At 72.1% G+C, this 225,807-nt stretch carries 195 protein-coding genes, 1 tRNA gene and 8 pseudogenes (1 of these 204 only partly in view); 86 read left to right on the top strand and 118 right to left on the bottom strand.

What is annotated here, in order from left to right; translation table 11 throughout:
• Positions 1-127, bottom strand: the 5' end (the start) of a protein-coding gene (locus ACFZCP_RS16905; protein WP_391427777.1) for a lipase family protein. The gene continues 1,175 nt to the left of window position 1, outside the view; only the first 127 of its 1,302 coding nucleotides appear in the window; its start codon is at positions 125-127; its stop codon lies beyond the left edge, outside the window.
• A 180-nt stretch (positions 128-307) separates the two neighbouring features.
• On the opposite strand from ACFZCP_RS16905, the gene ACFZCP_RS16900 reads away from it, so the two are divergent.
• The 3 genes from ACFZCP_RS16900 to ACFZCP_RS16890 all read left to right on the top strand — a co-directional run bounded on the left by ACFZCP_RS16900 (position 308) and on the right by ACFZCP_RS16890 (position 3,687).
• On the top strand, positions 308-1,120 hold the full coding sequence (locus ACFZCP_RS16900) for a DUF817 family protein (protein ID WP_391427776.1): 813 nt from the start codon (positions 308-310) through the stop codon (positions 1,118-1,120).
• Positions 1,121-1,495: 375 nt separating this feature from the next.
• On the top strand, positions 1,496-2,896 hold the full coding sequence (locus ACFZCP_RS16895) for a carbohydrate-binding protein (protein WP_391427775.1): 1,401 nt from the start codon (positions 1,496-1,498) through the stop codon (positions 2,894-2,896).
• 146 nt (positions 2,897-3,042) lie between these two features.
• On the top strand, positions 3,043-3,687 hold the full coding sequence (locus ACFZCP_RS16890; RefSeq protein ID WP_391427774.1) for a dihydrofolate reductase family protein: 645 nt from the start codon (positions 3,043-3,045) through the stop codon (positions 3,685-3,687).
• Positions 3,688-3,760: 73 nt separating this feature from the next.
• Here the strand turns inward: ACFZCP_RS16890 and ACFZCP_RS16885 are convergent, their stop codons facing one another.
• Entirely contained in the window at positions 3,761-4,720 is a 960-nt protein-coding gene (locus tag ACFZCP_RS16885) for a helix-turn-helix domain-containing protein (RefSeq protein WP_391427947.1), read from the bottom strand.
• Positions 4,721-4,959: 239 nt separating this feature from the next.
• Here ACFZCP_RS16885 and tkt point away from each other — a divergent pair, with 239 nt between their 5' ends.
• From tkt to ACFZCP_RS16845, 8 genes are all read left to right on the top strand, one after another.
• Complete coding sequence (gene tkt / locus ACFZCP_RS16880; RefSeq protein WP_391427773.1) at positions 4,960-7,035, top strand: transketolase; 2,076 nt, start codon at positions 4,960-4,962, stop codon at positions 7,033-7,035.
• Positions 7,036-7,054: 19 nt separating this feature from the next.
• Positions 7,055-8,221 carry a transaldolase gene (gene tal, locus ACFZCP_RS16875; protein ID WP_391427772.1) on the top strand — a complete coding sequence of 389 codons (1,167 nt, stop codon included), beginning with the start codon at positions 7,055-7,057 and terminating at the stop codon, positions 8,219-8,221.
• Entirely contained in the window at positions 8,221-9,813 is a 1,593-nt protein-coding gene (zwf, locus tag ACFZCP_RS16870; RefSeq protein WP_391427771.1) for a glucose-6-phosphate dehydrogenase, read from the top strand. The genes tal and zwf overlap by 1 nt, the downstream gene beginning before the upstream one ends.
• A complete protein-coding gene (gene opcA, locus ACFZCP_RS16865; protein ID WP_362682689.1) occupies positions 9,810-10,736 on the top strand; it encodes a glucose-6-phosphate dehydrogenase assembly protein OpcA in 927 nt (308 codons plus the stop codon). The genes zwf and opcA overlap by 4 nt, the downstream gene beginning before the upstream one ends.
• A gap of 1 nt (position 10,737) precedes the next feature.
• A complete protein-coding gene (pgi, locus tag ACFZCP_RS16860; RefSeq protein ID WP_391427770.1) occupies positions 10,738-12,387 on the top strand; it encodes a glucose-6-phosphate isomerase in 1,650 nt (549 codons plus the stop codon).
• A gap of 5 nt (positions 12,388-12,392) precedes the next feature.
• On the top strand, positions 12,393-13,271 hold the full coding sequence (gene gnd / locus ACFZCP_RS16855) for a phosphogluconate dehydrogenase (NAD(+)-dependent, decarboxylating) (protein WP_391427946.1): 879 nt from the start codon (positions 12,393-12,395) through the stop codon (positions 13,269-13,271).
• Positions 13,272-13,277: 6 nt separating this feature from the next.
• Positions 13,278-13,871 (top strand): histidine phosphatase family protein, encoded by a 594-nt coding sequence (locus ACFZCP_RS16850; protein WP_362682695.1) that lies wholly within the window; start codon positions 13,278-13,280, stop codon positions 13,869-13,871.
• A gap of 201 nt (positions 13,872-14,072) precedes the next feature.
• Positions 14,073-14,738: a TetR/AcrR family transcriptional regulator gene (locus ACFZCP_RS16845; protein ID WP_362682698.1), complete on the top strand. Its 666-nt coding sequence runs from the start codon at positions 14,073-14,075 to the stop codon at positions 14,736-14,738.
• A 6-nt stretch (positions 14,739-14,744) separates the two neighbouring features.
• Here ACFZCP_RS16845 and ACFZCP_RS16840 read toward each other — a convergent pair whose 3' ends face one another.
• Both ACFZCP_RS16840 and ACFZCP_RS16835 read right to left on the bottom strand, forming a co-directional pair.
• Positions 14,745-15,086 carry a VOC family protein gene (locus ACFZCP_RS16840; RefSeq protein WP_362682701.1) on the bottom strand — a complete coding sequence of 114 codons (342 nt, stop codon included), beginning with the start codon at positions 15,084-15,086 and terminating at the stop codon, positions 14,745-14,747.
• 53 nt (positions 15,087-15,139) lie between these two features.
• Entirely contained in the window at positions 15,140-15,736 is a 597-nt protein-coding gene (locus tag ACFZCP_RS16835; RefSeq protein ID WP_391427769.1) for a TetR family transcriptional regulator C-terminal domain-containing protein, read from the bottom strand.
• A gap of 99 nt (positions 15,737-15,835) precedes the next feature.
• Here ACFZCP_RS16835 and ACFZCP_RS16830 point away from each other — a divergent pair, with 99 nt between their 5' ends.
• The gene (locus ACFZCP_RS16830) at positions 15,836-16,714 is read left to right on the top strand and encodes an NAD(P)-binding domain-containing protein (protein ID WP_391427768.1); all 879 of its coding nucleotides are present in this window, start codon (positions 15,836-15,838) and stop codon (positions 16,712-16,714) included.
• 50 nt (positions 16,715-16,764) lie between these two features.
• Here the strand turns inward: ACFZCP_RS16830 and ACFZCP_RS16825 are convergent, their stop codons facing one another.
• Positions 16,765-17,202, bottom strand: a complete 438-nt coding sequence (locus ACFZCP_RS16825) for a TIGR03618 family F420-dependent PPOX class oxidoreductase (RefSeq protein WP_391427767.1) — start codon at positions 17,200-17,202, stop codon at positions 16,765-16,767.
• 114 nt (positions 17,203-17,316) lie between these two features.
• Here ACFZCP_RS16825 and ACFZCP_RS16820 point away from each other — a divergent pair, with 114 nt between their 5' ends.
• The 3 genes from ACFZCP_RS16820 to ACFZCP_RS16810 all read left to right on the top strand — a co-directional run bounded on the left by ACFZCP_RS16820 (position 17,317) and on the right by ACFZCP_RS16810 (position 20,588).
• A complete protein-coding gene (locus ACFZCP_RS16820) occupies positions 17,317-17,895 on the top strand; it encodes a WHG domain-containing protein (protein ID WP_391427766.1) in 579 nt (192 codons plus the stop codon).
• Positions 17,892-19,301: an MFS transporter gene (locus ACFZCP_RS16815; RefSeq protein WP_391427765.1), complete on the top strand. Its 1,410-nt coding sequence runs from the start codon at positions 17,892-17,894 to the stop codon at positions 19,299-19,301. Before ACFZCP_RS16820 ends, ACFZCP_RS16815 begins: the two co-directional genes overlap by 4 nt.
• Positions 19,302-19,364: 63 nt before the next feature.
• Positions 19,365-20,588, top strand: coding sequence for a serine hydrolase (locus tag ACFZCP_RS16810; RefSeq protein WP_391427764.1), 1,224 nt, complete (start codon positions 19,365-19,367; stop codon positions 20,586-20,588).
• A gap of 161 nt (positions 20,589-20,749) precedes the next feature.
• On the opposite strand, the gene ACFZCP_RS16805 is transcribed toward ACFZCP_RS16810, so the two are convergent.
• Genes ACFZCP_RS16805 through ribA form a run of 3 tightly spaced genes read right to left on the bottom strand, consistent with a single transcriptional unit; the run spans position 20,750 to position 23,556 of the window.
• Positions 20,750-21,895: an FAD-dependent oxidoreductase gene (locus tag ACFZCP_RS16805; protein ID WP_391427763.1), complete on the bottom strand. Its 1,146-nt coding sequence runs from the start codon at positions 21,893-21,895 to the stop codon at positions 20,750-20,752.
• Complete coding sequence (locus ACFZCP_RS16800) at positions 21,892-22,863, bottom strand: ornithine cyclodeaminase family protein (protein ID WP_391427762.1); 972 nt, start codon at positions 22,861-22,863, stop codon at positions 21,892-21,894. Before ACFZCP_RS16800 ends, ACFZCP_RS16805 begins: the two co-directional genes overlap by 4 nt.
• 33 nt (positions 22,864-22,896) lie before the next feature.
• A complete protein-coding gene (gene ribA, locus ACFZCP_RS16795; protein ID WP_362682728.1) occupies positions 22,897-23,556 on the bottom strand; it encodes a GTP cyclohydrolase II in 660 nt (219 codons plus the stop codon).
• A 38-nt stretch (positions 23,557-23,594) separates the two neighbouring features.
• On the opposite strand from ribA, the pseudogene ACFZCP_RS16790 reads away from it, so the two are divergent.
• Positions 23,595-24,254: pseudogene (locus tag ACFZCP_RS16790) on the top strand (creatininase family protein); the annotation flags it as partial.
• Here the strand turns inward: ACFZCP_RS16790 and ACFZCP_RS16785 are convergent.
• From ACFZCP_RS16785 to ACFZCP_RS16765, 5 genes are all read right to left on the bottom strand, one after another.
• Positions 24,227-25,639 carry a lysylphosphatidylglycerol synthase domain-containing protein gene (locus tag ACFZCP_RS16785; RefSeq protein ID WP_391427761.1) on the bottom strand — a complete coding sequence of 471 codons (1,413 nt, stop codon included), beginning with the start codon at positions 25,637-25,639 and terminating at the stop codon, positions 24,227-24,229. The pseudogene ACFZCP_RS16790 and the gene ACFZCP_RS16785 sit on opposite strands and share 28 nt — an antisense overlap.
• Positions 25,636-26,670 (bottom strand): methyltransferase domain-containing protein, encoded by a 1,035-nt coding sequence (locus tag ACFZCP_RS16780; RefSeq protein WP_391427760.1) that lies wholly within the window; start codon positions 26,668-26,670, stop codon positions 25,636-25,638. The genes ACFZCP_RS16785 and ACFZCP_RS16780 overlap by 4 nt, the downstream gene beginning before the upstream one ends.
• Positions 26,667-27,908, bottom strand: coding sequence for a glycosyltransferase (locus ACFZCP_RS16775; protein ID WP_391427759.1), 1,242 nt, complete (start codon positions 27,906-27,908; stop codon positions 26,667-26,669). The genes ACFZCP_RS16780 and ACFZCP_RS16775 overlap by 4 nt, the downstream gene beginning before the upstream one ends.
• On the bottom strand, positions 27,905-28,303 hold the full coding sequence (locus ACFZCP_RS16770; RefSeq protein ID WP_362682740.1) for a 6-carboxytetrahydropterin synthase: 399 nt from the start codon (positions 28,301-28,303) through the stop codon (positions 27,905-27,907). The genes ACFZCP_RS16775 and ACFZCP_RS16770 overlap by 4 nt, the downstream gene beginning before the upstream one ends.
• Positions 28,304-28,415: 112 nt before the next feature.
• Entirely contained in the window at positions 28,416-29,405 is a 990-nt protein-coding gene (locus ACFZCP_RS16765; RefSeq protein ID WP_391427758.1) for a dehydrogenase, read from the bottom strand.
• A gap of 107 nt (positions 29,406-29,512) precedes the next feature.
• Here ACFZCP_RS16765 and ACFZCP_RS16760 point away from each other — a divergent pair, with 107 nt between their 5' ends.
• Positions 29,513-30,289, top strand: a complete 777-nt coding sequence (locus tag ACFZCP_RS16760; protein ID WP_391427756.1) for a CDP-alcohol phosphatidyltransferase family protein — start codon at positions 29,513-29,515, stop codon at positions 30,287-30,289.
• Between the two features lie 117 nt (positions 30,290-30,406).
• Here the strand turns inward: ACFZCP_RS16760 and ACFZCP_RS16755 are convergent, their stop codons facing one another.
• The 6 genes from ACFZCP_RS16755 to ACFZCP_RS16730 all read right to left on the bottom strand — a co-directional run bounded on the left by ACFZCP_RS16755 (position 30,407) and on the right by ACFZCP_RS16730 (position 36,524).
• Positions 30,407-31,129 carry a DUF1775 domain-containing protein gene (locus ACFZCP_RS16755; RefSeq protein WP_391427755.1) on the bottom strand — a complete coding sequence of 241 codons (723 nt, stop codon included), beginning with the start codon at positions 31,127-31,129 and terminating at the stop codon, positions 30,407-30,409.
• Between the two features lie 40 nt (positions 31,130-31,169).
• Complete coding sequence (locus ACFZCP_RS16750) at positions 31,170-31,793, bottom strand: hypothetical protein (RefSeq protein ID WP_391427754.1); 624 nt, start codon at positions 31,791-31,793, stop codon at positions 31,170-31,172.
• A 175-nt stretch (positions 31,794-31,968) separates the two neighbouring features.
• Positions 31,969-33,333 (bottom strand): GH1 family beta-glucosidase, encoded by a 1,365-nt coding sequence (locus ACFZCP_RS16745; RefSeq protein ID WP_391427753.1) that lies wholly within the window; start codon positions 33,331-33,333, stop codon positions 31,969-31,971.
• Between the two features lie 29 nt (positions 33,334-33,362).
• On the bottom strand, positions 33,363-34,223 hold the full coding sequence (locus ACFZCP_RS16740) for a carbohydrate ABC transporter permease (RefSeq protein ID WP_362682755.1): 861 nt from the start codon (positions 34,221-34,223) through the stop codon (positions 33,363-33,365).
• Positions 34,216-35,202 (bottom strand): ABC transporter permease subunit, encoded by a 987-nt coding sequence (locus ACFZCP_RS16735; protein WP_391427945.1) that lies wholly within the window; start codon positions 35,200-35,202, stop codon positions 34,216-34,218. The genes ACFZCP_RS16740 and ACFZCP_RS16735 overlap by 8 nt, the downstream gene beginning before the upstream one ends.
• 5 nt (positions 35,203-35,207) lie before the next feature.
• Positions 35,208-36,524 (bottom strand): extracellular solute-binding protein, encoded by a 1,317-nt coding sequence (locus ACFZCP_RS16730; RefSeq protein ID WP_391427752.1) that lies wholly within the window; start codon positions 36,522-36,524, stop codon positions 35,208-35,210.
• 197 nt (positions 36,525-36,721) lie between these two features.
• On the opposite strand from ACFZCP_RS16730, the gene ACFZCP_RS16725 reads away from it, so the two are divergent.
• Positions 36,722-38,011 carry an ROK family protein gene (locus ACFZCP_RS16725; RefSeq protein ID WP_391427751.1) on the top strand — a complete coding sequence of 430 codons (1,290 nt, stop codon included), beginning with the start codon at positions 36,722-36,724 and terminating at the stop codon, positions 38,009-38,011.
• A 242-nt stretch (positions 38,012-38,253) separates the two neighbouring features.
• Here ACFZCP_RS16725 and fusA read toward each other — a convergent pair whose 3' ends face one another.
• Positions 38,254-40,311 carry an elongation factor G gene (gene fusA, locus ACFZCP_RS16720; RefSeq protein ID WP_391427750.1) on the bottom strand — a complete coding sequence of 686 codons (2,058 nt, stop codon included), beginning with the start codon at positions 40,309-40,311 and terminating at the stop codon, positions 38,254-38,256.
• Positions 40,312-41,536: 1,225 nt separating this feature from the next.
• Here fusA and ACFZCP_RS16715 point away from each other — a divergent pair.
• Both ACFZCP_RS16715 and ACFZCP_RS16710 read left to right on the top strand, forming a co-directional pair.
• Complete coding sequence (locus tag ACFZCP_RS16715; RefSeq protein WP_391427748.1) at positions 41,537-41,959, top strand: hypothetical protein; 423 nt, start codon at positions 41,537-41,539, stop codon at positions 41,957-41,959.
• A gap of 512 nt (positions 41,960-42,471) precedes the next feature.
• On the top strand, positions 42,472-43,680 hold the full coding sequence (locus ACFZCP_RS16710) for an Ig-like domain-containing protein (protein WP_391427944.1): 1,209 nt from the start codon (positions 42,472-42,474) through the stop codon (positions 43,678-43,680).
• Between the two features lie 297 nt (positions 43,681-43,977).
• Here the strand turns inward: ACFZCP_RS16710 and ACFZCP_RS16705 are convergent.
• The 7 genes and pseudogenes from ACFZCP_RS16705 to ACFZCP_RS16675 form a co-directional block, all read right to left on the bottom strand.
• Positions 43,978-44,062, bottom strand: a tRNA-Leu gene (locus ACFZCP_RS16705).
• A gap of 176 nt (positions 44,063-44,238) precedes the next feature.
• Entirely contained in the window at positions 44,239-45,780 is a 1,542-nt protein-coding gene (locus tag ACFZCP_RS16700) for an aldehyde dehydrogenase family protein (protein WP_391427747.1), read from the bottom strand.
• A gap of 288 nt (positions 45,781-46,068) precedes the next feature.
• Positions 46,069-46,217, bottom strand: a pseudogene (locus ACFZCP_RS16695) (succinate--CoA ligase subunit alpha); the annotation flags it as partial.
• 185 nt (positions 46,218-46,402) lie between these two features.
• On the bottom strand, positions 46,403-47,080 hold the full coding sequence (locus ACFZCP_RS16690) for an FCD domain-containing protein (RefSeq protein ID WP_391427746.1): 678 nt from the start codon (positions 47,078-47,080) through the stop codon (positions 46,403-46,405).
• A gap of 165 nt (positions 47,081-47,245) precedes the next feature.
• On the bottom strand, positions 47,246-48,193 hold the full coding sequence (locus ACFZCP_RS16685) for a beta-ketoacyl-ACP synthase 3 (RefSeq protein WP_391427745.1): 948 nt from the start codon (positions 48,191-48,193) through the stop codon (positions 47,246-47,248).
• Positions 48,194-48,341: 148 nt separating this feature from the next.
• Complete coding sequence (locus tag ACFZCP_RS16680; protein WP_391427744.1) at positions 48,342-48,470, bottom strand: hypothetical protein; 129 nt, start codon at positions 48,468-48,470, stop codon at positions 48,342-48,344.
• A pseudogene (locus ACFZCP_RS16675) lies at positions 48,445-49,151 on the bottom strand (MFS transporter). Before ACFZCP_RS16675 ends, ACFZCP_RS16680 begins: the two are co-directional and overlap by 26 nt.
• Before the next feature lie 86 nt (positions 49,152-49,237).
• Here ACFZCP_RS16675 and ACFZCP_RS16670 point away from each other — a divergent pair.
• Both ACFZCP_RS16670 and fdhD read left to right on the top strand, forming a co-directional pair.
• A pseudogene (locus ACFZCP_RS16670) lies at positions 49,238-49,529 on the top strand (Fe-S-binding domain-containing protein); the annotation flags it as partial.
• Positions 49,530-49,536: 7 nt separating this feature from the next.
• The gene (gene fdhD / locus ACFZCP_RS16665; RefSeq protein ID WP_362682782.1) at positions 49,537-50,385 is read left to right on the top strand and encodes a formate dehydrogenase accessory sulfurtransferase FdhD; all 849 of its coding nucleotides are present in this window, start codon (positions 49,537-49,539) and stop codon (positions 50,383-50,385) included.
• 77 nt (positions 50,386-50,462) lie between these two features.
• On the opposite strand, the gene ACFZCP_RS16660 is transcribed toward fdhD, so the two are convergent.
• The gene (locus ACFZCP_RS16660; protein ID WP_391427742.1) at positions 50,463-51,314 is read right to left on the bottom strand and encodes a LysR substrate-binding domain-containing protein; all 852 of its coding nucleotides are present in this window, start codon (positions 51,312-51,314) and stop codon (positions 50,463-50,465) included.
• 142 nt (positions 51,315-51,456) lie between these two features.
• Here ACFZCP_RS16660 and ACFZCP_RS16655 point away from each other — a divergent pair, with 142 nt between their 5' ends.
• Entirely contained in the window at positions 51,457-52,176 is a 720-nt protein-coding gene (locus ACFZCP_RS16655; protein WP_391427741.1) for an SDR family oxidoreductase, read from the top strand.
• 3 nt (positions 52,177-52,179) lie between these two features.
• Here the strand turns inward: ACFZCP_RS16655 and ACFZCP_RS16650 are convergent, their stop codons facing one another.
• Complete coding sequence (locus tag ACFZCP_RS16650; RefSeq protein WP_362682791.1) at positions 52,180-52,707, bottom strand: isochorismatase family protein; 528 nt, start codon at positions 52,705-52,707, stop codon at positions 52,180-52,182.
• Positions 52,708-52,726: 19 nt separating this feature from the next.
• Positions 52,727-53,164 carry a MarR family transcriptional regulator gene (locus ACFZCP_RS16645; protein WP_391427740.1) on the bottom strand — a complete coding sequence of 146 codons (438 nt, stop codon included), beginning with the start codon at positions 53,162-53,164 and terminating at the stop codon, positions 52,727-52,729.
• 122 nt (positions 53,165-53,286) lie between these two features.
• On the opposite strand from ACFZCP_RS16645, the gene ACFZCP_RS16640 reads away from it, so the two are divergent.
• A complete protein-coding gene (locus ACFZCP_RS16640) occupies positions 53,287-54,204 on the top strand; it encodes a zinc-binding dehydrogenase (RefSeq protein WP_391427739.1) in 918 nt (305 codons plus the stop codon).
• 140 nt (positions 54,205-54,344) lie between these two features.
• A complete protein-coding gene (locus ACFZCP_RS16635; protein ID WP_391427738.1) occupies positions 54,345-56,222 on the top strand; it encodes an exo-alpha-sialidase in 1,878 nt (625 codons plus the stop codon).
• Here ACFZCP_RS16635 and ACFZCP_RS16630 read toward each other — a convergent pair.
• Positions 56,172-57,206, bottom strand: a complete 1,035-nt coding sequence (locus ACFZCP_RS16630) for a bile acid:sodium symporter (protein ID WP_391427737.1) — start codon at positions 57,204-57,206, stop codon at positions 56,172-56,174. The genes ACFZCP_RS16635 and ACFZCP_RS16630 overlap by 51 nt on opposite strands.
• 154 nt (positions 57,207-57,360) lie before the next feature.
• On the opposite strand from ACFZCP_RS16630, the gene ACFZCP_RS16625 reads away from it, so the two are divergent.
• Both ACFZCP_RS16625 and ACFZCP_RS16620 read left to right on the top strand, forming a co-directional pair.
• On the top strand, positions 57,361-58,239 hold the full coding sequence (locus ACFZCP_RS16625; RefSeq protein WP_391427735.1) for a LysR substrate-binding domain-containing protein: 879 nt from the start codon (positions 57,361-57,363) through the stop codon (positions 58,237-58,239).
• A 500-nt stretch (positions 58,240-58,739) separates the two neighbouring features.
• Positions 58,740-60,566 (top strand): AMP-binding protein, encoded by a 1,827-nt coding sequence (locus ACFZCP_RS16620; protein ID WP_391427734.1) that lies wholly within the window; start codon positions 58,740-58,742, stop codon positions 60,564-60,566.
• 7 nt (positions 60,567-60,573) lie between these two features.
• Here ACFZCP_RS16620 and ACFZCP_RS16615 read toward each other — a convergent pair whose 3' ends face one another.
• The 7 genes from ACFZCP_RS16615 to pqqA form a co-directional block, all read right to left on the bottom strand.
• A complete protein-coding gene (locus ACFZCP_RS16615) occupies positions 60,574-64,113 on the bottom strand; it encodes a PQQ-dependent sugar dehydrogenase (RefSeq protein WP_391427733.1) in 3,540 nt (1,179 codons plus the stop codon).
• Positions 64,110-67,346, bottom strand: a complete 3,237-nt coding sequence (locus ACFZCP_RS16610) for a glycosyl hydrolase family 28 protein (RefSeq protein ID WP_391427732.1) — start codon at positions 67,344-67,346, stop codon at positions 64,110-64,112. Before ACFZCP_RS16610 ends, ACFZCP_RS16615 begins: the two co-directional genes overlap by 4 nt.
• A gap of 91 nt (positions 67,347-67,437) precedes the next feature.
• Positions 67,438-68,622, bottom strand: coding sequence for a glycoside hydrolase family 88 protein (locus tag ACFZCP_RS16605; RefSeq protein ID WP_391427731.1), 1,185 nt, complete (start codon positions 68,620-68,622; stop codon positions 67,438-67,440).
• On the bottom strand, positions 68,619-69,824 hold the full coding sequence (gene pqqE, locus ACFZCP_RS16600) for a pyrroloquinoline quinone biosynthesis protein PqqE (RefSeq protein WP_391427730.1): 1,206 nt from the start codon (positions 69,822-69,824) through the stop codon (positions 68,619-68,621). Before pqqE ends, ACFZCP_RS16605 begins: the two co-directional genes overlap by 4 nt.
• Entirely contained in the window at positions 69,821-70,144 is a 324-nt protein-coding gene (pqqD, locus tag ACFZCP_RS16595; RefSeq protein WP_391427729.1) for a pyrroloquinoline quinone biosynthesis peptide chaperone PqqD, read from the bottom strand. The genes pqqE and pqqD overlap by 4 nt, the downstream gene beginning before the upstream one ends.
• Positions 70,141-70,872: a pyrroloquinoline-quinone synthase PqqC gene (gene pqqC / locus ACFZCP_RS16590; protein WP_391427728.1), complete on the bottom strand. Its 732-nt coding sequence runs from the start codon at positions 70,870-70,872 to the stop codon at positions 70,141-70,143. Before pqqC ends, pqqD begins: the two co-directional genes overlap by 4 nt.
• Entirely contained in the window at positions 70,869-71,036 is a 168-nt protein-coding gene (gene pqqA, locus ACFZCP_RS16585) for a pyrroloquinoline quinone precursor peptide PqqA (protein ID WP_362682832.1), read from the bottom strand. Before pqqA ends, pqqC begins: the two co-directional genes overlap by 4 nt.
• Positions 71,037-71,343: 307 nt before the next feature.
• Between pqqA and ACFZCP_RS16580 the strand changes: the two genes are divergently transcribed.
• On the top strand, positions 71,344-72,180 hold the full coding sequence (locus ACFZCP_RS16580; RefSeq protein WP_391427727.1) for an aldo/keto reductase: 837 nt from the start codon (positions 71,344-71,346) through the stop codon (positions 72,178-72,180).
• A gap of 165 nt (positions 72,181-72,345) precedes the next feature.
• On the opposite strand, the gene ACFZCP_RS16575 is transcribed toward ACFZCP_RS16580, so the two are convergent.
• Positions 72,346-72,957, bottom strand: coding sequence for a hypothetical protein (locus tag ACFZCP_RS16575; RefSeq protein ID WP_391427726.1), 612 nt, complete (start codon positions 72,955-72,957; stop codon positions 72,346-72,348).
• A gap of 168 nt (positions 72,958-73,125) precedes the next feature.
• Here ACFZCP_RS16575 and ACFZCP_RS16570 point away from each other — a divergent pair, with 168 nt between their 5' ends.
• Positions 73,126-73,818, top strand: coding sequence for a glycoside hydrolase family 75 protein (locus ACFZCP_RS16570; protein WP_391427725.1), 693 nt, complete (start codon positions 73,126-73,128; stop codon positions 73,816-73,818).
• 13 nt (positions 73,819-73,831) lie between these two features.
• On the opposite strand, the gene ACFZCP_RS16565 is transcribed toward ACFZCP_RS16570, so the two are convergent.
• Positions 73,832-74,533, bottom strand: coding sequence for an SDR family NAD(P)-dependent oxidoreductase (locus tag ACFZCP_RS16565; protein WP_391427724.1), 702 nt, complete (start codon positions 74,531-74,533; stop codon positions 73,832-73,834).
• A 201-nt stretch (positions 74,534-74,734) separates the two neighbouring features.
• Here ACFZCP_RS16565 and ACFZCP_RS16560 point away from each other — a divergent pair, with 201 nt between their 5' ends.
• Entirely contained in the window at positions 74,735-75,088 is a 354-nt protein-coding gene (locus ACFZCP_RS16560; protein ID WP_391427723.1) for a hypothetical protein, read from the top strand.
• Here the strand turns inward: ACFZCP_RS16560 and ACFZCP_RS16555 are convergent.
• Positions 75,085-76,008, bottom strand: coding sequence for a methyltransferase (locus ACFZCP_RS16555; RefSeq protein WP_391427722.1), 924 nt, complete (start codon positions 76,006-76,008; stop codon positions 75,085-75,087). The genes ACFZCP_RS16560 and ACFZCP_RS16555 overlap by 4 nt on opposite strands.
• A gap of 168 nt (positions 76,009-76,176) precedes the next feature.
• Positions 76,177-77,199: a WYL domain-containing protein gene (locus ACFZCP_RS16550; protein ID WP_391427721.1), complete on the bottom strand. Its 1,023-nt coding sequence runs from the start codon at positions 77,197-77,199 to the stop codon at positions 76,177-76,179.
• A 40-nt stretch (positions 77,200-77,239) separates the two neighbouring features.
• On the opposite strand from ACFZCP_RS16550, the gene ACFZCP_RS16545 reads away from it, so the two are divergent.
• Together ACFZCP_RS16545 and ACFZCP_RS16540 are read left to right on the top strand one after the other, a co-directional pair.
• On the top strand, positions 77,240-77,719 hold the full coding sequence (locus tag ACFZCP_RS16545) for a hypothetical protein (protein WP_391427720.1): 480 nt from the start codon (positions 77,240-77,242) through the stop codon (positions 77,717-77,719).
• Positions 77,716-78,183, top strand: coding sequence for a hypothetical protein (locus ACFZCP_RS16540; RefSeq protein WP_391427719.1), 468 nt, complete (start codon positions 77,716-77,718; stop codon positions 78,181-78,183). Before ACFZCP_RS16545 ends, ACFZCP_RS16540 begins: the two co-directional genes overlap by 4 nt.
• Here the strand turns inward: ACFZCP_RS16540 and ACFZCP_RS16535 are convergent.
• The 3 genes from ACFZCP_RS16535 to ACFZCP_RS16525 are packed head-to-tail and all read right to left on the bottom strand — an operon-like array spanning position 78,161 to position 80,063.
• Positions 78,161-78,910, bottom strand: coding sequence for a methyltransferase domain-containing protein (locus ACFZCP_RS16535; protein WP_391427718.1), 750 nt, complete (start codon positions 78,908-78,910; stop codon positions 78,161-78,163). The genes ACFZCP_RS16540 and ACFZCP_RS16535 overlap by 23 nt on opposite strands.
• Positions 78,911-78,915: 5 nt before the next feature.
• Entirely contained in the window at positions 78,916-79,221 is a 306-nt protein-coding gene (locus ACFZCP_RS16530) for a 4a-hydroxytetrahydrobiopterin dehydratase (RefSeq protein WP_362682862.1), read from the bottom strand.
• 56 nt (positions 79,222-79,277) lie between these two features.
• Positions 79,278-80,063, bottom strand: coding sequence for an ADP-ribosylglycohydrolase family protein (locus ACFZCP_RS16525; RefSeq protein ID WP_391427717.1), 786 nt, complete (start codon positions 80,061-80,063; stop codon positions 79,278-79,280).
• 125 nt (positions 80,064-80,188) lie between these two features.
• Between ACFZCP_RS16525 and ACFZCP_RS16520 the strand changes: the two genes are divergently transcribed.
• The 7 genes from ACFZCP_RS16520 (at position 80,189) to narI (ending at position 89,449) form a co-directional block, all read left to right on the top strand.
• Positions 80,189-81,055 (top strand): helix-turn-helix transcriptional regulator, encoded by an 867-nt coding sequence (locus ACFZCP_RS16520; RefSeq protein WP_362682868.1) that lies wholly within the window; start codon positions 80,189-80,191, stop codon positions 81,053-81,055.
• 98 nt (positions 81,056-81,153) lie between these two features.
• On the top strand, positions 81,154-82,017 hold the full coding sequence (locus ACFZCP_RS16515; RefSeq protein ID WP_391427716.1) for a Scr1 family TA system antitoxin-like transcriptional regulator: 864 nt from the start codon (positions 81,154-81,156) through the stop codon (positions 82,015-82,017).
• 34 nt (positions 82,018-82,051) lie between these two features.
• On the top strand, positions 82,052-82,876 hold the full coding sequence (locus tag ACFZCP_RS16510; protein ID WP_391427715.1) for an SAM-dependent methyltransferase: 825 nt from the start codon (positions 82,052-82,054) through the stop codon (positions 82,874-82,876).
• Positions 82,877-82,954: 78 nt separating this feature from the next.
• Positions 82,955-86,641: a nitrate reductase subunit alpha gene (locus ACFZCP_RS16505; protein WP_391427714.1), complete on the top strand. Its 3,687-nt coding sequence runs from the start codon at positions 82,955-82,957 to the stop codon at positions 86,639-86,641.
• Positions 86,641-88,236 carry a nitrate reductase subunit beta gene (narH, locus tag ACFZCP_RS16500; protein WP_391427713.1) on the top strand — a complete coding sequence of 532 codons (1,596 nt, stop codon included), beginning with the start codon at positions 86,641-86,643 and terminating at the stop codon, positions 88,234-88,236. Before ACFZCP_RS16505 ends, narH begins: the two co-directional genes overlap by 1 nt.
• Positions 88,236-88,730, top strand: coding sequence for a nitrate reductase molybdenum cofactor assembly chaperone (gene narJ / locus ACFZCP_RS16495; protein WP_391427712.1), 495 nt, complete (start codon positions 88,236-88,238; stop codon positions 88,728-88,730). The genes narH and narJ overlap by 1 nt, the downstream gene beginning before the upstream one ends.
• Positions 88,727-89,449 (top strand): respiratory nitrate reductase subunit gamma, encoded by a 723-nt coding sequence (gene narI / locus ACFZCP_RS16490; RefSeq protein ID WP_391427711.1) that lies wholly within the window; start codon positions 88,727-88,729, stop codon positions 89,447-89,449. The genes narJ and narI overlap by 4 nt, the downstream gene beginning before the upstream one ends.
• 54 nt (positions 89,450-89,503) lie before the next feature.
• Here narI and dnaK read toward each other — a convergent pair whose 3' ends face one another.
• From dnaK to ACFZCP_RS16470, 4 genes are all read right to left on the bottom strand, one after another.
• Complete coding sequence (gene dnaK / locus ACFZCP_RS16485; RefSeq protein WP_391427710.1) at positions 89,504-91,369, bottom strand: molecular chaperone DnaK; 1,866 nt, start codon at positions 91,367-91,369, stop codon at positions 89,504-89,506.
• Positions 91,370-91,516: 147 nt separating this feature from the next.
• Positions 91,517-91,942, bottom strand: coding sequence for an OsmC family peroxiredoxin (locus tag ACFZCP_RS16480; protein WP_391427709.1), 426 nt, complete (start codon positions 91,940-91,942; stop codon positions 91,517-91,519).
• A gap of 95 nt (positions 91,943-92,037) precedes the next feature.
• Positions 92,038-94,167, bottom strand: a complete 2,130-nt coding sequence (locus ACFZCP_RS16475; protein WP_391427708.1) for a phage holin family protein — start codon at positions 94,165-94,167, stop codon at positions 92,038-92,040.
• A 95-nt stretch (positions 94,168-94,262) separates the two neighbouring features.
• Positions 94,263-94,694 (bottom strand): hypothetical protein, encoded by a 432-nt coding sequence (locus tag ACFZCP_RS16470; RefSeq protein ID WP_391427707.1) that lies wholly within the window; start codon positions 94,692-94,694, stop codon positions 94,263-94,265.
• Between the two features lie 84 nt (positions 94,695-94,778).
• On the opposite strand from ACFZCP_RS16470, the gene ACFZCP_RS16465 reads away from it, so the two are divergent.
• Both ACFZCP_RS16465 and ACFZCP_RS16460 read left to right on the top strand, forming a co-directional pair.
• Positions 94,779-95,552, top strand: coding sequence for an MBL fold metallo-hydrolase (locus ACFZCP_RS16465; protein ID WP_391427706.1), 774 nt, complete (start codon positions 94,779-94,781; stop codon positions 95,550-95,552).
• Positions 95,549-96,184: a VTT domain-containing protein gene (locus tag ACFZCP_RS16460; protein ID WP_391427705.1), complete on the top strand. Its 636-nt coding sequence runs from the start codon at positions 95,549-95,551 to the stop codon at positions 96,182-96,184. Before ACFZCP_RS16465 ends, ACFZCP_RS16460 begins: the two co-directional genes overlap by 4 nt.
• Positions 96,185-96,334: 150 nt before the next feature.
• Here the strand turns inward: ACFZCP_RS16460 and ACFZCP_RS16455 are convergent, their stop codons facing one another.
• Positions 96,335-97,456 (bottom strand): MBL fold metallo-hydrolase, encoded by a 1,122-nt coding sequence (locus ACFZCP_RS16455; RefSeq protein WP_391427704.1) that lies wholly within the window; start codon positions 97,454-97,456, stop codon positions 96,335-96,337.
• Here ACFZCP_RS16455 and ACFZCP_RS16450 point away from each other — a divergent pair.
• Positions 97,341-97,655, top strand: a complete 315-nt coding sequence (locus ACFZCP_RS16450; protein WP_391427965.1) for a hypothetical protein — start codon at positions 97,341-97,343, stop codon at positions 97,653-97,655. The two genes, ACFZCP_RS16455 and ACFZCP_RS16450, sit on opposite strands and share 116 nt — an antisense overlap.
• Here the strand turns inward: ACFZCP_RS16450 and ACFZCP_RS16445 are convergent.
• The gene (locus ACFZCP_RS16445; protein WP_391427703.1) at positions 97,618-98,874 is read right to left on the bottom strand and encodes an aminotransferase class I/II-fold pyridoxal phosphate-dependent enzyme; all 1,257 of its coding nucleotides are present in this window, start codon (positions 98,872-98,874) and stop codon (positions 97,618-97,620) included. The two genes, ACFZCP_RS16450 and ACFZCP_RS16445, sit on opposite strands and share 38 nt — an antisense overlap.
• Before the next feature lie 216 nt (positions 98,875-99,090).
• Positions 99,091-99,951, bottom strand: a complete 861-nt coding sequence (locus tag ACFZCP_RS16440) for a hypothetical protein (protein ID WP_391427702.1) — start codon at positions 99,949-99,951, stop codon at positions 99,091-99,093.
• 408 nt (positions 99,952-100,359) lie between these two features.
• On the opposite strand from ACFZCP_RS16440, the gene ACFZCP_RS16435 reads away from it, so the two are divergent.
• Complete coding sequence (locus ACFZCP_RS16435) at positions 100,360-100,734, top strand: DUF2795 domain-containing protein (RefSeq protein ID WP_391427701.1); 375 nt, start codon at positions 100,360-100,362, stop codon at positions 100,732-100,734.
• A gap of 104 nt (positions 100,735-100,838) precedes the next feature.
• Here ACFZCP_RS16435 and ACFZCP_RS16430 read toward each other — a convergent pair whose 3' ends face one another.
• From ACFZCP_RS16430 to ACFZCP_RS16420, 3 genes are all read right to left on the bottom strand, one after another.
• A complete protein-coding gene (locus ACFZCP_RS16430) occupies positions 100,839-101,126 on the bottom strand; it encodes a DUF6158 family protein (RefSeq protein ID WP_391427700.1) in 288 nt (95 codons plus the stop codon).
• A 126-nt stretch (positions 101,127-101,252) separates the two neighbouring features.
• Positions 101,253-102,872, bottom strand: a complete 1,620-nt coding sequence (locus ACFZCP_RS16425; protein ID WP_391427699.1) for an ATP-binding cassette domain-containing protein — start codon at positions 102,870-102,872, stop codon at positions 101,253-101,255.
• A 299-nt stretch (positions 102,873-103,171) separates the two neighbouring features.
• Positions 103,172-103,828 carry a histidine phosphatase family protein gene (locus ACFZCP_RS16420; protein ID WP_391427698.1) on the bottom strand — a complete coding sequence of 219 codons (657 nt, stop codon included), beginning with the start codon at positions 103,826-103,828 and terminating at the stop codon, positions 103,172-103,174.
• 82 nt (positions 103,829-103,910) lie between these two features.
• Here ACFZCP_RS16420 and ACFZCP_RS16415 point away from each other — a divergent pair, with 82 nt between their 5' ends.
• Entirely contained in the window at positions 103,911-105,401 is a 1,491-nt protein-coding gene (locus ACFZCP_RS16415; protein ID WP_391427697.1) for a phosphatase PAP2 family protein, read from the top strand.
• A gap of 121 nt (positions 105,402-105,522) precedes the next feature.
• Positions 105,523-106,344, top strand: a complete 822-nt coding sequence (locus ACFZCP_RS16410) for a methyltransferase domain-containing protein (protein ID WP_391427696.1) — start codon at positions 105,523-105,525, stop codon at positions 106,342-106,344.
• Positions 106,345-106,387: 43 nt separating this feature from the next.
• On the opposite strand, the gene ACFZCP_RS16405 is transcribed toward ACFZCP_RS16410, so the two are convergent.
• From ACFZCP_RS16405 to ACFZCP_RS16390, 4 genes are all read right to left on the bottom strand, one after another.
• Complete coding sequence (locus ACFZCP_RS16405) at positions 106,388-107,059, bottom strand: GvpL/GvpF family gas vesicle protein (RefSeq protein WP_391427695.1); 672 nt, start codon at positions 107,057-107,059, stop codon at positions 106,388-106,390.
• A 107-nt stretch (positions 107,060-107,166) separates the two neighbouring features.
• Positions 107,167-109,014, bottom strand: a complete 1,848-nt coding sequence (locus tag ACFZCP_RS16400) for a transketolase (protein ID WP_391427694.1) — start codon at positions 109,012-109,014, stop codon at positions 107,167-107,169.
• Between the two features lie 52 nt (positions 109,015-109,066).
• Positions 109,067-110,434, bottom strand: a complete 1,368-nt coding sequence (locus ACFZCP_RS16395; protein ID WP_391427693.1) for an FAD-dependent oxidoreductase — start codon at positions 110,432-110,434, stop codon at positions 109,067-109,069.
• A 180-nt stretch (positions 110,435-110,614) separates the two neighbouring features.
• Positions 110,615-111,055, bottom strand: a complete 441-nt coding sequence (locus ACFZCP_RS16390; protein WP_391427692.1) for a phage holin family protein — start codon at positions 111,053-111,055, stop codon at positions 110,615-110,617.
• A 92-nt stretch (positions 111,056-111,147) separates the two neighbouring features.
• On the opposite strand from ACFZCP_RS16390, the gene ACFZCP_RS16385 reads away from it, so the two are divergent.
• The gene (locus ACFZCP_RS16385) at positions 111,148-111,495 is read left to right on the top strand and encodes a VOC family protein (RefSeq protein WP_391427691.1); all 348 of its coding nucleotides are present in this window, start codon (positions 111,148-111,150) and stop codon (positions 111,493-111,495) included.
• A 13-nt stretch (positions 111,496-111,508) separates the two neighbouring features.
• Here ACFZCP_RS16385 and ACFZCP_RS16380 read toward each other — a convergent pair whose 3' ends face one another.
• The 12 genes and pseudogenes from ACFZCP_RS16380 to ACFZCP_RS16325 form a co-directional block, all read right to left on the bottom strand.
• Positions 111,509-113,470 (bottom strand): DUF5107 domain-containing protein, encoded by a 1,962-nt coding sequence (locus ACFZCP_RS16380; RefSeq protein ID WP_391427690.1) that lies wholly within the window; start codon positions 113,468-113,470, stop codon positions 111,509-111,511.
• Positions 113,471-113,603: 133 nt separating this feature from the next.
• Positions 113,604-113,918: pseudogene (locus tag ACFZCP_RS16375) on the bottom strand (arginase family protein); the annotation flags it as partial.
• A 49-nt stretch (positions 113,919-113,967) separates the two neighbouring features.
• Positions 113,968-114,519, bottom strand: a complete 552-nt coding sequence (locus tag ACFZCP_RS16370; protein ID WP_391427689.1) for a GNAT family N-acetyltransferase — start codon at positions 114,517-114,519, stop codon at positions 113,968-113,970.
• A gap of 65 nt (positions 114,520-114,584) precedes the next feature.
• Positions 114,585-116,360 (bottom strand): CocE/NonD family hydrolase, encoded by a 1,776-nt coding sequence (locus tag ACFZCP_RS16365; protein ID WP_391427688.1) that lies wholly within the window; start codon positions 116,358-116,360, stop codon positions 114,585-114,587.
• 129 nt (positions 116,361-116,489) lie between these two features.
• The gene (locus ACFZCP_RS16360) at positions 116,490-117,413 is read right to left on the bottom strand and encodes an LD-carboxypeptidase (protein ID WP_391427687.1); all 924 of its coding nucleotides are present in this window, start codon (positions 117,411-117,413) and stop codon (positions 116,490-116,492) included.
• Complete coding sequence (locus tag ACFZCP_RS16355; RefSeq protein WP_391427686.1) at positions 117,410-119,365, bottom strand: prolyl oligopeptidase family serine peptidase; 1,956 nt, start codon at positions 119,363-119,365, stop codon at positions 117,410-117,412. The genes ACFZCP_RS16360 and ACFZCP_RS16355 overlap by 4 nt, the downstream gene beginning before the upstream one ends.
• Before the next feature lie 14 nt (positions 119,366-119,379).
• Positions 119,380-120,684 (bottom strand): M20/M25/M40 family metallo-hydrolase, encoded by a 1,305-nt coding sequence (locus ACFZCP_RS16350; RefSeq protein ID WP_391427685.1) that lies wholly within the window; start codon positions 120,682-120,684, stop codon positions 119,380-119,382.
• Positions 120,677-121,510 carry a M55 family metallopeptidase gene (locus ACFZCP_RS16345; RefSeq protein WP_391427684.1) on the bottom strand — a complete coding sequence of 278 codons (834 nt, stop codon included), beginning with the start codon at positions 121,508-121,510 and terminating at the stop codon, positions 120,677-120,679. Before ACFZCP_RS16345 ends, ACFZCP_RS16350 begins: the two co-directional genes overlap by 8 nt.
• A gap of 141 nt (positions 121,511-121,651) precedes the next feature.
• Entirely contained in the window at positions 121,652-122,371 is a 720-nt protein-coding gene (locus ACFZCP_RS16340) for a methyltransferase domain-containing protein (RefSeq protein ID WP_391427683.1), read from the bottom strand.
• Positions 122,372-122,515: 144 nt separating this feature from the next.
• On the bottom strand, positions 122,516-125,101 hold the full coding sequence (locus tag ACFZCP_RS16335; protein ID WP_391427682.1) for a SpoIIE family protein phosphatase: 2,586 nt from the start codon (positions 125,099-125,101) through the stop codon (positions 122,516-122,518).
• Between the two features lie 153 nt (positions 125,102-125,254).
• Complete coding sequence (locus tag ACFZCP_RS16330) at positions 125,255-127,690, bottom strand: DHA2 family efflux MFS transporter permease subunit (RefSeq protein ID WP_391427681.1); 2,436 nt, start codon at positions 127,688-127,690, stop codon at positions 125,255-125,257.
• Positions 127,691-127,844: 154 nt separating this feature from the next.
• Positions 127,845-128,288, bottom strand: coding sequence for an SRPBCC family protein (locus ACFZCP_RS16325; protein WP_362682990.1), 444 nt, complete (start codon positions 128,286-128,288; stop codon positions 127,845-127,847).
• A gap of 133 nt (positions 128,289-128,421) precedes the next feature.
• On the opposite strand from ACFZCP_RS16325, the gene ACFZCP_RS16320 reads away from it, so the two are divergent.
• From ACFZCP_RS16320 to ACFZCP_RS16305, 4 genes are all read left to right on the top strand, one after another.
• The gene (locus ACFZCP_RS16320; RefSeq protein WP_391427680.1) at positions 128,422-129,486 is read left to right on the top strand and encodes an Rv2578c family radical SAM protein; all 1,065 of its coding nucleotides are present in this window, start codon (positions 128,422-128,424) and stop codon (positions 129,484-129,486) included.
• 136 nt (positions 129,487-129,622) lie between these two features.
• Positions 129,623-131,182 carry an alpha/beta fold hydrolase gene (locus ACFZCP_RS16315; protein WP_391427679.1) on the top strand — a complete coding sequence of 520 codons (1,560 nt, stop codon included), beginning with the start codon at positions 129,623-129,625 and terminating at the stop codon, positions 131,180-131,182.
• A 54-nt stretch (positions 131,183-131,236) separates the two neighbouring features.
• Complete coding sequence (locus ACFZCP_RS16310; RefSeq protein WP_391427678.1) at positions 131,237-131,644, top strand: Rid family hydrolase; 408 nt, start codon at positions 131,237-131,239, stop codon at positions 131,642-131,644.
• Positions 131,645-131,684: 40 nt separating this feature from the next.
• Positions 131,685-132,209 (top strand): GNAT family N-acetyltransferase, encoded by a 525-nt coding sequence (locus tag ACFZCP_RS16305; RefSeq protein WP_391427677.1) that lies wholly within the window; start codon positions 131,685-131,687, stop codon positions 132,207-132,209.
• Positions 132,210-132,217: 8 nt separating this feature from the next.
• Here the strand turns inward: ACFZCP_RS16305 and ACFZCP_RS16300 are convergent, their stop codons facing one another.
• The gene (locus tag ACFZCP_RS16300; protein WP_391427676.1) at positions 132,218-132,793 is read right to left on the bottom strand and encodes an adenylosuccinate lyase; all 576 of its coding nucleotides are present in this window, start codon (positions 132,791-132,793) and stop codon (positions 132,218-132,220) included.
• 411 nt (positions 132,794-133,204) lie between these two features.
• Between ACFZCP_RS16300 and ACFZCP_RS16295 the strand changes: the two genes are divergently transcribed.
• The 9 genes from ACFZCP_RS16295 to pssA all read left to right on the top strand — a co-directional run bounded on the left by ACFZCP_RS16295 (position 133,205) and on the right by pssA (position 144,611).
• Positions 133,205-135,010 carry a 3-hydroxybutyryl-CoA dehydrogenase gene (locus ACFZCP_RS16295; protein WP_391427675.1) on the top strand — a complete coding sequence of 602 codons (1,806 nt, stop codon included), beginning with the start codon at positions 133,205-133,207 and terminating at the stop codon, positions 135,008-135,010.
• Positions 135,011-135,161: 151 nt separating this feature from the next.
• Positions 135,162-136,001, top strand: a complete 840-nt coding sequence (locus tag ACFZCP_RS16290) for a TetR family transcriptional regulator (protein ID WP_391427674.1) — start codon at positions 135,162-135,164, stop codon at positions 135,999-136,001.
• Positions 136,002-136,892: 891 nt separating this feature from the next.
• A complete protein-coding gene (gene ccrA / locus ACFZCP_RS16285) occupies positions 136,893-138,230 on the top strand; it encodes a crotonyl-CoA carboxylase/reductase (protein ID WP_362683302.1) in 1,338 nt (445 codons plus the stop codon).
• Between the two features lie 9 nt (positions 138,231-138,239).
• The gene (locus ACFZCP_RS16280) at positions 138,240-140,267 is read left to right on the top strand and encodes a protein meaA (protein WP_362683015.1); all 2,028 of its coding nucleotides are present in this window, start codon (positions 138,240-138,242) and stop codon (positions 140,265-140,267) included.
• The gene (locus ACFZCP_RS16275) at positions 140,264-141,223 is read left to right on the top strand and encodes a CoA ester lyase (RefSeq protein WP_362683018.1); all 960 of its coding nucleotides are present in this window, start codon (positions 140,264-140,266) and stop codon (positions 141,221-141,223) included. The genes ACFZCP_RS16280 and ACFZCP_RS16275 overlap by 4 nt, the downstream gene beginning before the upstream one ends.
• A gap of 5 nt (positions 141,224-141,228) precedes the next feature.
• The gene (locus ACFZCP_RS16270) at positions 141,229-141,741 is read left to right on the top strand and encodes a MaoC family dehydratase (protein WP_062716551.1); all 513 of its coding nucleotides are present in this window, start codon (positions 141,229-141,231) and stop codon (positions 141,739-141,741) included.
• Positions 141,741-142,946: an acyl-CoA dehydrogenase family protein gene (locus ACFZCP_RS16265; protein ID WP_362683022.1), complete on the top strand. Its 1,206-nt coding sequence runs from the start codon at positions 141,741-141,743 to the stop codon at positions 142,944-142,946. Before ACFZCP_RS16270 ends, ACFZCP_RS16265 begins: the two co-directional genes overlap by 1 nt.
• Before the next feature lie 170 nt (positions 142,947-143,116).
• Positions 143,117-143,773: a phosphatidylserine decarboxylase gene (locus ACFZCP_RS16260; RefSeq protein ID WP_362683025.1), complete on the top strand. Its 657-nt coding sequence runs from the start codon at positions 143,117-143,119 to the stop codon at positions 143,771-143,773.
• Between the two features lie 22 nt (positions 143,774-143,795).
• On the top strand, positions 143,796-144,611 hold the full coding sequence (gene pssA / locus ACFZCP_RS16255; protein ID WP_362683305.1) for a CDP-diacylglycerol--serine O-phosphatidyltransferase: 816 nt from the start codon (positions 143,796-143,798) through the stop codon (positions 144,609-144,611).
• Between the two features lie 313 nt (positions 144,612-144,924).
• Here pssA and ACFZCP_RS16250 read toward each other — a convergent pair whose 3' ends face one another.
• Together ACFZCP_RS16250 and ACFZCP_RS16245 are read right to left on the bottom strand one after the other, a co-directional pair.
• Entirely contained in the window at positions 144,925-145,827 is a 903-nt protein-coding gene (locus tag ACFZCP_RS16250) for an alpha/beta fold hydrolase (RefSeq protein WP_391427673.1), read from the bottom strand.
• 476 nt (positions 145,828-146,303) lie between these two features.
• On the bottom strand, positions 146,304-147,422 hold the full coding sequence (locus ACFZCP_RS16245) for a glycerate kinase (protein WP_391427942.1): 1,119 nt from the start codon (positions 147,420-147,422) through the stop codon (positions 146,304-146,306).
• A 190-nt stretch (positions 147,423-147,612) separates the two neighbouring features.
• On the opposite strand from ACFZCP_RS16245, the gene ACFZCP_RS16240 reads away from it, so the two are divergent.
• The 3 genes from ACFZCP_RS16240 (at position 147,613) to ACFZCP_RS16230 (ending at position 150,296) form a co-directional block, all read left to right on the top strand.
• A complete protein-coding gene (locus tag ACFZCP_RS16240; RefSeq protein WP_391427672.1) occupies positions 147,613-148,686 on the top strand; it encodes an ADP-ribosylglycohydrolase family protein in 1,074 nt (357 codons plus the stop codon).
• 28 nt (positions 148,687-148,714) lie between these two features.
• The gene (locus ACFZCP_RS16235; protein WP_362683031.1) at positions 148,715-149,209 is read left to right on the top strand and encodes an NUDIX hydrolase; all 495 of its coding nucleotides are present in this window, start codon (positions 148,715-148,717) and stop codon (positions 149,207-149,209) included.
• A gap of 178 nt (positions 149,210-149,387) precedes the next feature.
• Positions 149,388-150,296, top strand: coding sequence for a YhjD/YihY/BrkB family envelope integrity protein (locus ACFZCP_RS16230; RefSeq protein ID WP_391427671.1), 909 nt, complete (start codon positions 149,388-149,390; stop codon positions 150,294-150,296).
• 81 nt (positions 150,297-150,377) lie between these two features.
• On the opposite strand, the gene ACFZCP_RS16225 is transcribed toward ACFZCP_RS16230, so the two are convergent.
• Together ACFZCP_RS16225 and ACFZCP_RS16220 are read right to left on the bottom strand one after the other, a co-directional pair.
• Positions 150,378-151,055 (bottom strand): GAP family protein, encoded by a 678-nt coding sequence (locus ACFZCP_RS16225; protein WP_391427670.1) that lies wholly within the window; start codon positions 151,053-151,055, stop codon positions 150,378-150,380.
• Between the two features lie 437 nt (positions 151,056-151,492).
• Entirely contained in the window at positions 151,493-152,173 is a 681-nt protein-coding gene (locus ACFZCP_RS16220; RefSeq protein WP_391427669.1) for a serine/arginine repetitive matrix protein 2, read from the bottom strand.
• 208 nt (positions 152,174-152,381) lie between these two features.
• Here ACFZCP_RS16220 and ACFZCP_RS16215 point away from each other — a divergent pair, with 208 nt between their 5' ends.
• Complete coding sequence (locus tag ACFZCP_RS16215; protein WP_391427668.1) at positions 152,382-153,116, top strand: Sir2 family NAD-dependent protein deacetylase; 735 nt, start codon at positions 152,382-152,384, stop codon at positions 153,114-153,116.
• 69 nt (positions 153,117-153,185) lie between these two features.
• On the opposite strand, the gene ACFZCP_RS16210 is transcribed toward ACFZCP_RS16215, so the two are convergent.
• The 3 genes from ACFZCP_RS16210 to ACFZCP_RS16200 form a co-directional block, all read right to left on the bottom strand.
• The gene (locus ACFZCP_RS16210) at positions 153,186-153,344 is read right to left on the bottom strand and encodes a hypothetical protein (protein ID WP_391427667.1); all 159 of its coding nucleotides are present in this window, start codon (positions 153,342-153,344) and stop codon (positions 153,186-153,188) included.
• A 258-nt stretch (positions 153,345-153,602) separates the two neighbouring features.
• On the bottom strand, positions 153,603-154,085 hold the full coding sequence (locus ACFZCP_RS16205) for a methylated-DNA--[protein]-cysteine S-methyltransferase (RefSeq protein ID WP_391427666.1): 483 nt from the start codon (positions 154,083-154,085) through the stop codon (positions 153,603-153,605).
• A gap of 11 nt (positions 154,086-154,096) precedes the next feature.
• On the bottom strand, positions 154,097-155,584 hold the full coding sequence (locus ACFZCP_RS16200; RefSeq protein ID WP_391427665.1) for an AlkA N-terminal domain-containing protein: 1,488 nt from the start codon (positions 155,582-155,584) through the stop codon (positions 154,097-154,099).
• Positions 155,585-156,043: 459 nt separating this feature from the next.
• Between ACFZCP_RS16200 and ACFZCP_RS16195 the strand changes: the two genes are divergently transcribed.
• Positions 156,044-157,183, top strand: coding sequence for an MFS transporter (locus ACFZCP_RS16195; RefSeq protein ID WP_391427941.1), 1,140 nt, complete (start codon positions 156,044-156,046; stop codon positions 157,181-157,183).
• A gap of 166 nt (positions 157,184-157,349) precedes the next feature.
• Here ACFZCP_RS16195 and ACFZCP_RS16190 read toward each other — a convergent pair whose 3' ends face one another.
• The 3 genes from ACFZCP_RS16190 to ACFZCP_RS16180 all read right to left on the bottom strand — a co-directional run bounded on the left by ACFZCP_RS16190 (position 157,350) and on the right by ACFZCP_RS16180 (position 158,986).
• Positions 157,350-157,784: a hypothetical protein gene (locus ACFZCP_RS16190; protein WP_362683064.1), complete on the bottom strand. Its 435-nt coding sequence runs from the start codon at positions 157,782-157,784 to the stop codon at positions 157,350-157,352.
• Positions 157,785-157,817: 33 nt separating this feature from the next.
• Positions 157,818-158,267: an SHOCT domain-containing protein gene (locus ACFZCP_RS16185; protein ID WP_362683067.1), complete on the bottom strand. Its 450-nt coding sequence runs from the start codon at positions 158,265-158,267 to the stop codon at positions 157,818-157,820.
• Between the two features lie 77 nt (positions 158,268-158,344).
• Positions 158,345-158,986, bottom strand: coding sequence for a DUF308 domain-containing protein (locus ACFZCP_RS16180; protein WP_391427664.1), 642 nt, complete (start codon positions 158,984-158,986; stop codon positions 158,345-158,347).
• A 254-nt stretch (positions 158,987-159,240) separates the two neighbouring features.
• Between ACFZCP_RS16180 and ACFZCP_RS16175 the strand changes: the two genes are divergently transcribed.
• Both ACFZCP_RS16175 and ACFZCP_RS16170 read left to right on the top strand, forming a co-directional pair.
• Entirely contained in the window at positions 159,241-160,077 is an 837-nt protein-coding gene (locus tag ACFZCP_RS16175; protein WP_391427663.1) for an ion channel, read from the top strand.
• Positions 160,074-161,489 (top strand): DUF2252 family protein, encoded by a 1,416-nt coding sequence (locus ACFZCP_RS16170; protein WP_391427662.1) that lies wholly within the window; start codon positions 160,074-160,076, stop codon positions 161,487-161,489. Before ACFZCP_RS16175 ends, ACFZCP_RS16170 begins: the two co-directional genes overlap by 4 nt.
• 216 nt (positions 161,490-161,705) lie before the next feature.
• Here the strand turns inward: ACFZCP_RS16170 and ACFZCP_RS16165 are convergent, their stop codons facing one another.
• The 9 genes from ACFZCP_RS16165 to ACFZCP_RS16125 form a co-directional block, all read right to left on the bottom strand.
• Entirely contained in the window at positions 161,706-161,909 is a 204-nt protein-coding gene (locus ACFZCP_RS16165) for a hypothetical protein (protein WP_361118263.1), read from the bottom strand.
• Between the two features lie 195 nt (positions 161,910-162,104).
• Positions 162,105-164,780: a LuxR C-terminal-related transcriptional regulator gene (locus tag ACFZCP_RS16160; protein ID WP_391427661.1), complete on the bottom strand. Its 2,676-nt coding sequence runs from the start codon at positions 164,778-164,780 to the stop codon at positions 162,105-162,107.
• Positions 164,781-165,011: 231 nt separating this feature from the next.
• Positions 165,012-166,244, bottom strand: coding sequence for a hypothetical protein (locus ACFZCP_RS16155; protein WP_391427660.1), 1,233 nt, complete (start codon positions 166,242-166,244; stop codon positions 165,012-165,014).
• A 392-nt stretch (positions 166,245-166,636) separates the two neighbouring features.
• Positions 166,637-167,509 (bottom strand): methylenetetrahydrofolate reductase, encoded by an 873-nt coding sequence (locus ACFZCP_RS16150; protein ID WP_391427659.1) that lies wholly within the window; start codon positions 167,507-167,509, stop codon positions 166,637-166,639.
• Between the two features lie 164 nt (positions 167,510-167,673).
• Positions 167,674-168,093, bottom strand: a complete 420-nt coding sequence (locus ACFZCP_RS16145) for a CBS domain-containing protein (protein ID WP_391427658.1) — start codon at positions 168,091-168,093, stop codon at positions 167,674-167,676.
• Positions 168,094-168,336: 243 nt separating this feature from the next.
• Positions 168,337-168,846 (bottom strand): O-acetyl-ADP-ribose deacetylase, encoded by a 510-nt coding sequence (locus ACFZCP_RS16140; RefSeq protein ID WP_362683092.1) that lies wholly within the window; start codon positions 168,844-168,846, stop codon positions 168,337-168,339.
• A gap of 276 nt (positions 168,847-169,122) precedes the next feature.
• On the bottom strand, positions 169,123-170,535 hold the full coding sequence (locus ACFZCP_RS16135; protein ID WP_391427657.1) for an FAD-dependent oxidoreductase: 1,413 nt from the start codon (positions 170,533-170,535) through the stop codon (positions 169,123-169,125).
• 87 nt (positions 170,536-170,622) lie between these two features.
• Complete coding sequence (locus ACFZCP_RS16130) at positions 170,623-171,468, bottom strand: inositol monophosphatase family protein (protein ID WP_362683098.1); 846 nt, start codon at positions 171,466-171,468, stop codon at positions 170,623-170,625.
• Positions 171,469-171,927: 459 nt separating this feature from the next.
• Positions 171,928-173,748, bottom strand: coding sequence for a gamma-glutamyltransferase (locus ACFZCP_RS16125; RefSeq protein ID WP_391427656.1), 1,821 nt, complete (start codon positions 173,746-173,748; stop codon positions 171,928-171,930).
• A 252-nt stretch (positions 173,749-174,000) separates the two neighbouring features.
• On the opposite strand from ACFZCP_RS16125, the gene ACFZCP_RS16120 reads away from it, so the two are divergent.
• Positions 174,001-174,732 (top strand): dienelactone hydrolase family protein, encoded by a 732-nt coding sequence (locus tag ACFZCP_RS16120; RefSeq protein ID WP_391427655.1) that lies wholly within the window; start codon positions 174,001-174,003, stop codon positions 174,730-174,732.
• A 228-nt stretch (positions 174,733-174,960) separates the two neighbouring features.
• Here the strand turns inward: ACFZCP_RS16120 and ACFZCP_RS16115 are convergent, their stop codons facing one another.
• Positions 174,961-176,016: a type II CAAX prenyl endopeptidase Rce1 family protein gene (locus ACFZCP_RS16115; protein ID WP_391427654.1), complete on the bottom strand. Its 1,056-nt coding sequence runs from the start codon at positions 176,014-176,016 to the stop codon at positions 174,961-174,963.
• 137 nt (positions 176,017-176,153) lie between these two features.
• On the opposite strand from ACFZCP_RS16115, the gene ACFZCP_RS16110 reads away from it, so the two are divergent.
• Positions 176,154-178,496 carry a histidine kinase gene (locus ACFZCP_RS16110; RefSeq protein WP_391427653.1) on the top strand — a complete coding sequence of 781 codons (2,343 nt, stop codon included), beginning with the start codon at positions 176,154-176,156 and terminating at the stop codon, positions 178,494-178,496.
• Entirely contained in the window at positions 178,493-179,143 is a 651-nt protein-coding gene (locus ACFZCP_RS16105; RefSeq protein ID WP_391427652.1) for a response regulator, read from the top strand. The genes ACFZCP_RS16110 and ACFZCP_RS16105 overlap by 4 nt, the downstream gene beginning before the upstream one ends.
• A gap of 17 nt (positions 179,144-179,160) precedes the next feature.
• On the opposite strand, the gene ACFZCP_RS16100 is transcribed toward ACFZCP_RS16105, so the two are convergent.
• Positions 179,161-179,799: a hypothetical protein gene (locus ACFZCP_RS16100; RefSeq protein ID WP_391427651.1), complete on the bottom strand. Its 639-nt coding sequence runs from the start codon at positions 179,797-179,799 to the stop codon at positions 179,161-179,163.
• 250 nt (positions 179,800-180,049) lie between these two features.
• Here ACFZCP_RS16100 and ACFZCP_RS16095 point away from each other — a divergent pair, with 250 nt between their 5' ends.
• From ACFZCP_RS16095 to ACFZCP_RS16055, 9 genes are all read left to right on the top strand, one after another.
• Entirely contained in the window at positions 180,050-182,353 is a 2,304-nt protein-coding gene (locus tag ACFZCP_RS16095; RefSeq protein WP_391427650.1) for a helix-turn-helix domain-containing protein, read from the top strand.
• A gap of 476 nt (positions 182,354-182,829) precedes the next feature.
• Entirely contained in the window at positions 182,830-183,501 is a 672-nt protein-coding gene (locus ACFZCP_RS16090) for a hypothetical protein (protein WP_391427649.1), read from the top strand.
• An 83-nt stretch (positions 183,502-183,584) separates the two neighbouring features.
• Entirely contained in the window at positions 183,585-184,649 is a 1,065-nt protein-coding gene (locus tag ACFZCP_RS16085) for a biotin/lipoate A/B protein ligase family protein (protein ID WP_391427648.1), read from the top strand.
• Between the two features lie 189 nt (positions 184,650-184,838).
• Complete coding sequence (locus ACFZCP_RS16080; RefSeq protein WP_391427647.1) at positions 184,839-185,339, top strand: SAV_915 family protein; 501 nt, start codon at positions 184,839-184,841, stop codon at positions 185,337-185,339.
• Positions 185,336-185,626 carry a DUF6317 family protein gene (locus tag ACFZCP_RS16075; RefSeq protein ID WP_391427646.1) on the top strand — a complete coding sequence of 97 codons (291 nt, stop codon included), beginning with the start codon at positions 185,336-185,338 and terminating at the stop codon, positions 185,624-185,626. The genes ACFZCP_RS16080 and ACFZCP_RS16075 overlap by 4 nt, the downstream gene beginning before the upstream one ends.
• 6 nt (positions 185,627-185,632) lie before the next feature.
• Complete coding sequence (locus ACFZCP_RS16070; RefSeq protein WP_391427645.1) at positions 185,633-186,922, top strand: WXG100 family type VII secretion target; 1,290 nt, start codon at positions 185,633-185,635, stop codon at positions 186,920-186,922.
• Positions 186,900-187,436 carry a hypothetical protein gene (locus ACFZCP_RS16065; protein WP_391427644.1) on the top strand — a complete coding sequence of 179 codons (537 nt, stop codon included), beginning with the start codon at positions 186,900-186,902 and terminating at the stop codon, positions 187,434-187,436. The genes ACFZCP_RS16070 and ACFZCP_RS16065 overlap by 23 nt, the downstream gene beginning before the upstream one ends.
• Positions 187,433-188,023, top strand: a complete 591-nt coding sequence (locus ACFZCP_RS16060) for a hypothetical protein (RefSeq protein ID WP_391427643.1) — start codon at positions 187,433-187,435, stop codon at positions 188,021-188,023. The genes ACFZCP_RS16065 and ACFZCP_RS16060 overlap by 4 nt, the downstream gene beginning before the upstream one ends.
• Before the next feature lie 74 nt (positions 188,024-188,097).
• A complete protein-coding gene (locus ACFZCP_RS16055) occupies positions 188,098-188,763 on the top strand; it encodes a hypothetical protein (RefSeq protein ID WP_391427642.1) in 666 nt (221 codons plus the stop codon).
• Between the two features lie 131 nt (positions 188,764-188,894).
• On the opposite strand, the gene ACFZCP_RS16050 is transcribed toward ACFZCP_RS16055, so the two are convergent.
• Positions 188,895-189,434 (bottom strand): redoxin domain-containing protein, encoded by a 540-nt coding sequence (locus tag ACFZCP_RS16050; protein ID WP_391427641.1) that lies wholly within the window; start codon positions 189,432-189,434, stop codon positions 188,895-188,897.
• 115 nt (positions 189,435-189,549) lie between these two features.
• Between ACFZCP_RS16050 and ACFZCP_RS16045 the strand changes: the two genes are divergently transcribed.
• Positions 189,550-190,020, top strand: coding sequence for a DUF3515 family protein (locus tag ACFZCP_RS16045; protein WP_391427640.1), 471 nt, complete (start codon positions 189,550-189,552; stop codon positions 190,018-190,020).
• Positions 190,021-190,105: 85 nt separating this feature from the next.
• On the opposite strand, the gene ACFZCP_RS16040 is transcribed toward ACFZCP_RS16045, so the two are convergent.
• From ACFZCP_RS16040 to ACFZCP_RS16000, 9 genes are all read right to left on the bottom strand, one after another.
• Complete coding sequence (locus tag ACFZCP_RS16040; protein WP_391427639.1) at positions 190,106-191,644, bottom strand: NCS1 family nucleobase:cation symporter; 1,539 nt, start codon at positions 191,642-191,644, stop codon at positions 190,106-190,108.
• Positions 191,645-191,796: 152 nt separating this feature from the next.
• Positions 191,797-192,816, bottom strand: a complete 1,020-nt coding sequence (locus ACFZCP_RS16035; RefSeq protein ID WP_391427638.1) for a TIGR03842 family LLM class F420-dependent oxidoreductase — start codon at positions 192,814-192,816, stop codon at positions 191,797-191,799.
• 11 nt (positions 192,817-192,827) lie between these two features.
• Complete coding sequence (hydA, locus tag ACFZCP_RS16030; protein ID WP_391427637.1) at positions 192,828-194,231, bottom strand: dihydropyrimidinase; 1,404 nt, start codon at positions 194,229-194,231, stop codon at positions 192,828-192,830.
• 75 nt (positions 194,232-194,306) lie between these two features.
• Positions 194,307-195,149, bottom strand: coding sequence for a nitrilase-related carbon-nitrogen hydrolase (locus ACFZCP_RS16025; protein ID WP_391427636.1), 843 nt, complete (start codon positions 195,147-195,149; stop codon positions 194,307-194,309).
• A 155-nt stretch (positions 195,150-195,304) separates the two neighbouring features.
• Positions 195,305-196,903, bottom strand: a complete 1,599-nt coding sequence (locus ACFZCP_RS16020) for a PucR family transcriptional regulator ligand-binding domain-containing protein (RefSeq protein ID WP_362683170.1) — start codon at positions 196,901-196,903, stop codon at positions 195,305-195,307.
• A gap of 59 nt (positions 196,904-196,962) precedes the next feature.
• The gene (locus ACFZCP_RS16015) at positions 196,963-198,246 is read right to left on the bottom strand and encodes an aspartate aminotransferase family protein (protein WP_362683173.1); all 1,284 of its coding nucleotides are present in this window, start codon (positions 198,244-198,246) and stop codon (positions 196,963-196,965) included.
• Complete coding sequence (locus ACFZCP_RS16010) at positions 198,243-199,085, bottom strand: nitrilase-related carbon-nitrogen hydrolase (RefSeq protein WP_362683176.1); 843 nt, start codon at positions 199,083-199,085, stop codon at positions 198,243-198,245. The genes ACFZCP_RS16015 and ACFZCP_RS16010 overlap by 4 nt, the downstream gene beginning before the upstream one ends.
• Positions 199,086-199,243: 158 nt before the next feature.
• Positions 199,244-200,875: a hypothetical protein gene (locus tag ACFZCP_RS16005; protein WP_391427635.1), complete on the bottom strand. Its 1,632-nt coding sequence runs from the start codon at positions 200,873-200,875 to the stop codon at positions 199,244-199,246.
• Between the two features lie 149 nt (positions 200,876-201,024).
• Entirely contained in the window at positions 201,025-201,276 is a 252-nt protein-coding gene (locus ACFZCP_RS16000; RefSeq protein ID WP_362683182.1) for a helix-turn-helix transcriptional regulator, read from the bottom strand.
• 63 nt (positions 201,277-201,339) lie between these two features.
• On the opposite strand from ACFZCP_RS16000, the gene map reads away from it, so the two are divergent.
• Both map and ACFZCP_RS15990 read left to right on the top strand, forming a co-directional pair.
• On the top strand, positions 201,340-202,116 hold the full coding sequence (map, locus tag ACFZCP_RS15995) for a type I methionyl aminopeptidase (protein ID WP_391427634.1): 777 nt from the start codon (positions 201,340-201,342) through the stop codon (positions 202,114-202,116).
• 194 nt (positions 202,117-202,310) lie between these two features.
• Positions 202,311-204,878, top strand: a complete 2,568-nt coding sequence (locus tag ACFZCP_RS15990; protein WP_391427633.1) for an AAA family ATPase — start codon at positions 202,311-202,313, stop codon at positions 204,876-204,878.
• 3 nt (positions 204,879-204,881) lie between these two features.
• Here the strand turns inward: ACFZCP_RS15990 and ggt are convergent, their stop codons facing one another.
• Positions 204,882-206,681 carry a gamma-glutamyltransferase gene (ggt, locus tag ACFZCP_RS15985; RefSeq protein WP_391427632.1) on the bottom strand — a complete coding sequence of 600 codons (1,800 nt, stop codon included), beginning with the start codon at positions 206,679-206,681 and terminating at the stop codon, positions 204,882-204,884.
• 142 nt (positions 206,682-206,823) lie between these two features.
• Here ggt and ACFZCP_RS15980 point away from each other — a divergent pair, with 142 nt between their 5' ends.
• Both ACFZCP_RS15980 and ACFZCP_RS15975 read left to right on the top strand, forming a co-directional pair.
• The gene (locus tag ACFZCP_RS15980) at positions 206,824-207,576 is read left to right on the top strand and encodes a hypothetical protein (RefSeq protein WP_391427631.1); all 753 of its coding nucleotides are present in this window, start codon (positions 206,824-206,826) and stop codon (positions 207,574-207,576) included.
• Positions 207,577-207,682: 106 nt separating this feature from the next.
• The gene (locus ACFZCP_RS15975; protein ID WP_391427630.1) at positions 207,683-209,248 is read left to right on the top strand and encodes an alpha/beta fold hydrolase; all 1,566 of its coding nucleotides are present in this window, start codon (positions 207,683-207,685) and stop codon (positions 209,246-209,248) included.
• Positions 209,249-209,296: 48 nt separating this feature from the next.
• Here the strand turns inward: ACFZCP_RS15975 and ACFZCP_RS15970 are convergent, their stop codons facing one another.
• From ACFZCP_RS15970 to ACFZCP_RS15930, 9 genes are all read right to left on the bottom strand, one after another.
• Positions 209,297-210,178: an amino acid ABC transporter permease gene (locus tag ACFZCP_RS15970; RefSeq protein ID WP_362683200.1), complete on the bottom strand. Its 882-nt coding sequence runs from the start codon at positions 210,176-210,178 to the stop codon at positions 209,297-209,299.
• Positions 210,175-210,819: an ABC transporter permease subunit gene (locus ACFZCP_RS15965; protein ID WP_391427629.1), complete on the bottom strand. Its 645-nt coding sequence runs from the start codon at positions 210,817-210,819 to the stop codon at positions 210,175-210,177. The genes ACFZCP_RS15970 and ACFZCP_RS15965 overlap by 4 nt, the downstream gene beginning before the upstream one ends.
• Positions 210,820-210,830: 11 nt before the next feature.
• A complete protein-coding gene (locus tag ACFZCP_RS15960) occupies positions 210,831-211,760 on the bottom strand; it encodes a transporter substrate-binding domain-containing protein (protein ID WP_391427628.1) in 930 nt (309 codons plus the stop codon).
• 17 nt (positions 211,761-211,777) lie between these two features.
• Positions 211,778-212,521: an ATP-binding cassette domain-containing protein gene (locus ACFZCP_RS15955; protein WP_391427627.1), complete on the bottom strand. Its 744-nt coding sequence runs from the start codon at positions 212,519-212,521 to the stop codon at positions 211,778-211,780.
• 127 nt (positions 212,522-212,648) lie between these two features.
• A complete protein-coding gene (locus ACFZCP_RS15950) occupies positions 212,649-213,104 on the bottom strand; it encodes a DUF6278 family protein (protein ID WP_391427626.1) in 456 nt (151 codons plus the stop codon).
• Between the two features lie 15 nt (positions 213,105-213,119).
• Positions 213,120-213,899, bottom strand: a complete 780-nt coding sequence (locus tag ACFZCP_RS15945; RefSeq protein ID WP_362683215.1) for an exodeoxyribonuclease III — start codon at positions 213,897-213,899, stop codon at positions 213,120-213,122.
• Between the two features lie 42 nt (positions 213,900-213,941).
• Entirely contained in the window at positions 213,942-214,577 is a 636-nt protein-coding gene (locus ACFZCP_RS15940) for an MBL fold metallo-hydrolase (RefSeq protein WP_362683218.1), read from the bottom strand.
• Positions 214,578-214,614: 37 nt separating this feature from the next.
• Positions 214,615-215,904, bottom strand: a complete 1,290-nt coding sequence (gene pcaC, locus ACFZCP_RS15935) for a 4-carboxymuconolactone decarboxylase (RefSeq protein WP_391427625.1) — start codon at positions 215,902-215,904, stop codon at positions 214,615-214,617.
• Positions 215,905-216,213: 309 nt separating this feature from the next.
• Positions 216,214-217,032: a tyrosine-type recombinase/integrase gene (locus ACFZCP_RS15930; protein WP_391427624.1), complete on the bottom strand. Its 819-nt coding sequence runs from the start codon at positions 217,030-217,032 to the stop codon at positions 216,214-216,216.
• A gap of 126 nt (positions 217,033-217,158) precedes the next feature.
• On the opposite strand from ACFZCP_RS15930, the pseudogene ACFZCP_RS15925 reads away from it, so the two are divergent.
• A pseudogene (locus tag ACFZCP_RS15925) lies at positions 217,159-218,399 on the top strand (IS701 family transposase).
• A 518-nt stretch (positions 218,400-218,917) separates the two neighbouring features.
• Here the strand turns inward: ACFZCP_RS15925 and ACFZCP_RS15920 are convergent.
• The 4 genes from ACFZCP_RS15920 to ACFZCP_RS15905 form a co-directional block, all read right to left on the bottom strand.
• Positions 218,918-219,799, bottom strand: coding sequence for a GNAT family N-acetyltransferase (locus tag ACFZCP_RS15920; RefSeq protein WP_391427623.1), 882 nt, complete (start codon positions 219,797-219,799; stop codon positions 218,918-218,920).
• A 186-nt stretch (positions 219,800-219,985) separates the two neighbouring features.
• Complete coding sequence (locus ACFZCP_RS15915; protein WP_391427622.1) at positions 219,986-220,861, bottom strand: IS5 family transposase; 876 nt, start codon at positions 220,859-220,861, stop codon at positions 219,986-219,988.
• Between the two features lie 44 nt (positions 220,862-220,905).
• Complete coding sequence (locus ACFZCP_RS15910; RefSeq protein ID WP_391427621.1) at positions 220,906-222,417, bottom strand: serine hydrolase; 1,512 nt, start codon at positions 222,415-222,417, stop codon at positions 220,906-220,908.
• A 60-nt stretch (positions 222,418-222,477) separates the two neighbouring features.
• The gene (locus tag ACFZCP_RS15905; RefSeq protein ID WP_391427620.1) at positions 222,478-223,329 is read right to left on the bottom strand and encodes a hypothetical protein; all 852 of its coding nucleotides are present in this window, start codon (positions 223,327-223,329) and stop codon (positions 222,478-222,480) included.
• A 69-nt stretch (positions 223,330-223,398) separates the two neighbouring features.
• Between ACFZCP_RS15905 and ACFZCP_RS15900 the strand changes: the two genes are divergently transcribed.
• A complete protein-coding gene (locus tag ACFZCP_RS15900) occupies positions 223,399-224,088 on the top strand; it encodes a TetR/AcrR family transcriptional regulator C-terminal domain-containing protein (RefSeq protein ID WP_391427619.1) in 690 nt (229 codons plus the stop codon).
• Positions 224,089-224,125: 37 nt separating this feature from the next.
• Here ACFZCP_RS15900 and ACFZCP_RS15895 read toward each other — a convergent pair.
• Positions 224,126-224,368, bottom strand: a pseudogene (locus ACFZCP_RS15895) (IS5/IS1182 family transposase); the annotation flags it as partial.
• A gap of 693 nt (positions 224,369-225,061) precedes the next feature.
• On the opposite strand from ACFZCP_RS15895, the pseudogene ACFZCP_RS15890 reads away from it, so the two are divergent.
• Positions 225,062-225,313 (top strand): annotated as a pseudogene (locus tag ACFZCP_RS15890) (transposase); the annotation flags it as partial.
• Positions 225,314-225,807: the final 494 nt, after the last annotated feature.

The following is a 225,807-nucleotide window of genomic DNA, read 5'->3' as shown; positions in this document are numbered from 1 at the left end:
ACGCCTGCGGCGTCCCGGCCGCCGCGGTCACCGCCGGCACGGTGAGCAGTCCACCGAGCAGAGCTGCGGCGGCGAGGAGTGCGGCTCTCCTCGGATGCGGTTTCCTCGACCTGTGGGGAATCACCACTTCAGAGCGTCCCTTCTGTGGGGTGAAGAGCTACGTGAAGCAGGGCAGGCCGAGAGGTTACGGAGCCGTAGGTAAGCGCTGATAGTTAAAGGACGACGAACCGGAGGGACAAGCCTGTGTGCCGGTGACTAGCTTGGCCGGGCAACCGGAAAAGGTTTTGGCGTCGTCCTCCTGGTCACCATGCTCACCACGAATCCGGCCGGCCCACCGGCCTCTCCCGTCGGCCAGCTGCTCGATTTCACCTGGACACAGACCCGGGCCTGCGCCTTCGCCATCGCCCTGCTGTCCGGGGTGGCGGCATCGGCCCTGCTGCCGCCCCTGCCGGTGGCCCGCTACGACCTGCTCGTCGGCTACGGCGTGCTCCTCACGCTGCTGTTCTGGCATCGCGGCTGGGAGAGCGGACGGGATGTCGCCGTCATCGCCGCCTGCCACGTCACCGGGCTCGCCTTCGAGCTGGTGAAGGTCTCGCTCGGCTCGTGGAGCTACCCGGAACCCGCCGTCCTGAAGTTCGCGGGCGTCCCCCTGTACGGAGGCTTCCTGTACGCGGCCGTGGGCAGCTACGTCTGCCGCGCCTGGCACCTGTTCGACCTGCGCCTGACCCGTTACCGGCCGCGGGCGACGGCACTGGTGGCCACCGCCGTCTACGTCAACTTCTTCAGCCACCACTGGCTGCCCGACGTCCGCCGGCCCCTGGCGGCCCTCCTCCTGGCCGTGACCGCGGGCACCTGGGTGCACTACACGGTGCGCGGCGTACGGCGGCGCATGCCGCTCGCGCTGTCCTTCGTCCTGATCGGGTTCTTCCTGTGGCTGGCCGAGAACCTGGCCACCTACCTGGGCGCGTGGCGCTACCCGTACCAGCTCCACGGCTGGCAGCCCGTCGACGTCGACAAGTTCGGCGCCTGGGCCCTGCTCATCAGCGTCACCTTCGTGCTCGCCGCACTCGGCAGGGCGAAGACGGGCACCGGCCCCAGGCCGCCGTCACCGTCGTCCTGACCGCCGTCACCCTCCTCCTGACCGCCGTCACCGTCGTCCTGACCGCCGTCACCCTCCTCCTGACCGCCGTCACCGTCGTCCCGACCGCTTTCGCCGTCCTCCTGACCGCCGTCACCGTCGCCCCGACCGCCGTCGCCGTCCTCCTGACCGGTGGCCGGCCCGGCCCCGTCCATGGACGACGACGAGTTCCACGCCGACGAGGACGTCTTCAGGGGATGAACTCCCGTGCGACCAAAGGACTTTCTCCGCTTTGACTCTTGACGGCCCCAGGGGCGGGGAGCACATTGACGGCACCGTGAGAGCGCTCTCACGCCCGCCGTGGGAGCGCTCTCACGGGACTCCCGCGCTCTCCCCGTTCCCGAGAGGCCCTCCCCCATGACCGAAACCTCCGGCATACCCAGACCCCGTGCCCTTGGTCGCGCACTCGTCGCCGCGCTCGCCACGCTCGGCCTGGCCGCAGCGGTCGCGACGGCCGCCCCCGCGCCCGCGAACGCCTCCGCCCCCACGCCCCCGTCCGGCTGGACCCAGGTCTTCCTGGACGACTTCGACGGACCGGCCGGATCCGGCGTCAACACCTCCGACTGGCAGTACGACACCGGCACGTCGTACCCGGGCGGCGCGGGCAACTGGGGCACCGGCGAGGTCGAGACGATGACCTCCAGCACCGGCAACGTCGCGCTCGACGGCAACGGGAACCTGCTCATCACCCCGCGCCGCGACGCATCCGGCAACTGGACCTCCGGGCGCATCGAGACCACCCGTACCGACTTCCAGCCGCCGGCGGGCGGCAAGCTGCGGGTGCAGGCCCGGATCCAGATGCCGAACGTCACCGGCGCCGCCGCCAAAGGCTACTGGCCCGCGTTCTGGATGCTGGGCGCGCCGTTCCGCGGCAACTACTGGAACTGGCCCGGCGTCGGCGAGCTGGACATCATGGAGAACGTCCAGGGCCTGAACACCGACTGGGCCACGATGCACTGCGGCACCAGCCCGGGCGGGCCCTGCAACGAGACGACCGGCATCGGCGGCAACACACCCTGCTCCGGCACGAGCTGCCAGGCCGGCTTCCACACCTACGCCGTGGAGTGGGACCGCTCGACCAGCCCCGAGGAGATCCGCTTCTCCCTCGACGGCGTCGACTTCCACACCGTGAGGGCCGACCAGGTCGACGCGACGACCTGGGCCAACGCCACCGGCCACGGCTTCTTCGTCATCCTGAACGTGGCGATGGGCGGCGGCTTCCCGGCGGCGTTCGGCGGCGGTCCCGACAGCGGTACCGAGCCCGGCCACCCGATGGCCGTGGACTATGTGCAGGTGCTGCGGTCGTCGGGCGACGGGGGCGGCACCACTCCCCCGCCTCCGGGCAACCGGAACGCCTACAGCGCCATCCAGGCCGAGTCCTACGACAGCCAGTCCGGCGTCGGCACCGAGTCCACCACGGACGACGGCGGTGGCCAGGACATCGGGTACCTCGCGGGCGGCGACTGGGCCCTCTACAAAGGAGTCGACTTCGGCTCCCGGCCGGCCACCCAGTTCTACGCCCGGGTGGCGAGCGGGGCCGCGTCCGGGGTGAGCGGGCTCGTCGAGGTGCGCCTGGACAGCCGCGGCAGCGCACCGATCGGCAGTTTCGCGCTGGCCGGCACCGGGGGCTGGCAGAGCTGGCGGACCGTCCCCGCGAACATCGGCCCGGTGACCGGCACGCACGATGTGTATCTGACGTTCACCAGCGGCCAGCCGGCCGACTTCGTGAACGTGAACTGGTTCGACTTCGGTCACTGACAAGGGTGTCGGGGGTGCCCCGCGGCCGACCGCGGGGCACCCTTGTGCCGTTGGCCGCCCCGGAGCGGACGGGACTCTCCGGACCGGCGATGAGTTCTCCCGCCCCGGAGAGTCTCGTCACCGTTACCGACCACGCAGGAGGAAACGTGACTCAGCTGCTGAGAGTCCAGAACTTCACTGTCTCGAGCGACGGAATCGGTGCCGGCGAGGACCAGAGCCTCGAAAGGCCGTTCGGTCACGTCGATCCGGGGAGGCTGTTCTCCTGGGCCGGCGCCACGGCGAGCTGGCCCATGCGCACCGACCCCGGAGGGAGCCGGGGCCTGGACGACTACTTCACCCGGGACTTCGCACGCAACATCGGCGCCGAGATCATGGGCCGCAACAAGTTCGGGCCCCAGCGCGGGCCCTGGACCGACGACGAGTGGCGCGGCTGGTGGGGGGACGAGCCGCCGTTCCACACCCCGGTGTTCGTCCTGACCCACCACCGGCGCCCCTCCTTCACGCTCTCCGACACCACGTTCCACTTCGTCGCCGGCGACCCGGCCACGGTCCTCGCCCAGGCGCGGGAGGCGGCGCAGGGCAAGGACGTCCGGCTCGGCGGCGGGGTCACCACCATCCGGCAGTTCCTCGACGCCGGCCTCGTCGACACCCTGCATGTGGTGGTCTCCCCGGTGAAGCTCGGGTCCGGACTGCGCCTGTGGGAGTCCCCCGACGAACTGCTCGACCGGTTCCACCTGGAGGTCGTTCCCAGCCCGAGCGGCGTGACGCACCACCTGTTCTGGCGCAGGTGACCCGCAGGCCACCCCGCCGGGCAGGGACGGCGGCACGACCCGGCCGGACGGCGCACCGGCGATCGGTCCGCCGCTAACGCAGCTCCGCCCGGAACGCCACCGGTGTCTGGCCGGTGTGCAGATGGAAGAACTTGGAGAAGTTCGCCGCGTCGGGGAAGCCCACGGCCGCCCCGACGCGGCCGGTCGGCATGTCCGTGTGGGCGAGCAGCCGCTTGGCCTCCAGGATCACCCGTCTGTCGATGAACCCCTTGGGCGTCTGCCCGGTGGCCGCGCGGACGGCGCGGACGAGGGTGCGGCGGGAGTAACCGAGCGCGTCGGCGTACGCGCTGACGCTGTGGTGGGCGGCGAAGCCCTTCTCCACCGCGTCCCGGAAGCGGGTGAAGGTGGTGTCCGCCCGCTGCCGGGAGGCCTCCTCCGAACGGGCCGCGAGGTGGGCGAGGCGCAGCAGGAACGCGGTCAGTGAGTGCCGCAGCACCGCGGTGTGCAGGCTCAGCGGGAGGGTGGCGGTGTCCTCGTACTCGCGGCGCAGTTGGTCCAGGGACGCCTGGAGCGCGTCGAGCTGGGCCGGTGCGGGGTGCAGCAGCGGCGGCAGGTCGTAGCGGTAGAGGCCGGTGGCCTCGACGGTGGCGCGGGGCAGGAATCCGGGCTGCATGGTGAGGACGGTTCCGCGGTACTCGCTCGTCCGGGAGAACCGGTGGACCTGCCCGGGGCGGATCCACAGCAGGTCGCCGGCCGAGGCCTCGTACTCGGCGAAGTCGATCATGTGCCGTACGGGGCCGCCGGTGAAGAGCATGACGACGTGGAAGTCGATGCGGTGGACGCGGTGCAGCGGGGCGTCTGCGTGCCAGGTGCGGTCGGTCCCCATGGGGCCGATCTGCATGCCGACGCCGCCGACGGCCAGCTCGCTGGGGAAGGGGAAGGTCCTGATCCCGTCGCCGTCCAGGCCGTCCCGGTCCAGTGCGCCGCCGCCCGGGCCGTCTCCCTCCAGGCCGTCCTGGTCCGGGCCGTCGCTCTCCCGGGCGTCGCGGTCCATGTGCTCCCCGGCCACGCGGCCGCCGGCCAGGGTGCCGCCGTCCGCGCGGTCGCCTGCCCCGGTGCCGGCGACTTGGGGTGTTCTGTCCGCCATGTTCGTTCCGTGCCGTCCCTGTCCCGCGATCGCTGTCCCAGATTCACCACAGGCTGACACACCCCGACCTTCCACCAAAAAAGTCTGACTTTTAAGTTTGAACGCGTCCGGTCAGCAATCACGCATTCAACGAGGACTTCTTGAAGATGAGCACGCAGACCTCCGACGGCTTCGAGTGGACCGACCTCGACCGGCGTGCCGTGGACACCGCCCGTCTTCTCGCGGCCGATGCCGTGCAGAAGGCCGGCAACGGCCACCCGGGCACCGCGATGAGCCTGGCCCCTGCCGCGTACACGATCTTTCAGAAGGTGATGCGACATGATCCGGCCGACCCGGAGTGGACCGGCCGTGACCGCTTCGTGCTGTCCCCCGGCCACACCTCGCTGACCCTCTACACACAGCTCTTCCTCGCCGGGTACGAGCTGGAGCTGGACGACCTGAAGGCGTTCCGGACCCACGGTTCCAAGACGCCCGGTCACCCCGAGTACGGGCACACCGCCGGGGTCGAGACCACCACCGGTCCGCTCGGCCAGGGCGTCGCCAACGCCGTCGGCATGGCCATGGCGGCCCGCTTCGAGCGCGGCCTGTTCGACCCGGAGGCCCCCGAGGGCACCTCCCCCTTCGACCACACCGTCTGGGCGATCGTCTCCGACGGTGACCTGGAGGAGGGCGTCTCCGCCGAGGCGTCCTCGCTCGCGGGCCACCAGCGGCTCGGCAATCTGGTCCTCCTCTACGACGACAACCACATCTCCATCGAGGGCGACACCGCGACCGCCTTCTCCGAGGACGTGCTGAAGCGCTACGAGGCCTACGGCTGGCACACCGGGCGCATCGAGCCCACCGCCGACGGCGACGTCGACGTGCCCGCGCTGTACGCGGCGCTGCGGGCCGCACGGGCCGAGACCGGCCGACCCTCGATCATCGCGATGCGCACGATCATCGCCTGGCCGGCCCCGAACGCGCAGAACACCGAGGCCTCCCACGGCTCCGCGCTCGGCGCGGACGAGATCGCCGCCACCAAGCGCGTCCTCGGCTTCGACCCCGGGCAGTCCTTCGAGGTGACGGACGAGGTCCTCGCGCACACCCGGCGGGCGCTGGAGCGCGGTGCCGAGGCGCACGCGGCCTGGGACAAGCGGATCGCCGAGTGGCGCGCGGCCGGCCCGGAGCGGGCCGCCCTCTTCGACCGGGTCGCCAGGGGCGAGCTGCCCGAGGGCTGGGAGGACGCCCTGCCGGTGTTCGAGGAGGGCAGGGCGGTCGCCACCCGTGCCGCCTCCGGCAAGGTGCTGCAGGCCCTCGGCCCGGTCCTGCCGGAGCTGTGGGGCGGCTCCGCCGACCTCGCCGGGTCGAACAACACCACCATCGACAAGAACCGCTCCTTCCTTCCCGAGGGCAACCCGCTGCCCGGAGCCGACCCGTACGGCCGTACGGTCCACTTCGGAATCCGCGAGTTCTCGATGGCCGCCGAGATGAACGGCATCGCCCTGCACGGGAACACCCGTGTCTACGGCGGCACCTTCCTGGTGTTCTCCGACTACATGCGCAACGCGGTGCGGATGTCGGCGCTGATGCAGCTGCCGGTGACGTACGTGTGGACGCACGACTCCATCGGCCTCGGCGAGGACGGACCCACCCACCAGCCGGTCGAGCACCTGGCCTCGCTCCGCGCGATCCCCGGCCTGAACGTCGTCCGCCCGGCGGACGCCAACGAGACCGCGATCGTCTGGGCCGAGATCCTGAAGAGGCACACCACTGATCCGGCCCCGCACGGGCTCGCGCTCACCCGCCAGGGCGTGCCGACGTACGCGCCCGACCCGGACGCGGCCAAGGGCGGCTACGTGCTGCGCGAATCCTCCACCCAGACCCCGGAGGTGATCATCATCGCGACCGGTTCCGAGGTGCAGACGGCCGTCGCCGCACGGGAGCAGCTGGAGGCCGAGGGCATCGGCACGCGTGTGGTGTCGATGCCGTCCGTGGAGTGGTTCGAGCAGCAGCCGCGGGCCTACCGCGAGCGTGTCCTGCCGCCGTCCGTGAAGGCCCGGCTCGCCGTCGAGGCCGGAATCGGTCTGACCTGGCACCGGTTCGTGGGCGACGCTGGTCGGATCGTGTCCCTCGAACACTTCGGTGCCTCCGCCGACGCCGAGACCCTGTTCACCGCATTCGGCTTCACCCCCGAGAACGTCGCCGCCGCTGCCCGCGAATCGCTGGCCGCCGCGCGCGCCTGATACCGACGCAACCAGAAAGATGAGCACTGTGACCGAAGCACTCGCGACCCCGGCAGCCCTGGAGCGCCTCGCCGACGAAGGCGTCTCGATCTGGCTGGACGACCTGTCGCGCAAGCGGATCACCTCGGGCGGCCTGGCCGAGCTGGTGGAGAGCGGTGGCGTGGTCGGCGTCACCACCAACCCGTCGATCTTCCAGGCCGCCATCGGCTCCGGCGAGGGGTACGAGGAGCAGCTCGCGGACCTGGCCGTGCGCGGTGTGACCGTGGACGAGGCGGTGCGGATGATGACGACCGCCGACGTGCGCGCGGCCGCCGACATCCTGCATTCCGTGTACACGGCCTCGGACGGCCGCGACGGCCGCGTCTCCATCGAGGTCGACCCCCGCCTGGCCCACGCCACCGTGGCGACCGTCGCCGAGGCCAGGCAGCTGGCCTGGCTGGTGAACCGCCCCAACGTGATGATCAAGATTCCGGCGACCCGGGCGGGTCTCCCGGCGATCACCGAGGTCATCGGCCTCGGCATCAGCGTCAACGTGACGCTGATCTTCTCGCTGGAGCGCTACCGCGAGGTCATGGCCGCCTATCTGGCCGGCCTGGAGAAGGCCCGCGAGCGGGGACTGGACCTGTCCCGTATTCACTCGGTGGCGTCCTTCTTCGTCTCCCGCGTGGACACCGAGATCGACAAGCGGCTCACCGTCCTCGGCACCGACGAGGCCCTCGCGCTCAAGGGCCGGGCGGCCCTCGCCAACGCGCGGCTCGCCTACGAGGCGTACGAGGAGGTGTTCGGCTCCGCCGACGGTGCGACACAGCCGTCCGCGCGCTGGCAGGCGCTCGCCGGTGACGGGGCGAACGGGCAGCGCCCGCTGTGGGCCTCCACCGGTGTGAAGGATCCCGCCTACAAGGACACGCTGTACGTGGACGAGCTGGTCGCGCCCGGCACCGTCAACACCATGCCGGAGGCCACCTTGAAGGCCACCGCCGACCACGGCGTGATCACCGGCGACACGGTGACCGGCGGCTACGCCGGGGCCCGCGCGGACCTCGCCGCCGTGGAGCGGCTCGGCATCTCCTACGACGAGGTCGTCCAGCAGCTGGAGGACGAAGGCGTCGCCAAGTTCGAGACGGCGTGGCAGGACCTGCTGGACGCTGTCACCAAGGCTTTGGACAGCAAGGGAGTTGACGCGTGATGACGACGAAGGCCCCGGAACCCGGGACGCCCGCCGAGCAGGAGGTGCGGGTCCCCGTCGCCCCGGCCGCCGACTGGGCGAACCCGCTGCGGGACACCCGCGACCGCCGGCTGCCCCGTATCGCGGGCCCGTCCGGTCTGGTCATCTTCGGTGTGACCGGCGACCTGTCCCGCAAGAAGCTGATGCCTGCGGTCTACGACCTGGCCAACCGCGGCCTGCTGCCGCCGGGCTTCTCGCTGGTCGGCTTCGCCCGCCGGGACTGGGAGGACCAGGACTTCGCCGAGGTCGTCCACAACGCGGTGCGCGAGCACTCCCGGACCCCGTTCCGTGAGGAGGTGTGGCAGCAGCTCGCCGAGGGCATGCGGTTCATCCCGGGCGACTTCGACGACGACACCGCCTTCAAACAGCTCAAGGACGCCGTCGACGAGCTGGACGCCTCCCGCGGCACCGGCGGCAACTTCGCCTTCTACCTCTCCGTGCCGCCGAAGTTCTTCCCCAAGGTCGTGCAGCAGCTCAAGAAGCACGGCCTGGCCAGCCCCCCGCAGGGTTCCTGGCGGCGCGCGGTCATCGAGAAGCCGTTCGGCCACGACCTGAGGTCGGCGCAGGACCTGAACGCGGTCGTGCACGACGTGTTCGAGCCGGAGCAGGTGTTCCGCATCGACCACTATCTCGGCAAGGAGACGGTCCAGAACATCCTGGCGCTGCGCTTCGCGAACCAGATGTACGAGCCGATCTGGAACCGCAGTTACGTCGACCACGTGCAGATCACCATGGCCGAGGACATCGGCATCGGCGGCCGGGCCGGCTACTACGACGGCATCGGGTCGGCCCGTGACGTCATCCAGAACCACCTGTTGCAGCTGATGGCGCTCACCGCCATGGAGGAGCCGATCGCGTTCGACGCGGAGGCGCTGCTCACCGAGAAGCTGAAGGTGCTCAAGTCGGTGCGGCTGCCGGAGGAGCTGGGCGAGCACACCGTGCGGGGGCAGTACGCGGCCGGCTGGCAGGGCGGCGAGAAGGTCGTCGGTTATCTCCAGGAGGAGGGCATCGACCCGAAGTCGAAGACCGACACCTACGCGGCGGTCAAGCTGGGCATCGAGAACCGCCGCTGGGCGGGCGTCCCCTTCTATCTGCGCACCGGCAAGCGGCTGGGCCGCCGGGTCACGGAGATCGCGGTGGTCTTCAAGCGGGCCCCGCACTCCCCGTTCGACTCCACGGCCACGGAGGAACTGGGCCAGAACGCGATCGTCATCCGCGTCCAGCCGGACGAGGGCATGACCGTGCGGTTCGGTTCCAAGGTGCCGGGCACGTCGATGGAGATCCGGGACGTGTCCATGGACTTCGCCTACGGCGAGTCCTTCACCGAGTCGAGCCCGGAGGCGTACGAGCGGCTCATCCTGGACGTGCTGCTCGGCGACGCCAATTTGTTCCCCCGTCACCAGGAAGTGGAAGAGTCCTGGAAGATCCTCGACCCGATCGAGGAGTACTGGGCCGAGCACGGCACGCCGGCCCAGTACGCGTCGGGAACGTGGGGTCCCCAGGAGGCAGACGAGATGCTCGCACGAGACGGACGGAGCTGGCGCAGGCCATGAAGATCGACCTGACCGACACCACGGCAAGCAAGATCAACAAGGCGCTGGTGCAGGGCCGCCGCGCCATCGGCACCCCGGCCGTGGGCATGGTGCTGACGATGGTCATCGTCACGGACGAGGAGAACGCCTACGACTCGATCCGGGCGGCCGAGGAGGCCTCGCACGAGCACCCCTCGCGGACCCTGGTGGTCATCAAGCGGCACGCCCGCACCCTGCGCGACCGCACCACCTCGCGCCTGGACGCCGAGGTCCGGGTCGGCTCGGAGGCCGGCACCGGCGAGACGGTCGTGCTGCGGACCTACGGCGAGGTCTCCGACCACGCCGACTCGGTGGTCCTGCCGCTGCTGCTGCCGGACGCCCCGGTGGTCGTGTGGTGGCCGGTGGACGCGCCCGACACCCCGTCGAAGGACCCGCTGGGCGCACTCGCCCAGCGCCGGATCACCGACCTGTACGCGGTCGAACGGCCGATGGAGGTCCTGGAGACCCGGGCGCGCAACTACGCTCCCGGCGACACCGACCTCGCCTGGACCCGGCTCACGCTGTGGCGGTCCATGCTGGCCGCCGCCCTGGACCAGGCCCGCACCAAGGTGACGTCGGCGGCCGTCGAGGCCGAGCAGGACAACCCCAGCGCCGAGCTGCTGTCGCGCTGGCTGGAAGCCCGCCTCGGTGTCCCGGTGGACCGTGTGGTCACCGCGGGCCCGGTGGTGACCGCGGTGCGCCTGGGCACCGGCAACGGCGAGATCGTCATCGACCGTCCCGAGGGTCCGCTCGCCACGCTGACCCTGCCGGGCCAGCCGCCGCGCACCCTCGCCCTGAAGGTCCGCTCGACCTCCGAACTGATCGCCGAGGAGCTGCGCCGCCTCGACGCCGACGAGATGTACGCCATCGCCCTCAGGGGCGAGGCCGTCAAGGAGAACGCCTGACATGGCCGACGCACCGTCAGACACCATCGAACCCACCGGCCGCCCCGAGTGGACGGCCCTCGCCGACCACCGCGCCGAGGGGCAGCCGCACCTGCGCGAGCTGTTCGCGACCGACCCCGGCCGCGCCGAGCGGTACGTCCTGCGGGCCGGCGATCTGCACATCGACTACAGCAAGCACCTGATCACCGACGAGACGCTGCGGCTGCTGCGCGAACTGGCCGCCGCGACGGACGTCTTCGGCCTCCGGGACGCCATGTTCCGCGGCGAGAAGATCAACATCACCGAGAACCGGGCCGTGCTGCACACCGCACTGCGCGCCCCGCGGGACGCGGTGATCGAGGTCGACGGCGAGAACGTCGTCCCTGCCGTGCACGCCGTGCTGGACAAGATGGCCGGCTTCGCCGACCGGGTCCGCTCGGGCGAGTGGACCGGCCACACCGGCAAGCGGATCCGCAATGTCGTCAACATCGGCATCGGCGGCTCCGACCTCGGCCCGGCGATGGCGTACGAGGCCCTGCGCGCCTACACGGCACGGGAGCTGACGTTCCGGTTCGTGTCGAACGTGGACGGCGCCGACCTGCACGAGGCGACCCGCGACCTCGACCCGGCCGAGACGCTGTTCATCGTCGCGTCCAAGACCTTCACCACGATCGAGACGATCACCAACGCCACCTCGGCCCGCTCCTGGCTGCTGGCCGAACTCGGTGACGAGAAGGCCGTCGCCCGGCACTTCGTGGCCCTGTCGACCAACGCCGAGAAGGTCACCGGGTTCGGCATCGACCCGGAGAACATGTTCGAGTTCTGGGACTGGGTCGGCGGACGCTACTCGTACGACTCCGCGATCGGCCTGTCCCTGATGATCGCCATCGGCCCGGACCGGTTCCGGGAGATGCTCGACGGCTTCCACCTGATCGACGAGCACTTCCGCACCGCGCCCGCCGAGTCCAACGCGCCGCTCGTCCTCGGCCTGCTGGGCATCTGGTACAACAACTTCCACGACGCCCAGTCGCACGCGGTCCTGCCCTACAGCCACTACCTCTCCAGGTTCACGGCCTATCTCCAGCAGCTGGACATGGAGTCCAACGGCAAGTCGGTGGACCGCCAGGGCCGGCCGGTCGAGTGGCAGACCGGCCAGGTCGTGTGGGGCACGCCCGGCACCAACGGGCAGCACGCCTACTACCAGTTGATCCACCAGGGCACCAAGCTCATCCCGGCGGACTTCATCGGCTTCGCCCGGCCGGTCGCCGAGCTGAGCGACGTGCTGGGGGGCCAGCACGATCTGCTGATGGCCAACTTCTTCGCCCAGACCCAGGCGCTCGCCTTCGGCAAGACCGCCGAGGAGGTCCGTGCGGAGGGCGTGCCCGAGGAGCAGGTGCCGCACCGCACCTTCCGCGGCAACCACCCCACGACCACGATCCTCGCCGCCGACCTGACCCCGTCGGTCCTCGGCCAGCTGATCGCGCTCTACGAGCACAAGGTGTTCGTCCAGGGCGCGGTGTGGAACATCGACTCCTTCGACCAGTGGGGCGTCGAGCTGGGCAAGGTCCTCGCCAGGCGCATCGAGCCCGCCCTGACCATGGGCGCCGAGGTGCCCGGTCTCGACCCGTCCACGACGGCCCTCGTCGCCGCCTACCGCAATCTCAGGAAGTGAACGACATGCAGCTCGGTCTCATCGGTCTCGGCAAGATGGGCGGCAACATGCGCGAGCGGATCCGCCGCGCCGGCCACACCGTCATCGGCTACGACCGCAACCCCGAGGTCTCCGACGTCAAGAGCCTCGAAGAACTGGTCGGGCGGCTCGACGCGCCGCGCACCCTCTGGGTGATGGTCCCGGCCGGTACCGCCACCCAGACCGTCGTCGACGAGCTCAAGGACCTGCTGTCCCCGGGCGACACGGTGGTCGACGGCGGCAACTCCCGCTGGACGGACGACGAGAAGCACGCCGCCGAACTCGGCATCAAGGGCATCGGCTTCGTCGACGCGGGCGTCTCCGGCGGCGTGTGGGGCCTGCAGAACGGCTACGCGCTGATGGTGGGCGGCGACAAGGAGAACGTGGACCGCCTGAAGCCGATCTTCGAGGCGCTCAAGCCGGAGGGCCCCTACGGCTACGTGCACGCCGGCCGGGTCGGCGCCGGGCACTTCTCGAAGATGGTCCACAACGGCATCGAGTACGCGATGATGCAGGCGTACGCCGAGGGCTGGGAGCTGCTGGAGAAGGTCCACTCGGTGGAGAACGTCCGGGAGGTGTTCCGCTCCTGGCAGGAGGGGACCGTCATCCGCTCCTGGCTCCTCGACCTCGCGGTCAACGCGCTGGACGAGGACGAGCACCTGGAGAAGCTGCGCGGGTACGCGGAGGACTCCGGCGAGGGCCGCTGGACGGTCGAGGCCGCCATCGACAACGCGGTGCCGCTCCCGGCGATCACCGCGTCCCTGTTCGCCCGGTTCGCCTCCCGGCAGGACGACTCCCCCCAGATGAAGATGATCGCCGCGCTGCGCAACCAGTTCGGCGGGCATGCCGTAGAGAAGAAGGACTGAGCAGCCGTGGGCGACCTCCTGCTGGTCCGGCACGGTGAGACGGAGTGGAGCCTGTCCGGGCAGCACACCAGCCGGACCGACCTGCCCCTCACCACGCACGGTGAGGAACAGGCCAAGTCCCTGGCCCCGCTCCTCACCGGACGGACCTACGCGCTCGCGCTGACCAGTCCGCTGGGCCGCGCGATCCGCACCGCCGAGCTGGCGGGCCTGACCGGGACGGTGCCCGACCCCGATCTGCACGAGTGGGACTACGGCGGCTACGAGGGCGTCACCACGGTGGACATCCATCGCACCCGCCCCGCCTGGGACCTGTGGACCGACGGTGTGCCGCCCGGCCCCGACGGCCGTCCCGGCGAGTCCCCCGAGCAGATCGGGGCGCGCGCGGACCGGGTGCTGGCCCGGGTGGAGCGGGCGCTCGCCACGGACAGCGGCGACGTGATCCTGGTCGCGCACGCCCACGTCCTGCGGGTGCTCACCGCCCGGCGGCTGGGTCTGCCGCCCGCCGAAGGCCGTCTGTTCCAGCTGGCGACCGGCACGGTCAGCAGGCTCTCCACGGAACACGGGCGGCCCGTGATCGCGGAGTGGAACCGGCACCCGTAACAGCCCTGCCGTCGGCCCGGGTCACCGTGGGTGACCCGGGCCGCGGCGTTCGGCAGCCGGGTCCGGCCGCCGGCTCGCGGGCGGCGGACGGACCGGGGGCACCGCGGGCGTGACGAAGACCTCGGCCGCGCCGCCGGGCCCTGCTTCTAGAATCTCCGGCACGCGCGCGAGCATCGCCCGCCCCCTGCCCGAAGGAACTCCATGACCAGCGTCGACGAACCGGCAGCACCCGACGCGCGCACGCGTGACGCCGCGCGCACCAGGGCCGAGATCCTCGACGTGGCGACGCAGGAGTTCGCCAGGGCCGGCTACGACGGCGCCCGGGTGGACGAGATCGCGGCCCGCACCCGCACCACCAAGCGGATGATCTACTACTACTTCGGCGGCAAGGAGCAGCTGTTCACGGCCGTGCTGGAGCGGGTGTACGGGGAGCTGCACGAGGCCGAGCAGCAGCTGGACGTCGAGCATCTGGACGCGGTGACGGCCATCCGGCGCCTGGCCGAGCTCGTCTTCGACCATCTCGAACGCCACCCCGACTTCGTCCGCCTGGTGAGCATCGAGAACGTCCACGGGGCACAGCACCTCGGCGCCCTGCGCAGGCTGGGCAGGGTCGGCTCGCCCGCGCTGGGCGTGATCCGGCGGACCCTGGAGGCCGGGCAGCGGGAGGGCCGGTTCAGGGCCGATCTCGACGCCGTCGACGTGCACGCGATGATCAGCTCGTTCTGCTTCTTCCGGGTGGCCAACCGGCACACCTTCGGCGCCCTGTTCGGCCGCGACCTGCTGGATGCGGCGCAGCGCGCGCACTACCGGACGATGGTCGGCGACATGGTGGTCGCCTGTCTCACCGCCGAAGGCACCGCGGGCTGAGTTCCTCTACGGCCGTGGATGGCGCGGCTCGTACAGGCCGAGCCGTCCGCCGCCGGGCAGCCGGAGCGCGGTGATGCGCCCCCAGCGCGCCTCCTCGACCGGCTCCGCGAACTCCACGCCCCGCTCGGCCAGTTGCTGCCGTGTCGCCTCCAGGTCGTCGCACATCAGCATCAGCTCGTGCGACGGCTCCCCGTCCGTGGGATGGCAGGCGACCTCCGCGGGCGGTGCCTGGAAGATCAGCCATCCGTGTCCCGCGTCGACGTGCGCCCAGCCGAGGACGTCCCGCAGGAAGGTCCGGTCGGCCTCGGCGTCCCGGCTGTAGATCACCACATGTGCGCCATTGATCACGGGCGGAGGCTAGTGCGGGACGCCGGGCGGGACAAGCACCTGGGGACCGCGTCTCACCGGGCGGGGACCACCGCGGCGTCGAGCAGCGGTCCGAGTTCCTCCACGACGGTCGTCAGCGGACGTACGTCCCGTTCGGCGCGGGCCATCAGGATGGCCCCCTCCAGGGTGCTGATCATCAAGGTGGCGAGGGAGGCGGCCCGGGCTGCGGACACCCCCATGCCGGTCAGGGCCTCGGCGACCGGGCCGCACCAGGCCGCGAACGCGGCGGCCGCGGCCTCGCGGGCGGCGGGGCCGGTGGCGGCGCAGTCCACCGTCGCGGCGGCGACCGGGCACCCCGCGGCGAAGCCCTCCGTCTCGTATTCCTGGGTCCACTGGGCCGCCATCGCCGCGAACAGGCCGCTCGGCGCCGGTTCGTCGAGTGCCGCGAGGAAGCGCTCGACGCGCCGGCCCGCGTACCGGCCGGCCCATGTCACGGCCTCGTTGACCAGCTGCTCCTTGCCGCCCGGGAAGTAGTGCTGGAGCGATCCGCGCGGCGCCCCGGCGTGTGCGGCGACGTCCCGCATGCCGGTCGCGCCGACCCCGTCGCGCCGGATCAGCTGGGCCGCGCTGAAGACCATCCGCTCGCGCGGTCCGTACCGCCGCTCGGCCATGTCCGTCCTCCGTTCCTCGCCCCCACCCTATGACCGGCGTCATAACGGGGGCTACTATGACAGCGGTCATAACCGGCTCGTCGAGCGGAGGGCGGCCCCGTGCACGTCGGTTTCATCGGTCTCGGAGTGATGGGCCTGCCCATGGCGCTGCGCCTCACGGCCTCCGGCCTGCCCCTGGTGGTGTGGAACCGGACCCCGGAGCGGGCCGAGCCGCTTCGTGCGGCGGGCGCCGAGGTCGTGGCCGACGCGGACGAGGTGTTCGCGCGGGCGGAGGTGATCCTGCTGATGCTCGCCGACGAGGCGGCGCTGGACACCGTCCTCGGCCGGGGCACTCCTGCCCTCGGCACACGCGTCGCCGGGCGGACCGTCGTCCACATGGGCACGACGTCCCCGGAGTACTCCCACGCCCTGGAGGCCGACGTACGGGCCGCGGGCGGAAGGTATGTGGAGGCACCCGTCTCCGGGTCCCGCGTCCCGGCGGAGCAGGGGAACCTGGTGGCCATGATCGCCGGCGAGGAGGCCGCCGTGACGGCCGTGCGGCCGCTGCTCGCACCGCTGTGCCGGGAGACGTTCGTGTGCGGTGCGGTCCCGGGCGGCCTGCTGATGAAGCTGTCGGTGAACCTGTTCCTGATCACCCTGGTGACCGGGCTGACCGAGGCGTTCCACTTCGCCGAGCGGCACGGCCTGGACCGGCGGCTGTTCCTGGACGTGCTGGACGCGGGCCCCATGGCCAGCGGGGTCTCCCGGATGAAGGCGCCCAAGCTGCGCGAGCGGGACTTCGCCGTGCAGGCGGCCGCCCTGGACGTCCTCAAGAACAACCGGCTCATCGCCGGGGCGGCCCGCAAGGCGCACCTGGCCTCGCCGCTGCTCGACGTGTGCCACGACCTGTTCGAGGAGACCGTGGCACAGGGCCACGGCGGGCAGGACATGGTGGCCGTGCTCAGGGCCATCGAGGCACGGACCGCCGGGGCGCCGTAGGCCGGCCCCGGGGGGCGTCACGCCCGGAGGGGTGCCAGGCCCGGAGGATGTCAGGCCCTGGGGATGCCGTACGCCCGCTCGACCCGCAGCCTCAGCACGAGACGGCGGTCGCGGACCATGGCGGCCCGGTAGTCGTCCCAGTCCGGGTGCTCGCCCCGCACGTCGCGGTAGAGCCGGACCAGTTCCTCGACCGTGGCGTCCTGCGGATCCCGGGCGACCGGCGACAGGTCGGCCGTGCCCTCGGCGACCGTGTACGCCCACCGGTCGGCGGTGGTCACGTGGTAGGAGGCGCGGCCGTCGCGGCGCAGATTGCGGGTCTTGGCGCGGTCGTCGGTGAGCGAGACCCGGATGATCCGCTCGTTCGGGTAGTAGGCGTGGTTGACGTTGGACAGCTGGGGACGGCCGTCCTTCCTGAGGGTGACCAGCACCCCTCCGTTCTCCCCGGAGAGCAGCTTCAGCAGTGCGTCCTGCGTGGCGTCCTGAGTCATATCGGGGTCAACTCGGCCGGACGGGCCACGCATTCCCGACGCGCGACCGGCGCACTCCCCCTGCGCACACCCCTCCAGTAGACAGTGTCTACTCGCGGCTGGTAGACACTGTCCATGACCGAGAACGACACGGGGCTGCGGGCCCGTCTGATCGACGTCGGCGTGGACCTGGTGGCCGCCGAGGGCGTCCAGGCGCTGACCCTGCGGGAGATCGCCCGCCGTGCGGGGGTCTCGCACGGGGCGCCGCGACGCCACTTCCCCACCCATCTGGAGCTGCTGTCCGCCATCGCCCAGCGGGGGTTCGCCGACCTCGGCGACCGGGTGCGGACCACGCTCGCGAACGGCGGCGATCCGCGCGCACAGGTGACGGAACTGTCCCGGACCTACCTGGAGTTCGCGCTGGGCAACCCCGGCATGTACGAGCTGATGTTCCGTCACGACCTGCTGGAGAGCGGACACCTGGGGCTGCGCGGGACCAGCCTGCCGCTCTTCGGGGTCCTGGCGGATCTGGTGGGCCGGATCCGCCCCGGGGCCGACGCCGGCCGCGTCGCCGGGGCCCTGTGGGCCAACCTCCACGGAATCGCCCAGCTGTGGCGCTGGGGAAGCCTCCAACTGGCCACCGGCAGCGAGGACTTCGCTCCTGTGCTGGAGACGGCCCTGGCCGCCCATCTGGGCCCGTGGGAGGGCCGGTGAACCGCCGGCTGACGCTGGTGAGCAGCGTGGCGGGGGCCGTGCTCGTCGCCCTGGACGGTACGGTCCTCACGGTCGCCCAGCCCAGTCTGCAACGGGCGCTGCACGCGTCGTTCGCCCAGGTGCAGTGGACGAGCACCGCGTATCTCGTCGCGGTGGCGAGCCTGCTGGTGTTCGCGGGACGGCTCGGCGACCGGTACGGGCACCGGCGGATGTACGCGCTCGGCATGCTGGGATTCGGCGCGGCCTCGGCGGGCATCGGCCTTGCGCCCGGCATCGGCTGGGTGATCGGTCTCCGGGTGGTGCAGGGCGTGTGCGGGGCGCTGCTCCAGCCCGCCACGCTGGGCATGCTGCGGGCCGCCTTCCCGCCGGACCGGCTGGCGATGCCGCTCGCGGTGCGCACCAGCGCGATCGGCCTGGCCGCGGCCGCGGGTCCGCTGCTGGGCGGAGCGCTGGTCACGGGCCTGGGCTGGCGGGCGGTGTTCTTCCTCGGTGTGCTCCCGGCGGCCGGCTTCGGCCTGGCCGCCGCCCTGGCGGGTACGGACCGCACGAAGGAAGCCGTCCTCGCGGACCGGCACACCGCGGACGGCTCGCCGGGCCGGCTCCCGCCGTCCGTGTCCCTGGACCTCCCCGGAGCCCTGCTCCTCGCGGTCACGCTGGCCTGTCTCGTGCACACGCTGGTCGCGCTGCCCGGCTCCGGTGCGGCCACCGCGGCCGGGCTCGGGGGTGCCGCACTCGCCGGTGTGGCCTTCGTGCGGCACGAACGGCGGGCCGCGCAGCCGCTGCTGCCGCCCGGGGTGATCGGCTCGCCGGCCGTCGGGGCGGCGCTCGGCCTGCTCGTCGCCGTGTCGGCCTCGCTGTTCGGCACGCTGTTCGTCGAGACGTACGTCCTGCAGCGCCGGCTCGGTCTGGATCCGTTCCACAGTGCGCTGCGCAGCCTGCCGCTCGCGGTGCTGATGGTGGTCTCGGCTCCGCTGTGCCCGGTGCTGATGCGCCGGGTGGGTCTCCGGTGGACGGCGGGTGCGGCGACGGCGGCACTCGCGCTGGGCGTCCTCGTGCTGTCCCGGGCCACCGGCGTGTTCGCGCTCGGCTGCGGCTTCGCGCTGCTCGGCGCCGGGTTCGGCACGGTGATGGTGGCGGCCACCCACGTCGTCGTACGCCGTGCGGACGTGACGGTCGCCGGGGTGGCGGGCGGGCTGCAGCAGACCGCGCTGAACGTCGGCCCGGTCGTCGGTGTGGCGGCAGGCACCGCGCTGATGGGTGCGGGACCGCGCGCGGCGCTGCTCGTACTCGCCGCCGTGGCGGTGTGCGCCGTACCGGCGGCCCGTGCGTTGCCGGGCCGCGGCGTCGCGTCGATCACACCCTGCCCCGATGAGCAGGCCCGGGCCGGTGCACCTGCGCGACGATGAGGCGTCAGGTCGTCCCGGCCGGCAGACCGGGCGTCCCGCGCACGACGCGACCGAAGGAGAGCGATGGCACAGCTGAGACAGGAAGTCGGCCCGGACGAGGCCGGCTTGGACGCGAGGGCCCTGGAGCGCCTCGACCAGCACTTCGCCCGCCACGTCGGCGAAGGGCGCCTGCCCGGCTGTCTGATCGCCGTGGCGCGTGGGGGGAGGGTCGCCCACCTCACCACGCACGGCCTCCGGGACGTCGCGGCCGGGCTCCCCGTCGAGGCCGACACGCTGTGGCGGATCTACTCCATGACCAAGCCCGTCACGGCGGTCGCGGTGCTGCAACTGGTCGAGGAGGGACGGCTGTCCCTGGACGACCCGGTCGAGCGCCATGTCCCCGCGTTCGCCGGCCCGCGTGTGTACGAGAGCGGTTCGGGAACGGGGATGCGTACGCGCCCGGCCGAGGGCCCGATCCTGATCCGGCATCTGCTCACCCACACGGCGGGACTGACCTTCGGTTTCTACTACAAGCACCCCGTCGACGAGCTCTATCGCGCACATGGCCTGGAGTACTCCGTGCCGCCGGGCGCCGGCCTCGCCGAGACGGTCGAGATGTACGCGAGCCTGCCGCTGCAGTTCGAGCCGGGCACGCAGTGGAACTACTCGGTCGCCTCCAATGTGCTGGGCCGGGTCATCGAGGTGGTCTCCGGGCAGCCGCTGGACGAGTTCTTCGCCGAGCGGATCTTCCGCCCGCTCGGCATGACCGACGCCGGGTTCCATCTCGCCCCCGGACAGACGGAGCGGCTGGCCGAGTTGTACGGCGAGACGGACGACGGCGGCATCACTCCGGTGCCCGGGCTGCCCGTGCACAGCCGGCCGCGGTTCCTGTCCGGCAGCGGGGGCATGGTCGCCACCGCACACGACTTCCACCGGTTCATGGAGATGCTGCGCCGCGGCGGCGAGCTGGACGGCACCCGCCTGCTGTCGCCCGCCACGGTCGCGCAGATGACCCGCAACCAGCTGCCCGGCGGTGCCGACCGGCACGCCTTCGGTGCCCCGGCCCACCAGGAGCGCAGCAACGACGGCCTGGGGTTCGGCTTCAACGTCTCCGTGGTCGTCGACCCGGCCCGCACCGCCGCCCCGCAGAGCCTCGGCACCTACGGCTGGACCGGCGTGGCCTCCACCGCCTTCTGGGTCGACCCGAGCCACGATCTGACGGTGCAGTTCATGACCCAGCTGCGTCCGAAGACGTTGAAGGTCTTCCCGGAGCTGCGTCGGCTGGTGCACGAGGCGCTGGTGGACTGACGTCCCGGCCACGGCCCCGACCTGCGCTCTGCCCGGACCACGTCCGGCCCGGCCACGGCCCCGTCCCTCGGCGCGCCCGGACCTCGGCCGGCCCGGCCACGAACCCGTCCCGCGCCGCGCCCGGACCACGTCCGGCCCGGCCGCGAACCCTGCCGCCCCGGTCAGACCACGGTGGTCTCCGGGCGCGGCGCGCCGGCCGCGAACCGGTCGGCGCTCAGGGGGCGGACGTCCAGGAAGGGCCGGCGGCCCAGGTACAGGTCGCGGACGATCTCGCCGACGGCCGGACCCTGCAGGAAGCCGTGCCCGGAGAACCCGGTCGCATACAGAAAGCGGGACACCGACGACGCCTCGCCGATCAGGGCGTTGTGGTCCGGGGTGTTCTCGTACAGGCCCGCCCAGCCGCCGGTGCGGCGCAGGTCGAGCAGGGCGGGGGCGCGCCGCTGCATCGCCTCGCACAACGCGGGGATCCAGCGGTCGTGGGTGTCGGTGGCGAAACCCGGCCGCTCGTCCGGATCGGACATGCCGAGCAGCAGGCCGGGGCCCTCGGCGTGGAAGTACAGGCTGGTGGCGAAGTCGATCGTCATGGGCAGCGCGGGCGGCAGACCCGCAACCGGTTCCGTGACGGCGATCTGACGGCGCACCGGCTCCACCGGAAGGTCGACGCCCGCCATCGCGCCGACCGCTCTCGACCAGGCGCCGGCCGCGCAGATCACCGTGTCGGTGGCGATGCGGCCGAGGGTGGTGGTGACGGCGGTGACGGCGGCGCCGTGCCGTTCGATCCCGGTGACCTCGGTGTGGCGCAGGATGCGGGCACCGTGGGCACGGGCGGTGGCCGCGTAGCCGTGCACGACCGCCTCCGGCGTGCAGTGGCCGTCGTCCGGCGACCAGGCGGCGGCCAGCAGGCCGTCGGTGCTGATCAGCGGGCAGAGGCGGCGGGCCTCCCGCGGGGTGAGCAGCCGGCTGGGCACGCCGAGGGAGTTCTGGAGCCGGACCCCCGCCTCGAAGCCGGCGACCTGCTGCGGTGCGGACAGCAGGAACAGATAGCCGACCCGGTGCAGCCCGATGTCCTGGCCGGTCTCCTCCTCGAACCGGGCGAAGGCCTCCAGGCTGCGCGCGCCCAGCCGGATGTTCAGCTCGTCGGAGAACTGCGCGCGCACCCCGCCCGCGGCCTTGGAGGTGGAGCCGGCGGCGAGTTCGTCGCGCTCGACCAGGACGACGTCCCGTACTCCGGCGCGCGCGAGATGGCAGGCGATGCTCGTCCCCATCACTCCGCCGCCGACGACGACCACGCGGGCCCGAAGGTTCACACCCCTGCCTTCCTCGCCGCGCGGATCACGGCCCAGGCCGCCGCCGCGTCCTGGATGCCGAGTCCGACGCTGTTGTAGTAAAGGATGTCCTCGCAAGCGGTGCGGGCGCTACGGTGCCCGGTGAGCACCTCGCCCAGCGGGACGAGACCGGCCGGGGTGAGCAGGCCGTCGCGCAGGGCGTCCACGACCGGTCCGGCGTGCCCGGCCGCCGTCTCGGGGTCGTCGACGACGACGGCCGCGGCCCGCCGTACGACCTCGGGGTCGACCTCCCGGCGGGTGGGCTCGAAGGAGCCGATGCTGACCACCGTGCAGCCGGGTGCCAGCCAGGCGCCGCGCACCACGGGGGTCGTGCTGAGCGTGCAGGCGGCGACCACCGTCGCCCCGGTCACGGCCTCCTCTGCGCTGTCCGCCGCCCGGACGGGCACGCCGAGCCCGGCGGCGAGGGTGCCTGCGGCCGCGGCGCGCCGGTGCGGGTCGGGGCTCCACAGCCGAACCGCCGTCACCTCCCGCACCCGGGCGATCATGCGGGCGTGGGCGAGGGCCTGGGTGCCGGAGCCGAGCAGGGCCAGTTCGGTGCGGCCGGGCAGGGCCAGGGCGTCCACGGCGACAGCGCTGCCCGCGGCGGTGCGCAGGGTGGTCAGCGCGGTGCCGTCCAGGACCGCGGCGAGCCGGCCGGTCTCCGGGTCGAGCGCGGTGACGACCGCGTGCACGGTGGGCAGTCCGACGGCCGCGTTGGCCGGATTGACGCTGCCGAACTTCGCCACCGCCCCGGTGTCCGCGGACAGCCGGGAGACGTAGGCGAAGACCACGCTGTCGTCGAAGCGGCTCGGCTCCATGATCTTCCCGGGAAGGTCGGCCCCGCCGGTGCCGAGCGCGGTGAAGGCCGCCCGCTGGGAGGCGATCGCGGCGTCGGTGCCGAGCAGTCGGGTCACCTGCGCCGAGGAGAGGAAGAGGACGTCGTCGGTCATCCCGTGATCCTGTCCGGGCGGCCGCCGGGACAATCAGGAGCCGTGGGCGACCGCGTCCAGGTGGGGCAGGATGTGGTCCATCCGCTCGCGCTTGGTGCGCAGATAGGTGATGTTGCTCTCGCACGGCTCGATCAGCAGCGGCACCTGCTCGGCCACCTGGATGCCGTGCTGCACGAGCGCCTCGCGCTTGCGCGGGTTGTTGGACATCAGCCGCACCGAGCGCACCCCGAGGTCGTGCAGGATCTGCGCGGCGACACCGTAGTCGCGGGCGTCGACGGGCAGACCGAGCGCCAGGTTGGCCTCGACCGTGTCCAGGCCCTCCGCCTGCAGGGCCATCGCGCGCAGCTTGGCGAGCAGGCCGATGCCGCGGCCCTCGTGACCGCGCAAGTAGACGACGATGCCGCTGCCTTCGGCGACCACCGCGCGCAGTGCCGAGGCCAGCTGGTCGCCGCACTCGCAGTGCTGCGAACCGAACGCGTCCCCGGTCAGGCACTCGGAGTGCAGCCGCACCAGAACGTTCTCGCTGCCGATCTCGCCGTGGACGAGGGCGACTTGCTCGTCACCGCGGTCGTGGTCCAGGTAGCCGATCGCCTGGAATTTTCCGTACACCGTGGGCAGCGGGGCATTCACGACGCGTTCGGCGCCCGAACGCCGCTGGGACTTCTGGCCGAGGATGCCGATGTTTTCTGTCATGATCTGATTCCTAAGCAGAGACGAAAGGCCGGGAAAAGATGAGTGGTTCGGGCGCGCGTACGGCGGCTTACGGCGTGGTGCCGGCGGACACTACCGAAGACGTACGGATGCGGGGGGCGAGCGTTTCAGCACAGGTCGCCGTCCTTCCCGTGGGCAGCTTCGAACAGCATGGCCCCTTCCTTCCGCTGGCGACCGACACGCTCGTCGCCTGTGCCGTGGCACGGGAGATCGCCGAGGCGTACCCGGTGCACCTCCTCCCTCCGGTGACGGTCTCCTGCTCGCACGAGCACGCGGCCTGGCAGGGGACCGTCAGCATCTCCGCCGTGACCCTGCACGCGGTGGTCCGGGACATCGCGGACTCGCTGCGCCGCTCCGGCGTGGACGCGCTCGTCGTGGTCAACGGACACGGCGGCAACTACGTGCTGGGCAACGTCGTGCAGGAGGCCTTTGCGCGCGGCGAGAAGGCGGCGCTGTTCCCGGCGGCGGAGGACTGGGAGACGGCCCGGGAGCGGGCCGGGGTGCTCACCTCGCTGCTCACCGACATGCATGCGGGAGAAATCGAGACCTCCATTCTGCTGCACGCTCATCCCGAATTCGTCCGCCCTGGTTACGAGTCCGCCGATTTCACCGCTGACGACCGTCGTCATCTGCTCACCCTGGGAATGTCCGCCTATACCGAATCCGGCGTCATCGGCCGTCCTTCGCTGGGGTCGGCGGAAAAGGGGAAGGAACTGCTGGCGAGCCTCGTGGAATCCTTCGGCGCGACGTTCGCGTTGCTCACGTCGACCGACGCGTCCGGGGACGTACGGGGATAGCCGCGCAGCCCGCCGTACCAGCGGGCGACGAGGACGACGGCGCCGGGCAGGCTCGCCACGAAGCTGAGCACGCCGTACACCACGGCGACGGCCACTCCGCTGCTCGCGCCGAGTCCCGCGGCGCCGAACGCCCAGGCGGTGACGCCCTCGCGGGGGCCGAACCCGCCGACGTTCAGCGGCAGGCCCATGGCGACCAGGGCGAGGACCGCGAGCGGGAGCAGCACCGGCACCGAGGCACCGGATCCGGCGACACGGGCCGCCACGACGAACATCGCGACGTGACCGGCGAGGATGACCGCCGAGGACAGCGCGACACCCGGTCCGGCCTGCCGGGACAGCAGCCCCTGCCGCGCCTCGCCGAGGGTGGTGCGCAGCGCGCCCCGGCGCCGGGCGGAGGCGCGGTTCATGCGGACGGCGACGACGACGGCGAGCGCACCGACGGCGGCCAGGGCCACGAGCGGGGCGAAGCCGCGGACGTCGGCGCGGACGGGCGAGGGCAGGGTCAGCAGCACCGCCGCGCCGAACACGGTCAGCGCGATCTGCCCGGCGACCCGCTCCAGCACCACCGCCTTCACACCGCGTCGCAGGTCACCGGCGCTCTGCCCGTGCCTCACCGCCCGGTGCACATCGCCCAGGATCCCGCCGGGCAGCGCCGCGTTCAGGAACAGCGCACGGTAGTAGTCGGCCAGCGCGGGCCCGAACGGCAGCCGGAGCCGCAGCCCCCGGGCGACCAACTGCCAGCGCCACGCGCTGAACACGGTGGTGACCACGCCGATCCCCAGGGAGGCCAGCAGCGTCACCGTGTCGATGCGCCGCAGTCCGTCGAGCAGGACTCCGGTGCCCAGCCGCCAGAGCAGGGCGGCGAGGATGGCGGCACCGACGACCGTGCCGACATGGGTGCGCACCGCACGGGAGTTGAGGCGGGAGAGGAAGGTGCGGGGGGCGCGCGGGGTGTTGAGTGCGGCCGCACCGGGCGTGCGCGGGTGCGGGAGACCGTCAGGGCACGGGCCGGCATCTTCCGTACGGGCATGTGCCGTACCGAGGGGCGCCTCGCAGACCTCCGCCGCGCCCAGGAACGCCTCACGCACCTCGGTCCTTCCGAGGGACGCCGCGCCCACCTCCGCCGTGCCCAGAGACACCTCGCGCACCTCCGCCGTACCCAGAGACACCTCGCGCACCTCCGGGGTGCCCAGGGGTGTCACTCGCGGCCGGGCTCCCCTGCGTATCGTGCGCGGTCCGGTGCCGGCCCGCACCGTGCGGCTGCTCATGACGCCCCTCCCACCGGGCCCGGCAGGGCCAGCAGGTCGCTGTGGTGGACCACGACCTGCAACTCACCGGCCGCGCAGGCCGCCAGGCGCTCCTCCAGGTAGCGTTCGGCGCGCTCGCTCAGGCCCGGCTCCTGCTCGACGGCCGCACCGACCCATCCGCGCAGCCACTGCTCGGTCAGCGCGGACTCGTCGGGGCCGAGCCGCCACGGGCTCGGATCCACCCGTACCGTCGCCCCGCGCTCGGAGAACGCCTCGCAGGCCACCGTGACCGCGTCCGGACCGAGCATTCCGGTGCGCCGCTGGTGGGCGTTGAACGCCTCGGCGATCTCGGCGTCCAGCGGGTGGGAGGGGCTGAGTTCGACGCGGCCCGCCACGGACAGCGTGAGCAGCGCCGTGCAGCCGGCGCCCGTGCAGGCGGCGGCGAGGGTCTCGATCTCCTCGCGGGTGAGGACGTCCAGCAGCGCCGAGGCGGTCACCAAAGAGGCGCCGGTGAGCGCGTCGGGGGTGAGCCGGGCGACGTCGCCGCGCCGCGTCTCGACGGTGACCCGGCTGCCGTCGGCGGCGGTGCGCGCCGAGGCCACGGCGGCGAAGTGCAGCAGATAGGGGTCGCGGTCGTGCAGGATCCAGTGCTGGGCGCCGTCCAGGCGGGGTGCGAGCCAGCGGCCCATCGAGCCGGTGCCGCAGCCCAGGTCGTGCACGACCAGACCGCCCGCCCGGCCGGCCAGATTGGCCAGCCGGATGCGCAGCGGGTCCAGCAGATCCTGCGCCCGGGCGCCCGCGTCGGCGCCTTCCCGCAGTTGCAGCCACTCGGGTGCGTACCGCGGCTCCTCCTCCTGCGCGCCGTCGCGCAGCCGTACCGTGGCCCGCTCACCGGGGCCGGCCACGGGCCCGGCACCGGCGATCACCCCGGACGGGCCGCTCTCGTGCGGCGCGCCGTCCGCGACGGGCTCCTCGCCTCCGCGTCCGGACTCCGCCGCGCGGGGCCCGGACTGGGCCGGGATGCCTCCGGTCACCGTCGTCGTGTCCCTCATGCCGCCCTCCTCGGTGCTTCGGGAAGCCTGCCGAGCACCGCGGCCAGGCCGCGGGCGGTGGCCGCCCAGCCGCCGAGGGCCGCGCGGCGGCTGCGGGCCGCCGCCTTCAGCCGGCGGCGTACGTCGGGTTCGCCGAACCAGCCGCGCAGTTCGGCGGCGAGTGCGGCGGGGTCCTCCGGCGGGACGAGGATGCCGGGGACACCGCCGTCGGGGGCGCGGCCCACGGCCTCGGGCACACCGCCGACATCGGTCGCCAGCACCGGGACACCGCGGGCGAGGGCCTCGGTGATCGCCATGCCGTACGTCTCCGCGTACGAGGTGAGGACCATCAGGTCGGCCGCCGCGTAGCTGGCGTCGAGTGCGGCCCCGGACTGCGGTCCGGCGAGCTCCAGGCGGTCCTGCAGGCCGTGGTGCCGGATCTGGTCGCGCAAGTGGGCGACGTACTCGGGGTCGTTGGTCAGCCCACCGACGCACGTGCAGTGCCACGGCAGGTCCCGCACCGCTGCCAGCGCCTCCACCAGCCGGTGCTGGCCCTTGCGCGGGGTGACGGCGGCGACGCAGAGCAGGTGGGTGACGCCGTCGGTGCCGGGTGCGAGGGGCGCGATGTCGGCGCCGGGGGCGGCGACGTGCACCCGTTCGGGGGCCAGGCCGTGGTGGGAGACGAGCCGGCGGACCGCCCAGTCGCTGGTGGCGACGACCGCGGGCACCGCCCGCAGCACCGCCCGCTCGCGGGCGTCCAGGTCGGCGGCGACGGCCGCGTCCAGGCCGGTCTCGTCGCCGAGCGGCAGATGCACCAGCACGGCGAGCCGCAGCCGTTCGGCCTCGGGCACGACGACCTCCGGGACGCCGCAGGCGACCAGCCCGTCCAGCAGGACAACGGTGTCGTCCGGCAGGTCCGCCAGGGTGCGGGCGAGCGCGTCACGGTCGGCCGGCGCGGGCTCGGGCCAGCTGCCGGGCACGGGGTGCCGCACGGCCTGCCAGCCGAAGCCCGGCAGGTCCAGGCAGACCCGGCGGTCGTAGGCGTTGCCGCCGCTCGGCATGGCCGGGTCGTCGACACCGCCCGGCATCACGAAGTGCACGGTGCGCAGGGACATGGGGACGATCCCGGCGTTCTCGGAGGCGGAGGGGGCGGCGGAGGCGAGGGAGGACAGGGAGGAGGCAGGGGCGACGGCGGCGCGCTGCGCGGGCACATGGGCGAGCGGCGTCTGCCCGGCCTTCTCCAGCGTCAGATCGGTCACAGGGCACGCTCGTAACTCGCCCAGGCGATGTGCGACTCGTGCAGCGTGACGGCGATGGCCGAGAGGCCCTTGGCTCCCTCGCCCAGGGCGCCCTTGTGGACGCGTTCGGCGAGCCGGTCGGCGATGACCTTGGCCAGGAACTCGGTGGAGGTGTTGGTCCCTGCGAACTCCGGCTCGTCGTCGAGGTTGCGGTAGTTCAGTTCACCGGTGACGGCGCCCAGTTCCTGGGTGGCCAGGCCGATGTCGACGACGATGTTGTCCTCGTCCAGCTGCTCGCGACGGAAGGTGGCATCCACCAGGAAGGTGGCGCCGTGCAGTCGCTGCGCGGGCCCGAACACCTCGCCGCGGAAGCTGTGGGCGATCATGATGTGATCGCGGACGGTGATGCTGAACAACGGACGACCCTCCAGGTGCGGCGCGTCTGGTCCCCCCGGCGGTCGACTGCCGGAGGATGACGTCTAGTACGGCTCTTCGCTTCCCCGCGTTCAGCCCTGTCTCACTCTTTTCTCAGGTCAGGCCGTTCTCGCCGTACGAGATGCGGTGGCACAGGGCGGGGATCTCGCCGGAGGCGAGCCTGGGCATCAGCTCCGGCAGTTCCTCGAAGGTGCTCTCGCCGGTGACGAGGGCGTCCAGCGCCGGGTCGGCGAGCAGGTCGAGGGCGAGCGCCATCCGCTCGGCGTAGCCGCGGCCGGGGCGCGCGGCCGGGGAGACGGTGCCCACCTGGCTGCTGCGCACGGTGAGCCGGCGCGAGTGGAAGGCCTCGCCGAGCGGCAGGGCGATGCGCCGGTCTCCGTACCAGCTCAGTTCGACGACCGTACCCTCGGGGGCGAGGAGTTCGAGGCAGCGGTTGAGGCCCTGTTCGGTGGCGCTGGCGTGGATGACGAGGTCGCAGTCGCCGAGGGCGTCCGCGGGTGCGGCGAAGTCCACGCCGAGGGCTTCGGCGGTCTTCGCGCGGGCCGGGTCGGCGTCGACCAGCTGGAGCCGTATGCCGGGGAAGCGGGCGAGCAGGGCCGCCACCGAGCAGCCGACCATGCCGCCGCCGACCACCGCGATGCGGTCGCCGATCTGCGGGGAAGCGTCCCACAGGGCGTTGACGGCGGTCTCCACGGTGCCCGCGAGAACGGCCCGCCGGGCGGGCACCCGCTCGGGCACCACGGTCACGGCGTTCACCGGAACGACGTATCGGCTCTGATGCGGATACAGGCAGAAGACCGTGCGCCCCACGAGCGCCTCGGGTCCCTCCTCGACGAGCCCGACGCTCAGGTAGCCGTACTTCACCGGCGCGGGGAAGTCGCCCTCCTGGAACGGCGCCCGCATCACGGCGTGTTGACTCTCGGGCACCCCTCCGCGGAAGACCAGTGTCTCCGTGCCGCGGCTGACTCCGGAGAAGAGCGCGCGGACCAGGACCTCTCCCTCTGAGGGGTCCGGGAGAGTGATCTCGCGCAGCTCGCCGTGGCCGGGTGAGCGGAGCCAGAACGCGCGGGCCGAGCGGTTCATCGGCATCCTCCTGAACGATCGGGAAGTTGTTCACGTACCGAGAAGTGCACAGGCCGCGCAGAGTACGCGGCGTTGATCGACTCTGTCACTCGGCCGGAGGGTGTGCGGTGGCCCTGAACAACACTTTTGACGCGAGGCTCCAGCAGGAGACCGCTGTGGGAGCGGGCGTGCAGATCCTGCTGCTGGCCCTGCTCGGCACGGCGATCGGCATGGGGCCGGCCGGCTGGCTGACGGGACTTGCCTTCGCGTTCGCCACCTGGGCGGTCCTCTCCCGCGCCCTGCACCGCTCCCGGCTCAGCTCCTTCGGACCCGCCAACCGGGTCACCCTCGGCCGGGCCACCCTGGTCGGCGGGGTGACCGCGCTGGTCGCGGACTCCTTCGAGAGCACGCCGCCGGTCGCGCTGCTGGTCGGCCTGACCGCCGTCGCGCTGGTCCTGGACGGCGTGGACGGCAAGGTGGCCCGCCGCACCGGAACCTCCAGCGCGCTCGGCGCCCGCTTCGACATGGAGGTCGACGCGTTCCTGATCCTGGTGCTGAGCGTGTACGTGGCGATGCAGCTGGGCCCGTGGGTGGTGCTGATCGGCTCGATGCGCTACGCGTTCGTCGCCGCGGCCCGTGTCGCCCCCTGGCTGAACGCGCCGCTGCCCCCGTCGTTCGCCCGCAAGACGGTCGCCGCGGTCCAGGGCGTCTGCCTTCTGCTGGCCGGTGCCGAGCTGCTGCCGCTCGCCGTCAACCTGGCGGTCGTGCTGCTGGCGCTGGGCTCGCTGCTGTGGTCGTTCGGCCGGGACGTGCTGTGGCTGTGGCGCAACTCCCGCACGAGCGCCTTCGACGCTGCCGAGGAGGCACCGGTGGAGCCGCGGATGCTGGAGCTGGCGGCGCGCTGAGGGCGCAGCGCGAAGGGCCCGGACCGGTGACCGGTCCGGGCCCTTCGCTTTCCTGGGCCCTTCGCCTTTCCGGGCCCCCTCGCTTCTCCGGGCCCTTCGGGGCCCTTCGCCTGGTGACTACGACCGGGCGGAGCGGCTCCGGACGAGGGCGAAGGCGGCCGCCGCGAGGCCCAGTACGCCCACGATCAGCCCGGCGATGCCGAGGCCGCGGGCCGTGGAGTCGCTGGCGTCCGCGGCCTTGGCCGTGGCGGCGGAGGTGCTCTTGGCCGGCGCCGCGGCAGCGGTCTCGCCGCCCGCGGTGAGCTTGAGCGTGGGCGCCGGGTTCTCCGGCTCGTCCCCGCCGCTCGGCTCCTCGATCCAGCGGACCACCTTGCCGTCGGAGTAGGTCTGCAGCGTCTTGAACGTCAACTGGCCGGTGTCGTCGGGCAGCTGGCCGAAGGCGACGTCGAAGTCCTCGTACTGCCCGGCGTCGATCTTCCCGCCCGTGAAGGTGATCTCGGAGGCGGCTTCGGTGATGGTGCCGTCGTCGGTCTTGACCGGCTTCTTGAGCTTGGTGGTGGTCACCTTGGCGGTCCAGCCGTCCTGCGGGTGGACCAGGACGCCGAGGACGGGGTGGTCGGTGGGCAGGAAGACCTGCACCTTGGTGGTGGAGGCGGTGTCCTCCTCGTTGGGCACGCGGAAGGTCAGCACACCGTCCGTGGCCCCCTTGGCGTAGCTCTCCGGGTGGACGGTGACGTGCGCGCAGGCGACGCCGGCCGCGGCGAGGAATCCGGCGGCGGTCAGGGCGGTGAGGGTACCGGCACGGCGCAGGGGGATGCGGTTCGCTGAAATGACGGACATGAGTGAGTGGATCTCCGTACGAGTGACGTGGAGGAACGGGTCAGATCGGGTACGGGATCGGGGCCGGGGGCCCGCGACGGCTGACCGAGTGCCGCAACGCGGTCCGGCGGGGCGGCTCGGGGCCTTCCGGCCCCCGCAGGGCGGGACCGGCGGGGGCGGGCAGCCGGGTGCCCCGCCACCAGGCGAGAAGCCCCGCCGGTACGAGCACCGCGGCGCGGCGCAGCAGCGACCACAGCGCGGCCTCGCCCCGCCTGAGCCACCAGGAGGCGACCAGGGCGGCGAGCAGGTGCGCGACGGTGGCGTGGGCCGTCGGGTGGGTGTGCCCCGGGTGGGCGTGGGCGTACGTCATCACCATGGCGTGACCGGGCATGGACGCCATGCGGAGCATGTGCGCACGGCCCGGGACGGTGCTCTGGTGGGCCGCGTCGAAGAAGACGTGCAAGCCGGCCTGGGTGAGGAGCATGGCCACACCGATGCCGGGCAGCGACCGCTCCCGCCCGCCGAGTGTGCACCCGAGGGCGAAGACGGCCAGGAAGGCGAGGGCGTCGGCCCACAGCGGCGGCATGTCCCCCATGGCCAGGCCGTGCCCGGCGGCAGCCAGCAGTACGCACACCGCGGCGAAGACTGCGGCGCGCAGGCTCCTTACCGCCGGTGACGCACTCATCGTGAGGGATCCTCCCACGGTCGGGGGATACGTAGGGCACCGGTGCGCTGTTCAGTCACCCGTCCGGTCGCGACCATTCATGGCGCGCGCATGACAGACCAAGGAACTCGGGCGAGCGCGGTGCGGGCCGGTGGGCAGGGTCCGCCCCCTGCCCACCGGCCGTCCGGGCCCCGGCTCAGGCGGCCCGGCGTGCCTGGCCGCGGTGGACGCGGACGATGTCCGCGTACCGGTGTCCGCTGCCCTTGATCGTGCGCACCTGGGTGCGGTAGTCGACGTGGACGAGCCCGAAGCGCTTCGCGTAGCCGTACGCCCACTCGAAGTTGTCCAGCAGCGACCAGGCGAAGTAGCCGGCCAGCGGGGCGCCCTTGCGGGCCGCCGAGGCGCACGCCGCGAGATGCCGCTCCAGGTAGTCCTGGCGCTGCGGGTCGTCGACCGTGCCGTCGGCGCGGACCACGTCCGCGAAGGCCGAGCCGTTCTCCGTGACATGGATCTTCCGTGCGCCGTACTCCTCGGTGAGGCGCAGCAGCAGTGTCTCGATGCCGCTCGGGTCGATCTCCCAGTCCATGCCGGTGCGCGGCACGTCCGGGCGGCGTACGGAACGCACGCGCGGCGCGGGCCCGTCCGGGTCGTCGGCGACGTACGCCGGGAAGTAGTAGTTCAGGCCGAGCCAGTCCAGCGGGGCCGCGATGGTCTCCAGGTCGCCCGGCTGCTCGGGGAGTTCGACGCCGTACGTCTCCACCATGTCGGCGGGGAAGCCGCGGCCGTGCACCGGGTCGAGCCACCAGCGGTTGACGTGGCCGTCGTGACGGCGGGCGGCCGCCCGGTCCTCGGGGCGGTCGGTCACGGCGTACACGGTGGACAGGTTGTTGACGATGCCGACCTGTGCGCCGGGAGCTGCAGCGCGCACGGCCTGCGTGGCGAGGCCGTGGCCGAGGAGCAGGTGGTAGGAGGCGCGGACGGCGGCGGTGAGGTCCTGGCCACCGGGGGCCATCTTGCCCTCCAGATGGCCGATCCAGGCCGAGCAGGAGGGTTCGTTCAGGGTCGCCCAGAGCTTCACACGGTCACCGAGGCGTTCGGCGACCGCCGAGGCGTACTCGGCGAACGCGAGGGCGGTCGCCCGCTCCGGCCAGCCGCCGCGGTCCTGGAGCACCTGCGGCAGGTCCCAGTGGTAGAGGGTGACGGACGGGGTGATGCCCGCCTCCAGCAGGGCGTCCACCAGCTCGTCGTAGAAGGCGAGGCCCTTGGGGTTGACCGGGCCGGTCCCGCCGGGGATCACCCGCGGCCATGCCACCGACAGCCGGTAGGCGTTGACGCCGAGCCGGCGCATCAGGCCGACGTCCTCGCGCCAGCGGTGGTAGTGGTCGCAGGCGACGTCACCGTTGTCGCCGTTCGCGATCTTCCCCGGGGTGTGCGAGAAGGTGTCCCAGATCGACGGTGAACGGCCGTCCTCGGCGACGGCCCCCTCGATCTGGTACGCCGCTGTCGCCGTGCCCCACAGGAAGTCGTGCGGGAGTGCGGCGAGGTCGATGCGTTCGGACACGGAAGTCCCTTCGGAATGCGGGGTGTTGGTCACTTGACGGCGCCCGCCGTCAGACCGGCGACGAGATAGCGCTGAAGGAGCAGGAACCCGGCGACCACCGGCACGCTCACCACGAGCGAGGCGGCCATGATCTGGTTCCAGTAGACGTCGTTGAGGGTGGAATAGCCCTGGAGGCCGACGGCGAGGGTGCGGGTGGTGTCGTTGGTCATGACGGACGCGAAGAGCACCTCTCCCCACGCGGTCATGAAGGCGTAGACGGCGACCGCGACGATGCCGGGGACCGCCGCCGGCACGACGATCCTCAGGAGTGCGCCGAGCGGTCCGCAGCCGTCCACCAGGGCCGCCTCGTCCAGCTCGCGCGGCACCGAGTCGAAGTAGCCGATCAGCATCCAGATGGAGAACGGCAGCGAGAAGGTGAGGTAGGTCAGGATCAGGCCGCCGCGGGAGCCGAACAGGGCGATGCCGGTGGCGTTGCCGATGTTGACGTAGATCAGGAACAGCGGCAGGAGGAAGAGGATGCCGGGGAACATCTGCGTCGACAGCACGGTGACCGTGAACACCCGCTTGCCACGGAAGTCGTAGCGGCTGACGGCGTAGGCGGCGAACACGGCGATGACCACCGAGCAGACGGTCGCCGCGCCCGCCACGATCAGCGAGTTCACGAAGTACTTGGCGAGCGGGACCGTCGACCAGATGTCGATGTACGGCCGGATGGTCAGCCCGCTCGGCAGCCAGCGGAACTTGCCCGTGACGTCCGCGAGGGGTTTCAGCGAGCTGGAGACCATCACGTACACCGGCACCAGCACGAAGCCGGTCAGGAGAGTGAGGAAGATCCGCCGGGACCACACGAAGGAGCGCGGGGGCGCCGTCGGGGAGCTGGGGCTAGACATCGGCGGCCCTCCGTCCGCGCGAGGTGAGAAGGAGGTACACGCCGGTCACGACCAGCAGGAAGAGCAGCAGCAGGACGGACATGGCGGAGCCGGTGCCGAAGTTCCAGGTGACGAACGAGGCCTGGTAGATGTGGACCGAGACGAGGTCGGCGGCCTCGGGTGCGGCCCTGCCGAACAGGACGAACGGTGTGTTGAAGTCGTTGAACGTCCACAGGAACAGCACCAGGACCAGCACCTGGTTGACCGGCCGCAGCGAGGGCAGGGTGATGCGGCGGATCCGCTGCCACATCCCGGCTCCGTCCAGCGCCGCGGCCTCGTACAGCTCGCCCGGGATGTTCTGCAGTCCGGCCGTCACGATGAGGAAGGCGAACGGCCAGCCCTTCCAGACGGACACGGTCAGCAGGGCGTAGAAGCTGTTGTCGCCGATGAGCCAGAAGGAGGGCTTGCCGGTGAGGTGCAACTGGTCGTGCAGGACGTGGTTCACCAGGCCGTTGTCGTGCTGGAACATGAACACCCAGGTGATGACGGCCGCGTAGACCGGCAGCGCGTAGGGCACCAGGAACAGGGCGCGCAGCAGGCCGCGGCCGCGGAAGGCGTCCTGCATGAAGACGGCGGCGGCGGTGCCGATCAGCCAGCACAGGCCGACCGACAGCAGCGTGAAGCCGACGGTGACGAGGAAGGAGTGCAGCAGGGCCTCGCCGACCGGGGCGTCGAAGTCCACCGACACCCTGTAGTTGCCGAGGCCGGACCAGGGGGCGCTGCTCCAGTCGCGGAGGTAGAACTGGGTGAGTTCCTTGAAGCTCATCGCGATGCCGATGACCATCGGCACCAGGTGGACGAGGAGTTCGAGCAGCAGGGCGGGCAGGAGCAGCAGGTACGGCAGCGAGAGGCGGCGGATCCGCCCGGTGCGGCGGCGGGGTGCGCGCGCCGCACCGGGGGACGTCGTGCGCACCGGCTCCTTCAGCGCGGTGGTCGTCATTCTGCTCACGCCGCCGGCATCTGCTGCTGCGCCTTCTCCAGCTTCGCCTTGACCGAGTCGGTGGTCACCGCGCGTCCTGCGGCGGCGTCGGCGAACAGCTCCTTGACGGCCGTACCGACCGTCGTCTCGAACTGCGACTCGGAGGCCACCTGGGGCAGGGCGGCGGCGCTGGTGGCGAGGGTGCTCTTCAGGACGGCGTCGGCCGGGGCGTTGAAGGCCGCGTCCTGCTGGGCCGTCCTGACCGGCGGGATGGTGCTGTAGGCCGTGTTGAGGATCTTCTGCTCGTCGTCCCCGGTCATGAACTTCACGAACTGCGTGGCGCCGTCGAGGTTGTGGCTGTTCTTGAAGACGGCGATGTTGATGCCGGCGACCATCGAGTTGGTCTGGGTTCCGGTGCCTGGGGTCCCGGACTGCACGGGCACGGGGGCGATGCCGTAGGCGTCCTCGCTCATGCCCTGGGACTTGAGGTTGGCGGCGGCGGACTGCCACAGCAGCATGGCCTGCTTGCCCTTGGCGAAGTCGCTGACGGACTGGTTCTGCGCGTACTCGGCGTCACCGGGCGGGACGACCTTGTCCTTGGCCATCAGGCCGACGTACTGCTGGACCGCGTCGACCACCTTGGGGTCGGTGAAGTTCGGCCTGCCGTCGGGGGTGAAGAAGTCGGCGCCGTGCTGCTTGGCGAAGACGAAGACGTGGTGGATGTTCTCCGAGACGTTCGAGCCTTCGGCGCCGAGGACGGACTTGCCCTTCGCCCTGATCTTCTTTCCGTCGGCGACCAGCTCGTCCCAGGTGGCCGGGGGCTTGGAGATACCGGCGTCGGCGAATATCTGCTTGTTGTAGTAGAGCGCGTACGCCATCGAGTACAGCGGGACCGCGGCCGGGTCCTTGCCCTGGACGCCCGTCGAGCCGAGCGCGGAGTCGACGAACCGGTCCTTGCCGCCGATCTTCCCGAAGTTCTTCGCGTCCCAGGGCAGCAGCGCGCCGGTGGCCTGCAGCGAGGCGCTCCAGGTGTTGCCGATGTTGAGCACGTCCGGGCCCTGGCCGGAGGTGGTCGCGGTGAGGATCCGGTTGAGCAGGTCGGACCAGGGCACGACCTCCAGCTTCACCTTGATGCCCGTCTTCTTCTCGAACTTGTCGAGTTCGGGCTGCAGGACCTTCTTGTCGACCGCGATGCTCGCGCCCTGGTTGGAGGCCCAGTAGGTGAGCGTCTTCGGCGAGTCGTTCGACCCTCCGCCGCTGGACGAACCGCCTCCGCAGGCCGTGACCGCGAGGGCGAGAGACATGGTGACGGCGCCTACGGCCGCGGCTCGGATGCTGCGCATGGCTCCTGGGTCCCTTTCCGGGAGTCGAGAAACCCCGAGGGACCCGCTCCCGGAAGCCGACACCCCGTTCGGCTCCCGAAGCCCCTCATGGCTTAATTTAGGATGTGAGTTAAACCTCAAGAGAAACGCTCGTCAAGGGATCCGGCAGCGACTTCCCCTCCGGCGGGCGGGAATTGCGCGCGAACCAGGGAGGCCAGGTGGCAGGGCTGGGCGGCCGTACGGTCCATGACCTGCGGCGGGAGAGCCGCAGCGCCGTTCTGCAACGGTTGTATTTCGACGGCCCGATGAGCCGGCACGCCCTGTGCCCGGCGACCGGCCTGAGTTCGGGGTCCGTCAGCAACGTCGTGGCCGAACTGATCGCCGACGGGCTGGTGGAGGAGGCGGGCAGCGTCGGCTCCGAGGCCGGCCGGCCGCGCCGGCTGCTGCGGATACGGCCGGACAGCGGGCGGCTCATCGGCGTCGACGTCGGCGAGACCCGGGTCCGCGTCGAGCTGCTGGACCTCACCCTCACCGAACTGGCGCGCACGGAACGGCCCCTGGGGCCGCGCGGATACGACGTCGGCGCCGTCGTCGGCCATGTGCACGAGGGCATCGCCGAGGTGCTCGCCACGGCCCGGCTCGCCCCCGGCGAACTCCTCGGCGTCGGCATCGGTGTGCCGGGCATCGTCGAGGACACCGCCGAGTCGGGCGCCGTCGTGCACGGCCAGACGATCGGCTGGGACGCGGTCCCCCTGCAACGACTGCTGCGGACGGCCGGCCGGCTCCCTGTGCACGTCCCCTGTCACATCGACAACGGCGCCAAGACACTGGGCCAGGCCGAGATGTGGTTCGGCGCCGGGCGCGGGGCCCGCAGTGCCGTCGTGGTCCTGTTCGGCTCCGGCGTCGGTGCCTGCGTGGTCACCGAGGAGGCGGCGCAGGGCCGCGCGGTGGAGTGGGGTCATCTGACGGTACGGGTCGGCGGGCGCCGGTGCCGGTGCGGTGCACGCGGCTGCCTGGAGGCGTACGCGGGCGCGGAGGCCCTGGTGGCACGGTGGCGGGAGGCCGGCGGGCAGCCGTCGGCCGGAGCGGACGAGGAACGGGCCCTGACCGAACTCCTCGCCGCGGCCCGCCCCGCCGACGGCCGCGAGAGCGACCCTGTGGCGGCGGCCGTCCTCGCCGAGACCGCCGAGTACCTGGGCGCCGGCCTGTCCGACCTGATCAACCTCTTCCAGCCCGAACGGATCCTGATCGGCGGCTGGGCGGGGCTCCAGCTCGGCGGCGCCTTCCTGGAGGAGGTCCGCGGGCACGCCCTCGCGCACGCCCTCCGCTTCCCCGCGGGCCGGGCCGGCATCGCCCTGGGCCGCCTCGGCCCGGACGCGGTCACCGTGGGCGCGGCGGTCCTCCCCCTGGCCGCGTTCTTCTCGGCAGGCGGTCACCGCCCACGCCCCGCACCGGACACGGCACCGACACCGGCTTGGCGGACGACGGTGGAGGGACGGCCGGTGTGAGGGACGGCCGGTGTCAGGGGACGGCCGGTGTCAAAGGACGGCCGGTGAGAGGGGCGGCCGGCGTTGGGGACCTCCGGCGTTGGGGACCTCCGGCGTTGGGGATCTCCGGCGCTGTTGGGGGTGGGCTCCGCACCACGCACCGTGTCGGCTCGTGGTGCGGGACCCCCGCTCGGCTACCGCCCGCTCCCGGCTACCGCCGGACCTCGGTCACCGCCGGCCCTCGGTCACCGGACCGGCACTGCTCACCGGACCGGCACCGGTCGCGGCGCCGGGGCGTAGCCCGCGGGCCGGGTCGTGAAGGTGCCCCGGCCCTGGGTTCGGCTGCGCAACCGGGTTGCGTAGCCGAACAGTTCGGCCAGCGGCACGGTGGCGGTCAGTACCGCCGCGCCGCCCCGGTTCTCGGAGCCGGTGACCCGGCCGCGCCGGGCCGCGAGATCGCCGAGCACCCCGCCGACCGCGTCCTCGGCAACGGTGACGGTGACCTCGGCCACCGGCTCCAGCAGGGCCGTTGCACAGGCGCGCAGCGCCTCGCGCAGACCCAGCCGGCCGGCCGTGCGGAAGGCCGTGTCGGAGGAGTCCTTCACATGGGTCGAGCCGTCGGTCAGCGTGACCCGCAGCCCGGTCACCGGATGCCCGTCGAGCGGCCCCTGGGCGAGCGCGTCCCGGCATCCGGCCTCCACCGCACGCACGTACTCCTGCGGCACCCGCCCGCCGACCACGGCGGACCGGAACTCGAAGCCGGTGACGCCGGGTTCGGGACCGAGCGGCTCCACGTCCAGGACGACATGGGCGAACTGGCCCGCCCCGCCGTCCTGTTTGACGTGCCGGAACACGAACCCGCGCACGCCGTCGACGACCGTCTCGCGGTGGGCGACCCGCGGACGCCCCACGGTGACCTCGGGTCCGCCGTCCCGGCGGACCTTCTCCACCGCGACCTCCAGGTGCAGTTCACCCATCCCGGACAGGACGGTCTGCCCGGTCTCGGCGTCGGTGCGCACCACCAGCGAGGGATCCTCCTCCACCAGCCGCGCGAGCGCGGTCGCGAGCCTGCCGGTGTCGGTGGCGCGCCGTGCCTCGACGGCCACGGACACCACGGGTTCGGCGGCCACGGGCGGCTCCAGGAGCAGGGGGGCGCCCGCATCGCAGAGGGTCGAACCGGCCCGCGCCGACTTCAGCCCCGCGAGCGCGACGATGTCCCCGGCGACCGCCCGGTCCAGCTGGACATGGCGGTCCGCCATGACGCGCAGGATGCGCGCCACGCGCTCGGTGCGCCCGGCGCCCGGGTCCCACACGGTGTCTCCCTTCTCGATCGTGCCCGAGTAGATGCGTACGCAGGTCAGGCGCCCGGTGCCGCTCGCGTTCACCTTGAAGGCGAGCGCCGCGAACGGTGCCTCGGGGTCGGCGGCCCGCCGCTGCGGGCTGCCGTCGTGGACACCGCGTACGGCGGGCACGTCCAGCGGCGAGGGCAGGTAGGCCACCACCGCGTCCAGCAGCGGTTCGATGCCGCGGTTGCGGTAGGCGGAGCCGCACAGGACGACCACGCCCTCGCCGGTACGGGTGAGGTCCCTGAGGGCGGCTGCAAGGGTCTGTGCGGACAGTGCCGACCGGGCGCAGAACTCCTCCAGCGCCGCCGGATGCAGCTCGGCCACGGACTCCTCCAGGGCGCGGCGCCGGCGCAGGACGTCCTGACGCAGCTCCTCGGGAACGGGCCCCTGCACCGCCGTACCGTCACCGTCGGCCCACACCAGCGCGCGCAGGTGCACCAGGTCCACCACGCCGGTGAAGGCGTCCTCGGTGCCGATCGGCACCTGCACGACCAGCGGGGCGGGATGCAGCCGCTCCCGGATCGAGCCGACGGCCCGGTCGAGGTCGGCGCCCGCGCGGTCGAGCTTGTTCACGAAGGCGATCCTCGGTACGCCGTGCCGGTCGGCCTGCCGCCACACCGACTCGCTCTGCGGCTCGACCCCGGCGACGGCGTCGAAGACGGCGATCGCCCCGTCGAGGACCCTGAGCGAGCGTTCGACCTCGTCGGCGAAGTCGATGTGTCCGGGGGTGTCGATGAGGTTGATGCGATGGCCGTCCCAGGCGCAGCTGACGGCCGCGGCGAAGATGGTGATGCCGCGGTCGCGTTCCTGGGAGTCGAAGTCCGTGACGGTGGTGCCGTCGTGGACCTCGCCCCGCTTGTGGGTCGTACCGGTCGCGTACAGGATCCGCTCGGTGACGGTGGTCTTGCCCGCGTCGACGTGGGCGAGGATGCCGAGGTTGCGTACGGCGGTGAGAGGGTTGGTGTTCGTGCGCACGGCCCGATGCCTTTCAGGTCGGATCCCTGGACGAGGGGTCCGGAAGTCAAAAAAAAGGGGCAGCGCGATTTCCCGTGACACGCAGGGGACATGACGGCACCCGGAACCGGCGGTCTGTACCGGACGGGAGGGGTGGGAACGTCAGCCGTGCGTCACGGGCCTCCGGTGCCGGCCGCGCAGCGGGCACCGGACGGACGAGGACACCAGGATCACCTCGGACCGCGACGGGGGAACGACGACGGCGGTACGGTCACGCACGGCCGGGCTCCCCTCGGTGGTCATGGATCAGCGGTCATGCAGCGCGCCGCCGCGATGTCGGTGCGGCGCGCGGTGCAGGGCGAGTCTAGGAAAAAGCGCCGACGGCGCACACCGAATTTCCCGGCCCCTACTCTGAGGGAGGATCACGAACGGTCGCCGACGCGCCGTTTTGCGGGTCCGCGCGGTGCGGGAGGTCACGACGTGACGGCGCAGGTCCATGGGCCGGCCTGGGCACTGGAGGAGCTGGGCGTACGGTCCGGACGGTATCCGCTCGCGGTGGAGGGCCCGGTGACGCGGGCCGTGGACCGGTTGGTGCCCGGCGTGTCCACGGTGACCCGCTACATCCGTCACCACTCGCTGTACGCGGCGATCGCCGCGCATGCCGCAGAGCACGACTGGGACAGGGCGGCGTGCCGCCGGTCGGTGCGCCGGGGCGAGGTGCTGATGGCAGCCCTCCAGCACCACACGGGGACGGACCCGGCATGGCTCGCCCACGGCGTCGACCGGGTACGGGGTTTCTGGGGGGAGGAGCTGGAACTGGCGCGAGCCGCCGACGAGGAGACCCGAAGCCGCTCGTACTCACCGCGCAGCTGGGGCTTTTGGGAACAGTACGGCGGACCCGCCATGCTCCTGGGCACCGTGGCCGTCCGGGACGGCGCGCTCAGGCCCGGACGGCACCTGTGCCCTGCCCCGGTCAGGGAACTGTTCGCCCCGCTGCTGGCTCTCGTGACCAGGGATGCCGTGCCCTTCGCGGCGCTGGAAGGAGCCGGGCAGGCCGCCCTGGGTGTCCCGTGCCCGGGCGAGCGGGAATGGCTGACCGGGATTCTGACGGCGACCGGGGACGGGGGCACCCACGAACCGGACGCCTGGGAGGCCTCCGATCGCACCCGGCGCGCGAGTCTGCGCATCCTGGGCCTTGCCATCGAACTGCGCGGGCACGAGGGCGACGGACATCAGGAGACGCGCGGTGGCGGCCGTGCTGATGACGCTGCTCCTGCAGGACGCCACGCTCACCGGGGGCGGCGAGCACGATGTGCCGGCCGCCCGCGCCTGGACCATGGCCAGGGCGTTGATCGCGTGTGCGGAGCCCGCCGAGGCGGAGGATCTGCTGATCCCTCCGGAGCAGGCCCGCGCGCGGGTCGCGGCCTGGAGCGAGGTGGCACGGCTCATCGCCCTGGCCCAGGAGGACGATCCCCACGCGAAGGTGATCGAGGAGCTGGCCGGGCCCGGCCTCTCGGCCACGTGCGAGGACGGACCGTGGGAGATCACGGGCACCCTCGGCAACCCGCTGCCTGTCGTGACCAGGGCCGCGGAACGGCTCGGGCGTCACCACGCGGGCGGCGTCCTCGTCCGGGCACGCGGCCGGAGCCGACGGGCCTTCGCCGCCTGAGCCGCTCCCCACCTGGTCCTGCTGGGTCCCCCGACGCGCGTCTGGTGCACCTACCGGGTACGTCCGCCGGCCACCGCCGAGTCGCGGTTCAGCGGCGGCGACCTCTCCGCGGTACCCGGCCGTGTCGGTGCTCCGGCCCCGCTCCAAGCGGGCCCGCCGCGGGCTCTCCGGACGATCCTCGCCGAGGCAGGTCTGCCGTACCCCGACTTGATCAGGCGCTTGTTCGCACCCGGCATCCGAGAGGTACGTACACCAAAGGCACGGACGGGACGAACACCCGCACCGGGGCTGCGGGAGCAGAGCGACCACCCGCCGTCCGGCCGTCGTGCGGAGTCTCGACGGCGCTCTTGCAGCGCGTGGAATCCACCACAATGTGTCGCCTTCCGGGCGAATAAAGCATAAGAGTGGTTTTAGAGCTGGTTGCGCTCCTCCGGTAACCAGCTCCAGGGATTCAACGACCAGCGGCATGGGAGAAGCGTTTGATCACGGTACGTAAGCGACGCAACGGGCTGATGGCTACCGCCGGCGTACTCGGCGGCGTACTCGCAGTCACGGTCCTGGGCGGTACCAGCTACGCTGCCACCGGCGACAACGGCCCCGCGAAGGATCCGAAGACGCAGGCGCAGTCGGATCAGACGGGCACCCAGGACGTTTCCGACGCCCTGATAAAGATCACGCCCGGGGAAGGTGCCCACAACGTCGGGATCACCGACCCCGTCCTGGCCACCGTCAGCAACGGCAAGCTCACCAAGGTGACCATGACCGCCGTCGCGACCGGTGCCGAGATTCCGGGCACCCTGTCCGCGGACGGCACGTCCTGGAAGCCGAACGCCCCGCTGGAGCGGGCCACCAGGTATCAGGTCGCCGCAGAGGCCCAGGACGCCAAGGGCCGTCCCGCCACCGGGAACGCCACGATCACCACCGTCTCCCCGGCCAACGACTTCATCGGGCACCTCTCCCCCCTGGACGGCTCGACCGTCGGCGTGGGCATGCCGGTGACGTTCAACTTCGGCAGGGCGATCAGCGACAGGGCCGCCGTGGAGTCGAAGATCCAGGTCAGCTCCAGCAGCGGTCAGCAGGTCGTCGGTCACTGGCTCAACGCAGGCCGCCTGGACTTCCGCCCCGAGAACTACTGGACGCCCGGCTCCACCGTCACCGTGAAGCTCAACCTCCTCGGCGTCCAGAAGACGGTCACGTTCAAGATCGGCCGGAGCCAGATCAGCACCGTCGACGCCGCGACGAAGCAGATGACGGTCGTGCGGAACGGCAAGACGATCAAGACCGTCCCGATCTCGTCCGGCAGCCCCGAGCACCCGACGTACAACGGTCGGATGGTCGTCTCCGAGAAGTTCAAGCAGGTCCGCATGAGCGCTGCGAGCGTCAGCCTCACGGACAAGGACGGCAAGCCGGCGTACGACATCGGCGACGTACCGCACGCCATGCGCCTGACCGACTCGGGCACGTTCATCCATGGCAACTACTGGGGTGCCGACTCGGTCTTCGGCCACGCCAACACCAGCCACGGCTGCGTGGGCCTGAAGGACGTCAAGGGCGGCGGCGACGCCAGGCAGGCCGCCGCGTGGTTCTTCGACCACTCGATGATCGGGGACGTCGTGATCGTCAAGAACTCCCAGGACAAGAGCGCGTTGGCCCCGGACAACGGCCTCGGCGACTGGAACGTGCCGTGGTCCGAGTGGGTCTCGGGCAGCCCGACCGGCTGACGCCACCTCGCTCCACCCCTAGGAACCCGAATCCCTTCCGCCGGGCGGCGGCCGACACCATGCCGGCCGCCGCCTGCGGCGTCGGGGGCCGGCACCGCCAGAGCGCCTCCCCTCACCGCTGACGGGACCGGGGGACCACTGACAGGCTCGGGGACATCGCACGACGTGTCCAGGCCGTCGGCGCCGACGACGAGGGGACCACCCTGCGACGCCGCGCGTATCCCGATCGCCTACGGGAACACAACAAGGGCCCCGACCGTCAGGTCGAGGCCCTCGCCATGAAGAGTTGAGTTTGAGTGTCCGAGGGGGGACTTGAACCCCCACGCCCGATAAAGGGCACTAGCACCTCAAGCTAGCGCGTCTGCCATTCCGCCACCCGGACAAGGTGTCTGCCGCCTTTCCGGGGCTGTTCCCCGCGGCGACAGGGACAACAATAGCAAGGTTTCGGAGTGCCTTTCACCTGCATATCCGCCCGGTGAACGGCGGCCGGAGCGCCCTCGGACACCCCGGCCGCCGGGCCGCACGTGCGGTGACGGCAGCTGCACGCCCGGTGCCCGTTCAGGGCATGAGCTGGTACTCCGGGAAGTTCCCCGGCAGCCGTTCCCCGGTCGGCCCCTGGGTCACCGCTCTCACTAGCAGTTCCCCGCCCACGAAGGCTCCGCGCCAGGAGGCGCCGAGGCCGCCGAACAGCTCGTCGCGGTCGCCGCGGGAGCGGGGCTTGCCGTGGCCGGTCTTGAAAGCGCGGATCTGCGGCGCCAGCCGGTCGAACGTGGCCCTGTCGTCCGTGGAGAGGGTGGCGACCAGGGCGCCGTTGGAGGCATTCATCGCAGCCAGCAGTTCGGCCTCCGTGTCGACCAGGACGATCGTGTCGACCGGGCCGAAGGGTTCCGCGTGGTGCAGCGGGGAGGAACGGGGCGGGTTGAGGAGGGTGACCGGCTGGACGTAGGCCGCCGTGTCCTGGCCGGGCAGGAAGCGGGCGTCCGCCGGCCGTGCGCGGTGCAGGGGGACGGCTCCGCGGTCGACGGCCTCCGCGACCTGGTCCCGCAGCTCCTTGGCCTTCGCCGCGTTGATCACCGGGCCGAAGTCCAGCTCCGGGTACGGGTCGTCCCTGCGTTCCACCGCCAGGGGGTGGCCGACGCGGACCCGGCGCACTGCCGGGAGGTAGGCGCCGAGGAACGCGTCGAAGAGGTCGCGCTGGACCACGAACCGCGGATAGGCCGTGCAGCGCTGTTTGCCGTAGTCGAAGAGTTTCGGGACCACCGCGGCCAGTGTGTCCCAGTCCGAGTAGTTCCAGATGCCCCAGGTGTTCAGCCCCTCCTGCTCCAGGATGTGGCGCTTGCCGAGGTCGGCGACGGCCGTGGCCACCGCGGCGCCGGTGTCGCGGCCGCCGACGAAGGACACGCAGCCGATCTCAGGCGCCCGCACCAGCGCCTGGGACAGCTCGCCCCCGCTGCCGCTGACCAGGGTGACGGGGAGCCCTTCGCGGGCGGCGAGCGCCGCGGCCAGGGTCAGGCAGGCGACGCCGCCGTCGGTCGGGGTCTTGGCGATGACCGCGTTGCCCGCGAGCGCCTGGACCAGCATGGCGTGGACGAGCACGCTCATCGGGTAGTTCCAGCTCGCGATGTTGGACACCGGACCGTCCAGCGGTGTCCGGCCGGCCATCATCGGCTCGATGCCGTCCAGGTACCACCGGACCCCGTCGATGCCCCGGTCGACGTCCGCCCGGGCGAGCCGCCAGGGCTTGCCGATCTCCCAGACGAGGAGCAGTGCGAGCAGGTCACGGTGTTCGGTGAGTGCGTCGAGAGTGGCCGCGACCCGCGCCCGGCGCTCGGCGAGCGGAATGTGCCGCCAGGCGCGGTGCTGGTCGAGCGAGGCCCTGACGGCCTGGTGTGCGGCGGCCCGGTCCAGGCGGGGCGGGCCCGCGATCGGGCCGCCGTCGACCGGGCTGGTGGCGGGCAGTGCGCGGCCGTCCGGCCGCCAGGCGGTGTTCCAGAGGTTGAGGACGCGGTCGTCCCGGAAGGCCTCGGGCGCGACGGCGAGGCAGTTGCGCCAGGCCTCGGACCAGGACGTTCCGGTCTTGACGGTGAGGGTGGGTGCCATGTGATCGCTCCACTCCCGGTGCACGGTCGAGAGAAAAGGGCTGAGATCGGGCAGACGGACCTGCTGGAGGCTGTCGGCCGTCCGGCGCACGACTCGCACCCTGATGTGCCGGACGTCGTGCGCGAAGGTACCGAAGGCTCGCGGAAGCCGACAGTCACCCGGAGTGGACTATGAGTGACATCACTGTGCCCGGGCCGGCTGTGCGAGCGCCGGCTCCGCCGTCCCGGTCGGGGTGCTTCCCACCCTGACGCCGCTCGCCTCCAGCGCCGCTTTCTTCGCCCGAGCGGTGCCGCAGGAGCCGGATCCGGTGATGTCGGCGGGGATGATGCCGGCGTGGACCGGCCGGGGCTGACCAGGCCGGGGCAGTTCGGGCCGATGACGCGGGTGCCGCGCCGTGCGGCGTGGGCGTTGAAGGCGACGGTGTCGCCGACGGGGACCTTGCTCTGCCGGGTGAGGTAGATCGCCCTGTCCCGTCCCCTCAGGCGGTGCGGGCGAGTTCGGCGGCCCGGTGGGCGGCGCCGTCCATGGTGACGGCGGTGATGGCCCTGCTGCTGCGCCGGCCCGGCAGTCGGCAGTCGGCAGTCGGCAGTCGGCAGTCGGCAGGAGCCGTACGACGCGTCGGTCAGGTCGCGTTCCGCTCGTGGTACGAGGCCCGCGTGTGCTCGGTGTGTTCACGCATCAGGTGCGTGGCACGCTGCTCGTCATGCGCCGCGATCGCGGTGATCAGCCCGCGGTGCTCGATCCACGACTGCCGCCCGCGCTGCCGGGCCACCGGCGTGTAGTACCAGCGCACCCGGCGGTCGACCTGGGCGGCCAGTTCGCCGAGGACCGTGTTGCCCGCCAGTTCCCTCACCTTGGTGTGGAAGGCCGCGTGGAGAGCGACCGCGCGGTCCACGTCCTCGGCGGCGACCGCCTTCTCGCCCTGGTCGCACAGCTCCTCCAGCGCGCCGATGCCCGTCTCGTCGGCGTTCAGGGCGGCGAGCCGGGCCGCCTCCGCCTCCAGGAGCGTGCGGACCGTCAGCAGCTGGTCGGCCTCTTCCTCGGTGGGCTCGTGGACGAACGCGCCCTGCGCCGGCCGCAGGTCGACCCAGCCCTCGGTGTTCAGCCGCTGCAGCGCCTCGCGCACGGGCTGCCGGGAGACGCCGAGATGACCGGCGAGTTCGCTCTCCACGAGGTGCTGGCCGGGCTGCAGGACGCGGGTGGTGATCAGCTCCAGCAGTGCCTCGTAGACGCGGTCGCGCAGCGGGCCGGGGCGTTCCAGCTTGGGCACGGTCCCCTGCGGCAGTCCGGTCGGCAACATCGCGGTCCCCCTGGGCTGGCTGCCGTACACAGCGGACGGTGTGCGGCACACGGTGGACTGCCCACTGTGAATTGTCTTTCGTCTACAGTCTACGGTGCACGAAAGCCGGGGGAAGCGGGAGTTGAGCGGGTCACACCACCCATACACCCTCCCCCGCGCGCGGCTTCACGGGCACCGCACGACCTGCCCGGCGTACGACAGGTTGCCGCCGAAGCCGAACAGCAGGGCCGCGTCGCCGCTGCGGACCGCGCCCCGTTCGATCAGCTTGGACAGGGCGAGCGGGATGCTGGCCGCGGAGGTGTTCCCGGACTCGGTGACATCGCGGGCGATCACCGCGTTGACGGCACCGATCTTCTCCGCGAGCGGCTCGATGATGCGCAGATTGGCCTGGTGCAGGACGACCGCGGCGAGGTCGGCGGGGTCGGTTCCGGCCTTCTCGCAGGCGCTTCGGGCGATGGCCGGCAGCCGGGTGGTGGCCCAGCGGTAGACGCTCTGTCCCTCCTGGGCGAACCGGGGCGGTGTGCCCTCGATGCGCACCGCGTTGCCCATCTGGGGCACCGATCCCCACAGCACCGGGCCGATCCCGGGCTCCTCGCCGGGGGCGCACGCCTCGACGACGGCCGCGCCGGCACCGTCGCCGACCAGGACGCAGGTGGTGCGGTCGCTCCAGTCGGTGACCTCGGACATCTTGTCGGCGCCGATGACGAGCGCACGGGTCGCCGCGCCCGCCCGGACCGTGTGGTCGGCGGTGGCGAGGGCGTGGGTGAAGCCGGCGCAGACGACGTTCACGTCCATCGCGGCCGGCTGCGGGACGCCCAGGCGGGCGGCCACCCGGGCTGCGGTGTTCGGTGAGCGGTCGATCGCGGTGGAGGTGGCGACGAGGACCAGGTCGATGTCGCCGGGGGTGAGCCCGGCCGCGGCGAGGGCCTTGGCGGCGGCGTGCGCGGCCAGTTCGTCGACCGGCTCGTCGGGTCCGGCGATGTGCCGGGTCCGAATGCCGACCCGGCTGCGGATCCACTCGTCGCTGGTGTCGACCATGCTCGCCAGGTCCTCGTTGGTGAGCACTCTGGCGGGCTGGTAGTGACCGATGGCGGCGATACGCGTGCCGTTCATGGCGGGATCCCCCTCGTTGCCGTGGGTAGCGGGATCCACCAGTCTGATCAGTGACTCACGGGTACGAGGGCAGGTGAAGTCACAGGAATCGGGCGTCGGGGTTGTCGGCTTCCCGCAGAACCCCCCGCCGCCCGGTCCTTCCCGCAGGTCACCCGTTGAACAGCTGCGTCGCCTCCCGGACCAGTTCGTAGACCCCGTACGCGAAGGGTGCGCCCACCCAGAGCCAGGCGAGTGCGATCAGCAGGCGGCGGTCAGGCGGACTGCCGGCGTTCGGCATCGGCGGCCTCCTTCGGAGCGGAAAGGTGGTGGCGGACGTGGACGGGCCGGATCAGTTCGTTGGCGGCGAAGCCGACGACGAGCAGCCCGATCATGATGCCGAAGGAGAGTGTGTACAGGGCCGGGCCGTGCTTGCCGGCGTCCTTCTGGCGGTCGGCGATCCAGTTGACGATCAGCGGCCCGAGCACCCCCGCCGTGGACCAGGCGGTGAGCAGACGGCCATGGATCGCGCCGACCTCGTAGGTACCGAAGAGGTCCTTCAGATACGCCGGGACGGTGGCGAAGCCGCCGCCGTAGAAGGAGAGGACCACCAGCGCGCACAGGACGAAGAGCGGCTTGGAGGAGTCGCCGAACACCGCGATGAGCAGGTACATCAGCGCGCCGGGGCCGAGGTAGAGGCGGTAGATGTTCTTGCGCCCGATCAGGTCGGAGGTGGACGACCAGCCTATGCGTCCGGCCATGTTGGCGGCGGACAGCAGGGCGACGAACCCCGCGGCAGCGGCCGCCGACACCGGGGCCCGTTGCGCTCGACGAGCGTGCCGCCGAACGCGGCCGACAGCCCGAGCATCACGATGGCCAGCTGGAAGGGCAGTGCGCTCTGGGTGCCGTCGAGGTGCAGAGCGGATACGAGGGGCGGTTTGAACACACTCCAGGCGTAGGCCCGGCCGATGGAGAGATGGATGGAGAGGGCGGCGGGCGGGACGAGCCAGCGGCTCCAGCCCACGGGTGCGAGAGGGGGGCTGCCTCGAACCGGACGGAGCCGAGGGCTTCGGGCCCGGCGCGGCCCGGCCGGACGAGGCACCGAAGGTCGACAACGGGCTGTGCGTGCGCGACTACGGCAAGTGCATCCTGTGCCGGGGCGGCGGGTACCTGGGAGAAGGCGCGGCAGACGGAGACGACCACGGTGTGCGCGTACTGCGGAGTGGGCTGCAGCCTCACGCTCCACGTGCAGGACAATGAGATCGTGAAGGTCACCTCTCCGCACGCCAACCCGGTGACCCACGGCAATCTCCGCATCAAGGGCCGTTTCGGCTGCCAGCACGTACAGAACCGGGGCTGATCACGACATGGGACGAGTCACGGAACGACGCAAGGTCCTCCGGATCCGGGACGGCGCGGTCTCCAGCCGGCCGGACACGCTCGTCGCCGAGGAACCGCTGGAGATCCGGCTGAACGGGAAGCCGCTCGCGATCACGATGCGCACACCGGGCGACGACTTCGCGCTGGCCGCGGGGTTCCTGGTGAGCGAGGGGGTCCTGGCGTCGGCGGACGATCTGCAGAACATCGTCTACTGCGCGGGGGCGACCGCGGACGGCTCGAACACGTACAACGTGGTCGACGTGCGGACCTCGCCGGGCGTCAGGCTGCCCGACTTCACCCTGGAGCGGAACGTCTACACCTCCTCCTCGTGCGGGCTGTGCGGCAAGGCCAGCCTGGACGCCGTCCGCACGACGGCTCGCTGGCCGATCGCCGACACTCCCCCGGTCCGGGTCACCCCCGCGCTGCTGGCGAGCCTCCCCGACCGGCTGCGGGCCGCCCAGCGGGTGTTCGACCGGACCGGGGGCCTGCACGCGGCCGCCCTGTTCACCGAGGCCGGGGAGCTGCTGGACATACGGGAGGACGTGGGCCGCCACAACGCGGTGGACAAGCTGGTCGGGCGGGCGCTGCAGAACGGGGAGCTGCCGCTCGCACGGGCTGTCCTGCTGGTCTCGGGCCGGGCTTCGTTCGAGCTGGCGCAGAAGGCCGTGATGGCGGGGATCCCGGTGCTGGCGGCCGTGTCGGCGCCGTCGTCGCTGGCGGTGGACCTGGCCGTCGAGACCGGTCTGACCCTGGTGGGTTTCCTGCGGGGCAGCTCGATGAACGTGTACGCGGGCGAGGACCGCGTCGCCCTGCCGGCCGCGGCCGCCCAGGGCTGACGGGTCAGCCGCGGCCCGGCGGCGGGGCCCCGAGCGGCGGGGAGCACCGGAGCACCCCCGCGCCGCGGAGCCCCGCCTCAGCCGCGTCCGGCGTCCGGGTCCGCCGCCCGCTCCTCGCCCACCGCCGCCGCGACCTCGGCGAAGGCGGCGATCAGAGGTGCGTGCCGGCCGGCCGCCCGGGCCAGCAGCACCTGGTCGGGTTCGGCGTCGGTGACCGGTACGTAGCTGATGCCCGGGCGGGAGTACTGCTCAGCGACCGAGCGCGGGACGAGCGTGATGCCGGTGCCCGCGGCGACGCATTCGAACTTCTCCTCGATGGTGCGGATCGGCAGGTCGCCCGGCCGGGGGTCGGCGTAGTGGAGCCAGGTCTCGCCGTCGAGGTCGGCGAGCGAGAGCTCCTGCTTCCCGGCGAGGCGGTGGCCGTCCGGGAGCATGGCCACGCGGGGTTCGCCGTACAGGGGCAGCAGGTCCAGCCCGTCCCCCTGGACCGGCCGTCGTACGTAGGCGACGTCGACGGTGCCGTCCAGGATCAGCCGCTCCTGGTCGTCCCACTCCACTCTGTGGGCGCTGGCGTCCACGTCCGGGTGGGCGGCCCGGAAGGCGCGCAGGGCGTGGGTGACGACGACGCCGGCGCGGAATCCGACGACGAGCCGCCGGGGCCCGCGCGCGGCCCGCAGGACGCGGCGCCGTGTCCCGTCGGCGAGGACGAGCAACTGCCGTCCGTTGTCCAGGAGTTGCCGCCCGGCGTCGGTCAACGTCACGCCGTGACTGTCGCGTACGAACAGCTCGGCACCCAAGTCCTTCTCCAGTGCCCGGATCTGGCGGCTGAGCACGGGCTGGGCGATGTGCAGCTGCTCGGCGGCGCGGCCGAAGTGCAGCAGCTCCGCGACGGCGACGAAGTAGCGGACCTTCCGCAGGTCCAGGTCCATGGCCGCCCCTTCCGTCGTCCCGGTGGCGATGCCTTCAGGGTATCGCCGGGCGCGGAAGAGGTCTTGGACGGCCGCACCCCCGGGGCCGCAGGCTGGAAAGCGTCCGAACGAGGTGGAACACCGGCTTGAAGAGGGGCTTCCCATGGTTTTGCAGGGTCAGCGTGTCGTCGTCATCGGGGGTACGTCGGGCATCGGGCTCGCGGTCGCCGAGGGCGCGGCACGGGAGGGCGCCGAGGTGGTGGTCGCCTCGCGCCGGCAGCAGAGCGTGGACGCGGCGCTGAAGCGGCTGCCGGCGGGCGCCGGGGGCCGGGTGCTCGACGTGAACGACGAGGGCGCGGTGCGGGGCTTCTTCGAGAGCATCGGCGGTTTCGACCATCTGGTGTACACGGCCGGTGAGTCGTTGCTGCTCCGGAGCCTGGCCGAGACGGATCTCGGGCAGGCCCGGCGGTTCCTGGAGACCCGGCTGTGGGGTGCGTACACGGCGGTGAAGTACGGCGCCGGCTCGATACGCGAGGGCGGCTCCGTGGTGCTGACCACCGGGACGGCGGGGCGGCGCCCGCTGCCGGGAATGACCGCCGCGGCGGCGCTGTGCGGCGCGATGGAGTCCCTGACCCGGGCACTCGCCCTGGAGCTGGCGCCGGTACGGGTCAATGTGGTCTCGCCCGGCATGGTGCGCACCGAGTTGTGGCGCGAGCTGCCCGAGGCGGAGCGGGACGGGCTGTTCCGGTCGTCCGCCGAGTCGCTGCCGGTGGGGCGGGTCGGCGAGCCGGCGGATGTAGCGGAGGCGTACCTGTACCTGATGCGTGGGGGTTACAGCACGGGTTCGGTGGTGGTCGTGGACGGAGGCGGGACCCTCGTGTGAGGGTCAGCCGGTCGGGAGGTGCACCCGGGCCGCGGTGACGACCGTGCCCAGCCGCGGGAAGTCGAGCCGGACGGATGCCTCGTGCTCGGCGGCGGTGAGCGCGGCCATGGCGTCCTCGACGAAGACGAGGTCGTAGCCGAGGTCGGCGGCGGCTCGGGCGGTGGACTCGACACCGAGGTTGGTGGCGATGCCGCCGAACACCAGGGTGCGGATGCCGTGTTCTCGCAGCACCCGGTCGAGGTCCGTGCCCTGGAAACCGCCGATGGTGCGCTTGACCACCTCCAGGTCGCCGTCCCTGGCGAGGCCTGCCACCAGAGCGCTGCCGGGAGGCTGCTCGGCGACCGAGGGGCGTTCGACCCGGATCAGGACGACGAGGGCGCCGGCCGCGCGGAAGGCGGCCGCCAGCTCCTGCGAGGCGGCCAGCACATCGGTGCCTTTGCGGGGTTCGAGGGGCAGCGCGACGATGCGGTCCATCAGGTCGACGAGGACGAGCGCGGTGCGGCGCGGATCAAGCACGGGTGCTGCGGTCATGACGGAACGTTAGCCGCCGTCAGCCGTCCGTGCCGGAAATCCGGATCAACAGGCCCATGAACTGATCGCGTTCGGACGTCGACAGCGGGGCGAGCAGCTCGTCGTTCGCCCGGCGGGCGGCTTCCTCGCAACGGGCGAGCAGACGGTCGCCGCCGTCGGTGAGGGAGACGGCGTTCTTGCGCCGGTCCTTCGGGTCGGGGGCACGGACGACGAGGCCGGCGGACTGCAGGTCGTTGAGGACGCCGACCAGGTCCTTGGGGTCCAGGCCCACGCTGCGGCCGAGGTCGGCCTGGGCGACGGGGGCGAGGTCGCGGACGGCGGAGAGGACCACGTGGTGCCACATCTTCATGCCCTCGGCCGCGAGCGCCTCGGCGACCAGGGCCCGGCCGCGGGCGGCGGCCCGGCCGAGGTGCCAGCTGGGCAGGGCGCGGATCGCGGGCAGGGGTGCTTCGGCCATGCGGCCAGCCTACCCAAGAATCATTGGACCTCCCCATGAATTCTGTGTACCGTTGGGACTCCCAACGAGTTCATGGGTGTTCCCAACGACCTGCCGGTGTGCCCGGCGTCTGGAGGTTGCGCATGCGGCGCGTCCGCTACGAATCCACCGGCGGCCCCCTGTTCCTGGAGGAGGCTCCGGTCCCCGAGCCCGGCCCCGGCGAGCTGCTGGTGCGCTGCGAGGCGGTCGGCGTCACCCTGCCCGTCGTCCGCAAGGTCACCGAGGCCGCCGAGCCGATCGCGCTGGGCGGGGAGATCGCCGGCGAGGTGGTGGCGACCGGCGAGGGCGTGACGCGCTTCCGTGCCGGCGACCGGGTCACCGGGCTGTGCTTCGGCCACGGGTACGCCGACTTCGCCGTGCTACTGGAGGCCATGGCCACCCCCGTGCCCGACGAGGCCACCGCCGTCGACGCGGTCGCCCTCGTGCGCGGCGGGCTGGTCGCATTCGGCGCCCTGGAGGCGGCTCGCCCCCAGCCGGGCGAATCGGTACTGATCACGGCCGCGGCGAGCGGGGCCGGGCATCTCGCGGTGCAGCTGGCGCGGGCACGGGGCGCGAGCCGGGTGGTGGGCGCCGTCTCCGATCCGGCCAAGGCGGACTTCGTCCGCTCGCTCGGCGCGGACGACTGTGTCCGGTACGGCGACGACAGCTGGGGAGAGCCCGCCGACATCGTCCTGGACGCGGTCGGCGGTGAACTGCTCGCTCCCGCCGTCGCCGCGCTCGCCCCGCACGGCCGGCTGGTCGCCTACAGCTCCGGCGGCGGCACGATCCAGGCGTACGACCTGCTGGTGGGCGCGAAGTCCGTGATCGGCTTCCAGATGCGGCTGATCGCCACCGGCAGGCCGGACCTGTACGAGCAGTGGCGCCGGGAGCTGTGGCGGATGTTCACCGACGGCACCCTGAAGCCCGCCGTCCACGGCGAGTTCTCCCTCGACGACGCCGACAAGGCGCACGAGGCGATCGGGACACGGGCCAACCTCGGCAAGGTCGTCCTGCGCCCGTAGCCCGTGCCGCCCCTTGTTCCGCTCCACTGCTGCACGCTTCTTGTGGGGCTCTCGGGCCCCAACTACCTTCGATGGGGCGGACGTTGGACGTGGGACGTCCGGATGTCCGGACGTCCGTGCGCCGAAAGGCAGGTCGCTCCATGCCGTCAGGTCTTCACGCCCGTCTCAGATCCGCTCTGGTCACCGCCCTCACGGCAGCGGCGCTGCTCGTGCTCGCGCTGGCCGCCCCGCACCCCGCACACGCCCAGCCGGCCTCCGGTGCGCCGGACTTCGAGCAGCAGGTCCTCTTCAAGGCGTCCCAGGACCCGGGCTACGCCTGCTTCCGCATCCCCGCGATCGTGCGGACGACCGACGGCACCCTGCTGGCGTTCGCCGAGGGCAGGGTCCTCAACTGCGGGGACGCCGCCGACATCGACATCGTGGTCAAGCGCTCCACCGACGGCGGGCGCACCTGGGGCCCGCTGCAGGTGGTCAACCAAGGGGCGGGCGACACCCACGGCAACCCCGCCCCGATCGTGGACCGCGACACCGGCCGCATCTGGATCGCCGAGACCTACAACACGGGCCGTACGGACAGCGCCAGCTGCTCCATTCCCTGTGACCGCACCCCGCACCTGCAGTACAGCGACGACGACGGGCTGACCTGGTCCGCGCCGCGCGATCTGAGCCCCGAGATCCTGCCCGCCGACTGGAACTCCTGGTACGCGACCGGCCCCGTGCACGGCATCCAGCTCACCCGGGGCCGCTACGCCGGCCGGCTGGTCTTCGGCGTCAACACCGAGACGTGGGACGGCAGCCGCGTCAGCGCCAACCACGCCGCGCTGATCGTCAGCGACGACCACGGCGGCCACTGGCGCATCGGCGCCAGTGACACCTGGCCGATCGCTGCCGACGGCACCTTCCGGCAGAAGCCCTCCGAGCTCACCCTGGCCGAACGCACGGACGGCTCGATCCTGGTCAGCGGCCGGGAGCAGGACGGCACCGACCTCGGCCACCGCACCCAGACCGTCAGCCGGGACGGCGGAACCAGCTTCACCGCGCCCTTCCAGGACCTGCCGGACCTCTACGCCCCGATGGTGCAGGGCTCGATGCTGCGCGTGGGCGACCGCATCCTCCTCGCCTGCCCCGCCGACCCCGACCGGCGCCGCACGATGATGATCCGCTCCTCCTACGACGGCGGCCGCACCTGGGACAGCGTGGACCGCGGCACGGTCGTCACCACGGACTGGTCCGGCTACTCCGACCTGGTGCGCGCCGACCACGACACGGTGGGGCTGCTGTACGAGGGCGGGGCGGTCGACGCACGCGACGAGATCCGCTTCGCCCGCTTCACCGAGGACTGGCTGGCACCGCGCCGCGGTCCCGACCCGCGCACCGCCGACTTCGCCCCGCTAGCCCGCCCGGCCGCGGTGCTCGGCGACCCCGAGGAGACGGACGGGGTCAGCGGCGGCGCGCTGGAGTTCGACGGCACCGACGACGCCGTGCGGCTGCCGTACCGCCCGGAGCTGCCCCTCGGCAGCAAGGACTTCACCGCGTCGCTGTGGTTCCGGTACTCGGCCACCACCGGGGAACAGCCGCTGCTGTGGATGGGCGGCGTCGGCACCAGTCAGCCGCAGGTGTGGCTGCGCGGCGAGCCGGCGAACAACCGGTTGCAGGCACTGATCACCGTGCGCAACGGCGCGTCCGCTCCGCAGACCGCGTTCGTGCGCACATCCGCCGCGTACAACGACGGCCAGTGGCACCACGCGGTCGTGCGCCGGGGCGGCGGCAGGCTGTCGCTGTCCGTCGACGGTACGGAGTCGGGCGTCGCCGACGTGCCGGGCTCGGTCAGCCGCAACGACCCCTTCGGCGTGCACATCGGCCAGCGGATGGACAGCAGGGCCTTCTTCACCGGCGCGATCGACGAGGTGCACGTCTGGGACCGCGCGCTGACCGACCAGGAGCTGGCCGACCCCAAGGTGCTGCGGTCACCGAAGGACACGGTCCTGTGGCTGCCCCTGGACCGGGTGAGCGGCTGACGGCCGCACGGGCTCCTGCGGATCGCGGGCCCGCCGCTTGGCGATGACCGCGCACACCATCAGCTGCATCTGGTGGAAGAGCATCAGCGGCAGCACGGCCAGGGAGGCGTGGGCGCCGAACAGCACGCTCGCCATGGGCAGGCCGGAGGCGAGGGACTTCTTCGACCCGGCGAACTGGATGGCGATCCGGTCCTCCCGGCCGAAGCCGAGCGCCCTGCCCCCGTACCAGGTCAGGGCCAGCATCACGGCGAGCAGCACGGCCTCGACGGCGAGCAGGCCGCCGAGACGCACGGGGCTCACCTGGTGCCAGATGCCCTGGGTCATGCCCTCGCTGAACGCGGTGTAGACGACCAGCAGGATGGAGCCGCGGTCGACGAGGCCGAGGACCTTCTTGTGCCGGGCGACGAAGGCGCCGATCCACGGCCGCAGCACCTGCCCGGCGAGGAACGGCACGAGCAGCTGGAGCACGATCTTGACCAGCGAGTCGGCGGAGAACCCGCCGCCGGAGCTGCCGAGCAGCGCCGCCGCCAGCAGCGGCGTGATGACAATGCCGACCAGGGAGGAGAACGAGCCGGCGCAGATCGCGGCAGGCACGTTTCCCCGGGCGATCGAGGTGAAGGCGATCGACGACTGGATCGTGGACGGCACCAGGGTGAGGAACAGCAGGCCCTGGTAGAGCGGGTGGGTCAGCAGCACCGGGACCAGGCCGCGGGCGGCGATGCCCAGCACCGGGAAGACGAGGAAGGTGCAGGCCAGCACGGTGACGTGCAGACGCCAGTGCTTGAGGCCGTCGAGCGCCTCACGGGTGGAGAGCCGGGCCCCGTAGAGGAAGAAGAGAAAGGCGATCGCCGCCGTGGACGCGCCCGAGGCCACGTCGGCGCCGGTGCCGTGGGCCGGGAGGAGCGCGGCGAGGCCCACGGTGCCGAGCAGCAGCACGATGTACGGGTCGATCGGCATCCAGCTCGGCCAGCGCAGGCGTTTCACGGTGCTCCACTTGCTCGTGGGTGGGTGGCTCTTCAGGTGTTGCACGGGTCCGCAGGACCCCCCTCCATCGTCCTCTCGCCCGGGCCGATCGGGAATCCCGCACACCACTCTGACTGTCATCGCGTTCCGCGATGACCGGGCGTACGCTGGCGCCGTGTACGACCCCACGCATCTGCGCACGTTCCTGGCGGTGGCCCAGACGCTGAGCTTCACCCAGGCGGCCCGGCGCCTCGGGCTGCGCCAGTCCACAGTCAGCCAGCATGTTCGGCGGCTGGAGGACGCCACCGGCCGCCAGCTGTTCTCCCGGGACACCCACTCCGTGGAGCTGACCGAGGACGGCGAGGCGATGCTGGGCTTCGCCCGCCGGCTGCTGGAGGTGCAGGAGCAGGCCGCGGCGTTCTTCACCGGGACCCGGGTGCGGGGCCGGCTGCGCTTCGGCGCCTCGGAGGACTTCGTCCTCACCCGCCTGCCGGAGATCCTGGAGGGCTTCCGCTACGACCACCCGGAGGTCGACCTGGAGCTGACGGTGGAGCTGTCGGGCACCCTGCATGCGCAGCTGGCCGCCGGCAAGCTCGACCTGGTGCTGGCCAAGCGGCGCCCCGAGGACCCGAGCGGGGAGCTGGTGTGGCGGGACGACCTGGTGTGGATCGGCTCCGAGCAGCTGCGCCTGGACCCGGACCGGCCCATCCCGCTGATCGTCTATCCCCCGCCCGGCATCACCCGGGCCCGCGCCCTTCAGGCCCTGGAGGCCCAGGGGCGTGCCTGGCGCATCGTCTGCACCAGCGGCAGCCTCAACGGTCTGATCGCCGCCGCCCGCGCCGGGCTCGGCGTCATGGCCCACTCGCGCCGGCTGATCCCGCCGGCCCTGCTCCGGCTGCCGGACCGGGCGGGCCTGCCGGAGCTCGGCAAGGTCGACTTCGTCCTGGTGCACGGCAGCCGGCGGGGCGCCGCGGAGAGCGCGGCCGACGCGCTGGCGGCGGCGATCCTCGCGGGCGGGGAGCGGCTGCACCGGGGTCCGCACGGCGCACGCTGATACGGGCGCAGAGCGGCGGCCCGGGGCGCAGAGCGGCGGTCGGGAGCGCACAGCGGCGGTCCGGGGGCGCAGGGGGGCGGTGGGGGGTGCGGGGCGGCGGCCCGGGGTGCTCGTGCGGTCCGCGCGGCCCGTGGCGACCGCGGCCTCCGGGGCGGTGCGGCAGGGGGCTGCGGCGGCGCCCAGGCGCAGGTGACGGGCGCCCTGGTGGGGGCGGTCCGGGGACGCCCGGGGCCGCCCTCTCCCGTGTGCGGACAGGACCGTGGGCGGTAATCGGGTCGTACAGATTCGGTGGAGATTACGGCGCCGAAACTTACTGACCCGTCAGTATTGTGTCCGGCCCTTCCCCATGTGCGGGCATTTTCCGGTCGCCGACCGGGCAGAAGGCGCGGTTTGCCAGGTTCCCACGCCCCTCCCGTCCGGCGAATGTGTGAGGTAGCTTTCACGGCGCCGAGCGGAGCATCGTGGGCGTTATCGAGGATTGAGGAGACGGGGAGCGAGGTTTGCGCGAGTTCACCAACCCTCCGTTGGCGTCGGCGCCGCCGGTCGGCGGCCTGGCCGATGCCGTCTTCGACCATGCCCAGACGGACCCCCTGCACGTCGCCCTCGGCCGCAAGGACGAGGCGGGTGAGTGGCGGGACGTGACCTCCGCCGAGTTCCGCGACGAGGTTCTCGCGCTCGCCAAGGGGCTCCTCGCCCAGGGCGTCCGCTTCGGCGACCGGGTCGCGATCATGTCCCGCACCCGCTACGAGTGGACCCTCTTCGACTTCGCGCTGTGGACGGTCGGCGCCCAGGTGGTCCCGATCTACCCGACGTCGTCGGCCGAGCAGTGCTTCTGGATGCTCTACGACGCCGAGGTGTCGGCGGCGATCGTGGAGCACGAGGACCACGCGATGACCATCGCCACCGTCATCGACCGGCTCCCGCAGCTGCGCCGACTGTGGCAGCTGGACGCGGGCTGTGTGCAGGAACTGTACGACGCGGGCGCGCACCTGGACGACGAGATGGTGCACCGGCACCGGCAGGCGGTCACCCCGGACTCGATCGCCACGATCATCTACACTTCGGGCACCACGGGCCGCCCCAAGGGCTGCGTCCTGTCCCACGCGAACTTCATGTTCGAGGCGGACACGATGATCCAGCGGTGGGAGCCGGTGTTCCACACGAAGAAGGACGACGCCGCGTCCACGCTGCTGTTCCTGCCGCTGGCGCACGTCTTCGGACGGATGGTGGAGGTCGCGGCGATCCGCGGCCGGGTCCGCTTCGGGCACCAGCCGCAGCTGCACGCGGCCGCGCTGCTGCCGGACCTGGCCGCGTTCCGGCCGACGTTCATCCTCGCCGTGCCGTACATCTTCGAGAAGGTCTTCAACGCGGCGCGGCGCAAGGCGGAGAAGGACGGGAAGGCGGGACCGTTCGAGAAGGCGGTCGAGATCGCCGTGAAGTACGCCGACGCCGTCGAGGCCAAGGCCTGGGGCATCGGGCCGGGCCCGTCGGCGGGCCTGAGGATGCAGCACCAGCTCTTCGACAAGCTCGTGTACGCCAAGGTGCGCGCGGCGATGGGCGGCCGGATCCGCAACGCGATGTCCGGCGGCTCGGCGATGGACCGCCGGCTGGGTCTGTTCTTCGCCGGCGCGGGCGTGCAGATCTACGAGGGCTACGGCCTGACCGAGTCGACGGCGGCGGCGACCGCGAACCCGCCCGAGCGCACCCGCTACGGCTCGGTCGGCCAGGCCATCCCGGGCGTCACCGTGCACATCGCGGACGACGGGGAGATCTGGCTGCACGGCGGGAACGTCTTCCAGGGATATCTCAACAACCCGAAGGCCACCGACCAGACCCTGCACGACGGCTGGCTCGGCACCGGTGACCTCGGCTCGCTCGACGAGGACGGCTATCTGACCATCACCGGCCGCAAGAAGGAGATCCTGGTGACCTCCGGCGGCAAGAGCGTCTCCCCCGGTGTCCTGGAGGAGCGGGTCCGTGACCATCCGCTGGTCAACCAGTGCATCGTCGTCGGCAACGACCGCCCCTACATCGCGGCCCTGATCACCCTCGACCAGGAGGCCGTCGAGCACTGGCTGCAGATGCGCGGCAAGCCCCCGCTGACCCCCGCGCAGCTGGTGCGCGACCCGGACCTGGAGACGGAGGTGCGGCGGGCGGTCGTCGCCGCCAACACCCTCGTCTCCCAGGCCGAGTCGATCCGCACCTTCCGCATCCTGGCGCAGCCGTTCACCGAGGAGCACGGCCTGCTGACACCGTCGCTGAAGCTGAAGCGGAAGGCGATCGAGAAGGCGTACGACACCGAGGTCCAGGCCCTCTACCAGGCCTGACGCCTCGTCAGCTGATCGTCACCTTGAAGATCTTGTCGGATCCGTCCGCCGCTCCTCCGTTGTTGTCGCAGTTGGTGGTGGACAGCCACAGCTGGTCGGCGCCGGGCACCTTGGTGACGGTGCGCAGCCGGCCGTAGGAACCGACGTAGTACGCGGTCGGCGTGCCGACCTTCTCGGTGTCCCCGCTGATCGGGATGCGCCACAGCCGTTCGCCGCGCAGGGACGCCATGTAGACCACGTTCCGGACGATGGCGATGCCGCTGGGCGAGGCCTCGGAGACGTTCCAGGTGGCCTTGGGGTTGGTCATCCCGGAGACGTCGCAGTTGCCCTCGCAGGTCGGCCAGCCGTAGTTGGCTCCCGGCTTGATGAGGTTCAGCTCGTCCTTGGAGCTGTTGCCGAACTCGGCCTCCCACAGCCGCCCGTTGCGGTCGAAGGCGAGGCCCTGCGGGTTGCGGTGGCCCAGGGAGTAGACGTAGGTGCCGAAGGGGTTGCCGGGGGCCGGCTTGCCGTCGGTCGTCATGCGCAGGATCTTGCCGTTCAGGGAGTTCTTGTCCTGCGCGAGGTCGGGCGTCTGGGCCTCGCCGGTGGCGACGTACAGATAGCCGTCGGGGCCGAAGGCGAGGCGGCCGCCGTTGTGGTAGCGGTTCTTCTTGATGCCCTGGAGCAGGACCTTGTAGTCGCCGAGCCGGGTTCCGTCGTAGGTCATGCGCACGACGCGGTTGCCCTCCGCGGCCGTGTGCATGAAGTAGACGTAGTGGTTCGTGTCCCACTTCGGGTCGACGGCGACGCCGAGCAGTCCGCCCTCGCCGTTGGTGGTGACCGCGTTGGGAACGGTTCCCACCTGGGTCTTGGTGCCGTTCTTGCTCAGTTTCCAGACCCGGAAGTCGTCCCGCTCGGTGACCAGGGCCGACTGGCCGTCGGGCATCCAGTAGGTGCCCCAGGGGATGGTCCAGCCGGTGGAGAGCGTGGCGATGGAGGACGGGACCCCGCCGTCGGTGGCGCAGGCCTTGGTCGTGAAGGTGACCGTGTTGCTCGGCTGCGAGACGTTGCCCGCCGCGTCCCGTGCGACGACGTTCAGGGAGTAGGGGCTGTTGCAGGCGAGCCCGGTGAGGGTGGTCGTCGTGCCGCTGGTGACGGTCTTGTACACGGTCGTGTCGTTGCGGACGTCGTAGGCGACGACCGCGTGGTCGTCCGTGGACGCGCCCCAGCCGAGGTCGGCCGAGTTCGCGGTGACGCCGGACGCGGACAGGGTGCCGGGCCTGGTCGGCGGGACGCCGTCCGAAGCGGGCCGGGTGGTGCAGTCGACGACCGGGCTGGCGGCGGAGGTGTTCCCGGCCGCGTCGCGGGCGATGACGGTGAGGTCGTAGGTGGTGTTCGGGGTGAGACCGGTGAGGGTCTTGGAGGTGGCGCTCCCCGCGGCCTCCCCGATCTTGTTGCCGTGCTCGTAGAGGTCGTACGCCGCAACGCCGACGTTGTCCGTGGAGGCGCCCCAGGAGAGGGTGAGGGCGTCCTCGCCGATGCCGGAGCAGCCCGGCTGCCCGGGGCGGGTCGGGGCCTGGGTGTCGGTGGCGGAGCCGATGCCGATGCGGTCGAGGTTGGGGCCGCCGTTGCCGGTGGTGGCCGTGGCACGGATCCTGTCGGTGCCCCCGGTCAGCGGGACGGTGACGGTCCTGGTCGCCCAGCTGTTCCAGTCGGCCGTGGCCGGGAAGGAGACCGCGGACGACACGACGGTGCCGTTGACGGAGATGTCCATCGGCCGGTCGGTGGCGGTCCCGTTGGCGTACCGCAGGGTGAGCGAAGCGGTGCCGGCCGGGGCCCCGCTCACGGTGAACTCCACGTAGGAGCCCTTGACGTTGGTGTAGTCGACGAAGCCGGTGCCCGTGTAGCCGGTGTGGTCGGTGGCCACCGTGCCCTGGCCGATCGACGCGTCCTCGGCCTGGTAGTCGGCGGCCGCGAGGGCGGTGCCCTGGCTCAGCCCGGCGAGGGGCAGGGCGAGGGCGACGGCCAGGCCGCAGGGCAGAACTCTTCTGACATTCATGGGTGTTCCCCTCAGCCCGTGCACCGGGCGAAGATCCTGAGGTGGTCGTACGGCTGCTGCGTCACGCCGCCGGCGGAGTCGCCGGGGCCGGGCGGACTGCGCCGGCCGGGGACGCGTGGGGGGGGCGACGCCGAAGCCCGGCGAGGCCGCCGCCGTCCCCGGCGGGCCGGCCGGCTGCACCCGGATCAGCCGGGTCTCGCCGGGGCGCAGGGTCGCGCTGTAGGAGTGCGCGATCACCCCCTTGTGGGAGCCGGACCACAGGTCGGTGACGTCGCCCGAACCGGTGAAGCCGACCCGCGACCAGTCGACGCTCACCGTGGCCGTGCCGGAGGTGCCCGTGTTGAACAGCGCGACGACGTACCGGCCGTCGCTCTCCTTCTTGCTCCACACCTGCCGCACACCGCTGTTCACGATCCGCCGGGCGGCGACTGCGTCCTGGTCGACGCCGATCAGCCGGTCGTTGGTGAGCATGGCTCTGTCGACGGCATCGAGGCGGGTGAGGTCGGTGCCGAGGAGCAGCGGTGCGGCGGCCATCGCCCACAGGGTGAGATGGGAGCGGCGCTGGTCGGCGGTGAGGCCCGCCCGGTCGCCGTTGCCGAGTTCCAGGGAGTCCAGGTCGTTCCAGCCACCGGGTCCGGCGTACGGCTGCCAGGCGGCGGCCGAGGTGAAGCGGGCCGAGACATGGGACCAGTCGGTGAGGGGGTAGCCGCTGCCGCTCGGGCCGGGCCCGCAGTAGCACTCCACGTCCCCTTGTGTGCGCCAGCTGTTGGCGAGCCGGCGCCAGGTGGCGGCGTTCGCGATCGGAAGGTTGTTGGACAGGGCGAAGGTGATGGGCCGTCCGCTCGCCCGCAGGGCCTTGTCCCAGGCCTGGACGTCGGGGATGTCCTGGCTGCCCACGCCGTCGATCTTCAGGTAGTCGACTCCCCAGGAGGCGAACTGCTTCGCCCAGGAGTCCACGAACTCCTGCGCGCCCGGTGCGGCGTAGTCGATCGCGTACATGTTCTTGCAGTTGTAGTTCTTCTCGGTCTTCGAGGTGTCCGCGATGTCCTTCGCGTGGTACGGCGTTCCCTCGATCGGCGTGTTCCTGGTGACGGCGTTCCTGGCGATGCCGGGCGTGACGTAGAAGCCGAACTTCAGGCCCTTGGCGTGGACGTGGTCGGCGACCGCCTTGATGCCGCCGGGGAACTTGCCGGTGTCGACGGCCCAGCGGCCGTAGGTGTCCACCTCGAACCCGTCGGCGTCGCACTTCTGCCAGAAGTCGTCCAGGTTGACCTGGACGAAGCCGTGGTCCTTGAGGCCGGAGGCCGCCAGTGCGTCGGCCTGGGCCTCGATCTTCGCCTCGGTGGGCCACCGGCGGACGAAGCTCCAGCTGGACCAGCCCATGGCGGGCCGTGCGGACTGGCCGTTGTCGGAGGCTGCGGCCGACTGTGCGGTGGTGCCCGCAAGCGGCACCGCGGCCGCCACGAGCAGGCCGGCGACCGCCGCGGTGAGCGATCCGGTGCGGGTCATGCGTGTCCCCCGTTCGCGGGTGTCGCATAGGAGGTGCCGATCCAGGCCTCGTCGATCCGCAGCCGCTTGTAGCGGACGGTGTCACTGGCCGCGGCCCAGGTGGAGTCGATCTCGATGCGGACGTAGCGGGCGGTGGCGGCGCTCAGGTCGATGCCCTGGATGCCGCGGCGGCTGGGCAGTCGGCCGGTCCTGACCGCGCTGCCCCAGGTGGAGCCGTCGTCGCTCAGGAACACCTTGTAGTCCTTGATGCGCGCGGACTGCTCGGTGCCGGAGCGGGCGTAGGCGACCGAGTCCTCGCGCTGGTTGAGCCCGATGTACTGCACCTTCTTCGCCGAGCCCAGGTCGAAGGTGAGGGAGACGGGCAGGGTCCTGTCGCTGTCCCAGTAGGTGAGGTGGTCGCCGTCACCGGCCGCCGCGCCCGTGTGTCCGACCGCCGAGGCGCTCGCCGTGACCCCGACGCCGGTGAGGATGCCCTGACGGCCGGCCGTGGTGACCTTGAAGACGGTGTCGTACGGGTCCCAGTCGCCGAGGCCGCTCAGGGTGAGCACCCCACCGGACTGCGACCAGGAAACAGCCCTGCCCGTACGCAGGTTGGTGACGGAGGCGATGCGGTATCCGTTGTCACGGATGCGCAGGGTGCCGGTGCCGGGCGGGGTCAGGACGTGGATGTACTGCCGGTCCGGGTCGTCCTTGGCGACGGTGGTCACGCCGTGCGCGCCGTCGTTCCAGAAGCCGGGCTTGAGGCCGCCGTACAGGTAGCCGCCGCCCTCGGTGCCTTGCAGGGACTCCCGGATGGGGTCGAGATAGGAGTCGGCGAAGGTGTTGAAGGACGCCTGGTTCGCCGGGAAGCGGCCGTCGACCTGGGCGGTCTCCGCCATCAGGGCCTTCACGGAGGAGCCCGCGCTGGTGATCAGGCGACCGAGGGTGAGCCTCTTGTCGACGGCCGGGTCGGAGCCGTCGTACCACCAGGCGCCGGTCGAGGGCAGCTTGAAGTCGGCCTCGGTCAGGCGGGGTTGGGCCGTGTAGATCGCCTGCGGGTAGTCGTAGGCGGGCGTCATCCCCGTCTTCTGCTCATTGCTGATCATGTCCATGATCGGCGTGTCCTCGTTGTTGTTGCTGAGGGTGTACGCCGGGCGCTTCTGGTAGATCTGCGCGTAGAGGTGGTGGCTCTCCCAGTACGCGTTGTCGTTGTCGATCCAGAAGCCGCCGAGGTCGGGGTAGCGGTCCATGACCTCGAAGAAGTTGTCGTAGCTGAACTGCCCGAAGCCGTCGCGGGTGGTCAGGTCGACGTTCTTGCCCTTGTAGGCGGAGTAGGCGGCCGAGTCGAGCCACTCGTGGCCGCCCTCGTCGTGCCACTGGGGGTCGTCCGTCATGTAGAGGATGACCTTCATGCCCTTGGCCTTCGCCGCCCCGATCAGCTCGCCGAGGAAGTCGCGCCGGGTGGAACAGGATCCGGGGATCTTCGAGGGCCAGGGGCGGGCGTAGCCGAGACGGCTGTGGAAGGTGGCGAGGACCAGGTACTGCGTGTGCAGTTTCCGGGCCTCGTTCACCCAGTAGTCCGGCGTCCAGCCACCGCCGGTGACGTCCTTCTCCCAGGCGGTGCAGCTGGTGTGGGCCGGCGCGGTGCGCAGGCCCCAGTGCAGGAAGAGGCCGCCGACGGAGTTGCGCAGGAAGTCCTGGCGCGGGTTCTCCAGGTCGAGCGGCTTCGCCGCCGTGCCGCAGTCCTGGCCGCCCGAGACGCGCAGGGCGCCGCCCGACGTGTTGTGACTGTCCGCCAGACAGGCACCGGTGGTGTTCTGAAGGCCCACGTCGAAGGGCGAGTTGCCGCCCTTCTGAGCCGTGAAGCGGGTGAGGCGCAGGCCGCTCGCGGCGTTGGCGACGACGGCCGGCCGGCCGTCGTCGGCCGTGAACCGCACCGAGCTGTCGGTGAACCGGACGTTGTCCGCGTCGTGCAGGTACCAGCCGTACGCCGGCCGGGTGCCGATGCTCTTCGGGTTGTAGTCCTTCGGGTCGTTGGCCGGCACCCCGGTGGACATGGTGCCGTTGCCGCCGGGGACCGTGATGTCGACGTGGTCGAAGGTCACGCCGTTGATGCGATGGCCGCTCTCGCCCCACAGGGTCGGGCTGAAGGAGGGGGTGCTGCCGGTCGCCGTGATGTCGTCGTACGTGATGCCGCTGATCGAGCCGGTTCCGGGACCGTTGCCGCATCGCCTGCGTGTGCCGATCTTCTGCATGACCGGCGAGTGGACGCCGGTCATGGTGATGTCGCGGTAGTGGACGTCGGAGATCTTCGCGCCGTCCATGGACACCATGCCGAGGCCGGACTTGCCGGCGCCGTCGATGCGGATGTTCTCGAACCGGTAGTCCGAGAAGTCGCCGCAGGTCTCGGAGCCGAACATCAGGGCGTTGCAGCACTTGGCGCCGAGGGTCGAATCGCTCACCCGCACATGGCCGTTGGGCAGCTTGGCGCCGAGGGCGTAGTCGCTCTTGAAGACCAGGGCGTCGTCGTTGGCGTGGATGGTGGCGTTGGTGATCGTCGCGTCGGTCGTCGAGATGACGTTCCAGCCGTCGCGGTCGCTCGCGGTGTCGATGGTCAGATGGTCCGAGACGACGTTCCTGCAGCCGTTGACCAGGGCCGCGAAGTGGCCGCCGCGGCGCAGGGTGAGACCGTCGCCGATCCTCAGTCCGTCGCACCGGGTGAGCGAGATGATCTTGTCGGCCTCGCCGGGCCCGGGGTTGCCCGTGATCAGATCACCCATACCGTCGATGACGCCCTGGCCGACGAAGCCGATGTCGGTCAGCCTGTCGCCGTAGATCATCGCGTCGTGGAAGTGGCTGTGCCCGTAGTCCTGGTAGGCGTCGTACGGGTTGGGCTCCGCCTTGTCGTAGGTGTCGGCGCCTGAGCCCTGAAGGGTGGCGCCCCGGTCGAGCCGGAGCGTCACATGGCTCTTCATGTGGAGGGTGTTCTTGGACCTGTAGGTGCCGGCGGGGAAGCGGACGGTACCGCCGCCGGCCGCGTTCGCCGCGGTGACGGCTCTGTCGATGGCGGGGGTGTCGTTGGCGGAGCCGTCGCCCCTGGCGCCGTAGTCGCGGACGTCGAAGACGGCGGCCGGGGCGGGGTGCCCGGGCTGCTGGGCGGCGAGGGCCGAGGGGTGGGTGAGACCGAGGACGACGGCGAGGACGCACAGGACGATCGCCGTCGCGCCTCTCCTGTGGGGGCTGGGAGGTCGCACAGGGCGGTTCCTCGGACGAGTTGGCGGCCGGGGAGGCCGGTGAGCAGCACAGGGGTGTCGCCCCACCCTTTTTCTGGTCGTGCTCATGACATTAATCTCCTCGCAGCTGCTCGTTCATGATCAGGAAGGCGCCCAGGCCGTGGAAGTCGTTGGTGGCCCGGGTGCGGGCGGCGTAGTACGCGTAGTCGCCGACGTTCGTGCCGACCGAGATGCCGGCGAGGTTCGTGCGGCCGTCCGCACCGAGCGAGATCTCCGCGAGCACGCCCTGGTGACCGCGCCGGGCGACGGCCTCGTAGTGCGGGTCGAGATAGCCCTGCTGCACCCCGCGCGAGAGCGCATAGGTGAACATGCTGGAGCAGGACGTCTCGGTCCAGTCATCGCTCCTCGTCCCCTTGTCCATCACCTGGAACCAGCGGCCGGTGGCCGGATCCTGGTACTTCTCCAGGCCCGCCGCCAGGCGCCGGAAGATCCCGAGGAGCCGGCCGCGGAGAGGATGGTCCGCCGGGATCGCGTCCAGCACGCCGACGATCGCCATCGCGTACCAGCCGTCCGCACGGCACCAATGCTCCGGGGCCAGCCCGGTCCGCGGGTCGGCCCAGCCCGCGGTCCTCGACTCGTCGTAGGCGTGTTTCAGCAGGCCGTTCGCGACCTGGAGATGACCGCCGTAGACGGCGAGCTGCCGTGCCGCCTCGTCGTTCGTGGACGCGCTGTCGCCGAACTCCCTGCCGTACTCGACGAGGAACGGGTTCACCATGTAGACGCCGTCCGCCCACAGCTGGTGGGCGCGGCTGCTGTTGTCGGCGTGCCAGAAGCCCCCGTCGCCGGTGCGCGGGTAGGTGGCGAGGCGGTCGCGGATCTTCTTCGCCGCCTTGCGGTAGCGGTCCTGGCCGGTCTCGTGGTGCAGGATCACCAGAAGCCGGCCGGCCTGCATGCTGTCGAGGCTGTCGAAGGACTCGCCGATGGAGCCGTCGCTCTTCACGAAACGGTCGACATAGCTCTGGATGTAGGTCAGATAGCGCTCGTCGTGAGTGCGCCGGTAGGTGAGGTACTGGCCGTAGAGGTAGAGGCCGACCGGGTACGACCAGCCTCCGATGCTCGTCGGCGTGAAGCGGGCCGTGGTCGAGTCGACCACGGCCCTGGACCAGTCCGTGGCGGGGGCGGGCCGGGGCCGGGCCGGGGCCGCGGCGGCCGGGGGCACGGCCGCGGGGAGTGCGGACAGGCCGGCGGTGGTGAGCGCGAGTGCCGTCAGGGCCGCCCGCAGGCGTTGGCGTCTCATGGTCCTCCCTCTGGCCGGGCTTCGCGGTGGGCGTACGCGAGCCGCCTGGGCCCGGCCACGAGATCGCGTACGAGGTGGTGGTCCGGGGCGTGCCGGCACGCGGGGTCGGTGCGGGCCGGGTCGCCGGTGAGGGCGTAGGCCTGGCAGCGGCAGCCGCCGTGGTCGGTGGTGCGCAGGGCGCAGCCGCGGCAGGGCTCGGGCATCCACGCTTCGCCCCGGTACGCGTTGAAGGCCGCCGACTCCCACCAGATCCAGCCCAGTCGGCACTCCCGGACGTTCGGCGGATCGAGGCCCGGCAGACCGGCGGCGGCCGGGCAGGGCAGGACGGTGCCGTCGGGGGTGACGGTGAGCGAGATGCGGCCCCAGCCGCCCATGCAGGGCTTGGCCGTGGCATCCAGCAGATCGGCGGCGACCCACACCAGTTCCGGTGTGCCGCCGAGCCGTTCGCGCCACCGGCCCACCGTGCCGCGCGCCCGCTCCACCTGGGCGGGTGTGGGCAGCAGGGCGGCGCGGTTGCGCAGCGCCCAGCCGTGGTACTGGGTGTGGGCCAGCTCGATCCGGTCCGCGCCCCAGTCCACGGCGAGCCGGATCAACGCGTCGAGGTCGTCGAGGTTGCCGCGGTGCAGGACGGCGTTGAGCCCGAGCGGCAGGCCCGCCTCGCGGACCAGCCGGGCGGCACGTTCCTTCGCCGCGAACGAGCGTACGCCCGCGATCCGTTCGGCGGCCCCGGGATCCGCGTGCTGCACCGAGAGCTGCACACTGCGCAGCCCGGCCTCGACCAGGCCGGCGAGCCGGCACTCGCCGAGGCCCACCCCGCTGGTGACGAGCTGGGTGTACAGGCCCGCCGTGTCGGCGGCGGCCACCAGGTCGGACAGGTCGCGGCGCAGCAGCGGCTCGCCGCCGGACAGATGGGTCTGGACGACGCCGAGCGCACCCGCCTGCCGGAACACCCCGGCCCACTCCTCGGTGGTCAACTCAACCTTCCTGCCTATGAGTTCGACCGGATTGGAGCAGTAACCGCAGCGCAGCGGACAGGCGTGGGTGAGCTCGGCGAGCAGGGCCCAGGGGTGGCCTGCCGTCACGCCGGGTGGAGGTTCGGGGGTCGTGTCGGGCAGGAGTTCGGGGGTCACGTCGGCCGGAGGTACGGGCGTCGTGCCGGCCGGAGGTTCGGGGATCGTGTCAGGTGGAGGTTGGGGGGTCATGTCAGCCAGCCCTCCGCGTGGAGTCGGCCGAGGAAGTCCGGGACCTCTCGGGCCACCGGAGCGCCGGGGAACTCCGCGGACAGCTCGGCGACGATCTCGTCCGTGGTCCGGCTGCCGTCACAGAGCCCGAGCACGCCCCCCGCGCATCCGTGCAGGACGACCACGCGCTCCGGCAACAGCAGCAGATCCACGTCCCGCACCCGGTCGTGCCGCAGCACCACACCCCGGGCGAGCACGGGACACCGGGCGGGCCGGCCCGGGACGGGACCGGGACGGCCGCGCGGCGCACCCGGGGCGGGGCCGGGTCGGCCGGGTGTCATGGTCCGGTCCCGGGTGCGGTGTCCACCGCGTCCAGCAGCGCCCACAGCACCTCGCACTTGAAGGTGAGCGCGGCCACCGCCCGCTCCTGCTGCTCACGGGTGCGGGAGCGCGCGAGGACCAGGGCGAGGGCCTCCGCGCCGTCGCGGGCCCCCTGGGTGACGCGGGTGCGGAAGTAGGCGAGTCCGGCGGGGTCGATCCAGGGGTAGTGGCGCTCGAACGCGGCGATGCGGGTGCGCATCAGGTCCGGGGCGGACAGCTCGGTCAGGGAGGCGGCGACGGCTTCCGGAGCCGGGCGCTGCCGGCAGAAGGTGACGTAGGCCTCCACCGCGAACCGCACCCCGGGCGGCACCCGGGAGGTGTCCCACAGTTCCTCGCGGGTGAGGCCGGCCGCCTCGCCGAGCCGCAACCAGCGCTCGATGCCGCCCTCGCCGCCGTCGGCCGTGCCGTCGTGGTCCCGGATGCGGCGCAGCCAGGTCCGACGCTCCCCGGGCCCGTCGAGGCCCGCGAGGATGAGGGCGTCCTTGACGGGGATGTGCCGCTGGTAGTGGAAGCGGGCGGCGATCCAGCGGCGCACCTCGGCGGGGGTCAGTTCGCCGCGGTGCATGCGGAGGTTGAAGGGGTGGCGGTCGTGGTAGCGGGCGGCGGTGACGGCGCGCAGCCGTTCGGTGAACTCGTCGGCCGGCCAGGCGGCCCCGGTCTCGTCGGTGCGCGGAGGCGCCGACGTCATGAGACCGGGGGCGGCTCGGGCGGCCGGCGGTCGGCGAGCGCGTAGGCGGTCACTTCCAGTGCGGTTTCCACGACCTGATATCCAGGGCTTTGCCAGGTCTTTTCATCCGATGTCTGCGGGCCGGGGCGGCTCGCCGGAGGGGTCGTCAGCAGAGTGTGGTTCATGTGTGCGTACCCGCTTTCCTGAGGGTGGGGGTTCTCAGAGGGCAGACAGCGGCCAAGGTCAGAGGCCGTTCACATGGATGCACCGGGTTCAGCGATACGTCCGGTGGCGCGATACAGAGTCGCGGGAGGACGGCTCGCGGTCAATGGTCCGGACCCATAACGTCGGATGCATTTCCGGCCAATCCGTTACTCCCGGAACTGACTGGCCGGTCAGTTGGTGCGGATCGCGCGGTCAGGAATGCATCCCGGCCCGTGATCGTTGAGGATGGGAACAGCACCTGTCGACAACCGAAGGATCAACAAGCTCGTGAGCAGCAAGGTCCCCCCGATCATCCTCAACAACGGCGTCGAGATGCCCCAGCTGGGCTACGGCGTGTGGCAGGTTCCGGACGACGAGGCCGAGCGGGCCGTCGCCACGGCACTGGAGGCCGGGTACCGCAGCATCGACACAGCCGCGATCTACGGCAACGAGGAGGGCACCGGCAAGGCCATCGCCGCCTCCGGCGTGCCCCGCGAGGACGTCTTCGTCACCACCAAGCTCTGGAACAAGGACCAGGGGTACGACGCCACCCTGCGCGCTTTCGACACGTCGCTGGCGAAGCTGGGCCTCGACTACGTGGACCTGTACCTGATCCACTGGCCGCTGCCGTCCCGCGACACGTACGTCGACACCTACAAGGCGTTCGAGAAGCTGTACGCGGACGGCCGCGCGAAGGCGATCGGCGTGTCCAACTTCCTCCCCGGGCACCTGCGGCGGCTGATCGCCGAGACCTCGGTCGTCCCGGCGGTCAACCAGATCGAGCTGCACCCGCACCTGCAGCAGCACGAGTCCCGCGCGCTCCACGCGGAACAGGGCGTCGCCACCGAGGCCTGGTCACCGCTCGGCCAGGGCAAGGGCCTGCTGGAGGTGCCGGCCATCGTCGCGATCGCGCAGAAGCACCAGCGCACCGCGGCACAGATCGTGCTGCGCTGGCACCTTCAGCTGGGGAACGTCGTGATCCCGAAGTCCGTGACGCCGTCGCGGATCCGGGAGAACATCGCGGTGTTCGACTTCAGCCTGGACGACGAGGACCTCGCGGCGATCAGCGCCCTGAACGAGGACCGGCGGATCGGCCCCGACCCGGCCACCTTCGACCTGGGCTGAGAACCACGAGGACGACGTCGACCTGCGCCGAGGCCACACCGGAACTCCCGGGCACGACGTTCGGCCGAGGCGCAGAACTCCCGGGAGGGACGGGGCGACCGGGGCCCGGACCTCCCGGGCGTGACGTGCCGGCCGAGGCCCGCCGGAGCCGCCGGGTGCGACGGGTCAGTTGAGGCGTACCTCCGAGTGGACGACCTCGAACTCCTCCAGGCCCGTGACGCTCACGCGGGCCTTGGGTGCCCCCTCGTGCCGGGCCGCGGCCTGACCGGCCCGGGACGCTGCCATCGAGGCGCGGTCCACGAAGAGGACGACGGCCCGGCCCGCGCCGCGCTCCCGGTCGACGAGCAGGGTGGCGCTGGCCAGCCCGTGCAGGGTCTCCAGGCGCGGGATCACGGTCGAGCGGAAGGTGTCGGCGATCAGGTCGACGTCCGCGGGGTCGAACTCCACCCGGGTGAGGCGCAGTCCGCCGCCCACGCGCGGCCCCTGGACCGGGTGGATCACCACCGCCTCGAAGTTCTCCACCGCGAGCGTGCCCGCGAACGGATCCAGCAGCGCCGGTCGGTGCTCGCTCATGACCTCGTTGCTGTTCTGCCGCGCATGCGGGGAGTCCCACCAGCTCACTCCCAGCAGCTTGCCGAGCTCCCGGTCCACGAAGACCCCGGCTCCGCGGTAGCCCGGACGTTCTTCGAGCAGATCCCGCCCTTCACTGTTCAGCGCCCGGACAGCGGTGTCGATCATCGTGGGGTCGCCGGTCACATAGATGCTGCGCACGAACATGGCACGTCACCTCCCAGCTCGACATGACCAGTCTTTCCCGCGGGACAAACCACCCCAAACGGCCTAATGCGCTCGACTTTCACCCGAAGGGTTGACGAGGACATGCGGACGGGACCACCTTGTACGACACTCAGTAAGGAAACTTTCCTAACAGAAGGGCCCCCCACAGTGCGCCTTCGAACACTGACCCTCGCCGCGGCCTCCGGTGCCGCCCTCCTCGCCGCCGGACTGCTCCCCGCCCACGCCTCTGCGAACACCCCCGCTTCGGCCCAGGAGGGCTCGGTCAGCGCGGCCGACCTGCTCGCCAAGGTGACGAGCTGCTCGCAGATATCCAACGGCAAGTACAAGACCGACGACGAGACGTCGGCCACCGTCCCCGTGTGCGGCAAGAACGGCGCGGTGTTCTGGAAGGCCGACATGGACATCGACTGCGACGGCCAGCGCACCACGAACTGCAACGAGAACCGCGACCCCTGGTACCAGGACGACACCGCCTTCCACCAGTCCGACGGCAAGGCCCTGAAGGCCGAGTCGTTGCCGTACGTGGTGGTCCCGAGCTCCAGCAGCATCTGGAACTACTCCGGCGCCGGCATCAAGGGCGGCGGTGTCGTCGCGGTCATCTACAACAACAAGGTCGAGTACGCCGTCGTTGGCGACACCGGCCCCACGAAGATCATCGGCGAGGCCTCGTACGCCACCGCCAAGGGGCTCGGGATCGACCCCGACCCGGCCACGGGCGGGGCCGACTCCGGCGTCACCTACATCCTGTTCAAGAACTCCAAGGTCTCCCCCATCGAGAGCCACAGCGCGGCGGTCTCCCTCGGGGACCAGCTGGCCAAGCAGTTCCTGGCCAACAACTGAGGCCGGACGTACGTCAGTTGGGCTGCCCCAGCGGACGTACGACCAAGGTGTTGACGTCGACCCCGGCCGGCTGCCGGATCGCCCAGACAACCGATTCGGCGATCTGCTCGGCGGTCAGCAGGTGCCCCGGGGGCAGGCCGCCGGTGCTGTCCCAGAACGGGGTCTCCACCCGGCCGGGAGCGACCAGCGTGACGCCGACACCGAACTCCGTGACCTGACGCCGGGTGTTCTCGGCCAGTCCGGTGACCGCCCATTTCGTGGCGCCGTAGAGATTGCCGGGCGTGTTCACGAACCCGGCCACGCTGCCGACCAGGACGATCCGGCCGCGGGTCTCCTTGAGGGCGTCGACGGAGGCCCGGATGAGCAGGGCCGGGCCGAGGACGTTGGTGAGGACCATCTCGGTCCAGCCGGCCGGGTCGCCGTCGGCCACGGTGTCGTGGGTGGCGAAGCCGGCGTTGGCGATGACGGTGTCCAGTCGGCCGTACGCCTTGAGCGTGCGGTCGACCGCGTCCTGGACGTCGTCGAAGTCCGACGCGCTGCCGGGGACCGTCAGCAGGTCGCCGGGGTTGCCCAGGCCGGCGGCGAACTCCCGCAGCCTCTCCTCCCCGCGCCCGGTGACGGTGACCCGGTGTCCGGCGTCCAGCAGCTGCCGGGCGACCGCGGCACCGATGCCGCTGCCGCCGCCGGTGATGAGCGCGACCGGTGAGTCGTTCATGGTTTCCCCCTGTGTGTGCCGGTGAACGGGGGGAGTTCATCACTTCGAGAAGGCTCGAAGTCAAGTGCCGTCACAGGTGCGGCGGTAGGACGCCGAGGGCAGGTAGCGGTGCCGGCCGGCGCGCGCGAGGCCGCCGTGGGCACGGGTGCAGACCACGGCGGCCGCGCGCTCGGGTGCCAACGGGCTCGTCCGGTCGGCCGGATGAGCGGTCGCGAGGTGCAGCTCCTCTCCGTCCGGTCCGAAGCCGAAGGCCAGGACCGGCCCGTCCCCGACGGGCAGCTGCGCGGCCGGCGGACGGGGGCGGCGGCCTCGCACACCTCGGTGGCCGCGCTGCTGCCGGTCACCCGGGACCTGCACACCCCGGGCAGCCGTCCGGACGACGTCACGGCGGTCGCCGCCGCCGTCCGCGCGGCGGGGCGGGATGCCGACGGAGTGCTGTACCTGCCCGGGCGGCGCCGCGTGTGGTCGCTGGCCGACCCCGGCTGCGGACGCCGGGGTCGCAGTCCGCGGCCGAGCGCGCCGGGGTCGCAGTGCGCGGAGGAGCGCGGTGCCTAGACGGGCCGTACCGCCGTGTGGACCGTGTACGCGGCGAGGACGAACACATCCGGCCTGTGGTGCACGCTCGCCGGGTCCGACGGGTCGAGCAGGCGGTCCAGGGTGGCGCGGTCCTCGGCATCCAGTTCCTCGGTGCCGACGTCGCGCAGCCGGGACAACTGGGTGACGACGTAGGCACGCGCCCGGGCGGTCGCGGGGGCCGGCAGGTCGAGCAGGAAGCTGCGGGTACGGGTGTGCCGGAGACCGGCAGAGGTCAGCAGCGCCGGCCAGTCCTCGGTCTCGGCGACGGAGCCGGGCAGGTCGGCGCGCATCCGGGCGAACCACTCCTCCTGCACCACGTCCAGCCGTGTCTGGAGTCCGGGGCGGCCGATGCCGATGTCCCGGGGCAGGAAGCGCGCGGACAGGCCGCCTTCGAGGAGGGCGAGGGTGCCGCCGGGGGCCAGCCGGGCGGCGAACGCGGCGAGCGCGGCCCGCTGGTCCCCGAGGTGGTGCAGGCTGCGGCTGGCCCACAGCAGGTCGGCCGGATAGTCCAGCTCGTCCAGTACGCCGGGCAGTTCGCCCGCGAGGGTGCCGAGGCGGTCGGCGACCGACTGGCGCACCGCACGGGCACGGGCGCGCTCCAGCAGCGGTTCGGCGCTGTCGACGGCCACGATCCGGGCCCCGGGGAAGATGTCGGCGAACAGGCATGCGACGACACCCGGGCCGCTGCCCGCGTCGACGATCAGCCCCGGGTCGGTCACTTCCTTGGCCAGCCAGGCCATGATCCGCTCGTGGACGGGTGTGAACAGCTCGGCCTGTGACTCCAGTTCGGGGGCCATCACGCCCCAGTCGAGGTCGGTGTCGTGCCCATGGGTGTGTCCGTGCCGGTCCTCGTGCTGCGCGTGGGAGCGCCGGTCGTGCGGGTGGTGGTCGTGCGCCATGGTGGTCAGCCTCTCGTCGGTGTGCCGCCAGGGTGCGACGGCACACCGGACACAGGCCAGCAGCCTTGCCGATACGGCAAAAGGGAGATGCGCCACGGCAAGGCGACCGGCGACGGCCTACGAGCCGGACCGCTCGGACGGCAAACGCTCTGCGGCATCGGACGGGACTCACTCTCCGGTGCAGGAGGCGGTCCGTCGGGGCCCGTCCCTCGTCCAGGGCCGTCCGCCGGCCGGGGCCGCACGGGAGCCGCCGTACCGCTCGGCCAGCTCCGCCGCCGTGCGTGCGATCCGTTCGCGCAGTTCGGGCGGCCCGAGCACCTCGACGTCCGAGCCCATCCGCAGGAACTCGCCGTGCGCGTGCTCGACGGACTCGATGGGCAGGGTGACGAGCGTCCACCCGTCGGGCTGGACACGGCCGCGGGCCCGGACGGCCGCGGCCGCCGGGCCGGTGGGCAGGGCGCCCGGGGCCAGCCGGACCACCGCCTCACCCCGGTAGAGACGATCGTGGAAGTCACGCTGGTAGGCCGTCCAGTACGCGCCCAGATCGAAGTCGTCCGGGCGGCTGAACTCCTCTTCGCACGTGGTGAGCCGGAGGATCTGGTCGACCCGGTAGGTGCGCGGTCCGGGAGCGGCGACCACGTACCACCGGCCCGCCTTCAGCACCAGCCCGTACGGCTCCAGGCGGCGCTCCACGTCGGTGGGCTCGCGCCAGCGCCGGTAGCGGACCCGCAGCACACGGCTGCGCCACACCGCGTCGGCGACGGCCGCGAGGTGGGGCACCTCGTCGGCGTCGGCGTACCAGCCGGGGGCGTCGAGGTGGAAGCGGCCGCTGATCCGGTCGGCGTGGGCACGCAGTTCCGCGGGCAGGGCGGCACGGACCTTGAGCTGAGCGGCGGCGAGGACCGGGCCGAGACCCAGCTCGGCGGCCGGGCCGGGGGCGCCCGCCAGGAAGAGGGCCTCGGCCTCGCCAGTGGTGAGGCCGGTCAGGCGGGTGCGGTAGCCGTCGAGGAGACGGTAGCCGCCGGCGTGGCCCGCGTCGCCGTAGAGCGGGACGCCCGCCGCGCTCAGCGCCTCGATGTCGCGGTAGACGGTGCGCGCGGAGACCTCCAGTTCCTCCGCGAGCTGGGCGGCGGTCATCCGGCCCCGGGTCTGGAGCAGCAGCAGGATCGAGACGAGGCGGCTGGACTTCACTGACACAGGATGTCAGGGAAGCGGTCCTAGCGTCGCGGTCATGGCCTTCAGGGAGAAACTGCTGACCGTGCCGCCGCCGATCGAGGTGGCGGGACGGCACATCAAGCGCTACCACGTCACCGCCGACCCGGCAGGCATCGAGCCCGATGTGGAGAAGGCGGCGTACGCGATCCTGCCGGAGCTGCTGCCCGCATCCGACGGCACGCCGGCCGCGACGTTCGTCGTCCTGCACCGGGGCGGCGACAGCGGCGCCTACCTCAACGCGTACAGCTGGGTGTGGGACAACGTGCTGCAATTCCGGGGCGCCGCGGCGGGCCAGCCGGTGCTGGGCTGCCCGGACCGCGATCCCACCCGCTTCGTCCGGCCCGACCTGCCCTGGATCGGCTGTGTCTGGGAGCTGCCGCCCATCCGGCACGAACGGGACGCCTGGGTGCGGCACCTGCTCGTCCCCGAAGTCCCGGACCTGGAGGCCTACTTGACCGACAGCATGCCCGAGGGAACCACAGGAGACCGCTCATGAGCAGCCCGCACGACTTCGACTTCCTCCACGGCGCGTGGCAGGTCCGCCACCGCCGCCGCACCGACTTTCTCGACCCCGCGAGCGACTGGGAGGAGTTCCGGTCCACGAGCCGTTGCCGAGCGCTGTTCGACGGCGCCGCGAACATCGACGAGGTCGACCTGCCCCACCTCGGGGCCAGGGGGCTCACCCTGCGGCTGTTCGACCCGGAGAGCGGGCAGTGGTCCCTGCACTGGGCCGCCAGCCGCACCGGCACGCTCTTCCCGCCCGTGACCGGCCGTTTCGAGGGCGACCGCGGCGAGTTCCACGGTGACGACACCCATGACGGCAAGGACGTACGGGTGCGGTTCGTCTGGTCGGGCGTCTGCCCGGCCGCCGCCCACTGGGAGCAGGCCTTCTCCGTGGACGGCGGAACGACCTGGGTGACCAACTGGACGATGGACTTCAGCCGTCCGCCGGCTTCCTGAAGGCGCGCAGCGCGAAGAGGGGGTCGGGGCGGGGGCGGTCCTGGTCCGGCAGACGGGCGAGGCCCGCGGCGAACTCCTCGGTGCGCGGATCGCCCGGCGGCAGCAGGGTGAACCAGCCGCGGCCGAGGTCGGCGATGGTGACGCGAGGGCTGCGGCCCTGGCCGACGCCCGGGAAGGAGGCATGCCCGGACGGGGCCAGTCCGTGCTCGGCCGCGTGTGCGGTGACGGCGCCCACGGCGTCCTGGGCGGCGCGCCGCGGGCGCGGCGCGAGGACGACGTCGATGTCGCTGCCGACGTCGTGCGCGTCCGCCTTGTCGACGGTGGTGACATAGACCCCGCCCGGCTTCAGGACGCGGGCGCACTCGGCGACGACGGCCCGCACCTGGGCGGCGTCGGAGAGCAGGTGCAGCAGCCAGATGCTGGTGACCACGTCGAACGTGGCGTCGGCGAAGGGCAGGCGGCGGCTGTCCGCCTGCAGGATCGTGCCGGGCAGCCGGGCAGCGGCCCGGCGCGCCATGCCCGCGGCGAGATCGGCGCCGGTCACCCGCAGCGCGGGCCGGGCCGCGGCCAGACGCCGGGTGACGATCCCGGTGCCGCAGGCGGCGTCGAGGAGACGGCCCGGCCGGTCGGGGATCAGGCCGAGGACGGCCCGGGTGGCTGCCTCGGCGCGGGGTTCGCCGCCACGGGAGAGGTCGTAGGCGTCGGCTTCTTTGTCGTAGTCGAGCACATCCCTCAGTGTGTCCGGTGACCTGGGGCGATGTCCTCCACCCTGTGGGCGAGCGCAAAATCCTTCTCTGTGACGGCGCCTCCCGCGCTGTGCGTGTTCACGCTGAGGGAGACGGTGTGATAGCCGAGGGTGAGGTCGGAGTGGTGGTCCAGCTCGTCCTGGATCTGCGCGATGTGCACGACGAAGGCCGCCGCAGCGAGATGCGAGCCGAGCCGGTAGGTGCGGGTGAGGCGGTCCCCCTCCAGCGACCAGCCGGGCAGCTCGGCCAGCCGGTCCTCGATCTCCTTCTGCGACAGCGGTTCGACGGCCATGGCCGGTCTCCCTTCGGGGCGGGCGGGTCCTCGTTCAGCCTGCCACGTCCGGCCCGTCACGGACTCGGCGAACGACTCCGTACGTGCTCCGGGTTCAGCCCCGCACGCACGTCATGCCCGGCCCGCTGAGCACTCCACGCGCAGCCGCGACGTAGGCGTTTCGCGCTCAGCCGCCCGTGTGCGCTTCCTGCTCGGCCGGCCGTACTCGTGGGGTGGCCGTGGGTGATCTGGGCGCCGCGGGCGGCCATGGCGAAGGCCGTGTCGGCGGGGCACACGAGGCCGAAGGGGGCCGAGCGCATCACCCCGCCGCAGCCCTTGGAGTCGGGGTTGACCTCTCCCGGTGTGCCGTCGAGCGGGAGCGCGGGGTCGGGGGCGTACATCTGGGCGACTCCGGACAGGCACGCGTTGCCGGGGGCGCGCCGGGAGTACAGCCAGGCCTCGGTGACCAGTCCGCCCGCGGGTGCGCCGTTCTGCGGCGGTGCGGCCTCCTCGGGGCCGGAGCTGGTCTGGGTCCTGAGCCACCGCTCGTAGGCCCACCGCAGCAGCAGGGCCCAGCCGCCGCCGGTGCCCTTCTCCCGCTCGCGTGCGTGGGCCTGGACGAGGGCCTCGGCGGTGAAGAGGGTCATCTGTGTGTCGTCGCTGATCCGGCCCACCACCCCGTGTGCGCCGGGCACCAGACCCCGCACGCCGCGCTCGCCGTGCGAGGCGCGGATCCGGTCGAGGGAGGAGAACTCGACGGGGTACCCGAGGGCGTCGCCGAGTGCTCCGCCGAGGAGACAGCCGCGGACTCTGGCCCGGTACACCGCCTCGGCCTCCCAGGACGGCTTCCAGGGCTGGTTCATGCGTGCGGTCCTCAACTCCGGTCTGCGGCGGGGACGGGACCGGTCTCCCGGGCTGTCGGGCAGCCTCCGCGGCCACCGGGAAACTCCTCGGCCGCGGCACGTCCTCCTCGACTACGGTCGTCCGTATGACCATTGTCGCGACCGGCCCCACCGCAACCGCCACCGCCCCCGCGGACCGGGCCCGCAGGACGGACAGGACCGACAGGACCGACAAGGGCGTGGGTCCGCTGCTGCGCGCCTGGCGGGAGCGGCGCAGGATCTCGCAGCTGGAGCTGGCGCTGCGCGCCGACTCCTCGGCGCGGCACATCAGTTTCATCGAGACCGGCCGGTCCCGGCCCAGCGAGGAGATGGTGCTGAGGCTGGCCGAACACCTGGACGTGCCCGTGCGCGAGCGCAACGCCCTGCTGGTGGCGGCCGGTCACGCCCCGCACTATCCGGAGACCCCGCTGGACGACCCGGCGATGGACGTCCTGCGCGACGGCATGGAGCGTCTCATCCAGGGCTACGAGCCCTACCCGGCGCTGGTGGTCGACGCCGGGTACACGGTCGTCGCCGCCAACCGCGGGATCACGATGCTGCTGGAGGGCGTACCGGAGAAGCTGATGACGCCGGCGCCGAACGCGATGCGGCTGACGCTGCACCCGGAGGGTCTCGCGCCGCGCATCCGCAACCTGCGCGAGTGGCGCGGTCATCTGCTCGCGCAGATGGAGCGGCAGCTCGCCCTGCACCGCTCGGAGCCGCTGCGCGCCCTGTACGAGGAGGTGGCGGCCTACCCGTTGCCCGCGGACGCGTCCGGCACCGAACCGGCCGAGCCGGTGCCGTACTTCGCGCTGCCGATGGTGATCGAGCACGACGGCCGCACCCTGTCGTTCGTGTCGTCGATCTCGACGTTCAACACGCCCATGGACGTCACGGTCGCCGAGCTCGCCATCGAGACGTTTCTGCCCGCCGACCCGGCGACCACCAAGTACCTGCACACACTGGCTGGTTGACGCACCCCGACGGGTGCGGGTCCGGTCGAGAGCGTGTGCGAGCGCGCGTCGCATGGCAGACTGCGCGGGTACTTTCGGCGCGTAGGGGAGGGCGTGGCGTGAGTGAGCGGCGGGCTGCGCCCACCGTGGGCCAGGTGGTGCTCGGCAAACGGTTGCAGGAGTTGCGGGAAGCGGCCGGGCTCAGCCGTGAGGAGGCCGCCCGGGTGCTGCGGGTGGCGCCCGCGACCGTTCGGCGGATGGAGATGGCCGAGGTCGCGCTGAAGATCCCGTACGTCCAGGTGCTGCTGTCCACCTACGGGGTGGCCGAGGAGGAGGCGGCCGCGTTCGTGCGGCTGGCCGAGGAGGCGAACCAGCCCGGCTGGTGGCAGCGGTTCCACGACGTGCTGCCCGACTGGTTCAGCCTGTATGTGAGTCTGGAGGGCGCCGCCCGGATCATCCGCTCCTACGAGCCGCACTTCGTGCCGGGTCTGCTGCAGACCGAGGCGTATGCGCGCGCGGTGATGGAGGCCGGGACGATAGGGCAGACCGGGCCGGACACGGTGGAGCGGCATGTGTCGCTGCGCCTGGAGCGGCAGCGGCTGCTGGAGCGGATCGATCCGCCTCATCTGTGGGTGATCATGGACGAGACGGTGCTGAGACGTCCGGTGAGCACCCGGCCCGAGGTGATGCGCGACCAGCTCGACCGGCTGCTGGAGTACGCCGCCCGGGACCGGGTCACCGTGCAGCTCGCCGAGTTCGCGGCCGGTCCGCATCCGGGGACGTACGCGCCGTTCACCCTGTTCCGGTTCGCCGAGCCGGAGCTGCCGGACATGGTGTTCACCGAGTATCTGACCGGCGCGCTGTACCTGGACTCCCGTCAGGAGGTCGCCGCGCATCTGGAGGTGCTGGACCACATGACGGCACGGGCCGCCTCCGCGCAGCGCACCGAGAAGCTGCTGCGGGAGTACCGCGAGAACTTCTGACCGCCCTTGTGACCGGCTGAGGAGCACCCACGGCATGACCGGATCCGAGTCCGCACCCCGCACGGTCGACACCAGCAGGCCGCACCCCGCGCGGGTGTACGACTGGTGGCTGGGCGGCAAGGACAACTACCCGGTGGACGAGGAGCTGGCCCGCAGGATCCTGGCCGCGGACGGCACGGCGGTGCGCGGGGCGCGCGCCAACCGCCGGTTCATGCACCGGGCCGTGCGCACGGCCGCCGAGGCCGGGGTGCGCCAGTTCCTGGACATCGGCACGGGCATCCCCACCGAGCCCAATCTGCACCAGGTGGCGCAGGCCGCGGCGGCGGAGTCGAGGGTGGTGTACGCGGACAACGATCCGATCGTGCTGCGGCACGCCGAGGCGCTCCTGCACGGCACGGCCGAGGGCAGCACGCAGTACGTCCACGCCGACGTACGCGACCCGGGCGGCATACTGAAGCGGGCGGCGGAGACCCTCGACTTCGAGCAGCCCGTCGCGCTGTCCCTGGTGGCGCTGACCCACTACCTGAACGACGCCGCCGACACCGACGGCGGCGACGACGTGTACGGGCTCGTCGCGCGCTATGTCGCGCGGCTCGCCCCGGGCAGCTTCCTGATCCTGTCCCAGGTCACACAGGACCTCAGCCCGGACGGTGTGGCGCGGGCCGCGGAACTGTTCCGCCGCGGCGGCACCCCCTTCCACCCACGGACGTTGCCCGAGTTCCGGCGGTTCTTCGACGGCCTGGAACTGCTCGGTCCGGGGGTGATTCCCGTGCACGGGTGGCGTCCGGAGCCCGAGGACGTGGCGGCGCAGGCGGAGGGTGTCGTCCCCGTGTACGCGGGGGTGGCGCGCAAGCCCTGACCCGGACGGGCGGTCTGAACAGGTGCGTCCCCCTGCTCGCCCCTAGGTTCGAACCATGGGCCAGCAAGGGAGCCACAGGTGACCGACACCGACATACCGCCCACGGAGCCGGACGCGGCGCTGCTGAGCATCGGGAGGTTCTTCCGGCCCGGCACGCCCTCCCCGGATCTGCACAGTGTCCGGCTGACGGGCGGGCGGGCGGCGGACGCCTTCTACCGTGACCGCTGGAGCCACGACAAGGTCGTGAACTCCACGCACGGGGTGAACTGCACGGGCTCGTGCCGGTGGAAGGTGTACGTCAAGGACGGGATCATCACCTGGGAGACCCAGGAGACGGACTGTCCGTCGGTGGGCCCGGACCGCCCCGAGTACGAGCCGCGGGGCTGCCCGCGGGGCGCGGCGTTCTCCTGGTACACGTATGCGCCGACGCGGGTGCGCCACCCCTATGTGCGCGGCGTCCTGCTGGAGATGTACCGGGAGGCGAAGCGGCGTCTGCGGGATCCCGTACTGGCGTGGGCGGACATCCAGCAGGACCCGGAGCGCCGGCGCCGCTACCAGCGGGCGCGGGGCGAGGGCGGTCTGGTGCGGGCGAGCTGGGACGAGGCGGTGGAACTCGTCGCGGCCGCGCAGGTGCACACGATCAAGGCGTACGGCCCCGACCGCATCGCGGGTTTCTCGCCGATTCCGGCGATGTCGATGGTGTCGCACGCGGCGGGTGCGCGCTTCCACTCGCTGATCGGCGCGCCGATGCTGTCGTTCTACGACTGGTACGCGGACCTTCCCGTGGCGTCTCCGCAGGTCTTCGGCGACCAGACGGACGTGCCGGAGTCGGGTGACTGGGGGGACGCCGCCTATCTGATGATGTGGGGCTCCAACGTCCCGGTGACCCGGACGCCCGACGCGCACTGGATGGCGGAGGCGCGATACCGGGGCCAGAAGGTGGTGGTGGTCGCGCCGGACAACGCGAAGTTCGCCGACGAGTGGCTGCATCCGCATCCGGGGACGGACGGGGCGCTGGCGCTCGCGATGGGGCATGTGATCCTCAGGGAGTTCTTCGTCGACCGTCAGACGCCGTTCTTCACGGACTACGTGCGCAGGTTCACGGACCTGCCGTTCCTGGTGAGGCTGACGGAGCGGGACGGGGCGCAGGTGCCGGCGAAGTTCCTGCGGGCCTCGGACCTGGGCCAGGGGGACGAGGGGGCGGAGTGGAAGACGGTCGTCCTCGACGAGGTGACCGGGCGTGCGGTCGTCCCGAACGGTTCGCTGGGTTTCCGCTGGACCGAGTCCGGCCGGGGCAGCTGGAATCTCGAACTGGGTGAGATATCACCTCAGTTGAGCCTGTACGGCAGCCGGATCGCGGTGCCGGTGGAGGTCCTGCTGCCGCGGTTCGACACCGAGGGGGGCGTGCACGGACAGGGCCGTGGGGAGGTGCTGCGCCGGTCGGTGCCGGCGACGCGGCTGGGCGGGGCGGACGGCCCCCTCGTGACGACCGTGTTCGATCTGCTGCTCGCGCAGTACGGCGTCTGGCGGCACGGCCTCCCGGGCAGCTGGCCGGCCTCCTACGACGACGCGGCCACCCCCGCCACCCCCGCCTGGCAGGAGGTCCACACCTCCGTCCCCGCCGCCGCCTGTGTGAGGATCGCCCGCGAGTTCGCGCGGACCGCCGAGCGGTCCAAGGGCCGCTGCATGATCCTCATGGGCGCCGGCACCAACCACTGGTTCCACTCCGAGACGATCTACCGGGCCTTTCTCGCCCTGCTCCAGCTGACCGGCTGCCAGGGCCGCAACGGCGGCGGCTGGGCACACTACGGCGGGCAGGAGAAGTGCCGCCCGGTGACCGGCTGGGCGACGCTGGCGGCCGCGTCGGACTGGTCGCGCCCGCCGCGGCAGATGATCGGCACCGGGTACTGGTTCCTCAACGCCGACCAGTGGCGCTACGACCGGTTCGGCGCCGATGTGCTCGCCTCGCCGCTGGGCGAGGGCAGGTTCGCGGGCATGACGGGCGCCGACTGCCTGGCGCTGTCGGCACGTGCCGGGTGGATGCCGTCGTACCCGACCTTCGACCGCAACCCGCTGGACCTGGGCGAGGCGTCCGGAGACCCGGTCGCGCGGACGGTGGCCGAACTGCGGGCCGGCACGCTGAAGTTCGCCTGCGAGGACCCGGACGCGCCGGAGAACTGGCCGCGGGTGCTGACGCTGTGGCGGGCCAATCTGCTCGGCTCGTCGGCGACGGGCGCCGAGTACTTCACCCGGCACCTGCTGGGCACCCACTCGTCGCTGCGGGCCGAGGAGGCACCCGAGGACGTACGGCCCCGGGACGTGACGTGGCACGGAAAGGCACCCGAGGGCAAGCTCGATCTGCTGCTCTCCCTGGACTTCCGCCAGACCTCCTCCACCCTCCTGTCGGACGTGGTGCTGCCCGCCGCGACCTGGTACGAGAAACACGACCTGTCCAGCACGGACATGCATCCCTATGTGCACTCCTTCACCCCGGCCGTGGATCCGCCGTGGCAGGCGCGGACCGACTTCGAGGCGTTCAAGGCGCTGGCCGAGCGGCTGAGCGAGCTGGCCGTGGGCCACCTGGGCGTGCGGAGGGACCTGGTCGCCACTCCCCTCCAGCACGACACCCCGGGAGAGACGGCGCAGCCGGGCGGGGTCGTCCTGGACTGGAAGCGCGGGCAGTGCGATCCGGTGCCCGGCACGACCATGCCGAACCTGACGGTCGTGGAGCGCGACTACACGGCGATCGGTGCGAAGTTCGCGGCGCTGGGCCCGCTGGCGGAGGAGCTGGGACTGCCCGCCAAGGGCATCGTCCTCAGGCCCGACGAGGAGGTCGAACGGCTGCGGGAACTGAACGGCACGGTGCGCGCCGGTCCCGCCGAGGGGCGGCCGGCGCTGGACACGGCGGTGAAGGCGGCGAACACGGTGCTCGCACTGTCCGGGACGACCAACGGCCGGCTCGCCATGCAGGGATTTCGCACGCTGCAGACGCGCACCGGCCAGGAGATGGCGCATCTGGCCGCCGAGCACGAGGGCAAGCGGGTCACCTACGCGGACACGCAGGCGGCGCCGGTGCCGGTGATCACGTCGCCGGAGTGGTCGGGCAGCCAGTCCGGCGGGCGGCGGTACACCGCGTTCACCCTGAACACCGAGCACCTCAAACCGTGGCACACGCTCACCGGGCGCCAGCACTTCTTCCTCGATCACGACTGGATGCACGAGCTGGGTGAGGCGCTGCCGGTGTACCGGCCGCCGCTGGACATGAACAAGCTGTTCGGCGAGCCGCACCTCGGCCCGGACGGGCAGCGCGAGGTGACGGTCCGCTACCTGACGCCGCACGACAAGTGGTCCATCCACTCCGAGTACCAGGACAACCTGTTCATGCTGGCCCTCGCCCGCGGCGGGCAGAACATCTGGATGTCCCCGGTGGACGCCGACGCGCTCGCAGTGAAGGACAACGACTGGGTCGAGGCGGTCAACCGCAACGGCGTGGTCGTCGCCCGCGCGGTCGTCTCGCACCGGATGCCGGCCGGCACGGTCTGCATGCACCAGGCGCAGGAGCGCACGGTGAACGTTCCGAAGACGGAGGCCACCGGCATGCGCGGCGGCATCCACAACTCCCTGACCCCTCTGATCCTCAAGCCCTCCCATCTGATCGGCGGCTACGCCCAGTTGTCCTGGGCGTTCAACTACCTGGGCCCGACGGGCAACCAGCGTGACGAGGTGACGGTGATCCGGCGCCGCAGCCAGGAGGTCGAGTACTGATGCGTCCCATGGCCCAGATAGGGATGGTCATGAACCTCGACAAGTGCATCGGATGCCATACCTGTTCGGTCACCTGCAAGCAGGCGTGGACCAACCGGCGCGGCATGGAAGACGTCTGGTTCAACAACGTCGAGACCCGGCCCGGCCAGGGCTATCCGCGCCGGTACGAGGACCAGGAGAAGTGGAGGGGCGGCTGGGAACTGAACCACCGGGGCGCGCTGAAGCTCCGGGCGGGCGGCCGGCTGCACAAGCTCGTGGGCATCTTCTCCCACCCGAGACTCCCGGAGATCAAGGACTACTACGAGCCCTGGACGGACGACTACAAGAACCTCACCGACGCCCCGCTCGGCGACGACTTCGCGGTCGCGCGTCCGCTGTCCCAGCTCGACGGGAAACCGATGAAGATCGAGTGGTCGTCGAACTGGGACGGCAACCTCGCCGGGGCTCCCACCCACGGCGACCTCGACCCGATGGTGGAGCGCACGCGCCGGCAGGCCTCGGACAAAGTGCTGTTCGCCTACGAGCAGACGTTCATGTTCTATCTGCCGCGCATCTGCGAGCACTGCCTCAACCCCTCGTGCGTGGCGTCCTGTCCGTCGGGCGCGATGTACAAGCGGGAGGAGGACGGCATCGTCCTGGTCGACCAGGACCAGTGCCGGGGCTGGCGGATGTGCGTGACCGGATGCCCGTACAAGAAGGTGTACTTCAACCACGCCACCGGCAAGGCGGAGAAGTGCACCCTGTGCCATCCGCGCCTGGAGGCGGGCCTGCCCACGGTGTGCTCGGAGACCTGCGTGGGCCGCCTGCGCTATCTCGGCGTGCTCCTGTACGACGCCGACAAGGTGACCGCGGCCGCCTCGGTGCGCGACGAGAAGGCGTTGTACGAGGCCCAGTTGGACGTCTTCCTGGACCCGGAGGACCGCGGGGTGCGACGGGCCTGCCAGGAGGCGGGCATCCCGGACGACTGGCTGGAGGCGGCGCGCCGCTCCCCCGTGTACGCACTGATCGCGAAGTACCGGGTGGCACTGCCGCTGCATCCGGAGTACCGGACGCTGCCGATGGTCTGGTACATCCCGCCGCTGTCGCCGGTGGTGGACGCACTCACGGAGACCGGGCACGACGGCGAGAGCACGCAGAACCTGTTCGGCGCGATCGACACCCTGCGCATCCCGCTGGAGTACCTGGCGGAGCTGTTCACGGCGGGCGACACCGGGCCGGTGCGCGCCGCGCTGGAACGGCTCGCCGCGATGCGCTCCCACATGCGGGCGATCAACCTGGGCGAGGAGCCGGCGTCGGGCGACGCCTCGGCCGTCGGCATGGATCCGGGCGGCATCGAGGAGATGTACCGGCTGCTGGCGATCGCCAAGTACGAGGACCGGTACGTGATTCCGACCGCGGCCGTGGGGGACGCCCGGCGGCTGGAGGAGTCGGCGCTGCCCGAGGGGTGCAGCCTCGACTACGACGGCGGGCCGGGGATGGGCGGCGACGGACCCTTCGGAGGGGACTCGGGGCGCAGGACGCTGCCGCTGGTCTCGGTGGAGAACTTCCACGCGCTGCGCAGACGGCAGACGACCGACGACGCCAAGGAGGCGTGATGCACTCGGACGCGGTGCTGTACCAGGCGTCGGCGCTCTGTCTGACGTATCCGGACGAGGACCTGGTGGAGAGGCTGCCGCTGGTGCGCGAAGCCGCCCCGCGGCTGCGGGCGTTCGTGGACCACGCGACCAGGACCCCGCTGCCCGACCTGGCGGCGCACTACGTAGAGGTCTTCGACTTCAAGAACCGGCACAGCCTCTATCTGAGCTGGTGGCGCGACGGTGACACCCGGCGGCGCGGGATGTCGCTGGTGCGGTTCAAGGACCTGTACCGCGCGTACGGTCTGGAGTTCACCGGCGAGGAGCTGCCCGACTTCCTGCCGGCGGTGCTGGAGTTCGCGGCCCGCACCGGGAACACCGACCCGCTGACGGACCACCACGACGGACTGCAGCAGCTGCGGTCCCGGCTGAGCGATGCCGGTACACCGTACGCGTCCGTCCTGGACGCGGTGTGCGCCACCTTGCCGACCGTCCGCACGGGGGTGCGCTCATGACCACAGTCGTGTGGGGCGCCCTGCCCTACGTCGCTTTCGTCAGCCTCGTCGCCGGACTGGCCTGGCGCTACCGCTACGACAAGTTCGGCTGGACCACGCGCTCCTGGCAGGTGTACGAGTCGAGGCTGCTGAACATCGCCTCGCCGGTGTTCCACTACGGCATCCTGTTCGTGCTCGCCGGTCATCTGATCGGGTTGTTCGTACCGGCGTCCTGGACGCTGTCCCTGGGCATCGGCGAGCACACCTACCACCTGTTCTCGCTGTACGGCGGGACGGCGGCCGGAGCGCTCGCCGTCGCCGGGATCCTGCTGCTCGTCCACCGCCGCCGCACCCGGGCTCCCGTGTTCAGGGCGACGACGGCCAACGACAAGACCATGTACGCCGTCCTGCTCGCCGCGCTCATCATGGGCATGGTCGCCAAGCTGAGCCACACCTCCGGCAACGGCTACGACTACCGGGAGACCATCGCCCCCTGGGCCCGCAGTCTGTTCCTCCTGCGGCCCAGGACGGAGCTGATGGCCGACGTGCCCGTGCTGTTCCAGATCCACGCGGTGATCGGCATGGTGCTGATCGCGATGGTCCCCTACACGCGCCTGGTCCACATGTTCAGCGCGCCGGTGCCGTACCTGTTCCGCCCCTACATCGTCTACCGCAGGCGCGACCCCGGTCAGCTGGGCCCGCGGCCGGAGCGACGGGGCTGGGAACGGATCGGCGGCTAGGCCCTCTCCTTCGGACCCTGCCGGGGTCGCGAGCCGTGGCACGGGCCCCGCAGGCTAGGCGGCGCCTCCCCTCTGCTCCCGTTCGTCGTCCACGATCTCGGCGTCCACCACGCCCTCCTCGTCCTGCGGCGCCGCCTGCTCGCGGGGGGCGTCGTCCGGGGCCTGGGGCTGGGCCTGGGCGTACATGGCCTGGCCCATCTTCTGGCTGACGGAGGCCAGTTTGTCGACGCCGGTGCGCAGGGCGCCGGTGTCGGCGTTCTGCTCCAGCAGACCCTTCAGTTCGCCGGCCGCGGCCTGCACCTCGGACCGGGTGTCGGCCGGGATGCGGTCCTCGTTGTCGCGGATGAACTTCTCGGTCTGGTAAACGAGTTGCTCGGCCTGGTTGCGGGTCTCGGCGGCCTCGCGGCGCCTGCGGTCCTCCTCGGCGTACTGTTCGGCGTCCCGCATCATGCGGTCGATGTCGTCCTTGGGGAGGGCGGAGCCGCCGGTGACGGTCATCTTCTGCTCGCGGCCGGTCCCGAGGTCCTTGGCGGAGACGTGCATGATCCCGTTGGCGTCGATGTCGAAGGCGACCTCGATCTGCGGGACTCCGCGCGGGGCGGGCGGCAGGCCGGTGAGGTCGAAGACGCCGAGCTTCTTGTTGTAGGCGGCGATCTCGCGTTCGCCCTGGTAGACCTGGATGCCGACCGAGGGCTGGTTGTCGGTGGCGGTGGTGAAGATCTCCGAACGGCGGGTCGGGATGGTCGTGTTGCGTTCGATGAGCTTGGTCATGATGCCGCCCTTGGTCTCGATGCCCAGGGACAGCGGGGTGACGTCGAGGAGCAGGACGTCCTTGACGTCGCCGCGGATGACGCCCGCCTGGAGGGCCGCGCCGACCGCGACCACCTCGTCCGGGTTGACGCCCTTGTGCGGGTCCTTGCCGGTGAGCTCCTTGACCAGGTCGGTGACGGCGGGCATCCGGGTCGAGCCGCCGACCAGGATGACGTGGTCGACGGCGGACAGCTGGATCCCGGCGTCCCGGACCGCCTGGTGGAAGGGCGTCGTGCAGCGGTCCAGCAGGTCGGCCGTCAGCTCCTGGAACTGGGCGCGGGTCAGCTTCTCCTCCAGGTGGAGCGGCCCGTCGGCGGAGGCGGTGATGTAGGGCAGGTTGATCGTGGTCTCCGAGGACGAGGACAGCTCGATCTTGGCCTTCTCGCCGGCCTCGCGCAGCCGCTGCACGGCCATCTTGTCGGCGCCCAGGTCGATGCCGTACTGCCCCTTGAACCGCTTGACGAGGTACTCGACGATCCGCTGGTCCCAGTCGTCGCCGCCGAGGTGGGTGTCGCCGTTGGTGGCCTTGACCTCGATGACGCCGTCGCCGATCTCCAGCAGCGACACGTCGAAGGTGCCGCCGCCCAGGTCGAAGACGAGGACCGTCTGCTCCTCGCCGCGGTCCAGGCCGTAGGCGAGGGCGGCGGCGGTCGGCTCGTTGATGATCCTCAGCACCTTCAGGCCGGCGATCTCCCCGGCCTCCTTGGTGGCCTGCCGCTGGGAGTCGTCGAAGTACGCCGGCACGGTGATCACCGCGTCCGTGACGTCCTCGCCGAGGTAGGCCTCCGCGTCCCGCTTCAGCTTCTGCAGCACCCGCGCCGACAGCTCCTGCGCGCGCATCCGGGTGCCGTCGACCGTGCCCTGCTCGGGGAAGCGCCAGCCCGGATCGCCCATGTGCCGCTTCACCGAGCGCGCGGTGCGCTCCACGTTGGTGACGGCCTGCCGCTTGGCGACCTCGCCGACCAGTACCTCGCCGTTCTTCGCGAACGCCACCACGGAGGGGGTGGTCCGAGCGCCCTCCGCGTTGGCGACGACGGTGGGTTCGCCGCCCTCCAGGACGGCCACCACCGAGTTCGTCGTCCCGAGATCGATCCCGACCGCGCGTGCCATGGTTCGTCCCCTTCCACCAGGACGGATCCGCCGGAGTGCCGACCGCACTCCCAGCACAGATCGTGCGTACGTCCTTGTCAATGGACGGGTACCCGGAAACGGTGATGCCGCGCCCCGGGCGGGACGCGGCATCGGGCGACGGCCGGGTCAGGCCAGCTCGGCCGTCAGGGTGATGGTCGTACCGGTCAGGGCCTGGCTGACCGGGCAGTTCTTCTTGGCGTCCTCGGCCGCGGAGCGGAAGCCGTCCTCGTCCAGGCCGGGCACCGCACCGCGGACGGTGAGGTGGATGCCGGTGATGCCCTCGCCGGGCTGGAAGGTGACGTCGGCCTTGGTCTCCAGGCGGGTGGGCGGCGTGCCGGCGCCGGTCAGACCGTGCGAGAGGGCCATCGAGAAGCAGCTGGAGTGGGCGGCGGCGATCAGCTCCTCGGGGCTGGTCTTGCCGTTCGCCTTCTCGGCGCGCGACGGCCACGAGACCGGCTGCTCGCCGATGCCGGAGGAGTCGAAGGTGACGACGCCGGTGCCCTCCAGGAGGTTGCCTTCCCAGACGGTGTGTGCGGTGCGCGTGGTTGCCACGGCTCTTCCTTTCACGTGGGATCCGAGACTTTGGGTTCCGTCTCCCATCCGATCACATCCGGGCGCACCGCACCGTGAAGACCGGGCTTCCGGAATCAGGCGGCGCGCTCCTCCTCCGCCGCCGTGGTGGTGAGCGGTACCTGCGGCCCGTTCGCCTCGCGCAGCCAGCGGCGCAGGACGCGGTGCACCTGCTCGGCGCCGGTCAGACGCTCGCCCTCGGCGTGGGGCTCGGACAGCGTGAGCGGTGAGAGCAGGAAGGGACGGGACTGGGTGCCGCCGAGGCCGCCGTGGGAGCCGATCTGCTCCTCGAAGGCGAGGACTTCACCGTCGGCGGGGTCGTGGAAGGAGTTGACCATGATGTCGGCGGTGTGCGGGAAGGAGTGCGTGCGGCGCACGGCATCGGCGGCGCCGGGGCCGAAGGGGGCCAGCGGGCCGGGTGTGGCGTCCAGCTCGGACAGCGGGATCTCGGTGCCGTACGGGCCGAGCAGCACGCCGTCGTGCTCCTCGCTGCGCACCAGCAGGAAGCCGATGCCGGGGTGGTTGGCGAGGGTGGTGAGCAGGGCGGGGTGACGGGCCTCGATCTCCTCCTTGCTCATGCGGTGCGGCACGTCCGGGAAGGAGACCAGGCCGAGGTTGCCGGAGGCGAGCACGACCGGTTCCGGGCCGGGAGCGACGCGTGAAGGGGGTTCCCCCGCCCGCAGCGCGGGGGACGGGCGGTGCCCTTCGCTCTTGTCCTGAACAGGCCGGCGCAGCGCCGCGCGGACGGCGGCGCGGGCCTCGGCGCCGCTGCGGGTTCCTTCGGCCCTGCGGGAGACGGGCAGTCCGCAGCCCGCCCGGACGAGGTCGGCGAGGGTGAGGCCGTAGCGGGCACGGAAGGTCTCGCCGGGGCTCTGGCCGTGGTCGGACAGGACGACGATCCGGTAGGGGCGCGGGGCGTGTTCGGCGGCCTTCTCGACGAGGGCGAGGGACCGGTCCAGGCGCGCCAGGACCTTCTCGGCGTCCCGGCTGTGCGGTCCGGAGTGATGGGCGACCTCGTCGTAGGCGACGAGGTCGGCGTAGACGGCGGTGCGCCCGGCGAGCAGGTCGCCCATCACGGCGGCGACCACGACGTCCCGCTCGACGACCGTGGCGAAGGCCCGCACGAACGGGTAGAGGCCGCCGCGGCGCACGCGGGGCCGCTGCCCCCGGAACCGTGCGCGGGCGGACTGGCCGGTCTCACGAACGACCTCGGCGACGAAGGACAGCGCGGTGCGGACCGCGTTGGCGGGGTCGCAGAAGTACGCGAAGTAGCCGGCGCGGGAACGGTTCTCCCGGCCGCGGCGGCGGGCGGCGATGGACAGGACGAGGGCCTGCTCGCCCGCGCCGCCGCTGAACAGGTTGCCGCGGCTCGCGCCGTCGACGGTGAGCAACCCGCCGTCGCCGGTCCGCTCGACGGCGCGGCGCTGCAGTTCCGCGGCGCTCGTCGGACGGTTGCACACCATCACCTCGCCGCGGTCCTTCTCGTACCAGCGGAAGGCCGGCACGTCGAAGGTGCTGCCGTGCAGGATGCCGAGCTGGCTGGCGCCCGTCTGGCTGGACCAGTCGGTGTGCCAGGGGGTGAGCCGGTGGGTCGGCCGCATGCCGTCGCCCGTCGACAGCCAGCGGGCGACCGTCGGCATCAGCCCCTTGCGGACCGCGTCGCAAAGGACGTCGTGGCCGACGCCGTCCAGTTGGACACAGACCAGGCCGGGCGTGGCCGCGCACGGCGGCCCGGCTCTGCGCCGGCGGTCCGCCAGACGCAACAGGCGGCGGCGGTAGGCGTCGTCGTCACGTACGGCGAGGGCGGCCCCGGTGGCCGAGGCGACGGCCGACATCACGGCCGCCACGATGACGGCGGTCTCCGGGGCGGCCTCGCCCCGCCCGGAGGGGTTGATGCGCAGGGCGAGCAGGAGCAGGGAGCCGTTGAGGAAGAAGACCAGCAGGCCGAGGACGAGGGCGGGCACGAGCAGCAGCAGCCGGACCAGGAGCGGCCACACCACGGCCGACAGCACACCGAAGGCACCGGCGCCGCACGCCGCGGTGACCGCTATCCGCGTGGCGCTGTCGCCGTCGGCGGACTGGAGCCGGAAGTCGGGCAGGAGACCGGCGAGGACGAGCATGGTGAGCGTGGAGACGGCCCACACCGTGGCGCTCCGTCCGACCTGACTGGCGACCCGTCGCCACCGTACGCCCCGTACGCCCCGCACGCCCCGCACACCTCACGTCCCGGCCCTCCCGTTCCCCGGGCCGTTGTCCACCTTGTCACACAGGGCGGCGCCGCGCGGTGCCGGTCTGCGAGCCGTTACCGCCCGTCGTACCCGGCCGTCGGCATCGAAAGGCGCCGGTGCACCCGTGCCTTCATCTGGGCGTCGTAGCACGGCTCGGCGCGCCCCACCGTCTCCACGCGCACGCCGCGCCGGGCGCATTCGGCGGTGAACTCCTCCACCGAGGACAGGGCGCGCGCAAGCACGCGCCGACTGGGCGCGACGAACAGGTCCACGCCGGGCCGGACCCCGTCCCACAGGGCGCAGTGGTCGAAGCGCAGCCCGCCGACCAGAAGTTCCCGCGCGACCACGTAGCCGTGGTCCGCCGCCCACCGGGCGCACATGGCGTGCTGGCTGCGCGAGTCGACCAGGAAGGGGTCGGCCTCCAGCTCCTCCAGAGGCGTCAGGCTGGCGATGGCGGTGACCCGCACCGGCGCGAGCCGGCCGCAGGCACCCCGCAACTGTCCCATGGCGTCCCCCTCACCTCCGGGTTTCGTCGCAGACCCTACTCCTGCCCGTAGGCTTCGGGGAGTCGCGCGAAGGAGGCGAAGAAGGTGCCGGTGGAGATCACCTGGTGGGGTCACGCCACCTGCACACTCGAAGACTCGAACATACGCGTGCTCACCGACCCGCTGTTCGCCCGCCGGCTCGCGCATCTGCGCCGCCGCCGGGGCGCCGTGCCCCCTGCCGGGGCCCGCCGCGCGGACCTCGCGCTCGTCTCCCATCTGCACGCCGACCACCTGCACCTGCCGTCGCTGGCGGCCCTCGCCCCGGGCACGCGCCTGCTCGTGCCCCGGGGCGCACCCCGGTCGGTGCCCGGTCTGCGCCGGCTGCGACAGCTGCACATCACCGAGGTGGCCCCGGGCGAGGAGGTCCGGGTCGGTGACCTGCTGGTGCGTGCGGTGCCCGCACGGCACGACGGGCGGCGGCTGCCCGTCGGCCCCCACCGCTCCCCCGCGCTCGGGTACGTCGTCCAGGGCGAGGCACGGACCTACTTCGCCGGGGACACGGGCCTGTTCGACGCGATGGCGGAGCACGTCGGACCGGTGGACGTGGCGCTGCTTCCGGTGGGCGGCTGGGGACCGTACCTGGGTGAGGGACATCTGGACGCGGGGCGGGCGGCACAGGCGCTGGCCCGGCTGGAGCCGCGCCTGGCGGTGCCGGTGCACTACGGGACGTACTGGCCGATCGGCATGGACTCCGTGCGCCCGCACGAATTCCATGCGCCGGGCGACGAGTTCGTGCGCCTGGCGGCCGCGGCCGCGCCCCAGGTGGCGGTGCAGCGGCTGGGCCACGGGGAGAGCGTGCGCCTGGAGGTCGCGCGGTGAGATGGACGGCCGCCGCGGCGACGCTGGCCGCTGCTGCGACGTCCACGGCACCGCCTCAGTCCACGCAGCAGGCGGTCGGGTACCCGTCCCTGTTCCTGCTGGTGCTCGTCGGAGCGCTGGTACCGGTGGTACCGACCGGGGCGCTGGTGAGTTCGGCGGCGGTGGTGGCGTTCCATCAGACGGCGCCGTTCTCGCTGGCGCTGGTTTGCGTGACGGCGTCGCTGGCGGCCTTCCTCGGGGACGCGACGCTGTACTGGCTGGGGCGGCGCGGGATGCGGTCGCGGGGCGGCTCGCGCTGGCTGGAGGCGATACGGGTGCGGGCGCCGGAGGAGCGGTTGGCCCGGTCCCGCGAGCAGCTGGCCGAGCACGGGGTCGCCGTGCTCGTGCTGTCCCGGCTGGTGCCTGCCGGCCGGCTGCCGGTGATGCTGGCCTGTCTGCTGGCGGAGTGGCCCTTGCGGCGCTTCACCCGCGGGAACCTGCCGGCTTGTCTGGCATGGGCGTTGACGTATCAGGTGATCGGCGTGCTCGGCGGGTCGCTGTTCGACGAACCGTGGGAGGGCGTCGTGGCCGCGGTCGCCCTGACCGTGGTCATCAGCGCGGTCCCGAATGCGGTACGGCGCTTTTCGCGCTAGCGCCGCCGGGGAACCGCCCGGCGCCGGAGTGCGGGGCGGCGCGGCGCTCTTCGCGGTGGCGGCGTCGGCGAACCGCCCGGCGCCGGAGTGCGGGTGGGCCACGGCTTGTCGCGCCCACCCGGCGAAGCCTCGTGCCGGCGTTCCGCCCCCTCAGGGAGTCCGGTCCAGCACTCTCGACGCGCCCACCGGAAGGTCCCACAGGTCCTCCCGGTCCAGGCCCGCCTTCTCCCAGGCCGACCGCACCCGCGCGAGCGGCTCCATGACCGGCTCCGCGGAGAGCACGAACGTGCCCCAGTGCATGGGGGCCATCCTGCGCGCGCCGACGTCCACGGTCGCCCGGACCGCGTCCTCCGGGTCGCAGTGGACGTCCCTGAGCCACCAGCGCGGGTCGTAGGCGCCGATGGGCATGAGGGCGAGGTCGATGCCCGGGTAGCGGCGGCCGATACGGGAGAACCAGTGGCCGTAGCCGGTGTCGCCGGCGAAGTAGAGGCGCTGTCCGCCGGACGCCGTCAGGACCCAGCCGCCCCACAGGCTGTGGCAGGTGTCGGTGAGCGTGCGCTTGGACCAGTGGTGGGCGGGCACGAAGTCGAAGCGGACCCCGGACAGTTCGGCGCCCTCCCACCAGTCCAGCTCGGTGACGCAGGTGAACCGGCGTCTGCGGAACCAGGCGCCGAGCCCGGCGGGCGCGAACACGGGGGTCGTGCGCGGGAGCCGGCGCAGGGTCGGGGCGTCCAGGTGGTCGTAGTGGTTGTGGCTGATGACGACCGCGTCGACGCGCGGCAGGTTCTCCCAGGCCACGCCGACGGGGGTGATGCGGGCCGGGGTGCCGAGGATACGCCGGGACCAGACCGGGTCGGTGAGCACGGTCAGTCCGCCGATCCGGACGATCCAACTGGCGTGTCCCGCCCAGGAGACGGAGAGCGTGCGGGTGTCCGCGCGGGGCAGGGGGCCGGGCTCGTAGGGCAGCCGTGAGATGTCGGCGAGGCCCTCGGGGCCGGGCCGTACGGAGCCCTCGCGGGCGAAGCGGGCGAAGGCCTTGAGGCCGGGCAGCGGGGCGGTGAGCCGGTCGTGGAAGGTCCGTGGCCACACGCGGTGTTCACCGAGCGGGCGGGGTTCGGCCAGCGGCGGGAAGGGGGGCGCGAAGGGGGAGGGCGCCGTGGGCACGCGGGCCGCGCCGCTCGACGCGGTCGCCGTGGCCGCAGTGGTCGCTCCGGTCGTGGTGGTCGCCTTGGCCGTGGCCGACGTGGCCGACGTGGCAGCCGTGGCAGCCATGGGAGGCATGGGAGCCCTGGCGGTCGCCTTGGTCGTGCCGGTCGTGCCGGTCGTAGCGGTCGTGGTGGTCGCCCTGGGCGTGCCGGGCACGGCGGTCACTGTGGTCGCGGAAGTCGTGGTGGTCTTCGTGGCGGCGGATCCGGGCTCATGCGTCTGCTGCGTCATCGAGGAGGCTCCCATCGCTGAGCGTCGTCGCTGAGGCCGCACAGGGCCGACCTCAAGGAGATCAACGCACGTTGCACGTGTGGCAGTTCCAACGGTGAGGGTGACCTGAGGCATTCCGTGCGTTCGTCGTCCGTGCCGCCCAGCAGCGGCCCCGTGGCGAGCCGCACGCGCAGCGCCCCGAGGTCGTCGCCGAAGCGGTGGCCGCCGGGCGCCGGCATGCCGAGCCGGGCGGTGAGGAGGTCCTCCAGTTCCTGGGCGTCGCCGACGCCCAGATCCTCGAGCGCCTCGCGCAGCGGGCCGAGGTCGGCGTACACATGACGGCCGGCCTGCGGCGGCCGGGCGAGCGCGCCGCCCGCGACGACCGCGTCGTACACGGCGGCGGCCATGCGCGCGTGCAGCCGTACGCAGGCCTCGCGGCGCTCGGTGACGGGCTCGGGTTCGTCGAGGGCGTACCCGGCCGCGGCGGCGACCGGCTGGGCGACCCGGGCGCCGAGCGCGGTGAGGATGTCGAGCACGCGCGCGTGGAGCCGCTCCCCCTCCTGCCCGGCGGGGAAGCGGGCGACGGCGGCGGGCCAGCCGGGCGGCAGCAGGGCACCGGCCAGGTCGGTGACGACGGTGACCCGGTCGGGCAGCATCTCCGCGGGGCTGAGCAGAACGGTCGCGTGCGGGGCGTGCAGGGTGTCGCGCCAGGTCTCGTCGCTGACCAGGTGCAGGCCCTCGGCGGCCGCGGCCTCGGCGGTCTCGTGCAGCAGTTCGGGCGGGGCGACGGTGGCGGTGGGGTCGTCGGCGACGGAGAGCACCAGCAGCCGGGGCCGGCCGCCCTCGTCCCGGACCCGGCGGACCGTCTCCAGGAGGGCGTACGGATCCGGGACGCCGCCGCTCTCGGCCGGGGTCGGCACGTGGAAGACGGGCCTGCCGAGCAGTCGGGCGTAGGGCGCCCACCAGGCGGCGCAGGGGCGGGGCACGAGCACGTCGCCGTCGTCGCCGGCGACCGCCGCGGTCAGGGCGAGCAGCAGGGCGGGGGCGCCGGGGCCGGCGGCCACCCGGTCGGGGACGCAGGGCAGTCCGCGCCGGGTCCAGTAGCCGCAGGCCGCCTCCAGCAGGGCGGGGGCGCCGCCGACGGGCTGGGCGTCGGCGCGGCCCGCCGCGGCGGCGAGGACGGCGGCGAGCTCCGGGAGGACCGGCAGGCCGTCGCCGGGCAGGGGCGGCCCGTAACGGACGGGGCCGTGGCCCTCCGGGTCCGTCCGCCGCATGTCCGCCTCCGCGCAGTCCGTGGTGCCGTGTGCTCTTCCCGTCCGGGCCGTGCTCCCTCGTCGGCCGGTGCGGTGGCCCCTTCCGTGGTGCCGGCTGCCTGGCTGGTGGGGACGGTGCTCACTGCTGGTGCCTTCGGGATGGTGTGTACCCCTCCGGGGGCGTTCCAAGGCCGGTGCCCCGGATCGCCCCGTGACGGCCCCGTGCGGCGCCGTGCGTCAGCCGTCCGCGGGCCTTCTGCGGCCCAGCAGCCGGTAGAGGGCGCCCCCACAGGCGGCGGCGATCAGCATCCCGCCGGCGACCAGGGCCGGGACCGAGTCGTTGAAGGTGCCTCCCCGCCCGGCGTCGGCACCGTGCTCCACGGTCGCCGGGGCGCAGTCGGCGTCCTTGCCGGGCTCGCCGCAGGTGTGTCCGCCCGCGCAGGACGCGCCGCCCGAGTCCCCGCACTCACGGTCGCCACCGGTGCAGGCATCGCCGTCCCGGCACGCCGCGGCCCCGTCGTGGGACGAGGTCCCGTCGTGCGGTGCCGTCGCCTCATGGGACGAGGTCCCGTCGTGGGGCGCCGTCGCCTCGTGCGACGAGGTCCCGTCGTGGGGCACGGACTCGTCGTGGGACGCGGTTCCGTCGTGCGGCGCCGTCGCGTCATGGGACGAGGTCCCCTCGTGGGGCACGGACTCGTCGTGGGACCCGGTTCCCTCCTTCGGTACCGTCGCGTCGTGGGACGCGCTCCCGTCGCGCGGTGCCGTCCCGTCGTACTGGCCGGTCTCCTCCTGCGGTGCGGCCGCCTCACGACAGGTCTCGCCCGCCCGGCACGGCGTGCCGTCGTCGCCGTTCCCGTCGCCGCCCCCGTCCTTGCACGGTACGACGCCCTCGTCGAAGCCCCCGGAGACGGGGTCGAGGGTGTCGGGGACCGGCCCGGCGGGGGCGTCGCAGGGCACGGAGGCGGCCGCGGGAACACCGGGCGGGCCCGTGCCGGGGCCGCCCGGGACCATGGGGGCGGCGAGGGCGGTGGGCCCGGCTATGAAGAGCCCGGCACCGGCCAGGACGGCGACGGACAGGGCACGGGCGGTGCGGCGCATGGGGCGGGCTCCTCGGCACGGCGGCGGACACCGGGCGGCGGCCGCCGGGACGGCGGGGCACGGTGGTCGTGCCCTCCCTGCCATCACAGCCCGCCTGCCGCCGCACCGCGCGCGGCCGGACCCCATTCGCGGGACGCGAACAGCCCAACGGGTGACCCCGGGGCCGGCCGCCGGCCGCTCGTCGCACTCCCGCCCCCAGGCGACTGCGGACAGGTTTTCCCTCTCTCGCGCAGGTGACTCGGCAGGTGCCGGCCGGACCGTCCGCCGGATACGTGAAGCGGCTGTGAGGAGCCCCGGAAACCGCGCGGGCGGCCTGCCCGGGCGGGCGGCGGCCGTACCGGACGGATCCCGTGTCGGCCGCCCGCAGCCGGGTACGCGGTGCGGACCCACTCCGCTCTGGAGGAAGACATGCAGCGAGGCAGTGACCGGTTGAGCGTCCATCGGGACGACGAGATGAAACACGAGCTGCGGGACCTGCTCCGGTCCGGGCACCCGACGCGCGTGGAGGAATGGCACGATCCGGAACCGGCCGCCGACGACGACCCGGAGGTCTGGAGCGGGCCGGTGGGCGGTATCGGATCACCGGCGTCCCTGGACCGGGTGCGGCTGGAGCTGGCCCGGCGTCTGAACCGGCACGCGTTCCCCGCGAGCGCGGGCGAGCTGGCCCGGGCGCTGCGCCGGAGCAATGCCCCGGGCGCGCTGGTCGACGCGGTGGGCAGGCTTCCGCGCTCGTCACGGTACGCCCACGTACAGCAACTGGCCGAGGCGCTGGTGAGCGGCTGATGAGCCCGGACGCCTGTCGGGGGCGGATCGGCCGTGGCCCGGCCCCCGGTGCTGAAGGGCTGTGCCGGTGAGGCGGGCCGGGGCGCCGCCCGCGTGAAGTCGCCTCAGGAGCCGGACGGGCCCGGAGTCGCTGCCTCGCCGCAGCAGCGCCCGCGGGCGCCCTCACGGGTGCGGGCCGCGCTGACCAGGCGGCGCGGGTTGCGCCGCAGGTACTCGCCCTCGAGCTGCGCCATGCGCTCGTTGTGGGCCCGCAGCGCGTCGTTCGAGCCGTACAGGAGGGTGTCGTGGCGCGTGCGGTGGATCGTCTCCAGCTCTTTCATGAGCTGCGTGTCGTCCAGTCGGCTGGGGTCGACTCCGGTCATGGTGGTGCCCCGCTCGTCGTGTTCGTTCATCCGGTCCGGCCGCCCGCCCGGAATGCACTGCCCCCGAGCGATTCCGGGAGGGAGCCGTGAAGCTCGCGTTCCTGAGACCACTGTACGAACATCCCGGCCACCGGGCCTCCGCATCCGCGCAGGGGGCTACCGGGCCCGTTCCACCCGGCGTTCGTCCCAGACCGGCTCGGAGGTCTCGCGGACACGGCCGTCCGTGCCGAAGACCAGGAAGCGGTCGAAGGAACGGGCGAACCAGCGGTCGTGGGTGACCGCCAGGACCGTGCCCTCGAAGGCTTCCAGCCCCTCTTGGAGGGCCTCCGCGGACTCCAGGTCGAGGTTGTCGGTCGGCTCGTCCAGCAGCAGGGCGGTGACACCCTGCAGTTCCAGCAGGAGGATCTGGAAGCGGGCCTGCTGGCCGCCGGAGAGCCGGTCGAAGGACTGTTCGGCCTGGCCCGTCAGTTCGTAGCGGCGCAGCCGGGACATGGCCGCGCCCCGGTCCTGGGAATGTTCCTTCCACAGGATGTCGAGGAGGGTGCGGCCCTGCAGCTCCGGGTGGGCGTGGGTCTGCGCGAAGTGGCCGGGGACGACCCGCGCGCCCAGCTTCCACTCCCCCGTGTGGGCCACGTCCTCCCCGGCGAGCAGCCTGAGGAAGTGCGACTTGCCCGAGCCGTTGGAGCCGAGCACGGCGACCCGTTCGCCGTAGAAGACCTCCAGGTCGAAGGGGTTCATCAGGCCGGTCAGTTCCAGGCGCTTGCAGGTGACGGCGCGTACGCCGGTGCGGCCGCCCTTCAGCCGCATGGTGATGTCCTGCTCACGGGGCGGCTCGGGCGGCGGCCCCACCTCCTCGAACTTGCGCAGGCGGGTCTGCGCGGCCCGGTAGCGGGAGGCCAGGTCGGCGCTGTTCTCCGCCGCCTGGCGGAGGTTCAGGACCAGCTTCTTCAGCTGGGCGTGCTTCTCGTCCCAGCGGCGGCGCAACTCCTCGAAGCGGGCGAAGCGTTCGCGGCGGGCCTCGTGGTAGGTGGCGAAGCCGCCGCCGTGCACCCAGGCGTCGGCACCGGCCGGGCCGGGCTCCACGGAGACGATCTTCCCGGCCGCACGGGCGAGGAGTTCACGGTCGTGGGAGACGAACAGGACCGTCTTGCGGGTCTCCTTCAACTGCTGTTCCAGCCACCGCTTGCCGGGCACGTCCAGGTAGTTGTCCGGCTCGTCCAGCAGCAGCACCTCGTCGGTGCCGCGCAGCAGCGCCTCCAGGACGAGGCGCTTCTGCTCACCGCCGGAGAGGGTGCTCACCCGGCGCCACTGGGCCCGCTCGTAGGGCATGCCGAGCGCGGCGGTGGTGCACATGTCCCACAGGGTCTCGGCCTCGTAGCCGCGCGCCTCCGCCCAGTCGGCGAGGGCCTGGGCGTACTTCAGCTGGGCGGCCTCGTCGTCGACGGTCATGATGGCGTGCTCGGCCACGTCGACCGCCTTCGCCGCCTCGCGGATGCGGGGCGGGGCGACGGAGACCAGCAGGTCGCGTACGGTCGTCTCGTCGCGCACGGAGCCCACGAACTGGCGCATCACGCCGAGGCCACCGCTGACGGTGACGGTGCCGCCGTGCGGTTTCAGCTCGCCCGCGATCAGCCGGAGCAGGGTCGTCTTGCCGGCGCCGTTCGGGCCGACCAGCGCCACGGCGGCGCCTTCGCCGACCCGGAAGGAGACGTCGCCGAGCAGCGCCCTCCCGTCGGGGAGGTAGTACTCGAGGTGCGCGGCTTCCAGATGTCCCATGAAGAGGCATTCTGTGGGGCGCCACCGACCTGGGGCAAACGCATATCGGCGGTACGGCCGACGCTCACCGCCGGTACGGCGCGTATCCGTCGGTCGCACGGCGAGCGCCCGTTCGTACCTACCGTGAGCACCCGTCCGTACGCGCGGCGGGCGGCCGGGCAGTCGTCCGCCACGGGACGGCAGGTGATCACCTGGGCGCCGACGATGATCGCTTCGAGCGTGGAGCCGACCGGTTTCGGGGCGGACACCCGTCGTTCGGGGTCCGCGGGATCCGGGGGCGGGCCCGGCCGCTCGTCGCGTCAACCCGCCGCGTCCACGGGCTCTCCGGCCGGGCCGCCCTCCCCCGCCGGTACGACCGCGGCGCCGGCCCAGGACAGTGCCCGGAAACCGTCCGACGGGGAGCCCTCCAGGGCGACCACGCCGGTGTTCCGCAGCGGGCGGGCGGCGGCGAAGGCCACCTCGACGTTGCCGGCGCGGGCGGCGGTCCACACCCGGATGGCGGCACCGTGGCCGATCACGGCGACGGTGCCGGCGCCGCTCGCCGCAGCCTCGGCGATCACGGCGTCGAACCGGGCCAGGGCCTCCGTGCCGCTCTCCCCGCCGGGGATCCTGAGCGCCGTGTCCCCGGCCGCCCAGGCGAACACCGTGCGCAGGTACAGCTCGCCCTCCGGGGAGTCGCCGGGCCGCATCTCCAGGTCCCCGGCAGACAGCTCGCGCAGGCCCGCGCGGATGATCATGTCGAGGCCGCGGGCGGCGGCCAGCGGGGCGGCCGTGAGCCGGGTGCGGGTCAGGGGGGAGACGTAGAGGGCCTCGATGTCCTCGTCCGCGAGCGCCTCGGGCAGGGCGGCGGCCTGCCGCTCGCCGAGCGGGGTCAGTCCGGGACCGGGTACGGCGGTGTCCAGCAGGCGGTCGACGTTGGAGGGGGTCTGTCCGTGGCGTATGAGGAGCAGGCGCATCCGGGGGATCCTCTCGCGTCGGGTCACGCCGTCGGGCGTACGCGGACAAAGGAATCGGCCGCTTCAGGGTAACCGGACCCCCATGAGCCCAGACTTCGATCTGACCGTCGCCCCGACGACCGGCCGGCACGCCCTGCGCGAGCGGCTGCTCACCCTGGACGGCCGCCTCTTCGAGGCCGCCGCCGGCTGGCACTGGCCCGGCGCCGAGCGGGTGCTGCCGAGGCTGAGCCGGAGCGCGAACCACGGTGTGCTGTGGTTCGCGGCGGCCGCCGCGATCGCGGCGAGCCGTACGCCGCGGGCCCGGCGGGCCGCCGTCCGCGGGGTCGCCTCGCTGGGCATGGCCTCGCTGGCCATCAACACCCTCGGCAAGCGGTCGGTGCGCCGCCCGCGGCCGGTGCTGGACCCGGTGCCGCTGGTGCGGCGGCTGGATCGGCAGCCTTTCACCACCTCCTTCCCGTCGGGTCACGCCGCGTCGGCCGCCGCCTTCGCGACCGGGGTGGCCCTGGAGTCCCCGGCGTGGGGGGCACTGGTGGCGCCGGTGGCGTTCTCCGTGGCCGCCTCCCGCGTCTACACGGGCGTGCACTTCCCGAGCGATGTCCTCGTGGGGGCGGCGCTGGGCGCGGGAGCCGCGTTCGCCGTGCGGGCGCTGGTGCCGACCAGGCCGCAGGCCGCGCCGCCGGCCCGGCCGAGGGCGAAGGTGCCGTCCCTGACCGGGGGCGAGGGGCTCGTGGTCGTCGCCAACCGGGCCTCGGGCCCCTCGGAGCGGGTCCGCGCGCTGCGCGACGCGCTGCCGGGGGCGGAGGTCCTGGAGTGCGAACCCCAGGACGTGGGAGCCGAGTTGGAGAAGGCGGCCGCGCGGGCGCGGGCGCTCGGGGTGTGCGGGGGCGACGGGACGGCGAACGCGGCGGCCGCGGTCGCGCTGCGGCACGGACTGCCCCTCGCGGTGGTGCCCGGCGGCACGCTCAACCACTTCGCCCACGACCTGGGGGTGGAGGACGAGCGCGGGGCGGCCGCTGCGGTGTGCCGGGGCGAGGCGGTCCGGGTGGACGTCGGACGGTTCGCCGCCGGTGACCGCGAGGGTGTCTTCCTGAACACGCTGAGCCTGGGCGTCTATCCGGAGCTGGTGCGCGAGCGGGAGCGCTGGTCGTCGCGGATCGGCGGCTGGCCCGCCGGGATGTTCGGGGCGTTGCAGGTGCTGCGCGAGGGCCGGCATCCGCTGGTGGCCGAAATCGGCGGCAGGCGCCGCCCGTTGTGGCTGCTGTTCGTGGGCAACGGCGTCTACCGCCGGATGGGGCTGGCGCCCGGCCGCCGCACCGACCTGGCGGACGGGCTGCTGGACGTGCGGGTGGTGCACGGCAGCCGCCTGCCCGCGCTGCGGCTGCTGGCGGCCGCGGCGGCGGGTCCGCTGACCCGTTCCCCGGCCCACGCGGCGGTGCAGGTGAAGCGGCTGCGGCTGACCGGTCTCACCCCGGGGACACCCCTGGCGTACGACGGGGAGGTCACCGAGGTGCGGGGGGATGTGCTGGTGGAGAAGCTGCCCGAGGCCCTGACGGTCTACCGGCCCCTGCCGTGAACCGTCCAAGTCCGCATCGTGAAACGGGAGTCTCATCATTCGGCATGCGCGCGTACCGTGGGACGTGCCGCAGGACGGGGTCGCCGGCCCCGCACCGGGTACGACGAGGAGGGGTACAGCCATGCCGCAGAAGCAGGAGAGTGCCGTCTACACGCACGGGCACCACGAGTCGGTGCTGCGGTCGCACACCTGGCGGACCGCCGCCAACTCCGCGGCCTACCTGCTCGGTGTGCTCAAGCCCCACATGAAGATCCTGGACATCGGCTGCGGGCCGGGGACCATCACCGCCGATCTGGCGGAGCTGGTCCCCGAGGGGCACGTCACCGGAGTCGACCGGGCGCCGGGGATCCTGGCGCAGGCCCGTGAGACGGCCGCCGCGCGCCGACTGGCCAACGTGGACTTCGCGGTCGCCGACGTGCACGCCCTGGACCACCCCGACGACACCTTCTGCGTGGTCCACGCCCACCAGGTGCTCCAGCACGTGGGCGACCCGGTGCAGGCGCTGCGCGAGATGCACCGGGTGACGAGACCGGGTGGGTTCATCGCCGTGCGCGACGCGGACTACGCGGCGATGACCTGGTATCCGGCGGTGCCGGGCCTGGAGGACTGGCTGGACCTGTACGAGCGGGTCGCCCGGGCCAACGGCGGCGAGCCCGACGCCGGACGCCGGCTCAAGGCATGGGCGATGGCCGCGGGCCTGCGGGAGATCACGGCCACCTCCGGCACCTGGACGTACGCCACGCCCGGGGAGCGGGCCTGGTGGAGCGGGCTGTGGGCGGACCGCACCCTGGCCTCGGCCTACGCCGGGCGGGCCGTCGAGGGGGGTCACGCGACGGCGGAACAGCTGCGGGCGGTGTCCGAGGCCTGGCGGGAGTGGGGCCGTCGGGAGGACGGCTGGTTCACGGTCCTGCACGGCGAGATCCTGTGCCGCAAGGCGCCCTGAAGCGCCGGGGGCCCGGCTGCCCGGACCGCCGGCGCCCCGGCGGTCACCCTTCCTCGTGGGTGAACTCCCCGGTGAACGAGTAGGCGGCCCAGGGTCCGGACAGCTCCACCCGGATCCCGGGCGAGTCGTCCTTCGCGCGGTCCACCAGTTCCACGAACCGCTCGGAGTCCGCCCGCGACACCAGATAGGCCGCGTCGAGCACGGTGCGGCCCGGTGCGGCGGTCCGTGCGGGTGTGGGCGGCGCATGCAGCCGGACGTCCTCGGCGTGCCGGGCGAGCCGCTCGTGCAGGGCGCGGGCGGACGTCTCGCCGCCCGGCCCGCTCTCCGTGTACGCCCTGACGCCCCACTCCACCCGGCCCTCCAGCCGGTCGAGGGTGTGCCGGAAATCGTCCCCGCGGGCCTCGATCATCGTCCGGACCCCGCTGTCGTCCGGACACACGGTGGCGGGCCGCAGCGGCAGCGGGGTGGTGACGGTGGTGAGCGCGTCGATCACTCCCTCGTGGGCCCGGGCCATGGCCGCCACCCAGTCGCGGTCCGCCATGCGGGCCTGCAGGGCCTCCTCGCAGAAGTCGTCCTCCGGGACCGTGCTGACGACCGCGACCAGCCCGTGGTGGTGCAGCAGCGCCGCCGGTGCGCCCCCGACGCCCGTCAGCTCGGCCTGCAGGGGTGCTCCGAGGGGCCGGCAGACGGCGTAGACGTAGCGCAGTCCGGTCATCGGTCCTCCTTCGGCACACGGCCGGCTTCCAGTCGATCCCATCTCCCCCGCCCTGTCGACCGAGAGGCCGGCGGGCCGGGGGACGACCTTCCAGGCATCCGTTGGGATCAGGGCACGACCACCTCCTCGACCAGCAGTTTCGCCGCGGCCGCGATGCCGAGGGCGTCGATGCCGGCCGCGTGCAGCTGCTCGTCGGGGGCGGCCGATCCCGGCATGGTGCGCACCGCGAGCCTCACCAGACGGGGCACCGGCCGGCCGTCGCCGAACGCCTCGGCGACGGCGTCGCCCAGGCCGCCCTGCTCGTGGTGGTCCTCGACGGTCATCAGGCAGCCGGTCTCCTCGGCGGCCCGGCGCAGGGTCTCCCCGTCGACGGGCTTGACGGAGTAGAGGTCGATCACCCGCACCGCGATGCCGTCCTCGGCGAGCCGGTCGGCGGCGGCCAGCGCCTCGTGCACGGTGACCCCGGCCGCAACCACGGTCAGCCGGTCCTGGTCGCCGGCCCGCAGCACCTTGCTGCCGCCGACCGGGAACTCCTCGTCCGGGCCGTAGATCACCGGGCTCGCGCCGCGCGAGGTGCGCAGATAGCGGATGCCGTCGAGCGCGGCCATCTCGGAGACGAGGCGGGCGGTCTGGTTGGCGTCGCACGGGTAGAGCACGGTCGAGCCGTACACGGACCGGAACATCGCCAGGTCCTCCAGGCCCATCTGCGAGGGCCCGTCCTGCCCGATCGCGACCCCCGCGTGCGAGCCGACCAGGTTGATCCCGGAGCCGCTGATGGAGGCCATGCGCACGAAGTCGTGGGCGCGGGTGAAGAAGGCCGCGAACGTGGAGGCGTACGGCACCCAGCCGCGTACCGCCATGCCGACGGCCGCGGCGACGAGCTGCTGTTCGGCGATGTAGCACTCGAAGAAGCGGTCGGGGTGCTCCTTGGCGAACATCTCGGTACGGGTGGAGTCGCCGACCTCGCCGTCCAGGGCGACGATGTCGCCGCGTGCGGTGCCGAGTGCCGCGAGGGCACTGCCGAAGGCGTCGCGGGTGGCGACCTCGTCACCCAGGTCGTAGCGCGGCAGCTGGAGCACCTCGGTGGTGGCGGAGCGCAGCACCGCGGCGGCGGGCGGTTCGCCGACCCGGACGTGCAGGTCGCGCCGGCCGCCCAGTTCGGCGACGGCCTCCTCGGGATCGGGCAGCGGCTTGCCGTGCAGTCCTTCACGGTCCTGCACGGCGGCGACGCCCTTGCCCTTGAGGGTGCGGGCGAGGATCACGGTGGGCTGCCCGTTCGTCGACACGGCCTCGGCGAAGGCCCGGTCGACGGCCTCGACGTCGTGCCCGTCGACCTCGACGGTGTGCCAGTCGAAGGCCCGGAAGCGGCGGGCGTAGGCGTCCAGGTCGTGGCCGTGCCGGGTCGGGCCGCGCTGGCCGAGCCGGTTGACGTCCACGATCGCGACGAGGTTGTCCAGGTGCTCGTGTCCGGCGTGCTCGGCGGCCTCCCACACGGAGCCCTCGGCCAGCTCGCTGTCGCCGCACAGCACCCACACCCGGTGGCCGGAGCGGTCCAGCCGCTTGCCGGCGAGGGCGATGCCGACGCCGACGGGCAGGCCCTGGCCCAGGGAGCCGGTGGCGGTCTCCACCCACGGGAGCCGGCGCGGTGTGGGGTGTCCTTCGAGGCGGCTGCCGATCTTGCGGAAGGTGAGCAGTTCGCCGTCGTCGATGACACCGGCCGCCTTGTAGGCGGAGTACAGCAGCGGCGAGGCGTGTCCCTTGGACAGGACGAAGCGGTCGTTGGCGGGGTGTTCGGGGCGCTCGAAGTCGTAGCGCAGATGGTGCGCGAACAGAACGGCCATCAGGTCGGCGGCGGACATCGAGGAGGTCGGATGGCCGGAGCCGGCCGCGGCGGCGGCCCGCACGCTGTCCACGCGCAACTGCTGCCCGAGTTCGGCGAGTTCGGCGGTGTTCATGGGTCTCCTTCTGCTGCACCCGGGAGCCCGGGTGTTCCGCGGGGGCTGGGGGCTAGGGAAGAGGGGGGTGCCCGGAGCCGGGCCGGTCGCCTGCGGGACCGCCCGGGCGGGGTGGTGCACCGGGTGCGCGTGCCAATTCCGGCGACGCCGACTCCAGCGGCACCGACCAGGAGCGCACCAGGCCCAACTGGACGCCCTGGCGCGGGAGTACGGCGTCCAGGAGCCAGTCGGCGGCGACCCGGATGCGGTTGCCGGGCAGCGCGGCCAGGTGGTAGCCGCGGGTGACCGCGCCGGCCGGGGGCCCGGACAGCGGGATGCCGAAGGGGTTGGCGGCGGCCTGGGCGCCGCCGAGGTCGACGGCGAAACCGAGGTCGCGGTGGCGGTAGGCGCGCGGGCGCCGGCCGAGGCCGAGCGAGGCGGCCACGTTCTCGCCTGCGACCTTGCCCTGCCGCCAGGCGTGCTGGGCGGTCATGGGGGTGAAGCTGCCGGGCTGTCCCAGATCGGGCACGGCGGCGGCGTCGCCGCAGGCGAACACGTCGGGGCAGCCCGGCATCCGGAGGTAGGGGTCCACGATCAGCCGACCCTGTTCCAGGGGCTGCCCGACCGCCTCGACCAGCGGGTCGGGGCGGACCCCGACGCACCACACCAGGGTCCGCGTCGCCACCGGCTCACCGTCGCCGAGCAGCACCCCGTCGGGCGTGGCCTCCTTCACCGAGGTCCCCGTGCGTACCTCGACGCCGCGCTCGCGCAGCACCCGGTCGGCCGTCCGGGACAGCCGCTCGTCCAGCTCGGGCAGGACCCGGGGGGCGACGTCCAGCAGGATCCAGCGCGGCGGCCGGGAGCCGGGCAGCTGCCGGCGCACGAGGCTGTGGGTGAGCATCTGCAGCTGCGCGGCCACCTCGGTGCCGGTGTAGCCGGCGCCGACCACGACGAAGGTGCACCGTGCCGCGCGGGTTTCCGGGTCCTCGGTGGTGGCCGCGAGTTCCACCTGGCGGGTCACGTGGTCGCGCAGGTACAGCGCCTCGGGCAGCCCGCGGAACCCGTGGGCGTGCTCGGCGACTCCGGGGATCGGCAGCAGCTTGTTGACACTGCCCACGGCCAGCACCAGCCGCTCGTAGCCGAGGGTCCCGCTGCCGCCTTCGGGGTCGGTGTAGGAGACCGTGCACCCGTCCGGGTCGACGCCGTCGGCCTCGCCGAGCACCAGCCGCACACCGTGCAGGGTGCCGGGCAGCGAGACGGTGACCCTGCGGGCCTCCAGGATCCCGGCGGCGACCTGGGGCAGCAGAGGCAGATAAAGGAAGTAGTCGGTCGGGTTGAGCAGGGTGATGCGGGCACGGCCCCGGGTCAGCCGGGCGAGGGTGCGGGCGGCCCGGTACCCGGCGAAACCGGCGCCGACGATCACGACGCGGGGTCGACTCACGGTGTGCCTCCGGCGGTGTGGCTCCTTGGAGGCATTCCGCGTATCCGGGCCGGGGGCACCCAAACGCCGTCGGCCTCACCCGGACGCCGGTCGCAGCTCCTCCCGGCCGACGTCACGGCGGCGTTCCGGCCGGCCCCTCCGTCGGCGTCCCGGCAGGCCTGATGCTCGACGCAGCCGGGGTCAGGCCCGGTGGTGCGGGCCCTCGGGGTCCAGGGGCGGGCGGGGCGGAGACTCGGAGGGCATCGGCGGGTAGGGCATGCCGAATCCGCCGGGCGGGGCGCCCGGCGCCGTGCCGCCGATCACACGGCCCGGGGCGGAGGGGTGCGGATGCTTCGGGTGGGCGGCGCCGCGCAGGGCGAAGGCGATCACGCCCAGGATCGCCGCGGTGATCAGTGCGGCGGCCCAGCCGGGCAGGCCGGCCGCCAGGCCGAGACCCAGGGCGAGTGCGAGCGCGCCGCCCGCGTACAGGGCGACGGCTCCGGAGGCGGCGTAGAGCATGGCCGTGCGGCGCTGCTTGCGGGTCTGCTCGCGCAGCTCGTCGCGCACCGTCTCTCGTGCCACCTGCGCCAGCTCCTCGACCAGGTGCTTGTCCAGGTGTTCCAGGTGATCCATGCGGTCCATGTACTGCGGGTACCCGCAGGACACCGGGTGTAACGGCACAGGCCACGGCCATGGCCTGTGCGGGCCCGGCCGCCCCAACTAGGCTCGTCCGCATGGAGATTCTGGGCGCCTCGCTGCGCATCTGCGTCGACGACCTCGACACCGCGATCCCCTTCTACGAGCGTCTCACTGGCGGCGACGCGCTCCGGTTCGAACGCGGCGGTGTGCAGGTTGCCGCGATCGGGTCGTTCCTGCTGATGAGCGGACCCGAGACCGAGCTGGAGGTACTGCGCAAGGTGGCCGCGACGATCGCCGTGAAGGACGTCGCGGAGGCCCACCGGCTGCTCTCGGACCTCGGTGCCCGGATCATCGCGGGCCCGCTGCCGACCCCGGTGGGCCGCAACCTGCTCGCGATGCATCCGGACGGCTCGATCTTCGAGTACGTCGACCAGGGGGGCTGAGCCGGCCGACCGCTCAGGACGCGTCCGGCCGCATCCGGAAGTCGTAGGGCGCGGGCAGCGGCTCGTCGGTGAGACGGGCCCACAGCCGGCCGATCGCGTCCGCTCCCTCGCGCAGGTCGGCCGGCTCGAACCCGTCCTCGAAGACCGCCCGGGCCCCGGCGCGCCGTCCTTCCGCGAGGAGCAGTTCGGCCTCCAGCAGCCGGAACCTGCCGCGCCGGCGGACGGCGGGCCGCAGCCGCTCCCAGACGGCGCGGGCGTCCGCCGTCCGCCGGACCCGCAGCAGCGCCTGAAGCGTCTCGCTGCCGAGCGCGGCCACGGCGGCCGTCCAGGCCTCGCCGTCGTCGCGGCGCTCGCGGCACAGGTCGTCGAAGGCCTCCGCGTACCGTTCGGCGGCCCGCTCGTGGTGGCCGGACTCCTGGTCGGCCACGGCCAGGCAGCGCAGCGACGGCCACAGCGACGGCGCGAGCTGCAGCGCCCGCTCCCAGCTGCGGACCGCCTGCGCGCGGTCCCCCGCGTGCCACTGGGCGACGCCGAGGTGGTACTCGGTGTGCGGGGTGGCGGGCGCGGTCTCCAGCATGTCCCGCCAGTGCGGGGCGACGAGGGTCTGGCCGGGCGGGCGGACCCGGCGCGGCTCCGGCAGACAGCCGGTGCGCAGCAGCTCCAGCCAGGGCGCCTCGGCCTCGCCGAGGGTGGACTCGGGGAACGGCGTGCCGGGCAGCTTCCGGTCGGCGCGCAGCACTTCGAGTGCGCCCCAGCCGGAACCGGCGGCCAGGACCTCCCCGGGTTCGGCGTCGGCGTACGGCTTCCAGGCCGCGTACGCCTCCTCGATGCGGGTGCGCGGCAAGGCGGCGTCGAGCCGTTCCTCGGCGCCCCGGACGACCGTCGTCCACTCGCCGTCCCGGGGTGCGTCGAGCGGCCCGTACGCTTCCAGCCAGGACATCTCGCTCTCCGGTTCCAGGCGGACGTGCTCCAGCTGCGTGCGGGCGAGCCCCGCCTGGATCTCGCAGTAGCCGCCGGTGCCGGGCTCGGTGAGCCACTGCTGCCAGCGCCGTCCGCCGGGGCCGCTCCCCCACACGAACAGCTTGCGGCCGCGCAGCACGTCGGTGGAGGTCTGCACCAGTCCGTGCCCGTCCGCGTCCAGCGCGGCGATCCAGCGGCGCCGGCCGTCGGGGACCTCGTAGAAGTAGTCCGCGGCGTAGGGGCTGTTGAGCGGGTGGGTGCGGTCGACGCCGTCGTACGAGGGGACGGGGACCCGGCGCAGGCGGCGCTCGTGCCCGAACTGCCAGGCCTCCTCGGCCGGGACGAGGATCCGGCGGTCCTCGGGCACGGCGGTGTTGGACCACCAGTACGTGGGCACCGGGTGCTCGTGCGGGTTGCGGATGCGGACGCCGACGTGGAGGAAGTCGGAGCCGTCCGGGAGCCACAGGTCGACCTGGAAGGGCAGGTCTCGCAGCCGCTCCCACTCCCACAGGCGCAGCATCTCTCCGCCGTCCGGGGCGGGGACCCGGGCGGCGTGCAGCGGCGCGCAGGACAGGGTGGTGTGCCCGGTGGCACCGATGTTCCATTCGATGCCGCCGGAGTACCAGGCGCCGTTGAGGGCGAAGTTGGCGGGCTGGAACACCGGGTTGCGGTAGAGGAGTTCGCGTCGGGTGGGCAGGTGGACCAGGGAGGCGATGCGGCCGCCGAGGCCGGGCAGGACGGTGGCGCGCAGCCGGTCGTTCTCGATCACCAGGGCGTCGAGTGCGCGGGGCTCGCGAGCTCTGCCGTACCCGTCCCGCACCCTCGCCGGCAGCAGGCTGCGCAGCGGTTCGTACCCGAGCTGCCGGGCCATGTCCCGGGGCATGTCCTCGCGCTCCCGCTCGTCGGTGCAGTGGACCTCGTCGAGCGGGCGGAGCGGGGGCAGGGGGTTGTCGGGGCCCAACTGCGCGGCGGGCAGGGTCAGTACCTCACGTCGGATCCTCGTCACGATGACCATGGAACCCGGCGTGCGGGAAGTCGGCCAGGGGCGCTGCCGGTCAGGATTGCGCAAAGGCGTCCACGACCGCGTCGGCGAGCAGCGCGCCGGCGGTGCCGTCCGGGTCGAGGTCGGGGTCGTAGATGGTCGAGTCGCCGAGCTGGATGGAGCAGTCACCGCCGAGGACGACGGGGAAGTCACCGGCGCGGACGTGGTGCTCGATGCGGTCGGCGAGCTTGACGGTGTAGGCGGCGAGAGCGGCGGCGTTGAAGACGTCGTCGCCCTCCTGCCAGTCGCCACGGTCGTAGCGCGGGGGTACGACGACTCCGCCCTCTCGTGCCTGCAACCGTTCCAGGAGGCGCTGTTCCCGCAGGGCGCCGGCCAGTTTGCAGCAGCCGGGTACGGTGCCCGGGGCCGGCGGGCGCAGGCCCAGGTGGGAGGGTGCATCGAGTACGACGAGCGTCCCCATCCCGTCCATCCTCATCGAAGAAACGATCAGCCGGAAGGGCCGGGAACGATCAGCCGCCGGAGCGCATCTCCACGGTCAGCGCCCAGCGTTCGTGGTCCCGCCAGGCCCCGTCGATGAAGATCATGGCGGGTGAGAAGCCCTCCAGGCGGAAGCCGGCGCCCCGTGCCATCGCGACGGAAGGGACGTTGTCGGGCTGTGCGTTGATCTCCAGCCGGTGCAGCCCCAGCGGCCCGAACGCGTAGTCGACCACCAGCTCCAGACCCTCGCGCATCAGGCCCCGGCCGGCCGCGTGCACGAAGGCGCCGTACCCGAGCGCACCGCACTGGAAGCCGCCCCGGACGATGTTGTTGATGTTGATGAACCCGGCGATCTTCCCGGTGTCCTTCGCACACACGAGGAACCCGGCCTTCGCCGGATCCTCGATCAGCGGACCGGCGTAGGCGGCGTAGCCCTCGTCGGTGTCGGGCGGGAACAGCCATGGCCGGTGCAGGTCCTTGCTCTCCCTGGCTCTGGCCGTGAACTCGGGACCGTCCTCCAGGGTGAAGGGGCGGATCCCCACCCGGGGCCCTTCGGCGAGGTAACGGGATGCGTTGGTCGGCATCCGGCCAGCCTACGCGTCACCGGTCCCGGCACGGCCCGCACGGCGGGCGGCGCCCTCCGGGTGGCTCAGCCGCCGAGCACCGGCAGTTCCAGCACCCCCGTGTCCCGGGGCGCGCTGACCACCGTGACCGGTTTGATGCCCCGGTTGCCGTAGTAGGCGTCGTCGCTCGCCGCGATCACCAACCGCAGCCGGTGCCCCTCGGCGAAGCGGTGCACGATGCCCGGCAGGGTCACCGTGAAGCTGCGGGTCACATCGGGCACGCGGACCGGCGCGACCAGCCGGTGCACCAGCGTCGCGGTGCCGTCGGGCGCGACGTCGTACAGCTTGGCGAACAGGACGAGCCTGTCGGCCCCGTCGCCGGAGTTCTGCGTCCGCTCGGCCTCCGGCGAGAGGACCCTGAGCGTGGCCCGCGGTGCGCCGACGACGTCGGTGGTGCGGGCGAGCGGTGCGCCGGTCCAGCCCAGGAAGGTGCCGGCGGTGTCGTGCGGCGGCGGGTCCGGCAGGCCGAGGATCCCGGTGAGGGAGCTCTCCGAATGGCTCGTGGGATACAGCCGGTTGGTGTAGGTGCGGCTGCCCCGGGCGACCTCCTTGCGGTTGTCGACGAGCTTGCCGTCGCCGGAGAGGTAGAGCTTCTCGGTGAGGGCGGGAAGCCGGTCGGCGGTGGCGTAGGTGCGGTCGGGGTCGGTGATCCAGTCACGGTAGTAGGCGAGGGCCGGTCCGATGTCCGCACCCTTGCGCCCCCGCAGGTAGCGGTCGAACCAGGCGAGGATCCGCCTGCCGACGTAGCTGGTCCCCAGGTTCTCGTGGGAGAGGTCGAGTTCACCGGCGGCCGGATCGCTCATGCCGCCGCTGTGGCCCCAGGACTGCCAGATCATCCGGGCGGTGGTGCCCCGGGCCCTGAGCGTGCGGTACGTCGCCGTCGCCTCGTTGAGGTTGAACAGCGTGTCGGCCTGCCCCTGGACCAGGAGGACCGGCGCCTCGATGCGGCTCAGGTAGGAGACCGGGGAGACACTGCGGGCGTAGGCGAGCAGCCGGGCGGTGGCGCCGGCCGGGTAGCTGCCGGAGTTGAGGGTGCGGACCATGGCGCAGGCCCGGCTGACGAAGTGGAGACAGGTGAGGGAGTTGATCCGGGACGGGTCGAGGTTCGGCACGGTCAGCGGCTGGCTCTCGCCGATGAGGTAGAAGCCGTTGGTCCACTGCCACTTGAAGGCGCCCGGCACCGTGGTGGAGGCGCTGTCCGGGTCCAGCGAGTAGGCCAGGTCGTTCCAGGTGATCAGGGGCACGAGCGCGTCGACGCGGTGGTCGACGGCGGCCGTCGCCAACTGGATCGCACCTCCGTAGGAACCGCCGATCATGCCGACGCGCGGATCACCGGCCGAGTCGAGGGTGACGAAGTCGGCCCGGGTCCCGTCGTCGGCCGCCCGCTTCCGGCCCAGGAAGTCGACCAGTGCGGAGGCGGCCGCACCGTCGATGCGCGGGTCGTCGAGCGAGATGAGGCAGCCGGAGTTGCCGAAGCCGAGTCCCGAGTAGACGAGGGAGACGTAACCGCGCTCGGCCAGGGCCTTGCCGACGGCGCGGCTCCCGCCGTCGGACTTGCTCCCGCCGAAGCCGTTCGTCGCGAGCACGGCCGGTGCCTGGTGGGAGCCGTCCACGCCCGCGGGGCGGTAGAGGTCGGCGTCCACCGCGCAGGTGCGGCCGCCCGCCCGGACGGTGAACTTCAGGGCGCTGACGGTGTACTGACCGGTCGCGCCCACCGGAGCGGTGAGCGCGAGGGGTGCGGCGAGCGCGGCACCCAGGGCGAGGGCGAGCGGGGCCCGGAATCGGGGCGCGCGTCGGAACACGGAGACCTCCACACTGAGGCAACGCCATACCCGCCGGTAGGTAGCGGCCGGTCATCATGGTGTGACACGTGTCAGATCATGGTCAATCGCCGTACAGGGGGATTCTTGACAGGGATTCAGCAGCACGGCTCAGCGCAGGGCCGGTTCGTCGAGGGTCAACGTGCCCGCATCCGCGTCGAGTTCGGCCACCACACCGAAGGGCACGGTCAGCGCTCCCTCACCATGGCCGAATCCGAACTCCTCGACGACGGGGACACCGAGCGCCCCGAGACGGTCGGCGAGCAGGAGACGCACCCGGTCGTAGGAATCACACTTCTCCCAGGAGCCGAGCAGCACCCCGCGCACGCCCTCCAGCCAGCCCGCACGCAGGAGCTGGGTGAGGTAGCGGTCCAGCCGGTACGTCTCCTCGCCCACGTCCTCCAGGCACAGCAGTCCGCCGCGCGCCGAGGGCCGGGCGTGCGGGGTGCCGCGTTCCGCGGCGAGCAGGCACAGACAGCCGCCCAGGGTGACGCCGCGGGCCCGCCCGGGGACGAGCGCCCTGCCGCCGGAGGTGAGGGTGCGCACGGTCTCCGGGGCGAGGAGTGTGGCCCGCAGGTGCTCCTGCGCCCGTTCGTTCTTGATGAAGTCGACACCGGCCGCCACCGGCCCGTGCAGGGTGGCCAGTCCCAGGCGGGTGGCGAAGGCCTCGTGCAGGACGGTGATGTCGCTGAAGCCGACGAAGACCTTCGGCCCGGCCGCGCGCATCGCCTCCCAGTCGAGCAGGTCGGTCATCCGCTGCGCGCCGTAGCCGCCGCGGGCGCACAGCACCGCGTCCACCGCCGGGTCGCACCAGGCGCTCTGGAGGTCGGCGGCCCGGTCGGCGTCCGCCCCCGCCAGGTAGCCGAACTCCGCGTGCCGGTCCAGTACGTGCGGTGCGACCACGGGGTCGAGGTCCCAGCCGCGCAGCACGTCGAGCCCGGCCTGCAGCCGTTCCTCGGGCACCGGCCCGCTGGGCGCGACGACGGCCACCCGGGCGCCGGGGGCCAGCCGGGTGGGCCGCACGAGTTCCTTCACGTGTCCAGCTCCAGTTCCGGGACGGCGGGCGCCGGGTCGATCCCGAACACCTGGGCGTACAGGGACAGTTCCGCCTCCAGGGCGCGGACCAGTGTCTCGGCCCGCCTGAACCCGTGCCCCTCGCCCTCGAAGGCGAGGTAGGCGTGCGGCACGCCCCGCTCCCGGGCGCCGGTGAGGAAGCGTGCGCACTGGGAGGGCGGGCAGATCACATCGTCCAGGCCCTGGAGCAGCAGGAAGGGCGCGTCGAGCCGGTCCGCGTGCGCGCTGGGCGAGCGCTCGGCGTACCGGGCCGGCACCTCGGCGAGCGGGCCGATCAGCGACTCCAGGTAGCGCGATTCGAAGTCGTGGGTCTCCCCCGGCCCCCAGGTGGCGAGGTCCAGGACGGGATAGCTGATGGTGCCGCAGGCGTAGACGTCGGTGGTGGTCAGCGACGCGGCGGTGGTCCAGCCGCCCGCGCTGCCGCCGCGGATCGCGAGCCGGCCGCGGTCGGCGGTGCCCTCCTCGGCGAGGGCGAGCGCGACGGCCGCGCAGTCCTCGACGTCGACCACGCCCCACTGCTCGCGCAGCCGCTCGCGGTAGGCGCGGCCGTACCCGGTGGAGCCACCGTAGTTCACCTCGGCGACGCCGATGCCGCGCGAGGTGAAGTAGGCGATCGTCAGGTCCAGCACGAGCGGCACCCGGCTGGTGGGGCCGCCGTGCGCCCAGATGACGTAGGGCGGCAGTTCGCCGTCGCAGGCGGCACGGCCGGGGTGGTGCGGCGGGTAGACGTGGGCGTGGACCTCGCGTCCGGCGGGGCCGGTGAAGGTGCGGATCTGCGGCTCGGGGTAGTACGCCGGGTCGACGGGATCCCGGTGACGGGCGCCGATCGCCCGGGCGCGCCCGCTCCGGGTGTCCAGCTCGACCACCTCGTACGCGGTCCGGGGGCCGGCGCCGACCGCGACGACCCGTGAACCGTGTGCGGCGAGGGCGGGCGCGAACTCGGTCCACGGCCCGGCGGCGTCGACGACCTCGCCGGACTCCGGATCCAGTATCCCGAGGACGGCCGACCCGCGGCCGTGCACGACCGCGATCAGCCCGCTCGCCAGCGGTGCGAACCAGCGCAGGCCCAGCTTCCACAGCGGCCCGGCGAACTCCTCCTCGCGCGGGCACAGCGGGGTGCCGTCCCGGTACAGGTTCCACCAGCCGCTGCGGTCGCTCGCGTACAGCAGACGGCCGTCCGCGGACCACTCCGCCTGCGCGACGGCCTCCCGCGGGCCGCCCGCGGCCGTCGTGACCAGGTGCAGGAGACCGTCGTCACCGATGTCGCCGACCAGCAGTTCCGTGCCGTCCCACGGCATCCGCGGATGGTCCCAGGCGAGCCAGGCGGCCCGGCGGCCGTCGGGCGAGATGCGGGGCCCGGTGACGAACCGGTGCCGGTCGTCGGTGAGTTCGCGTACGGCGGCCCGGTCGCCGGCGGCCGAGCCGTCCAGCGGTACGGCCGCCAGGACGCGCCGGACGTCGCCGGGACCCTCCCCGGTGAACTCCTCCAGGACGCACCACACTTCACCGCGGGCGAGGTCCACCTGCGGGTCCGCCCAGCGCAGCCCGCCGCCCACCGGCGACAGGGGGGTCAGCGGACACGGCTCGCCGCCGGGCTCGTACCGGTACAGCCGCTGGTCGGCGAAGTGCACGAACACGACCAGCGGACGGCCGTCCGCCTCCGCCCCGCACCAGGGCCGGCCGCCGTACTCGACGACCCTGCTGCGCACGTTCCACGGTGCGGGCAGCACCGTCTCCTCGCCGCCGTCCGCCGCGCGCCGCACCAGCGCCCGGCGCCCGCCCTCCGCGGGCCGGGGCTCGGTCCACCAGACCTCGTCCCCCACGAACCCCACCCACTCCGGCATCCCGTCGTGCGCGGCGGCCAGCGCCGCGTCGATGGGCGAGGGCCAGGAGCCGTACGCCGACCTCAGCATCGCTTCCCCTTCTCCTAGGCCGTCCGCAGGAAGCGGTCGAGGACCCGGACACCGAAGTGCAGCGCCTCGACGGGCACGCGCTCGTCGACGCCGTGGAACAGCGCCTGGTAATCGAAGCCCTCGGGGAGCTTCAGCGGCGCGAAGCCGTAGCCGGTGATGCCGAGCCGCGAGAACTGCTTGGCGTCGGTGCCGCCGGACATGCAGTACGGCACGACGTGCCCCTCCGGCGCGAACTCCTCGACGGCGGCCCGCATCGCGGCGAAGGCCGGTGACTGGACGGGCGCCTCCAGAGCGACCTCGCGGTGGTGGAACTCCCAGTCCACGTCCGGCCCGGTGAGCCGGTCGAGGGTGGCGCGGAACTCCTCCTCGCCGCCCGCGAGATAGCGCCCGTCCACGAACGCGACGGCCTCGCCCGGAATGACGTTGACCTTGTAACCGGCTTCCAGCATGGTCGGGTTGGCGCTGTTGCGCAGGGTCGACTCGACCAGTTGGGCGGCCGGTCCGAGCTTCTCCAGCAGGCGCTCCGGATCCCTGAAGTCGGCTTCGACGCCGTAGACGGCGGCGAGCGCGCCGAGGGCGGCCCGTACGGTCGGGGTGAGCCTGAGGGGCCACTCGTAGGCGCCGATGCGCGCGACGGCGGCGGCGAGCCGGGTCACCGCGTTGTCCTTGTGGACCTTGGAGCCGTGCCCGGCCCGGCCGCGTGCGGTGAGCTTCAGCCAGCCGGTGCCGCGCTCTCCCGCGGCGATGGGGTAGATCTGCCGTCCGGCGCCGTCGTGGAAGGTGAAGGCACCGCATTCGCTGATGCCCTCCGTGCAGCCCTCGAACAGCTCCGGATGCCGGTCGGCGAGGAACCCGGAGCCGTCCTCGGCGCTGGCCTCCTCGTCGGCGGTGAACGCGATGACGAGGTCACGGCGGGGCCGGACGCCCCGCCGGGCCCAGTCCCGCACGACCGCCAGGATCATCGCGTCCATGTTCTTCATGTCGACGGCGCCCCGCCCCCACACCACGCCGTCGCGGATCTCGCCCGAGAACGGGTGCACGCTCCAGTCGGCGGCCTCGGCCGGCACCACGTCGAGGTGGCCGTGCACGAGCAGCGCGGCGGCGGAGGGGTCGGTGCCCTCGATGCGGGCGACGACGTTGGTCCGCCCGGGCGTCCGCTCCAGCAGCACCGGCTCCAGCCCCGCCCCCGCGAGCCGTTCGGCCGCGTACTCGGCGGCGGGCCGTTCCCGGCAGTCGCCGCCGCCCCGGTTGGTGGTGTCGATCCGGATCAGATCGGAGGTGAACCCGACCACCTCGTCCAGTGCCGGTTCGTCAGCCATACTGCTCCTCCACCGCGGCCGAGACGATCGTGGTGACCGCCTTGAAGGTCCGGATCCCGTCGTACATGGTGTCGCTGGTGTAGGCCACCTTCCGCTCGCCGATGCGGGAGACTCCGGGCACGACGGTCGCGGCCATCGCCAGGTGCTCGGCGTCGACCTCGACGGCGACGGTGAACGGGCCGCCGTGCACGGGCTCGTGCCGGACCGCCAGCTGCGCGGCCTCCTTGGCCGCGGCGCGGATGCCGGCGGCGGTGCGGGCGGGGGTGCGGCACACGGCGGCGTAGCGCGACACATGGTCCTTGACCGCGACCTTCAACGCCCCGGGCGCGTACCCGAGGGCGTCCTCGCAGGCCACGTCGTCGCCGGTGACGAGCACGACGGGAACGCCGTACTCGGCCACGACGTGGGCGTTGAGCAGGCCCTCGCTCGCGCGGACGTCGTTCACCCACACCCCGGTGATCTGGTTCGCGAGGTAGGTGTGCGCGAGGACGCCCTCCATGCCGGCGCCGGCGTGGTAGCCGACGAACGCGATGCCGTCCACGTCGCCGTGCTGGACGCCCTCCACCATGGACAGCGCCTTGTGCCGGCCGGTGAGCATCTCGGCCCGCTCGTCGAGCCGCTCCAGGAGCAGGTTGCGCATGGTCCAGTGGGCCTCGTTGACGAGCACCTCATCGGCGCCGCCGTCGAAGAAGCCCTCGACCGCGGCGTTGACGTCCGAGGTGAACATCGACCGGCAGCGCTCCCACTGCGGCGTCCCCGGCAGCACGTCGGCCGGCCAGGTGACGCCGGTGGCGCCCTCCATGTCCGCACTGATGAGGATCTTCATGCTGCGTCACGTTACGCGTCCGGGCCCGGACAGGCCACGACCGGACGCCGCCCGCTTCGCCGTCCGTCCGCCGGCCCGCCCGCGGAGCGCGATCGGGCCGGCGGACGGACCAGGAGTGCGGCGGTCGGCCGGCGGACCGGCTCACTTCCCGGCGAGGACGAACCAGCGCGCCGGCAGGTCGATGCGGGTTCCGTCCGCGAAGTACTCGGTCTGCGGCAGGGTGGTGTCGCCGTCGGCGAGCACCTTCAGGCCGGCCTCGCCGAGCAGGCGCGGGATCTCCTCGTCGTCGGCGTCGGCGGGCTTGAGGTTGTGGTGGAAGACCCGGCGCAGCTTGGGCGGGGGGCCGGCCGGGTCGCCCGCCGCGCGTTTGAGGACGTCGCGCGAGCCGGAGGTGAGTTCGACCACGAACGCGCGTCCCTCGGTGCCGATGATGCCGGCGACGGCGCAGGCCACCGCGGCGCGGGCGTCCGGTTCGCTCTGGTGGATCACGGCCCGCATGTACACGTGGCTGTCGCCGAACCGCTCGTGCAGGGCCCGTACGGCCTCGGTGTCGGTGAGGTCGAGCTGCTGGAACTCGACGTCTCCGCCGCTGCCTGCCCGGCGGGCGTGCTCGACCGCGGCGTGGGAGAGGTCGACGCCGACGGCGCGCTCGAACCGGGTGGCGAGGTAGCGGGTCTGTGTGCCGTTGCCGCAGCCGAGGTCGACGATGGTGCGTGCGGTGTCCGCGTACGGCAGGAACAGCGCGCTGTGCGGCTCGGCGGTGAGGGAGGGATCGGAGTCCCAGATCGCCTCGCCCGCCCCGTCGGAGGTCTCGCGCCAGTAACTCTCCCACTTGTTGCGGTAGTTGTCCGAGACGTTCATCGCGCACTCCCCACGGTCGGTTCCGTGATCGGGATATCGCGACCGGCGCGCACGGGGCAAGGGGTCGGAGGTCACCTTCACCGGATGTACGGTCGCAGGCCACCCCTCAGGGTGGCGCGCAGTCAGATCGCGCGCCTCCGCGGGTCATCGCCCTGCGGTGAGGGCCTGCTCGAACCAGACGGTCTTGCGGTGTCCGCTGGCCGTGGCGCCCCACTCGCGGGCCAGACGGCTGACCACACGCAGGCCGCGGCCCGACTCGTCGTACGGCCCGGGACCGAGCATGGCGGGCAGATCCGGTTCGTCGTCCGTGACCTCGCACAGCAGCGCCTCGGTGCGCACCAGCCGCAGTCCGATCCGGTCCCCGCCGCCGTGCCGGACGGCGTTGGTGACGACCTCGCTGACCAGCAGCTGCGCCGTCTCCACGGCCTGCGGCAGACCCCAGTCCAGCAGCCGGTCGCGGATCAGCCGGCGGGCCCGTGCCACCTCGCGCGGGTCGGTGTCCAGCTGCCACTCGGCGACATGGTCGTCGGGGATGCCGTTGAGCCGGGCCATCAGCAGGGCGACGTCGTCCTTGCGGCCGCCCCGGGTGTTGAGGGCACGGATGATGGTGTCGCAGGCGGCGTCCATCGAGGCCGCGGGGTGGGCGGCGGACTCGCAGAGCGCGGCCAGCCCCTCTCCGATGTCACAGCCGCGGACCTCGACCAGGCCGTCGGTGCACAGCACGAGCCGGTCGCCGGGCGAGACGCGGACGACGGTGGACTCGAAGGCGACGCCGCCGACCCCTATGGGTGCGCCGGTCGGCAGGTCGAGCAGTTCGCTGCGGCCGTCCTCGGCCCGCACCAGGACGGGCGGGATGTGTCCGGCGTTGGCGAGGTGGAGTTCGCCGCGGATCGGGTCGTAGACCGCGTACAGACAGGTGGCGAGGTAGTTCTCGCCGAGCCGGCGGGCCAGGTCGTCCAGGTTGCGCAGGAGGTGGGCCGGTGGCGTCTCCATGGCGGCCATGGTCTGCACGGCCGTGCGCAACTGGCCCATCATGGCGGCCGAGTTGAGTCCGTGCCCCATGACGTCGCCGACCACGAGAGCGGTGCGCGAGCCGGGCAGCTTGATGGTGTCGAACCAGTCGCCGCCGATCCGTCCGAGCCGGGTGCCGGGCAGATAGCGGGTGGCCACGTCGCAGCCGGCCATCCGCGGGGTCACCTGCGGCAGCATGCTGTCCTGCAGGGTGTCGGCGACGTTCTCCTGGTAGGTGTACATGCGGGCGTTGTCGAGCACGAGCCCGGCACGGGCGGCGAGTTCGGCGCCGGTGGTGCGGTCCATGTCGTCGAAGGCCGGGCGGTCGGGGCGCCGCATCAGCACCACGAAGCCGAGGACGACGTTGCGCGCCTTGAGCGGGACGATCAGCAGGGAGCGCCCGTTGATCAGCGGCCTGAGGTCGCGCTTCTCGAACTCGCCGGAGATGCGGTCACCCAGTTCCTCGGTCACCCTCGGGATGAGCACCGGTTCGCCCGTGACCATGCACTTGTAGAACGGGGTGTGTTCGGGGAAGGCGAAGGACTCCCCGACCGGCACGGTGTCGTCCCAGCGGCCCGGTTCGTCGTTGTGCTCGACCCACACCCGGAACATCACGGTGCTGACGTCCGGCGGGCCGTCCGGGAAGCCCTCGCCGGCCAGGACGGCGGCGCGCAGGTGGGTACCGGCGAAGTCCGCGAAGCGGGGCACGGCGGCGCTGGTGACCTCGCGGATGGTCTCGCCGAGGTCGAGCGAGGAGCCGATGCCGGAGCTGACCTCGTTGAGGAACTCCAGGCGCTCGCGCACGGCGGCGTACTCGAGGTCCAGCTCGGCGCCGACGGGGATCACGGCCGCCGCCGTGCGCTGCTGCGGGACGACGGCTTCGGTGCGCATGCGCCCCGGGCGCCGCGGCACGCCCCAGTACGGGGTGACGGGCACGCGGTCGTACTGGCTGAACTCCAGTACGGGGTAGCCGAGTTCGAGGACCTGGGAGACGATGCGGCCGCTGAGCCCCGGGCCCATGTTGGGCAGGATCTCGGGGAGCCGGCGGGCGAGGTCCTCGGGAGCGGGCAGTTCGGTGTGGCGGGCGAAGCCGGGCGAGATGCGTTCGGCGGTCTCGTCGTCGTAGCCGCGCTCGTCGCGCAGCCGGGTGGCGTCGGCGGCGAGCACCAGCAGCCGGGAGGGACCCGGGCCGATGAGCGGGTAGGCCCACCACAGCACGTCGATCCGCGCCTCGTCCTCGTGCGGGACGTCCGCGTACGCAAGGTCCGCGCGCGCAGGGTCTTCGTCCGGAAGGTCCGCTTGCGGAAGGTCTTCACGCGGAAGGTCGTCGTGCGCAGCGTCCTGCCGCGAAAGGCCTTTGTCCGAAGGGTTTTTGTGCGGGACGAGGCGGGCGCGGCCCGCCGTCGGGTAGCCGGTGCGTCCGCCGAGGGAGCTCTCCAGGTCGGGGCCGAGAGCGTCGTCCGCCCCGTAGGAGCCGTAGGCGTCCGCCATCGCGTCGCCGAGGTCGTCCGGGAGCGCGCCGGAGACCGGCAGCAGGTCCGCGGCCGGATGCCCGACCGCGTCCTCGCGCCCCACCCCGAACATCCGGCGTGCGCCGCTGCTCCAGTGGGACACCAGGCCGTCACGGTCGACGACCACCACGGCCAGCGGAATCCGGCCCGCCACGGCGTCACCTGCGCCGCGGCCGGGAGGTGTGTCCCGCTCGCTGCCACGGTCCATGGCCCAGGCCCTCTCTCCCCATGGCTGTTCGCAAACGATCTGTGAAGCCTGCCACTACGGTACGGCGGCGGCCGGTCGCGATGTGTGGCAATCCTGTAATTGGTTTCACCGGATCCCACCGGCGCGCAGCTCAGCGCCCTGCGGGCGCCCCCCTCAGTCCTCGTGGCCCAGTTGCAGGTCACGTTCGGTGCGGCCGCCGCTCGCGACCTGCAGAACCGTTGCGACCGGCGGGTAACCTGCGGCGATGACGGTGTACTCGCCGGAGGAGAGGTCCACGAACCGGAACGCTCCGTCCGAGCCCGTGGTGAGGGTGTCGACGACGTTGCCCGCCGCGTCGAGAAGCGTCACGCGCGCGTCCTCGACGGGACGGCCGCCGCCGGACCGGACGGTGCCCTTCAGGACGGCGCCGCCCGCGAGTTCGATGTCCTGCCGGGTCTCGCGGGAGGCCTGGACGGTGACCGGGAGCGCGGCGGGGCGGAAGGCCGGGGCGCCGGCGGCGAGGGTGTACTCGCCGGCGACGAGTTCGGTGATGACGTAGCCGCCCTCCCGGCCGCTGCGGGTGGTGGCGACGACCTCGCCGTGCACGTTGGTGAGGGTGACGATGGCGTCCCGTACGGCGCTGCCGTCGGCGGTGAGCACACTGCCCGCGAGGCGTCCGGCGCCGCCGAGGACGACGTCCAGTTCGACGGGCCGTTCGCCCACGGTCACGGTGACGGCCTGGGGCTGGTGGCCGCCCGCGGCGGCGATGAGCACGTACGCCCCGGAACCCGGCGTGGAGAGCGCGTAGCGCCCGTCCTCACCGCTCGCGCCCCGCCCGATCTGCCGGCCGGAGACGTCGATGAGGGTGAGCGCCGCGCGGGGCACCACCGTCCCGTCGTGGTGCTGCACCGTGCCGCACACCGGGATACCGGCGGCGTACGGCGAGCGGGACGAGGTGGGGCTCGCCCCGGCCGGGGGCTGGGTGCGGGCCTGTGGGATGGGCGCGTTCACGGTGGCGGGCTCTGTCTCGGTGGCGTTGTGGGACACCAGCGGTTTCTCCTTGAGGAAGAAGGCGATGAGCAGGCCGAGGGCGAGCACCGGGACGAGGTAGAGGAAGATCCGGGGCATCGCGTCGGCGTAGGCGCGGATGTAGGCGTCGCGCAGGGCCGGTGGCAGCGCGTGGACGAGCTGCGGGGTGAGGGACTGCGGGTCGGGCAACCGGGCACCCGTGCGCGCGGGAAGTTCCCTGCGCAGGGCGTCGGTGAGCCGGTCGGCGAAGAGGGTGCCGAAGACGGCGGCACCGACGCTGCCGCCGATCTGCCGGAAGTAGTTGTTCGCGCTGGTGGCGGTGCCGAGGTCGGCGGGGCGCACGGAGTTCTGCACGGCGAGCACCAGGACGGGCATCACCAGGCCGATGCCCGCGCCGAGCACGGCCATCCAGATGCTGTACTGCAGCCGGGGCGTGTCGGTCTCCAGCCGGGACAGCAGCCACATGCCGACGGCGGCGAGGGCGCCGCCGAGGACGGGGAAGACCTTGTAGCGGCCGGTGTGGCTGATGAGCTGCCCGCCGACGACCGAGGCGCCGACGATGCCGGCCATCATGGGCAGCATCAGCAGGCCGGACCCGGTGGCACTGGCCCCGTCGACCATCTGCAGGAAGGTCGGCAGATAGCTGGCGGCGCCGAACAGGGCGACGCCGATCACCAGGCCGACCAGGCCGGTGACGTTGAAGACGGAGTCCCTGAACAGCCTGAGCGGGATGAGGGGTTCGGCGGCGAAGCGCTCGGCGGCCAGGAAGAGCACGGCGGCAGCCAGCGCGCCCGCACCGAGACCGAGGATCTGCCGGGAGTCCCAGGCGTACGTCGTGCCGCCCCAGCTGGTCATCAGCACCAGGCAGCTGGAGGCGGCGGCGAGCAGCAGCGCGCCGAGGACGTCGAGGCGGCCGCGGACCTGCGGCCTCGGCAGTTTGAGGACGACGGTGACGACGGCCAGCGTGAGCAGACCGAAGGGGACGTTGACGTAGAAGCACCAGCGCCAGGAGAGGTGGTCGGTGAAGTAGCCGCCGAGCAGGGGCCCGGCGACGGAGGCGAGGCCGAAGGCGGCGCCGATCAGGCCCATGTAGCGGCCGCGCTGCCGGGGCGGCACGATGTCGCCGATGATCGCCTGCACGCCGATCATGAGCCCGCCCGCGCCCACGCCCTGGACGGCCCGGAAGGCGATCAGCTGGTCCATGCTCTGTGCCCGCCCCGCGAGCGCGGAGCCGGCCACGAAGACCGCGATCGCGAACTGGAACACGCCCTTGCGGCCGTAGAGGTCGCCGACCTTGCCGTACAGGGGCAGGCCGATGGTGGAGGTGAGCAGGTAGGCGGTGATCGCCCAGGACATCCTGTCCAGGCCGTGCAGCTCACCGACGATCTTCGGCAGGGCGGTGGCGACGATCATCTGGTCGAGCGCGGCGAGCAGCAGCGCGAGCATCAGCCCGACGAAGACCAGTCGCACCCGGCGCGCGCCGAGACCGGCGGCCGGGGCGGGTGGTGGCGCTTCGGCGGCGGTCTCCAGCGGAGCCGGTGCCACGACCGCCTCGTGCCGCACCACAGTCGTCCCGCCCACGTACCCGCTCCCCTCGTCGCGCCTGGCGCACATTTCCCGCGCCTGGCGACAACTGCGCGCGCCCGGGGCGAGTTACGGCACGGTCCCGAACGGGAGGGAGATCCACTCGAACCGGTGAGGGGTGCAACGCCCCCTCACCGGCCGGTGTTTGCCGTCACTTCTCCACGTGGGCGGCGAGGTTGGCGAGGATCGCGTCGTAGATCCGGCCGAGGCCCTTGGGCGCGAAGGTCTTCTCGAAGAAGCCGCCGATGCCGCCGGCGCCCTTCCAGGTGGTGGTGACGACGACCCGGGAGCTGCCCTCCCCGGCGGGGGTGACGCGCCAGGTGGTGACCATGGAGGAGTTGCGGTCCTTCTCGACCAGCTCGCCGTCGGTGGGCTCGCTGACCTCCAGGAGGCAGTCGCGCACGCGCTTGCTGGTGGCCTGGAGCTTCCAGTGGACGAGGGTGCCCTCGCCGTCGCCGCCCTCGCGCACCTCGTACTCGCTGAAGTGCTCGGGCAGCAGCTGCTGCCGGGTGCCGGTGTAGTCGGCGAGGGCGTCGAACACCTTCTCCGCGTCCGCCGCGACGACCCGCTCCGTACTGGCCTCGACCTGCGCCATTGCGTTCCTCCAGGACCTGGTTTCTCGGGGTTGGGGAAAGCCAACCACCCCGGGACCCGGGCGCCCAAATCGGGGTCGCACGATCATGGGAACAGATGTTCTATTCTGGATCGAGTGCTACCGAGGAGGGGTCATGCGCTGGGAGAACCTCACCGTGGATCCGGGCGGGTCCGACGGTCACAGCCGGGCCGCCGACGCCGCGCTGTTCGGCGCGGACGCCGTCACCACCCGTACCTTCGACACGCCCGAGTTCCGCGGGATCACCTTCCACGAGGTGCGCGCCCGCTCGGTCCTGAACCGGGTGCCGGGCGCCTCGCGCATGCCGTTCGAATGGACGGTGAACCCGTACCGGGGCTGCTCGCACGCATGCGTCTACTGTTTCGCCAGGAAGACACACAGCTATCTGGACCTCGACACCGGGATCGGCTTCGACACCCAGATCGTGGTGAAGGTGAACGCTCCCGAGGTGCTGCGCCGCCAGCTGGCCTCACGGCGGTGGCAGGGCGACCACGTGGCGATGGGCACCAACGTCGACTGCTACCAGCGCGCCGAGGGCCGCTACCGGCTGATGCCGGGCATCATCTCGGCCCTCACCGAGCACGCGAACCCGTTCTCGATCCTGACCAAGGGCACCCTGATCCTGCGCGACCTGGACCTGCTGATCCGGGCGGCACAGGTGACCGACGTCGGTATCTCGGTCTCCGTGGGTTTCACGGACACCGAGCTGTGGCGCACGGTGGAGCCGGGCACGCCCGCGCCGGAACGCCGCCTGGACGTCGTCCGTACTCTCGGCGAGCACGGGATCGGCTGCGGGGTGCTGATGGCGCCGGTCGTCCCGTTCCTGAGCGACCACCCGGCCCAACTGCGGGAGACCGTACGCGCGATCGCGGCGGCCGGGGCCACCTCGGTCACGCCCCTCACACTGCATCTGCGCCCGGGCGCCCGGGAGTGGTTCATGAGCTGGCTCGGCCGGCACCACCCGCATCTGGTGCCCCGCTACGAGCGGCTGTACGCGGAGGGCGCCTACGCGCCGAGGTGGTACCAGCGCCGGATCACCCGTCAGGTGCACGAACTGGCCCAGGAGTACGGCATCGGACCCACCCGCGCGGGCCTGGCCCGGCGCATCCGTCCGGCCCGGACCGCGGAGGACGCCGACCTCCCCGTCCCGTCCGAACCGACCCAACTCACCCTCATGTGAGGGCGTACGAGGGCATCTGTCGGACCAATTGGGTCAACAATTGAGATTGTATGTTCTTTCGGACCCTGTCCCCGGGACGATCCGGCGAGAGCCGTGACCCGCGCGGTTCGCGTCACCCTCCGTCCCGGGAGGACCCATGAGAACACGCGCAGCCGTGCTGTGCGCAGCCGCCGCCATGGTGGCGGGCTCGGTCTCGGCCGTGCCCGCGCAGGCGGCCCCCGCCGCTCCGGACAAGCTCGCCTGGAAGGCGTGCGGCACCCGCGAGTCCCCGACACTCCAGTGCGCGTCCCTGAAAGTGCCGCTGGACCACGCACACCCGTCCGGCACGCAGATCAGCCTCGCCCTGTCCCGCGTCCCGCACACCGCGAAGACCTCCCAGGGGCCGCTGCTGGTCAACCCCGGCGGCCCCGGCGGCAGCGGTCTGGCCCTCGCCGGATTCGTCGCCTCCGCGCTGCCCAAGGACGTGGCGGCGCAGTACGACGTCATCGGCTTCGACCCGCGCGGCGTGGGCGGGAGCACGCCGGCGCTGAACTGTTCCTCCGGCCGCTTCAAGCCGGTGCGCGCCGACACCGTGCCCGCCACCACCGCGATGGAGCAGGAGAGCCTGAAGCGCGCCCGTTCCTTCGCCTCGCTCTGCAACGCCAAGTACGCGAGCGTGCTGCCCCACCTCGGCACCGTCGACGCCGTCCGTGACATGGACTCCGTCCGCCAGGCCCTGGGCGCACCGAAGATCAGCTACTTCGGCTACTCCTACGGCACCTACCTCGGCGCGGTGTACGCCAAGCTCTTCCCCGAGCGGGTGCACCGCCTGGTGCTGGACTCGATCGTGAACCCGACGGGCATCTGGTACGAGGACAACCTCGGCCAGGACTACGCCTTCGACGCCCGCCACCGCGCCCTGATGGCCTGGATCGCCCGGTACGACGCGACGTACCGGCTCGGCACGGACCCCGCCAAGGTGGAGGCCCGGTGGTACGCGATGCGCGCGGCCCTCGCGAAGAAGCCGGCCAACGGCGAGGTGGGCGCCGCCGAGCTGGAGGACACCTTCATCCGCGGCGGCTACTACAACGGCTACTGGCCCTACCTCGCCGAGGCGTTCGCGGCCTATGTCCACGACCAGGACGCCGGGCCGCTGGAGACGGCGTACCGGAACCTCGCCGCCGTGGACGCCTCGGGCGACAACGGGTACAGCGTGTACGCGGCCGTGCAGTGTCGTGACGCCGCCTGGCCGCGCGACTGGAAGCGCTGGGAGCAGGACACCTGGGCCGTGTACGCGAAGGCGCCCTTCATGGCCTGGAACAACGCCTGGTACAACGCGCCCTGCGCGTTCTGGCCGGGCGAGACGGAGAAGCCGCCGAGCATCGCCAACGCCAAGCTGCCGCCGACGCTGCTGTTCCAGGCGACCGACGACGCGGCGACCCCGTACCCGGGCGGCGTCGCGGCGCACCGCCTGCTGACCGGCTCCAGCCTGGTGGTCGAGCAGGGCGGCGGCAACCACGGCATCACCCTGAGCGGCAACGCCTGCCTGGACGCGCACCTGGCCGCCTATCTGACCGACGGGACGGTCCCGCACGGCAGCGGCGTGGCCGACGCGGTCTGCCAGAAGTCCCCGGACCCCAAGCCGCTGTCGGCCAAGGCCGCCCCGACGTCGTCGCGCGGCTCGACCCTGCACCGCCTGCTGGGCTTCCGCCGGTAGCCAACCCCCCGGCCCGTCGGGGGCGTTGTCACACCCGTGGTCCACCATGGACGCATGAGTGAACCGGTCAGGATCCCCGCCCCCGAAGGGGTCGCCCCCGCCGCCCAGTACAGCCACGTGGTGACGGCCGCCGGCCGTCTCGTCGCCGTCTCCGGCCAGCTCGCCCTGGACGGGGACGGCAGGCTGGTCGGCGTGGGCGACCCCGCGGCCCAGGCCCGCCAGGTCTTCGAGAACCTGAGGCGCTGCCTGGCCGCCGCCGGGGCGGGTTTCCAGGACGTCGTCAAACTGACCTACTTCGTCACGGACATGGCCTGCCTGCCGGCGATCCGCGCGGCCCGGGCCGCGCACATACCCGACGACCGGCTGCCCGCGGCCTCCGCCGTGCAGGTGGCCGCGCTGGTGGCTCCGGAGTTCCTGATGGAGATCGAGGCCCTGGCGGTGGCCGGCCCGCAGGGCGACTAATTCCAGGGTGCACGCCCGCGGGGCTCTCTAGGGTGGCGCCATGGACGACCGCAGGATCCGCATCCGCCCGATGACCCTCGCCGACTGCGACCGTGTCTCGCAGATCCGCGTACGCGGCTGGCAGCACGCCTACCGCGGGCTCATGCCGCAGTCGTACCTGGACGGGCTCAGTGCGGCACAGGACGCCGAGCGGCGGCGGACCCGGTTCGCCGAGGGGAGCGGCGCCGTGGTGAACCTGGTCGCCGAGCGGGACGGCGAGGTCGTCGGCTGGGCGGCGCACGGCCCGTTCCGCGACGGTGAAGTGCGCACCGGCGACGCCGAGTTGTACGCGATCTACCTCGACCCCGCACACCTCGGCAGCGGGATCGGCCGGGCGCTGCTGGCCGAGTCGGTCGGGCAGTGCTCTTCGTATCCGCGCATGTTCCTGTGGGTCCTGAAGGAGAACGCGCGCGCCCGGCTCTTCTACGAGCGGGCCGGTTTCCGCGCGGACGGTGCACAGGAGCCGTGCGAGGCGGGCGGCACGGACGTCCCCGAAGTCCGGTACGTGAAGGAGCTGACCGGCTGAGCCGCCGGTCAGCGCGGCTGCGGGATCCGTGCCAGCGCGTGCACCGCCGCCTCGGCGAGCGCCGGGTGGGCGAGGGCCTCGCTCAGCACGCGCCGGGCCCGGGCGTCGCCTAGCACGCCCAGCCCTTCCACGCAGGCGAGGGCGACCCGCCGGTACGGGTCGTGCGGGCGCAACCGCCGCTCCAGTGTGGTGATCAGCGCGGGCACCGACTCGGGGGCCCTCAGCTCGACCAGGAGCCGTACCGGGTGCAGGGCGTAGGCGACGCGCAGTTCGTTGGTGGCGAGGGCGGCCGCCGCGCGGGCGGTGCGCGGGTCGCCGAGGCGGGCGAGGGCGTGGGCGGCGGAGGCGCAGCGCGGCGGGTCGCGGTGGTTGAGCAGCAGCACCAGGGACTCGAAGGCGCGCCGGTCGCCCGCAAGTCCCAGCCGGAACGCGGCCAGTTCCCGGGCCCACAACGGCTGTCCGGGCGCGGTGAGCACCTCCGCCAGTTCGTCGTGGTCCGCGGTCACCAGCAGCCGCTCGCACACCGCCGAGCCGTGCGACTCCTGCCGTAAGCGTTCCGTGAGCGATCGCAACTCTTCGTCCACGAAGACCAGCGTAGGGGGGTCATGGCCGCGGAGGGAGCTACATCACAAACTCCGGTGCGACTCAGGCCTGGCGCGCTCGTTACTCGCCGGTTAAGCTCATACGAGCGAGGTCACCCCCTCGCACTTCCGCCGACGCCGGTTTGGTGACGCAGCCGTCGTCGCGAGTACCCCCACCCCTCAGGGGCAGTGGGGGAGCAGGTCGGTTCGGTACATCGGTACCGCAGTACGACCCGGCTCCGGGACAGGGCCGGTCGGATTCCGCCGTTCCCGGGCGTGTGCACGCCCGTGGCACCGGCACCGGGCGTGTGCGCTTGCAGCCCGACAACACCCGCACTCATCAACGCACCGGCGTGCGCCCCTCGGCGCACCCGGCGCGCCCCTCGTCGTCACCCTCATTCCTGGAGTCCCGCGATGGCCACTCCCCTGTCCGACACCCCTCTGTCCCCGCTCAAGACGATCGCCGTCGTCGGCCTCGGCACCATGGGCACCGGCATCACCGAAGTCCTGGCGAAGGCCGGCCGCGAGGTGATCGGCATCGACGTCAGCGAGGCCCAGGCCGCGAAGTGCCTCGCCGCCCTGGAGGCCGCCACCGCCCGTGCCGTCGAGCGCGGCCGGCTCACCGAGCAGGAGCGCACCGACGCCCTCGCCCGGATCCGCACCTCCTGCGACCTCGGCGCCGCCGCCGACGCCGACCTGGTCATCGAGGTGGCCCCGGAGTCGTACGAGATCAAGCACCAGATCTTCCGTGCGCTGGACGGGATCGTCCGCCCCGAGACCATCCTCGCGACCGGCACCAACGCCCTGTCGGTCACCCGGCTCGCCGCCGACTCGGCCCGTCCGGAGCGCGTGCTCGGCCTGCACTTCTTCAACCCGGCCCCGGCGATGAAGCTGGTCGAGGTCGTCTCGTCCGTGCTGACCGCACCGCAGGCCGTCGCCGCGGTCACCGACCTCGCCATCGAGCTGGGCAAGGAGCCGGTCGCGGTCGGCGACCGCCCCGGATTCGTCGCGGACGGGCTGCTGTTCGGCTACCTCAACCAGGCCGCCGCGATGTACGAGGCCAAGTACGCCTCCCGCGAGGACATCGACGCCGCGATGCGGCTCGGCTGCGGCCTGCCCATGGGTCCGCTCGCGCTGCTCGACCTCATCGGCATCGACACCGCGCGCACGGTCCTGGAGGCCATGTACACCGAGTCCCGCGACCGGCTGCACGCGCCCGCCCCGATCCTCAAGCAGCTCAGCGAGGCGGGCCTGACCGGCCGCAAGTCGGGCCGCGGCTTCTACACGTACGAGACGCCGGGCAGCGCCACCGTCGTGGCCGACGCCCTGACCCCCGCGACCGGCGCCGCCGGGACGGCCGGCCGTCCCGTCCGCTCCGTCGGCGTGGCCGGCTCCGGCACCATGGCCTCCGGGATCGCCGAGGTCTTCGCCAAGGCCGGGTACGAGGTCGTCCTCGCCGCCCGCAGCGAGGAGAAGGCCCAGACCGCCAAGGCACGTATCGGCAAGTCGCTTTCGCGCTCTGTCGACAAGGGCCGGATGACCGCCGAGGCCGCCGCCGGGACCCTGGACCTGATCACCCCGGCGGGCTCCTACGAGGCCTTCGCCGACGTCGACCTTGCGGTCGAGGCGGTCGCCGAGGACCTGGAGATCAAGCAGCAGCTGTTCGCGACGCTGGACAAGGTGTGCAAGCCGGGCGCGGTCCTGGCCACCACGACCTCCTCGCTGCCCGTGGTCGCCTGCGCCCGCGCCACCTCGCGCCCGCAGGACGTCATCGGCATGCACTTCTTCAACCCGGCCCCGGCGATGAAGCTGGTCGAGGTCGTCCGCACGGTCCTGACCGGCGAGGACGTCCACGCCACCGTCCGCGAGGTCTGCCTGAAGATCCGCAAGCACGCCGTGGACTGCGGCGACCGGGCCGGTTTCATCGTGAACGCGCTGCTGTTCCCGTACCTCAACAACGCGGTCAAGATGGTCCAGGAGCACTACGCGTCCCTGGACGACATCGACGCGGCGATGAAGCTCGGCGGCGGCTATCCGATGGGCCCCTTCGAGCTGCTGGACGTCGTCGGCCTGGACGTCTCGCTGGCGATCGAGAAGGTGCTGCACCGCGAGTTCCGCGATCCCGGTCTCGCTCCGGCCCCGCTCCTGGAGCACCTGGTTGCCGCGGGCTGCCTCGGCCGCAAGACCGGCCGCGGCTTCCGCGAGTATGCCCGCCGCTGACGGCGTCGGCGACTGGTTCGACGGCGCCCCCGAGGGCGCGGACTGGGGCGGGCTGCTCGATCCCGCCGGGCCTCCCCCGCCCACCCGAACCGGCGGACCCCCGCCCTTCACGGGCGGGGGAAACCCCGGGCCTGCGCATCCAGCTGCGCACATGCAGTACGTTCGGGGCATGTCCCAGCCCGCCAAGTCCTCACGTACACCAGCCACGCCCGACGCGCCGGAAAGTGCTGCAGGCAGTCGCGCCGCCGCCCAGCGGCTGAAAATGCGCCGAGAACTGGCGGCCGCAGCGATGGAACTGTTCGCGACCAAGGGGTACGAGGCGACCACCGTCGACGAGATCGCGGCCGCGGCCGGGGTCGCCCGCCGCACCTTCTTCCGTCACTTCCGCTCCAAGGAAGAAGCGATCTTCCCGGACCACGACGACACGCTGATCCGTGCCGAGGCGGTGCTCAACGCCGCCCCCGCGCACGAGCACCCGCTCGACACCGTGTGCCGCGGCATCAAGGAAGTCATGAAGATGTACGCGGCCCGGCCGGAGATCTCGGTCGCCCGCTACAAGTTGACCCGTGAGGTACCCACCCTGCGCGAGGCCGAGATCGCGTCGGTGGCCCGCTACGAGCGCCTGTTCACCCGCTATCTGCTCGGCCACTTCGACGAGCACGCGCACGCCGACGACGCCAACGACGACCCGCTGCTCGCCGAGGTCGCCGCCTCCGCCGTCGTCACCGCCCACAACCACGTGCTCAGGCGCTGGCTGCGGGCCGGCGGCCAGGGCGACGTGGAGGCCCAGCTCGACCATGCCTTCGCGATCGTGCGCAAGACCTTCGGCTCGGGGATCGGGGCCGGCCGTCAGACTTCGACGCGCCCCGCCTCCGCGGGCCCCCTGGCCTCCGTGGTCGCGCAGGGCGAGGTGCTGGTGACCGTCGCGCGTACCGACGCACCGCTCGACGAGGTGATGCGCACGATCGAGCAGGCGCTGAAGGAGCGCTAGCTCGGGCCTCCCTCTCGGATCCTGCGGGGCCGCCCGGGGCCGGCCTGATCCGCACAGAGGGCTCAAGGGCCTGTCCGGCCCGAAGAACGCCGCGAGGTGCGGGTCCGCCTCTCCTGTCGGCAGGCCCGCCACCGCGTCGGCGGTGCACGTTCCGGCGGTCGTACGGACCGCCGCCCGCCCGGGGCCGCCGTGGACGGCGGCGACCCGGGCGCCCTCCACCGGCTCGGCCCCGTCCCGGCGCCGCCGTTCGGCGAGCGGGTCCACGCACCGCCCCGGGGGCCGGCGGCCCCTGGCGCTCGACGAGGAATCCGGCGCGGAGGGCGGGAGCCGAGGACGGCGACGGTCTCTGTCCGCCGTGCCGGCGGCTCTTCTCCGCCACCCCGGATCTGCCACCCGGCATCTGCCACCGGATCGGGCACTGGGGATCCGGCACCCGGGATCCGGCGCCGGCGATCCGGCACCCAGGATCTTCTCCGACACCCACAAGACCGGTCATTATCACCTACTCGACAGTAGGTTTGATCGATCATCGCTCATTTGTTACGTAAAGATTTCATCTGAGGGCAAGTTCTGGCACTCAGTGCCTTGTCACCTGACACGCGGTGTCATACGTTGAAGAGGTCCGGGCGGCCGGCGAGCAGAGACCGATCGTTCGCCGGCTGTCCCCGCAAACCTCCCCCGGTGCCCAAAGGCCCTGGGGGGAACCCCGGATTGCGCGCCCGGACGCCTGCGTCACAGGCAACCTCCTGCGCCACAAAGCGCTGCCGAAGCACCACCCGCCGAACCGACGGCACGTTCCACCCCAAACCCTCAGCAGCACTCATCGCAGCACCGACGATCCCCCAGCGCCCCTCCCTCAGGGCGCTCACCGCCGGAGGCAACACCGTGACCGTGAAGGACATCCTGGACGCGATCCAGTCGAAGGACACCACGTCCGCCGACTTCGCCGCCCTGCAGCTCCCCGAGTCGTACCGCGCGATCACCGTGCACAAGGACGAGACGGAGATGTTCGCGGGCCTGGAGACCCGCGACAAGGACCCGCGCAAGTCGATCCACCTGGACGAGGTTCCGGTGCCCGAACTGGGCCCGGGCGAGGCCCTGGTGGCCGTCATGGCCTCCTCGGTCAACTACAACTCGGTGTGGACCTCGATCTTCGAGCCGCTGTCCACGTTCGGGTTCCTGGAGCGCTACGGCAAGGTCAGCGAGCTGACCAAGCGGCACGACCTGCCGTACCACATCATCGGCTCCGACCTCGCGGGCGTCGTCCTGCGCACCGGCCCGGGCGTCAACGCCTGGAAGCCCGGTGACGAGGTCGTCGCGCACTGTCTGTCCGTCGAGCTGGAGTCCAGCGACGGCCACAACGACACCATGCTCGACCCCGAGCAGCGCATCTGGGGCTTCGAGACCAACTTCGGCGGCCTCGCCGAGATCGCGCTCGTCAAGTCCAACCAGCTGATGCCGAAGCCCGGCCACCTCAGCTGGGAGGAGGCCGCGGCCCCCGGCCTGGTGAACTCCACCGCCTACCGCCAGCTGGTCTCCCGCAACGGCGCCCAGATGAAGCAGGGCGACAACGTCCTGATCTGGGGCGCGAGCGGCGGGCTCGGCTCGTACGCCACCCAGTTCGCCCTGGCCGGCGGCGCCAACCCGATCTGTGTCGTTTCCAGCGACCAGAAGGCGGACATCTGCCGCTCGATGGGCGCCGAGGCGATCATCGACCGCAGCGCCGAGGGCTACAAGTTCTGGAAGGACGAGCAGACCCAGGACCCCAAGGAGTGGAAGCGCTTCGGCAAGCGCATCCGCGAGCTGACCGGCGGCGAGGACATCGACATCGTCTTCGAGCACCCGGGCCGCGAGACCTTCGGCGCCTCCGTGTTCGTCACCCGCAAGGGCGGCACCATCACCACCTGCGCCTCGACCTCGGGCTACATGCACGAGTACGACAACCGCTACCTGTGGATGTCGCTCAAGCGGATCATCGGCTCGCACTTCGCGAACTACCGCGAGGCCTGGGAGGCCAACCGCCTCATCGCCAAGGGCAAGATCCACCCGACCCTGTCGAAGACCTACTCCCTCCAGGACACCGGTCAGGCGGCCTACGACGTCCACCGCAACCTGCACCAGGGCAAGGTCGGCGTGCTGTGCCTCGCCCCCGAGGAAGGCCTGGGCGTGCGCGACGAGGAGATGCGCGCCAAGCACATCGACGCCATCAACCGCTTCCGGAACGTCTGAGAGCCATAGATGACAGAGCGTCAGAAGGACCGTCCGTGGCTCATGCGGACGTACGCGGGCCACTCGACGGCCGAGGCGTCCAACGAGCTGTACCGGCGCAACCTCGCCAAGGGCCAGACCGGCCTGTCGGTGGCGTTCGACCTGCCGACGCAGACCGGCTACGACCCCGACCACATCCTCGCCCGCGGCGAGGTCGGCCGGGTCGGCGTGCCGGTCTCGCACCTCGGTGACATGCGCCGGTTGTTCCAGGACATCCCCCTGGAGCAGATGAACACCTCGATGACGATCAACGCCACCGCCATGTGGCTGCTGGCGCTCTACCAGGTCGTCGCCGAGGAGCAGGGCGCGGACATCACCAAGCTCCAGGGGACGACCCAGAACGACATCGTCAAGGAGTACCTGTCCCGCGGGACGCACGTCTTCCCGCCGGGGCCCTCGCTCCGCCTGACGACGGACATGATCGCGTACACGGTCTCCCACATCCCGAAGTGGAACCCGATCAACATCTGCAGCTACCACCTGCAGGAGGCCGGGGCCACGCCGGTGCAGGAGATCGCGTACGCGATGTCCACCGCGATCGCCGTGCTGGACGCCGTGCGGGACTCCGGCCAGGTGCCGCAGGAGCGCATGGGTGACGTGGTCGCCCGCATCTCCTTCTTCGTGAACGCGGGCGTCCGCTTCGTCGAGGAGATGTGCAAGATGCGGGCGTTCGGCCGCATCTGGGACACGATCACACGCGAGCGGTACGGCATCGAGAACCCCAAGCAGCGCCGCTTCCGCTACGGCGTCCAGGTCAACTCGCTCGGGCTGACGGAGGCACAGCCGGAGAACAACGTCCAGCGGATCGTGCTGGAGATGCTCGCGGTCACCCTGTCCAAGGACGCACGCGCGCGTGCCGTGCAGCTGCCCGCCTGGAACGAGGCCCTGGGCCTGCCCCGCCCCTGGGACCAGCAGTGGTCGCTGCGCATCCAGCAGGTCCTCGCGCACGAGAGCGACCTGCTGGAGTACGAGGACATCTTCGAGGGCTCGCACGTCATCGAGGCGAAGGTGAGCCAGCTGGTCGAGGACTCCCTGGCGGAGATCGACCGGATCCAGGAGATGGGCGGCGCGATGGCCGCCGTCGAGTCGGGCTACCTCAAGTCGCAGCTGGTCGCCTCGCACGCCGAGCGCAGGGGCCGGATCGAGTCCGGGCAGGAGAAGATCGTCGGCGTCAACATCTTCGAGACGACCGAGCCGAACCCGCTGACCGCCGACCTGGACGCCGCGATCCAGACGGTCGACCCGGCCGTCGAGGCCCGGGTGGTCGAGGCGATCGGGACCTGGCGCGACACGCGCTACCAGCCGCCCTTCAACCACCCGCGCCCGTGCAAGGCGCTGGACCGGCTGAAGGAGGCCGCCAAGGGCACCGGCAACCTCATGGAGGCCACCCTGGAGTGCGCCCGCGCCGGCGTCACGACCGGCGAGTGGGCCGGGGCCCTGCGCGAGGTCTTCGGGGAGTTCCGGGCACCGACCGGTGTCTCCTCGGCGCCGATCGCCGTCCCGGTGGAGGCGGGCTCGGCGCTCGCCGAGGTCCGCGCCAAGGTGGACGCCACCGCCCGCGACCTGGGCTCCGGCAAGCTGCGCTTCCTGGTCGGCAAGCCCGGTCTGGACGGCCACTCCAACGGGGCCGAGCAGATCGCGGTGCGCGCCCGCGACGCCGGTTTCGAGGTCGTCTACCAGGGCATCCGGCTCACCCCGGAGCAGATCGTGGACGCGGCCCTCGCCGAGGACGTGCACGCGGTCGGCCTGTCCATCCTGTCCGGCTCGCACGCCCAGCTCGTCCCGGACGTGCTGGAGCGCCTCCGTGTGGCCGGTGCCACAGATATACCGGTGATCGCCGGTGGCATCATCCCGAATGGTGACGCCGAGGACCTGCGGGCCGCCGGAGTGGCCGCGGTGTTCACCCCGAAGGACTTCGACATCACCGGGATCATCGGCCGCATCGTCGACGAGATCCGGAAAGCGAACAAGCTCGACCCCCTGGAGGTCCCCGCATGACCGTCAACCGTCTCCGCCCGCGGCGCTCGTGCCTGGCAGTACCCGGTTCGAACCCGCGCTTCCTGGAGAAGGCACAGGGCCTCCCGGCGGACCAGGTCTTCCTGGACCTGGAGGACGCGTGCGCGCCGCTCGCCAAGCCCGGCGCGCGGCACACCATCGTCAAGTTCCTCAACGAGGGTGACTGGACCGGCAAGACGCGGGTCGTGCGCGTCAACGACTGGACGACCGAGTGGACGTACCGCGACGTCGTCACCGTCGTCGAGGGTGCCGGCCAGAACCTCGACTGCATCATGCTGCCGAAGGTCCAGAACGCCGAGCAGGTCGTCGCGCTGGACCTCCTGCTGACCCAGATCGAGAAGACCATGGGCTTCGAGGTCGGCAAGATCGGCATCGAGGCGCAGATCGAGAACGCGCAGGGCCTGAACAACGTCAACGCGATCGCCGAGGCCTCCCCGCGCATCGAGACGATCATCTTCGGCCCGGCCGACTTCATGGCCTCCATCAACATGAAGTCGCTGGTCGTGGGCGAGCAGCCGCCCGGGTACCCGGCGGACGCCTACCACTACATCCTGATGAAGATCCTGATGGCCGCCCGCGCCAACAACCTCCAGGCGATCGACGGCCCCTACCTGCAGATCCGCAACGTCGAGGGCTACCGCGCGGTCGCGCAGCGCGCCGCCGCGCTCGGCTTCGACGGCAAGTGGGTGCTGCACCCGGGCCAGGTCGAGGCGTCCAACGAGATCTTCTCGCCCTCCCAGGAGGACTACGACCACGCCGAGCTGATCCTGGACGCGTACGACTACTACACGTCCGAGGCCGGCGGGAAGAAGGGCTCCGCGATGCTCGGCGACGAGATGATCGACGAGGCCAGCCGCAAGATGGCCCTGGTCATCTCCGGCAAGGGCCGGGCCGCCGGCATGCAGCGCACGTCGAAGTTCGAGATCCCGGAGGCCTGAGCGCGATGCAGTTCGGACGCACCTACGAGGAGTTCGAGGTCGGGGCGACGTACAAGCACTGGCCGGGCAAGACGGTCACGGAGTACGACGACCACCTGTTCTGTCTCCTCACCATGAACCACCACCCGCTCCACATGGACACGAACTATGCGGAGAAGACGACGGACTTCGGCAAGAACGTCGTCGTCGGGAACTACATCTACTCGCTGCTGCTCGGCATGTCCGTCCCGGACATCTCCGGCAAGGCGATCGCCAACCTGGAGATCGAGTCGCTCAAGCACGTGGCGCCGACCTTCCACGGCGACACGATCTACGGCCAGACGACCGTGCTCGACAAGTGGCCGTCCAAGTCGAAGAACGACCGCGGCATCGTCTACGTCGAGACCAAGGGCTACAAGCAGGACGGCACCCTGGTGTGCGTCTTCCGCCGCAAGGTCATGGTGCCCACCGAGACGTACATCAAGGAGCGCGGCGGCGAGCAGCCGGGCCGCCCCGAGCTGAAGCAGCAGGAGAAGTAATGGCGCGCCTCGCCCAGACCGCCGGTCTGACCGACGTCCAGCAGGAGATCCTCTCCACGGTCCGGGACTTTGTCGACAAGGAGATCATTCCTGTCGCGACCGGGCTGGAGCACCGCGACGAGTACCCGCAGCAGATCGTGGACGGCCTGAAGGAACTCGGCCTGTTCGGTCTGATGATCCCCGAGGAGTACGGGGGCCTGGGCGAGTCGCTCCTCACCTACGCCCTGTGCGTCGAGGAGATCGCCCGTGGCTGGATGTCGGTCTCCGGCATCATCAACACGCACTTCATCGTCGCGTACATGCTCAAGCAGCACGGCACGCAGGAGCAGAAGGACCACTTCCTGCCGCGCATGGCCGCCGGTGACATCCGGGGCGCCTTCTCGATGTCGGAGCCGGGCCTCGGCTCCGATGTGTCGGCGATCACGTCGAAGGCGGTCAAGGACGGCGACGAGTACGTCCTGAACGGTCAGAAGATGTGGCTGACGAACGGCGGGACGTCCTCGCTCGTGGCCGTCCTGGTCCGAAGTGACGAAGGACACCCCGAGGGCACGGCCCCCCACAAGTCGATGACCACCTTCCTCGTCGAGAAGGAGCCCGGCTTCGGCGAGGTCCGCCCCGGCCTGACGATCCCGGGCAAGATCGACAAGATGGGTTACAAGGGCGTCGACACCACCGAGCTGATCATGGACGGCCTGCGCATCCCGGCCGACCGGGTGCTCGGCGGCGTCACCGGCCGGGGTTTTTACCAAATGATGGACGGCGTGGAGGTCGGCCGCGTCAATGTGGCGGCGCGCGGTTGCGGCGTCGCCCAGCGCGCGTTCGAGCTGGGCGTACAGTACGCCCAGCAGCGACACACCTTCGGCAAGCCGATCGCCCAGCACCAGGCCATCCAGTTCAAGCTGGCCGAGATGGCTACCAAGGTCGAGGCCGCGCATGCCATGATGGTCAACGCTGCACGCAAAAAGGACTCTGGGGAACGAAACGACCTTGAGGCAGGGATGGCGAAGTACCTCGCCTCCGAGTACTGCAAGGAGGTCGTGGAGGACGCCTTCCGGATCCACGGCGGCTACGGCTTCTCCAAGGAGTACGAGATCGAGCGCCTCTACCGGGAGGCCCCGATGCTGCTCATCGGTGAAGGTACCGCCGAGATCCAGAAAATGATCATCGGGCGCAGACTGCTCGAAGAGTATCGATTCCAGGGCTGATTGTCCGGAAACGGGGTGTTTTCTTCGAGAAGAAGATCACACCCCGTCAACGGGGTTCGGCCGCCGACTCGACTTCCTGGCTTGCCCAGTTGTGGCCCGCGACCGGTACGATCCCCGGAAAGCCGCCGTCCCCCGTTCCAGCGCGGCATCATCCGCTACGAAGGTCATCCATGCCCCACAGCCAAACCTCTGCACATCGAGACAGCCTGGCCGGCGTACGCCTCGCGCGCGGAGCATCGCCGTGGCTTCTCCCGACCGTCGCCACCGCAGCCGTCAGCCTCCTGCGCGCTCGCCGCTCCGGCGCCGCCAAGGCCGTCGCCGTACCCGCCACCGCGCTCGCGGCGGGCATGCTGTGGTTCTTCCGCGACCCCGAGCGCGAGATCACCCAGGGCCGGGTCATCTCGCCCGCCGACGGTGTGGTGCAGAGCATCATGCCGTGGAAGGACGGGCGTACCCGCGTCGCGATCTTCATGAGCCCGCTCAACGTCCACGTCAACCGCGCACCCCTCGCGGGCACGGTGACGTCCGTCGAACACATCCCCGGTGGCTTCGTTCCCGCCTTCAACAAGGAGAGCGAGAACAACGAGCGCGTAGTCTGGCATTTCGACACCGAACTCGGCGACATCGAGATGATCCAGATCGCCGGCGCGGTGGCCCGCCGCATCGTGCCCTACATCCCGGAGGGCACGAAGGTCGAGCAGGGCGACCGAATCGGTCTGATCCGCTTCGGCTCGCGTGTCGACCTCTACCTGCCCGAGGGCGTGGAGGTCGCGGTCGAGGTCGGCCAGAAGACCGTGGCTGGGGTGACTCGCATTGACCGTGATTGATCCGGAGACCCAGGCGGGCTGGGTGCCCGAGGCCGAAGAGGTGGACGAAGAGGAGGAGATGCCTCTTTCTCTCCGCCTCTCGATAGCGGACACCCTCACCCTGGGCAACGCCACGTGCGGCTTCATGGCGGTGTACTTCACCACCACCGGCATCCTGATCCCGCACCTCACCGGCAGCCAGGAGTCCGGCATGGCCCGCCACAGCGCGGCCACGGCGGTCATCCTGATGCTCTGCGCGGCGGTGTTCGACCTGTTCGACGGCCTGGTGGCGAGGAAGCTCCGCTCCTCCCCCATGGGCGCGGAGCTGGACAACCTCTCCGACCTGATCAGCTTCGGACTCGCGCCCGCGTACTTCGTTCTCGTCTACGGCATGGTCGCGGACGACGCGCACCAGCGGATGGCGGCGCTCGGGGCAATCGTGGTGCTCCTGGCCGTCGTGCTCCGTCTGGCACGCTTCTCGTGCGTGACGCCGAGGAACGGCATGTTCCAGGGCATGCCCTCGCCGTTCGGCGCGCTGACCGTCGTCTCGATCGTGCTGCTGGAGCTGCCCTTCGTGGCGACACTGCTGGCGATCCTGGGAACCGCGTGGCTGATGGTGAGCCGGGTGGAGTACCCGAAGCCCCGGGGCCGCCTCGCCGGCGCGATGCTCGGCTGGATCGTGCTGTCCATGGGTCTGCTGGCCGCCTGGGCCTTCGACGCCCCGAGCGGTCAGCTGCTGCTCCAGACGGGCTGCGCCCTGCAGCTGGTCATGGGAGCGGTGATCCCGCTGTTCGCCACGGCTCGCCGGGTGAACAACTTCCGTGACAACCGGCGGGAGGCGCGCGCGGCGCAGTCGTGACGCCGCGGGACGCTCCGCCGCAAGGGCCCCGGACCTGAATTGGTCCGGGGCCCTCTGCGTTGTCCGCGACAGCGCACCGGCGCCCCCGGCACCGCACCGCCTGTCACCGCCTGTCACCGCCTGCCACCGCCTGTCTCGGGGGCTCAGTCCCGGCCCCGTTCGCACGCCCGCCCGCCCACTCGTCCCGGTCGGCTGCGGGGGCACCCTCCCCACGGGCTGCCCCGACGCCGTCCGGGGGACCGACGAAACGCGCCTCCCACAGTGACGGAACGGGCAGGGAACGAGCTGGGTGTCTGCGGTCGCGGGGCGAGCCTCAGCGGCCCTTCTTCGATTCCGATCGCCACCGGCGGCCGAGGAGGACGAGGGCAGAACCGGCGGCCACCGACAGGGCGGCTGCGACGCCGAGGGCGACTGCCTGCGTGCCCGGCCGGACGGATCCCGTCTTCGCGAGGGCCGGGCCGGAAGGATCCGTGGCGGTCGTCGCCGTGGTGCCGGTCGTCGCCGTGGTGGCGGTGGCCTCGGCCGCCTGTTCGATCAACCGGGCGACCGCGCCCGGCCGGGAGACCGAGACGGCGTGGGAGGCGTCGACCTCAACGGTGTGTGCGTGGGCGCGCCGGGCCATGAAGCGCTGGGCGGCCGGCGGGATGTTGCGGTCCTCGGTGGTGATCAGAGTCCACGAGGGGATGGTCTTCCAGGCGGCCTCGGTGGCCTTCTCCCCCAGGGCCGAGGCGGCCACGGGACGCTGGGTGGCGGCCATCAGGTCCGTGACGGATCTGGGCACGTCGGCCGCGAACTGATCATGGAACTTGTCGGCTTTGATGTACTGGTCGGTGCCCGTGCCACCGCCGGGGAGCGGGAAGGGCACGTTGTTGAGGGCGGGGCCGAGGGTGCTCCCGGGGAACTTGCCGGACAGCTCCAGGGAGCTTTCCCCCACCGCGGGGGCGAAGGCCGCGATGTAGACCAACGCTTTGACCTGGGCGTCACCGACGGCGGCTTCGCTGATCACGGCGCCGCCGTAGGAGTGACCGACGAGCACGACCGGCCCCTTCACGCTCTTGAGCACGCTGTGGATGTACCCGGCGTCACTGGCCAGCCCGCGCAGCGGGTTGGCGGGAGCGACGACCGGATACCCCGCCTGCTGGAGACGGCTCACCACTCCGTTCCAGCTGGAGCCGTCCGCGAAGGCGCCGTGCACCAGCACGACAGTGGGCTTCACAGCGTGTGCGCCGGCGTCCGCAGAGGCGGGTGCGGGTGCCACTGCCGGTGCGGGTGCCGGCGCCGCCGAGACCGTGCACAGGGCGGCGACGGCGAATCCTGCCGCCGCGCCGTGGAGACGCCGTGTGGGGCGTCGTATGCCGTGGACCGAGCTCATTGCGTACCCACTTCCGTCAGGCCTACGGCAATCAGCTTCACCCGTGCGTGGTGGCGAGCCAGCTCACTCGGTGCAATCGGGTGAATTCGGTACGGCAGCAGGTGCACTTGCTTCTGCGTGACGTGTGAGGCGTGACGGGGCGGGCGCCCGCCTCCCGTCGGCGGACCGCTCGGCCCACGGAGACCGATGGGCGGATGGGCGGATGGGCGAAGGGTCCGGGTGTACCGACCGTGCCCGGGCAGGCGCGACCACCCGTCCCACCCACGGCTCGCTTCTCGCCCCGGCGAGTCGGGTGGGCGGGTGGGCGAGGGGCCCGGGGCTCAGGAAAGGCGCGCCTCGGCGATACGGACCGCGACGCGCTCAAGGATGGGCCCGGCCTCCGCGATGCACTTGGCGACATCGGGCTCCACCGAGGTGAGCGGGTAGGCACGGGAGATCCCGGCCCGCTCCAGAGCCTCCTGGGGCAGAGCCAGCCGCCCGCACACCGCGACGACCTCCTTGCCGGCCGCCCGCGCCGCCGCGGCAACACCCGCCGGCGCCTTCCCGTGCAACGTCTGCTCGTCCAGCGACCCCTCACCGGTGATCACCAGATCGGCCCGCTCCAGCGCCGGTGCGAACCCGAGGACGTCCAGCATGACCTCGATGCCGGGCCGGAAACGGGCACCCAGGAGCAGCGCGCCGTAGCCGATGCCACCCGCCGCCCCGGCACCGGGCGCCGCCGCGTACGGAGCGGCACGCGGCCCCACGGCCGCCTCCAGCACCCCGGCGAAGTGGGCGAGCGCCGCGTCCAGCGTCTCCACGTCGTCCGGTGACGCCCCCTTCTGCGGGCCGTACACCGCGGGCGCGCCCTTCGGCCCGGTCAGCGGATTGTCGACATCGCTGGCGAGCACCAGCTCCACGTCCGGCAGACGGGGGTCGAGGCCGGACAGATCGGCCCGTGCCAGTTCGGCCAGGCCGCCGCCGCCCGGTGCCACCGGCTCCCCGTCCGCGTCCAGGAACCGCGCGCCCAGCGCCGACAGCATCCCGGCGCCGCCGTCCGTCGTGGCGCTCCCGCCGACGCCGAACACGATCGTCCGCGCGCCCGCGTCCAGCGCGGCCCTCAGCAGTTCGCCGGAGCCGTACGTGGAGGCGGTCAGCGGGGCGAAGACACCGGCCGGCAGCCGCTGCAGCCCGCTCGCCTCGGCCATCTCCACGACCGCGGTGCCGCCGCGCAGCGCGAACGCGGCCGTGACCTCCTGCCCGAGCGGCCCGGCGACCCGGACCTCGCGGCGCTCGAAGCCTGCCGCGACCGCCGCGTCCACGGTTCCGTCACCACCGTCGGCCACGGGCAGCGCCTCGACCTCGACGCCCGGCACGACCCTGCGCAGCCCGGCCGTCACCCGCTCGGCGACCTGTACGGCCGTCAGCGATCCCTTGAACTTGTCCGCGGCGATGAGCACCCGACGGGTCTCGTTCACTGCAGCGTCCGCCACCTTGCTTTCCCCTTGCTCTCCGGGCCCCGCGCACATCCGCACGTCAGGGCCAGTCGCGCCGCTGTGACCATAACCGGCGGACACCCCCGCCGTCATGCCCCGACCGAACCCTGGGAACCGGCCGGGAGGGGCCCGGGAAAACGGGTACACCCCAGCCATGGACAACCAGGGCACCGGGCCGGACCTCGCCGACCGCATCCACGGCGGCTGGCTGGGCCGGATCGCGGGCAACATGCTGGGCAAGCCGGTCGAGCAGGGCGAGGTGTGGACGCGCGAGCGCATCGACCGGTACCTGCGCAAGGCCGCCGCCCTGCCGCTGACCGACTACCTGCCCGAGCCCGCGGACGCGGCCGACAGCGCCGTACTGCGCCCGGAGTGGCGCCAGTGCGTGCGCGGCAGGATCCACGGCAGCTGCCGGGACGACGACGTCGACTACGCCGTCCTCGGCCTGCACCTGCTGGAGACCCACGGCTTCGGCTTCAGCACCGAGCAGGTCGGCGACCTGTGGCTGCTCAGGCTGCCGTACCTGCAGACGTTCACCGCGGAACGGGCGGCGTACCGCAACCTCGCCAACGGACTGAAGCCTCCGCTGACGGCGACGTACGACAATCCGTACCAGGAGTGGATCGGCGCGCTGATCCGCGCCGACGCCTACGGCTGGACCTGCCCGGGCGATCCGCTCCGCGCCGCCGGGCTGGCCCGCCGGGACGCGGTGCTCTCGCACACGGGCAACGGTGTCTACGGCGCGATGTTCGCGGCCGCGCTGATCTCGGCGGCGTTCACCGCCGGGGGTGTGCGGGACGCGCTGGAGGCCGCGCTCGCGGTGATCCCGGCGAGCAGCCGCCTGGCCCGTACCGTGCGCCGGGTCGTGTCCCTGCACGAGACCCGGCTGCCCTGGGAGGAGACGCTGGCCACGGTTTCCGCGGAGACCGCCTCTCTCGGCTGGATCCACGTCGTCCCGAACGCGGCCGTCCTCACGGCGGGACTCCTCTACGGCGACGGCGACTTCACCCGCACCCTCGCCCTGACCGTCCGCGGCGGCCTGGACACCGACAGCAACGGCGCGACGGCCGGCTCGGTGGCCGGGGTGCTCACCGGCGCCGCTGCCGTCCCCGCCCGGTGGAAGGACCCGCTGGAGGACACGGTCCGGAGCGCGGTGTTCGGCTTCGACGGCGTACGGATCAGTGCGCTGGCCGAGCGCACCCTGCGCCTGGCGACGGTCGCGCGGTAGCGGTCCCGGAGCTGGTTACCCTTCCTGAATGACCACGACTGACGACTTCGCCGCGTACATCGCGAGCCTGCCCCGTGTCCTCGCCGGTGCCGCCGCGCTCTTCCGGGACGCCGAGGGACGCGTCCTGCTGGTCGAGCCCAACTACCGTGAGGGCTGGGCCCTTCCGGGCGGCACGATCGAGTCGGACGACGGTGAGACGCCGCGCCAGGGGGCCCGCCGCGAGACCCTGGAGGAGATCGGCCTCGACCGGGAACTCGGGCGGCTGCTGGCGGTGGACTGGGTGCGCGGCACGGGACGGCCGCCGCTGGTGGCGTACCTGTTCGACGGCGGTGTCCTCGCCGAGGCCGAGTTCAAGGCCATTCGTCTGCAGGAGGAGGAGCTGCTGTCCTGGCGGCTGGTGCCCCGCGAGGAGATCACCGACCATCTGCCCGGCGCCCTCGGCCGCCGCGTCCTGGCCGCACTGGACGTCCTCGCGGAGAGCGCGGGCACGGCAGAGCTGGAGAACGGCCACCGGGTGGCCTGACCCCACCGGCCCCCACCGGCGTACCGAGGCCGATCGGTGGTGGGGGCGGGGCCAGGGCGGAGTCGGGGTCGAGGCCGGCGGGACAGGTGCCTGACGTGCTGCGGAGCGGCCGGTCCCGCACTCTGGGGGGAGGAAGGAGCGACGTCATGCCCAGTGCCGGGAGGGTGCCGCCGGGGGCATGCTCCGTGCGCATCGCCGAGCGGCGGGCGTGTCCCGTCGGCGCAGGTGGGCGCATCGGCTGACGGCCTCCGCCCGGTCCGCGCACGCACGGGCGGCGACCCGCTTCCCGGTGGTCACCCACCTCGCGGACCGCATGGTGTCGGTGAACATCTTCGACTCCGCCACGCGGCTGGCGGCGCAGTCCTTCCTGACCGCGGTCCCGCTGCTCTTCGTGGTCGGCGCATACGCCCCGCCTCCGGTACGGCACCAGCTCATCAGTTCCGTCCGTACCGTCTTCGGGGTCACGGGTGCCACGGACGCTCAGCTCGTCCACGCGCTCAGTCCCACGACGGGGAGTCTGCGGCAGGCGACCGGCGTGGTGGGCGGGCTGATGGTGCTGCTCTCCGCCACCGCGGTCAGCAGGGCGTTGCAACGGCTGTGCAAACGGGCCTGGGAGATTCCCCGGGCAGGAACCAGGATCGCCCCCTGGCGGTGGCTGGCCTGGCTCGCACTGTGGCTGGGCGCGCTGCTGGTGCAGGGCCCCCTGCGGGACGGGTTCGGCGTCGGGGCCTGGCTGGGGGTCCCGATCACGGTGGTGGGTCTGACGGGTCTGTGGTGGTGGACCCAGCATCTGCTGCTCGGCGGCCTGATCGGCTGGAAGCCCCTGCTGCCCGGTGCGCTGATCACGGCGGTCGCCGTCACGGCACTGAGCGTGACGGCACGGTTGTATCTCCCGCGGGCGCTCGACCACGCCCTCGCCGAATACGGCTCCCTCGGCCCGGTGTTCATCATGCTGTCGTGGCTGATCGTGGTCTGTGCGGCCATCGCGATCAGCATCAGCGTGGGCGCCGTCGTGGCCCAGGAACCGTCGCTGGCCCGGCGTCTCGGAAGCCCGCCGCCGGTGCGGAGCCGGACCACACACCCGTGACACACCGTCGGCCACGGCACATGTCGCCACAGCACATGTGGCCACGGCACTTTGGGGAGCCGACGCCGTCTCGGGCAGGCGTCAGGACGTCAGGACGTCGATGCCGTCCCCCAGCAGCTTCAGCCCGAACACGAAGAACAGAACCGCCATCACAGCCACGTTGTGGCGCGCGGCCCAATCCTTCCAGTTGCCCAGCATGTTCTTCGCCCGCTCGCCCATGACCAGGTAGACCCCCAGCGGCGTCAGCAGCCCGACGGAGGCGATGACGACGAAGACCGCCAGCGCCCCGACCTGCTGTCCGACCGGCAGCCCCGACGAACTGATGGACGCTGCCGCGGCGATGGTCAGCGGGGCGTTCTTCAGGTTCCCGGCCGACAGCAGGAGGGCGAGGAGGAAGATCTTCACCGGTGTGAAGCGGTCGATGGCAGCCATCCATTGAGGCAGCCGTGCCTGTGTGACATCGGTGGGGCGATGACGCCAGAGCCTGACGGCGAGAAGTGCCAGTGCCACGCCCAGCACGAGCTTGACCACCCCCACCCAGTCGGCCGGGTGCCCATGGGTGGTGGCACTCCCCTGGCCTCCGACGACCAGCATCACCGCGCCCAGGCCCGACAGACCCACCACCCAGCCGGTGACGAACACCAGTCCATTGAGGCGTCCCCAGGGCGTGGCCAGCACGATGATGAGAGCAACGATCGGCAGAGGACTGACGGCGACACCGGCCGCCAGGCCCAGCACATCACCCAACACGTTGCCCATGAGTGCCTCCGTGCGTCGAGGAACCGCGCTGACCGCAGCCGCCGCCCCGTCCGACCGACACCGTCCCCATGGAACGCAAGCGCTCCGCACCCTGTGGGTCGCTCCAGCCGCCTCCCCAGAATCCCACCTCCGGAGAATCGACGACAACGCACGGCCCTTGCGCACGGTCCTTGCGCACGGTCCTTGCACACAGTCCTTGTGCACAGTCCTTGCGCACGGGCACGTGCCGCGCACGCGAAGTGCGGTCACGGCGCCCCGGTTCGTGCGGAACCCCCGAGTGCAGGTGCTGCACGCCGGGGATACGCTTTTGACTGCAAGGTCACGTTCTCCGGGCGGTTTTGCAGACCCCGGTCGCCTCGTCGTGTGGAGCCGAGCGAGGAGCCCGGTCGCCGAAGGCCTGCGCGGTCGCCATGGCCGGGGCGAGCCCGCGGGAACGCCTACCGGAGTCCGGCCGGGCCCGGCGGATACCCGGGGGCGGGCCCGGAGGGCGGCGGGCCCCACTGCGGCGCGGGGGCCGACAGGGCCACGAGCCGCCGGCGGTGCCGACCGCGGCGGACGGCGGTGACGACGGTGATGGTCACGGCTGTGGCGAGCGCGGCGAGGAAGCAGCCGACCCCCGCGGCGATCCCGCTGATCGTGGACCCCACCTGGGGCCTGTCGCCCAGCGCGAACTGGGCCGGCAGCTCCGAGGTGCAGGAGAGCGTGTAGTCGCCGCTGCTGCCGGGCTTCACCTCGAAGACGCGGTCCCAGGTGCGGGAGTTGATGGTGATGCGGAAGCTGCCGTCCGGCTGGGTCAGCGTCCCGGACCGCAGCTCCGGGATCCGGCAGTCGACCCGGCCCGTCCCGGACTGGGAGACGTAGATCGCCTTGGTCTCCCCCTCGACAAGCCTGAAGGTCTGCGATTCGCCGCTGGAGAAGGCCCGGGAGGTGTCGATCGAGTTCATCGTGTTCTTCACCGTCACCACGATGAGGGCGACACCGGCGCCGGCCAGTACGAGCCCCAGCAGCGCGGCCACCAAGTACCAGATGCGCCGAGGCCGCAGGTCCTTCGCCGGGATGTTCGGCGGCGGATGCGGCGGACCGCCGTACGGTGTCCCCCAGGGATTCTGTATCGCCACAACATCGCATGGTAGGGCAATCGCTCGCAGCGGGACCGGTGAGGGTGACGTCCGTGCCGCGCCGACGATGCCGTGCCCGGCCGATCACCGGCCCTGCCGAACCCTCCTTGCGTCACGCGGTGGTTGCCCGACCGGTACGTCCGGCGACCGGCGGGCCACGCCCGGATACCCGCTCGCACCGCGCGGACGGGCGTCCTACTCTCGGCCCATGGACAGGCTTCTCGTGGCCCTTCTCAGTGGCGCAGGCATCTCGACCGATTCCGGGATCCCGGACTATCGCGGCCCGAACGGGCTGTGGAGGCGGGACCCCGAGGCCGAGAAACTCGTCACGTACGAGTACTACATGGGGGACCCTGAGATCCGGCGGCGGTCCTGGCGGATGCGGCTCGGGAACCGCACGCTCGACGCCGGGCCGAACGCCGCGCACCACGCCGTCGCCGAGCTGGAGAAGTCCGGTATGCCGGTGCGTGTGATCACACAGAACGTGGACGGGCTGCACCAGCTCGCCGGCATGCCCGCCCGCAAGGTCATCGAACTGCACGGTACGGCCCGCGGCGTCGTCTGCACGCGGTGCCATGCGCGTGGCCCCATGGAGGACGCCCTCGCGCGGGTCGAGGCGGGCGAGGACGATCCCCCGTGCCTGGAATGCGGCGGCATCCTCAAGTCCGCCACCGTGATGTTCGGCGAACGGCTCGACCCCGTGGTGCTCGGCGAGGCCGTGGCCGTCACCAAGGCCTGCCAGGTGTTCATCGCCGTGGGGACCAGCCTCCAGGTCCAGCCCGCCGCCGGGCTCGCGGGCCTCGCCGCCGACCACGGTGCCCGCCTGATCATCGTGAACGCCGAGCCGACGCCGTACGACGACCGCGCCGACGAGGTCGTCCGCGAGCCCATCGGCACGGCACTCCCGAAACTGCTGAGCCGGCTGACCGGGGAGAGCGCGTAGGCCGTGTCCGACGGGCATGCGCCCGCGTGAGCAGACGCCCAGGCCTTCTCGGGCAGTTCAGGGACGAGGTCAGTTCTTGTTCAGCGTGCGCGAGATTCCGGCGAGCACGGCCGTGGTCAGCAGCCATCCGGCTGCGACGAGGGCGTAGGACAGCCAGGCCGTCGCTCCTGTCCAGTACCAGGAGCTGCGCCGACCGAGGCCGCCGATGGGAATCGGCCAGCGCCGCAAGCCACACGCCGGCCAGCCACGGCCGGTATCCATAGCCGACGGAGGCGTCCAGCAGGTGCCCCGTGCGCGTGCCGGGCGGCTCAGGGTTCTCCTGCGGTGGCGTTGCCTGGCGAGCAGTACGCGTCGCGCGTCGTCGTCACGGCCTATCTGCCGGTATCACGTGGCCAGTTGCTCGTACGCCTCCCACAACTCACGTTCGGCCGAAGTCAGTTCTTGGGCGGTCGGCCGCACCCCATCGCGCCCGAGCCGGACCTCATCTCAGAACAAAGCCGTTCCGCGCTCGAAGTCCAGCAGTCGCCGTTTGCGGTCCAGGCCGCCGCCGTAGCCGGTGAGGCCGCCGGCCGCGCCGATGACACGGTGGCAGGGCACGATGATGCCGATCGGGTTCCTGCCGTTGGCGAGGCCCACCGCGCGGGAGGCCTTGGGGTTGCCGAGGGCGTCGGCGAGTTCGCCGTAGGAGCGGGTCTCGCCGTACGGGATGCGGGTCAGCTGCTCCCAGACACCACGCTGGAACGGGGTGCCGTGCAGCCGGAGTTCGAGGGTGAACTCGGTCAGCTCCCCGGCGAAGTAGGCCGAGAGCTGTTTCCCGGCCTCGGCGAAGAGGGTGTCGTCGCGCGCGCCGAAGGTCTCCTCCGGCGGGCGGTGGCGCTGGCCGGTCATGTAGAGGCCGCACAGGACGCCGTCGTCGGCGACGAGGGTGAGAGGGCCGTAGGGGCTGTCGATGACGGTGTGCTGTTTCATCCCGGTGATCCTTACACGGGCAGGAAGTTGATCGGATGGCTGTCGGTCGCCCACAGGTACTGGACCGCATAGGCCCGCCAGGGCCGCCAGGCCTCGGCGCGGGCGGTGAGCGCGGCCGGGGTGGCGGGCAGGCCCAGCTCCCCCGCGGCGCGCCGGATTCCCAGGTCGGTGGGGAGGAAGGCGTCGGGGTCGCCGAGGGCGCGCATGGCGATGACGTCGACCGTCCAGGGCCCGAAGCCGGGCAGTTCGAGCAGGCGCGCGCGGGCCTCGGCCCAGTCGGATTCGACACCCAGGTGGAGGGTGCCGTCGGCGAGTTGACGCACGAGGGTGGTGAAGGTGGTGCGCCGGGTGCGGGGCATCGCGAGGGTCTCGGGGTCCACGTCGGCCAGCGCCTCGGGGGACGGGAAGAGATGGGTGAGGCCGCCCTCGGGGTCGTCCAGGGGTTTGCCGTGCGCGGTGACCAGGCGGGCCGCGTGGGTGCGGGCGGCGGCCGTGGAGACCTGCTGCCCGAGCACGGCGCGGACGGCGAACTCGGCCTCGTCGACCGTGCGCGGCACCCGACGGCCCGGTGCCTTGTCGACCAGGGGGGCGAGGAACGGGTCAGTGCGCAGCTGGTCGTCGACGGCGACCGGGTCGGCGTCCAGGTCGAGCATGCGGCGGCAGCGGCTGGTGGCCACGGTCAGATCGCGCAGGTCGCTCAGGGTGAGTCGGCAGGCGATGTGGTCGGGCCGGGGCGTGAGCGCGGCGATCCCGTGTCCGTACGGCAGCCGCAGCGTGCGCCGGTAGGCGCCGTCCCGCCACTCCTCCACGCCGGGTACGGCCGTGGCGGCCAGGTGACCGAAGAGGTTGTCGGGGTTGAGCGGGGCGCGGAACGGCAGCCGCAGGGCGAGGGTGCCGGGGGTGCCCACCGTGCTGTCGCTCTTCTTCGGCACCCTGGCGCGCAGCTCGCTCGGGGACAGGGCGAAGACCTCGCGCACGGTGTCGTTGAAGGTGCGGATGGAGGAGAAGCCGGCCGCGAAGGCGATCTCGGCCATGGGCAGCGCGGTCGTCTCGACGAGCAGCCGCGCGGTCTGGGCGCGCTGGGCGCGGGCCAGCGCGAGGGGGCCGGCGCCCAGCTCGGCGAGCAGCTGCCGCTCCACCTGCCGGGTGCTGTAGCCGAGGCGGGCGGCCAGGCCCGGCACCCCGTCGCGGTCCACGATCCCGTCGGCGATCAGCCGCATGGCCCGGGCCACCAGGTCGGCGCGGTGGTTCCACTCCGGGGAGCCGGGGCTGGTGTCGGGGCGGCAGCGCTTGCAGGCCCTGAACCCGGCCTGCTGGCAGGCGGCCGCGCTCGGGTAGAACGTCATGTTCTGCGCCTTGGGCGGGACGGCCGGGCAGCTGGGCCGGCAGTAGATGCGGGTGGTCAGGACAGCCGTGAAGAACCAGCCGTCGAACCGTGCGTCCTTGGACTGCACGGCCCGTACGCAGTGGTCCCGGTCGATGTGCATTCCTGTCTGCATGCGTCCAGGATCGTCCACGCCCACGACCGGCCGCTGGCGGAAATCCGACACGTACGTGCGCCGACCTGGGCGTCTGCCACTTTCCTGTCCGACCTGTGCGCCGGCCGGCTTCGTGTCGTCTCATGTCCGGCCTGTGCGCCGGTCGATCTTGTGTCCGAGGCTCCCGGATCCGGCGCTTGACCGGGCCGATCGGCCCGGTGTCCGCCGCCCCAGGGTCCGCCCCGCACGTACGCCGACTTCGGTGTCTGCCGTCCTCGGCCCGGGGTGTCCCGCCGCCCGTAGGAGTCTCGTCGCGCGCCGTTCGGTCCGGTGCGCCCCGGCGGGCGGCGCGGGTGTCCGTGGCACGGGCGGTCTGCTCCGTTGCGCGGCCCTGACTACGATGCCGCCATGAGCGAGGAGGCCGGCACCTTCGCGCACGATGCCGCCGAGGCGCGCCCGTCCGGCGGCCGCCCGGCGCGGCTGTGGCCCCTGTACGCCGCCGGCTTCACCACCGCGTTCGGCGCGCACGGCGTGGCCGCGAGCCTCGGGGCCCGCTCGCCCGACGCGGTCGGCTCGCTGCTCGTGCTGGGCGGCCTGCTCGCCCTCTACGACGGTGCCGAGGTCGTGCTGAAGCCGGTGTTCGGCACGCTGGCCGACCGGGTGGGTGCGCGACCGGTGCTGCTGGGCGGGCTGGCCGCGTTCGCCGTCGCCTCGGCGGTCTACGCCGCCGGGGGCGCGCCGGGCCTGCTGTGGGCGGCCCGGCTGGGGCAGGGGGCAGCCGCGTCCGCCTTCTCTCCCGCGGCCTCGGCGCTGGTCGCCCGGCTGAACCCGGCCGCCGGGCAGGGGCGGGCGTTCGGGAGCTACGGCTTCTGGAAGTCCCTCGGCTACACGCTGGGCCCGCTGCTCGGCGGACTGCTGGTGTGGGCGGGCGGGCTGCGGCTGCTGTTCGCGGTCCTTGCGGTGCTGGCCACGGTGGTGGCGGGCTGGGCGGCCGCCGCCGTACCGCACGTGCCGCCGCTGCCGCGCCGCCGGCAGACCGTGCTGGATCTCGGGCGACGGCTTGCCGACCCGGCGTTCCTGGTGCCGACGGCCGCGCTCGCGGGGGCGACCGCGGCGCTGTCGGCCGGGGTGGGTTTCCTGCCCGTGTCAGGTGCGGCGGCGGGCCTGGGCACGGTGGCGACCGGGGCTGCGGTGTCCGTGCTGGCAGCCTGTGCCGCCGTCGTGCAGCCGCGTGCCGGGCGGGCCCTGGACGCGGGACGCCTGGGCACCCGGGCGGGCCTGCTCGGCGGGCTGCTGCTCGCGGCGGCGGGGCTGGCCGCCGCGATGCTGCCGGGCGTTCCCGGAGTCCTCCTCGCCGCGGTCCTGATCGGCACCGGCACCGGTCTGATCACACCCCTGGGCTTCGCGGCTCTCGCCTCGGGGACGCCCGCGGAGCGGCTGGGGCAGACCATGGGCGCCGCGGAGCTGGGCCGCGAACTGGGGGACGCGGGCGGGCCGCTGGTGGTCGCGGTGGTCGCCTCGGCGGCGACGCTGACGTACGGCTTCGGAGCGCTGGCGGTGCTGCTGGCGGCAGGCCCTGCCCTCGCGGCGGGCGTGGCGCTCAGGGGCGGACGCCGGTGAGGCGCGGGCCGGCCGACGACCACCACGGGCGGGCGGCAGACGGACCGGCCGTACGGCAGTTGCCGGCGGGCGGCAGAACGCCCGGGCGGTGGTAGCCCCGGGCGGGCAGGAGGCGGGGCGCGGTGCCGCAGAGCAGGAGCAGCCGCGCCCCGGGGCCGTCAGGCTGTCAGACGGCCTGTGACCCTTCTGGAGAGTCGTCGCGCCGGACCACGCACAGGGCCCAGATGACGAAGCCGGAGATCGCGATCATCACGACCGACCACACCGGGGAGTACGGCAGGGAGAGGAAGTTGGCGATGATGATCAGCCCGGCGATGGTGATGCCGCCGACCCGCGCCCACAGCGAGGGCTGGAGCAGGCCGAAGCCGACGATCATCGCGAGCACGCCCAGGGCCAGGTGGATCCAGCCCCAACCGGTGAGGTTGAACTTGAAGACGTAGTTCGCCGTGGTGACGAACACGTCGTCCTGGGCGATGCCCATGATGCCCCGGAAGAGGTCCAGCACACCGGTGATCATGAGCATCACGGCCGCGAAGGTCGTCAGACCACCGGCCCAGGCCTGCCGGGTCGTTTGCGTGTGTGTACGGTGAGTCGCGGACATCCCGTTTCCTCGTTTCGATCTCGTCGGATGTTGTCAGCGAGGGGCGGTGCCCGTTGCGCCGGCGGAACCCTTGCCACTGAGGACCAGTTCCTTCGCCCTGCGGAATTCCTCCTCGGAGATGTCGCCGCGGGCCTTGATCTCGGACAGTCTGGCCAGCTCGTCGACACTGCTGGTTCCGCCCTGGGCGGTCTCGCGGATGTAGGTGTCGAACGCCTTCTGCTGCGCCCGGGCCTGCTCCACCTCACGGCGGCCCATGTCCTTGCCGCGGGCGATCACATAGACGAGGACGCCGAGGAACGGCACCACGATCACGAACAGCAGCCAGCCCGCCTTGGCCCAGCCGCTCATGCTGTCGTCACGGAAGATGTCGACGATGATCCGGAACAGGAGGACGAACCACATGATCCAGAGGAAGAACCACAGCATGGTCCAGAAGGCGCTCAGCAGCGGATAGTCGTACGCGAGGTACGTCTGGGCGATCATGTCACTCCTCCGTTCCGGGCCCTGCCCGGCAGACGATCTCTGCGTTTTCAGCGTGGGCACGGCAAGAAGCGGGCGCCTCACCCGGGAGGGGTGAGCGTCTGGCGGACCGCGTGCCGCCAGGCGAGGGCCAGCGCCAGCTCGGCCAGTCCCAGCAGGACGAGCCACAGGCCGAGCAGCCGGGTCAGTGCACGCGCCGACTCGGTCGGCAGGGCCAGGACCACGATGCCGGCGACGATGCCGAGCACCGCCGCGCCGAGCACGACGCCACGGTGGGGCAGGTCCTCGGCGCCGAGGGCCGTGAAGAGCGTGAGGATTCCGGACACCAGCCAGACGACCCCCACGATCAGCGAGAGCGCCGTGACGGTCTGCAGGGGGTGGCGCAGACAGAGCACGCCCGCGAGGACGAATACGACCGCGAGCAGCAGTGCGAGAAGCCGTTCGCCGGTCTCCAGCCGGCCGAAGGCCGCGACGAACCGGAAGGCGCCGGCCACGAGCAGGTACAGGCCGATCAGCACGGCGAGGATGTGCAGCGTCTCGTCGGGCCACACCAGCACCAGGATGCCCGGCACCAGGGTGGCGATCGCCGTCCCCAGGATCCACGTCCAGGAACGCGCGACGACGGCCAGCGCCTCGGTGGGGTCTCCGGCCCGGCCGGAAGCCGCTCCGCTGCCGAAGGGGTCCGTTCCGCTCGGGGGTCCGGAATCGTGCGGCAGGTTCATGTCTCCTCCTCACGAGGCCGGCCGGGGCAAGTGACCGACGCGGCCGGGCGGGCCGCCGTCCGGCCGTCGGATGTGCCCGGACCGCCGTCGGAACGGTGCGCTACGGCCTCGCGGCCACTGTCCTGCGCCCGTCCGGACACCGGATCACCCACGACGGGTGATCCCCGGGCAGCTCCCGGGCGATGGGCTGGCGGGGTCGGTAAGCGCCGGACCGGACGGAGCGAAGAGGGCCGACCGGAACGAGGAGAGCCGAGATGAGCGATCCCGTGACTGCCCGCCCGGAACACGCCCGCCGCGGACAGGGAGACCGGCTGCGCCGCCTGATTCCCGGACCGGCCGTGTGGGCGACGATGCAGGCCGTGGCACGGCCCCTGATCATCACGGTCGGGCTGGTCAGCGCCTACTACCTGCTGCCCTTCAACGAGCGGGGCGCGGGTGCGACCTCCGTACTGCTCGTGGGCGGGCTGGTGGGGGTGGCACTGGTGTTCGCCTGGGAGATCTGGGCCATCATGCGCTCGCCCTATCCCCGGCTGCGGGCCATCGAGGCGCTGGCCGTCACCCTGGTGCTGTTCCTGATGATCTTCGCCGGTGCGTACTACGCCCTGGACAACACCAGCCCGGGCTCCTTCAGCGAGCGGCTGACCAGGACTGACTCGCTCTACTTCACGCTCACCACGCTCAGCACCGTCGGGTACGGCGACATCACCGCCCGCTCGCAGACGGCCAGGGTGATGGCCATGCTGCAGATGGCATGCGGTCTGCTCCTGGCCGGCTTCGCCCTGCGGGTGCTCACCGGCGCGATCGCGACGGGCCTCCAGCGCAAGCGATCGACGGCCCCGGGCCCGGCGGACGCCACGGACGACGGCGGAGCCGACCGGAACGACGGAGCCGACCAGGGCGACGCAACCGACACGAGCAGCGGAGCCGACCGAGGCAGCGCAACCGACGGCGAGGGCGGGGCCGGTGGGGGCGGCATGTCCGGCAGGGACGGTGCGTCCGGCGGCTCCCGCGGCCCCGACGGGTCCGACGGGGCCGACGGGGCCAGGCACGGGCACGGGCACCGGGCCGAGTCTCAGGAGGCCGGGCCATGACCTCACCCACTGCCGTGACCGTGACCGTGACCGCGTCGGCGGCCGAGCGGGCGGCGTACGGGAGAACCGCCCGCCTGCGCGTCCCGCGTACCCGGCACGGCTGGTTCGAGGCATCGCCGGACCGGTGGGACCCGGTCGACGTGATGGAGCGTCAGTCCGCCACGCGGGTGCCCGAGCTGGTGCCCATCCGCTACGGCCGGATGCTCGAATCCCCCTTCCGGTTCTACCGGGGAGCCGCGGCCGTCATGGCGGCGGACCTGGGTGCCCAGCCCGACAGCGGTCTGCGGGTGCAGCTGTGCGGGGACGCCCACCTGCTGAACTTCCGGCTGCTGGCGTCCCCGGAACGGCATCTGGTCTTCGACATCAACGACTTCGACGAGACCCTGCCGGGCCCGTTCGAATGGGACGTCAAGCGGCTGGCCACCAGCTTCGCCATCGCGGGCCGGGCGAACGGCTTCCCGGTCGCGGTGCAGGACGACGTGGTGCGCGCGTGCGTCGGGTCGTACCGGAGGCGGATCCGGGAGTTCGCCGGCATGCGCACCCTGGACATCTGGTACGCCCAGGACGACGTCGGGCAGTTGCAGGCGCTGCTGGCCTCGTCCATGGACCGCCAGGCGCGGCGCCGCACGGCTCAGGCGGCGGCGCAGGCCCGCACCCGCACCCACCTGCAGGCGTTCGCCGCCCTCACCCGTGGCACGCCCGAGGGCCGGCGGATCGCCCCGGACCCGCCGCTGATCATCCCGTTCGCCGACCTGCGCACGGACCCGGCCGAGCAGGGGCGCGACCGGGAACTCGCGGCGCTCGTCTCGACGTACGCCCGCAGCCTGTCGTCCGAGCGGCGGCACCTGCTGCGCCACTACCGCCTGGTGGACCTCGCCCGCAAGGTGGTGGGCGTGGGCAGCGTCGGCACCCGGTGCTGGATCCTGCTGCTGCTCGGCCGGGACGACGACGATCCCCTGCTGCTCCAGGCCAAGGAGGCGCAGGAGTCGGTGCTCGCCGCCCACACGGACGGCCCCGTCTTCACCAACCAGGGCCGCAGGGTGGTGGCCGGACAACGGCTCATCCAGACGACCAGCGACATCTTCCTGGGCTGGACCCACGCCATGGGTGTGGACGGGCAGGACCGGGACTTCTACGTACGGCAGCTGCGGGACTGGAAGGGCATCGCCCGGCCGGACACCATGGACCCGGTCCTGCTCGGGCTGTTCGCCCGGGTCTGCGGGGCCTCGCTGGCGCGGGCCCACGCCCGCTCGGGCGACCCCGTGGCCATCGGCGCCTACCTGGGCGCCGGCGACCGCTTCGACCGGGCCCTGACCGGCTTCGCGCAGGCCTACGCCGACCAGAACGAGCGGGACTTCGCAGCGCTCGGCGCGGCGGTCCTCTCCGGCCGGGTGACCGCCACGGCCCCGTGACACCAGCCTGGGCACCACCCCGCGACACCCCCTGACCCGCACGAGGGCGCCCCCCAGGGGCGCGGGGAACTGCGCGACCCACCACGACGGCCCCGCAGCCGCCGCACAGGATCAGGCCCCACAGCGCCCGGGCGCCCGGCCCGCCCCTCCGAACTTCGCCATGCGGCCTCGTCCTGCGGCCCCGCTCTGCGCGGTGTCCCTGCGGGGACCCGTCGGTCATTCCGGCTCCGGCACCTGGCGCATCTCCAGCACCCGCAGTCCGAGGGACCGGAACCGGGCCAGCAGTCCGTACAGATGCGCCTCGTCCACGACGCGTCCGAACAGGAGCGTCTGCCCGGACATCACGACATGGTCCAGTTCCGGAAAGGCCTTGGTCAGCGTCTCCGACATGCGACCGTCGACGCGGATCTCGTAGCGCATGGGCTGCTCTCCCGCCACGGGCGTACTGCCGCCACGGTCGTGATCCTCCGCTTTCCCGGGCCTCGGGGCCTCACCCGGTGCAGGTGATACCGCGCCGGGGTCGAGGACGTGGGGTGTGCGGGCAGGCCTTCGCGCGACGCCCCGCCTGGCACGGGACGGCCGCGCGGTCGTGTCGGACACGGCCGCGCGGTCGTGTCAGATCAGGTGCAGTTCGCGGGCCCGGCGGACCGCGTCGCTGCGGCGGTTCACGGCCAGCTTGCGGTAGACGCTCTTGAGGTGCGTCTTGACGGTGTTCACCGACAGGGTCAGGTCGGCGGCGATCTCCTCCGTGGACATCATCCGGGACAGCCGCAGCAGCACGTCGCGTTCGCGTCCGCTCAGCTCCTCCACGACCAGCGAAGGCAGCTCCTGCGGTGTGTCGCCGGGGGCACCTTGTCCGCCGGGCCCGGGAAGCAGCCAGCCGGCGGCCAGCTCCTCCAGCGGGGGTCGCGCCAGCAACCGCCGCAGCTGTGGTCCGGCGGCCAGGAAGGGGCGCCGCAGGCGATCCCGCCGCGCCTGCAGCAGGGCCCGGGCGAGCAGCCGGCGGGCGGTTTCGGCGTCGCCCGCCTCGTACGCGGCCCGGGCCCGCACCAGCGCCGTACGGACGGCGACCGCCGGGCCCGTCCCGTTGTGGCCGTGCAGGCGGTCGAGCACGCGCAGGGCCGCGTCGCGGTTTCCGGCGGCCAGGTGCGCCGACGCCAGCTCGGCGGCGTACGGCCGCCCGTCACAGGGAACGTCGTCCAGCACCTTGGAGGCGCTGTCCGGCCGGCCCTCGGCGAGGTGGGCGGCCGAGGCGACCAGGGCCGAGTACGCCTCCGCCCAGGGGCAGGCCACGTCGGTGGCCACCGAGAACTCGGCGGCCGCGGCGGCGGCCCTGGCATCGCCCCGGGCCAGCAGCAGACGCGCGCTCGCCAGGGCCCGGCCCGCCACGGCCACCGGGTCGCGTCCGGCGGGGCAGGCCTCGGCGGCCTCGTCGAGGAGCGCCTGTGCCTGCGCCGTCTCGTCGCGGTCCACGGCCACGGCGGCCAGGACCGAGTGGGCGAGGCCGGAACCTGAGGGGCGGGGCAGCAGCCCGCGTTCCCCGTCGCCGAGCGCCGCCCGCGCCTTGCGTTCCGCCCGGCCGGGCCAGCCGTTCAGGTAGTCGATGAGCGCCAGGTGCGCCAGGGCTTCCTCCCGGGACAGGGTGGCCGAGGCCGCGCCCGGGCCGTCGGCCACCGCGGACAGGACGGCGCGCGCCTCGTCGAGGCGGCCCGCCCACAGCCGGGCCGAACCCAGGTGGGTGAGCAGCAGGGCGGTGAGTTCGGGGTGTTTGCGCAGCAGTGGTTCGGGGACCTCGCCGCGCAGTGTCTCGGCCGACCGCGCGGCCTGTTCCGCTCCGGCGGGCGAGCCGGCCAGCCGGGCCGCCAGGACGCCGAGCAACGCGCAGGTCAGCCGGGCCGCTGCGGCCCCGCCCTCCTCCTCCGGGCCGGCCAGTGTCCGCTCGGCGCGGCGCAGATGGGCCAGGCCGCGGTCCAGGTCGCAGCGGCACAGGTCGCGCGCAGCCCGCACCAGGTCCGCCGCCGCGCCGGTGGCCTCGGGGCCCATCGCGCGGAAGAGTTCGTCGAGGTCGTCGCGGCGCAGCCCGGTGAAGAGCTGCCCGATCGCGAGGTCGTCGACGAGCGCGCCGGCGGTCAGGTCCCAGTCCCCGGCGGCCGCGCCGTGGGCGAGTGTCTCCGGCAGGGCGCCGGAGGCGCGCAGCCAGTGGGCGGCGCGCCGGTGGAGCTCCGGTTCCAGTTCGGGCGAGCGCTCGCGCAGATGGGCGCGGAGGATCTCCGCGAACAGCGGGTGCAGCCGGTACCACGGGTGTCCGAGGTCCTCCACGAAGGCGTTCTGACGGTGGAGCCCGGCGAGGATGGGCTCGCTTCCGCTCCAGCCGGTGAGCGTGTCGGCCAGCTCGGGACGGAACCGTTCCAGGACGCTGACCCGCAGCAGCAGGTCCTGGGTCCGGGCCGGCTGCCGTTTGAGCACCTCGGCCAGCAGATAGTCGGCGACCGTGCTGCGGGCCGCCTCGAACTCCTTCAGGTACGTCCGCGGGTCCACGGTCTGCTGCGCGGCCAGGGCGCACAGCCTCAGCCCGGCGGCCCAGCCCCGGGTGCGGGTCACCAGGGCGCGGGTGTCCTCGGCCGGCAGGTGCAGGCCGTGCATGCCCAGCAGGGCCGCTGCCTCCTCGGGGGTGAAGGCCAGTTCCGCGTCCCGGATCTCGGTGATGGCGTCCGCGACGCGGTAGCGGTGCAGCGGAAGCAGCGGCTCGGTGCGGGTGACCAGGACCAGCCGGATGCCGTCCCCGGCGTGGTGCAGGACGAACTCCAGTTCCTCGGCGATCCGGGGGACGGTGACGCGGTCGAACTCGTCGAGTACGACGAGCAGGGGCCGGGTGCCCTCGCTCAGGGCCGCGGCCAGACGTGCGAGCAGCCCGTGGTCCACGCGGTCGGCGTCCGCCGGGCAGCCGATGGCGTCGGGCAGCGGTGCGCCGGCGGCGTGCAGTGCCTGGAGCAGGTGGGCCCAGAAGACGCCGGAGCTGTCGTCCTCGGACTCGGTGGTCATCCAGGCGACCGGGCGGTCCAGCCCGGCGGCCCAGTCGGCGACCAGGAGGGTCTTGCCGGCTCCCGCCGAGCCGTTGACCATCGTCAGCGGGGTCCGCAGCGCCTGGTCGAGGTGGTCCACCAGACGGTCGCGTCGCAGGAAGGTGACCGGCCTGGCCGGCGGGGCGAAACGGGTGTGGAGGAACGGCTCCCCCAGCGGATCGGCGTATGCCGCCTCGGGTGGCGGCAGGTTGTCTTCCGTCGCAGCCATGGCTCTCACCGCCTGTCCGTCGGATCACGGGCAGCGCTTCCTGTCACCAGGATCCCAGTCTTCCGTGTTTGTCACAGATCGAGGGCTTCTGTACACGCCGAGCAGGGCCCACGGCTCAGCTCTGCTCGGCCGGGGACGCTCCTGGTGACTCGGCCTCCGCCCGGCCGGGGGACGCTCCTTGGTGAATCGGCCTGCGCCCGGCCGGGGACCGGGCTCGCCTCGGCCGGGGACTCAGCCCTTGTCGGCCGGCGGGCCGGAGGCGGGCGGGGATGCGGCGCCCGGCGGGGGTGCGGGGCCGGCCGCCCGGCCGCTCGCCGCCAGCAGCGCCAGCACCGCGAGGACGGCGAGGAGCACGAGGACGAGGAGCAGGATCGTGAGGACCGTCGGATGGTTCCACAGGGCGAAGACGAGGACGACGACGAGCAGTACGGCGAGGGTGAGCAGCCGCCGGTGGTCCCGTGCCCATGCGCCCGCGCGGCCGGTGGTGATGTGGTGCGCGGCCGCCCAACGGGCCGCCGAGTCCGCGGTGTGGTCGGACGCGCCGCGCACGGCTACGGGCAGCCGTCCCGGCCCGGTGAAGTAGGCGCCGAGCGCGATGACGACGCCGAGGACGACGGCCGTGCGCAGGCTGACCCTGAAGAAGCGCAGCAGGGTGTCGAAGACGGCCGCGGCGGCCGCCCGGGACTGCACCTGGGGCGGCAGGTGGTCCAGGTAGTAGTGGCGTGCCACGACGAGGCCGATGGCCACGACCAGGCAGGCGAAGGCGGCGCCGAGCGCGGTGCGGGCGAGCGCCCGCCGCCGGTGCCGGGCGAGCATGACTCCGGCGACGCCGAGGACGACGACGAGGACGGGGAACCAGTTGCCGACCACGTCGAGCAGATGGGCGCCCGTGCGGGCCTTGGCGAGTTCGTCGGACTGGAACAGCACCATCTGCTTGTTGATGTCCGGGATCTTCGCCGCCGGGCTGATCCCGGCGTCGACCAGGTCCTTCTTGACCCGGTCGACGGCGGTGCCGACGTCGAGGGTGACGGTGCCGCCCTTGACCCCGAAGGCTCCGCGGCCCTCGCCGGTCAGGGCGTGCACCACGGCCTGGTGGGCGTCCCGGTTGCCGGCGGTCCACACCTTCTCGAAGACGTTGCTCTGCACGACCCGGGTGGCGGCTTTGGTGACGGCCTGCTGCACCACGGCGTCGATCTGCGGCCCCAGCATCCTGACGGCGTCCGCCGCGCGCGGGGGCAGTCCCTGGGACTGCAGCCAGTTGCCGAGGTCGGCGGCCGCCTGGGGGCCGTTCACCTTGGTGCCGACCGCCTCGGTGATCCGGTGGACCGCCGCGTCCTGGATCGCGGGTTCCTGCGCCAGCGGGGAGACCGTGGCCACGTACCGGTCGGTGTCGAGGGCGATGTCGTGCACCCAGGTGGCGAGCAGGGCAACGGGAACGAGGAGGCACGTCAGCACGATGAGCACGGCCGAGGCCGTGGCGCGTGCCGCCCGCCCTGCGGCGCCCGTGGCCCGGCCGCGGCCGTGCCCGGCCCCGCTCCCCGAAGGCGGCTCCGGACCGTCCGGTGCAGGCGGCTCCCGACCGTCCCGTGTCGGCGGCTCGCCCCCACCCGGTGTCGCCGGCTCCCGACCGTCCGGTCCGCCGGGCGGCGCGGCTGGCGGCTCCGTCATGGGACCTCCGGGGTGGCGAACTCCTGGACATCCCCATTGCCTCAGCCGTCCCGGCGTCGGGCATCTCCGGCGGGCCGTCCGGGCGACACGGGGTCAGCCCCTGGGCCTCTTTCGGACCCTGCAGGGGTCGCGAGCCCTGGCACGCGCTCCCCCACTGCCTCGAGGGGGCCCGATCCGGGAGAAGGACCCTAGCCGCGGTGGTCCTCGCGGAACCGGGCGATCCACTCCGAGGTCGCCCGCAGGCCGCCGAAAGTGTAGAAGTGCACCTTGACGGTGCCGTGCCGTGCCGGGTCGTACTCCCTGGCCAGCGCGTGCAGAAAGCGGTCCGGGCCGGTGGTCCCCATGAGGTTGGTCAGCGAGAAGCCGTACTTGCGGGCCACGGAGGCGCTGGTGGCGACGCCGAACCGGGCGGCGTAGCCCAGCAGCCGGCGCACGCCCGCGGGGCCGGGCACGCCGATACGGACCGGCAGGTGCACCCCGCGGGAACGAGCGGCCTCCAGCCACCCGAGAACCGGGTCGACGTCGAAGCCGAACTGGGTGATGACGTCGCCGCCGAGCCGCCCGGTCCCGAGGGCCGCCGTCTTGTCGGCGAGGGCCGACCACAGCGTGTGGTCGGTGATGGCGGGGTGCCCCTCCGGGTAGCCGCTGATGCCGATGTGCCGTGCGCCGTACCGCTGGAGCAGCCCGGTGCGGATGACGGCCAGGGCATCCTCGTAGGGGCCCTCCGGGCGGGCGGGGTCACCGCCGACCACGAACACGTTCTCGGCGGTGCCGTCCGCCGCCAGACCGGCCAGGAACTCCTCCAGGTGGAGCTGCGAGGACAGGCGGCGGGCGGAGATGTGCGGTACGGGCACGAAACCGAGCCGCTTGACCGCGCGGGCGGCCGCCAGCCGCATGCCGAGGTCCTCGCCGGCCAGGAAGGTGACGTTGATCCGGGTGCCCGGGGGGATGCTGTCGCGCGCCTCCTCCAGCTTCGGCACGTCCTTGCCGGTCATCTCCAGCGAGAAGTCGTCCAGCAGGGAGGTGCCCACCGCGGACGGGGCGGTGAGAGCGGGGTTCATCGTGCTCCTTGTGCGACGGCGTACGGCTGCCCACGACCGCGTACGCCCGCCTGCGGCTGCGACGGTCCACGGCCGCGGTCCCGGGCCTCGCCCGATGATGCCACGCGGGCCTCGGGCCCCTCGGACCGGCCGTCCCGTTGCGCAGCCCCCCGGAGCCGACGCTCTCAGCGCGTCGCGTAGACCTTCTCGACGAAGCCGGCGATCTGCTCCTCCGTCAGGTGCCGGGCCAGATCGGCCTCCGTGATCATGCCGACCAGCTTCTTCTCCTGGATCACCGGCAGCCTGCGGATCTGGTTCGTCTGCATCGTGTCCAGCACCTGGTCCACGCTCGCGTTCGCGTCGATCCAGCGGGGTGTGCCCTCCGCCAGGTCGCCGCACGTCACCTGCGACGGGTCCCGGCCCTTGGCCACGCACTTCACCACGATGTCGCGGTCGGTGATGATGCCGCACAGTCGTTCGTTGGCATCGCTGACGGGCAGCGCACCCACGTTCAGGCGCGCCATCAGTTGCGCGGCCCGGTCGAGGGTCTCGGTCATCGGGATCCACTGGGCCCCGGAATGCATGATCTCTGCGGCGGTGGTCATCGGTTCAACCTCCTAGCGCACACGCCCGTACGGGTGAACAGGGCGTCCTTCTTTCACCGTACGGGCATGTCCGCGCCCCCGCGCGAGGTCGGCCGACGGGCCGCTCCGGGGCCCCGACGGGCGGTACGACGACTGTCCGTCGGCGGCGCAACGGCCGACCGACGGGCGGTGCGAGGACCGACGGCTGCACGACGACCGGGCGGCGGCGGTGCGGCCGGGCGGCGGGCGGTACAAGGGGGGCCGTCAGCCGACCTGGCGGGCGAACGCCTCGTAGGCCCGGTCGTCGAAGAGCACGAACCGCACCTCTTCCACGGCTGTCTGCGCGGCCCGCACCGTGTCCACCGCGATCCGTGCCGCGTCCTCCATCGGCCACCGGTACACGCCGGTGGAGACGGCCGGGAAGGCGACGGTCCTGGCTCCCAGTTCACCGGCCACGCGAAGCGACTCGCTGTAGCAGGAGGCGAGCAGGTCGGAGCGGTCCTCGGTGGCGGACCAGACGGGTCCCACCGTGTGGATGACCCAGCGGGCGTCGAGTTCGCCCGCCGTGGTGGCGACCGCCTGTCCCGTGGGCAGGCCCTTGCCGTAGCGGGAGGCGCGCAGTCTGCGGCAGTCCTCCAGGATCGCGGGGCCCCCGCGCCGGTGGATCGCGCCGTCCACGCCTCCGCCGCCGAGCAGGGAGGAGTTGGCGGCGTTGACGATGGCGTCGGCGCTCTGCCGGGTGATGTCGCCCTGGACGAGAGTGATGGTGGTCATGGCTGCCTCTCTATCAGCTCCGTACCGGCCTGGGCCGGTTACGGAGGCCGGCACACGGCCATGCGGCGGGCAGGCCGGCCGGGGGTCGGATGCGGTCGGAGACCGGAGCGGTCGGAGACCGGAGCGGTCGGAGGCCGGAGCGGTGGGGCCCGGCGCGAACCGGGTTGCAGTGCGGGCCGGTGTCGAGTGCGAACCGGATTGCCCTGCCGGCCGGAGTCCGGTGCGGGCCGGAGTCCGGTCGGCTCACCGGTGGAGTTCCGGCAACGCGCAGGCGTGCTACGGCTGTTGGCGCAGTCGCCGCCAGACCGCCTTGGCCGCGTTGTGCCCGGACATGCCGTGCACGCCGGGGCCCGGCGGGGTGGCCGAGGAGCAGATGAAGACGGCCGGGTGCGGGGTCCGGTACGGGAACAGGGACAGTCTTGGGCGCAGCATGAGCTGGAGCCCGGAGGCCGCGCCGCAGGCGATGTCGCCGCCGACGTAGTTGGCGTTGCGGGCGGCCATCTCGGCCGGGCCCGCGGTGGCACGCGCCAGGACGCGGTCGCGGAAGCCGGGCGCGAAGCGCTCCAGCTGGCGCTCTATCGCGTCTGTCAGGTCGCCCTGCCAGCCGTTGGGAACGTGGCCGTACGCCCAGAAGACGTGCTTGCCCTCAGGAGCGCGGGTGGGGTCGGCCACGCTGGGCTGGACGGTGATCAGGAACGGCCTGTCGGGGGCGTGCCCTCCGTGTGAGGCGGCGCGCAGAGCGGTGTCGATCTCGGCACGGTTCGCGCCGATCTGCACGGTACCGGCGACGCGGGCCTCGGGGGCGGTCCAGGGGACCGGGCCGTCCAGCGCATAGTCGATCTTGAAGACACTGGCGCCGTAGCGGTAGCTGTCGTAGTAGCCGCCGAAACCGGCGATGCGGGCGAGCGCGGTGGGCGAGGTGTCGAAGACGTACGCGCGCGCGGGCGGCAGGTCGTCCAGGCGCTTGACCTCGTAGTCCGTGTGGACGGCACCGCCGAGGTCCTTGAGGTAGGCGGCGAGGGCGTCGGAGATCGCCTGGGAGCCGCCGCGGGCCACCGGCCAGCCCCGGGCGTGCGCGGCCAGCGCGAAGACCAGGCCGACGGCGCTCGTGGCCAAGCCACCCAGCGGGGCGATGACATGGGCGACGAGGCCGGAGAAGAGGGCCTTGAACCGCTCGTCGTGGAAGCGGCGCATCAACCAGGTGGAGGGCGGCAGCCCGGCCAGGCCGAAGCGGGCGAGGGTGACCGGGTCACGGGGCAGCGCGGTCAGCGGCAGCGACATGAAGTCCCGTGCGAGCGCGTCCCAACGGGGCAGGAACGGCGCCACCAGCCTGCGGTAGGCGCCCGCGTCACGCGGCCCGAAGGAGGCGGCCGTCTCGGCGACGGACCGGGACAGTACGGCCGCCGTGCCGTCCAGGAAGGGGTGCGCCATGGGCAGGTCCGCGTGCAGCCACTGCAGGCCGTAGCGGTCGAGGGGCAGGGCGCGGAACGCGGGCGAGTTGATGCCGAGGGGGTGGGCGGCCGAGCACGGGTCGTGCAGGAAGCCGGGCAGGGTCAGCTCCTCGGTGCGGGCACCGCCGCCGACGGTGGGCTTCGCCTCGAAGAGGGCGACGGAGAAGCCCCGGCGGGCCAGCTCCACGGCAGCGGTCAGTCCGTTCGGCCCCGCACCCACCACAACCGCATCGAGCATCGACGGCACCTTCGGACCCCTTCGTCAGCCGATGGCCACTCGGGATCAGGATATGCCGCGGGACGGACACTCCCCGGGCCGGGTGTCTCAGTCGGCGGTGCGCAGCAGCTCGGCGACCCGGCGGGCGGTGGCGGCGTCCCGGGCGGCGGTGAACGGCAGCACGTTGGAGCCGGTCACCCGGAACGGCTCGCCGCTGCGGGTCAGGTGGGCACCGCCCGCCTCCTCGACCAGGAGCAGGCCGGCCGCGTGGTCCCAGGCGGCCTCCCAGGAGAACGCCACGGCGTCCAACTCGCCGCGCGCGATGGCGAGATACTCCAGGCCCGCGGAGCCGCAGGGGCGGGGTGCGACGCCGTCGGTCCACAAGGCGCGCAGCGACCGCTTCTGCTCGTCGGTCGTGAAGTCCGGGTGGGAGGTGGCGACGCGGAGATCGCGGCCGGGAGCGGGCGGGCCCGCGAACAGCCGCTCGCCGTCGAGGTGGGCGCCCCGGCCGCGGACGGCGGTGGCGAACTGGTCGCGCGCGGCGGCGTAGGTCCAGGAGGCCAGGACCGTGCCCCGGTGGGCGAGCGCCACCAGGGTGCAGAAGCCGTCGTCGCCGTGCACGAACTGCCGCGTGCCGTCGACCGGGTCGATGATCCACACGGGCGCGTCGCCCTGGATCGCCTCGTACACCGCCGGGTCGGCGTGCACGGCCTCCTCGCCGACGACCACCGAGCCCGGCAGCAGTGCCCCGAGGTCTTCGGTGAGCCGTCGCTCGGCGAGCCGGTCGGCATCGGTCACCAGGTCGTGCGGTCCGCTCTTCTGGTCCACCTCGTGCGCGGCGAGGCGCCGGAAGCGGGGCAGGATCTCGGCCGCGGCCGCCTTCCGGACCGCTTCTTCCACGTGGGCCGAGCAGCGGGTGAGAAACTCGTCGATGGTTTCCGTGTCTTGGATCATGCCCCCCATGAGAACACGCGCCACTGACATTCCCTGCCCGAATGATGGACAGAAGGTGGATTCCGGATGAAAGGCGGGTGCGGAAGGGGTCGGCGGGCGCGGACCGGGGCGACAGCTCTACCGGGCACGAGTCGGCCGCCTCACTACGCGGCCGGGGATCTACCACCCAGGTCAGCGGGCCGTGACAGGTGACCCGGGCCGCCGGGCAGGGTCCGCCCGCCGAGGCCACGGGGCAGGAAACCAGCCATCGAGTCCCCCGGACCTGAGCCCGCTCCCGGCCCTCAGCCAGGAGCCGATCCTGACTGCCCCTGCGCAAGAAACCAGCCATCTGGACCTACGGAGGCGAGCCGCACCTGCTCCCTCTCCTCCCTCCCCTCCCCCGGACCAACGGCCGAGGCCCCGCCATGGCGACCCGGCGGAGGAAACCCCGGCGGCGGCCGCGCCCCGGCGGCGGCCCCCTCAGCGGCCCACCGCGTACCCCTGCATCCCGCGCGGGTTCGCGGCGGCCGACAGGATCCCGGACTCCGGTTCGCGGTACACCGCGCACAGACGGCCCTCCGACCAGCCAGGACCGACCGTGACGTCATGGCCGCGGCGGCGCAGCTCCTCGATCACGCCCGCGTCCGTGCGCGACTCCACCGTCACGCTGCCGGGACGGTGCCCGCGCGGGAAGAAGGAGCTGGGGAAGCTGTCGTTGTGCCAGTTCGGGGCGTCGATGGCGCCCTGCAGGTCGAGGCCGCCGCGGACCGCGGGCCGAAGAACGGCGGCGAGGAAGAAGTGCAGCTGCCACTGGTCCTGCTGGTCGCCGCCGGGCGTGCCGAACGCCAGCACCGGGACGCCGTCGCGCAAGGCGAGGGACGGAGTGAGGGTGGTGCGGGGGCGGCGGCCGGGGGTGAGGGTGTTCGGCAGGCCCTCCTCCAGCCAGGTCATCTGCAGCCGGGTGCCGAGCGGGAAGCCCAGCTCGGGCACGACCGGGTTGGACTGGAGCCAGCCGCCGCTGGGCGTGGCCGCGATCATGTTGCCCCAGCGGTCGACGACGTCCAGGTGGCAGGTGTCGCCGCGGGTGGTGCCGTCGGCGTTCACACGGGGCTCGCCGGGCAGCTGGGCGGCGGTCGGCTCGCCCGCGCCCAGCGGATCAAAACCCGGGCCGTCGCCGCTCTCCACGCGCGCGTACGCCTGTGCGGGCAGGCGGGGCGTGCGCCCGCCGGGGCTGCCCGGGCGTAGCTCGTAGGAGGCCTTCGCGCCGACGAGGGCCCGCCGGCCGGTGTTGTAGCGGTCCGACAGCAGTTCGGCGAGGGGCACGTCGGCGGCGTCGCCGTACCAGGCCTCTCGGTCGGCCATGGCGAGCTTGCAGCCCTCGACGAGCAGATGGACGTAGTCGGCCGAGCCGTGGGCGGGCAGCTCGGGCGGGAGCAGGGCGAGCTGCTGGAGGAAGGCGGGGCCCTGGCTCCAGGGGCCCGCCTTGCACACGGTCCAGCCGTTCCAGTCGTACGTCACCGGTGCCTCGTAGGCCGCCGACCAGCCGGCGAGGTCGGCCTCGGTGAGGGTGCCCGTGTGCCGTCCGCCGCTGGTGTCCCGGGTGGGCCGCCGGGACTGCCGTACCAGGGCCTCGGCGATGAAGCCGCAGCGCCACACCTCGCGCGCGGCGTCGATCCGGGCCTCACGGTCACCGGCCCGGGCGGTCTCGGCCAGCAGCCGTTTCCAGGTGGCGGCGAGCGCGGGATTGCGCAGCAGCTCGCCGGGCCGGGGCGACCTGCCGCCCGGCAGGTACACCTGGGCCGAGGAGGTCCACTCGGTCTCGAACAGCTCCCGCACGCTCTCCACGGTCGCGCCGACGTTCTCCACGGGCGCGTGCCCGTGCTCGGCGTACCCGATGGCGTACTTCAGGACGTCGTCGAGGGACCTGGTGCCGTGGTCGCGCAGAAGCAGCAGCCAGGCGTCGAAGGCTCCGGGCACGGCGGCCGCGAGCGGTCCCGTACCGGGTACGAGTTCCAGACCGAGTGCCCTGTAGTGCGCGGCCGTGGCGCCCGCCGGGGCCACGCCCTGGCCGCACAGCACGCGCACCTCACCGCCGGCCGGGCCGAGCAGGATCGGCACCTCGCCGGCCGGCCCGTTCAGGTGCGGCTCCACCACGTGCAGCACGAACGCGCCCGCCACGGCCGCGTCGAAGGCGTTGCCTCCCTCCTCCAGGACCGCCATCGCCGACTGGGAGGCCAGCCAGTGCGTGGAGGACACCATGCCGAAGGTGCCCTGGAGCGTGGGCCGGGTGGTGAACCGCATCTCTCACCTCGCTGTTGCGCACGTCGCTCGCCAGCAGGGTAGCGACCGGATGCGGGCCCGTTGCGGGTCCGGTGCGGGCCCGGTGGTGCCCGGCGGGCCGGGGCCGGGGCCGGGGCCGGCGGTGACGGTGCTCCCGGGCGAATGTCGGTGCGGAGAACTAGAGTTGGGGCAGCAGTCAGCAATCGAGGCACGATGCGGCAATCGGGACACGGGGGTCGAGGCACGATGAGGCAATCGGGACACGGGGGTCTGATGACCGGTCAGTGGGAGTCGCTCGGCGAAGCCGGCGGCATCGAGGCGTACGTGCACCGCCCGGCCGGCGACGTGCGGGGCGCGGTGGTGGTCTGCTCCGAGCTGTACGGCGTGAACACCTATGTCCGTGACACCTGCGCGGAACTGGCAGCCGCCGGGTACGTGGCGCTGGCGCCCGACTACTACTGGCGCAACGCCCGCCGTACCGCCCTCGGGTACTCCGCGCAGGAGCGCGAGGACGGCCTGGTGCTGATGCGGGCCCTGGACCGGGACGAGCTGGTGGCCGACGCCTCGGCGGCCCTGGCGGCGGCGCGCGTCGAAGCCGGGGAGCGGGGCGTGGCCTTCCTGGGGCTGAGCATGGGCGGGCACATCGCGGTGCGGGCGGCGACCGCGCTGCGCTTCGAGCTGGCCGCCGTTTTCTACCCGGGTTGGCTGTTGAACAGCGGCTTCCCGCTGGTCGGACCGGTGCCTCCGTTGGAGACCAGCGAGCGGATCGCCGAGGGCGGCGCCTTCCTGCTGGGCTTCCGCGGCGAGCTGGACCACATCATCCCGGCCGAGGAGTGGGAGCAGGCCGAGCAGCGGCTCACCGAGGCCAAGGTGCCGCACGAGCTGGTGACCTACCCCGGCGCCCGGCACGGCTTCGCCTGCGCGGACCGCCCGGCCGACTATGAGTCACAGGCCGGCGCAGACGCCTGGCGCAGGGTCTACGCCGCTCTGGAGGCGCACCTGTAGGGCTGTGGGGCCGGCACCCTCCGCAGGGCCGAAGTCGGGATCAGATCCGAAGCCGGGGCCGAGGGCCTGCCCGGTGCTCCGCGTTGCAGGTCCATGGCGGTCCTGCCCGGCGCTCCGCTCGGACGAGCCCAATCGGACGGGCCCAGGGCGACCGTCCGGCCCTCCGCTCCGGCAGATCCGAGGTGGCCGAGAGGAAGTGGGCGGGAGGAAGTCGGCGCGAGGGGCCGCTCACGGCCGGTCGGCGGGCTCCGGGTCGACACCGTCGTACGGGGGCGGAACGGGTGCGCCCGGCGTCGGGCGGCCGGTCCGGGGCGGTGCCACCGCAGAGCCCGGGACGGGCGCGTACGAGAGGGCGTCGGCGAGTGGCCGGACGGGCGGGAGCGGCGCGGGTGCCGTGCGGGCCGGCCCGCGGCGGCGCATGAGCCACACCACGGCTGCCGTGTACAGCACGATGCCCGCGACGTCGAGGACGACCAGCGGCCAGGTCGCGTCCGCAGCGGTCTCGTCGCTCCTGAGCCCGTCGACGGTGGCCGCCGAGGTAGCGAAGGAGAGGAGGTTGTTGGCCGTGTGCAGCCCGATGGACGCCTCCAGACCGCCGGTCCGCCAGGTCAGCCAGCCCGCGGCCGTCCCGAACACCACGAGGTCCGCGAATCCCCAGGGCGTGCCCCAGCCGTGGGCGGCGGCGAACAGGACGGCCTGGGGCAGGAGCGCGAACCAGGGCGAGCGCAGGAAGGCTCCGGCGGCCTGCGTCAGCCAGCCCCTGAAGACGTACTCCTCGGCGGCGGCCTGCAGCGGAACCAGGACGACGAGCATGGCCAGCGCGGGCCCGAAGACCTGCCATCCCGCCCACCGGAACTCCTCGCCGTCCCCGACGGGCAGCAGGAACGCGGCGCCCATCACCAGGGCCATGGCCGACAGGGCCGTCAGCACGCACACGGTCAGCCAGCGCCATCTGAGCCTGCCGGCCACGGAGGAGACCGTGCCCGCCGGGCGCCGCCCGATCCAGCGCACGGCGAGCAGCACGAGAGGGATCGCCAGGGCGAGGAGCAGCAGGTCCACGGCGGTGTCCGCGACGGGTCCGAACTGCACGGACCCGTCGGGGCCTTCGGTGTATCCGTTGCGGGAACCCCACTCGTCGAGGACGCCGTAGACGGCGATCACGGCGATCAGCCAGCCCACGGCCACGACCAGGGTCCCCACCGGCGGACGCCACCAGCGAGGGAACAGGGAGAGCCGGGCGAGCCGGTGGTAGGGCAGGGGTTCGGGCAGCGGCGGAGTCGTCATGGTGCCACCCTCTCCGGCGCCGGACGTCCCGGCCATCGCCCTGGGGCACGAACGGTGTCTCTATCCCTGGGTAGGGACCGGGCTCGGTCTCAGGGCCGGTGCGGGCGCCCGGACCGCCCTCTACGCTCGTCCCCGAGATGGAGACGATACGCAACTGGCTTCTGCCCCTGATCCTGGCGGCAGGGCAGAGTGTCCTGCTGTGGCACGGGTTGGCAGGGGGCGAAGCTCCCGGCCTGCCGGGACTGGCCGGCGTCGTGTGCGCCCTGGTGGCGGAAGCGGCAGCGCTGGGCCGGCGCCGGCAGGCACCCCTACGGGCTCTGGCCGGGACGCTGGGGGCCTGCACCGTCGGCATGGTCGCCTGGCCGGACGGCTACGTCGGCCTCGGCACGCTGATCGCCCTGTATTCCGTGGCCGTCCGCTGTCCCGTGCCGGTGACGGTCCGGGCCGTCACCGTGACCGTGGGCGTCGAGTGGGGGCTCTCCGCCGTTCAGGACGGATTCCGCGTCTCGCTCCTGACGTTGACGATCGGCCTGTCCGTGTACGTCGTGTGCGCGGGCCTCGGCGAGGCGCGCCGTCAGTGGCTCGGCGGGCGGCTCACCGCGGCCCGACGGCTGGCCGGAGCGGAGCACGCGCGCCGGACGGCGGGCGACCAGGAGCGCCGGCGCCTGGCCCGCGAGCTGCACGACGTGAGCGCCCATCACCTCACCTCGGTCGTCGTCACCGTCGACGCCGCCCGAAGGCTCAGGGACAGCAGACCGGAACTGGCTGCCGAGGCCCTGTCGTTCGCGGAGCGCACCGGCCGCGAGACCGTGGCGGCGCTGCAGCGGCTCGTCGGTCTCCTGCGCGACACCGACCCGCCGGGCCCGGGGATCACGAGCGCCGGGATCGAGGAACTGGTCGCGGGCTTCGGACGACTGGGCCGGCCCGTCGCCGCCCACATCCCCGACGACCTGACCGGCCCCGCGGCCGAGGCGATCCACGGAATCGTGCGCGAGGCCCTCACCAACGCGTTGCGGCATGCCCCCGGCGCCGCCGCCCGGGTGCTCGTCCGCCGGGTGGACGGTGTGCTCGAACTGACGGTGGAGAACGCGCCGCCGCGCACCCTCGCACCGCACGACGCGGGCGGTCTCGGCGCCGGGCGCGGCCTGGCCGGCATGCGGGAGCGGGCCGCGGCCGCCGGGGGCGAGCTGAGCGCGGGCCCCGGCCCCGACGGCGGATGGCTGGTCCGCGCGACCCTGCCCGACGCTGCCGGGCCGCAGCATCCGCCCGGGCCCGGCTGGCGGCGCGACGTCCTGCGGGAGCAACGGCTCGCCGATCCCGCCCTGGCGCTCGCCGCGATGGTCCTGCCGGTGGTGACCGCCCTGGCGGCCACGGAGGACTGGCCGGAACGGACCAGGCGCGCCTCGGTGCCCGGGCTGATCGTCGTCACGGTGCTGCTGGTCCTGCACGCGCTGCCGCTGTTGTGGCGCAGGCGTACCCCGTCGGCCTCCTTCGTCGCCGTGCTGGCCACGGCCTGGATGTGGCCCGTGGCCGTCGCCGTGGTGCCCCTGCCGTCCCGGGTGTCGCAGTTCCTCGTCGGGGGCGTGCTCGTGGAGATGCTCGCGGTGTACGCGCTCGCGGCCTACGGGCAGGGGCCCTCCCGCACCTGGCCGGCGGTGATCGCGGCGACTGTCGGCACGGCCTCGGTGGTCACGGCCACGGCCGCTGCGGACGGGTACCTGGCGGGCGACCCGGTCAGCGGGTTCGCCGTGGTGATGGTGGTCGTGCTGTGTGTCGTGACGGCTCCCCTCTTCGCAGCCCTGTGCGGCGCGGGACTGGTCGTACGCCGCCGGCGTCTGCGGGTTCTGGAGAACGACGACTTCGCGCTCGCCAGTTCGATGTGGCATGCGCAGCAGGCCACCGAGGCCGAACGGCACCGGCTGGCGGTGACGTTGCGCGAGGCCGTCCTGCACCACACGACGTCGCTCGTCGACCTGGCCGAGCGGGGCAGGCTCGACGACGTGGCCGCCACCGCCCGGGCGGCCCTCGCCGCCATGCGGGACATGCTGCACGGCCTCGGCGACGCCGGGGACCCCGCCGAACGCCTCGCTCCGTCCCCGACGGCCGCCGACCTCGACCCGCTGTGCCGCGCCCTCGTCGCCGCCGGCCGCGACGTGCGGCTGCGGGGCCTGCCCGAGGCCGCGCGGGACCTTCCGCCCTCCGTGCACGTCGCCGCGTACCGGATCGTCGAGGCGGCGCTCGGTGCGGGCGACGTCGGTGCGGCGCGGGTGGCTCTGAGGCGGCGCCGCGGCACGGTGCACATCACGGTGACGGGTGTGCCGCTGGCCGTCGCCGGCCCGGTCGCCGAGCGCCTGCGGGTGCAGGTCGCCGCCGCCGACGGACGCATGGAGCTCGAACCGACCGGTAATGTACGGGTGTCGCTGCCGGCCGGACCAGCTCCGGCCCCCGTCCAGGAGGTGTCCCCGTCGCCGTACGCGTGATCGTCGTCGACGACCAGGCCGTGGTCAGGGCGGGCTTCGCCGCCATCGTGGACGCCGAACCCGATCTCACCGTCGTCGGCGAGGCCGGTGACGGAGCGACGGCCGTGTCGCTCGCCGCCGCCGAGGCCGCCGACCTCGTCCTGATGGACATCCGGATGCCGGGCATGGACGGACTGACCGCGACCCGCCTGATCACCGCGCCGGACAACGGGCCGCGGGTGCTGGTGCTCACCACCTTCGACCTCGACGAGTACGTGTACGAGGCCCTGCGCGCCGGGGCGTCCGGGTTCCTGCTGAAGGACGCCCGGCCCGAGGACCTGCTGACCGCGATCCGCGTCGTCGCCGCGGGTGACGGCATTCTGGCCCCCACCGTGACCCGTCGCCTCATCCAGACCTTCGCCCAGGGCGCCCAGCCGGTTCCCACGACGACCGGGGCCCTCGACCGGCTCACCCCGAGGGAACGGGAAGTACTCCTGAAGATCGCCTCCGGGCTCACCAACGCCGAGATCGGTGCCGAACTCGGTGTGACCACGGGCACCGTGAAGACCCATGTGAACGGCGTACTGTCCAAACTCGGCCTGCGCGACCGGGTCCAGGCGACCATCCTCGCCTACGAGAACGGCCTGGTCCGCCCCCGCACCACCTGAAAACCCGGGACCCACGGTCACGTGCGCCCTTCGACGGACTCCTGCACCGGCACCGTGGTGTCGAAGCGGACGACATGGATCCGTCCCTCGATCACGGTCGTCATCCCGTGGTCGTAGAAGTCCAGCCGTGCGCCCGCCGTCGTTCCCTGCCTGCCACCGGTGTGCAGTAACCGGTACGCGCCCCGATCCTCATCAGATGCGGTGAGCGGCGCCCGGCAGGTGGCACGGCGCCTGCCGAGGCGTGCTCGGCCGGCGACTCCATCCCCCAGACACCGTTCAGGAGTTCCTGCCGGCTGACCGAACGACCCGGGGTCGGCGCCGGTGCCGCCGGCACGGCCTGCTGCAGGAGCGGTCCGACGTCCACGGGCTGCCCGGCGAGCGATGCTCTCAACGGGCCGCGCGCGGAGGCCCGAAGCCATGGTGCGGGTGCGGGGCCGTCCACCGATGAACACTGCCCCGCGTGCCGCCGCCTCCCGGCGCGGGCCGTGTCCGGGCACGACCAATGCGCAGTCGAAGGCGTGCACGATGGCGGCGGCCCGGTCCCGCAGCTTCAGCTTCAGCTTCAGCTTCACCAGGATGCGACCCAGTTGCCCGGGCAGCGCCAGTGCGTCGGCGATCTCGGCGTCCCCGAGGCCGCGTCCGAGCGCGTAGAGCACCTCGCGTTGCTGAGCGGTGAGGCCCGACGCATTTCGGACGGCCCTGGGGTGCGGTCGTCAAAGGCATGGCGGTTCCCCGTTCTCCGGACCGGTCGATGTACTCGGCCCGGTCGATCTCGTCTATGCCATCGAAGGTTGCGGAGGTGCAGGAAACGTGGACAGGCCATTGAACCGGTCATATGTGACCGGTGGCCGAGCTACAGTCCCCCACCTGCGGAGATCGTTTTCTGAGGGGGAGGGGCCGTCAACGGTGGCCAGTGAGTTCGGTGATGAGCTGCGGCGGCTGCGACGTGAGGCGACGCAGGAGGAGCTGGCGGAGCGCTCCGGGGTGAGTGTGAGCACCATTCGGGGCCTGGAGACCGGCAAGCGCTCCAACCCCCGGCTGAGCACGGTGGAGCAGCTGGCCGACGCCCTGGCACTGGGGCCCGGGGAACGGGAGACGTTACTGATCGCCGCCGGCCTGCTCGATGCGGGGCCGCCCGCACCGCCCAAGCCGGAGCCGGCAGCGCTCGCCCCGCCCACCGACCCGGCCGGGCACCTCGCGAGACTGGTGGCCACCCGCTGGCAGCGCGAAGAAGAACAGCGGCAGGTCCAGGATCCATTACCCCTGCCGGTCCGCTGGCGGACGGCCCCCGAGACCCTGACCGACCACTGGGACGTCATTCTCCGGTTCCGCGCCAGGGACACGGCCCCGGCCGCCCCCCTCGACCTGGACGGCCGATTGGACCAGATCGCCGAGACATTCCGGCGCATCCCGTCGGGACGGCTGGTGGTGCTGGGCAGATCAGGCTCAGGAAAGACGATCCTGGCCCTGCGCTTCGTCCTCGACTACCTCGCCGCACGCAGCCACACCGACCCCGTTCCGGTGATCTTCAGCGTCGGAACCTGGAACCCCTCCGAGATCACTCTGCGCGACTGGCTGACCGCTCGGCTGAAGCGGGATCACCCCGGTTACGCCACACCGGGCCCCAGCGGGGAGAGCCTGGCCTCCGAACTGGTCGAGTCCGGCCGCATCCTCCCCGTCCTGGACGGCTTCGACGAGATGGCCGAGGGCCTGCGCCGCCCCGCCCTGGAAGCCCTCAACGCCACCACCCTTCCCCTTCTTCTCACCAGCCGCCCCGGCGAATACGCCGCGGCGGTCGCCGAAACCGACGTACTGACCGCCGCCGCAGCGATCGAGCTCACCGACCTCACCCTCGACGACCTGGACGACTACCTGCCCCGCACCACCCGCAAGACCGGCCGCGCGGACCCCACGACGAACATCTGGAAACCTGTCCTGACCGAGCTGCGCAACCCGCCACAGGACCGGCCCGCGTCCCCCCTCGCCACAGTCCTGACCACCCCGCTGATGGTCTCGCTCGCCCGCACCGTCTACAGCGACACCCCCGACCACGATCCGGCCACACTCCTCGACACCGGCCGACTCGCCACCCCGGAGGAGGTGGAAGACCATCTTCTCGACAACTTCCTCCCCACCGTCTACCGCCGCCGGCTCCACCAGAGCCAGACGGGCAGGAAGCACCGCACATTCGACCCGGAACGAGCCCGGCACTGGCTCGGCTACCTCGCCCACCACCTGACCCTGCTCGAAACCCCCGACCTCGCCTGGTGGCGGCTCGGCAGCGGACTGCGCCGCTCCACCCGCACCCTGGTCACCGCCCTGGTGACAGGGCTGGCCATCGGCCTCGTCGTCGCCGCCGTCGTCATCGCCGTCACCGGCTCGTTCACGTACTCCGTCGTGGACGCGACAGCCGCCGGCCTCCTTTCCGCACTCAACTTCGGGCTCACGCACTGGCTCGTGTTCACGGTCAACAACGTGCCGGTGACGCCGTCCACCGTCCGCCTACGCATCCGCGGCAGGTCAGGAGCCGGCCAGTACGCGGCCGGCCACCGACTGGTGATCGGGGCACTGAGCGGGCTGATCTTCGGCTTCGGCTACGGGTTCGTGGTCGGTATGAACAACCCGCACACTTGGAAATTCGAACCACTGGCCGCGCTGCACATCGCGCTCGTCGACGGGCTCATCTACGGCCTGCCCTACAGCGCCGCTGCCGCACTCACCGCCTCCGTCCTCGGCCTCCTCGAAACCCCCCTCGACATCAACTCCGCCGGCGACCCGCGCAGCCTCCTCAACGCCAACCGCGGCACAGTCACCATCCAACTGCTCGTATCGGCCCCCGTCTTCGGGGCGGTGGTGGCCGGAGGCGGAGCCGCAGTCGGGTTCTCCCTCCTCCAGGGGACACCCGGCCCACTCTTCTGGCCACCCAGGCCCGCACTCGTACTCGGCACCGTCAGCGGCCTCGGCGCAGCCATCGGAGCCGCACTCACCCTGACCACCTGGGGCCAATGGCTCGTCCTCACCCGCATCTGGCTGCCGTTGACCGGACGCCTGCCCTGGGCCGTGATCACGTTTCTGGAGGACGCCTACCAGCGCGGCGTACTGCGCCAGGCCGGCGCGGTCTACCAGTTCCGCCACGCCCGCCTGCAACACCACCTGGCCCAGGCCCACCGGAGACTCCCCACACCCGATCGAACACGCCGTCGGAGATAGCGCCTCCCCCGGTCGGGCATCACGACGAACGAGGGCAACAGCTACGCCGATCACGTTGCCATCGTCACCGCGGTCAATCCCGACGGGACCATCGAGAGCATCGGCGGTAACGAGGGGGATGTCAGCGACCCGTGGACCTCCACCCTCGACCATCAGGGCCCATACAGCGGCGCGGTGGGCTACAGCTCCTCTTGGAACCAGACGATCAACGGTTACGACTCGCCCACGAACCAGCCTCAACGTCTGGGGGCGGCTCGCCGTCGTCCGGCGAGCCGCCCCGACGTGTGACACTGCCGGTGAGCCCCCGAGCATCGTTGACTACAGCGGATATCCGTCCTGCAGGAAGCAAGAGGTCTCACAGATGGGCGCGGTGCGGGCCTTCCGCTCATGGAAGGCGTGGGCCGTTCCTCACGGTCGAGCGGCACTCCTTCGACGTCACTGGTGCGACGGGCTGCACACCTGGGTACCGTGTGGACATGTCCATTCGTGCAGAGCTGCGCCGGATGCGTCGTATGGACCGCTGGATGCAGATCATCCTGCCGAGGATGATTCGACGAGTGGTCGACAACGGGGTGTCGCAGCCCGGTTGGCTGCCTGGCCGCTGGCTGACCCTGGTGTCGGGAGACATCGACCGGGACGCGGGTATCGGTGCAGTCTGGCTCGTCTGGCGTCCCAGATCCTCGAAAGCGGTGACCCACACCGCACTGATTGAGCGCTGCGGCGAGAAGTGGCAGTACACAGGCGGTGGCAGTGGGTCGGATGGTGACCTGCCTGCGGAGAGACTGGCAGCGGGCCAGCCGGGGCAGGTCGGCATTATCGAGCTCGGCGGAGGCTCAGGTGGTTTGAGTCATGCGTACCGCCTGCAGCATCGTCATCCGGACTTCATCGGGACGATCCCGTGGGTCGGGTCCAACGAACTCCAGGTGGCGGCCGAAGTGGATCACCTCCTGCTCGGCGACCGACGGATCGAGGTGCCCGCGCACGGCAGGCTCATTGTCGTCTGGAAGTCCCCGTCCACAGGCCGGGTGGGGATACGACCGTCCATCGTTGCTGTGGGGCGCGACGGCTCGGAACTCTCCAGGATCGGCCCTCACGACAGTATGGACAGCTACACCTGGGCAAGGTTGAGCGGCGAGGCGGAGCAATAGCTGCGAATCTTCCGTAAGCATGGCCGTCCTGCTGATCCAAGGCCTGGCGGCGCCGGAACCGCGCACTGGAAGGAAACGAAGCCGTGCATGGCGAGTACAAGGTGCCCGGCGGCAAGCTGGTCGTCGTGGATCTGGAGGTCGGGGAAGGTGTCCTGCGCAACGTGCGAGTCGCCGGGGACTTCTTCCTGGAGCCGGACGAAGCGATCTTCTCGATCAACACAGCCCTTGAGGGTTCTCCCTCATCCATGGACGCTGCAGGGCTGGCCGCCCGGATCACGGCGGCGCTGCCGGAGTCGACCGTGATGCTCGGGCTGACCGCGGAGGGCGTCGGCATCGCCGTCCGGCGTGCTCTGGCCCACGCGACCGAGTGGAGCGACTACGACTGGCAACTGGTGCACATGGAACCGCAGGCACCGGCCCTGCACATGGCACTGGACGAGGTGATCACCACCGAGGTGGCCGCCGGGCGGCGAGCCCCGACTCTGCGGGTATGGGAGTGGGCCTCGCCCTGTGTGGTGATCGGCAGCTTCCAGTCCCTGCGCAACGAGGTGGACCCCGAAGGGGCCGCAAAGCACGGGATGACCGTGGTTCGCCGTGTCTCCGGTGGTGGGGCCATGTTCGTAGAGCCCATGAGTACGATCACGTACTCCCTGTCCGTGCCGGAGTCCCTGGTCTCGGGCCTCTCCTTCGCAGACAGTTACGCCTACCTCGACGACTGGGTGCTCGGCGCACTCGCCGACATGGGCATCACGGCCTGGTACCAGCCCCTGAACGACATCGCCACCGACGCCGGCAAGATCGCCGGTGCCGCCCAGAAGCGCATGGTCGGCCCTGACGGCGGCCCTGGAGCCGTCCTCCATCACGTGACGATGTCCTACGACATCGACGCCGACAAGATGCTCGAAGTGCTCCGCATCGGCAGGGAGAAGATGTCCGACAAGGGGACCAGGAGCGCCGAGAAGCGCATCGACCCGCTCCGCCGGCAGACAGGCCTCACACGGGAGCAGGTCATCGAGAACATGATCGCCTCCTTCCGCAACCGCTACGGGCTGACCACCGGCGAAGTCACGGCGGACGAGATGGCCCGCGCGGAGGAACTGGCCCGCACCAAGTTCGCCTCCCCGCAGTGGACGGCCAGAGTGCCGTAGCGGACGGCCTCGCGGACGGCATCGGTTCAGCGGGAGGTCAAGTGTTGCCCTGGCCCCGGCCAAGGGGACGTATGAGTTCCGTGTACGCCTGGGCCACCGCCCAGACATAGCCGGATTTGCCCCGTTGACCGCTGGCTACCGTGGTCGGGCCTGATCGGCCACAGCAACCACGGGGAAGAGGTGACGGCGGTGGGGGCGCCGATTCGTTCACGCCTGCTCGATTTCGCGGAGCCGGATCCACCGGGACGCGCGGTCCCGGAGCAGGAACCGCGTCGCTCGCATCTGCTGGATCTCGTGGAGGCGGCTCCGCCTCCGGGTCCGGCCGCGGACGACCGGCCCCGCCCCAAGCCGGGTGTGCCCGCGTACCACACGCCGGTGTTCGTCCCGGCGCATCCGCGGTCCGTCGCCTCGACGGGCACGGGCGGCCGGCCCGCGCGCGTGCCCTTCGTCGTGTTCGAACTGTTCACGCATCCGGCCCACGGCACCGTGGCCTTCGCGTTCACCACGCTGGAGAAGCTGGTGGAGGCACTCGGCGAGGCACAGCCGTGGGCCGCCAGCTCGCTCGGCCCGCTGGCCGAGGGCGTGCGTGACCAGGGCGTCACGGTGCTGCTGGACCCGGTGGTCGCTCCGGGAGAGCCCAACTGGCGGCCGGCCGACCTGGCCGCCTACATACAGGAGGTACGCCGGTGAGCGACTTCAAGGCGGTCTACGACGACCTCGCCACCATGGCGAAGACCTTCCACGAGCAGGCCGGCGACTACCGCAAGCTGCACCCCGACGTGGCACCGCCCGTGGTCAGCGGTGGTGACGCGGGGCTCGACTCGGCCGTCAAGGAGGTCGCGGACCTCATCATCGCCCTGCACATCGGCATGGCCGACCGGATCGACGACCACGGGGACAAGGTCGCGTACGCGCGGGACTCCTTCCACCGGCACGACGTGGACGTCCACGGTGTCTTCGAAGACCTGATGGGGTGAGAGCTGATGGGTGACAGCTGGGTCGGCGGTGACATCGGCGGACTGCGCACGATGGCCGAGACGTACAAGAACGCCAAGGACAAACTCGACGGTGTGGTCAAGCCGCTCAGCGGCGCCGTCGACAAACTGGTCGACGACGCGAGCTGGCAGGGCGAGGCGGCCGAGTCCTTCCGCGCCAAGTGGAGCGAGGACGCGCTGGCCGCCGGCGGCTTCGCCGAACTGGTGCACGCGGCGGGCGAGATCCTCGACACCCTCGCGAACTCGCTGTCCACGTGCGAGACGTCACTGCAGAACGCGCAGCACATCGCGGCCGGCAAGGGTGTGGTGACGGATCCCAAGGGCGCGCCGCAGCCCATCATGACGGCGGATCCACCGAGCGCGGACGACCAGAAGACCATCTCCGCGATGAACGAGTACGCCACGGCGCGCAACGAGATCCTGCACACCGCCCAGCACGCGCGGCTGGTGGCGGCGCAGCAGTTGCAGGGGCTGTACGACAAGGTGACGTCGAAGGACGGCTCGGTCTCCCCGGGGGACAAGACCACCCTGTACGACGCGCTGCGCGGCTTGTACGCGTACGACGCCGAGGACGCCCGGGCGGGGGGTATCGAGGCCCGCAAGCACATCGACGCGGCCAAGGCCGAGGCACAGGACGCCAAGAAGCAACTGCGCGCCGAGCGCAAGGTGTTCCAGCAGCAGGGCCGCAAGATGCCCGACGACCTGCCCGCCAAGAGCGCCTACCGGGACGCGGTCACCAAGGTCGACGCGCTCGAAGAGGACATCGCACGCGCCGACAACGGCAGCACCAAGCTGCCCTACGACCGTGCCCTGAACGTCAAGCTGGCCGACGCCGCCGACGCGCTGCGTCTGGGCAAGGGGCTGGAGGCGCTGCCGGACATCCTCAAGGAACTGCCCGTCCTGGACGTCGCCGCGGCCGGCGCCTGTGGTCTGATCGAGGCGAAGGACGACCACGACAAGGGCTGGTCCTGGCAGCACTCCGTCGCCGTCGACGGGACCGCCAACGTCGGCGGTCTGGTCGCGGGCACGGCGGTCGCAGCGGCGCTGCTGCCGGCCGAGGCTCCGGCCGTCGCGGTCGCAGCGGTGGGGGTGGGCGCCGTGATTGTCACGACCAGTGTCATCGACCACTCCCTGCACGAGCACTGGAGCGAGGACATCCACGACCACGGCGTGCTCGGCGGCGTGGCGGTGGGCAGTGGCCACGTACTGAAAGCGACCGGGGAGGACCTCGGGAGGCTGGGAAAGGACGTATGGCATGGCGTCACGAGCATCTTCTGAGGTGCCCGCCCCCGGATTCTCCGTCCCCATTCCCTCTCTGCCGAAACTGGGCAGGACCTGGTACGAGCGCGGCACGCTGTACTGGCTGAGCCGCGCCCGTACGACCGTCGCCATGCTCCTCGTGATGGCCATGTTCGGCTTCTTCGCACTGGGCCTGTACTCGGGGGTCCGCGACGAACTGCCACCCACCGCACGTCTCGTGTGGGACGGCGTGCAGGTGGTCGCCTCCGCCGTCACCTTGGTGTGGGGCTGGGTGTCACAGCGCCGGGGCCACCGTGAGGCACTGCTGCATCCCCCCTCTCCCGGCGAGACCCTCCGGGCCAAACGCGACCACAACAGGCGTGTCCCGGGCCGCATCGCCCTGGGCCGCGGGCTGGTGCTGATCGCCGCTCCCGTCATGCCGGCGTTCGCCGCATGGATCGTCGGCTGGCTGGCGGCCTGGCTGACGGTGCGGGAGTACCCCAGCGAGGTCGGCGCCCGCCGCTGGCTCGAGGAGCACGCCACCGCACCATGACACCGAACAGCACGCCCGTCCGCATCCCGTCCCTGCCGGGGCTCGGCACCACCTGGTACGAACGCGGCGCGCGCTACTGGCTGCGCCGCGCCGCGAGCGCCGTCCTCCTGCTCACCGCCCTCGCCTTCTTCTGCTGGATCGCCCTCATGCTGTATCTCGGCGTGCCCCGCAGCGACCTGCCGCCGGGTGTGCGCCGGGACTGGGACGTGACACAGGTGATCGCCTCCTGCGCGACCCTCGCTCTGGGCTGGGTCGGGCAGCGCCGGAATCTGCGCCGGCAACTGCTGGACCCGCCCGCGCCCGACGCGTTCCGTGCGGCCAAGCGCGCCGAGGCCGCACGTGCCGGGTACTGGTCCCGTGCGGGCGTCATTCCCCTGTTGCTCGCCTCCCCGGTCCTGCCCGCGGTCGCGGCGTGGGGCGTCGGATGGCTCACCGCCACGCTCACCGTCCGCGCGTATCCCTCCGAAGTCGGCGCCCGGCGCTGGATCGAGGCGCATAACGGACAGATCCGTACGTCGTCAAGGCCCCGCCGTGACCGGCCGGGTACGCAGCGAGTTCACCCTTCCGCCCCACAGGCAGTCGTGTGACACTGGCGTCCCCGTCCACCCTGCGGACCCCCTTCCGCACCGCCTCCCGCCCCCTCCCCCACGAGAAGTGCGCCGTGCGTTCTCTTCCTCTGCCGCTCGCCCTCACCGCACGCCTGACGCCCGTCGCCGTGCTGGCCTGCGCCGGCTGGGCGCTGACGTCGGGCCCCGACAAGTCCTCCGCCGACGGCCACCGGACGGCCCGGCAGACACCCACCCAGTCGGCCTCCGCGCCGTCCTCCACCCAGGTGTCGAAGACGTACGCCGCCGCGCCCGGCCCCTGCACCAGCGTGCCCACGGCGACGCTCGCGGCCCTGGTGCCCGGGGCCAAGGCGACGGGCAAGGAGATCCCCTCGACGGACGTCAAGCTGCGCCGCACCTGCTCCTGGAACGCCCTGAAGGGCTACTCCTACCGCTGGCTGGACGTCTCCTTCGAGATCACCGACTCGGACCAGTCGGCGAAGAAGGAGTACGACCAGCGGGTCACCGAGAAGGGCGGCGGCGGTCCCGTTCCGGGGCTCGGTGACGCCGGCTACTCCGTCGTGAACCTCACCACCGAGGACAAGCAGCAGACCCGCGAGGGTGTGGTGATGGCCCGCGTCTCCAACGCCCTGGTGATCGTCACCTACAACGGCAGCGACTTCGACACGAAGAAGGCTCCGGACACGGACGAGATCAACAAGGGCGCCATCCAGGCCGCCAAGGCCGCCGTGGGCGCCCTGCAGCGCGGCTCGTCCGGCTGACCGGCTGACCGGCCCGGCCGTCGCCCCGCCGGAACCGGGGCGGTGCCAGGACCGTTGCGGTGTCAGGGATCAGGGCGGCGCCAGGACCGGGGCCGCGTCTGGACGAGGGCGATGTCAGGACCGGCGAGGCGTCAGGACCGGGTCAGAGGCAGCACCAGGTCGCGCAGTTCCTTCTCCGTGACCGTGCCGGTGTGGACGCGCGCCATCCTGCCCCGGGTGTCGATGACTACCGTGAAGGGCACGCCCTGCGGCACCGAGCCCCTGGGGAACTTCAGCATCTGGCGGCCGGAGGGGTCGCTGAGGCTCGGGTAGGCCAGCCGGTGGTCCCGCTGGAAGGACCGGGCGCCCGCGGTGTCCGTGTCGGCGTTGAGCCCGAGGAACTCGACGCCCTTGCCGGCGAGGTGTTTTCGGGCCGCGTCGAGTTCGGGCACCTCGGCCCGGCAGGGTCCGCAGTAGGAGGCCCATGCGTTGAGTACGACGACCTTGCCGCGGTAGTCGGACAGCCGCAGGGGCTTGCCGTCCAGGCTGTTGCCGGCGAGGTCGGGCGCGGCCCTGCGCTGTGCGGTGGGAACGGGCCCGCCCGTCTCGTCGGAGCCGGCGGTGCCCGTCCCCGCATGGCAGGAGGCCAGCAGCAGGCAGGCGGCGGTCCACAGCATCGGTCGCTTCTTCACGAGGCACGAGTATGGCAACAGCCGGGTGCTGAGCGGATCTTGGGGTGTTGTAGGTTCCGACGGGGACGACCACCGGCGGGCGCCGGAACGACGAGACACGGGGGACGCGGTGCGGGTGCGGTATGCGGTCGGGGCCGGAGCGCTGGCGATCGTGGTGGTGGTGACCGGCTGGGCGAGGTGGGGCCGGCCCGACGGCGATCCGCAGCACGGGCTGCGGGCGGCCCAGCGGGCGACCGGACCCGCGTGCAGGAGCCTGGCCGGGCGCTGGCCCGGGCGGCTCGACGGACACGGGCGCGAACGAGTGGGCGTGTCCGGCGCCGAGGCGTGGGGCGACGGCGCCGTGACGGCCCGGTGCGGCGTGACCTCGCCCCGGCTGTCGCCCGATCCGTGCATGAACGTGAACGGGGTGGACTGGCTGCTCGAACAGGCCCGGTCCCGGCGGGCGGGGAAGAAGGTCCTCGTCTCCTACGGGCGCAGCCCCGCCGTGGAGGTGACGGTCTCGCCCGGAGTGCGGGCCGTCGACACGGTGCTGCTCGGCCTGTCGAAGGCCGTCGCGCCCATCGCGCAGCCGTTCCACTGCGTGTAGCCGGGCCCCGGCGGCTGTCGTCCGCCGGGGCGGTCCTCGATCGGACGGCCCTCGACCAGGTGGGCCTCGTTCAGGCGGCCCGCGCTCAGACGGCCTGCGCCGTCTCGTCCTCCCTCCGCCCGGTCAGCAGCGTCAGGGCCAGGTACAGCACGAGCGAGGTGCCGAGGCCCACCGCCCAGCCGTAGTCGGCGAGCGGTTTGAGGGCGGGGACGGGCCGGCCGTCGATCAGCGGGTGGAAGTCGGCGCCGCCGACCGCGAGGACGCCGCCGGCCACGAACGCGACGACCGCCCGCCAGTTCCAGCCGCCCGTGTACCAGTAGCGGCCGCCCGTGCGGTACAGGTCGGCGAGGGCGAGACGGGTGCGGCGCAGGATCCAGTAGTCGGCGATGAGGATGCCCGCGACCGTGCCGAGCAGGCCGCCGACCAGGCCGAGCCAGGTGAAGATGTAGCCCTGCGGGTCGGAGTACAGCTTCCACGGGAAGATCAGCACGGCCAGCACCGAGGTGATCAGGGCGCCGGTGCGGAAACTGATCCTGCGCGGCGCGACGTTGGAGAAGTCGAAGGCCGGGGAGACCAGGTTGGCCGCGATGTTCACGGAGAGGGTGGCCACCAGCACGGTGACCAGGGCGTAGAGCAGGCCGGCCACGTTGTCCGTCTTCGCGGCGAGCTGTACCGGGTCCCAGACGGGCTTGCCGTAGACCGCCTGCGAGCCGGAGGTGACGAGCACGGAGAGGAAGGCGAAGAGGGTCATCGTGGTCGGCAGGCCGAGCGCCTGGCCCCAGGTCTGGGCCTTCTGGCTCCTGCCGTAGCGGGTGAAGTCGGGGATGTTCAGGCTCAGGGTGGACCAGAAGCCGATCATTCCCATCAGGGAGGGCCAGAACAGCTTCCAGAAGTCACCGCCCCAGCCCAGTCTGGAGGGCTGGTCGAACAGCGGGCCGACGCCGCCCGCCTTGCTGCTCATCCACCACAGCATCACGAACGCGCCGACGAGGACGAAGGGCGCGGCCCAGTTCTCGAAGCGGCGGATGGTCTCCATACCGCGGTGGATGATGGCGACCTGGAGGGCCCAGAAGACGCCGAACGACAGCCACATGGTCCAGGCGTAGCCACCGATGTGCGTGGCGTTCGCCCAGCTGTCGCCGATCAGCTTCCCGGCGAGGAAGTAGATCGCCTCGCCGCCGATCCAGGTCTGGATGCCGAACCAGCCGCACGCCACCAACGCCCGTACGACGGCCGGCAGGTTGGCGCCGCGCACCCCGAAGGCGGCGCGGGCGAAGACCGGGAAGGGGATGCCGTACTTGGGTCCGGCGTGCCCGGTGAGCAGCATCGGCACCAGCACGACCAGGTTGGCCAGGGCGATGGTGAAGACGGCCTGCTTCCAGTCCATGCCGACCGCGATCAGTCCGGAGGCAAGGGTCCAGGAGGCGGTGTTGTGGGCCATGCCGACCCACAGCGCGGAGAAGTTGTACGTCGTCCAGGTGCGCTTCGCCACGGGGACGGGGAGCAGGTCCTCGTTGGCGTAGGGGCCGCTGGGCTGCGGCGAACCGGGGGCGATCTCCACCCGGCCGTCGGTGAGGGTGACTTGGGCGGTCGGCGGTATGGCCGTGGGAGCGGTGTCGGTCATGGGCAGGCCAATCGGAGAGGGGTGGGACGGGGAGAGGCCGTGCGGGTGGCTCCGAGGGGGGGTGCGCCCTGCCTCCGGGTGAGGGGAAAGCGCCCTGGCCCCCTTCCCGGGACGGCGGGAAGGGGGAGATCGATCAACCGGTGTGCTGCGGTTCAGGAGTTGACGGCCGGGATCACCGTCGTGCCGTAGGCGTCGATGGTGGCTTCCTGGGCGTCGTGCATGTCGTACACGGCGAACTGGTCGACGCCCAGCTCGCGCAGTACGTGGAGTTTCTCGACGTGCTTGTCGGGCGGGCCGATCACACAGAACCGGTCCACGATCTCGTCGGGCACGAACTCGGTGTCGGGGTTGTCGCTGCGGCCGTGGTGGGAGTAGTCGTAGCCCTGCCGTGCCTTGATGTACTCGGTCAGTTCCTCGGGGACCTGGGAGGAGTGCTCGCCGTACTTGGCGACCAGGTCGGCGACGTGGTTGCCGACCATGCCGCCGAACCAGCGGCACTGGTCGCGTGCGTGGGCGAGCGCCTCGGGAGAGTCGTCCGCCGTGACGTAGGCGGGGGCGGCGACGCAGATCTTCACCTCGGACGGATCGCGGCCGGCGGCGACGGCCGCGTCCTTCACGGCCTTGACCATGTACTCGGTCAGGTAGAGGTCGGAGAGCTGGAGGATGAACCCGTCGGCCTCCTCGCCGGTCATCTTCAGGGCCTTGGGGCCGTACGCGGCCATCCACACGGGGACCTCGGCGCCCGGCTTGATCCAGGGGAACTTCACCACCGTGCCGCCGAGGTCGGCCTCCTCGCCCCGGCCCAGCGCGCGGATCACCTTCATGGCCTCGCTGATCCGGGCCAGGGTGTTCGGCCTGCGGCCCGCGACACGCATCGCGGAGTCGCCGCGGCCGATGCCGCAGACGGTGCGGTTGCCGAACATGTCGTTGAGGGTGGCGAAGGTGGAGGCGGTGACCTCCCAGGTGCGGGTGCCCGGGTTGGTCACCATCGGGCCGACCGTCAGTTTCGAGGTGTTGGAGAGGATCTGGCTGTAGATCACGAACGGCTCCTGCCACAGCACGGCGGAGTCGAAGGTCCAGCCGTAGGTGAAGCCGTTGCGCTCGGCCCGTTTCATCAGGCTGATGACGCGGGAGGCCGGCGGGTCGGTCTGCAGGACGAGTCCGAAGTCCATGGGCGCGACTCCTAGTTGAGGTACTGGCAGGTGGAGCGCGGGATGAACGCGCCGTGTCCGGCGTGTCCGGTGTACTCCCGCTCGGTGATGACCATCTCGCCGCGCGAGAGCACGGTCTCGACCCGGCCGGTGGTCCGCCTGCCCTCGTACGCCGAGTAGTCGACGTTCATGTGGTGCGTCCGGGCGGACATGACCTGCTCGGCGTGCGGGTCGTAGATGACGACGTCGGCGTCGGCGCCCGGGGTGATGGTGCCCTTCTTCGGGTACAGGCCGAACATACGGGCCGGGGTGGCGCAGGCGATCTCGATCCAGCGCCGTCGGGAGATGTGCCCGTCGACGACGGCCTGGTGGAGCAGGTCCATGCGGTTCTCGACGCCGGGCAGGCCGTTGGGGATCTTGGAGAAGTCGCCGCGGCCCAGCTCCTTCTGGCCCACGAAGCAGAAGGGGCAGTGGTCGGTGGAGACCACCTGGAGGTCGTTGGTGCGCAGGCCCTGCCACAGCCTGGCCTGGTGCTCCTTGGGCCGCAGGGGTGTGCTGCACACGTACTTGGCGCCCTCGAAGTCCGGCTCGGCGAGGTTGTCGGTGGACAGGAACAGGTACTGCGGGCAGGTCTCGCCGAAGACGTTCAGCCCCTCGTCGCGCGCCCGCGCCAGCTCGGCGACCGCCTCCATGGCCGAGACGTGCACGACGTACAGGGGCGCTCCGGCGACCTGTGCGAGCCGGATGGCGCGGTGGGTGGCCTCGGCCTCCAGCAGGGCCTTGCGGACCTCCCCGTGGTAGCGGGGGTCGGTCTCGCCGCGGGCCAGCGCCTGCTCGACCAGGACGTCGATCGCGATGCCGTTCTCGGCGTGCATCATGATCAGGCCGCCGTTGTCGGCGGAGCGCTGCATGGCCCGCAGGATCTGGCCGTCGTCGGAGTAGAAGACGCCCGGGTAGGCCATGAACTGCTTGAAGCTGGTGACGCCCTCCTCGACCAGCAGGTCCATCTCCTTGAGCGTCTCCTGGTTCACATCGGAGACGATCATGTGGAAGCCGTAGTCGATCGTGCAGTTGCCCTCGGCCTTGGCGTGCCAGGCGTCCAGGCCCTCGCGCAGGGTGTGGCCGACGCTCTGCACGGCGAAGTCGACGATGGTGGTCGTCCCGCCCCAGGCGGCGGCCCGGGTGCCGGTCTCGAAGGTGTCGGAGGCGAAGGTGCCGCCGAACGGCAGCTCCATGTGGGTGTGGGCGTCGACGCCGCCGGGGATGACGTACTTCCCGGTGGCGTCCACGACCCGCTCGGCGGTGAACGCCTCGGCGGCGGGCGTGCCCGAGGCGGCGAGGGCGGCAATGCGGCCGTCCTCGATCAGGACGTCGGCGTGGATCTCGTCGGACGCGGTGATGACGAGACCACCGCGGATGACAGTGCGGCCGGTCATGGGTCCACTCCCTCGTTGATCATGTGCGGGTCCGATGTGGCTGATCGCGCAGTTCCCCGCGCCCCTTCGGGGCGCTTACGGCGCCGTCAGCGGTCCGTACGCGCCCGGGGCCCGGTCGCGGTAGAACTGCCAGCGGTCGCGGACCTCGCGGAGTTTGGCGAGGTCCAGGTCGCGGACGACGAGTTCGGTCTCCTTGTCGCTCGCCGCCTCGCCGACGAACTGGGCCTCCGGGTCCACGAAGTACGTGGTGCCGTAGAAGTCGTTGTCGCCGAGGTCCTCCACACCGACCCGGTTGATCGCGCCGACGAAGTACTCGTTGGCGGCCGCCGCCGCCGGCTGCTCCAGCTGCCACAGGTAGCGGGACAGGCCGCGCGAGGTGGCCGAGGGGTTGAAGACGATCTCGGCACCGGCGAGGCCGAGCGCCCGCCAGCCCTCCGGGAAGTGACGGTCGTAGCAGATGTAGACGCCGATCCTCCCGACGGCCGTGTCGAAGACGGGCCAGCCGCTGTTGCCGGGACGGAAGTAGAACTTCTCCCAGAATCCCTGCACCTGGGGGATGTGGGTCTTGCGGTACTTGCCGAGGTAGGAGCCGTCCGCGTCGATCACCGCCGCGGTGTTGTACAGGACGCCCGGCTGCTCCTCCTCGTACATGGGCAGGACGAGGACGAGGCCCAGTTCCCGCGCGAGCGCCTGGAAGCGCTGGACGGTGGGGCCGCCCGGGATCTGCTCGGCGTACTCGTAGAAGGCCTTGTCCTGGACCTGGCAGAAGTAGGGGCCGTAGAACAGCTCCTGGAAGCACAGGACCTGGGCGCCCTGTGCGGCCGCGTCGCGGGCCGCCTGCTCGTGGACCTGGATCATGGATTCCTTGTCGCCGGTCCAGGCGGTCTGGAACAGGGCGGCACGGATCACTCGGCTCATCGGGACCTCCGGTAGCTCGGTGTCCGGTGAGCCTAGGAAGTCCGCACGGCCCCTTTGAGTGGCAGCGTGTCACGCTTGCGGGCGCTTGGCGTGCCACTGTGTCACGCTTCGGCAAGCCCATGTTTCACCGCCGTTCTCCCAGGTCGTGGCATGTTTCATCCCTGTTGCGCGTCATGCGCGAGGAGGGCGATGTGCACGGAGGCGGCCTGCTCGAAGTCGTCCAGGTCGACGCCCAGCCGGGTCTGTATCGCCTCCAGACGGCGGTACAGGGCGGGCCGGGAGACATGGTGGAGCTGGGCGGTGCGGGACTTGTTGCGGCCGGTCGCCAGATAGGTCCGCAGCACGTTCAGCAGCTCCTGGTCCGCATCGCACAGCAGTCCGTCCAGCTCCCGCTCGGCGAACGACTGCACCTGCGGATCGTCCCTGAGCAGCCGGATCAGACCGCGCAGATGGACGTCCCGCAGCCGGACGACGGCCGGCAGGCCGAGGGCGGCCCGCTCGTCGGCGAGGGGGGCGGCCACGGCGTCGGCGACATGCTGCGCCTCGCGCAGTCCCGCGGGCACGTCGTCCCAGCCGGTGCGCGGACCGGCGGCGGCGACCACGGTGGCCTGCGCCCCGGTCTCGGTGCGCAGCCGTGCCGCGAAGTGCGCGGTCAGCGCCTCTGCCTGCTGGTCACGGGCGAGGCTCAGCAGGACGGCGGTGGCACCGTCCGCCAGCTCGGCGACCAGCCCGGACAGCCCCAGCATGCGCAGCACCCGGTCCAGCAGGGCCGGATCGCCGCCGGGGACGACCAGGGGCACGAACGTCCGCCGGTTCACGGGAAGTCCGGCGGCGCGTGCCCTCGGCAGCAGCTGCCGGGCGGGTACGACCCCGGAGACCAGGTCGGTCAACAGGCCCTGCGCGGACTGCTCCTCCCAGCTGTGCGCCGAGTGGCCGGCGAGCATGCGGTGCAGGACGAGGGCCTCGGCCGCCCGGTCGGCGAGCAGCCGGCCGGTCGTCGCGTCGCCGCGGTACCCGCACAGCAGCAGCTCGCCCCACCGCTCCCCGCGGCCGCCCAGCTCGGCGCGGATCCAGCCGTCGCCCCGGCGGCCGCCGGCCTGCCGGGCGATGCGCTCCCAGTCGCGCAGCACGTCGTCCACGGCCGGCCGCTCCCCCGCCGTGGCGAGGACCCGGTGGGCGAGGTTGGTGACGACGACCGGGCAGCCGCTGTGCTGGGCGACCTCGTCGAGCAGGTGCCCGAGGGGTGCGCCCGCGGTGATCAGCCCGGTGAGCGCGGTCCGTACGGTCTCCGACAGGCTGACGGCGGCGAACTTCCGCCGTACCAGCCGGGACTGGACCTCCTCGGTCAGCTCGGCGAAGGGGAAGGGCCGGTGCAGGACGACCATCGGCAGCCCGCACCGCTCGGCGGCCCGGCGCATCACCTCGGGCGGCGCGGGGAACGCCCTCCCGAGGCCGAGGACCACCGCGGCGGCCTCCGCACGGTGCAGGGACTGGATGTACTCGGCCTGCCGGGCCTCGTCGCCGGCGAGCAGCACCCCGGTGGTGAGCACCATTTCGCCGCCGCTGAGCATCACGCCGACATCGGCGGCCTCGGCGACGTGCACCCAGCGCACCGGCCGGTCGAGCTGCCCGGCTCCGGCCACCACCTCGGGCTCCCCGGCCTGGACCCGTTCCAGGGTGAGCACCTGGCGCACGGACAGGGCCGGTTCGAGCGACTGCCAGCCGGTGTGGCGGGACTGCCCGGTGGTGGTCATGGCCGTGCACCTGCTCTCTGGTACGTGCTTCGCAAGCTGCTCCCGTTCCGTGCGCGCCGCTAGCAGGCGCTGCGCAGCGCGCGTTCGAGGATCGCCGCGCCCTCCTCGGCCTCCGCGACGGTCAAGGACAGCGGCGGGGCGATGCGCAGGGCGCTGGTGTTGTGGCCGCCCCCCTTGCCGATGAGCAGGCCGCCCTCGCGCGCCGCCTCCAGGACCGCGGACGCCGCCTGCGGATCGGCCTCGTCCGTCCCGGGCCTGACCAGCTCGATACCGATCATCAGGCCGCGGCCGCGCACCTCGCGCACCCCGGGCAGCTGGGCGGTGACGGCGCGCAGCCGCTCGATGAGCAGGCCGCCGACGCGGCGGGCGTTGCCCTGCAGGTCGTGTTCGAGGAGGTAGCCGAGGTTGGCGAGTCCGGCGGCCATGGTGATCTGGGTGCCGCCGAACGTCGAAATGCTGTTGGCGTCCAGGCAGTTCATGATCTCGGCGCGGGCGATCACCCCGCCGATGGACATGCCGTTGCCGATGCCCTTGGCGAAGGTGACGATGTCCGGCGGACCGCTGCGGGCATGCGCCTGCCAGCCCCAGAAGTGCTCGCCGGTGCGGCCCCAGCCGGTCTGCACCTCGTCGGCGATCCACAGGATCCCGTGTTCCTGGAGCACGTCGCGGAACGCCGCGTACAGCCCGTCCGGCGGTGAGGTGAACCCGCCCACGCCCTGGATGGGTTCGGCGATCAGTGCGGCCGGCGGCCGGGTGTGGCCGAGGATGTCCTTGAGGTCGGCGACACAGGCGTCGATGAAGGCGTCGTCGTCCAGGTCGGCGTACGGGCCGCGGGTGCGGACGCCGCCATGGACGTAGAGGGTCTGCAGCGGGGACAGCGAGGTCGGGGACCAGCTGCGGTTGCCGGTGATGCCGACGGTGCTGAAGGAACGGCCGTGGTAGCTGTTGCGCATGGCCAGGACCGTGTTGCTGCGCCGGTGGGTGGTGGCGAGCAGCAGGGCGGTGTCGTTGGCCTCGGTGCCGGAGGTGGTGAAGAAGACGCGGGCGTCCGGGATGCCGCTCACCTGGGCGACGCGCTCGGCCATCTCGACCATCGGCCGGTTGAGGTAGAGCGTCGAGGAGTGGACGATCCGCCCGGCCTGCTCGCCGACCGCCTTGGTCACCTCGGGCAGGGCGTGCGCGGTCATCGTGGTCAGGATGCCGCCGAAGAAGTCCAGGTACCTGTTGCCCGCGGAGTCCCACACGTGGCGGCCCTCGCCGTGGGTGATCTCCAGCGGCTCGTCGTAGTAGAGGGCGAGCCAGTCGGGAAGGACACTGCGGTGGCGGGAGTAGAGGTCGTTCACGGCTGCACCAGCCCTTCGTAGGCGTCGGGACGGCGGTCGCGGTAGAACGCCCACTGCTGCCGCACCTGCTCGATGAGGTCGAAGTCCAGGTCACGGACGAGGAGTTCCTCGGTCTTGTCACTGGCGACGTCGCCGACGAACTGCCCGCGCGGGTCGACGAAGTACGAGGTGCCGTAGAAGTCGTTGTCCCCGTACTCCTCCTGGCCGACCCGGTTGATGGCGGCGATGAAGTACTCGTTGGCGACCGCCGCGGCGGGCTGCTCCAGCTGCCACAGGTAGGAGGAGAGTCCGCGGTGGGTGGCGGAGGGGTTGTAGACCAGCTGGGCGCCGTTCAGCCCCAGTTGGCGCCAGCCCTCCGGGAAGTGCCGGTCGTAGCAGATGTAGACGCCGATCTTGCCGACGGCGGTGTCGAACACCGGCCAGCCCAGGTTGCCGGGCTTGAAGTAGTACTTCTCCCAGAAGCCCTTGACCTGCGGGATGTGGTGCTTGCGGTACTTGCCGAGGTAGGTGCCGTCGGCGTCGATGACGGCGGCGGTGTTGTAGTAGAACCCGGACTGCTCGACCTCGAAGACCGGTACGACGATCACCATGCCGGTCTCGCGGGCGAGTTCCTGCATCCGGCGCACCGTCGGGCCGTCGGGCACCGGCTCGGCCCAGCGGTAGTGCTCCGGCTCCTGGACCTGGCAGAAGTAGGGGGCGTTGAAGACTTCCTGGAATCCGATGACCTGTGCGCCCCGGCGGGCCGCCTCGCGGGCGTGTTCCTCGTGTTTCGCCACCATGGACCCGGTGTCGCCGGTCCAGGTGGCCTGGACCAGTGCGGCACGTACGACGTTGGCCATGAGCTGCTCCTTCGACGCGACGTCCGAGCCTCTACGCCCGTAGAAACGGCCCGTAGAGGCACGAACGTAAGCCTCCTGAAGGTCCTTGCCAAGACCATCGTCGTCAACCCGCGGAGTCGAACCCGTTTCGCACTCCATAGGGTGAGCGGCGTGGCCGGTCAGGCGGTGAACCCGGCCACCCGCACGGCGTGGACCAGGTCCCAGTGGCGCTCCTCCGAGACGCCGAGGGCGGCCTGGAGGAGGAGCGGGACGAGCCGGCCGGGGCCGGCGGCGGCGCTGCGGGCGGCCTCCTCGGGGGTGCGGACGCGGACGTAGGCGTCGAGCAGGGCGCGCACCTCCCTCGCCCGGCCCTCGCCGTCCAGCGCGAGCACGGCGGCGCCGATCTCCGCGGCCGGCCGGGCGACGCCCTGCCGCAGCATCTGCTGCCCGTCCGCGGCCCTGCCGGCCGCCACCAGGGCGTCCGCGGCGGCGACCAGCCGCTCGGCGGGCAGCGAGGCGGCCTCCCACAGCAGTGTGGCCCAGTCGGCGCCGAGCCCGGCGCGGTGCAGACCGTCCGCGAGCAGCGGGAGGCGCGCGGCGGGCCAGTGCGCGATCTCGGCCAGCAGCGCATGCGCCTCGCCGCTGCGCCCCTGGGCCCGCAGCCGCCCGAGACTGTCGACGGCGCCGGCCACGGCCGCCCCCGCCGCGCCGTCCCGCGCCGCGCCGTCCGCCTGCGCGCCGGGGACCGCCCCGGCCACGGACGGCTGTGCCGGTGCGACGGCCTCCCCCGCCCCCGCGAAGCGGGCCCCTCGCGGCGCACGCCGCCCGGCAGGCGCCTGCGGCACGGGCGCGGCAGCGGTCTGCGGTAGGGCGGCCGGTGTCCCCTCGTCCTCGGCCATCCCGGCGAACCGCGCACTGCCCCGGCGACGCCTGCGGGCTCTCGCCGGGGCGCTCGCCTCGGTGGCGGGCGCAACAGCGGCCTCCCGAGTGGGAGATGCGAACTCAGGGGCGGGAGATACGAACTCAGGGGTGGTGGATAGGACCTCGGGGGCGGGGGATGCGGTGGGCTGAGGGGCCTCGGCGGCAGGCCGAGGAGCCTGGGCGGCGGCCGGTGCGGAGAACCACGCCTCGGGGCCGTCCGCGACCGTCCCGGGCCTTTTGTAGATGCCGTCCGCAGACACGCCGGAGCGCCCGCCGGGGCCCTTCACGGACATGCCGCGCCGTCCATCCGAACCCTCCACGGACATGCCGCGCATTCCGTCGTGGCCGGCGGCCGGCGGCTCGCGCAGCGGTAATGCCGTCGTCCTGCGGTCCGACTCCGCCATCCGCCGGCGGAGTTCGGCGCACCGGGCGCTCGCCCTGTCGTGGTCGTCGCGGGCCCAGGCCAGGTCGACGCGGAGGGCGTCGGCCTCCTCGTGGGTGGCCGCCGCCGTGAGCAGACCGCCCAGTTCGGCCTGACGCTCGGCGGCGTACCGCTGCTCGCGGAGCATGACGCCGAGACGGTCGGCGAGGGCGTCCCGGGCTCCGGGCAGGGCGTCGTACGCGCGGACGGCGGCCGTGTGCAGGGGGCGGGCCCTCTCTCCCTCCGCGCCGGCCGCGGCGGGGCCGTACGCCGCCGCCAGGTCCTGCAGCAGCGCCTCCAGTACGTCCCAGGGCGGCACCTCACGCCCGTCGAGACAGGCCTGCATACCTTCCGGGTCGCGCTGCCAGAAGACCCCACACCAGCCTGCGCCCTGATCCAGGCGCCCCAGCAGGGCGTCCAGGTAGTTCGCGAACTCCCTGATCGCACCGGGGAGTTGATCCACCGCCATCGCCCGACTCCCGCCCGACCGCCAGCACTCCGATCGGTAGGCAACACCAGTTGTGTTACGGGCTTGCTACGCACAGTTTTCGAGCAGAGGGCAAGGGGCTCTTGACGGAATCCCGTCCCCTGCGCGCGCCACCCGTCGCCGGGCGCGCCTCAGACGCCCACCGGCGCACACAGGGCGACCAGCTCGTCCATGGACAGCCCGAGCACCCCGGCCAGCGCGGCCACCGTGAAGAAGGCCGGCGTCGGCGCCCGTCCGGTCTCGATCTTGCGGAGCGTCTCGGCCGAGACGCCCGCCTCGGCCGCGACCTCGGCCATGCTCCGCCCGCCGCGGGCCTCGCGCAGCAGTTGCCCGAGCCGTTCGCCGCGTTCGCGCTCTTCGGGAGTGAGAGGGGTCCGCACCATGGCACCCATTCTAATACCGACCCGTCGCACGCACCCCATTCAAATACCGGTATAGTAATTGGCATGGTGGAGATGAAGACGGACGCGTCGGTCGACGCGATGCACGCGGCGGGCCAGGTCGTCGGGCGAGCCCTGACGGCCGTACGAGAGGCCGCCGACGTCGGCGTGGCCCTGCTGGACCTGGACGAGGTCGCACGAGAGGTGCTGCGCGAGGCCGGGGCCTCCTCGCCGTTCCTCGGCTACCGCCCCCCCTTCGCCACGACGGCCTTCCCCGCGGTGATCTGCGCGTCGGTCAACGACGCGATCGTGCACGGCATCCCCACCCGCTACCGCCTGCGCGACGGCGACCTGGTCTCCGTCGACTGCGGCGCCGTCCTGGACGGCTGGGCGGGCGACTCGGCGATCAGCTTCACGGTCGGCCGCCCGCGCCGGGCGGACCTGGACCTGGTCGACGCCGCCGAGCGCGCCCTGGCGGCCGGCATCGAGGCGGCCGTCGTCGGCAACCGCATCGGCGACATCGCGCACGCCGTCGGCCGGGTGTGCCGCACGGCCGGCTACGGCATCCCGTCCGGCTTCGGCGGCCACGGCGTGGGCCGCCGCATGCACGAGGACCCGGACGTCCCCAACGAGGGCCGCCCCGGCCGGGGTCTCCCGTTGCGCCACGGCATGGTCCTGGCGATCGAGCCGATGCTGATCGCGAGCGGCAAGGACGCCTACTACGAGGCGGACGACGGCTGGACCCTGCGCACCGCCGACGGCTCCCGGGCGGCCCACGCGGAGCACACGGTGGCGATCACGGAGAACGGCCCCAGGATCCTGACGGCGCGCGAAACCCCCTGAGGGGCGGGTGGACCGGGCCCCTCGGGGACGCAGGGAGCCAGGACCCCAGGGACGCGGGGAACCGGACGCGCGGCCACGACGAGACCCGCGGCCGGCCTGTGGCACGGGTCCCCGCGCCACAGGCGCCCCGCACATGCCAGCCGCAGGCATCCGTGCCAAGGTGTTAGCAAAGCGCACCAAAGGAACGGAACGCCATGACCAACGGCTATCCTCCTGACCCCTTCGGTGAATTCCTGGGCCGCTATCTCGGCGGAGCCGGCGGCGGAGGCACCGGTCCCCGCCACATCGACATCGGCCGTCTGCTCAGCCAGCCGGCCCGCGAGCTGGTCAGAGGCGCCGCGCGGTACGCCGCCGAGCACGGCAGCCGGGACCTGGACACCGAGCACCTGCTGCGTGCGGCGATCGCCGCCGAGCCGACCCGGAGCCTGCTCAGCCGGGCGGGTACGGACCCGGACTCGCTGGCCACGGAGATCGACGACCGGGCGGGCCCCGTCCAGCACCCGCCGGGCGAGGCGCCGCCGCCGACGTCGCTGTCCCTCACCCCGGCCGTCAAGCGCGCGCTGCTGGACGCGCACGACATGGCACGGGCCAGCGGTGCCGGGTACATCGGCCCGGAGCACGTGCTGAGCGCGCTGGCGGCGAACCCGGACTCGGCGGCCGGGCACATCCTGAACGCGGCCCACTTCCCTGCGGGCGCCCTGCCGCCGGAGGCCCCGGAGGTCACCCAGGCGCGCCCGGAGCGACAGCGGCCCACCGGCACGCCGACCCTCGACAAGTACGGCCGCGATCTGACCGACCTGGCCCGCGAGGGCCGCGTCGACCCGGTCATCGGCCGCGACGAGGAGATCGAGCAGACCATCGAGATCCTGTCCCGGCGCGGGAAGAACAACCCCGTGCTGATCGGCGACGCGGGGGTCGGCAAGACGGCCATCGTCGAGGGGCTCGCGGAGCGGATCGCCGACGGGGACGTGCCGGACATCCTGGCCGGGCGGCGGGTGGTCGCCCTGGACCTGACCGGCGTCGTCGCGGGCACCCGTTACCGGGGCGACTTCGAGGAGCGCCTGAACAACATCGTCGAGGAGATCCGCGCCCACTCGGAGCGCCTGATCGTGTTCATCGACGAGCTGCACACCGTCGTGGGCGCCGGTTCGGGCGGCGAGGGCGGCGCGATGGACGCGAGCAACATCCTCAAGCCCGCGCTCGCCCGGGGCGAGCTGCACATCGTGGGCGCCACCACGCTGGAGGAGTACCGGCGGATCGAGAAGGACGCGGCGCTGGCGCGCCGGTTCCAGCCGATCCTGGTGCCCGAGCCGACGACCGAGGACACCGTCGAGATCCTGCGCGGGCTGCGCGACCGGTACGAAGCCCACCACCAGGTCCGCTACACGGACGAGGCGCTGGTGGCCGCGGTGGAGCTGTCCGACCGCTATCTCACCGACCGCCGGCTGCCGGACAAGGCCATCGACCTGATCGACCAGGCGGGCGCGCGGGTGCGCCTGGGCGCCCGCACCAAGGGCACGGACGTCCGCACGATGGAGCGCGAGACCGAGCAGCTGGTCCGGGACAAGGACCAGGCGGTCGCCGACGAACAGTACGAGCAGGCCACGCAGTTGCGCGACCGGATCGGCGAGCTGAAGCGGCGGATCGCCGAGGCCAGCGGCGGCGACGAGGCCGACGAGGGGCTGAACCTGGAGGTGACGGCGGAGGCCATCGCCGAGGTGGTGTCCCGGCAGACCGGCATCCCGGTCAGCCGTCTGACCCAGGAGGAGAAGGAGCGGCTGCTCGGCCTGGAGGCGCATCTGCACCAGCGGGTGGTCGGCCAGGAGCAGGCGGTCGCCGTGGTCGCCGAGGCCGTGCTACGCTCCCGCGCCGGGCTCTCCAGCCCCGACCGCCCCATCGGCAGCTTCCTCTTCCTCGGCCCGACGGGCGTCGGCAAGACCGAGCTGGCCCGGGCGCTGGCCGAGGCCCTGTTCGGCAGCGAGGACCGGATGGTCCGGCTCGACATGAGCGAGTACCAGGAGCGGCACACGGTCTCCCGGCTGATCGGCGCCCCGCCCGGGTACGTCGGTCACGAGGAGGCCGGGCAGCTCACCGAGGTGGTGCGCAGGCACCCGTACTCGCTGCTGCTCCTCGACGAGGTGGAGAAGGCCCACCCGGACGTCTTCAACATCCTCCTGCAGGTCCTGGACGACGGCCGGCTCACCGACTCCCAGGGCCGCACGGTGGACTTCACCAACACGGTCATCGTGATGACCAGCAACCTGGGCTCCGAGGCGATCACCCGGCGCGGTGCCGGGATCGGCTTCGGGCCGGGCGGTGCGGACGCCGACGAGGAGGCGCGGCGCGAGCAGATCCTGCGGCCGCTGCGCGAGCACTTCCGGCCGGAGTTCCTGAACCGGATCGACGAGGTCGTGGTCTTCCGGCAGCTGACGAGCGAGCAACTGCGGCAGATCACCGATCTGTTGCTGGAGCACACCCGCCGGCTGCTGGACGGGCAGGGCGTCGGCGTCGAGTTCACGGACGCAGCCGTGGACTGGATCGCCGAGCACGGCTACCAGCCCGAGTACGGTGCCCGCCCGCTGCGCCGCACCATCCAGCGGGAGGTCGACAACCAGCTGTCCCGGCTGCTGCTGGACGGCACGATCTCCCACGGCGGCCGGGTCAGGGTGGACGTGCAGGGCGGGCGGCTGGACTTCCGTGCGCAGGCGGCCGATGCGGCCGCCCGCCCGGACGAGACCAGGCCGCCCGCTCCGCGGGACTGACGGTCAGGGCGCCGGATCCACCACCATCGCCGAGCCGCCGCCACGCCGTACCTTCTCGGCGGCGGCCAGCCACTTGCCGCCGGGCAGCCTCTGCACGCCGGTCGCCGCGCCGATCTCGGGGTTGAGCGAGAAGGAGTGCCCGATGGCCTCCAGCTTGCCTCTCAGCTCGCTGTTGTAGAGGGCGGGTTCCAGCTCGGTCTTCGCCGCGTTGCGCTGGCTGGCGCGCGGTGCGGCGATGGCGTCGACCAGCGGCAGATGCCGGTCGAGGAACCCGGTCAGGGTCTGCAGGACGGTGGTGATGATGGTCGCGCCGCCGGGCGAGCCGAGCGCCACCACGGGCCTGTCGTGCCGGTCGAGGACGATGGTCGGCGAGATGGACGAGCGCGGCCGCTTGCCCGGTCCCGGCAGGTTCGGGTCGTGCACGGCCGGGCTGGCCGGGGTGAAGGAGAAGTCGGTCAGCTCGTTGTTGAGCAGGAAGCCCCGGCCGGGCACGGTGATGCCGCTGCCGCCGGTCTGCTCGATGGTGAGCGTGTAGGAGACGACGTTGCCCCACTTGTCGGCCACGGTGAGGTGGGTGGTGTTCTCGCCCTCGTACGTGGTCGGGGCGGCCTTGCCGCCGGTGGCGCAGGCGGCGGGGCGGCGCGGGTCGCCGGGTGCGAGCGGGCTGGTGAGCACCGCGTCGTCCGCGATCAGGCAGGCCCGCGAGTCCGCGAACCGCTGTGAGAGCAGCTGCTTCGTCGGTACGTCCTCGAAGGCGGGGTCGCCGACCCAGCGCCCGCGGTCGGCGAAGGCGATCCGGCTGGCCTCGATGTAGTGGTGCAGGTACTGCACCTCGCTCGCCTTCGAAAGGTCGCTGTTCTCCAGGATGTTGAGCGCCTCGCCGACCGTGGTGCCGCCCGAGGAGGAGGGCGCGATGGAGTACACCTGCAGACCGCGGTACGAGGTCTGCGTGGGGCTCTGGAGCTTGGCGCGGTAGGCGGCCAGGTCCTTCTCGGAGAGCCTGCCGGGGCGGGCGTTCCAGCCGGAACCGGGATCCACCGGCGGCTTGTTCACCGTGTCGACGATGTCCTGGCCGAGGTCGCCGTGGTAGATCGCGCCGACGCCCTTGCCGGCCAGCTCCTGGTAGGTCCGGGCCAGGTCGGGGTTCTTGAAGGTGGAGCCGACGGCCGGGAGCCGGCCGCCCGGCAGGAACAGCGCGGCGGTGTCCGGGAAGTAGCGGAACCGGGTCTCGTTGGACGCGGTCTGCGAGCGGAAGGTGTCGTCCACCGTGAAGCCGTCGCGGGCGATGCGCTCGGCCGGTTTCAGGACCGTACCGAGGCTCCTGCTGCCCCACTGGTCCAGTGCCCTCTGCCAGGTGGCGGGCGTGCCCGGCGTGCCGACGCTCAGGCCGCTGCTGACCGCGTCGGCGAAGGCGAGCGGTTTGCCGTTCTCCACGAAGAGGTGCGAGTCGGCGGTCAGCGGCGCGGTCTCGCGGCCGTCGACGGTGTGCACCGTACGGGACTTGGCGTCGTAGTAGACGAAGTAGCCGCCTCCGCCGATGCCGGCCGAGTAGGGCTCGGTGACGCCGAGCGCGGCCGCGGTGGCGACGGCCGCGTCGACCGCGTTGCCGCCCTTCTTGAGCACCTCGATGCCGGCGGCCGAGGCGTCCGCGTCGACGCTCGCCACGGCGCCGCCGTATCCGACGGCCACCGGAACCTTCGTGGGTGTCTTGCTCGTGGCGGTGTGGGGCGCCGCCGCCCCTACCGAAACCATGGCGGCCGAGACCGCCAGAACCGCCAGTTTCCGCGTGCCAGGACGACCCATCCGAACCTCCCGTCGGGACAGTCCGCGCAGCCTAACGAGATTGCCGTCACCCCGACAGTACGCCTGGAGCGTCCGTCGCACGAACATCACGGATCGAACGCCGGTGCGTATCCGTTGATCGGGCCCGCTAGCATGCGCGGCCATGAACGACGACGTGCGCAATATCGTCCTGGGCGTCATAGCGGCCGGCATCAGTGCCGCGCTCGGCTGGCTCGCCCGCACCTGTCTGTGGAGGCGCAAGCTGCGGCGCAAGCAGGACTTCTTCGGCCTGCCGGAGAACTCCGAGTCCCTGCTCGTGGTCAACCGCGACCCGGCCACCTCCGAGCCGGCCGTGCACCGCTTCGACGTCTTCGCGCTGCTGGAACTCTCCGCGCTGATCAAGGACTGCGGAGCCCACATGCAGATGGTCACGCAGGACGCGCCGCAGCAGGGGTTCGGCGAGCGCACCGAGTTCTGCTTGGGCGGCCCGGCGTCGAACCGCCGGATGGCGGCCCACATGGCCGCCATGCTGCCGGGCGTACGCATGAACGTCGACGCCGAACCCGGCCCGGACCGGGGCGCCTTCCAGATCGGCGGCGAGCGGTACCGCATGGAGCCGGGGGTCACCGAGTACGTGCTGCTGGCGCGCCTGACCGCGGGCCGGCAGACCCGCCCGGTGTTCCTCTTCTGCGGGCAGCGGGCCATCACCAACCAGGCCGCCACCCGCTATCTCGCCCGCAACCACGAGCGGCTGAGCCGCAAGCACGGCACCGGCTCCTTCGTGCTGCTGCTGAAGGTGGTGAACTCCCAGGCGTACGGCCCCGACCTCGTCGAGCTGGTCGGGGATGTGACGAGGGCGGCGCAGGCACCCCTTCCGGCGACGGAGACGGCGCGCACCTCGCACCGGGCGTCGTAGCGTTCAACAATCTTTACCGGCACGTAACTTACCGACGGGTTACTTACGGTAAGCCTGGCCGGTTACCGTCGGGTCACTTTGTACTTACACGAGTGAGGAGTGACCCATGGGACGCGGTCGCACCAGCTTGCGCACCTCGGCCGTCGGCGCCGTGTGCGCGGCGCTGATCGCCGGAACCGTCGTCGGCCTGGCTCCGGCCGCCCAAGCCGCGCCGTCCGTCCGCTTCGTGGACATCACCGGCGACGGCGGCACCGTACTGAAGGCGAACGTCGTCGCGCCCGCGGACGCCGACGGCTCGCACCGCTACCCGCTCGTGGTGCTGCCCACGAGCTGGGGCCTGCCGCAGGTGGAGTATCTCGCCCAGGCGCAGAAGCTCGCCGACTCCGGCTATGTGGTACTCACCTACAACGTGCGCGGCTTCTGGCAGTCGTGCGGCCAGATAGAAGTCGCGGGTCCGCCCGACATAGCGGACGCATCCAAGGTCATCGACTGGGCACTGGCCAACACCCCTGCGGACCCGCAGCACATCGGCATGGCGGGCGTCTCCTACGGCGCCGGCATCAGCCTCCTCGCCGCCGCCCACGACAAGCGGATCAAGGCCGTGGCCGCGCTCAGCGGCTGGGCCGACCTGATCGCCTCCATCTACTCGGGCCGCACCCAGCACGTCCAGGCGGCCGCCGTACTGGACGGCGCGGGCACCCTCACCGGCCGCGAGAGCCCCGAACTGCGCGAGATCTTCGACAACCTGTACTCGTCCAACCTGGACAAGGAACAGGAGATGATCGACTGGGGCAAGAAGCGCTCGGCCGCGACCTACATCGACCAGCTGAACAGGAACGGCGCCGCGGTCCTGCTCGCCAACGCCTGGGGCGACACGGTCTTCCCGGCCAACCAGTACGCCGACTTCTACGAGAAGCTCACCGTCCCCAAGCGGCTGGAGCTGCGCCCCGGCGACCACGCGACCGCCGAGATGACCGGCCTGTTCGGGCTGCCCAACGACGTGTGGACGGACACCGGCCGCTGGCTCGACCACTACCTCAAGGGCGCCGACAACGGCATCGACCGCGAACAGCCCGTCCAGCTGAAGTCCCGTAGCGCGGGGGGATACGAGGGCTACCCGGACTGGAAGTCGGTCGGTGCGACCCGCCGGAAGGTCGAGCTGGCGGGCTCCACCACGATCCACGCGAACATCGACTCCGGCGCGGACGGCGGGATCGTCTTCCTCTCCAGCATCCTGGACCAGGTCGCCCAGCTGCCGCCCGTCGCCTCGATCCCGCTGCTTCCGCGGCGCTGGGCGGCCGTGTGGCAGTCGGAGCGGTACGGCACGGCCCAGCAGGTGCGCGGAACGGCCTCGCTGCACACCACGCTCACCCCGACCAAGGAGAGCGGCACCCTCGTCGCCTACCTCTACGACGTGGGCCCGCTCGGATTCGGCAAGCTGGTCACCAACGCGCCCTACACCTGGCACGGGCGGACGCCCGGCGAGCCGTTCGACGTGGACCTGGACCTGTTCTCCACGGCCTACGACGTCCCCGCCGGGCACCGCCTCGCGCTGGTGGTCGACACGGTCGACCCGTTGTACATCGAGCACAACCCGTCCGGCGCGCAGCTGACCTTCTCCTCGCCCTCGGACGACCCGTCGTACGTGTCCGTCCCCGTGCGCGAGCAGTGATCTCCGGCTGCCGCCGGACGAGCCTGGCCCGTGTGAACTGCCACCCCCCTACGGTCTCGGGGCCGTGGGGGGCACCCCACCCGGCAGCAGCGTCCCAGGGTCGGCCGCGGCGAGAACCACGGCTTCGGTCTTGGGACTGCGCTGCTCACGGCGGGACACCCAGCCGGCGAACCACGAGAGCAGCATGCACATCCCGATGTAGATCGGCGAGATCACCATCACCACGGGGATGAAGGGCAAATCGTAGTCGAGGTTCGACGCGATGAGCTTCCCGGCGTGGAGGAACTCCTCGTAGGTGATGAGATAGCCGAGGGAGGTGTCCTTCAGGGCCACCACCAACTGGCTGATGATGGCGGGCAGCATGGCCCGTACGGCCTGCGGTACGAGGACGTGCGCCATCACCTGGGTCTTGCGCATGCCGAGCGCGAACGCCGCCTCCTGCTGGCCGCGTTCGACGGCGTTCACGCCGGAGCGGAAGACCTCGGCGAGCACCGAGCCGTTGTAGAGGGTGAGCCCGGCGACGAGTGCGGTCAGCGGCTGTGCCTTCAGCGCCACGAAGATGAAGAAGATCATCACCAGCACGGGCATGGCACGGAAGAACTCCACGACGACGGTGGCGAGCAGGCGCACCGGCCGGTGGTCCGAGAGCCTTCCGGTCGCCAGCAGCCCGCCGAGGGCCAGCGAGCAGACGGCCGCGATCGAGAACGCCTTGAGGGTGTTGCCGAGGCCGCGCAGGAGCAGTTCCTGGATGCCCTTGTAGGCGAAGGGCCTCCACTTGGTGGAGGCGAACTGGCCGGTGTCGAGGAGGAGATACAGGATCCAGGCGGCCAGCGCGAGAAGGACGACGGTGGACAGCACCCCGTAGGCCCTGTGGCGTCGCCTGGTGGCGGGCCCCGGGATGTCGTACAGCGCGCTCGCTGCCCCGCTCACCGGGCAAGCCCCCACGTCCGTTCCAGCAGATGGAACAGGGCGCTGATGCCGAGCGTGATGATCAGGTAGCCGACAGCGATCCAGACGAAGGTCCACACGATGTTGTAGCCGAGTTCGTTGATGGTCTTGTAGGTGCCGAGCAGTTCGGTGACGCTGAACGCGCCCGCGATCGCCGAGTTCTTGGCGAGCGCGATGAGCGTGGAGCCGACCGGCGGGATCACCGACCGGAACGCCTGCGGCAGCACCACCAGGGACAGGGTCTGGCGGAAGTTCATGCCGAGGCTGCGGGCGGCCTCGCCCTGCCCGGTGGGAACGGTGTTGATGCCGGAGCGCAGCACCTCGCAGATGAACGCGGAGGTGTAGCAGCCGAGGGCGAGGACCGCGAACACCTCGAAGGGCAGCACGAGTCCGAACCGGGGCAGTCCGAGGAGAACCGCGAAGAACAACAGGGTCAGCGGTGTGTTGCGCAGGACCGTGACCCACGCGGTGCCGAAGAGGCGCAGGGAGGCGAGGGGCGCGACCCGGAAGGCCGCCGTCACGAAACCGAGCACCAGCGCCAGCAGGGAGGAGTAGACGGTCAGTCGGACCGTGCCGAGGAACCCCTCCCAGTAGGTCGAGAGGTTGTCTTTCAGTACGTTCATGCCGTCCTCGCTCAGCTCGCCGGGTAGCGGTCGATCGCGGGCGGGTGGGGTGCGGGCACGCCGGACAGGCCGAGCGTCGCCTCGTAGGCCTTCTTCCAGTCGCCGTTCTTCTCGCGTGCCTCCAGTGCGTCGTCGAGGGCGAAGCGCAGGGCGTTGTCGCCGCGCGGGACGCCGATGCCGTACGGCTCCTTCGAGAAGGGCTTGCCGACGACCTTGAGTTCGTCCGGCGCCTTGGCCGCGTAGCCGATGAGGATGGCGTCGTCGGTGGTGACCGCGTCGACCTGGTAGGTGAGCAGGTTGTCGACGCACACGGAGTAGGTGTCGTAGGCGACCGGGATCGCCTTCGGATAGTCGGCTCTGATGCGCTGGTAGGGCGTCGAACCGGCCGCCGAGCAGACGCGTTTGCCGTCGAGGTCCTGCGGTCCGTGGATGTCCTTCTCGTCCTTGCGGACGAGCAGGGACTGGCCGGCCATGTAGTAGGGGCCGGCGAAGCCGACGAGCTTCTTGCGGTTGTCGTTGATGGTGTAGGTGCCGACGTAGTAGTCGATCTGGCCGTTCTGCAGGGCGGTTTCGCGGTTGGCGGAGGCGATGGTCCTGAAGCGGATCGTCTTCGGGTCGAAGCCGAGGGAGGCCGACATCATTCTGGCGATCTCGATGTCGAAGCCGGAGTAGGCGCCGGTCGCCGGGTCCTTCTCGCCGAGGTAGGGCTGGTCCTCCTTGGCGCCGACGACGAGGTGTCCGCGCTTCTTCGCGCGCGTCCAGGTAGGGGAGCCGGGCAGGCTGAAGTCCTTGGCCACCTGGTAGACGGGGAGCCTGTCGGTCGCCGGGCCCTTGCCGGGCGGGCTGCCTTCCCTGCCGCAGGCGGCGGCGAGCAGCGCGACCGCCCCGAGGAGGGCACGCAGGGCGTGGCGGGTGCGGGGCACACGGGTGGTACGGGACATGGGTCGCACTCCCCCGGTCAGTGCTTGAGGATCTTGGAGAGGAAGTCCTTGGCGCGTACGCTGCGCGGGTTGGTGAAGAACTCCTCCGGGCTGCGGTCCTCGACGATCCGGCCGTCGGCCATGAAGACGACCCGGTTGGCGGCGGAGCGGGCGAAGCCCATCTCATGGGTGACGACGACCATGGTCATGCCCTCGCGGGCCAGCTGCCGCATGACCTCCAGCACCTCGTTGATCATCTCGGGGTCGAGGGCGGAGGTGGGCTCGTCGAACAGCAGGGCCTTGGGCTCCATGGCGAGGGCGCGGGCGATGGCCACGCGCTGCTGCTGGCCGCCGGAGAGCTGTGCCGGGTACTTGCCGGCCTGGTTCAGCAGGCCGACCCGGTCCAGGAGTTCCCGGGAGCGGCGGTCGGCCTCCTCCCTCCCGCGTCTTCGGACCTTGACCTGGGCGAGGGAGACGTTCTGCAGGACGGTCTTGTGGGCGAAGAGGTTGAAGGACTGGAAGACCATGCCGACCTCGGCACGGAGCCGGGCGAGGGCCCTTCCCTCCTCGGGCAGTGGCTGCCCGTCCAGCCTGATCGTCCCGGAGTGGATGGTCTCCAGCCGGTTGATCGTCCTGCACAGCGTCGACTTTCCCGATCCGGACGGGCCGATGACCACGACCACCTCACCCCTGGCGACGGTGAGGTCGATGTCCTGCAGGACATGCAGGTCTCCGTAGTACTTGTTGACGTCACGCAGCTCGATCAACGGATCGACGGCCATCCGCAGCCCTACTCACTCTCTGCCGTGTCGTGGTTGCCGCAAACTATCCAGACGCGACCGGGCTTGAGGGACGACACGCACTTTTCGGGCAATAGCCGTATTTATCGCGCCTTTATCTGTCGAGACATCAGGCCTCCGCGACCTCCGCATACAGCTGCGACAGCTCGGGGACACCGCTCGCGGCCCACGCCCGGCCGGGCTCCACGACCTCGACCTCGCGGCCGGAGGCCAGCCGCACGACGGGCTCGCCGTCGGACCGGATCCTCCAGAGGGCGCCGGGTACGGTGCGTACGACGACCGTGCCCAGGTACAGCCCGGCGTCGTTGCCCAGCCAGGGCAGGGTCTCCGCGTCGTCGCGCCAGCGCGGCACCAGCTGGTCCAGGGCCTCCAGGGAGGCCGGTGTGTCGTCGAGCCGGACGCCGGCCCGGGCCGCCTGCGAGCGCAGCAGTTCGCACTCGGACAGGAGCCCGGCGATCCCCTCGGGGTCGGCCGGGAGCTCCCCCGCACCCGAACGGGCTCGTGCGGGGGCACCCCCCTCGTCACCGCTCTTCTTGTGCCGGTGGCCCAGGAACGGAATGTTCATGGACCCAGCGTGGCATCACACGTCGAGGTCGACCACCACCGGAGCGTGATCGGATGCGCCCTTGCCCTTGCGCTCCTCGCGGTCGACGTAGGCGTCCTTGACGGCCCCCGCGAACGGCGCGTTGCCGTACACCAGGTCGATGCGCATGCCGCGGTTCTTCGGGAAGCAGAGCTGGCGGTAGTCCCAGTACGTGAACGGGTGGTCGTACTTCAGGGGCCGCGGGACGACGTCGGTCAGGCCCGTCTCGCGCAGGGAGGTGAGCGCGGCGCGCTCGGCGGGGGTTACGTGGGTGAGGCCCTCGAAGGCGGCCACGTCGTAGACGTCGTCGTCCGTCGGCGCCACGTTGTAGTCGCCCAGGACCGCGAAGGGGCGGCTGCCGGACGCGTCGGCGGCGACGGCGGCCTTCAGGGCATCGAACCACTGGAGCTTGTAGGCGTAGTGCGGGTGGTCCACTTCGCGGCCGTTGGGCACGTACACCGACCAGACGCGGACCGGGCCGCAGGTCGCCGAGACGGCGCGCGGCTCCGTCGCGCCGTCGTAGCCCGGGTCGCCGGGCAGGCCCTTGACGATGTCCTCCAGGCCGACGCGGGAGATCACCGCCACGCCGTTCCACCGGCCGGTCGCGTGGACCGCCGACTCGTAGCCCAGCTCGCGCAGCTGGTCCACCGGGAACTGCTCCTCGGCGACCTTGGCCTCCTGGAGGCAGAGCACGTCGGTGCCGCTGCTCTCCAGCCAGGCGAGCAGTCTCGGGAGGCGGGCGGTGATCGAGTTCACGTTCCAGGTGGCGATGCGCATGCTTCACAACCTACCCGGCGGGTGTGACAACCCGGCTCCGGCTCAGAGCTCCGCCGTCCCTCCGGGGGCGAGCCGCAGGTGGTCCGTGCCGCCCAGGGCGCCGATCTGGCGGTCGTAGATCGGGCGGGCCAGGTCGGTGAGCAGCGCGTCGTGGACGTCGTAGGCACGCTGCGGCGCGACCTCGCGGACGTAGTCGATGACCTCGGCGATCTTGTTCCAGGGTGCCATCACCGGAAGCATCAGGGTCTCCACCGGGTGGTCCGGGACGGTGAGGGCGTCGCCGGGGTGGAAGACCCTGCCGCCGTCGATCAGGTAACCGACGTTGGTGATGCGCGGGATGTCCGGATGGATCACCGCGTGCAGCTCGCCGTGGACCTGGACGTCGAACCCCGCGGCCGTGAAGGTGTCGCCGTGGCCCACGGTGTGCACGCGGCCGGGGAAGGCGGCCGTGATCTGCTCCGCGACGGACTTCAGGGTCCAGATCTCGGCGGCCGGGTTCGCCTCCAGCGCGGCCCGCAGCCGTCCCTCGTCGAAGTGGTCCGGGTGCTCGTGCGTGACCAGGATCGCGTCCGCGCCGACCGCCGCGTCCTGCTCGCTGAACCCTCCGGGGTCGATGACGAGCGTCCGGCCGTCCTTGCCGAGGCGGACGCAGGCGTGGGACTTCTTGGTGAGCTTCATGTCTCCCCATCCTGCCGCCTGCGGCCGCCCGGGAGTGTCACCCGGCGGGTGTGGTCTCCTCGCGGATGACCTGCTGGGCGACCTCGAACGCACTGCTCGCCGCGGGGACACCGCAGTACACGGCGGCCTGGAGCAGCACTTCCCTGATCTCGTCCGGGGTGAGGCCGTTGCGCAGCCCGGCGCGGGTGTGGGAGGCCAGCTGGTCCAGGTGGCCTCCGGCGACCAGCGCGGTGAGCGTGACACAGCTGCGGGTACGGCGGTCCAGCCCCGGCCGGTCCCAGATCTCTCCCCAGGCGTAGCGGGTGACGAACTCCTGGAAGTCGCCGGAGAAGTCGTCCGCCCGGGCCAGGGCCCGGTCGACGTGCGCGTCGCCCAGCACCTCGCGGCGGATCTTCAGCCCGGTCTCGTACCGGTCCTGCGGGCCGGGAGGCCGGGGCGGCACGACGGCCGGGGCGATCTCGGCTACGGGCAGCACCTGCGGCGGCGGGGCGAGGGCCGGGTTCACGGGCACGGCCGGCAGAGCCGTCTGGCCTGTGTCGAAGGGCTGCTGCCAGGCGGTGGAGAAGTGCCGCACCAGCAGGTCGGTCACGGCGGCCGGCTGCTCGACCGGCACCAGGTGGGAGGCGCCGGGCACGACCGCGAGCCGCGCATCCGGTATCCCGGCGACCAGGGTGCGGGCCTCGGCCGGGCCGGTGACCTGGTCGTCGGAGCCGACCAGCACCAGGGTCGGCACGCCCACCCGGCCCAGCTCGGGCCGGACGTCGAATCCGGCGAGGGCCTCGCAGGCGGCTATGTAGCAGCCCGGGTCGGTGGTGCGCACCATCTGCACCGCCCACTCGGTGATCGCGGGCTGGGCGGCGGCAAAACCGCCTGTGAACCAGCGGTCGGGGGCGGTACGGGCGATCGGGTCGAGGCCGTTGGTCCGGACGATCACCCCGCGCTGGCGGAACTCGTCGGCGGTGCCGAACCGGGGCGAGGCGGCGACCAGGGCGAGCGAGGCGAGGCGCTCCGGGTGACGCAGTGCCAGTTCGATGCCGATCGCGCCGCCCAGCGCGCAGCCGGCGTAACCGAAGCGCTGGATGCCGAGCGCGTCCAGCGTGGCCAGCAGCCGGGCCGACAGTTCGGCGACCGCGCCGCCGGGGTGGGCGGGGGCGCCGCCGTGCCCCGGCAGGTCGAACCGGAAGATGCGCCACAACTTCGACAGTTCGGGGACCTGGCGGTCCCACATGTGCCAGGTCGTGCCCAGTGAGGGACCCAGGATCAGGACGGGGGCGTCCTCCGGCCCGTCGAGGCGGTATTGCAGGGTGTTCGGTGGTGTCTCGCTCACCCGCCCGAGCCTCTCATCTGTCACGAGATGTCACATCGCCGGGGTGAACCTAGCGGACCTTAGCCCTCTCGCGTCGGCAGGTCCGGAGCCGGAACCCTTGGGCGTCCAGGTATGTGTTCTCCGGCGTGTACTCATGACCGCGTCGACAGCGGACCCTGCGGGCGCGTTCCCGGTAGGAGACTTGGCCGTAGCCGGATGGGCCCTCCCGGTCATGGCTATCGGTCGACAAGCGGCAGCCGCACTCCGAATCCGCCTCAATCCTGTTGGCCATACGGCTCGGCAAGTCGCTCGGCTGGTGGAACGCGTGGCTCACGCTTGCCCCTCCGCCGCACCTCCGTGCAGGCCGTCCCATGTGGTGGCGGCTCCGCGGAGGTCCTCTACATCCGGCTTGATATACCACCTCTTGGTCGTCTTTACGTTCGTATGCCCGGCCCATCGCGCGAGGATGTGGTCCGGCACGCCGTTGTTGGCCAGGAAGGTGAAGCACGACGAGCGGGCGTCGTAGAGCCTGACACGACGGAGGCCGAGAAGCTCCATAAGTCGGTACGCACGCCGACGAAGTTGCTTGATCGTGAAGGCTTCTCCGGTCTCGTGCACCAGCACATAGCCGGACACCACGTACGCCTCCCCCAGAGCGAGCCTCTCCTCGGCCTGGAGAGCCCTGAATGCCTTGAGGGCGGCCAGCACCGGAGTCGGCAGCGGCAAATCCCGCTCGCCCGCAAGAGACTTGGTGTCCTTCTCCACCACGTACCGGTTGCCCATCATCGTGCGCGTATTGGCAATGACGATGGTGGCGTTTTCCAAGTCAACATCTTCCCAACGAAGGCCGCAGACTTCAGCTGGTCGGAGCCCCATTAGAGAAAGCAGAAGCGCAGCGTAGAGGCGTTCTCCCCTGATGCCATGGATGAACTTCTGAACCTCCTGGACGTTCCAGGGCTGCACCTCTTCCTTATTCTTCCGTTCCTCGTCGTCATCCCCGAGCACCTGCGCGGATACACCGCTGTGCTGAACCGGGTGCTTACGCTTCCCGGTTTCAGGGTCGACCCCGACGTCGACAACAAACCGGTATCTAACCTTCCCCTTCGAGTTCGGAGGAAGTTTCTTGATGGGATCGGACAGAATGCTCACTCTCCTTGAATGCATGGGAAATATCTACACTGCGCCGCCTCCGCCAATAGGGGTCTAGGCGAATGGGCTACACCGTCCGCTACGGCTCCACCGCCCCGGTTCGGGCGGGCTGACCTGCGGTGGCGGATGCGGGACTACGTCCGTGGCCTGCTGGCGCCGGTGGGCCGCAAGAACGGCTGGCAACTGGCCGAGTACGCAGGACATCGCGACCCTGCTGGGCTGCAGCATCTGTTGAACGGTGCCCGCTGGGACGCCGATGCCGTTCGAGACGACCTGAGGCAGTACGTCGGCGAACGGCTGGGTCCGGGCGGAGTGCTGATCATCGATGACACCGGATTCATCAAGAAGGGCACCACGTCGGCCGGAGTGTCGAGACAGTACACCGGCACGTCCGGAAAGATCGACAACTGCCAGATCGGAGTCTTCGCGGCCTACGCCACCGACCATGGCAGAGCCCTGGTCGACCGCGAGCTCTACCTGCCCAAGTGCTGGACCAAGGATCGAGAACGGTGCCGGGAAGCGAAGATCCCCGACGAGCGCACTTTCGCGACCAAGGGCGAGCTGGCCAGGGGCCTGGTCCTCCGCTGCATCGCCGCGGGTCTGCCCGCTGCCTGGGTGACCGCCGATGAGGCTTACGGACAGGACTGGTCCTTCCGCCGCCTGCTCGAGCAACTCGACGTCGGCTATGTCGTGGCGGTGCCGAAGTCCCAGCAGATCAAGTCCCTGGCCGGCATCTGGCGCATCGACCAGCTCATCGAGGAAGCACCCGACGACGCCTGGCAGCGGCTGTCCTGCGGTGACGGGGCCAAGGGCCCACGTGTCTATGACTGGGCCGCGGCCAAACTGCCCGCCAACATCATCTTCGACCCGGACCCACCCACCCATGACCGCTGGGTGATGGCCCGACGCAGCCTGTCCGACCCCAGCGAGCTCGCCTACTACCTCGCCTACGCACCCGTCGGCGTCGAGATCGCCGAACTGGCCCGCGTCGCCGGCTCACGCTGGGCCGTCGAGGAATGTTTCCAGGCCGCGAAGAACCAATGCGGCCTGGACGAATACGAAGTCCGACGCTACGTGGGCTGGTACCGCCACATCACCCTGTCCATGCTCGCCCACGCCTTCCTCGCAGTCCTCGCAGCCCGGGCCCAGGACACCGCAAAGGGGGCGGCAGAAACGACACCACCAGCCTCATCCCCCTCACCGTGGCAGAGATCCGGCGCCTGCTGGACACTCTCCTGCCCCACCCCAGACCCCACCAGGACCGACGACTCCACACACTGAACTGGTCCCACTGGCGCAGACACCACCAAGCCATCGCCCGCCGCTGCCACTACCGAAGAAGAACCAGCTCAGGACACGATTTCTGACTGGAGTACTAAGCACCTACGCGTTTCGGCATGGCGCGTATACCTGTGCTAGCGGCACCTTCCTGACGCACGTTCGCATTTTTTCGGCAACAAATCGCTTGCAATTTACGACGATCGTTCGGACGTCCGGAAGCCAGCCGACGCGGTAGGTGCCGCGTCGTTCGTACCACTACCCAGCCGCTCCTCAGATGTATGCCTGCAAGGACTTACGACTCGCTCCATCGAACTCGCTGCCCGTCAACGAATCCGCGACTCTGCAATCGAGGACGGGATACGGCCTGGCGTTCTTCGGGAGCCACCCGGCAGCGCCCGCCGCCTACCCCAGTGCCCCGTCGCTTGCACGATCACCCCACGCGACGCATCGAACACGCGGGAGGCGGACATCGAACAGGCATACACATTGGAGTGAGGCGATCAACGCACCTCCGATGGAAAGAAGCAGAGGCCATTAGGCCGTGTATCGAAAGCATGGACGGGCCGGACAATGTGACGTTCAGGTCCGGCCCGTCCGTCCGCTGTTAGAGGTCGAGTTGGTACTGATGTGTCGTGTGCGTGGGCGAGTAGCCGAGACTGTCGTTGATCTGTCTCATGTGCGTGTTGCTGTCGGCGGTGTCGGTCAGGAGGCCGCCAAGGTTCGGATAGCGCCCATGGGCGTGTCGGATCGACTCGGCCTTCATCCATCGGCCAAGGCCGTGTCCACGGTGCTCGGGCAGCACGCCGGTGCCGTAGTGCTGGGCGTCACCTGTGCCGTTGCCGGGGACGACCAGCTCGGTGAAGCCGGCGATCGAGTCGTCGGAGGTGTCGACGGCGGCGACGGTGTGTAGGTGGTCGCCGCGCTGTTCGACGGCCTTCGCCGCGGCACGGACCCGGTCCACGTCCCAGGCGACGATGCCGTAGTCGGTGTCGTCCATGGGCATGTCGTCCATGGCGCGACGTGAGGCGGCGAACGTCTCGGCGAGGTCGTCGGGCACGGTTCCGTGCCATGACGTCAGCCGGTACCCGGGGTGCGGGCGCTCGATGATGCGGGCGAGGGCGCTGGTGTCCGCGTCGGCCAGCGGCAAGCGGGAGAACCTCAGCGTGAGGACCTTCCGGAAGTCGTGCGCGGGCAGGAAGTGGTCGCCCGGCGATCCGGCCTCGGCCTGTGCGATGACGCAGCGGCGGACGTCGTCCCGGGCGGCGGCCACGGCGGCGTCGAGGAGCTGCGAGCCGATGTGCCGGCGTCGCTCCGCCGGATGGACCTGGAGGGTCAGTTCGGCCAGATGTTCCTGTTCGGGGCTGTTGAACAGGCGCAGAAAGGCGGTTCCGATGGGGATGGAATCGGCGTCAGACGCCAACCATGCAAGTCGCTGGCTGTTCGCGCCGTGAGCGGGGTCGGTCAGCGGGGTGATACGAGACGACAAGGTGTCTCCGTCGTGAGGAAGTGGCAAAGGTCAGTACGCGGACTCAACACCTGGGCACTCCTGCGCATGTGCTCCACACCTCCTCGTCGACAGCGCCGGTCCCGAACAACATCGGGCGGCTGGGAGAACTTAGCTGGCCATCGGCTCCTCGGCAAAGGGTTAACGAAAGACCGGTGCGAGGTGCGGTCACAGCCATTCGTTGATGGCCGCGACCAGCACGGTTGCCTCGTAGCGGACCGCCAGCTTGTCGTACCTCGTGGCCACGGCCCGATGGCGCTTGAGGCGATTGATGCCGCACTCGACCGCGTGCCGGCACCGATAGTCGACCTTGTCGAACTTCGGCGGACGGCCGCCGCGCGAGCCGCGCTTCTTCCGGTGGAGGGCCTGGTCGGCCTTGTCCGGGATGGTGCAGCGAATGCCGCGTTTGCGCAGGTAGGTGCGGTTCTTGCGGGAGGCGTACGCCTTGTCAGCGCGTACTCGATCGGGACGGACACGCGGCCGGCCCGGCCCGATGCGGGGTACGCGGACCTTCTCCAGCACGGGTTCGAACTGCGGAGAGTCCCCGCGCTGCCCGGCCGTCACCACGATCGACATGGGCTTCTGACCCTGCTCGACTGCCAGATGGAGCTTGGTGGTGAATCCACCGCGCGAGCGTCCCAGGCCATGATCAGCAGGCTCGGTGAAGAGGCCGCCCGGCGGTTCCTTCTGCAGGTCACCCTGCTTCCGTGCCCCAGCCGCATGCTGATGGGCGCGGCACACCGTGGAGTCGACGCTCAGGTCCCACACGATCGCACCCCGCGCATCGGCCAGGGCTTGGAGCTGAGTGAGGACCCGGTGCCAGGTGCCGTCCCGCTGCCATCGGCGGAACAGATCGTAGATTCGACCCCACGGCCCGTACTCGATGGGCACGTCCCGCCATGGAACCCCTGTCCGGATCCGGAACCGTATCCCGTCGATCAGATGCCGCCGGGACCAGACGGGCGGCCGCCCCGCCCTCGTCCCCTTCGGCAGCAACGGCTCCAACATCGCCCACTGTTCGTCCGTGAGATCTCCCCGCGCCATGAACCGTGATCATTCATCGCCTAAGATCGACTTTCGACATCGGCCTAGGCGGACTTGGCCGTCGCCCGGACGCCGAAGTGGACGTACCGGCTGCCGTCGGCGAGGGCGTAGAACACGACGGGTATCCAGGCGTCCTTCTCGTTGCGGCGGCCGGCGAACACCGTCTTCGCCGGCGTGTGCGAGACCGGGGTCAGGTGCCAGACCAGCGGGTCGAAGGTGCCCGCCAGCCCGTCCGCGCCCTCGTACCTCAGCCGCAGTGTCCCCGGGCCGCCGTCGCCGTCGGCGATGGTCATGAGGAAGCCCTCGCGCTTGTAGCTGCCGAGGAACGGCTCCGTCTCCACGGCCAGGGGTTCGGTGGCCGGCGCGAACCCGGGCATGGTGACCCCGGCGAGTTCGGCGCAGAGCTCGCGGCAGAGCGTCTCGAAGACCTTGGGCGCGGCGCCGCCGCCGTTGGTCAGCAGGGCGATGGCGAGGCCCTTCTCCGGGATGGCGCGCAGGTAGGCGAGCTGGCCGAAGGTGCTGCCGTCGTGGCCGAAGCCGCGCGCGCCGTCCCACTCGAACAGGCCCCAGCCCAGGCCCCAGTGGGCGCCGAGGAACCACTGGTCGGGCATCTCGACCTCGCGGGTCAGCATCGCGTCGACCACGGCGGCCGGCAGCACCCGGGTGCCGTCCGGCGCGGCGCCACCGTCCACGAAGGCCCGGGCGAACCGGGCCACGTCGGCGGCGGTCGCGCTGATCCCGCCGTACGGGCCGGCCGAGCGCGGCAGCATGTTCCAGAGGGGGGTCGGGACGGGGGTCTCGCCCGGCTCGCCCATGTGCCCCATGGCGGCGCGGAAGCGCAGCACCTCCTCGGGCAGGGTCATGGTGTGCTCCAGGCCGAGCGGGGCGAGGAGCAGCTCCTTGAGCGCCTCGTCCCAGGTCTGGCCGGTGACCACCTCGACGATCCGGCCGAGGACGTTGTAGGCGGTGCTGGAGTACGACATGGTGACGCCGGGCGGGTTGGTCAGGCCGACGGTCCGCGCGCCCTCGATGTAGCGGGCCAGGCAGTCGTCGCCCCGGCCGGTGTCGTTGACGTAGTCGCCCTCAATGCCGCTGGTGTGGTTGAGCAGTTGACGCGGCGTGATGGTCCGGGTGGCCCCGGCGTCGGCGACCGCGAAGTCCGGCAGGACGTCCGCGACCGGCGCATCGAGGTCCAGCTTCCCGGCGTCGGCGAGCAGGACCACCATGGCCGCGGTGTAGCCCTTGCTGACGGAGCCGATCTGGAACACGGAGTCCGGGGTCACCGTGACGCCGGTGCCGGTGTGCAGGACGCCGGCGGCCACTTCGTGGATCTCGCCGTCGGCGAGCACGGCCAGGGCGGCGCCGGGGACGTGGTGAGCGGCGAGGAGCTCGCCGAGCCGGGCCTGCCAGCGGGCGGTGTCGAACGCCGGGGCGCCGTCGCTCACGCCCAGCGCACGGTTGACCGTACGGGCCACGTCGCGGTCGGTCTGTTCCAGGATCTTGGCCACCTCCTGGTCGACGAGCTTCGACACTTCCCGGCGCAGGTTTTCCGACATGCTGTCTCCCTCGTGGTCACGGTGCAATGGCGCGAGTGGGGTGGGGCGGGGGCCTGTCGGCTAGTCGGCGCTGCGGGTCCGCCGGCCGACGAGCCCGGTCAGCGAGGCGACCGTCGTGCGCGGCGGCTGCCGGAGGTCGCGGTCCGGGTGCAGGACGGTGCGGAACACGGCCCAGGCGAGTGCGCCGAGGGCGAAGCCGTAGCCGGAGACCAGCCCGTGCCCGTTCTCCTGCGCGAACCACATCGCCAGCCCGAGCACCGGCACGCCGAGCGCGAGCAGCCGGTTCTTGCGGACGGCCTTGCCGCGGCTCGCGGCCTCGTCGTCGGAGCCCTGCTCCGCACCCTGGCCGGCAGCCTTGCCGGAGTTCTCGTCGGCGCCGCCGCGCAGCAGCAGGGCCGCGGCCAGCGTCGCGCCCAGGAAGTAGGTGGCGCCGGAGCTGCCGGCGAAGTTGCGGGGGTCGGTGCTGTGGGAGGTCTGGCCCCACAGCTTGTCGATCTGCTCCGGCAGCAGGATGCCCGCGGCGAACAGGCCGAGCGTCAGCGGTGCACCCCAGAACCAGTCGGCGAAGGCCGCGACGGCGGCAAGAGTGGCGATGTTCCAGGCGGCCCCGCCGAAGCCGCCGTTCTGCATGAAGACCGAGGTGACCACGCGCCACCAGCCGGACTCCGACGGGTCCGCGTCGAGCGCGCCCATCGCCCCCGACCAGCAGAGCTGGAGAGCCACCCCGGCGAGCGCGAGCCCGGTCAGGCCGACGGCCGCCCAGGGGATCCGCCGCCGACCCAGTGTGCTCTGGCCGACCAGGGCCAGACCGCCGTTGAACATCAGCACCATCAGTGCCGCCGTGGTCACGTTGAACAGCAGGATGTCCATCGTCACCGCCCCCTCCGAGCCGTGTGCAATTTTGCTGATCATGACATTAGCGCCACAGGGGGAACTTTCAAACAGTGTTTGAAAGTTAGCGCCGGTCGCTAGACTGCGGCCGTGAAGCTGACCGCAGACCTGATCATCGACGCGGGGATGGCGGTGTTCGCCCAGACCGGCTACCACGGCTTCTCCGTGCGCCAGGTCGCGGACCGGCTCGACGTGCACGCCGGCAGCCTCTACTACCACGTGCCCAGCAAGGCCGCGCTGCTCCAGCTGATGGCCGACCGGGTGGCCCGGCAGGCGTACGAGGCCGGCACCGCCGCCCTGGCCAGCCTGCCCGCGCAGGCAGGCTGGCCGGCGCGGGTCACGGCGCAGGCCGTCGCCCTGCGGCAGAGCATCCGGCAGCACCCCGGCGGGGCGATCATGCTCGCCGGCAGCCCGAAGACCCTCAGCCCCGGCGCGCTCTCGCTGATGGAACGGCTGCTCGCCACCCTCGCCGAGGCCGGCGTGCCCCCGGAGCACTGCGGCACCGCCGCCGACACCGTGCTCAGCCACGTCACCGGCTACGTGCTCCAGGAACAGAGCGATCCACCCGCGGTGCCGGTCACCGCCGAGGACGTCGCCGCCCTCCACCAAAGCTTCCCCTGGACGGTGGCCGCCGCGGCCGCGCACGAGCCGGACGAGAAGTTCACCCGCAGCCTCGACCTGCTCTGCGCCGGCATCGAGACGCTGATCCGGCCACCGTCCGAGGGGCCGCCGTCCGAAGGAGCGCCGGCCGAAGAACCGGACGGGGGGAGCCAGCGGTGATTTGTCAGAGGACGTGTAGTTAGTGGGTAGTTGCGGTTTATGCGTCCGGCCAAGTGGGGGTGGTTTCGCCGGTTGCGCGTTTGGCGAGGGTGGAGACCGCTGCGAGGCGGATCATGCTCTCGGAGTGTTCGGGTTTGGTTTCGTAGTCGCGGGCGCGTCGGCGGTGCATCATGATCCATCCGAGACTTCGTTCCACGACCCATCGCCCGGGCAGGACGGAGTAGCCCTTGATCTGGGCATTGCGGGGGACGACGTCGACATCGATGCCGAGTCTCGCACCCCCACATGATCATCGAGGCCGTGCCTGCGCTGCTTCACAGGTTCGCCAAGGGACATGACGTCACGTCACACGCGAACCGGACCAATCGCAATCACGCAAGGACCCATGGGGCACGCTCCCTCGCCTCGGGTGCATCCGCGCCCGTGAAGGCCACAGCCCTCGTCTGCCGTGTACGTCACCCGCCCTCTGCTTCATCGGGCGGTCAGAATCGTGAGGACGCCACAAGAGAAATACTGGGCATTACAGGCACCGGCATGTGAATCTCACCCGGCCCACGACGATGGGCTGTACTCTCCACTGCTTCCGGAGCTTCTACGCCTCACCGTTCGAAGCCGCCGCGGCCCCGGTCAGGAGCAGAGTCACCAACCGCGTGAGCCGGGGGCGAACTCGGAGGCAACTTCGCCACATGGGGCTGCCCCCATGAGCCCCCCGTTATGTTTTCCGCGGTCCTGCAAGAGGACCGCTGGCCTCCGGGCCCGGCATGGCTGGTCCCCCCTGTCGAACCGATGACCTGGGGGGTGGTGCCACCGGGCCCGAGAGGCGCCGTTGGAGACGCTGACGAGAGGTCCGACTACCGCCTGGCCCGGTGCAATGCCCGGCCGCTTGCGGGCGGCAGGTCTGCATAACGTGGATGCGCACATACGACGCCAACGCTCTGGCCAGCACCGCACAAACCCCGTTCGGGAGGATGGGTTGGACGACATCGACGACGTGGGCGTCTTCCTCGGTCTGGACGTCGGCAAGAGCGCCCATCACGGGCACGGACTCACCCCGGCCGGCAAGAAAGTCTTCGACAAGCAGCTGCCCAACAGCGAGCCGAAACTGCGGGCCGTCTTCGACAAGCTGGCCGCAAAGTTCGGCACCGTATTGGTGATCGTGGACCAGCCCGCCTCCATCGGAGCCCTGCCCCTGACCGTCGCCCGGGACGCCGGCTGCAAGGTCGCCTAATCCCCGCGTAAGGACGGAACGGGCCAGTGCTGGAACTCCGGACTGTTCGAACAGCAGGGCCGCCGTGCCTGGGCACACCCGGACATTCGGAGTCTCAGCAGAGAGCGGCGGGCAGCCCTGCGGCTTGTGGTGACGGCCTGGTGGGCGCCGAGCGGATGCCTGAATCACGCCGGGCTTTGACGCCTCACTGTAGACCGCGCGGCGTTCGGCGCCTTTTCGGCCGTCACCACAGTGCGGATGTTGATGTTCGTCGGACCTGGGCGCATGCCTCAAGGTCGCCTGGCCACGATGCCTACAGATAGATCGGCGCCGCCCAGGCCCGTCGAGCGTCAACACCTACACCTAGATCGCTCGTTGGTGTTGGTGGTGCGAGCCCGCTGCATGGTGACCTCTTGCGAAGCCCGAGCCGTCTGAGTTCCCGGATAGACCGAGGCCCGTGGGGTGAGCTGGTGCCACGAACGGCTACTGAGGTGGCGGACCGGCACTTGTGC

It is taken from the genome of Streptomyces sp. NPDC007971 (genome assembly GCF_042958635.1).
In the GTDB taxonomy this organism is placed as follows: Bacteria; Actinomycetota; Actinomycetes; order Streptomycetales; family Streptomycetaceae; genus Streptomyces.
Note: the sequence above shows the minus strand (reverse complement) of the source record. Positions and strands in the feature narration are given on the sequence as shown.

Excerpts from the sequence above, each read along its gene's own strand:
- ACFZCP_RS16315 (WP_391427679.1), top strand. The coding sequence starts at position 129,623 with ATGAGAACACGCGCAGCCGTGCTGTGCGCAGCCGCCGCCATGGTGGCG.
- pqqA (WP_362682832.1), bottom strand. The coding sequence starts at position 71,036 with ATGAACCACACTCTGCTGACGACCCCTCCGGCGAGCCGCCCCGGCCCG.
- ACFZCP_RS16005 (WP_391427635.1), bottom strand. The coding sequence starts at position 200,875 with ATGGCGGTGGATCAACTCCCCGGTGCGATCAGGGAGTTCGCGAACTAC.
- ACFZCP_RS16115 (WP_391427654.1), bottom strand. The coding sequence starts at position 176,016 with ATGACGACTCCGCCGCTGCCCGAACCCCTGCCCTACCACCGGCTCGCC.
- ACFZCP_RS16545 (WP_391427720.1), top strand. The coding sequence starts at position 77,240 with ATGGCCTTCAGGGAGAAACTGCTGACCGTGCCGCCGCCGATCGAGGTG.
- gnd (WP_391427946.1), top strand. The coding sequence starts at position 12,393 with ATGCAGCTCGGTCTCATCGGTCTCGGCAAGATGGGCGGCAACATGCGC.
- ACFZCP_RS16525 (WP_391427717.1), bottom strand. The coding sequence starts at position 80,063 with ATGAACCAGCCCTGGAAGCCGTCCTGGGAGGCCGAGGCGGTGTACCGG.
- ACFZCP_RS16900 (WP_391427776.1), top strand. The coding sequence starts at position 308 with ATGCTCACCACGAATCCGGCCGGCCCACCGGCCTCTCCCGTCGGCCAG.
- ACFZCP_RS16780 (WP_391427760.1), bottom strand. The coding sequence starts at position 26,670 with ATGAGGGACACGACGACGGTGACCGGAGGCATCCCGGCCCAGTCCGGG.
- pqqD (WP_391427729.1), bottom strand. The coding sequence starts at position 70,144 with ATGACACCCGGCCGACCCGGCCCCGCCCCGGGTGCGCCGCGCGGCCGT.
- ACFZCP_RS16635 (WP_391427738.1), top strand. The coding sequence starts at position 54,345 with ATGCCGTCAGGTCTTCACGCCCGTCTCAGATCCGCTCTGGTCACCGCC.
- ACFZCP_RS16140 (WP_362683092.1), bottom strand. The coding sequence starts at position 168,846 with ATGACCACCATCACTCTCGTCCAGGGCGACATCACCCGGCAGAGCGCC.
- ACFZCP_RS16510 (WP_391427715.1), top strand. The coding sequence starts at position 82,052 with ATGACCGGATCCGAGTCCGCACCCCGCACGGTCGACACCAGCAGGCCG.
- ACFZCP_RS16090 (WP_391427649.1), top strand. The coding sequence starts at position 182,830 with ATGTCCATTCGTGCAGAGCTGCGCCGGATGCGTCGTATGGACCGCTGG.
- ACFZCP_RS16685 (WP_391427745.1), bottom strand. The coding sequence starts at position 48,193 with ATGAACGGCACGCGTATCGCCGCCATCGGTCACTACCAGCCCGCCAGA.
- ACFZCP_RS16765 (WP_391427758.1), bottom strand. The coding sequence starts at position 29,405 with ATGAACCGCTCGGCCCGCGCGTTCTGGCTCCGCTCACCCGGCCACGGC.
- dnaK (WP_391427710.1), bottom strand. The coding sequence starts at position 91,369 with ATGGCACGCGCGGTCGGGATCGATCTCGGGACGACGAACTCGGTGGTG.
- ACFZCP_RS16680 (WP_391427744.1), bottom strand. The coding sequence starts at position 48,470 with ATGCCGAACGCCGGCAGTCCGCCTGACCGCCGCCTGCTGATCGCACTC.
- ACFZCP_RS16410 (WP_391427696.1), top strand. The coding sequence starts at position 105,523 with ATGCCGCAGAAGCAGGAGAGTGCCGTCTACACGCACGGGCACCACGAG.
- ACFZCP_RS16420 (WP_391427698.1), bottom strand. The coding sequence starts at position 103,828 with ATGCGCCTGCTCCTCATACGCCACGGACAGACCCCCTCCAACGTCGAC.
- ACFZCP_RS16215 (WP_391427668.1), top strand. The coding sequence starts at position 152,382 with ATGGACAGGCTTCTCGTGGCCCTTCTCAGTGGCGCAGGCATCTCGACC.
- ACFZCP_RS16240 (WP_391427672.1), top strand. The coding sequence starts at position 147,613 with ATGGACAACCAGGGCACCGGGCCGGACCTCGCCGACCGCATCCACGGC.
- ACFZCP_RS16455 (WP_391427704.1), bottom strand. The coding sequence starts at position 97,456 with ATGGCTGCCACGGCTGCCACGTCGGCCACGTCGGCCACGGCCAAGGCG.
- ACFZCP_RS16700 (WP_391427747.1), bottom strand. The coding sequence starts at position 45,780 with ATGGCACCCACCCTCACCGTCAAGACCGGAACGTCCTGGTCCGAGGCC.
- ACFZCP_RS16615 (WP_391427733.1), bottom strand. The coding sequence starts at position 64,113 with ATGACCCGCACCGGATCGCTCACCGCGGCGGTCGCCGGCCTGCTCGTG.
- ACFZCP_RS16205 (WP_391427666.1), bottom strand. The coding sequence starts at position 154,085 with ATGAAACAGCACACCGTCATCGACAGCCCCTACGGCCCTCTCACCCTC.
- ACFZCP_RS16520 (WP_362682868.1), top strand. The coding sequence starts at position 80,189 with ATGACCATTGTCGCGACCGGCCCCACCGCAACCGCCACCGCCCCCGCG.
- pqqC (WP_391427728.1), bottom strand. The coding sequence starts at position 70,872 with ATGACGTCGGCGCCTCCGCGCACCGACGAGACCGGGGCCGCCTGGCCG.
- ACFZCP_RS16280 (WP_362683015.1), top strand. The coding sequence starts at position 138,240 with ATGACAGAGCGTCAGAAGGACCGTCCGTGGCTCATGCGGACGTACGCG.
- ACFZCP_RS16820 (WP_391427766.1), top strand. The coding sequence starts at position 17,317 with ATGACCGAGAACGACACGGGGCTGCGGGCCCGTCTGATCGACGTCGGC.
- ACFZCP_RS16575 (WP_391427726.1), bottom strand. The coding sequence starts at position 72,957 with ATGTTCGTGCGCAGCATCTATGTGACCGGCGACCCCACGATGATCGAC.
- ACFZCP_RS16120 (WP_391427655.1), top strand. The coding sequence starts at position 174,001 with ATGACCGGTCAGTGGGAGTCGCTCGGCGAAGCCGGCGGCATCGAGGCG.
- ACFZCP_RS15975 (WP_391427630.1), top strand. The coding sequence starts at position 207,683 with ATGGGACGCGGTCGCACCAGCTTGCGCACCTCGGCCGTCGGCGCCGTG.
- ACFZCP_RS16165 (WP_361118263.1), bottom strand. The coding sequence starts at position 161,909 with ATGCGCTACGAGATCCGCGTCGACGGTCGCATGTCGGAGACGCTGACC.
- ACFZCP_RS16730 (WP_391427752.1), bottom strand. The coding sequence starts at position 36,524 with ATGCGCAGCATCCGAGCCGCGGCCGTAGGCGCCGTCACCATGTCTCTC.
- ACFZCP_RS16010 (WP_362683176.1), bottom strand. The coding sequence starts at position 199,085 with ATGGCCAACGTCGTACGTGCCGCACTGGTCCAGGCCACCTGGACCGGC.
- ACFZCP_RS16565 (WP_391427724.1), bottom strand. The coding sequence starts at position 74,533 with ATGAACGACTCACCGGTCGCGCTCATCACCGGCGGCGGCAGCGGCATC.
- ACFZCP_RS16540 (WP_391427719.1), top strand. The coding sequence starts at position 77,716 with ATGAGCAGCCCGCACGACTTCGACTTCCTCCACGGCGCGTGGCAGGTC.
- ACFZCP_RS16135 (WP_391427657.1), bottom strand. The coding sequence starts at position 170,535 with ATGCTCGATGCGGTTGTGGTGGGTGCGGGGCCGAACGGACTGACCGCT.
- ACFZCP_RS15940 (WP_362683218.1), bottom strand. The coding sequence starts at position 214,577 with ATGAAGCTCACCAAGAAGTCCCACGCCTGCGTCCGCCTCGGCAAGGAC.
- ACFZCP_RS15910 (WP_391427621.1), bottom strand. The coding sequence starts at position 222,417 with ATGTCGGAAAACCTGCGCCGGGAAGTGTCGAAGCTCGTCGACCAGGAG.
- ggt (WP_391427632.1), bottom strand. The coding sequence starts at position 206,681 with ATGGGTCGTCCTGGCACGCGGAAACTGGCGGTTCTGGCGGTCTCGGCC.
- ACFZCP_RS16230 (WP_391427671.1), top strand. The coding sequence starts at position 149,388 with ATGCTCCGTGCGCATCGCCGAGCGGCGGGCGTGTCCCGTCGGCGCAGG.
- ACFZCP_RS16110 (WP_391427653.1), top strand. The coding sequence starts at position 176,154 with ATGGAGACGATACGCAACTGGCTTCTGCCCCTGATCCTGGCGGCAGGG.
- ACFZCP_RS16265 (WP_362683022.1), top strand. The coding sequence starts at position 141,741 with ATGGCGCGCCTCGCCCAGACCGCCGGTCTGACCGACGTCCAGCAGGAG.
- ACFZCP_RS16355 (WP_391427686.1), bottom strand. The coding sequence starts at position 119,365 with ATGCTGAGGTCGGCGTACGGCTCCTGGCCCTCGCCCATCGACGCGGCG.
- hydA (WP_391427637.1), bottom strand. The coding sequence starts at position 194,231 with ATGACCGGCCGCACTGTCATCCGCGGTGGTCTCGTCATCACCGCGTCC.
- ACFZCP_RS16200 (WP_391427665.1), bottom strand. The coding sequence starts at position 155,584 with ATGCAGACAGGAATGCACATCGACCGGGACCACTGCGTACGGGCCGTG.
- ACFZCP_RS16290 (WP_391427674.1), top strand. The coding sequence starts at position 135,162 with ATGCAGTACGTTCGGGGCATGTCCCAGCCCGCCAAGTCCTCACGTACA.
- ACFZCP_RS16415 (WP_391427697.1), top strand. The coding sequence starts at position 103,911 with ATGAGCCCAGACTTCGATCTGACCGTCGCCCCGACGACCGGCCGGCAC.
- ACFZCP_RS16000 (WP_362683182.1), bottom strand. The coding sequence starts at position 201,276 with ATGGTGCGGACCCCTCTCACTCCCGAAGAGCGCGAACGCGGCGAACGG.
- ACFZCP_RS16130 (WP_362683098.1), bottom strand. The coding sequence starts at position 171,468 with ATGATCCAAGACACGGAAACCATCGACGAGTTTCTCACCCGCTGCTCG.
- ACFZCP_RS16025 (WP_391427636.1), bottom strand. The coding sequence starts at position 195,149 with ATGAGCCGAGTGATCCGTGCCGCCCTGTTCCAGACCGCCTGGACCGGC.
- ACFZCP_RS16370 (WP_391427689.1), bottom strand. The coding sequence starts at position 114,519 with ATGCCGACCAACGCATCCCGTTACCTCGCCGAAGGGCCCCGGGTGGGG.
- ACFZCP_RS16435 (WP_391427701.1), top strand. The coding sequence starts at position 100,360 with ATGCAGCGAGGCAGTGACCGGTTGAGCGTCCATCGGGACGACGAGATG.
- ACFZCP_RS16275 (WP_362683018.1), top strand. The coding sequence starts at position 140,264 with ATGACCGTCAACCGTCTCCGCCCGCGGCGCTCGTGCCTGGCAGTACCC.
- pgi (WP_391427770.1), top strand. The coding sequence starts at position 10,738 with ATGGCCGACGCACCGTCAGACACCATCGAACCCACCGGCCGCCCCGAG.
- ACFZCP_RS15945 (WP_362683215.1), bottom strand. The coding sequence starts at position 213,899 with ATGCGCATCGCCACCTGGAACGTGAACTCGATCACCGCCCGCCTCCCG.
- narI (WP_391427711.1), top strand. The coding sequence starts at position 88,727 with ATGACCACAGTCGTGTGGGGCGCCCTGCCCTACGTCGCTTTCGTCAGC.
- ACFZCP_RS15955 (WP_391427627.1), bottom strand. The coding sequence starts at position 212,521 with ATGGCCGTCGATCCGTTGATCGAGCTGCGTGACGTCAACAAGTACTAC.
- ACFZCP_RS16740 (WP_362682755.1), bottom strand. The coding sequence starts at position 34,223 with ATGTCTAGCCCCAGCTCCCCGACGGCGCCCCCGCGCTCCTTCGTGTGG.
- tal (WP_391427772.1), top strand. The coding sequence starts at position 7,055 with ATGAGCACTGTGACCGAAGCACTCGCGACCCCGGCAGCCCTGGAGCGC.
- ACFZCP_RS16320 (WP_391427680.1), top strand. The coding sequence starts at position 128,422 with ATGCGCTGGGAGAACCTCACCGTGGATCCGGGCGGGTCCGACGGTCAC.
- narJ (WP_391427712.1), top strand. The coding sequence starts at position 88,236 with ATGCACTCGGACGCGGTGCTGTACCAGGCGTCGGCGCTCTGTCTGACG.
- ACFZCP_RS16270 (WP_062716551.1), top strand. The coding sequence starts at position 141,229 with ATGCAGTTCGGACGCACCTACGAGGAGTTCGAGGTCGGGGCGACGTAC.
- ACFZCP_RS16380 (WP_391427690.1), bottom strand. The coding sequence starts at position 113,470 with ATGGTCATCGTGACGAGGATCCGACGTGAGGTACTGACCCTGCCCGCC.
- ACFZCP_RS16390 (WP_391427692.1), bottom strand. The coding sequence starts at position 111,055 with ATGGACCGCATGGATCACCTGGAACACCTGGACAAGCACCTGGTCGAG.
- ACFZCP_RS16895 (WP_391427775.1), top strand. The coding sequence starts at position 1,496 with ATGACCGAAACCTCCGGCATACCCAGACCCCGTGCCCTTGGTCGCGCA.
- ACFZCP_RS15950 (WP_391427626.1), bottom strand. The coding sequence starts at position 213,104 with ATGAACATTCCGTTCCTGGGCCACCGGCACAAGAAGAGCGGTGACGAG.
- ACFZCP_RS16660 (WP_391427742.1), bottom strand. The coding sequence starts at position 51,314 with ATGGACCTGGACCTGCGGAAGGTCCGCTACTTCGTCGCCGTCGCGGAG.
- ACFZCP_RS16470 (WP_391427707.1), bottom strand. The coding sequence starts at position 94,694 with ATGGGACAGTTGCGGGGTGCCTGCGGCCGGCTCGCGCCGGTGCGGGTC.
- ACFZCP_RS16060 (WP_391427643.1), top strand. The coding sequence starts at position 187,433 with ATGACACCGAACAGCACGCCCGTCCGCATCCCGTCCCTGCCGGGGCTC.
- ACFZCP_RS16755 (WP_391427755.1), bottom strand. The coding sequence starts at position 31,129 with ATGTCCGTCATTTCAGCGAACCGCATCCCCCTGCGCCGTGCCGGTACC.
- pqqE (WP_391427730.1), bottom strand. The coding sequence starts at position 69,824 with ATGACCCCCCAACCTCCACCTGACACGATCCCCGAACCTCCGGCCGGC.
- ribA (WP_362682728.1), bottom strand. The coding sequence starts at position 23,556 with ATGACAGAAAACATCGGCATCCTCGGCCAGAAGTCCCAGCGGCGTTCG.
- ACFZCP_RS16305 (WP_391427677.1), top strand. The coding sequence starts at position 131,685 with ATGGACGACCGCAGGATCCGCATCCGCCCGATGACCCTCGCCGACTGC.
- ACFZCP_RS16070 (WP_391427645.1), top strand. The coding sequence starts at position 185,633 with ATGGGTGACAGCTGGGTCGGCGGTGACATCGGCGGACTGCGCACGATG.
- ACFZCP_RS16345 (WP_391427684.1), bottom strand. The coding sequence starts at position 121,510 with ATGAAGATCCTCATCAGTGCGGACATGGAGGGCGCCACCGGCGTCACC.
- ACFZCP_RS16340 (WP_391427683.1), bottom strand. The coding sequence starts at position 122,371 with ATGAACGTCTCGGACAACTACCGCAACAAGTGGGAGAGTTACTGGCGC.
- ACFZCP_RS16295 (WP_391427675.1), top strand. The coding sequence starts at position 133,205 with ATGGCCACTCCCCTGTCCGACACCCCTCTGTCCCCGCTCAAGACGATC.
- ACFZCP_RS16650 (WP_362682791.1), bottom strand. The coding sequence starts at position 52,707 with ATGACCGCAGCACCCGTGCTTGATCCGCGCCGCACCGCGCTCGTCCTC.
- ACFZCP_RS16425 (WP_391427699.1), bottom strand. The coding sequence starts at position 102,872 with ATGGGACATCTGGAAGCCGCGCACCTCGAGTACTACCTCCCCGACGGG.
- ACFZCP_RS16150 (WP_391427659.1), bottom strand. The coding sequence starts at position 167,509 with ATGAACCCCGCTCTCACCGCCCCGTCCGCGGTGGGCACCTCCCTGCTG.
- ACFZCP_RS16180 (WP_391427664.1), bottom strand. The coding sequence starts at position 158,986 with ATGAACCTGCCGCACGATTCCGGACCCCCGAGCGGAACGGACCCCTTC.
- ACFZCP_RS16845 (WP_362682698.1), top strand. The coding sequence starts at position 14,073 with ATGACCAGCGTCGACGAACCGGCAGCACCCGACGCGCGCACGCGTGAC.
- ACFZCP_RS16555 (WP_391427722.1), bottom strand. The coding sequence starts at position 76,008 with ATGGCGCACGACCACCACCCGCACGACCGGCGCTCCCACGCGCAGCAC.
- ACFZCP_RS16400 (WP_391427694.1), bottom strand. The coding sequence starts at position 109,014 with ATGAACACCGCCGAACTCGCCGAACTCGGGCAGCAGTTGCGCGTGGAC.
- ACFZCP_RS16175 (WP_391427663.1), top strand. The coding sequence starts at position 159,241 with ATGAGCGATCCCGTGACTGCCCGCCCGGAACACGCCCGCCGCGGACAG.
- ACFZCP_RS16040 (WP_391427639.1), bottom strand. The coding sequence starts at position 191,644 with ATGACCGACACCGCTCCCACGGCCATACCGCCGACCGCCCAAGTCACC.
- ACFZCP_RS16430 (WP_391427700.1), bottom strand. The coding sequence starts at position 101,126 with ATGAACGAACACGACGAGCGGGGCACCACCATGACCGGAGTCGACCCC.
- ACFZCP_RS16605 (WP_391427731.1), bottom strand. The coding sequence starts at position 68,622 with ATGAGACGCCAACGCCTGCGGGCGGCCCTGACGGCACTCGCGCTCACC.
- ACFZCP_RS15905 (WP_391427620.1), bottom strand. The coding sequence starts at position 223,329 with ATGATCAGCAAAATTGCACACGGCTCGGAGGGGGCGGTGACGATGGAC.
- ACFZCP_RS16655 (WP_391427741.1), top strand. The coding sequence starts at position 51,457 with ATGGTTTTGCAGGGTCAGCGTGTCGTCGTCATCGGGGGTACGTCGGGC.
- ACFZCP_RS16325 (WP_362682990.1), bottom strand. The coding sequence starts at position 128,288 with ATGGCGCAGGTCGAGGCCAGTACGGAGCGGGTCGTCGCGGCGGACGCG.
- opcA (WP_362682689.1), top strand. The coding sequence starts at position 9,810 with ATGAAGATCGACCTGACCGACACCACGGCAAGCAAGATCAACAAGGCG.
- ACFZCP_RS16350 (WP_391427685.1), bottom strand. The coding sequence starts at position 120,684 with ATGGCTGACGAACCGGCACTGGACGAGGTGGTCGGGTTCACCTCCGAT.
- ACFZCP_RS16825 (WP_391427767.1), bottom strand. The coding sequence starts at position 17,202 with ATGACTCAGGACGCCACGCAGGACGCACTGCTGAAGCTGCTCTCCGGG.
- ACFZCP_RS16225 (WP_391427670.1), bottom strand. The coding sequence starts at position 151,055 with ATGGGCAACGTGTTGGGTGATGTGCTGGGCCTGGCGGCCGGTGTCGCC.
- ACFZCP_RS16065 (WP_391427644.1), top strand. The coding sequence starts at position 186,900 with ATGGCGTCACGAGCATCTTCTGAGGTGCCCGCCCCCGGATTCTCCGTC.
- ACFZCP_RS16710 (WP_391427944.1), top strand. The coding sequence starts at position 42,472 with ATGGCTACCGCCGGCGTACTCGGCGGCGTACTCGCAGTCACGGTCCTG.
- ACFZCP_RS16735 (WP_391427945.1), bottom strand. The coding sequence starts at position 35,202 with ATGACGACCACCGCGCTGAAGGAGCCGGTGCGCACGACGTCCCCCGGT.
- ACFZCP_RS15980 (WP_391427631.1), top strand. The coding sequence starts at position 206,824 with ATGAACGACGACGTGCGCAATATCGTCCTGGGCGTCATAGCGGCCGGC.
- narH (WP_391427713.1), top strand. The coding sequence starts at position 86,641 with ATGCGTCCCATGGCCCAGATAGGGATGGTCATGAACCTCGACAAGTGC.
- ACFZCP_RS16160 (WP_391427661.1), bottom strand. The coding sequence starts at position 164,780 with ATGGCTGCGACGGAAGACAACCTGCCGCCACCCGAGGCGGCATACGCC.
- ACFZCP_RS16690 (WP_391427746.1), bottom strand. The coding sequence starts at position 47,080 with ATGTTGCCGACCGGACTGCCGCAGGGGACCGTGCCCAAGCTGGAACGC.
- ACFZCP_RS16835 (WP_391427769.1), bottom strand. The coding sequence starts at position 15,736 with ATGGCCGAGCGGCGGTACGGACCGCGCGAGCGGATGGTCTTCAGCGCG.
- ACFZCP_RS16335 (WP_391427682.1), bottom strand. The coding sequence starts at position 125,101 with ATGGACCGTGGCAGCGAGCGGGACACACCTCCCGGCCGCGGCGCAGGT.
- fdhD (WP_362682782.1), top strand. The coding sequence starts at position 49,537 with ATGGGACGAGTCACGGAACGACGCAAGGTCCTCCGGATCCGGGACGGC.
- ACFZCP_RS15915 (WP_391427622.1), bottom strand. The coding sequence starts at position 220,861 with ATGGCGCGGGGAGATCTCACGGACGAACAGTGGGCGATGTTGGAGCCG.
- ACFZCP_RS16885 (WP_391427947.1), bottom strand. The coding sequence starts at position 4,720 with ATGGACCGCGACGCCCGGGAGAGCGACGGCCCGGACCAGGACGGCCTG.
- ACFZCP_RS16785 (WP_391427761.1), bottom strand. The coding sequence starts at position 25,639 with ATGAGCAGCCGCACGGTGCGGGCCGGCACCGGACCGCGCACGATACGC.
- ACFZCP_RS16750 (WP_391427754.1), bottom strand. The coding sequence starts at position 31,793 with ATGAGTGCGTCACCGGCGGTAAGGAGCCTGCGCGCCGCAGTCTTCGCC.
- ACFZCP_RS16530 (WP_362682862.1), bottom strand. The coding sequence starts at position 79,221 with ATGGCCGTCGAACCGCTGTCGCAGAAGGAGATCGAGGACCGGCTGGCC.
- ACFZCP_RS15990 (WP_391427633.1), top strand. The coding sequence starts at position 202,311 with ATGACCAACGGCTATCCTCCTGACCCCTTCGGTGAATTCCTGGGCCGC.
- ACFZCP_RS15960 (WP_391427628.1), bottom strand. The coding sequence starts at position 211,760 with ATGTCCCGTACCACCCGTGTGCCCCGCACCCGCCACGCCCTGCGTGCC.
- ACFZCP_RS16035 (WP_391427638.1), bottom strand. The coding sequence starts at position 192,816 with ATGGACTTCGGACTCGTCCTGCAGACCGACCCGCCGGCCTCCCGCGTC.
- ACFZCP_RS16185 (WP_362683067.1), bottom strand. The coding sequence starts at position 158,267 with ATGATCGCCCAGACGTACCTCGCGTACGACTATCCGCTGCTGAGCGCC.
- ACFZCP_RS15965 (WP_391427629.1), bottom strand. The coding sequence starts at position 210,819 with ATGAACGTACTGAAAGACAACCTCTCGACCTACTGGGAGGGGTTCCTC.
- ACFZCP_RS16020 (WP_362683170.1), bottom strand. The coding sequence starts at position 196,903 with ATGACCACCACCGGGCAGTCCCGCCACACCGGCTGGCAGTCGCTCGAA.
- ACFZCP_RS16190 (WP_362683064.1), bottom strand. The coding sequence starts at position 157,784 with ATGTCCGCGACTCACCGTACACACACGCAAACGACCCGGCAGGCCTGG.
- ACFZCP_RS16145 (WP_391427658.1), bottom strand. The coding sequence starts at position 168,093 with ATGACCACCGCCGCAGAGATCATGCATTCCGGGGCCCAGTGGATCCCG.
- ACFZCP_RS16260 (WP_362683025.1), top strand. The coding sequence starts at position 143,117 with ATGCCCCACAGCCAAACCTCTGCACATCGAGACAGCCTGGCCGGCGTA.
- zwf (WP_391427771.1), top strand. The coding sequence starts at position 8,221 with ATGACGACGAAGGCCCCGGAACCCGGGACGCCCGCCGAGCAGGAGGTG.
- ACFZCP_RS16560 (WP_391427723.1), top strand. The coding sequence starts at position 74,735 with ATGAGCGGTCGCGAGGTGCAGCTCCTCTCCGTCCGGTCCGAAGCCGAA.
- ACFZCP_RS16405 (WP_391427695.1), bottom strand. The coding sequence starts at position 107,059 with ATGACCGGACTGCGCTACGTCTACGCCGTCTGCCGGCCCCTCGGAGCA.
- ACFZCP_RS16170 (WP_391427662.1), top strand. The coding sequence starts at position 160,074 with ATGACCTCACCCACTGCCGTGACCGTGACCGTGACCGCGTCGGCGGCC.
- ACFZCP_RS16385 (WP_391427691.1), top strand. The coding sequence starts at position 111,148 with ATGGAGATTCTGGGCGCCTCGCTGCGCATCTGCGTCGACGACCTCGAC.
- ACFZCP_RS16645 (WP_391427740.1), bottom strand. The coding sequence starts at position 53,164 with ATGGCCGAAGCACCCCTGCCCGCGATCCGCGCCCTGCCCAGCTGGCAC.
- map (WP_391427634.1), top strand. The coding sequence starts at position 201,340 with ATGGTGGAGATGAAGACGGACGCGTCGGTCGACGCGATGCACGCGGCG.
- ACFZCP_RS16440 (WP_391427702.1), bottom strand. The coding sequence starts at position 99,951 with ATGCGCCGCACCGCCCGTGCCCTGTCCGTCGCCGTCCTGGCCGGTGCC.
- ACFZCP_RS16810 (WP_391427764.1), top strand. The coding sequence starts at position 19,365 with ATGGCACAGCTGAGACAGGAAGTCGGCCCGGACGAGGCCGGCTTGGAC.
- ACFZCP_RS16445 (WP_391427703.1), bottom strand. The coding sequence starts at position 98,874 with ATGCGGCGGACGGACCCGGAGGGCCACGGCCCCGTCCGTTACGGGCCG.
- ACFZCP_RS16800 (WP_391427762.1), bottom strand. The coding sequence starts at position 22,863 with ATGACCGACGACGTCCTCTTCCTCTCCTCGGCGCAGGTGACCCGACTG.
- ACFZCP_RS16640 (WP_391427739.1), top strand. The coding sequence starts at position 53,287 with ATGCGGCGCGTCCGCTACGAATCCACCGGCGGCCCCCTGTTCCTGGAG.
- ACFZCP_RS16235 (WP_362683031.1), top strand. The coding sequence starts at position 148,715 with ATGACCACGACTGACGACTTCGCCGCGTACATCGCGAGCCTGCCCCGT.
- ACFZCP_RS16310 (WP_391427678.1), top strand. The coding sequence starts at position 131,237 with ATGAGTGAACCGGTCAGGATCCCCGCCCCCGAAGGGGTCGCCCCCGCC.
- tkt (WP_391427773.1), top strand. The coding sequence starts at position 4,960 with ATGAGCACGCAGACCTCCGACGGCTTCGAGTGGACCGACCTCGACCGG.
- ACFZCP_RS16125 (WP_391427656.1), bottom strand. The coding sequence starts at position 173,748 with ATGCGGTTCACCACCCGGCCCACGCTCCAGGGCACCTTCGGCATGGTG.